Source organism: Flavobacterium sp. GQ95 (genome assembly GCF_059758655.1).
Genome location: NZ_JCAXEB010000009.1, coordinates 1 through 230,686, shown reverse-complemented (window position 1 = coordinate 230,686; position 230,686 = coordinate 1). Strand labels below are relative to the sequence as shown.

At 33.1% G+C, this 230,686-nt stretch carries 200 protein-coding genes and 1 pseudogene (1 of these 201 cut by a window edge); 99 read left to right on the top strand and 102 right to left on the bottom strand.

Annotation, left to right across the window (positions count from 1 at the left end):
* The 9 genes from AC6CH4_RS17995 to AC6CH4_RS17955 form a co-directional block, all read right to left on the bottom strand.
* Window positions 1-665: the 5' portion of a peptidylprolyl isomerase gene (locus AC6CH4_RS17995; protein WP_498105380.1), read on the bottom strand. It extends 475 nt beyond the left edge of the window; only the first 665 of its 1,140 coding nucleotides appear in the window; it begins with the start codon at window positions 663-665; its stop codon lies off the left edge, out of view.
* 40 nt (window positions 666-705) lie between these two features.
* Window positions 706-1,782, bottom strand: a complete 1,077-nt coding sequence (locus AC6CH4_RS17990) for a peptidylprolyl isomerase (RefSeq protein ID WP_498105378.1) — start codon at window positions 1,780-1,782, stop codon at window positions 706-708.
* Between the two features lie 16 nt (window positions 1,783-1,798).
* A complete protein-coding gene (gene gldI / locus AC6CH4_RS17985) occupies window positions 1,799-2,506 on the bottom strand; it encodes a gliding motility-associated peptidyl-prolyl isomerase GldI (RefSeq protein WP_498105376.1) in 708 nt (235 codons plus the stop codon).
* 6 nt (window positions 2,507-2,512) lie between these two features.
* Window positions 2,513-3,517: a DHH family phosphoesterase gene (locus AC6CH4_RS17980; protein ID WP_498105374.1), complete on the bottom strand. Its 1,005-nt coding sequence runs from the start codon at window positions 3,515-3,517 to the stop codon at window positions 2,513-2,515.
* A gap of 184 nt (window positions 3,518-3,701) precedes the next feature.
* Window positions 3,702-5,183, bottom strand: coding sequence for a rhomboid family intramembrane serine protease (locus AC6CH4_RS17975; protein WP_498105372.1), 1,482 nt, complete (start codon window positions 5,181-5,183; stop codon window positions 3,702-3,704).
* Between the two features lie 69 nt (window positions 5,184-5,252).
* Window positions 5,253-6,509, bottom strand: a complete 1,257-nt coding sequence (locus AC6CH4_RS17970) for a chloride channel protein (RefSeq protein WP_498105370.1) — start codon at window positions 6,507-6,509, stop codon at window positions 5,253-5,255.
* 153 nt (window positions 6,510-6,662) lie between these two features.
* Entirely contained in the window at window positions 6,663-7,046 is a 384-nt protein-coding gene (locus tag AC6CH4_RS17965) for a RidA family protein (RefSeq protein WP_056186290.1), read from the bottom strand.
* Window positions 7,047-7,212: 166 nt separating this feature from the next.
* Window positions 7,213-7,518 (bottom strand): chaperone modulator CbpM, encoded by a 306-nt coding sequence (locus tag AC6CH4_RS17960; protein WP_498105368.1) that lies wholly within the window; start codon window positions 7,516-7,518, stop codon window positions 7,213-7,215.
* The gene (locus tag AC6CH4_RS17955) at window positions 7,511-8,431 is read right to left on the bottom strand and encodes a DnaJ C-terminal domain-containing protein (RefSeq protein ID WP_498105366.1); all 921 of its coding nucleotides are present in this window, start codon (window positions 8,429-8,431) and stop codon (window positions 7,511-7,513) included. The genes AC6CH4_RS17960 and AC6CH4_RS17955 overlap by 8 nt, the downstream gene beginning before the upstream one ends.
* Before the next feature lie 331 nt (window positions 8,432-8,762).
* Between AC6CH4_RS17955 and AC6CH4_RS17950 the strand changes: the two genes are divergently transcribed.
* Complete coding sequence (locus AC6CH4_RS17950) at window positions 8,763-9,476, top strand: hypothetical protein (RefSeq protein WP_498105364.1); 714 nt, start codon at window positions 8,763-8,765, stop codon at window positions 9,474-9,476.
* A 92-nt stretch (window positions 9,477-9,568) separates the two neighbouring features.
* Here AC6CH4_RS17950 and AC6CH4_RS17945 read toward each other — a convergent pair whose 3' ends face one another.
* Window positions 9,569-11,305 (bottom strand): thiamine pyrophosphate-dependent enzyme, encoded by a 1,737-nt coding sequence (locus tag AC6CH4_RS17945; RefSeq protein ID WP_498105362.1) that lies wholly within the window; start codon window positions 11,303-11,305, stop codon window positions 9,569-9,571.
* Window positions 11,306-11,612: 307 nt separating this feature from the next.
* Between AC6CH4_RS17945 and guaA the strand changes: the two genes are divergently transcribed.
* The 4 genes from guaA to AC6CH4_RS17925 all read left to right on the top strand — a co-directional run bounded on the left by guaA (window position 11,613) and on the right by AC6CH4_RS17925 (window position 17,704).
* Window positions 11,613-13,142, top strand: coding sequence for a glutamine-hydrolyzing GMP synthase (gene guaA, locus AC6CH4_RS17940; RefSeq protein WP_492965502.1), 1,530 nt, complete (start codon window positions 11,613-11,615; stop codon window positions 13,140-13,142).
* 61 nt (window positions 13,143-13,203) lie between these two features.
* Window positions 13,204-15,120: a muramidase family protein gene (locus tag AC6CH4_RS17935; protein WP_498105360.1), complete on the top strand. Its 1,917-nt coding sequence runs from the start codon at window positions 13,204-13,206 to the stop codon at window positions 15,118-15,120.
* A 95-nt stretch (window positions 15,121-15,215) separates the two neighbouring features.
* Window positions 15,216-17,303: an amino acid ABC transporter substrate-binding protein gene (locus AC6CH4_RS17930; RefSeq protein ID WP_498105358.1), complete on the top strand. Its 2,088-nt coding sequence runs from the start codon at window positions 15,216-15,218 to the stop codon at window positions 17,301-17,303.
* Window positions 17,303-17,704 (top strand): OsmC family protein, encoded by a 402-nt coding sequence (locus tag AC6CH4_RS17925; protein WP_498105356.1) that lies wholly within the window; start codon window positions 17,303-17,305, stop codon window positions 17,702-17,704. Before AC6CH4_RS17930 ends, AC6CH4_RS17925 begins: the two co-directional genes overlap by 1 nt.
* A gap of 65 nt (window positions 17,705-17,769) precedes the next feature.
* Here AC6CH4_RS17925 and AC6CH4_RS17920 read toward each other — a convergent pair whose 3' ends face one another.
* The 10 genes from AC6CH4_RS17920 to AC6CH4_RS17875 all read right to left on the bottom strand — a co-directional run bounded on the left by AC6CH4_RS17920 (window position 17,770) and on the right by AC6CH4_RS17875 (window position 38,386).
* On the bottom strand, window positions 17,770-19,629 hold the full coding sequence (locus AC6CH4_RS17920; protein ID WP_498105354.1) for a glycoside hydrolase family 35 protein: 1,860 nt from the start codon (window positions 19,627-19,629) through the stop codon (window positions 17,770-17,772).
* 86 nt (window positions 19,630-19,715) lie between these two features.
* Entirely contained in the window at window positions 19,716-21,095 is a 1,380-nt protein-coding gene (locus AC6CH4_RS17915; RefSeq protein WP_498105352.1) for a Gfo/Idh/MocA family protein, read from the bottom strand.
* Between the two features lie 90 nt (window positions 21,096-21,185).
* A complete protein-coding gene (locus AC6CH4_RS17910) occupies window positions 21,186-22,508 on the bottom strand; it encodes a DUF3472 domain-containing protein (RefSeq protein WP_498105350.1) in 1,323 nt (440 codons plus the stop codon).
* Between the two features lie 168 nt (window positions 22,509-22,676).
* A complete protein-coding gene (locus AC6CH4_RS17905) occupies window positions 22,677-24,851 on the bottom strand; it encodes a M1 family metallopeptidase (protein ID WP_498105348.1) in 2,175 nt (724 codons plus the stop codon).
* Between the two features lie 50 nt (window positions 24,852-24,901).
* Window positions 24,902-27,997, bottom strand: a complete 3,096-nt coding sequence (locus AC6CH4_RS17900; RefSeq protein WP_498105346.1) for a DUF5107 domain-containing protein — start codon at window positions 27,995-27,997, stop codon at window positions 24,902-24,904.
* Window positions 27,998-28,182: 185 nt separating this feature from the next.
* Window positions 28,183-31,191, bottom strand: coding sequence for a glycoside hydrolase domain-containing protein (locus AC6CH4_RS17895; RefSeq protein WP_498105344.1), 3,009 nt, complete (start codon window positions 31,189-31,191; stop codon window positions 28,183-28,185).
* A gap of 42 nt (window positions 31,192-31,233) precedes the next feature.
* Window positions 31,234-32,223: a c-type cytochrome gene (locus AC6CH4_RS17890; RefSeq protein WP_498105342.1), complete on the bottom strand. Its 990-nt coding sequence runs from the start codon at window positions 32,221-32,223 to the stop codon at window positions 31,234-31,236.
* Window positions 32,224-32,246: 23 nt separating this feature from the next.
* A complete protein-coding gene (locus AC6CH4_RS17885) occupies window positions 32,247-33,656 on the bottom strand; it encodes an aryl-sulfate sulfotransferase (RefSeq protein WP_498105340.1) in 1,410 nt (469 codons plus the stop codon).
* A gap of 96 nt (window positions 33,657-33,752) precedes the next feature.
* Window positions 33,753-35,264, bottom strand: coding sequence for a RagB/SusD family nutrient uptake outer membrane protein (locus tag AC6CH4_RS17880; RefSeq protein WP_498105338.1), 1,512 nt, complete (start codon window positions 35,262-35,264; stop codon window positions 33,753-33,755).
* Window positions 35,265-35,302: 38 nt separating this feature from the next.
* A complete protein-coding gene (locus AC6CH4_RS17875; protein ID WP_498105336.1) occupies window positions 35,303-38,386 on the bottom strand; it encodes a SusC/RagA family TonB-linked outer membrane protein in 3,084 nt (1,027 codons plus the stop codon).
* A 710-nt stretch (window positions 38,387-39,096) separates the two neighbouring features.
* Here AC6CH4_RS17875 and AC6CH4_RS17870 point away from each other — a divergent pair.
* Entirely contained in the window at window positions 39,097-39,735 is a 639-nt protein-coding gene (locus AC6CH4_RS17870) for a sugar-binding protein (RefSeq protein ID WP_498105334.1), read from the top strand.
* A 65-nt stretch (window positions 39,736-39,800) separates the two neighbouring features.
* On the opposite strand, the gene AC6CH4_RS17865 is transcribed toward AC6CH4_RS17870, so the two are convergent.
* Window positions 39,801-40,841, bottom strand: coding sequence for a LacI family DNA-binding transcriptional regulator (locus AC6CH4_RS17865; RefSeq protein ID WP_498105332.1), 1,041 nt, complete (start codon window positions 40,839-40,841; stop codon window positions 39,801-39,803).
* Window positions 40,842-41,073: 232 nt separating this feature from the next.
* Here AC6CH4_RS17865 and AC6CH4_RS17860 point away from each other — a divergent pair, with 232 nt between their 5' ends.
* From AC6CH4_RS17860 to AC6CH4_RS17815, 10 genes are all read left to right on the top strand, one after another.
* Window positions 41,074-42,165: a GHMP family kinase ATP-binding protein gene (locus AC6CH4_RS17860; RefSeq protein ID WP_498105330.1), complete on the top strand. Its 1,092-nt coding sequence runs from the start codon at window positions 41,074-41,076 to the stop codon at window positions 42,163-42,165.
* A gap of 9 nt (window positions 42,166-42,174) precedes the next feature.
* Window positions 42,175-43,050, top strand: a complete 876-nt coding sequence (locus tag AC6CH4_RS17855) for a sugar phosphate nucleotidyltransferase (protein ID WP_498105328.1) — start codon at window positions 42,175-42,177, stop codon at window positions 43,048-43,050.
* A gap of 175 nt (window positions 43,051-43,225) precedes the next feature.
* Complete coding sequence (locus AC6CH4_RS17850) at window positions 43,226-44,599, top strand: sugar MFS transporter (protein ID WP_498105326.1); 1,374 nt, start codon at window positions 43,226-43,228, stop codon at window positions 44,597-44,599.
* A gap of 33 nt (window positions 44,600-44,632) precedes the next feature.
* Window positions 44,633-46,561, top strand: coding sequence for a glucosamine-6-phosphate deaminase (gene nagB, locus AC6CH4_RS17845; protein WP_498105324.1), 1,929 nt, complete (start codon window positions 44,633-44,635; stop codon window positions 46,559-46,561).
* A 241-nt stretch (window positions 46,562-46,802) separates the two neighbouring features.
* Window positions 46,803-47,033, top strand: coding sequence for a DUF3820 family protein (locus AC6CH4_RS17840; protein ID WP_057122382.1), 231 nt, complete (start codon window positions 46,803-46,805; stop codon window positions 47,031-47,033).
* Between the two features lie 277 nt (window positions 47,034-47,310).
* On the top strand, window positions 47,311-47,991 hold the full coding sequence (locus tag AC6CH4_RS17835) for a hypothetical protein (RefSeq protein ID WP_498105322.1): 681 nt from the start codon (window positions 47,311-47,313) through the stop codon (window positions 47,989-47,991).
* Window positions 47,992-48,266: 275 nt separating this feature from the next.
* Window positions 48,267-49,880, top strand: a complete 1,614-nt coding sequence (gene pyrG, locus AC6CH4_RS17830) for a CTP synthase (protein WP_498105320.1) — start codon at window positions 48,267-48,269, stop codon at window positions 49,878-49,880.
* Window positions 49,881-49,961: 81 nt separating this feature from the next.
* The gene (gene yidC / locus AC6CH4_RS17825) at window positions 49,962-51,881 is read left to right on the top strand and encodes a membrane protein insertase YidC (protein WP_498105318.1); all 1,920 of its coding nucleotides are present in this window, start codon (window positions 49,962-49,964) and stop codon (window positions 51,879-51,881) included.
* Between the two features lie 92 nt (window positions 51,882-51,973).
* Window positions 51,974-52,690: a toxin-antitoxin system YwqK family antitoxin gene (locus AC6CH4_RS17820; RefSeq protein ID WP_498105316.1), complete on the top strand. Its 717-nt coding sequence runs from the start codon at window positions 51,974-51,976 to the stop codon at window positions 52,688-52,690.
* Between the two features lie 123 nt (window positions 52,691-52,813).
* Complete coding sequence (locus AC6CH4_RS17815) at window positions 52,814-53,371, top strand: DUF4956 domain-containing protein (protein WP_498105314.1); 558 nt, start codon at window positions 52,814-52,816, stop codon at window positions 53,369-53,371.
* Here the strand turns inward: AC6CH4_RS17815 and AC6CH4_RS17810 are convergent, their stop codons facing one another.
* The gene (locus AC6CH4_RS17810; RefSeq protein ID WP_498105312.1) at window positions 53,372-55,264 is read right to left on the bottom strand and encodes a PEP/pyruvate-binding domain-containing protein; all 1,893 of its coding nucleotides are present in this window, start codon (window positions 55,262-55,264) and stop codon (window positions 53,372-53,374) included.
* Window positions 55,265-55,405: 141 nt separating this feature from the next.
* On the opposite strand from AC6CH4_RS17810, the gene mnmA reads away from it, so the two are divergent.
* The 4 genes from mnmA to AC6CH4_RS17790 are packed head-to-tail and all read left to right on the top strand — an operon-like array spanning window position 55,406 to window position 59,645.
* Window positions 55,406-56,593, top strand: coding sequence for a tRNA 2-thiouridine(34) synthase MnmA (mnmA, locus tag AC6CH4_RS17805; RefSeq protein ID WP_498105310.1), 1,188 nt, complete (start codon window positions 55,406-55,408; stop codon window positions 56,591-56,593).
* A 44-nt stretch (window positions 56,594-56,637) separates the two neighbouring features.
* Window positions 56,638-58,257, top strand: a complete 1,620-nt coding sequence (locus AC6CH4_RS17800) for a S8 family serine peptidase (RefSeq protein ID WP_498105308.1) — start codon at window positions 56,638-56,640, stop codon at window positions 58,255-58,257.
* Between the two features lie 12 nt (window positions 58,258-58,269).
* Window positions 58,270-59,214, top strand: coding sequence for an NAD(P)H-dependent flavin oxidoreductase (locus AC6CH4_RS17795; protein WP_498105306.1), 945 nt, complete (start codon window positions 58,270-58,272; stop codon window positions 59,212-59,214).
* A gap of 20 nt (window positions 59,215-59,234) precedes the next feature.
* A complete protein-coding gene (locus tag AC6CH4_RS17790; RefSeq protein ID WP_498105304.1) occupies window positions 59,235-59,645 on the top strand; it encodes a hypothetical protein in 411 nt (136 codons plus the stop codon).
* Between the two features lie 133 nt (window positions 59,646-59,778).
* Here the strand turns inward: AC6CH4_RS17790 and AC6CH4_RS17785 are convergent, their stop codons facing one another.
* Entirely contained in the window at window positions 59,779-60,216 is a 438-nt protein-coding gene (locus tag AC6CH4_RS17785) for a DUF4268 domain-containing protein (protein WP_498105302.1), read from the bottom strand.
* Between the two features lie 92 nt (window positions 60,217-60,308).
* On the opposite strand from AC6CH4_RS17785, the gene AC6CH4_RS17780 reads away from it, so the two are divergent.
* Both AC6CH4_RS17780 and AC6CH4_RS17775 read left to right on the top strand, forming a co-directional pair.
* Entirely contained in the window at window positions 60,309-60,959 is a 651-nt protein-coding gene (locus AC6CH4_RS17780) for an NUDIX hydrolase (RefSeq protein ID WP_498105300.1), read from the top strand.
* 125 nt (window positions 60,960-61,084) lie between these two features.
* Complete coding sequence (locus AC6CH4_RS17775; RefSeq protein ID WP_498105298.1) at window positions 61,085-61,915, top strand: lysophospholipid acyltransferase family protein; 831 nt, start codon at window positions 61,085-61,087, stop codon at window positions 61,913-61,915.
* A gap of 79 nt (window positions 61,916-61,994) precedes the next feature.
* On the opposite strand, the gene AC6CH4_RS17770 is transcribed toward AC6CH4_RS17775, so the two are convergent.
* From AC6CH4_RS17770 to AC6CH4_RS17760, 3 genes are all read right to left on the bottom strand, one after another.
* Window positions 61,995-62,627 (bottom strand): DUF8845 family protein, encoded by a 633-nt coding sequence (locus AC6CH4_RS17770; protein ID WP_498105296.1) that lies wholly within the window; start codon window positions 62,625-62,627, stop codon window positions 61,995-61,997.
* An 8-nt stretch (window positions 62,628-62,635) separates the two neighbouring features.
* Entirely contained in the window at window positions 62,636-63,130 is a 495-nt protein-coding gene (locus AC6CH4_RS17765) for an RNA polymerase sigma factor (protein WP_026982022.1), read from the bottom strand.
* Between the two features lie 151 nt (window positions 63,131-63,281).
* Entirely contained in the window at window positions 63,282-64,343 is a 1,062-nt protein-coding gene (locus tag AC6CH4_RS17760) for a DUF3810 domain-containing protein (RefSeq protein WP_498105294.1), read from the bottom strand.
* A gap of 175 nt (window positions 64,344-64,518) precedes the next feature.
* On the opposite strand from AC6CH4_RS17760, the gene AC6CH4_RS17755 reads away from it, so the two are divergent.
* On the top strand, window positions 64,519-65,979 hold the full coding sequence (locus tag AC6CH4_RS17755; RefSeq protein ID WP_498105292.1) for an aminoacyl-histidine dipeptidase: 1,461 nt from the start codon (window positions 64,519-64,521) through the stop codon (window positions 65,977-65,979).
* Window positions 65,980-66,286: 307 nt separating this feature from the next.
* Here the strand turns inward: AC6CH4_RS17755 and AC6CH4_RS17750 are convergent, their stop codons facing one another.
* The 3 genes from AC6CH4_RS17750 to AC6CH4_RS17740 form a co-directional block, all read right to left on the bottom strand.
* A complete protein-coding gene (locus AC6CH4_RS17750; protein ID WP_498105290.1) occupies window positions 66,287-67,060 on the bottom strand; it encodes a carboxypeptidase-like regulatory domain-containing protein in 774 nt (257 codons plus the stop codon).
* A 255-nt stretch (window positions 67,061-67,315) separates the two neighbouring features.
* Window positions 67,316-69,241 carry a DEAD/DEAH box helicase gene (locus AC6CH4_RS17745; protein WP_498105288.1) on the bottom strand — a complete coding sequence of 642 codons (1,926 nt, stop codon included), beginning with the start codon at window positions 69,239-69,241 and terminating at the stop codon, window positions 67,316-67,318.
* Window positions 69,242-69,435: 194 nt separating this feature from the next.
* Window positions 69,436-70,014: a non-canonical purine NTP diphosphatase gene (locus AC6CH4_RS17740; protein ID WP_498105286.1), complete on the bottom strand. Its 579-nt coding sequence runs from the start codon at window positions 70,012-70,014 to the stop codon at window positions 69,436-69,438.
* Between the two features lie 81 nt (window positions 70,015-70,095).
* Between AC6CH4_RS17740 and AC6CH4_RS17735 the strand changes: the two genes are divergently transcribed.
* Window positions 70,096-71,874, top strand: coding sequence for an ABC transporter ATP-binding protein (locus AC6CH4_RS17735; protein ID WP_498105284.1), 1,779 nt, complete (start codon window positions 70,096-70,098; stop codon window positions 71,872-71,874).
* Here AC6CH4_RS17735 and AC6CH4_RS17730 read toward each other — a convergent pair.
* A complete protein-coding gene (locus AC6CH4_RS17730; RefSeq protein WP_498105282.1) occupies window positions 71,855-72,241 on the bottom strand; it encodes a ribosomal maturation YjgA family protein in 387 nt (128 codons plus the stop codon). The genes AC6CH4_RS17735 and AC6CH4_RS17730 overlap by 20 nt on opposite strands.
* Window positions 72,242-72,364: 123 nt before the next feature.
* Here AC6CH4_RS17730 and AC6CH4_RS17725 point away from each other — a divergent pair, with 123 nt between their 5' ends.
* The 3 genes from AC6CH4_RS17725 (at window position 72,365) to AC6CH4_RS17715 (ending at window position 74,638) form a co-directional block, all read left to right on the top strand.
* Complete coding sequence (locus AC6CH4_RS17725; protein ID WP_498105280.1) at window positions 72,365-73,543, top strand: glycoside hydrolase family 88 protein; 1,179 nt, start codon at window positions 72,365-72,367, stop codon at window positions 73,541-73,543.
* A 12-nt stretch (window positions 73,544-73,555) separates the two neighbouring features.
* Window positions 73,556-73,966 carry a hypothetical protein gene (locus AC6CH4_RS17720; RefSeq protein ID WP_498105278.1) on the top strand — a complete coding sequence of 137 codons (411 nt, stop codon included), beginning with the start codon at window positions 73,556-73,558 and terminating at the stop codon, window positions 73,964-73,966.
* 240 nt (window positions 73,967-74,206) lie between these two features.
* The gene (locus AC6CH4_RS17715) at window positions 74,207-74,638 is read left to right on the top strand and encodes a hypothetical protein (protein WP_498105276.1); all 432 of its coding nucleotides are present in this window, start codon (window positions 74,207-74,209) and stop codon (window positions 74,636-74,638) included.
* A gap of 82 nt (window positions 74,639-74,720) precedes the next feature.
* Here AC6CH4_RS17715 and AC6CH4_RS17710 read toward each other — a convergent pair whose 3' ends face one another.
* Both AC6CH4_RS17710 and AC6CH4_RS17705 read right to left on the bottom strand, forming a co-directional pair.
* The gene (locus AC6CH4_RS17710) at window positions 74,721-76,232 is read right to left on the bottom strand and encodes an FMN-binding glutamate synthase family protein (protein WP_498105274.1); all 1,512 of its coding nucleotides are present in this window, start codon (window positions 76,230-76,232) and stop codon (window positions 74,721-74,723) included.
* 34 nt (window positions 76,233-76,266) lie between these two features.
* Window positions 76,267-77,049, bottom strand: coding sequence for an NYN domain-containing protein (locus tag AC6CH4_RS17705; RefSeq protein ID WP_192185295.1), 783 nt, complete (start codon window positions 77,047-77,049; stop codon window positions 76,267-76,269).
* Window positions 77,050-77,251: 202 nt separating this feature from the next.
* Here AC6CH4_RS17705 and AC6CH4_RS17700 point away from each other — a divergent pair, with 202 nt between their 5' ends.
* The 4 genes from AC6CH4_RS17700 to AC6CH4_RS17685 all read left to right on the top strand — a co-directional run bounded on the left by AC6CH4_RS17700 (window position 77,252) and on the right by AC6CH4_RS17685 (window position 80,396).
* Window positions 77,252-77,701: an RrF2 family transcriptional regulator gene (locus AC6CH4_RS17700; RefSeq protein WP_498105272.1), complete on the top strand. Its 450-nt coding sequence runs from the start codon at window positions 77,252-77,254 to the stop codon at window positions 77,699-77,701.
* Window positions 77,702-77,727: 26 nt separating this feature from the next.
* A complete protein-coding gene (gene azu / locus AC6CH4_RS17695) occupies window positions 77,728-78,246 on the top strand; it encodes an azurin (RefSeq protein WP_498105270.1) in 519 nt (172 codons plus the stop codon).
* 108 nt (window positions 78,247-78,354) lie between these two features.
* Window positions 78,355-79,077, top strand: a complete 723-nt coding sequence (ric, locus tag AC6CH4_RS17690; RefSeq protein WP_498105268.1) for an iron-sulfur cluster repair di-iron protein — start codon at window positions 78,355-78,357, stop codon at window positions 79,075-79,077.
* Between the two features lie 101 nt (window positions 79,078-79,178).
* The gene (locus tag AC6CH4_RS17685; protein ID WP_498105266.1) at window positions 79,179-80,396 is read left to right on the top strand and encodes a hypothetical protein; all 1,218 of its coding nucleotides are present in this window, start codon (window positions 79,179-79,181) and stop codon (window positions 80,394-80,396) included.
* Window positions 80,397-80,432: 36 nt separating this feature from the next.
* Here the strand turns inward: AC6CH4_RS17685 and AC6CH4_RS17680 are convergent, their stop codons facing one another.
* Genes AC6CH4_RS17680 through nirK form a run of 3 tightly spaced genes read right to left on the bottom strand, consistent with a single transcriptional unit; the run spans window position 80,433 to window position 83,226 of the window.
* Window positions 80,433-81,035: an SCO family protein gene (locus tag AC6CH4_RS17680; RefSeq protein WP_498105264.1), complete on the bottom strand. Its 603-nt coding sequence runs from the start codon at window positions 81,033-81,035 to the stop codon at window positions 80,433-80,435.
* A gap of 16 nt (window positions 81,036-81,051) precedes the next feature.
* Window positions 81,052-81,822, bottom strand: a complete 771-nt coding sequence (locus AC6CH4_RS17675) for a formylglycine-generating enzyme family protein (RefSeq protein ID WP_498105262.1) — start codon at window positions 81,820-81,822, stop codon at window positions 81,052-81,054.
* 12 nt (window positions 81,823-81,834) lie between these two features.
* Window positions 81,835-83,226: a copper-containing nitrite reductase gene (gene nirK / locus AC6CH4_RS17670; protein ID WP_498105482.1), complete on the bottom strand. Its 1,392-nt coding sequence runs from the start codon at window positions 83,224-83,226 to the stop codon at window positions 81,835-81,837.
* 346 nt (window positions 83,227-83,572) lie between these two features.
* Here nirK and capB point away from each other — a divergent pair, with 346 nt between their 5' ends.
* The gene (capB, locus tag AC6CH4_RS17665) at window positions 83,573-84,835 is read left to right on the top strand and encodes a cysteate-C-fatty acyltransferase (protein WP_498105260.1); all 1,263 of its coding nucleotides are present in this window, start codon (window positions 83,573-83,575) and stop codon (window positions 84,833-84,835) included.
* A gap of 120 nt (window positions 84,836-84,955) precedes the next feature.
* Complete coding sequence (locus tag AC6CH4_RS17660) at window positions 84,956-85,435, top strand: hypothetical protein (protein WP_498105258.1); 480 nt, start codon at window positions 84,956-84,958, stop codon at window positions 85,433-85,435.
* Between the two features lie 90 nt (window positions 85,436-85,525).
* Here AC6CH4_RS17660 and AC6CH4_RS17655 read toward each other — a convergent pair whose 3' ends face one another.
* Window positions 85,526-86,644, bottom strand: coding sequence for a GTP cyclohydrolase (locus tag AC6CH4_RS17655; protein WP_192185285.1), 1,119 nt, complete (start codon window positions 86,642-86,644; stop codon window positions 85,526-85,528).
* Between the two features lie 49 nt (window positions 86,645-86,693).
* A complete protein-coding gene (locus tag AC6CH4_RS17650; protein WP_192185284.1) occupies window positions 86,694-87,662 on the bottom strand; it encodes a transporter in 969 nt (322 codons plus the stop codon).
* A 124-nt stretch (window positions 87,663-87,786) separates the two neighbouring features.
* Between AC6CH4_RS17650 and AC6CH4_RS17645 the strand changes: the two genes are divergently transcribed.
* The 6 genes from AC6CH4_RS17645 to AC6CH4_RS17620 all read left to right on the top strand — a co-directional run bounded on the left by AC6CH4_RS17645 (window position 87,787) and on the right by AC6CH4_RS17620 (window position 95,728).
* On the top strand, window positions 87,787-88,071 hold the full coding sequence (locus tag AC6CH4_RS17645) for a DUF4834 family protein (protein WP_072971505.1): 285 nt from the start codon (window positions 87,787-87,789) through the stop codon (window positions 88,069-88,071).
* A gap of 50 nt (window positions 88,072-88,121) precedes the next feature.
* The gene (locus AC6CH4_RS17640; protein ID WP_498105256.1) at window positions 88,122-90,584 is read left to right on the top strand and encodes a YfhO family protein; all 2,463 of its coding nucleotides are present in this window, start codon (window positions 88,122-88,124) and stop codon (window positions 90,582-90,584) included.
* A 50-nt stretch (window positions 90,585-90,634) separates the two neighbouring features.
* Window positions 90,635-91,924 carry a glycosyltransferase family 4 protein gene (locus AC6CH4_RS17635; protein WP_498105254.1) on the top strand — a complete coding sequence of 430 codons (1,290 nt, stop codon included), beginning with the start codon at window positions 90,635-90,637 and terminating at the stop codon, window positions 91,922-91,924.
* Window positions 91,925-91,971: 47 nt separating this feature from the next.
* Complete coding sequence (locus AC6CH4_RS17630) at window positions 91,972-93,441, top strand: oligosaccharide flippase family protein (protein ID WP_498105252.1); 1,470 nt, start codon at window positions 91,972-91,974, stop codon at window positions 93,439-93,441.
* Between the two features lie 95 nt (window positions 93,442-93,536).
* On the top strand, window positions 93,537-95,189 hold the full coding sequence (locus AC6CH4_RS17625) for a mechanosensitive ion channel family protein (protein WP_498105250.1): 1,653 nt from the start codon (window positions 93,537-93,539) through the stop codon (window positions 95,187-95,189).
* A 239-nt stretch (window positions 95,190-95,428) separates the two neighbouring features.
* A complete protein-coding gene (locus AC6CH4_RS17620; protein ID WP_498105248.1) occupies window positions 95,429-95,728 on the top strand; it encodes a hypothetical protein in 300 nt (99 codons plus the stop codon).
* A gap of 138 nt (window positions 95,729-95,866) precedes the next feature.
* Here the strand turns inward: AC6CH4_RS17620 and uvrA are convergent, their stop codons facing one another.
* The gene (gene uvrA / locus AC6CH4_RS17615; protein WP_498105246.1) at window positions 95,867-98,665 is read right to left on the bottom strand and encodes an excinuclease ABC subunit UvrA; all 2,799 of its coding nucleotides are present in this window, start codon (window positions 98,663-98,665) and stop codon (window positions 95,867-95,869) included.
* A 396-nt stretch (window positions 98,666-99,061) separates the two neighbouring features.
* Here uvrA and AC6CH4_RS17610 point away from each other — a divergent pair, with 396 nt between their 5' ends.
* The 9 genes from AC6CH4_RS17610 to AC6CH4_RS17570 all read left to right on the top strand — a co-directional run bounded on the left by AC6CH4_RS17610 (window position 99,062) and on the right by AC6CH4_RS17570 (window position 113,525).
* A complete protein-coding gene (locus tag AC6CH4_RS17610; protein ID WP_498105480.1) occupies window positions 99,062-101,830 on the top strand; it encodes a triple tyrosine motif-containing protein in 2,769 nt (922 codons plus the stop codon).
* A 241-nt stretch (window positions 101,831-102,071) separates the two neighbouring features.
* Window positions 102,072-105,137, top strand: a complete 3,066-nt coding sequence (locus AC6CH4_RS17605) for a SusC/RagA family TonB-linked outer membrane protein (protein ID WP_498105244.1) — start codon at window positions 102,072-102,074, stop codon at window positions 105,135-105,137.
* A 10-nt stretch (window positions 105,138-105,147) separates the two neighbouring features.
* Window positions 105,148-106,647, top strand: a complete 1,500-nt coding sequence (locus AC6CH4_RS17600) for a RagB/SusD family nutrient uptake outer membrane protein (RefSeq protein ID WP_498105242.1) — start codon at window positions 105,148-105,150, stop codon at window positions 106,645-106,647.
* Window positions 106,648-106,659: 12 nt separating this feature from the next.
* Complete coding sequence (locus AC6CH4_RS17595) at window positions 106,660-108,261, top strand: hypothetical protein (protein ID WP_498105240.1); 1,602 nt, start codon at window positions 106,660-106,662, stop codon at window positions 108,259-108,261.
* Window positions 108,262-108,316: 55 nt separating this feature from the next.
* Window positions 108,317-109,975 (top strand): family 16 glycosylhydrolase, encoded by a 1,659-nt coding sequence (locus tag AC6CH4_RS17590; RefSeq protein WP_498105238.1) that lies wholly within the window; start codon window positions 108,317-108,319, stop codon window positions 109,973-109,975.
* A gap of 83 nt (window positions 109,976-110,058) precedes the next feature.
* Entirely contained in the window at window positions 110,059-110,817 is a 759-nt protein-coding gene (locus AC6CH4_RS17585; RefSeq protein ID WP_498105236.1) for a glycoside hydrolase family 16 protein, read from the top strand.
* Window positions 110,818-111,124: 307 nt separating this feature from the next.
* On the top strand, window positions 111,125-111,709 hold the full coding sequence (locus tag AC6CH4_RS17580; RefSeq protein ID WP_498105234.1) for an RNA polymerase sigma factor: 585 nt from the start codon (window positions 111,125-111,127) through the stop codon (window positions 111,707-111,709).
* Window positions 111,710-111,759: 50 nt separating this feature from the next.
* The gene (locus tag AC6CH4_RS17575; protein ID WP_198528475.1) at window positions 111,760-111,903 is read left to right on the top strand and encodes a hypothetical protein; all 144 of its coding nucleotides are present in this window, start codon (window positions 111,760-111,762) and stop codon (window positions 111,901-111,903) included.
* A 557-nt stretch (window positions 111,904-112,460) separates the two neighbouring features.
* On the top strand, window positions 112,461-113,525 hold the full coding sequence (locus tag AC6CH4_RS17570; RefSeq protein WP_498105232.1) for a tetratricopeptide repeat protein: 1,065 nt from the start codon (window positions 112,461-112,463) through the stop codon (window positions 113,523-113,525).
* Between the two features lie 16 nt (window positions 113,526-113,541).
* Here the strand turns inward: AC6CH4_RS17570 and AC6CH4_RS17565 are convergent, their stop codons facing one another.
* Entirely contained in the window at window positions 113,542-114,198 is a 657-nt protein-coding gene (locus tag AC6CH4_RS17565; RefSeq protein ID WP_498105230.1) for an endonuclease III domain-containing protein, read from the bottom strand.
* A 310-nt stretch (window positions 114,199-114,508) separates the two neighbouring features.
* Between AC6CH4_RS17565 and bcp the strand changes: the two genes are divergently transcribed.
* On the top strand, window positions 114,509-114,961 hold the full coding sequence (bcp, locus tag AC6CH4_RS17560; protein WP_498105228.1) for a thioredoxin-dependent thiol peroxidase: 453 nt from the start codon (window positions 114,509-114,511) through the stop codon (window positions 114,959-114,961).
* A gap of 238 nt (window positions 114,962-115,199) precedes the next feature.
* On the opposite strand, the gene AC6CH4_RS17555 is transcribed toward bcp, so the two are convergent.
* Window positions 115,200-116,660, bottom strand: coding sequence for a TonB-dependent receptor (locus AC6CH4_RS17555; RefSeq protein ID WP_498105226.1), 1,461 nt, complete (start codon window positions 116,658-116,660; stop codon window positions 115,200-115,202).
* 90 nt (window positions 116,661-116,750) lie between these two features.
* Between AC6CH4_RS17555 and AC6CH4_RS17550 the strand changes: the two genes are divergently transcribed.
* Genes AC6CH4_RS17550 through AC6CH4_RS17540 form a run of 3 tightly spaced genes read left to right on the top strand, consistent with a single transcriptional unit; the run spans window position 116,751 to window position 118,504 of the window.
* Window positions 116,751-117,515 carry an MBL fold metallo-hydrolase gene (locus AC6CH4_RS17550; protein WP_498105224.1) on the top strand — a complete coding sequence of 255 codons (765 nt, stop codon included), beginning with the start codon at window positions 116,751-116,753 and terminating at the stop codon, window positions 117,513-117,515.
* A gap of 13 nt (window positions 117,516-117,528) precedes the next feature.
* Window positions 117,529-118,032 (top strand): hypothetical protein, encoded by a 504-nt coding sequence (locus AC6CH4_RS17545; protein ID WP_498105222.1) that lies wholly within the window; start codon window positions 117,529-117,531, stop codon window positions 118,030-118,032.
* A gap of 43 nt (window positions 118,033-118,075) precedes the next feature.
* Window positions 118,076-118,504, top strand: a complete 429-nt coding sequence (locus tag AC6CH4_RS17540; RefSeq protein ID WP_498105220.1) for a hypothetical protein — start codon at window positions 118,076-118,078, stop codon at window positions 118,502-118,504.
* 103 nt (window positions 118,505-118,607) lie between these two features.
* Here AC6CH4_RS17540 and AC6CH4_RS17535 read toward each other — a convergent pair whose 3' ends face one another.
* The 5 genes from AC6CH4_RS17535 to AC6CH4_RS17515 form a co-directional block, all read right to left on the bottom strand.
* The gene (locus tag AC6CH4_RS17535; protein ID WP_498105218.1) at window positions 118,608-119,177 is read right to left on the bottom strand and encodes a cysteine hydrolase family protein; all 570 of its coding nucleotides are present in this window, start codon (window positions 119,175-119,177) and stop codon (window positions 118,608-118,610) included.
* A 45-nt stretch (window positions 119,178-119,222) separates the two neighbouring features.
* Window positions 119,223-119,867 carry an alpha/beta hydrolase gene (locus AC6CH4_RS17530; protein ID WP_498105216.1) on the bottom strand — a complete coding sequence of 215 codons (645 nt, stop codon included), beginning with the start codon at window positions 119,865-119,867 and terminating at the stop codon, window positions 119,223-119,225.
* A gap of 77 nt (window positions 119,868-119,944) precedes the next feature.
* Window positions 119,945-120,271: a hypothetical protein gene (locus AC6CH4_RS17525; RefSeq protein WP_498105214.1), complete on the bottom strand. Its 327-nt coding sequence runs from the start codon at window positions 120,269-120,271 to the stop codon at window positions 119,945-119,947.
* A 5-nt stretch (window positions 120,272-120,276) separates the two neighbouring features.
* Window positions 120,277-121,530: a dihydroorotase gene (locus AC6CH4_RS17520; protein WP_498105212.1), complete on the bottom strand. Its 1,254-nt coding sequence runs from the start codon at window positions 121,528-121,530 to the stop codon at window positions 120,277-120,279.
* Between the two features lie 191 nt (window positions 121,531-121,721).
* Window positions 121,722-123,650 carry a BatA domain-containing protein gene (locus AC6CH4_RS17515; RefSeq protein ID WP_498105210.1) on the bottom strand — a complete coding sequence of 643 codons (1,929 nt, stop codon included), beginning with the start codon at window positions 123,648-123,650 and terminating at the stop codon, window positions 121,722-121,724.
* A gap of 263 nt (window positions 123,651-123,913) precedes the next feature.
* Here AC6CH4_RS17515 and AC6CH4_RS17510 point away from each other — a divergent pair, with 263 nt between their 5' ends.
* Window positions 123,914-125,026 carry a lactonase family protein gene (locus AC6CH4_RS17510; protein ID WP_498105208.1) on the top strand — a complete coding sequence of 371 codons (1,113 nt, stop codon included), beginning with the start codon at window positions 123,914-123,916 and terminating at the stop codon, window positions 125,024-125,026.
* A gap of 142 nt (window positions 125,027-125,168) precedes the next feature.
* On the opposite strand, the gene AC6CH4_RS17505 is transcribed toward AC6CH4_RS17510, so the two are convergent.
* From AC6CH4_RS17505 to AC6CH4_RS17470, 8 genes are all read right to left on the bottom strand, one after another.
* On the bottom strand, window positions 125,169-126,521 hold the full coding sequence (locus tag AC6CH4_RS17505; RefSeq protein WP_498105206.1) for a DEAD/DEAH box helicase: 1,353 nt from the start codon (window positions 126,519-126,521) through the stop codon (window positions 125,169-125,171).
* Window positions 126,522-126,631: 110 nt separating this feature from the next.
* Window positions 126,632-127,000, bottom strand: a complete 369-nt coding sequence (locus AC6CH4_RS17500; RefSeq protein WP_498105204.1) for a response regulator transcription factor — start codon at window positions 126,998-127,000, stop codon at window positions 126,632-126,634.
* A gap of 11 nt (window positions 127,001-127,011) precedes the next feature.
* Window positions 127,012-129,165, bottom strand: a complete 2,154-nt coding sequence (locus AC6CH4_RS17495; RefSeq protein ID WP_498105202.1) for a glycoside hydrolase family 20 protein — start codon at window positions 129,163-129,165, stop codon at window positions 127,012-127,014.
* A 65-nt stretch (window positions 129,166-129,230) separates the two neighbouring features.
* A complete protein-coding gene (locus AC6CH4_RS17490; protein WP_498105200.1) occupies window positions 129,231-130,493 on the bottom strand; it encodes a YaiO family outer membrane beta-barrel protein in 1,263 nt (420 codons plus the stop codon).
* Window positions 130,494-130,499: 6 nt separating this feature from the next.
* A complete protein-coding gene (locus AC6CH4_RS17485) occupies window positions 130,500-131,936 on the bottom strand; it encodes a glycosyltransferase family 2 protein (RefSeq protein WP_498105198.1) in 1,437 nt (478 codons plus the stop codon).
* Complete coding sequence (locus tag AC6CH4_RS17480; RefSeq protein ID WP_498105196.1) at window positions 131,933-132,994, bottom strand: HEAT repeat domain-containing protein; 1,062 nt, start codon at window positions 132,992-132,994, stop codon at window positions 131,933-131,935. The genes AC6CH4_RS17485 and AC6CH4_RS17480 overlap by 4 nt, the downstream gene beginning before the upstream one ends.
* A 73-nt stretch (window positions 132,995-133,067) precedes the next feature.
* Window positions 133,068-133,832 (bottom strand): TIGR02757 family protein, encoded by a 765-nt coding sequence (locus AC6CH4_RS17475; RefSeq protein WP_498105194.1) that lies wholly within the window; start codon window positions 133,830-133,832, stop codon window positions 133,068-133,070.
* Window positions 133,833-133,941: 109 nt separating this feature from the next.
* Window positions 133,942-134,607: an ABC transporter ATP-binding protein gene (locus AC6CH4_RS17470; RefSeq protein ID WP_498105192.1), complete on the bottom strand. Its 666-nt coding sequence runs from the start codon at window positions 134,605-134,607 to the stop codon at window positions 133,942-133,944.
* A 206-nt stretch (window positions 134,608-134,813) separates the two neighbouring features.
* Between AC6CH4_RS17470 and AC6CH4_RS17465 the strand changes: the two genes are divergently transcribed.
* The gene (locus tag AC6CH4_RS17465) at window positions 134,814-135,113 is read left to right on the top strand and encodes a hypothetical protein (protein WP_498105190.1); all 300 of its coding nucleotides are present in this window, start codon (window positions 134,814-134,816) and stop codon (window positions 135,111-135,113) included.
* Here AC6CH4_RS17465 and AC6CH4_RS17460 read toward each other — a convergent pair.
* The 6 genes from AC6CH4_RS17460 to AC6CH4_RS17435 form a co-directional block, all read right to left on the bottom strand.
* A complete protein-coding gene (locus AC6CH4_RS17460) occupies window positions 135,110-135,412 on the bottom strand; it encodes a DUF6787 family protein (protein ID WP_375032002.1) in 303 nt (100 codons plus the stop codon). The two genes, AC6CH4_RS17465 and AC6CH4_RS17460, sit on opposite strands and share 4 nt — an antisense overlap.
* Window positions 135,413-135,445: 33 nt before the next feature.
* Entirely contained in the window at window positions 135,446-135,886 is a 441-nt protein-coding gene (locus AC6CH4_RS17455) for a DUF6146 family protein (protein ID WP_498105188.1), read from the bottom strand.
* Window positions 135,887-136,064: 178 nt separating this feature from the next.
* Window positions 136,065-136,628 (bottom strand): DUF937 domain-containing protein, encoded by a 564-nt coding sequence (locus AC6CH4_RS17450; RefSeq protein WP_498105186.1) that lies wholly within the window; start codon window positions 136,626-136,628, stop codon window positions 136,065-136,067.
* Between the two features lie 107 nt (window positions 136,629-136,735).
* A complete protein-coding gene (locus AC6CH4_RS17445) occupies window positions 136,736-137,686 on the bottom strand; it encodes a D-2-hydroxyacid dehydrogenase (protein ID WP_192185250.1) in 951 nt (316 codons plus the stop codon).
* Window positions 137,687-137,909: 223 nt separating this feature from the next.
* Entirely contained in the window at window positions 137,910-138,980 is a 1,071-nt protein-coding gene (gene serC / locus AC6CH4_RS17440; RefSeq protein WP_498105184.1) for a 3-phosphoserine/phosphohydroxythreonine transaminase, read from the bottom strand.
* 93 nt (window positions 138,981-139,073) lie between these two features.
* A complete protein-coding gene (locus AC6CH4_RS17435; RefSeq protein WP_498105182.1) occupies window positions 139,074-140,147 on the bottom strand; it encodes an acyl-CoA reductase in 1,074 nt (357 codons plus the stop codon).
* Between the two features lie 135 nt (window positions 140,148-140,282).
* Between AC6CH4_RS17435 and AC6CH4_RS17430 the strand changes: the two genes are divergently transcribed.
* Both AC6CH4_RS17430 and AC6CH4_RS17425 read left to right on the top strand, forming a co-directional pair.
* Window positions 140,283-140,633 (top strand): 4Fe-4S dicluster domain-containing protein, encoded by a 351-nt coding sequence (locus AC6CH4_RS17430; protein ID WP_042564137.1) that lies wholly within the window; start codon window positions 140,283-140,285, stop codon window positions 140,631-140,633.
* 160 nt (window positions 140,634-140,793) lie between these two features.
* Window positions 140,794-141,960, top strand: coding sequence for a hypothetical protein (locus AC6CH4_RS17425; protein ID WP_498105180.1), 1,167 nt, complete (start codon window positions 140,794-140,796; stop codon window positions 141,958-141,960).
* Window positions 141,961-142,160: 200 nt separating this feature from the next.
* Here the strand turns inward: AC6CH4_RS17425 and AC6CH4_RS17420 are convergent, their stop codons facing one another.
* Window positions 142,161-144,794: a TonB-dependent receptor gene (locus AC6CH4_RS17420; RefSeq protein ID WP_498105178.1), complete on the bottom strand. Its 2,634-nt coding sequence runs from the start codon at window positions 144,792-144,794 to the stop codon at window positions 142,161-142,163.
* A 316-nt stretch (window positions 144,795-145,110) separates the two neighbouring features.
* Here AC6CH4_RS17420 and ychF point away from each other — a divergent pair, with 316 nt between their 5' ends.
* The 9 genes from ychF (at window position 145,111) to AC6CH4_RS17375 (ending at window position 156,675) form a co-directional block, all read left to right on the top strand.
* Window positions 145,111-146,205, top strand: a complete 1,095-nt coding sequence (ychF, locus tag AC6CH4_RS17415; protein WP_115847615.1) for a redox-regulated ATPase YchF — start codon at window positions 145,111-145,113, stop codon at window positions 146,203-146,205.
* Between the two features lie 369 nt (window positions 146,206-146,574).
* Entirely contained in the window at window positions 146,575-147,252 is a 678-nt protein-coding gene (locus AC6CH4_RS17410) for a TIGR02117 family protein (protein ID WP_498105176.1), read from the top strand.
* Between the two features lie 8 nt (window positions 147,253-147,260).
* Window positions 147,261-147,956 carry a hypothetical protein gene (locus AC6CH4_RS17405; protein WP_498105174.1) on the top strand — a complete coding sequence of 232 codons (696 nt, stop codon included), beginning with the start codon at window positions 147,261-147,263 and terminating at the stop codon, window positions 147,954-147,956.
* 81 nt (window positions 147,957-148,037) lie between these two features.
* The gene (locus tag AC6CH4_RS17400) at window positions 148,038-148,997 is read left to right on the top strand and encodes a YihY/virulence factor BrkB family protein (protein ID WP_498105172.1); all 960 of its coding nucleotides are present in this window, start codon (window positions 148,038-148,040) and stop codon (window positions 148,995-148,997) included.
* Window positions 148,994-149,518, top strand: coding sequence for an NADPH-dependent FMN reductase (locus tag AC6CH4_RS17395; RefSeq protein ID WP_498105170.1), 525 nt, complete (start codon window positions 148,994-148,996; stop codon window positions 149,516-149,518). Before AC6CH4_RS17400 ends, AC6CH4_RS17395 begins: the two co-directional genes overlap by 4 nt.
* An 88-nt stretch (window positions 149,519-149,606) precedes the next feature.
* On the top strand, window positions 149,607-150,503 hold the full coding sequence (locus AC6CH4_RS17390) for a transglutaminase domain-containing protein (protein ID WP_498105168.1): 897 nt from the start codon (window positions 149,607-149,609) through the stop codon (window positions 150,501-150,503).
* Between the two features lie 92 nt (window positions 150,504-150,595).
* Complete coding sequence (gene pncB, locus AC6CH4_RS17385) at window positions 150,596-151,771, top strand: nicotinate phosphoribosyltransferase (protein ID WP_498105166.1); 1,176 nt, start codon at window positions 150,596-150,598, stop codon at window positions 151,769-151,771.
* Window positions 151,772-151,933: 162 nt separating this feature from the next.
* A complete protein-coding gene (locus AC6CH4_RS17380) occupies window positions 151,934-153,802 on the top strand; it encodes a DNA topoisomerase IV subunit B (protein WP_498105164.1) in 1,869 nt (622 codons plus the stop codon).
* Window positions 153,803-153,954: 152 nt separating this feature from the next.
* Window positions 153,955-156,675 (top strand): DNA gyrase/topoisomerase IV subunit A, encoded by a 2,721-nt coding sequence (locus tag AC6CH4_RS17375; RefSeq protein WP_498105162.1) that lies wholly within the window; start codon window positions 153,955-153,957, stop codon window positions 156,673-156,675.
* A gap of 310 nt (window positions 156,676-156,985) precedes the next feature.
* On the opposite strand, the gene AC6CH4_RS17370 is transcribed toward AC6CH4_RS17375, so the two are convergent.
* The 10 genes from AC6CH4_RS17370 to murQ all read right to left on the bottom strand — a co-directional run bounded on the left by AC6CH4_RS17370 (window position 156,986) and on the right by murQ (window position 167,019).
* Complete coding sequence (locus AC6CH4_RS17370; RefSeq protein ID WP_498105160.1) at window positions 156,986-158,770, bottom strand: cytochrome-c peroxidase; 1,785 nt, start codon at window positions 158,768-158,770, stop codon at window positions 156,986-156,988.
* A gap of 73 nt (window positions 158,771-158,843) precedes the next feature.
* A complete protein-coding gene (locus AC6CH4_RS17365; protein ID WP_498105158.1) occupies window positions 158,844-160,325 on the bottom strand; it encodes a PhoX family protein in 1,482 nt (493 codons plus the stop codon).
* 172 nt (window positions 160,326-160,497) lie between these two features.
* Window positions 160,498-161,124 (bottom strand): 3'-5' exonuclease, encoded by a 627-nt coding sequence (locus AC6CH4_RS17360; RefSeq protein ID WP_498105156.1) that lies wholly within the window; start codon window positions 161,122-161,124, stop codon window positions 160,498-160,500.
* Between the two features lie 2 nt (window positions 161,125-161,126).
* A complete protein-coding gene (locus AC6CH4_RS17355; RefSeq protein ID WP_498105154.1) occupies window positions 161,127-163,046 on the bottom strand; it encodes a DUF294 nucleotidyltransferase-like domain-containing protein in 1,920 nt (639 codons plus the stop codon).
* A 158-nt stretch (window positions 163,047-163,204) separates the two neighbouring features.
* The gene (locus tag AC6CH4_RS17350) at window positions 163,205-163,984 is read right to left on the bottom strand and encodes a TerC family protein (RefSeq protein WP_498105152.1); all 780 of its coding nucleotides are present in this window, start codon (window positions 163,982-163,984) and stop codon (window positions 163,205-163,207) included.
* Window positions 163,985-164,014: 30 nt separating this feature from the next.
* A complete protein-coding gene (locus tag AC6CH4_RS17345) occupies window positions 164,015-164,386 on the bottom strand; it encodes a DNA topoisomerase IV (protein WP_498105150.1) in 372 nt (123 codons plus the stop codon).
* 278 nt (window positions 164,387-164,664) lie between these two features.
* The gene (locus AC6CH4_RS17340; RefSeq protein WP_498105148.1) at window positions 164,665-165,240 is read right to left on the bottom strand and encodes a DUF1572 family protein; all 576 of its coding nucleotides are present in this window, start codon (window positions 165,238-165,240) and stop codon (window positions 164,665-164,667) included.
* 2 nt (window positions 165,241-165,242) lie between these two features.
* The gene (locus tag AC6CH4_RS17335; RefSeq protein WP_498105146.1) at window positions 165,243-165,815 is read right to left on the bottom strand and encodes a pentapeptide repeat-containing protein; all 573 of its coding nucleotides are present in this window, start codon (window positions 165,813-165,815) and stop codon (window positions 165,243-165,245) included.
* A gap of 39 nt (window positions 165,816-165,854) precedes the next feature.
* Complete coding sequence (locus AC6CH4_RS17330) at window positions 165,855-166,076, bottom strand: DUF6095 family protein (RefSeq protein WP_017498392.1); 222 nt, start codon at window positions 166,074-166,076, stop codon at window positions 165,855-165,857.
* 130 nt (window positions 166,077-166,206) lie between these two features.
* Window positions 166,207-167,019: an N-acetylmuramic acid 6-phosphate etherase gene (gene murQ / locus AC6CH4_RS17325; RefSeq protein WP_498105144.1), complete on the bottom strand. Its 813-nt coding sequence runs from the start codon at window positions 167,017-167,019 to the stop codon at window positions 166,207-166,209.
* A gap of 187 nt (window positions 167,020-167,206) precedes the next feature.
* Between murQ and AC6CH4_RS17320 the strand changes: the two genes are divergently transcribed.
* Both AC6CH4_RS17320 and AC6CH4_RS17315 read left to right on the top strand, forming a co-directional pair.
* Entirely contained in the window at window positions 167,207-168,349 is a 1,143-nt protein-coding gene (locus tag AC6CH4_RS17320) for a helix-turn-helix domain-containing protein (RefSeq protein ID WP_498105142.1), read from the top strand.
* Window positions 168,350-168,502: 153 nt separating this feature from the next.
* On the top strand, window positions 168,503-170,890 hold the full coding sequence (locus AC6CH4_RS17315; RefSeq protein WP_498105140.1) for a TonB-dependent receptor: 2,388 nt from the start codon (window positions 168,503-168,505) through the stop codon (window positions 170,888-170,890).
* 192 nt (window positions 170,891-171,082) lie between these two features.
* Here AC6CH4_RS17315 and AC6CH4_RS17310 read toward each other — a convergent pair whose 3' ends face one another.
* A complete protein-coding gene (locus AC6CH4_RS17310; protein WP_498105138.1) occupies window positions 171,083-171,751 on the bottom strand; it encodes a ZIP family metal transporter in 669 nt (222 codons plus the stop codon).
* Between the two features lie 89 nt (window positions 171,752-171,840).
* Entirely contained in the window at window positions 171,841-172,605 is a 765-nt protein-coding gene (locus AC6CH4_RS17305) for a class I SAM-dependent methyltransferase (protein WP_498105136.1), read from the bottom strand.
* 121 nt (window positions 172,606-172,726) lie between these two features.
* Between AC6CH4_RS17305 and AC6CH4_RS17300 the strand changes: the two genes are divergently transcribed.
* The 3 genes from AC6CH4_RS17300 (at window position 172,727) to AC6CH4_RS17290 (ending at window position 174,969) form a co-directional block, all read left to right on the top strand.
* A complete protein-coding gene (locus AC6CH4_RS17300; RefSeq protein ID WP_026982114.1) occupies window positions 172,727-173,884 on the top strand; it encodes a THUMP domain-containing class I SAM-dependent RNA methyltransferase in 1,158 nt (385 codons plus the stop codon).
* 141 nt (window positions 173,885-174,025) lie between these two features.
* Entirely contained in the window at window positions 174,026-174,262 is a 237-nt protein-coding gene (locus AC6CH4_RS17295; RefSeq protein WP_498105134.1) for a hypothetical protein, read from the top strand.
* A gap of 14 nt (window positions 174,263-174,276) precedes the next feature.
* Window positions 174,277-174,969: an aspartate/glutamate racemase family protein gene (locus AC6CH4_RS17290; RefSeq protein WP_498105132.1), complete on the top strand. Its 693-nt coding sequence runs from the start codon at window positions 174,277-174,279 to the stop codon at window positions 174,967-174,969.
* Window positions 174,970-175,035: 66 nt separating this feature from the next.
* Here AC6CH4_RS17290 and AC6CH4_RS17285 read toward each other — a convergent pair whose 3' ends face one another.
* The 3 genes from AC6CH4_RS17285 to rlmD are packed head-to-tail and all read right to left on the bottom strand — an operon-like array spanning window position 175,036 to window position 177,801.
* On the bottom strand, window positions 175,036-175,848 hold the full coding sequence (locus tag AC6CH4_RS17285) for a DUF6048 family protein (RefSeq protein ID WP_498105130.1): 813 nt from the start codon (window positions 175,846-175,848) through the stop codon (window positions 175,036-175,038).
* On the bottom strand, window positions 175,820-176,377 hold the full coding sequence (locus AC6CH4_RS17280) for a DUF6452 family protein (RefSeq protein ID WP_498105128.1): 558 nt from the start codon (window positions 176,375-176,377) through the stop codon (window positions 175,820-175,822). The genes AC6CH4_RS17285 and AC6CH4_RS17280 overlap by 29 nt, the downstream gene beginning before the upstream one ends.
* Before the next feature lie 11 nt (window positions 176,378-176,388).
* Entirely contained in the window at window positions 176,389-177,801 is a 1,413-nt protein-coding gene (gene rlmD / locus AC6CH4_RS17275) for a 23S rRNA (uracil(1939)-C(5))-methyltransferase RlmD (protein ID WP_498105127.1), read from the bottom strand.
* Window positions 177,802-177,996: 195 nt separating this feature from the next.
* On the opposite strand from rlmD, the gene AC6CH4_RS17270 reads away from it, so the two are divergent.
* A complete protein-coding gene (locus AC6CH4_RS17270) occupies window positions 177,997-179,010 on the top strand; it encodes a sensor histidine kinase (protein ID WP_498105125.1) in 1,014 nt (337 codons plus the stop codon).
* On the opposite strand, the gene AC6CH4_RS17265 is transcribed toward AC6CH4_RS17270, so the two are convergent.
* The 5 genes from AC6CH4_RS17265 to AC6CH4_RS17245 form a co-directional block, all read right to left on the bottom strand.
* A complete protein-coding gene (locus AC6CH4_RS17265; RefSeq protein WP_498105123.1) occupies window positions 179,007-179,453 on the bottom strand; it encodes a hypothetical protein in 447 nt (148 codons plus the stop codon). The genes AC6CH4_RS17270 and AC6CH4_RS17265 overlap by 4 nt on opposite strands.
* A gap of 114 nt (window positions 179,454-179,567) precedes the next feature.
* Window positions 179,568-179,969: a hypothetical protein gene (locus AC6CH4_RS17260; protein WP_498105121.1), complete on the bottom strand. Its 402-nt coding sequence runs from the start codon at window positions 179,967-179,969 to the stop codon at window positions 179,568-179,570.
* Between the two features lie 182 nt (window positions 179,970-180,151).
* Window positions 180,152-181,138 (bottom strand): aldo/keto reductase, encoded by a 987-nt coding sequence (locus AC6CH4_RS17255; RefSeq protein ID WP_498105119.1) that lies wholly within the window; start codon window positions 181,136-181,138, stop codon window positions 180,152-180,154.
* Window positions 181,139-181,256: 118 nt separating this feature from the next.
* A complete protein-coding gene (gene cysM, locus AC6CH4_RS17250) occupies window positions 181,257-182,144 on the bottom strand; it encodes a cysteine synthase CysM (RefSeq protein WP_498105117.1) in 888 nt (295 codons plus the stop codon).
* 1 nt (window position 182,145) lies between these two features.
* Window positions 182,146-182,937, bottom strand: a complete 792-nt coding sequence (locus AC6CH4_RS17245; protein ID WP_498105115.1) for a serine O-acetyltransferase — start codon at window positions 182,935-182,937, stop codon at window positions 182,146-182,148.
* A gap of 192 nt (window positions 182,938-183,129) precedes the next feature.
* On the opposite strand from AC6CH4_RS17245, the gene AC6CH4_RS17240 reads away from it, so the two are divergent.
* Window positions 183,130-183,831 (top strand): DUF1003 domain-containing protein, encoded by a 702-nt coding sequence (locus AC6CH4_RS17240; protein WP_498105113.1) that lies wholly within the window; start codon window positions 183,130-183,132, stop codon window positions 183,829-183,831.
* 12 nt (window positions 183,832-183,843) lie between these two features.
* Here AC6CH4_RS17240 and AC6CH4_RS17235 read toward each other — a convergent pair whose 3' ends face one another.
* Complete coding sequence (locus AC6CH4_RS17235; protein ID WP_498105111.1) at window positions 183,844-184,128, bottom strand: DUF2752 domain-containing protein; 285 nt, start codon at window positions 184,126-184,128, stop codon at window positions 183,844-183,846.
* A 106-nt stretch (window positions 184,129-184,234) separates the two neighbouring features.
* On the opposite strand from AC6CH4_RS17235, the gene AC6CH4_RS17230 reads away from it, so the two are divergent.
* Both AC6CH4_RS17230 and AC6CH4_RS17225 read left to right on the top strand, forming a co-directional pair.
* Entirely contained in the window at window positions 184,235-184,420 is a 186-nt protein-coding gene (locus AC6CH4_RS17230; RefSeq protein ID WP_498105109.1) for a hypothetical protein, read from the top strand.
* The gene (locus AC6CH4_RS17225) at window positions 184,410-184,961 is read left to right on the top strand and encodes a DUF8465 domain-containing protein (protein WP_498105107.1); all 552 of its coding nucleotides are present in this window, start codon (window positions 184,410-184,412) and stop codon (window positions 184,959-184,961) included. Before AC6CH4_RS17230 ends, AC6CH4_RS17225 begins: the two co-directional genes overlap by 11 nt.
* A gap of 150 nt (window positions 184,962-185,111) precedes the next feature.
* Here AC6CH4_RS17225 and AC6CH4_RS17220 read toward each other — a convergent pair whose 3' ends face one another.
* A complete protein-coding gene (locus AC6CH4_RS17220; protein WP_498105105.1) occupies window positions 185,112-186,113 on the bottom strand; it encodes a hypothetical protein in 1,002 nt (333 codons plus the stop codon).
* Window positions 186,114-186,199: 86 nt separating this feature from the next.
* Here AC6CH4_RS17220 and AC6CH4_RS17215 point away from each other — a divergent pair, with 86 nt between their 5' ends.
* A complete protein-coding gene (locus AC6CH4_RS17215) occupies window positions 186,200-187,324 on the top strand; it encodes a cysteine desulfurase family protein (RefSeq protein ID WP_498105103.1) in 1,125 nt (374 codons plus the stop codon).
* Window positions 187,325-187,402: 78 nt separating this feature from the next.
* Here the strand turns inward: AC6CH4_RS17215 and AC6CH4_RS17210 are convergent, their stop codons facing one another.
* The 3 genes from AC6CH4_RS17210 to glf form a co-directional block, all read right to left on the bottom strand.
* Window positions 187,403-187,963 carry an L-threonylcarbamoyladenylate synthase gene (locus tag AC6CH4_RS17210; protein WP_498105101.1) on the bottom strand — a complete coding sequence of 187 codons (561 nt, stop codon included), beginning with the start codon at window positions 187,961-187,963 and terminating at the stop codon, window positions 187,403-187,405.
* A 103-nt stretch (window positions 187,964-188,066) separates the two neighbouring features.
* On the bottom strand, window positions 188,067-188,831 hold the full coding sequence (locus AC6CH4_RS17205; protein ID WP_498105099.1) for a DUF4422 domain-containing protein: 765 nt from the start codon (window positions 188,829-188,831) through the stop codon (window positions 188,067-188,069).
* Window positions 188,824-189,936: a UDP-galactopyranose mutase gene (glf, locus tag AC6CH4_RS17200; protein WP_498105097.1), complete on the bottom strand. Its 1,113-nt coding sequence runs from the start codon at window positions 189,934-189,936 to the stop codon at window positions 188,824-188,826. Before glf ends, AC6CH4_RS17205 begins: the two co-directional genes overlap by 8 nt.
* Window positions 189,937-189,990: 54 nt before the next feature.
* Here glf and AC6CH4_RS17195 point away from each other — a divergent pair, with 54 nt between their 5' ends.
* Window positions 189,991-190,869, top strand: a complete 879-nt coding sequence (locus tag AC6CH4_RS17195) for a hypothetical protein (RefSeq protein WP_498105095.1) — start codon at window positions 189,991-189,993, stop codon at window positions 190,867-190,869.
* Between the two features lies 1 nt (window position 190,870).
* Window positions 190,871-191,002 (top strand): annotated as a pseudogene (locus AC6CH4_RS17190) (aminotransferase class V-fold PLP-dependent enzyme); the annotation flags it as partial.
* A gap of 162 nt (window positions 191,003-191,164) precedes the next feature.
* On the opposite strand, the gene AC6CH4_RS17185 reads toward AC6CH4_RS17190, so the two are convergent.
* Window positions 191,165-191,620 carry a WaaS/CpsH family glycosyltransferase gene (locus AC6CH4_RS17185; protein ID WP_498105093.1) on the bottom strand — a complete coding sequence of 152 codons (456 nt, stop codon included), beginning with the start codon at window positions 191,618-191,620 and terminating at the stop codon, window positions 191,165-191,167.
* Window positions 191,578-192,045 carry a hypothetical protein gene (locus tag AC6CH4_RS17180; RefSeq protein WP_498105092.1) on the bottom strand — a complete coding sequence of 156 codons (468 nt, stop codon included), beginning with the start codon at window positions 192,043-192,045 and terminating at the stop codon, window positions 191,578-191,580. The genes AC6CH4_RS17185 and AC6CH4_RS17180 overlap by 43 nt, the downstream gene beginning before the upstream one ends.
* A 221-nt stretch (window positions 192,046-192,266) precedes the next feature.
* Here AC6CH4_RS17180 and AC6CH4_RS17175 point away from each other — a divergent pair, with 221 nt between their 5' ends.
* Both AC6CH4_RS17175 and AC6CH4_RS17170 read left to right on the top strand, forming a co-directional pair.
* The gene (locus AC6CH4_RS17175; RefSeq protein ID WP_498105090.1) at window positions 192,267-192,968 is read left to right on the top strand and encodes a hypothetical protein; all 702 of its coding nucleotides are present in this window, start codon (window positions 192,267-192,269) and stop codon (window positions 192,966-192,968) included.
* A gap of 195 nt (window positions 192,969-193,163) precedes the next feature.
* Complete coding sequence (locus tag AC6CH4_RS17170; RefSeq protein ID WP_498105088.1) at window positions 193,164-193,931, top strand: Kdo domain containing protein; 768 nt, start codon at window positions 193,164-193,166, stop codon at window positions 193,929-193,931.
* On the opposite strand, the gene AC6CH4_RS17165 is transcribed toward AC6CH4_RS17170, so the two are convergent.
* Window positions 193,909-194,685 carry a glycosyltransferase family 2 protein gene (locus AC6CH4_RS17165; protein ID WP_498105086.1) on the bottom strand — a complete coding sequence of 259 codons (777 nt, stop codon included), beginning with the start codon at window positions 194,683-194,685 and terminating at the stop codon, window positions 193,909-193,911. The two genes, AC6CH4_RS17170 and AC6CH4_RS17165, sit on opposite strands and share 23 nt — an antisense overlap.
* 19 nt (window positions 194,686-194,704) lie before the next feature.
* Complete coding sequence (locus AC6CH4_RS17160) at window positions 194,705-195,769, bottom strand: glycosyltransferase family 9 protein (protein WP_498105084.1); 1,065 nt, start codon at window positions 195,767-195,769, stop codon at window positions 194,705-194,707.
* Window positions 195,770-195,896: 127 nt separating this feature from the next.
* On the opposite strand from AC6CH4_RS17160, the gene AC6CH4_RS17155 reads away from it, so the two are divergent.
* Complete coding sequence (locus tag AC6CH4_RS17155) at window positions 195,897-196,649, top strand: glycosyltransferase family 2 protein (RefSeq protein WP_498105478.1); 753 nt, start codon at window positions 195,897-195,899, stop codon at window positions 196,647-196,649.
* An 83-nt stretch (window positions 196,650-196,732) separates the two neighbouring features.
* Here AC6CH4_RS17155 and AC6CH4_RS17150 read toward each other — a convergent pair whose 3' ends face one another.
* A complete protein-coding gene (locus AC6CH4_RS17150; RefSeq protein WP_056185853.1) occupies window positions 196,733-197,548 on the bottom strand; it encodes a 2,3,4,5-tetrahydropyridine-2,6-dicarboxylate N-succinyltransferase in 816 nt (271 codons plus the stop codon).
* A 240-nt stretch (window positions 197,549-197,788) separates the two neighbouring features.
* Between AC6CH4_RS17150 and ruvX the strand changes: the two genes are divergently transcribed.
* A complete protein-coding gene (gene ruvX / locus AC6CH4_RS17145) occupies window positions 197,789-198,205 on the top strand; it encodes a Holliday junction resolvase RuvX (RefSeq protein WP_310282202.1) in 417 nt (138 codons plus the stop codon).
* Window positions 198,206-198,326: 121 nt separating this feature from the next.
* Window positions 198,327-199,826 carry a malate:quinone oxidoreductase gene (locus AC6CH4_RS17140; RefSeq protein WP_498105082.1) on the top strand — a complete coding sequence of 500 codons (1,500 nt, stop codon included), beginning with the start codon at window positions 198,327-198,329 and terminating at the stop codon, window positions 199,824-199,826.
* 39 nt (window positions 199,827-199,865) lie between these two features.
* Here AC6CH4_RS17140 and AC6CH4_RS17135 read toward each other — a convergent pair whose 3' ends face one another.
* Entirely contained in the window at window positions 199,866-202,088 is a 2,223-nt protein-coding gene (locus AC6CH4_RS17135) for an FUSC family protein (RefSeq protein ID WP_498105080.1), read from the bottom strand.
* 200 nt (window positions 202,089-202,288) lie between these two features.
* Here AC6CH4_RS17135 and def point away from each other — a divergent pair, with 200 nt between their 5' ends.
* From def to mazG, 3 genes are all read left to right on the top strand, one after another.
* Window positions 202,289-202,879 (top strand): peptide deformylase, encoded by a 591-nt coding sequence (def, locus tag AC6CH4_RS17130; protein WP_498105078.1) that lies wholly within the window; start codon window positions 202,289-202,291, stop codon window positions 202,877-202,879.
* Window positions 202,880-202,946: 67 nt separating this feature from the next.
* Complete coding sequence (locus AC6CH4_RS17125; protein ID WP_498105076.1) at window positions 202,947-203,432, top strand: DUF5606 family protein; 486 nt, start codon at window positions 202,947-202,949, stop codon at window positions 203,430-203,432.
* A gap of 98 nt (window positions 203,433-203,530) precedes the next feature.
* A complete protein-coding gene (mazG, locus tag AC6CH4_RS17120) occupies window positions 203,531-204,301 on the top strand; it encodes a nucleoside triphosphate pyrophosphohydrolase (RefSeq protein ID WP_498105074.1) in 771 nt (256 codons plus the stop codon).
* On the opposite strand, the gene AC6CH4_RS17115 is transcribed toward mazG, so the two are convergent.
* Window positions 204,302-204,982 (bottom strand): Crp/Fnr family transcriptional regulator, encoded by a 681-nt coding sequence (locus AC6CH4_RS17115; RefSeq protein ID WP_498105072.1) that lies wholly within the window; start codon window positions 204,980-204,982, stop codon window positions 204,302-204,304. It lies immediately after the preceding gene.
* Window positions 204,983-205,183: 201 nt separating this feature from the next.
* Between AC6CH4_RS17115 and AC6CH4_RS17110 the strand changes: the two genes are divergently transcribed.
* From AC6CH4_RS17110 to AC6CH4_RS17075, 8 genes are all read left to right on the top strand, one after another.
* Window positions 205,184-207,571, top strand: coding sequence for a heavy metal translocating P-type ATPase (locus AC6CH4_RS17110; RefSeq protein WP_498105070.1), 2,388 nt, complete (start codon window positions 205,184-205,186; stop codon window positions 207,569-207,571).
* 114 nt (window positions 207,572-207,685) lie between these two features.
* The gene (gene ccoS / locus AC6CH4_RS17105; RefSeq protein ID WP_498105068.1) at window positions 207,686-207,877 is read left to right on the top strand and encodes a cbb3-type cytochrome oxidase assembly protein CcoS; all 192 of its coding nucleotides are present in this window, start codon (window positions 207,686-207,688) and stop codon (window positions 207,875-207,877) included.
* A 2-nt stretch (window positions 207,878-207,879) separates the two neighbouring features.
* A complete protein-coding gene (gene ccoN / locus AC6CH4_RS17100; RefSeq protein WP_498105066.1) occupies window positions 207,880-210,069 on the top strand; it encodes a cytochrome-c oxidase, cbb3-type subunit I in 2,190 nt (729 codons plus the stop codon).
* 4 nt (window positions 210,070-210,073) lie between these two features.
* Window positions 210,074-210,268: a CcoQ/FixQ family Cbb3-type cytochrome c oxidase assembly chaperone gene (locus AC6CH4_RS17095; RefSeq protein WP_498105064.1), complete on the top strand. Its 195-nt coding sequence runs from the start codon at window positions 210,074-210,076 to the stop codon at window positions 210,266-210,268.
* A gap of 1 nt (window position 210,269) precedes the next feature.
* Window positions 210,270-211,208 carry a cbb3-type cytochrome c oxidase N-terminal domain-containing protein gene (locus AC6CH4_RS17090; RefSeq protein ID WP_498105062.1) on the top strand — a complete coding sequence of 313 codons (939 nt, stop codon included), beginning with the start codon at window positions 210,270-210,272 and terminating at the stop codon, window positions 211,206-211,208.
* Window positions 211,209-211,213: 5 nt separating this feature from the next.
* The gene (gene ccoG, locus AC6CH4_RS17085) at window positions 211,214-212,632 is read left to right on the top strand and encodes a cytochrome c oxidase accessory protein CcoG (protein ID WP_498105060.1); all 1,419 of its coding nucleotides are present in this window, start codon (window positions 211,214-211,216) and stop codon (window positions 212,630-212,632) included.
* 13 nt (window positions 212,633-212,645) lie between these two features.
* Window positions 212,646-213,095: a FixH family protein gene (locus AC6CH4_RS17080; protein ID WP_498105058.1), complete on the top strand. Its 450-nt coding sequence runs from the start codon at window positions 212,646-212,648 to the stop codon at window positions 213,093-213,095.
* 6 nt (window positions 213,096-213,101) lie between these two features.
* Window positions 213,102-213,803, top strand: coding sequence for a sulfite exporter TauE/SafE family protein (locus AC6CH4_RS17075; RefSeq protein ID WP_498105056.1), 702 nt, complete (start codon window positions 213,102-213,104; stop codon window positions 213,801-213,803).
* Here AC6CH4_RS17075 and hemN read toward each other — a convergent pair.
* The 8 genes from hemN to prfB form a co-directional block, all read right to left on the bottom strand.
* On the bottom strand, window positions 213,800-215,164 hold the full coding sequence (gene hemN / locus AC6CH4_RS17070; protein WP_498105054.1) for an oxygen-independent coproporphyrinogen III oxidase: 1,365 nt from the start codon (window positions 215,162-215,164) through the stop codon (window positions 213,800-213,802). The genes AC6CH4_RS17075 and hemN overlap by 4 nt on opposite strands.
* A gap of 125 nt (window positions 215,165-215,289) precedes the next feature.
* Window positions 215,290-215,760: a hypothetical protein gene (locus AC6CH4_RS17065; protein WP_498105052.1), complete on the bottom strand. Its 471-nt coding sequence runs from the start codon at window positions 215,758-215,760 to the stop codon at window positions 215,290-215,292.
* 110 nt (window positions 215,761-215,870) lie between these two features.
* A complete protein-coding gene (locus AC6CH4_RS17060) occupies window positions 215,871-216,218 on the bottom strand; it encodes a hypothetical protein (RefSeq protein ID WP_498105050.1) in 348 nt (115 codons plus the stop codon).
* Between the two features lie 122 nt (window positions 216,219-216,340).
* Window positions 216,341-216,763, bottom strand: a complete 423-nt coding sequence (locus AC6CH4_RS17055) for a DoxX family protein (RefSeq protein WP_056185789.1) — start codon at window positions 216,761-216,763, stop codon at window positions 216,341-216,343.
* Window positions 216,764-216,887: 124 nt separating this feature from the next.
* A complete protein-coding gene (locus tag AC6CH4_RS17050) occupies window positions 216,888-218,516 on the bottom strand; it encodes an acyl-CoA carboxylase subunit beta (RefSeq protein WP_498105048.1) in 1,629 nt (542 codons plus the stop codon).
* A gap of 169 nt (window positions 218,517-218,685) precedes the next feature.
* Complete coding sequence (lpxD, locus tag AC6CH4_RS17045) at window positions 218,686-219,684, bottom strand: UDP-3-O-(3-hydroxymyristoyl)glucosamine N-acyltransferase (RefSeq protein WP_498105046.1); 999 nt, start codon at window positions 219,682-219,684, stop codon at window positions 218,686-218,688.
* A 605-nt stretch (window positions 219,685-220,289) separates the two neighbouring features.
* On the bottom strand, window positions 220,290-220,736 hold the full coding sequence (msrB, locus tag AC6CH4_RS17040; RefSeq protein WP_498105044.1) for a peptide-methionine (R)-S-oxide reductase MsrB: 447 nt from the start codon (window positions 220,734-220,736) through the stop codon (window positions 220,290-220,292).
* Window positions 220,737-220,820: 84 nt separating this feature from the next.
* Window positions 220,821-221,919 (bottom strand): peptide chain release factor 2 gene (gene prfB, locus AC6CH4_RS17035; RefSeq protein WP_492965682.1). Its coding sequence is split into 2 segments (ribosomal slippage): window positions 220,821-221,855 and window positions 221,857-221,919, totalling 1,098 coding nucleotides; the frame shifts between segments, so codons are not numbered across the junction.
* A 151-nt stretch (window positions 221,920-222,070) separates the two neighbouring features.
* Here prfB and AC6CH4_RS17030 point away from each other — a divergent pair.
* Window positions 222,071-223,090 carry a threonine aldolase family protein gene (locus tag AC6CH4_RS17030; RefSeq protein ID WP_498105042.1) on the top strand — a complete coding sequence of 340 codons (1,020 nt, stop codon included), beginning with the start codon at window positions 222,071-222,073 and terminating at the stop codon, window positions 223,088-223,090.
* 105 nt (window positions 223,091-223,195) lie between these two features.
* Here the strand turns inward: AC6CH4_RS17030 and AC6CH4_RS17025 are convergent, their stop codons facing one another.
* Window positions 223,196-223,516, bottom strand: coding sequence for a YbaB/EbfC family nucleoid-associated protein (locus AC6CH4_RS17025; RefSeq protein WP_026982166.1), 321 nt, complete (start codon window positions 223,514-223,516; stop codon window positions 223,196-223,198).
* A gap of 141 nt (window positions 223,517-223,657) precedes the next feature.
* Here AC6CH4_RS17025 and AC6CH4_RS17020 point away from each other — a divergent pair, with 141 nt between their 5' ends.
* From AC6CH4_RS17020 to AC6CH4_RS17010, 3 genes are all read left to right on the top strand, one after another.
* Window positions 223,658-225,718: a S9 family peptidase gene (locus AC6CH4_RS17020; RefSeq protein WP_498105040.1), complete on the top strand. Its 2,061-nt coding sequence runs from the start codon at window positions 223,658-223,660 to the stop codon at window positions 225,716-225,718.
* 71 nt (window positions 225,719-225,789) lie between these two features.
* Window positions 225,790-226,830, top strand: coding sequence for a cysteate synthase (capA, locus tag AC6CH4_RS17015; protein WP_056186848.1), 1,041 nt, complete (start codon window positions 225,790-225,792; stop codon window positions 226,828-226,830).
* A gap of 357 nt (window positions 226,831-227,187) precedes the next feature.
* Window positions 227,188-228,096 carry a LamG domain-containing protein gene (locus AC6CH4_RS17010; RefSeq protein ID WP_498105038.1) on the top strand — a complete coding sequence of 303 codons (909 nt, stop codon included), beginning with the start codon at window positions 227,188-227,190 and terminating at the stop codon, window positions 228,094-228,096.
* 113 nt (window positions 228,097-228,209) lie between these two features.
* Here the strand turns inward: AC6CH4_RS17010 and AC6CH4_RS17005 are convergent, their stop codons facing one another.
* Window positions 228,210-228,401 carry a hypothetical protein gene (locus AC6CH4_RS17005; RefSeq protein WP_498105036.1) on the bottom strand — a complete coding sequence of 64 codons (192 nt, stop codon included), beginning with the start codon at window positions 228,399-228,401 and terminating at the stop codon, window positions 228,210-228,212.
* A 451-nt stretch (window positions 228,402-228,852) separates the two neighbouring features.
* On the opposite strand from AC6CH4_RS17005, the gene AC6CH4_RS17000 reads away from it, so the two are divergent.
* Window positions 228,853-229,758 (top strand): LamG-like jellyroll fold domain-containing protein, encoded by a 906-nt coding sequence (locus AC6CH4_RS17000; RefSeq protein WP_498105034.1) that lies wholly within the window; start codon window positions 228,853-228,855, stop codon window positions 229,756-229,758.
* A gap of 150 nt (window positions 229,759-229,908) precedes the next feature.
* Window positions 229,909-230,661 (top strand): hypothetical protein, encoded by a 753-nt coding sequence (locus tag AC6CH4_RS16995; protein WP_498105032.1) that lies wholly within the window; start codon window positions 229,909-229,911, stop codon window positions 230,659-230,661.
* Window positions 230,662-230,686 lie beyond the last annotated feature (25 nt).

Here is a 230,686-nt window from a genome sequence, read left to right as displayed (position 1 = left end):
TCTTTTTTAGCGTCTTCAGTTAGAACTTTTACGGCGTCAAATTTTTTAGCAGCTGCCCCTTTACGTGTAATGGTAATTTTTGTCATGATATCATCCTGAACAATTTTATTTACATTGTCCATTCCGGAAACGACATGTCCAAAAATAGTATGTTTTCCATTTAACCAGGGTGTTTCTTTATGTGTAATGAAAAATTGGCTTCCGTTAGTCGCAGGACCAGAATTTGCCATTGCCAAAATACCGCCTTTGTCAAATTTTAATTCTTCTCTAAATTCATCTTTAAATGAATATCCAGGACCTCCTGAACCATTTCCGTCAGGATCTCCACCCTGAATCATGAAATCATTTATAACTCTGTGGAATTTTAATCCATCATAAAATGGTTTTCCTTTTAGTTTCTCCACTTTTACGTTAGGATTTTTACCTTCTGCCAAAGAAATAAAGTTAGCTACAGTAACAGGAGCTTTTACATATTCTAAAGAAACAACAATGTCTCCTTTTGTTGTAGAAATAGTAGCAAAAATACCATCGTTTGGATCTGATTTAGCAACTGATTTGGCAACTGCTTTTGTTGGTGCAGCTTTTTTTGCTACAGGTTTTTTTGTTGTTTGTGCCTGAATATTTACTACTGCAAGGCAAAATAAAAATAGAAATTTAAATTTCATCGTATTCCGAATTTAAGTCTGGGATAAGTTTTAAAATATATTATTGTGGTTTTTCTAATAATTGAATTTCGAAAACAATATTAGCGTTTGGCGGGATAACATTTCCAGCTCCTGTTGCTCCATAAGCCAAATGAGATGGAATAAAAATAACTGCTTTGTCTCTAAACGAAAGTTGCTCAATTCCTTCAATAAAACCAGGAATCAGACCTGATTTACTTCCTGCTGTAAAAGGAATTGGCTGATATCCTTTTGCTTCAGCTCTTGCAGCATCAAATTTTCCAAAAGTTTTAGCAACCTCTTCCACACTTGAATCAAAAAGGGTTCCGTTTTCTAAGAAACCGGAGTAATGAATATAAACCTGAGTTCCGTTTGCAGGTTTTTTACCTGTCCCTTTTTCTGTAATTACATATTGCAATCCAGTGCTTGTTTTTGTAGCTTTTGCTTTTAAAGCAGCAAGCGCATCTACTTTTTCTTTTTGAACTCCTGCATATTTACTTTGTTCTTTTGCTATTTCTGAAAAATAATCATGAAATACTTTTACGGCATCAAACTTTTTAGCTGCTTCACCATTTCTGATGATCGTTACAGTAACAATTTTATCGTCTTGTTTTACCTGATTTACTACTTCTTGTCCTTTTTCTACAACATGACCAAAAATAGTGTGTTTTCCGTCTAACCATGGAGTTTCAACATGTGTAATAAAAAATTGGCTGCTGTTAGTTCCGGGACCGTTATTAGCCATAGCCAAAACACCTGCTTTGTCAAATTTTAAATCAGTGATCTCATCTTTAAATTTATAACCTGTGTCTCCAGAACCAGTTCCTTCGGGATCTCCGGTCTGAATCATGAATTCTTCAATTACTCTGTGGAATTTTAAACCGTCGTAAAAAGGTTTACCTTTAAGATATTCTTTAGTTACAAATTCGTTTTTACCTTCAGCTAAGGTTACAAAATTTGCTACCGTAATTGGTGCTTTTTTATAATCCAGTTCAACAATAATATGCCCTTTGTTTGTTTCAATGTCAGCATACAAACCATCAGGCAAATTGCTATGCTCGTCTTTACAAGAATAAAATGAGGTAACGGCTAGTAGTAATAATAAAATACTCTTTTTCATTTTTAAAATGTTATTTTTATGGGGTTATTGTATCTTTTTTAATTGGAGTTGCAGGTTTTGCTGCTGCAGGTTTTGACGTTGCAGATTTAGGAGCTTGTACTGTCGCTGCTGTTGTTGGAGCTGCAGTCTGCCCAGTTGGAGCTTGTGCTGCCGGGGCTACTGTTTGTGGAGCTGCCGGATCCGGGACAAAATTACGTAGTGTAACCGTACACATTAAGGATTGATTTGGGCCAATTTTTTTATTGTCTCCATGATATCCGTATGCAATATGTGATGGGAACAAGAAAGTTACGGTTTCGTTTTTACGCATCAGTTTGATACCGTCACGCAATCCCATCATAATGTCCTGTTTGTCTACATAATAGGTTTGTGGACCAAGATCAGCTTCTGAATAAATCACATTGCCTTTCATGTCTTTTACTTCCAAATTGAAATAAGCAATATCTCCTTTTCGGGGCGTTTGCGTTTCGTTTAGATTTCTTTCGTCATAAGAAAGCCAATAGCCTTTTCTTGTAGCATAATATTTTACTTTTGGATTGCTTTTGATAATCTTCTTAATAACATTTTCTTCGTCTGCTATTAATTTTTTATTACGATCAACTGACTTTTTCATAAAAGTCCCCGAAGCTCTTGAAATAGGTCTTCTGGCATCTTCATGTTGTTTACAGCTAACCAATAAAACAGCAAAAAGGAGCGTGTAAATGCTTAGTTTTATATAGTTCATAGTAGGTTATATTTTTAGTTTAGTTACTAAATCTTCAAATTTTTTCAGAGTTTCTTCCATCGAAACATCTGATCTTCCGCCGGCTGCATTACTATGTCCGCCACCGTTAAAATGATCTCTCGCAAACTGATTCACATCAAATCCGCCTTGCGAACGGAAAGAAATCTTGATAATTTTCTCGTCTTTATTTTCGATAAAAATAGCGGTAAAAACAATACCTTTTATACTTAAGCCGTAATTTACAATTCCTTCAGTATCGCCTTTTACATAATCAAATGAATCCAGCTCTTCCTGAGTAAGCGAAGTATACGATGTTTTATGTTCTTCTAAAACTTTCATGTTCTGCAAAGCTCGTCCTAATAATTGTAAACGACTGTAAGAACTATTATCAAATAATAAAACTGGAATCTGAGTATTTTCAACTCCTAAATCAATTAATTCTGCAATGATTCTATGTGTATTTCCTGTAGTTCCCGGAAAACGGAATGAACCTGAATCAGTCAGGATTCCGGTATAAATACAAGTTGCAATGGTTTTATCTAAATCTTCTTTTTTGTTTAAGAAAGAAATAAAATTATAAACCATTTCGCAAGTTGATCCAAATGATGTATCGGAGTAAGTGTAAGCAGCATAATCATCAGGTTTTTGGTGATGATCAATCATAATAAATGGAGCAGTCAGTTTTGCTAAAGTATGTTCCATTTCTCCTGTACGGTGAAAAGCATTAAAGTCAAGTGTAAAAATCAACTCGGCTTCTTCCAATATTTTGGTACAGTTTTCAGTATCTTTTTCAAATATTTTTACAGTTTCTGAACCTGGAAGCCAGGCTAAAAAATCAGGAAAATCATTAGGAGCAATCACGGTTGGATGGTGATTGTTTTTTAATAAAAAATGGTATAAACCTAAAGTAGAACCCATAGCGTCGCCATCAGGTCCTCTGTGCGGTATAATTGCAATTTTCTTTGGAGTCGCAAGCAACAATTCTATTGCCTGAATATCTTGTATTTTCATAGTGTGCGAATTTACATTTTTTTAATGTAATGCTGAAAACATTTTGGAGATTAACACACTTTTATTAGTTATAGGTTAGGAGTTATTAGTTATTAGTTATAGCGAACTTTATTTTTGAAATTAAGTATTTGGGATTTGAAGGAAATTATTTTGTTTTATAGTAAGAGTGAAATCCAAATTTAATTTAAGTCTTGGATTTTGCTTTACTAATCTGATTCATAATACTTGATATTTTGAAGTCTAGAGCAAGCATTTTTTCATCATATAAAGTGCTGTTTTCTACGATTTTTTTATAAGCAAGTTCATAAAAGCTAATTCTCAATTTGCAATATTCGATTAATCTTTCATTTTGTTCATGAATTTCTTTTGGGAGATATAATTTATCCAGTTCAGTCATCAAAGTAATGTTTTCGTTCCAATAATAAATGCCTCGGTCTTTAATTAGATACAGAGTACTTTCTTTATTTTCAGAATATGAATTGCCATATTGAACACTATAAGCTTCTAAAGCCATTTTTTCCATGTCAACAAACTCTTGCATTCTTTTTTCATATTCCATTATCTGATAAATATAAACTTGAGAACTTTTGAAATTTATATAAAGGCAAATGATTGAAATTAAGGCTACTGAATAAATTGAGGCAAGTCCAATTTTTCTTTTTTCACCTGAAATAAAAACAGTTATGCCAAAAACAATTCCTGCAAGAAATCCGCCAATATGAGCTGCACTGTCAATTCCATCACTAAAGCTGTAACAAATGTTTAGAACTACCAAAAAGGCAATTTTAGCAGTTAATTTTGTGTCTATTCTTTTCCCTAGAGCAGCAATTAACAAAACACCAAACATTCCAAATATGGCTCCCGATGCGCCAGCACTTACAAGATCCTTATTCCAATACAAACTACTTAAGCTCGCCAGGATTCCGCAGAACAAATACGTAATTAGAAAACTCCATTTTTTTAGATAGGATTCTAAAATCAATCCAACATAAGCCAGCGTAATACAATTAGCTACTAAATGAAAAAATCCAATATGTATAAAACAAGCTGATAATAGCCTCCAATATTGGTTTTCATAAGTAAGAGGACCATAATTTCCTCCCCAGTCAATTATTTCCTGAACTTCTGGAGCGAAAAAATGGACCCCTGAAAATATCATTATCAGAAAATATATAATATTTAAATAGATTATAATTGGCGTGATCAAATAGCCTTTTGTTGGGATAAAAATTGAAAAAACGGAATAAAATGAAGTAATGTTTTGCTCTGTTTTTTCCAGTGTTAAAAGGTTTTTCTGCTCTATTTTAATTTGTTCCTGAAAAGCATCCTGACTCAAATTTAGATTTGAAATTTCTTTTAATTCTTCGAAATAAAGGTTTAAAAAATTGTCAGTGTTTTTTTTATTTCGGCCTCGATCGTAAAATTGATTTCCGTTTGATGAACTGGTAACAATTGCGATATTCTCCTCATCAAATGCAATGGCAATAGTTTCTTTCCAGGTGTTTTTTTTGCTTTTGGAAAATGCAAGAACTCCGTTTTCATTAACAGAAATCAAATTCCAATCTAGTTTTTTACAAATGCTGATTGTAACCAATATGAAAGCCGATTGTGACAAATTGTTTAACGGAATTAGTTCTGAGAAGTTTGCAGGGAATCCAAATGCCATTGTACTAAGATTGATTTAGGAAAAACAATACTACAAAAAAAAGTCTTAATTATTAGAAAAAATATTTGTCTACAAATGTTCCAATTCTTTTTTCTGTAATTTCTTGTACAATTTATATTTTGCACCCTTTACAATCTGCGATTTATAGATTCCAACAGAACCTGAAGAAAAATAGGCAATGATGCACGCGATGGCAATGAAAATTCCGGGTTGAATTCCAAATAATTCCATTCCCATTATGGTGCAGGCGATAGGAGTGTGGGTCGCGCCCGAAAATACAGCTACAAATCCTATTCCGGCTAAAAGAGCGATTGGCATCGGAATAATTACGGATAATGCACTTCCTAAAGTTGCTCCCACAAAGAACAATGGTGTTACTTCTCCGCCTTTAAAACCAGCTCCTAAAGTAAAGCCTGTAAACAATATTTTTAGTAAAAAGTCATACCATTTATTTTGGTTTGAGAAAGAATCTATAATAACAGGAACGCCTAATCCCGAGAATTTTGTAAAGCCAAAACCAGCAAATGCAATGGCTAAAATGATTCCGCCAACAAAAGGTCGTAATGGAGGATATTTGATGTTTTTTGAAAAAAGAGAACCCCAAAAATGCGTGCTTCTGGAGAATAATAAAGCAGCAAAACCGGATAAAACACCAACGATAGCGGTATATACGATATTGTGCAGACTAATTTCCGGAATATTAGGAATACTATAATGGGTATGTTTTACCTGCCAGAATTCGACAGTAAAATAAGCAGCGTAAGCAACAAGGAAAGATAAAATAATACTTTTGATATTAATTTTGCTGAAGTACAAAACTTCCAAAGCAAAAATAGCACCCGCCAGAGGAGTTCCAAAAACAGAGGCAAAACCGGCACTGATTCCGAGAATAATCAATATTTTTCTTTCGGAATTATCTAAGTTAAAAAGTTTGGTGAATTGGTCTGCGATGGCACCTCCCATTTGTACAGCCGTTCCTTCACGCCCTGCAGAACCTCCAAATAAATGGGTGATTAAAGTTCCTAAAAGTACTAGAGGAGCCATTTTAAACGGAATAACTTTCTTGGGATTTTCGTATTCTTCCAGTAATAAATTATTGCCTTTTACGACAGATTCTCCCCAATAATAATAACTGAATCCGACAATTAATCCGCCGAAAGGCAAAAGCCAAATGATCCAGTCGTGGTGAATTCTAAATTGTGTAACCCATTCCAAAGAAACTAAAAAAAATGCCGAAGCCGATCCAGACAAAATACCTATCAAAATGCAGATCAAAATCCATTTGAAAGTGTTCAGGAATATTTCTTTTAGTTTTTGAGAGGTCATTAATTATTTAAGAAAAGTTTTTAGCCACGAATTTCACGAATTTTCACGAATTTAAAGTGTTTAATTGGAGAAATAAATTAATCTTTTTTAATCCTTTAATCTGTGGCAAAAGAATAATTAGTAAAAATTAGTGCAATTCGTGGCTAAAAATATTTACTGAACAACAGCTGTAAATTCAATTTCAACTAAATATTCAGGAGCAACCAGTTTGCTGATTTCATAAAAACCGGTTGTAGGTTTTACGTCTTTAAAGAAAGCAGAGTGTGCTCTCGCAACTTCTTCAAAAGTTGAAATATTGGTAGTGAAAATTCTGGTTCTGATTACATCTTTCATTCCAACATTCAAATCTTCCAGTACTTTTTCAACACGTTCTAAAATATTATAAGTTTGAGCATAAGCATCATCGGCTTTTACTTTATCGCCATCAACAATAGCCACAGTGCCCGAAACTTCAATGATATTGCCAATTCGTACTGCACGGCAATATCCCATTTTGTCTTCCCATGGTGATCCTGTCAAGATGTTTTCTCTTTTCATTTCTTCTGTTTTTTTTGAATTATTTTTTATCGATTTTAAAAACAATTCTGGTTAGTTAATACGGTTGCAATTTATAAAATATGTAACTGAAAAGAGTATAGATTTATTTGAAATCAATCTGTAAATTATTCTTTTTTGTGATATTTAAAGATCAAATTTTGGATGATTATTCAATTTGATAGTGTTCAAAAAGGCGAAGTTTATTTTGTGTTGCCGTTAAGTTTTGCTGCAAAACTTCAATCTTGTTTAGCAGATGATAAATAGCGTCAATTCCTTCTAAATTTATTTTGAGATCATAATGCATGCGAATCATTTTTTCGATCGTCGGCAATTGTTTAGGGTGTAAATATTCATCTTCTTCCTGAATAATTATTTCAACAAGATCGTAATTATTCAACTCCGTTATAAAGGTGTGTTCAATTTCGTGGTATACGCAAAATTGTTTTATCTGGATTAAGTTTTTACTACGCATGATTTCTTAGTTTAGCTAATTCTTCAAATAATTCTTTTTCTTTTTGAGATAATTTCGTTGGCGTTTTGACATTATAAGTAATGTACAAATCACCAAACTGATTCTCTTTTTTGTAGACCGGAAAACCTTTTCCTTTTAATTTGATCTTGGTTCCGGTTTGGGTTTCAGCGGGAACTTTCACTTTTACTTTTCCATCAAAAGTATTCACGAAAGTTTCACCTCCTAAAATTGCAGTGTATATATCAAGATCTGCGTCAGAGTATAAATTATTTCCTTCTCGCTTAAAGTCCGAATTGTTTTCAATAGTAAAGGTTATATACAAATCTCCGCTTGATCCACCATTCGCGCCTGGTCCGCCATGCCCGGAAATTTTTATAATCTGACCGTTTTCAACTCCGGCCGGAATTGTAATTCGAATATTTTTGCCATTTACAGTTAAACTCTGTTTGTGTGTAGTGTAAGCCGAAGCTAGGTCCAATTGTAATTCGGCATTAAAATCCTGTCCACGATATTTAGATTGCGATCTAGAACTTCTTCCTCCACCATACATCGAATTGAAGAAATCAGAAAAATCACTTCCGGAAAAATCTCCGCCAAAACCAGAAAAGTCCTGACTGCTACCTTGCTGCTGTTGTCGTGAATATTGCTGTTGATTCGGGTCGTAACCCGCTTTTTCAAATTCATCAGCGTGTTTCCAGTCTTTTCCGTATTTATCATATTTTTTGCGATTTTCAGGATTGCTCAAAACTTCATTGGCTTCATTGATTTCCTTGAATTTTTTCTCCGCTTCCTTGTCGTTCGGATTCAAATCAGGATGATATTTACGAGCCAGTTTTCGATATGCTTTTTTGATTTCGGCCTCCGTAGCTGATTTTGTTACATCCAATATTTTATAGTAGTCGATATAATCCATTTTATATGTTTTTATAAAATTTAATTAAAGTCTTGAAGTTAGGAATAAGTGGCTAATTATCAAAATGATGTAATTCTTTTTAAATAAAAAATAACGTTGTGCTTATTTCAATCAATTGTTTGTCAGTGGATGACAGATCAATTTGGAATTTGGATTTTTTATATTGGAATTTAATAATGATTTTTGGCAGGTTTTTTGTTTCCAAAAATTAGCCTAATATATTGTTATAAAAGTCTTAAAGTTAAAGTGAGTAATTAAATTATGCTATTTTTGCTTTGCTAGACCATATATTTTATAAAATTATAAAAGCCGATTCGATAAAACTTTTTCAATGAAGCACATTTTATTATTCATATTATTTTTTACCGCTGTAACAGTATCAGCCCAGACGGAGTTTGGTACAAAGTATAAAGCTATTCCAGCTCCAAAATTTAGTGCAAAACCCAAAAAAATTCCGAAGCCTGAAACATTAGATCCTTCCGCCCCGGCAGCAGAGGTACCAAGTATAAAAACTCCAAGTGTTTATGATAATAATACTATTACATCTAAATCAAAATTTCAGATAGGAGAACAAAAAAGCAAGTTCACCATGTCGACAGAAACTGACTTTGCCAACCCAGGCGATCGTTACGTAGCTAAAATGGAAAAAGATCTTGATAGAGCTTTGAAAGATGCAGGTTTAAAAGAGGGTAGAGGAACCTTGGTGAAGAAAAATATTTCTTTGGGAGATTTTAAAACCAAGTCGAATTATTTTATTGTGAAATTCCGTGATTTCGGAGCAATTGATGGTGATTTGGTGAAGATTTCATCAAATGATCAGGTAATACAATCCCAGCTATTTTTAGATTCTAATTTTAAAGATGTCAAAATTAATTTGGTAAATGGTTTCAATAAACTTGATTTTGAAGCATTAAATATAGGTTCATTAGGAGGAAATACTGCTGAAATTCAGGTTTATGATGATAAAGGGCAATTAGTCACCAATGATTATTGGGATAATTTAGCAGCAGGATTTAAGGCTTCTATTATTGTGACGAAAGAGTAGCTTTAAAGTTGCTAAGGTTCTGAGGGACTAAGTTTCTAAGTTTTTTTTCTTTAAAAGCTAAAATCTTAGTCCCTTAGTCCCTCAGAACCTTCTTAAATTCCTTCTTTTAAATGTTTATAGTTAGATTTAATAGTATCTAAAACTTCTTCCATTTTACCGCCAAGCATTAATTTTGTCATTGATTTTGCCATACCGGTAACCTGTTGCCAATCTACTTTTGGAGGCATTGCCAGCGCATTTGGATTGGTAAATACATTTAATAAAACAGGACCATTGTGGCGAAATGCATTTTCAATTGCACTTTCAACTTCTTTTGGTTTATGAACATTTACTCCCTGAAAACCCATAGCCTGAGCGATTAGACCAAAGTCAGGGTTAACCATATCGGTTTCATTATCGGGTAAGCCATTTACTTCCATTTCAAGTTTAACCATTCCTAAAGCACGATTATTAAAAACAATAATTTTAATAGGGATTTTATATTGATGAATGGTTGCCAAATCTCCTAATAACATTGATAAACCACCATCGCCACACATTGCTATAACCTGTTTTTCCGGATGTGCCAACGCTGCCCCAATAGCCATTGGCATTGCATTTGCCATTGAACCGTGGTTGAAAGATCCTAACATTTTTCGTTCTCCGGTTCCTTTTATAAAACGCGCTCCCCAAACGCAGGTCATTCCGGTATCTACTGTGAAAATTGCATTTTGATCTGCCAATTTATCAATAACATGTGCAAGATATTCTGGTTGAATGGTATCTTCTCCGCCATTGTCATTAATATAGATATTCATATTTTCTTTTACAGTAGCATAAAATTTTAGCTGCGCCTGTAAAAAACTATCGTCTGTTTTTGTTTCCAATAAAGGAAGTAAAGCATCAATTGTGTTTCCCACATCACCACATAATCCCATAAAAAGATTTGCTCGTCGCCCTAAACGTTCCGTACTGGTGTCAATCTGAATGATTTTATTATTTCCGGGCATGAATTTATCATAAGGAAAATCAGTTCCTAATAGCAATACCAAATCTGACTCGTGCATACTATGATAAGCCGAAGGCTGCCCAAGTAAACCTGTCATCCCTATTTCGTTAGGATTATTAGGCTGAATACTCATTTTTCCACGGAAAGAATAGCCTACGGGAGCTTTTATATGTTGCGATAATTGTACTATCTCATCATGTGCTTTTTCAGCTCCAATTCCGCAGAATAGAGTTATTTTAGAACTTTCATTTATGGCTTTTGCCAATAGTTGTAATTCAGTATCAGAAGGCCGAACAACTGGATTACAATGAAAATACTGAGTCGATATATTGCTTTCGACAGCTTTTAATTCCGAAACATCTCCGGGTAAACCAATAACGGCAACGCCTTTTTTTCCTAAAGCATGTTGTATGGCAGTTTGTATGATTCTGGGTGCTTGTTCGGCTGTCATAATCATCTGATTATAACAACTGCAATCATCAAAAAGCTTGATTGTATTGGTTTCCTGAAAATAATCCATTCCCATTTCACCAGTATTAATCGTAGATGCAATCGCTAATAAAGGTATATGTGACTTGTGAGCATCATACAAGCCATTGATTAAATGTACATGCCCAGGGCCGCAGCTTCCGGCACAAACCGCAAAACCATTTAATTCGGCTTCGGCTGCTGCTGCGTATGCCCCAACTTCTTCATGACGCACATGAATCCATTTTATTTTTCCATTTCGTCTTATTGCATCATTGAAAAAATTTAAACTATCACCGGTAACTGCATAAACGCGTTTTACTCCAGCTTCCACCAACATTTCTACTAATTGTTCTGCAACTATTTTACTCATCGATTATATTTTTAAAATTATATTTAGATCGTATAAACAGTGGTTATGGTTTATTTTACTTTCTTAATGATTAAATTTTAATATACACTTGATTGTGATGTAAAAGCGATTTTGGATGTTTCTATAAATTTAGGGAAAAGATTTGGTTTAATGAAGGAACTAAGTTGCTAAGGTTCTGAGTTGCTAAGTTTTTCTTTTTTGAAGCTAAAATCTTAGAACCTTAGCAACTTAGTTCCTTAGAACCTTTTAAAGAAAAAAAAATCAAAATTCCATTTTTCAAATTCGAATATAAAAAGTATTTTTGCGCATGCAACACAACGTACTTATTTTAGATTTCGGATCGCAATATACTCAGCTTATTGCGCGTAGAGTTCGCGAATTAAATATATTCTGCGAAATTTTCCCATACAATCACTTTCCTAGTGATTTATCACCTTATAAAGCCGTAATTTTAGGAGGAAGCCCATTTTCTGTTCGTGCAGAAGATGCTCCACATCCTGATTTATCTCAAATTCGAGGCAAGCTTCCAATGTTGGCGGTTTGTTACGGAGCACAATACTTAGCTCACTTTAGTGGCGGAGAAGTAGCGGCTTCGAACACCAGAGAATACGGAAGAGCTAATTTATCTTATATTAAGGAGAATGAAGTTTTCTTTAACGGAGTTTCAGAAAACAGCCAGGTTTGGATGAGCCACAGTGATAGTATCAAGGCTTTGCCAACAAATGCAGTGAAATTAGCAAGCACGCATGATGTAGAATATGCCGCTTACAAAATTGATGGAGAAACAACTTATGCTATTCAATATCACCCGGAAGTTTTCCATTCTACTGATGGATCAAAAATGCTGAAAAACTTTTTAGTAGATATTGCCGAAGTTCCTCAAAACTTTACACCAAACGCTTTTGTAGAAGAAATGGTGGGAGAATTGAAAGAGAAATTGGGTAATGATAAAGTAGTTTTAGGATTGTCAGGTGGAGTTGATTCAACTGTAGCAGCAGTTTTATTACATCAGGCAATTGGTAAAAACTTATACTGTATTTTCGTAAATAACGGTTTACTTCGTAAAAACGAATTCCAAAATGTATTAGACCAATATAAAGGAATGGGATTGAACGTAAAAGGAGTAGATGCGGGAGATCGTTTTCTTGGTGAATTAGCCGGAATTAGTGATCCTGAGACCAAACGTAAAACAATTGGTCGTGTATTTATCGAAGTTTTTGATGATGAATCACATTTGATCGAAGATGTAAAATGGCTGGCGCAAGGAACAATTTATCCTGACGTTATCGAATCGGTTTCTGTAAAAGGACCATCGGCAACTATTAAATCGCACCACAATGTTGGTGGATTGCCGGATTACATGAAATTAAAAATTGTAGAACCACTTAGAATGTTGTTTAAAGACGAAGTTCGTAGAGTTGGAGCTACTTTAGGAATAGATCCTGAGTTATTAGGAAGACACCCTTTCCCGGGACCAGGATTATCAATAAGAATTTTAGGAGATATTACTCCGGAGAAAGTGCAAATTTTGCAAGATGTTGACGCCGTTTTTATTGACGGATTAAAATCTTGGGGATTATATGATAAAGTTTGGCAGGCTGGGGCAATTTTGCTTCCGGTAAATTCTGTTGGTGTGATGGGCGATGAACGTACTTACGAAAAAGTAGTAGCGCTTAGAGCGGTTGAATCAACAGACGGGATGACTGCTGACTGGGTTCATTTACCTTACGACTTCTTAATGAAAGTCTCAAATGACATTATAAATAAGGTAAAAGGCGTGAATCGCGTTGTTTACGATATAAGTTCAAAACCACCTGCAACAATTGAGTGGGAATAGTACTAATTTTCAAATTAAGGCGTTACATTTGTAACGCCTTAATTTTTTAAACCTACTATTTATGAGAGAACTTTTAACGATTTCTCTTGTCTTTGTTTTGTCTTTTAACAAAATAACTGCACAAGATTCAATTATCGAGCACAAAATTCAAAAAGGAGAAACTGCATATTTTATTGCCCAAAAATATAAGGTTTCTGTTGACGAAATTTACAAACTCAACCCTGAATCACAAAGTGGAATCCAAGACAGTCAAGTTCTTAAAATCCCAGTCCATTCCACAGAAAAACAAAATCAAAAGCAACAAATTACCCACACCGTTGCTGCAAAAGAAACGCTTTACGGCATATCGAAACAATACAAAGTTACGGTTGATGCTATCCAGAACGCAAATCTTGAAATTTTGGCTAACGGACTTCAAATTGGTCAGGAATTAGTAATTCCGCAAAACGGTGGAAATCTCCCAAAAATTGAAATTGCAACCTCTTTAAAAGTAAGCCATAAGGTAGTTGCTAAAGAATCATTATTTAGTATTGCCAGACAATACAATGTCTCGGTTCAGGACCTTGAAAATGGGAATAAAGAATTGCTTCAAAATGGCTTGCAAATTGGTCAGACTATTTCAATTCCAAATAAAAGAAAAACATTGGATGGAAGAGTTCGTGTTATCAATCAGGAAACGATTTTTCATGTTGTTGAAGCAAAGGAAACCAAATTTTCGATTGCCAAAAAATATGGTATTTCAATTGATCAGTTAGAATCTCAAAATCCTGAAATTGTAAACGGATTGGTTGTTGGCAATAAATTGGCTATCAATACAAAAGAAATTAAACCAACAAACGAAAGTGAAGAATTGATGCTGGCTCTTGCCGAAAAACAAGTTGTAGTTGAAAAAACAAAAGCAAAAACAGTTGAGCTTGATGATTTAAAAGACAGGCTTGTTGTTCAGAAAGAAATGAATCAGAAAATCATAAAAATCAATGATTTGAAGGTTAATTTGAATGATATGAATGGCTCTAAAGATAATTCGGTTGAAAAATTGCGATTGGTTTTAGAAGCCAATAAAAATGTGCAGGATATTTTAATGGCCAAATTAGATTCATTAGTCAATACGATGAATAATGATTTGGTTGATTTGAAAAGAATGGATGTTTTGAATGTTGATGAATCAAAACGATTAGAAAAACAATCGTATGAAAGCATCGGAAAAACAAGTGAATTATCTTCTCAATTAAAAAAGGAACTGGCTGAAAACAGAAAAGCTTATGCAGGTTTAATGAATAAGGTAGAAAGAATTGCTGTTGAAGAAAATCAGGAATACAAGAAGAAAATCCGCGAAAGCGAAAAGATTAAGCCTTCAACTTCATTGCAGAAACGTCTTTTTTTAGAAGAAATTAAACATTATAAAATAGAGCAGGAGCAAGGTGATGCACAAAATCAGCTTTTAATCGCCAAGATTGATTCATTAGATACTCAGAAAAAAATCGAAGTTAAAAGACATATTAGTAAAGCTTCATTTTACAGTATGGAAGCCCGACAATTTGACGATAAACTGGCTTTGATTAAATTGAAAAAATATCAGGCCGATGCTTTAAAAAATCAAAATAAAACCAATTCTGATGAAGGTTCAAAAGCAATTTCTTTGGAAGAGATGAAACGAGAATTAAAGGAAAATCCACTTAAAAATGATAAAACAATAAAAGTGGAAGTTTTTGATAATCTTAAAGAAGTTTCAAATGGCTATTACTTAGTTTTAGGTATATTTACCGATGCGATACCGAGAGATAAGTTGATTATGAAACTTATTGATTCCGGGGATTTTAACGCTAGTTTTTTCTTTAATATAAACAGTCTTTCGTATTATGTTTATTCAGACAGATACCAAAATATGGAAGAAGTTTTATATAAATGCAAGAAAAAGGAGGAAGATGAGTTATATAAAGATATTATTATTGCTAAGGCAGAAATTGATCTTAGGTAATAATTGGAAAAAAATTAACAAGTGGCCTGAATCTTGCTTGGAACAAAATTAGTATCTTGTTTTTGAATTAAAAATTAAATTGTTTAAGCCATATTATGAAATATTATTTCGCCTTATTATCCCTTGTGTTTTTTGTTACTTGTTCTGCCTTTTCGCAGGAAAAAGTGATAAAATATACCGTTTCCAGTGGAGAAACTATTAACCAGATTGCCGTAAAATTTAAGATTACGCCTTATGATATTTATGCATTAAATCCGGATGCACGAAGTGGTGTGAAACCCAATACGGTTTTATTAATTCCGACGAATGTTAGTAAAATTGCTACGGGTAAAACAGAGGCAATTGGCGCAAAAAATGCTGCAAATTCAAAAGAAATAACACACGAAGTTCAGCCAAAAGAGACTTTTTACAGTATAGAAAAAAAATACAGTGTTTCTGATGAAGCTTTAAAAGCAGCAAATCCAGGTCTTGAAAAAACAGGAGTTCAAATTGGTCAAAAATTGGTAATTCCTGCAAAAGGAAGCACTCCAAAAGCTAGTTCAGCTTCGGCAAAAATTACTAAAGAAAAAGGACCTGAAAAATATGTGTATCATGATGTTGTAGCAAAAGAAACTAAATTTGGAATTGCTAAACAATATGGAATCACAGTTGAAGAATTAGAAAAACGCAATCCGGAAATAATTTCTAGTTTGCTAGTTGGATCTCGATTGACTATAAAAGGAACAGCACCAAAAACAGAAAATTCGACTCCGGTTTCACATGCTGCCAAACCTTCAGAAACGCCAAGAAAAGTAACTACTTATATGGAGTATCAGGTAAAACCGAAAGAGACTTTTTATAGTTTAGGCAGAACGTTTCATATTACTCAGGAAGAATTAACCGAATTGAATCCGGCACTTTCTGAAGGAGTAAAAGAAGGAATGGTTTTAAAAGTTCCATCAGGATATTTGGCACCAACGCCAATTATTGTACAATCTCAGCCAGCTGAAAAAGCAATCGAGAAATCAATTGAAAAACCAGTTGAGAATACAGGTGGAGGTATTAAAATTTTAGAAAAGGTAAAATCGGAGACCGTTTCAGCAGCTCCGGAAGTGGTTGAACTGACTAAAAAAAGAGGACAAACGGAACGTAAAAAAATGGTTTTATTATTGCCATTTAACTTAGCTAAAATGCAATTTGATACGACAAGCACGGCTAATAAAATTAAAAATGATAAATTTTTGAACATGACGCTGGATTTTTATTCAGGAGCAATGATGGCAATCGATTCGGCTAAAACCTTAAAATTACCAATTGATGTTTCTATTTATGATTCAGGAGAAACCAAAACAGCATCGAATGTTTCGGGTTTAATTGCTCAGAATAAATTGCAGGATGCCAATGCTGTGATTGGACCATTTTATCAAACTAATGCGGAAACAACGGCTAATTCATTACGCTTGTATAATGTTCCTGTGATTTCACCATTATCAAAAGATAGTGCGAACCCAATTGATAATTTATATCAGTCAATACCAACAAATGACGTGGTAAGAAACGCTGTTTTTGATTATATGCGCGCTAAAAACGGAAATATTGTAGCTGTTGTAGATAAGAAAAAAGAATCTGTTACTAATTACATCAAACAAAATCAGAAAGGTGTTGTTTTTGCTGCGTTAACAGAAACCGGAGGTTTAGACGTTGCCAATTTAAAAAGCTTGTTATTGCCGAACAGAATGAATTATGTGGTAATGGAAACCGGAAATACGGCAATGGTTAAAACGACAATAAAAGCTTTGCTTGATGCGCAAAAATCATGTCAGGTGCAATTGGTAATTTTAGAACCAAACAGTACACTTGATACAGATGAAATTAGTTTTGAAAACTTAATTAAACTGAAATTAATGTATCCGTCAGTAACGCGTGAAAGTGATGAAGCGGGAGTTTTAATTTTTGAAAAAGAATATCGCCTGAAAAATAAAGTGAATCCAAATACGTATGCAACTCGTGGTTTTGATGTTACTTTTGATACAATGATGCGTTTGGTACAAGGAAAAACCTATCAGGAAACGGCAGATTTAATGACAACAGAACAAGTTGACAATAAATTTCAATATTATAAAAAAGAAGATGGAGGACACGCCAACAAAGGGGTGTACATTTTATATTACGACTCAGATTTAACTTTAAAAGTAGCAAACTAATGACATCAAAAGTAACCTATTTAGGTGATTTAAGAACAAAATCAATTCATGTGCAATCAGGAAGCGAAATCATTTCAGATGCACCACTAGATAATAACGGAAAAGGGGAAGCATTTTCTCCAACAGATACTGTTGCGAATGCATTAGCAAGTTGCATGATGACGATTATGGGAATCAAGGCGCGAGATTTGAATGTAGATTTTATTAATTCGACTGCTGAAGTGACTAAAATAATGAATGCTGAACCAAGAAGAATTGGTGCTATCGAAATTGTTTTTGAAATGCAAGGTGTTGAAGGGGAAAAAAACAGAACAATTTTGGAACGTGCAGCAATGACTTGCCCGGTATTTCTAAGTCTAAGCTCTGAAATTGAAAAACGAGTTACTTTTAACTGGAAGTAATTTTCTAATAAATATTTAAAAGCCATTCACTGTGCGGTGAATGGCTTTTGCTTTTTATAAAAGTTCTATTGTGCAGTTTCTGTTTTTAAATCTTCGAGAATTGGTGTCGCAGTAGTTTTTATTTCCTTTTGAATCTTTTCGTTTTTTTGCTCAAAAACTACAATATTGTTTTTGCCTTTTTTAAGCCAGCATCCCGGAACATACAATGTTTGTTGTGGCCCAACGCTCCAGTATCTTCCTAAATTGATTCCGTTGATGAAAACAATTCCTTTACCCCAATCACGCATATCCAGAAACGTATCTCCTGTTTTATTTAGGTTAAAAGTTCCCTGATATAAAGTCGGTCGGTTTGCTTTTCCTGAATTTTTATAAGAAGTCAAATCCGGTTCCTTATTCATTGGCAATTGATACATCTCCCAATTTCCCGTAATCGTTTGACCATTGATAATTATCGGACTTATAATTCCTTTATTATTAGCGTTAATTTGTGAACCGTAATTAATACGTCCCATGTTTTCAACAATAATATCTAAGGTGGCATTAAAAGGAACTTCAATCTCACAATCGTATTTTTTGTAATATCGGTTTAATTCGGCAACCTTTTTTCCATTCACATAAACGATCGCATAATCCCGCAATCCGTTCAATTCTAATTTTCCGCTGATGGGTTGTGTGAATTTTTTGCTATACCAAACATAACCGTCACCTTGATTTAATTGTTCGAATGTTTGCGGAGTATCTTCAATGACCGGATTAATTTTAGCTTTTAAATCGGCTAAATCTACTGTTTTAGTGAAAGTAATATTCGGAATCGTAATCACCGGTATTTTTGTTGGAACAGCAGGCGTTTCTGGTGTTTTTAATAATTCTCTTAAAGCATTATACTTTGGTGTTGCCCAGCCGGCCTCGCTAATTGGTGCGTCATAATCATAAGAGGTCATGTCAGGTTGAATATCATGTTCTTTGTCATAATTTGCCCCTGAAGTAAAACCAAAATTAGTACCACCATGAACCATATAATAGTTGAAGGAAACCTGATTATCCAGATATTTTTTAGTCTGACGAACGGTTTGTTCCGGTTTTTGTATTGGGAATGGTTCAGCCCAATGATCTAACCAACCCGGATAGAATTCGGCTACCATATAAGGCCCCTGATTATTATTAAATTGATTTACTACCGCTTTTAATTTTACGACATCATCTTCGCCGTTTGCTGTTGGTAAAGCGCCCGGCAAAGCACCACCTTCAAAAAGCCAGCTTCCATCAGAAGTGAAAAATGGAACTTCAAAACCAACATCTTTTAATTGTTGAAAGACAGCCGAACTGTATTTTTTATGTTCTTCAAGCGAAACATCTTTACGTTGGGCTACATACGAACCAAATTCGTTTTCACCCTGAACCATAATAATAGGCCCGCCTTTAGTAATTTGTAAAGCTGCAACCTGATTGTACAACTCCGTAAAATAGGCTTTTGTAGCGGTTAGATATTCCTTATTATTTCCACGGATCACCATATTTGGGACGTTTTGCAAAAACCATGGATAACCTCCAAATTCCCACTCTGCACAAACATATGGACCGGGACGTAAAATCACGAATAATCCTTCTTCCTGAGCGGTTTTAATATATTCTGCTAAGTTTTTATTACCTGTTTTAAAATCCCAAACTCCCGGACTAATTTCATGATAATTCCAGAACACATAAGTTGCTACTGCATTTAATCCCATAGCTTTCATCATTTGTAGACGATGACGCCAATAAGGTTGTGGAATTCGGGAATAATGCATTTCACCTGAATGGATTTGGATCGGTTTTCCATTCAATAAAAAATTTCCATCGCTTATAGCAAATGTTTGTTTTTGTTGTGCCGAAAGCGAAGATAACAGGAGAAAGGAAACCAGAAGTGGAAGATAAACTTTTTTCATTTTTTTTAAATTAATGACGGGTAAATAAACAAGAGAGCATCTTATAAATTGTGCTCTCTTGCCTGACTTAACTAACCAATAAATATTTATTCTGAAAACTCTAATTTTTGTAATTTGTTCCAACCACCACGAGTGAAATCCGGAATTTCTACAGGAACAGAGCCTTTGTCAAGCGAAATTTCGGTTAATGGCCCTAAACAAGACCATTCCGCTAAATCGTAAACATCCATATCTAACGGAAGTCCTTTTTGAAGGCAATGAATTAATCGATAATCCATTACGAAATCCATTCCGCCGTGACCTCCGACTTTTTTGGCTTGTTCTTCGATATTTTTTACCATCGGGTGTTTGTATTTTTCCATTAAAGCTTTTTTTACTTCTTCAGGAACAAAGGAATGTGCGCTTAATTTTTCGTGATTTGGTTTTACGTCATCACTTAACTCTTTTCCGTCCAATGCATAACCTTCTAATGGGTATTTGTTTGCAAAACCTTTTGTTCCACTCAATTGATACATTCTGCTATAAGGACGCGGAGAAGTTACATCATGCTGAATTTGAATTGTTTTTCCATTTTCAGTACGAATCATAGTCATAGTGTGATCTCCATTTCTGAAATTTTTAATTTCCTTACCTGATTTTTCTTTGATATAAGCGGGATTTCCCACCGCTTTTGTATCCATAGAAACAAGGAAATTCATTTTGTCACCACGATGAATGTTCAATGCCTGACACGCTGGCCCCATACCATGTGTCGCATAAACATCACCGCGGTGTTTAATATTGTAATCCATTCTCCAGTTGTTCCAGTATTCTCCCCAGAAAGGCTGTAAACCGTGAATGTATGACCCTTCAGCATGAAGAATTTCTCCAAATAAACCTTGTTGTGCCATATTTAAAGTTGTTAACTCAAAGAAGTCGTAAACACAATTTTCAAGCTGCATACAGTGTTTTCTGGTTTTTTCAGAAGTATCAATTAAGTCCCAAATTTCTTTCATAGTCAAAGCACCAGGAACTTCAATAGCCACATGTTTTCCATCTTTCATAGCCTGAACGCCTATTTGTGCATGATGTAGCCAATCTGTAGCAACGTATACTAAATCAACATTTGGAAGTGCTGTAACTTTTCTCCAGGCATTTTCATCCCCAAAAAATTCCTGAGCTTTTGGAAGTCCGGCTTTGGTTAAAATTTCATTTGCCGATTGTGTATTTTTTTCTAACATATCGCAAAGTGCCACGATTTCTACTCCCGGAATATGTGTCATTCTTTCTACAGCTCCCGGTCCACGCATACCAAGCCCGATGAAAGCTACACGAACTGTTGGAAGTGGTGCTGTCGCCAAACGCAAAACATCTTGTTGACCTTTTGGACGAGCAGGCGTTTTGGTTTTAATCATTTGTGCCGATGCTATTGTCCATCCGAACAAAAGAAAAAGAACTATTGTGGATTTAAAAAAAGTAGTTTTCATAAGTGATTTAATTTTGTTTGAAATGATAATAACTTAATATTATCTGCTAGTATTGTTTTTTATGTTGTTTTGCTTTTGAATGGTTAATTTTTAAGGTAAATTATCAAAATTTATTTCTGGTTTTTTATTGTTTAAAGGTCTTGTAAATGTTGTTTTTGGAATAGTATAATTGTTGAAAAATCCACCGTCTTTTAAATAGAAAGAATCTTTTTCAAGTCCGCCGGCAAAATCCATTCTGTATTCTTTTGCACCTGTATTGTCTGTTGTGAAACGTGCAGTATTAATCTCTGACCAATTTCCGTTTTCATCACAAATCCATTGATTATTGAATAAAACACGACGCGATAAATCGCCTTGTTCCGGAATGAAATTTTCTAAAAAGGAATGAAATCTTTTTAAATACGTACTTGTTTGAGGACGACTGAAACTTGCAATTAAAAGCCATTTATTCAACTCCGGTGCATAAAAATAGGCAGTGTACGTAGTAGCATTATTTCCTTCCGGGATTCCTCTCAAAAGAAATTTATAAGTTGTTCCCGCTTTCCAATTGTATTTCAAATAACTTTGACCACCTGAACCTTCATCTCCGAATTCTCCGGTATGAACATTTTCCCCTTTTTTCAGCATTTTAATTTTATGCGAATCCGGAATACTCTTGGGATCATCTGTTGAAAAGGGGCTCCAAACGGAGAATAAAACTCTTCTTTCGGTTGCTGAATTGACCTGAATTCCAAAGTAACCTTCACCGAAACCATTGGCCATAAAATAGGAACCAATTTTATCTTCGTTTTTAGGAACTGTCACTTCATTATAATACCATTCGGCATTTGTACTTTCAGGAACCTGATAGTTTAAATGTACTGATGGACCGCGACGTCCCCAATAATAAAAATTTCCTTCATCATTTGGTACATACGATATCTTTCCATCGTAATCTGTACTTGAAATAGTAAGGCGATTAATAGACGGAAAACGATCTCCGGATTTACTAATTCCTTTTATTTTAATTGCCACATAACCTTCCTGATCGATTTTCCAGTTTCCAACGATTATTGCTTTTTTTGAAGTTGTGAATTTTACTTTTTTTGATTCTTTGTTTATTGAAAATTCAAGCTCTGATTTGCCAAAAACTTCAACAGATTCTTCAACCGTAATTTGAAAAGTTCCAGCTTTTGAAACTCTAAAATAAGCTGTGAAATATTCGCTGGAATCTGTCCAGTTTTCAATTCCATTATCTGTAATGGTATTGCTTCCGTCAATATGTTTGGAGCTAAAAGCATTTCCTGCCAAAGGAAGTGAAATTTCCATTTTTGGATTTTCGATAGTAGGATTTTTAAATGACAAATTTGCACTATCCGCCCAGGAAAATGATACTAATGTTAAAGCAAGAAAGAAGTAAAATAAATTTTTCATTTGATGGATAATGAGTTTGTTTTGAAGGACCTCTCTAATGAACCAAATTAGAGAGGCTTCAAAAACAAACAATTCTAAATAATTAAAATTTTTGAATTGAAATTCACCTACATACTAATTACTAATTTTTAGAATATAAGATTCGATTGCTTAAAAAGTAAGTTGTTTTTATTTACTTAACTTTTTAATTAATGCTGTGACATGTTTTTTCGTGTCTTCATCCAATGATGATAATGCTTTTTCTCCTTCCGCCAGAGCAAATTTTGTCAAACCAATTATACCTCCTGCAATTACATTATACGATTGATTTTTTACGCTTTCCTCCATTAATGCTTTATAAGAGGCATCACCAGTTGAAGCTAATTTTATAAGGGCAGTTGCTCTGGAAATCGTTTTTTTATCATTTTTAGCAATATCAAGCAACGTTTTAATTGCTTCTTCTTTGATTTGGCTATCTCCCAAATCAATTGCTTTGATGCTAAGCACTCGCAAATCATCTTGTTGATCTTTTAATCCGGCTAAAAGAATAAGCTGAGCTTCATGACTTTTATCTTTTGTAGCAAATTTTATCGCTTCGATTCGGTTATAATAAGTTGGAGCATTTTTGTATTGGTATAGATAATCCGCTATTTTTTTGTTGTCTATAACTTGTCCCACTAAGATTTTATCAGGATCAAGATCTACGAAACTAGGTTGAGATGGAATATCAAAACTGAAATTCTGTTCTCTTTGATCAATTAAAATTTCTTTTCTGATTTTTGTTCCGTTCACATAATAATCTACTTTTAAAGGAAGACTAAATGTTTGTACTGTACTTTCCTGAACTTGTTTTACAGCAATTGTAGCTTTTCCATTGGCATACCCGTATTCAATATTTAAGATTGGATTTCCACTCTGATAATACCATTGGTTAAAATAAGGACTCCAGTCTTTTCCGGTAACTTCTTCCATCGCCAGACGCAATTGGTGTGTTTCTCCAGATTTATAGGCATTTTCACTCAAATACAAATTTAACGACTTGAAGAAAGCTTCGTCGCCCATTTGATTTTTGATTGCATATAAAATGATAGAACCTTTTGAGTAACTGATATTATCAAATAAATCGTCTCTGTTTTTGTAGTGAAAACGAGCTAAAATTGGGCTGTCACCATTTTTCTGAGAATGGAAATAATTTTGCAACTTCTCATAGCGCGATCTGTCTTCAGCATCTTGTCCAGCGTCGTGTCCGTGCCAAAGCACTTCTCCAAAAGTGGCAAAAGATTCGTTCATGGTTAAATTTGACCAGGATTCGGCAGTCACTAAATCTCCAAACCACTGGTGGAAAAGCTCGTGAGCAATAGTACTTTCCTGATTATCGTCTAATAATTCTCTTTCTGTTTTTTGGACATATTCTCCATGAACGGTGGCAGACGTATTTTCCATTGCACCTCCAAAATAATCTTTACAAACAATTTGAGAATACTTTGGCCAAGGATATTCAACTCCCAGCATTTTGCTGTAAAAGTTCATCATATCTGGCGTTTTCCAGAAAATCTGTTTGGCATAAGGTGCATATTTAGGCTCTAAATAATAGCTTACTTCTTTACCGTTATAAGAATCTTTATACACTTTAAAATCTCCAACTGCCATCATAAACAAGTAGGGCGCATTTGGCTGATCCATTTTCCATGTATCTGTTCTCGTTCCGTTTTTATTGTCTTTTTGAGATGTTAATTTTCCATTAGAAAGTGTTGTATACTTTGAATCTACCGTCATTGCGATTTCAGAAGTTGTTTTCTGATTTGGTTTGTCAATAGTAGGAAACCATGCTGATGATGCTTCTGTTTCTCCTTGTGTCCAAATTTGTACCGGTTTGTCTTCTTTTCCGTCAGGATTTATAAAATACAATCCTTTTGAATCGGTCATAGATTCACCGCCTTTTGTTTTAAGCTCATTCGGCCTTGCTATGTAATCAATGTAAACAACATATTTTTCAGTGCTTTTATATTTTCTGTTTAAGGTGATAAAAACCTGCTCACTGTCCTGCGTATATTTTAATGGAATAGTTTTTTTGCCGTCAATGATCGCAATTTCTTTGAATTCCATCCCTTTCGCATCTAAGGTAAGCTGATCTGTTTCGTAGAAATGAGGTTTTAAAGTAATCCACGTTTTTCCGTTTAAATGACGTTTTCCATAATCAAATGAAACGTCTAGTTTGGTATGAACCAAATCATGAACTTTTAAAGCAGTAACTCTGTAAGCCGTTAATTCATCTTTGTTTTGATCCGTATTTTGTGCTTCCATTTTTTGCCCCATTATAGCGATGAGACTAAAAACCGTATATTTTAAAAAAGCTTTTTTCATTTTATAATTTTATAAAGTTTGTTTTTTGATGATGATTGAATGTTTTCAGATTAAAGTTTTTCGATAATTCTAACTTCGCCATCTTTTTCATCCTCAGTTAAAATAGTAGATTGTTTTTTCGTATACATTTCCAAACTCCATTGAACAATTTTATTTGTTGGATATAATTCTGCCTGATGTTTAAGCCATTCTTCTGCTTCTTTTGGTGAAGAAGTTTTTTCAATCGCCCAAGCCGAAACCAATTGATTTGCCGGTAAGAAATTCATAACCGTATTATCGATTTTTGGGTTAAAAGTGACGATTTTTTGTAATGATTTTTTAGCCGTTTCAGTATCACCAAGGCTGGTGTAACATTGATAATCTAACCAGTTTTCTAATCTTTCGTCGATATTTTCATCGTATGGTTTTCCAACACCTAAATTTTCCGGCCATAATTTTGCTTCGCTAATAAATTGCAGTGCTTTTTTATACTGTTTATTGTTCATTTGTGCCAAAGCCTGCATCAGTTTAGCTTCGTGATACAATTGTCTTCCACTTGTTGCTCCCTCAAAAGGAAGAATTTTCAGTTTGGTTAAAAAGGCATCTGCTTCTGCATATTTTTTATTCAGTAAAAGCGTTTTACCGTATAACATTCCCACCACATAATTTTCAGTATTACGTTTGTAAAAGGGTTCTATAATCGCTATTGCTTTATCATTTTGTTTTTGGATGATATAGTGTTCAGCCAATAACTTTGGATATCTCCAGCTTTGAGGGTCTAATTTGATTGCCTGCTGAAGACTCGTTACAACCAATTGAGAATCATCTTTGAACAATGAAGCCTTAGAAGCATAAAAAGCCGGATCATTTGGTTTTGTGCCACATTGAGAGAACAAATCTTTAGCTCTGGAAATGTTATTACGATTCCACTCAATCAAAGCCAAATGATATTTCAATTGCCATTGATCATTCGTCTTAATCAGTTTCTCCAAAATTTTGGCAGTTTCTCCGCGGAAAGGAAAACTAATTCCGGGTTGAATTTTACCTAAATCAACTGCTTTGTTTTCTAAAAATGATTTCCAATATATTATTTCAGCACTTGGAGCCGCCACCGTAAAAACTTTTGCAGCTTCTTCCGTGCGGCCCAGATGCTGGTACCAAATACCTAATTCAAGATAAGTCTGCTCTGGCATTTCATTTTGAATTAATGAAGTGAAATCTGATTTTGAAGCATTTGAATTGTTCCAAAGGAATTTTTCAAAACCAATAAAATGATTTAAAGGATCAACTTCATTAATTTTATCTAAGATAGAATGTGCTTTTTCAGATTTATTTTGGAGACGATAGATCACCGCTAGCAATTGTAAACCTTCCAAATTATTCTGATTGTTTAACAAGCTTTTCTCAGCATATTCAATTGCTTTTGCCTGATCGTTTTCTGCAAAATAAATTTTACTCAAGGCAGTGTAAGCAGGGCTGCGATATTCAACACTTGCAGCAGCAATATCGAAACCGTCTTTTGCATCTGTTGTATTTCCTAAATGAAGATTTGTAAGACCGTAATAATAGTTAGCTGCAGGATTATAAGTATCGATTGCTAATGCTTTGCTCGCCGTAGCAACAGCTTCTTTGTATTCTAATTTTCTGATTTGCAAACCGGCTAAGTCAGAAAGGGCAGGAGCGTAGTTCGGATCTTTTTTAAGACAGTCCCTTAAGAATTCTTCTGCTTTTATATAATCTTTAAAACTGATGAAATTTTTTCCCTGTAGATATAAACCGTAAACCGAATTATTATCAAAATCTTTCGGAACTTCTAAAGGTCGTGCCAGATTTCCATCTTCAGGAGCAGAATTCCAAACCAGTTTATTATCGCCCAAAACGAGTTTCAATTTGTTTGGATCAACAGCAACCTGAATCGAATCTTTGAATAACAGCAACGTATTTAAAGCAATATCTTTAGAATACACTTTTTTGCCATTATCAAAAACTTCCAATTTTTCATTTAGTTTTTGAAGTGGAGAAATGTAGATTTTAAGCCAGCCATTTTCATTTTTAATATTAACAGCACCATAATTATTTGCTTTTACAAAACCTTTAGTTTGTTTTACCGGAAACCAATATTCTGTCCAGGCGTCTGTTTGGTAAGGTGCAAAAGAACGTTGTTTAAAAGGCGTTAAATTACTACTGTCACTTGCCTGATTAAACAATCTTCCACTTTGTACTTCAACATATTGTCCATCTGTATCGGTCAATAATTTTTCCCAAATCATACCTTGCTGAGACAATCCCCAAATCCATATTTTTTTACCGGGTTTATTATCGTGATTGCCATATCGTCCCATTCCGAAATCTTCGTCATGGTAATATCCTCCGAAGAAATCATTGTATTTACCAAAAACATGGTACGACTTATAACCGCCAAAATCATTGTTTTTGTAAAAGGATAAATCTTTGCCGTTTGCTTTATCAATAGGCCATGCATTATGTTCTCCATTATGACCAATATAACTTTGTCCCGGATAGATAAATTGTAAGCTTTGTGATGCCTTAATTCCTGTATTCATCCAGGTATAATAAGGCTGTTCAAATTCAGTTGAGTTAAACCAGAAGGAATTCGTCGTAAAATAGGCTTTGTCTTTTGGTAAATTGATATCCAATTTCCATGAAGTACGTGTCAGTAAATCTAAAACACCAATTACGCAGCTGATACTTCCATCTTCTCGTGTTATGATTTTATAATCTACCGGAGTAGCGCAATTTGGGGTGTGACCAATAATTCCGTAATTCCCTTCAACACCACCGCTTGTCCACGGACCGCGCATGGCAATATCTCTAAATTTGATTACGTGATTATTGTAAATAAAATCTTTTCCTGTTGATTTCTCTACAGCCGACCAGACTTTTCCACCAATTTCTGGCAGAATCATTAATTTGATATAATCGTTTTCGATCTCAATTACTTTCCATTCTTTTTGAACCGGTTTATCTGTAAAACCATCAAAACGGAAATAAGGATACACTTTTGTATCTGGTTTTGGAATTAGATCCGGATCTGAAAACGGATAGGTCGTAAAGACTTTTTTATATTCCTTATAGGTTGGTTTATTTTGTGCGGTGACAAAGAGGCTTCCAAAGAGTAAAATCGATAAAAAAGGTTTAAGTTTCATATGGAAAGCTATTTAGTGTGGTTTTAGATTTAATGAAGTCCCAGCGGGACGTTATATTTATAGAAATTTATTGTTTGTTTCAAATGAACCCCATCGGGGTGGCATTTATTATATGACGCTCCGCTGGAGCTTTTACCAAACGTATAATTTGGCTATAAATATGACGCTCCGCTGGAGCTTTAAACTTATTTAACAATCAACAACCATCCTTTTCCTTTGCTTACAGGCAATTCATCTTTTGCTGTAAAAGTTTGAGCAGGTTGGAAATTCGCAACTTCTGGAGCCGTTATTGTAGCTTTTGAAGGATCGATTCCTAGTTTTTTCCAATCGATACTTAATTTTACTTTTACATCAGAATCAGCCCAGCTTGCAATTGAAATTAAGGTTGAACCGTTTTTTTTGTAAATCGTTGCCAACACTTTTTCGTTATTTGTTTTTACCGGACAGTTTTCACTCCAGTATCCAATCATTTCAGAACCTTTGATTCCGAATGTATCCCATAATTTCCAGATTGCTCTTGGATCAGCATTATGGCTCCAAGGCATTCTGTTTGTCATTCCGTAAACCATTCCTCTCCATGGATTTCCTCCATCTTGCAACATTTCGCCCATTAATCCGAAAGGAATTCCGCTTACTTCGGTTAAGAAAAAGTCAGGTTGATTTTTTTCGTAATCAAAATATTCTCCAAACCATAATTTATTGATGTATGGAAAGTGTTCCATGTATAAGTTCGCACTGTTGTTAAATCCGTCACTTTTATTGTACTGATTCGCACTGTGTAAATCGATAATTCCAGGGTGTCCGTCTTTAGTCAAAACTCTTTTGATACGTTTCATCGTGATTCTGTCAAAAGCAACATCATCAAGATAAATACCATCAATACCAACATTTTGCGTTAACCAATTCATTCCTTCAACATAATAATTGTGCCAACGGTTCATACCGCTGTTTACGATGGCAGCATCTTTAATTTCAGGAACAAACCAAGCCGCAATATAATCGTCGCCAACGTGTTCTTGCAACCATGAGAATCCACCGCCTTTTCCTGGAGAGTAGATTTCGTGGCCTAAACTTCTTAGAGCAAATGTCTCATAAGCTTTGTTTGAAACTTCTCTAACGGTATTGTAAATTTTTACTTTTAATCCTTTTTCGTGCGCTTCATCGATATAACTTTTCATCTTTTTAAATTCAATAAAAGGATAATTGATATACGGATTGATTGCATTTGCGTGGTGAATATTAATTACCGTAGCACCAGTTTTAGCAATGGTATCGATTGGACTGTATTTGTGATAGAATTTAGTATTCCATTGAAAGTCTGTGTTTAATGCGTGGAAAGGTGTAATTAGTAAATTGAAGTTATAATATAAAACATCTCCTTTTTTAACGGTACGCGCTCCACTATAAGCATTTACCAAAACTGATTTTTGGTTTGGCGCTATCGATATTCCTCCTTTGTTATCATTGCCCCATGAAGTTGGCAATAATAATGGTTTTTGCAGGTAGAAATTAGTATTTAACGGACGGCTGTATTTTTCATCTCTCAAAGAAAATTGCAATCCGGAATTTACATTTCCGATCCAGGCTCCGTCTTGACTTTTATGAGCGACATCCCATTTCCAGTCAAAAGTTTCAGGACGATTTCCACCTTTTTGACCTAATCCCATCATGTATTTTGCTGATGAAGACTGCATTGGTAAATGAATATTGATATCATTAAAAGAAGCATCTTCAAGTGCCGTAATTTTAACAGTATAATGTACAAAACCATCAAATTCAATAGATGCATTTACATCCATTTGAAGCGATTTCGAAGTCGAAACACTTTCCCATGCTACAGTTCCGGCTTCTTTTTTAAGGAATTTAACTCCAGTGTTTTTCCATTGTAATGATTCTTTTCCCGCACCATCTACAAAGTGAAAGGCAATTGGAGCGCTCAAAATATCATTCGCTTTTGTACCGATAACAGTCATTTCAGGTGTGAAAAAAGTCTGAATTTGAGCAGGGAAACCATCAGTTCCTAAAATTAATTTTCTTCCTAATAAAGAAATTTCAGAATCTTTAATTGTTAATGGAGTATAAGGGGCGATAACAGTATTTTCCTGAGCTAAAGTTGAGTTTAACCATTTCAAACGCGTCATTTTTTCAGGACTGTCGATTCCGCCATTTTTAGTTACTTCATTCGTTACTTTTATTTGAAGTGTGATTTCTTTTGATTTTCCGTCAGCAATAACAGTAGCTTTTCCTGTGTAAGTTCCTGCTGCAGCAGTTTCCGGTACATCAACACCGCACCACATAGCCTGAACTTTTCCTTTTGAAACAGTGACAGTGGCAGTAAAAATAGAGGCGTCATAACGAATTCCATCTGTATTGATACAGTTAATATTTTTTGCTGAAATTACAGCACCACTTTCATTTTTTAAATCTGAAAACTGAACTTTTACATTGCTTAAATTTTCTAAAGCATAAATTCCTAATTGAAAAGCTAAATATTCACCTTTCATTGCTGTATCAGTAAAACTGTTTTGAACTCCTTTTTGAATCCATCTTTGAGGTAAATCATTTTTCATTCGGATAGAATACAATCTGTCTTCCGGGAAAACTAAAAAGGAATTACCACTATTTTTAGCAATGATGTCTTTGGTTTCTGCTGCAGTGGCAATAACTTCCATTGGGTAAAAACTATTGAAAGCATTTACACTCTGAATTTCTGTAACCGTACAATTGTCTTTTAAATTCGTTTTGATTTTAGATAACCATGCTGCATCAGCTTTGCTTTCCGGTTTTGCATAAACTCCTTTCGGATAATTAGCGTCTCCTTCATCAATATAAGGCATGTAATAAACGTAATACTTTCCTTTTCCTGAAATAGGCTCAAAGAAAATAGTACCGTTTTCTCTATTTATATTTTCTGTTTTTGTGTTTAGAATTTCTTTTCCATTCGCATCCTGAACAATAATTCTTTTAAGTTCCGGGTTTTCATCTCTTCTGCGCCATTCAATAGTGGTTTTGGCAACATTATCTTTTCCGGTAAATTCAACAACAACGCGATGGTTTCCTAGCAAATTAGGATTCCAGCTGTCATTTCCATCCGAATATTTTATTTGTTGTGCAGCCAGTGGAATACTGAAAATGCAAAGGCACATAATCAATACTTTACTTAAAAGAGGTCTGTTTTTTAGGTTTAGTTTCATTTTTTTGATGTTCAGGTTAAAAGGGTATGCGTAATTAAAAAGTTAGTAAACTGCTTTCCATCCATTTTTTTTCCAGTAAGCAATAATGGGTTTGTAAGGCCCGTATTTGTGTTGTTCTTCGGTAAAATTGTCCTGAAAAGGACTATGTGAGTAATCAATGGGTTTGCCCATTTTGTTTGGATAATCAAATGTTTTTGGATTTGGTCTTGGATGTATCGCGTCATCATTTACGAAGGCAGCAATATCCAATGCTTGTTGGTCTGTCAGATACGGTTTTCCAATTGTAACCTTATCATAAGGCATATTGCTTTTTAACCATTGTGCCTGTTTGATAACGCGGTGCATGCTTGAACCGGGTTGGTATCCATATTCGCCCCAAAGCGGTGGATAGGTATAACCAGATTTGTCAGCATTGTAAACTCCCTCGCCATTATTTCCGTGGCAACGGGCACAATTTTCAACAAAAAGTGCTTTTCCTCTCTCCGGACTTGCAGCTACATCCGGGAATTCAATTTCTAAGTTTTTAGCTCCTTTGAAATCTCCGTCTTTAGGAACAAATTTACTAATCCATTTAAAGTAAGATAAAAAGGCCACCATTTCATCGCTGTCAAGCGGAAGCGGTTTTCCAGAGTGCGGACGCATAATGCAATTGTTTACACGTTCAGCAAGTGTAAGTACTTTATTTTCACGTCCACGGTATTGTGGATAATTGTCATGTGAAGACATTAAATTGAAAGCATGAGGTTTTGTACCGGCATCCTGATGACAATTGGTACAATTCATTTTATTGCCTAAATATTTTCCTTTAACACCATTTGGACCAATATAATAGGCCGTTTTCAGCATTAATTCTCTTCCATAACGAACCGATTCTCCGAACTGATCGTCCGGAATTTTAGATGTATCAATCGTAATATAAGTCTCGTCTTCAGTAGTTTTTTCTGCTAAAGTTTGAGAATTTGAAGTATTGCAAGAATTGAAAACAACAATTGGCAATGCCGAAAAGATACCAATAAGAATTATTTTTTTCATGTCTAAAAATTTTAATCAATTATTTAATTCAGAAGAAATGGTTTCATATTTTCTTCCGGAATAAACTGTGTACGATAAGGAGGTATTTCAGACTCTAGAGCCCAAAGTAAAACTCCTTTTTTATTCGTTAAAACCGTTATGTGTCTTTTTGAACAGCAAACTAAAATAGCGTCCTTATCAATCATATAAGCGCTTCCCATTCTGTCATTGTAAATATCTCTTGGCAAATTGATATGGAAATCCAGTTTTACCGTTTTGCCTTTTTCATCAACTTTCAAAGCAAAAACGGATGATTGTTTTTTATCCACTCCATTATCAAAGAACATTAAACTTCCATCTGTGTTAATGTGTGCGGCATGTGCCTGAGAGAAATTAGTATCTGCAGCCATTTTTATATTGCCATCTTTTCCTAATTTCCAGATCACCTTCCCGGTTTTTGAATCTACTTTCCAAATCTGACCGTTGTTATAAAATGAAATTAGAAAGTTTCCGTCTTTATCATAATTCAGGCTGTTTGCGTGCGTCCAGTCTTTTTTTGTTTTAAGTAACTCTTTATCTTTCATCGGATCTAAATCATCAAAAACACTCCACTTCCAAACTTGTTTTCCTTTTTTGTCCATGATCAAGATTCCGTCTCCGTTTATGGTGTCGTTCTTTTTTCCTCCAATGGAAGTTAAATCCATTATTTTTTGATCCACTGTTATAGTAACAATTTCGTTAGCCGACTTTTTTAGAATTTCATGGTGAATAGTCTGTTTGAAATCGCCTTGTCCTTTTTTGATATGTGTTAAAGTGTCGCCTTGCACGTTAATTTCCAGAATTTCACTTCCGTAACTTGTTGGTTCATCATTTGTGCCTAGTATTGAAAGAATGGTTTGGTCTTTTGTAAAATGAGCTACTTTAAATCCGGTTCCTTCAACAGTATGATACCACCTTAAGTTGCCTTGGTAATCAACAATATAAGCTACTCCAGGTGTTTCTCTTTTTGCTAAAAGCATGAAACCTTTTTTGAAATTTGCTGGCAAAAGTTCCGGTTTTGGGCAATTTGCTTTGAATTGCTTTTGCAGCCATTCCGGTAAACTTCTGGACTTAAAATTATAGATTTTACTACTGTCTTTTTGCTGTCCCTGAATGGTAACCAATTGAAAATTATAATTGGTTTCAGGAATAATATTGCAAAGCACTAAAGAGTGGGAGAGACCTGTTTTTGAAATTGGAGAACTTATTTTGCTTTTTATTCCTTTTTTTTCAGACCAATATTCGGCATATACCTGAGCATCGACACTCGTAGTAACATCGATTTGAATCTTCAATTCGTTGTTACTATGTGTCCCAATATTGATATTAGTGATACGCGCCTGATTTTTAGAACAACTTGCCAATGCAAGTAATGCCAAAATAAAACTCCCTTTTACTATTATTTTTTTGATCATCTGAAACTCTTTTTATGAAACAGCAAAGTACTTGTTTTGTTTAAAAATCAGGAATAGACAGACTATTTAACGTCTATTCCTGATTAAAACTTTTTGTTATTGTCTGTCAGCGTTGCTTAATTTTGGATTAAGATCAACCTGACTTTGTGGATAAGTGTAATATTTGTTTTGAGGCATTTTAATTAATGCAGCTTCACCAACTCTAAGGTGATAAGCATTTACCAAAACATCATATTTGTTCATTCTGATCAAATCTGCACGACGTTTTCCTTCGTAGAAAAGCTCCCATCCTCTTTCTTGTAAAATAGCATCTCTTAAAGTAGCCTGAGTGTAATTAGCTAAGACTAATAATTTAGCATGTGATCTTCCTTTAACCTGATTAATAAGATTTATTGCTTCAGTAGTTGGGCCACTGATTTCGTTTAAGGCTTCAGCTCTGCTTAACAATACATCAGCATACCGAAGAATGTTTACACTATGACCATCATAATAGGTTGTAGTTTCGTCATCAGCATATTTTCTTGTCGATACATCTTGCATGTAAAATTCGCCTGCTGGCGGCTCGGCACCCAATGAAGGTGCTTGTTTGTGTACTAAACCATCAATACCTTCGTATTCAGGGAAGAAACACTGTTTTCTCTCGTCTTCATTCCCAAAAGTATTGTAGAAATCCCAGTTTACAGTATAATATTGCCATCTGTTTTGAACAACCGGGTGATCAACTGGTCCAAAATGGTTTAACAACTCTGTTCCGTTTGTATTGGCATCACTTAATGAAGAAAAAATATTTTCACTACACCATTTGTTACTTTCTTTAAACAATCCTAAGTAAGAAGGATAAAGGCTATATTCGTTTAGGTTCATAACTTGTTGGGTAAGCGCAACCACTTTTTGCCAATCGTGACTACGTAAATATAATTTCGCCATTAAAGTAAGTGCAGCACCTTTTGTGGCGCGTCCTACATCATTAGTACCATAAATGGCATTATTTTTATAATTAACAGGTAATACATCAGCAGCTTCAGTCAATTCTTTAACCAGAAAAGCATCAATTTCTTCTACAGATGAAGGCGGAGTCTGATCCAAATAACCCGGGTTTCCTAAGTTAGCTTCTGTAATTAAAACTACTGGCCCCCATGAATCTGTTAAATCCATATAAGCAGATGCTCTTAAAAATTTGGCTTCAGCGATAAATTGTGCTTTCTCAGCAGCTGTAATTCCAGCCATTGGTGCGATATTGAAAATAGCACTGTTAGCGTTAGCAATCAACTTATACATTGCAAGCCAATCTTCTTTTAGTAATCCATTGCTGGCGTTCCAGGTTCCTAATGACAATTGTCCAGGATCTCCACCAAATTGGCAATGTCCTAAATCTGTTGCAATATCAGTCAAGGCAAAATGTCGCGTTGCCCAATAAGAGAAGTTATCGGTTACCGAAGGTCCTTTTAACCTGCCATAAATAGAATTGACAGCCGCTATAGCATCGGACTTTGTTTGATACCCATTGGTATTGGTCAAACTACTATATACCGTAGGATCAAGATCCTGGTTGCACGAAAATTGTGCTCCCGCGGTAAGTAAAAGTAATAATATTGTATATTTTTTCATTTTAATAAATTTAATGTTACTAAAAAAGCTTTTTAGACTTAGTGAATTGCGACTTTGATTCCCAGGATAAATGTTCTTGAAGCCGGGAATGAGTTGAAATCAATTCCTCCTCCTAAATTGTTATTTGAGTGTCCATTTATTTCAGGGTCATTTCCAGAATAATCTGTGATAGTCAATAAATTCTGTCCTATAGCATACAACCTGATACTATCTATAAATTTGGCTTGTTTTAAAACACTTTCCGGAATAGAATATCCGATAGAAACATTTTTCAAACGCAAATATGATGCTTCTTCAACAAATTTTGAATTCACATAACTTCCGTATGTACTTTTGTAATAACCGTCTCTTGGTATATCTGTATTTTCATTTGTACCAGCAACCCAACGATTTAAAGCATCTGTACTTGTAGATGATTCTCCAACCATTGCTGTCATATTATAAACTGAATAATCAAAAGCTCCCTGGAAAAAGATGTTCATATCAAAATTTCCATATTTAAAATCATTATTAAATCCAGCAATATAATGTGGTATCGAGTTTCCTAAATAAGTTCTGTCATCAGCAGTGATTTTGCCATCTCCGTTAACATCCTCATATTTTGGATCTCCTGCCACAGATAAAGGTTGAGCAGCATAAGTTTCTCCTGTTTTTATAACTCCGGCATATTTATATCCAAAAAGAACCCCCATTTCTTTTCCTGGTTCTAATCTAGTGAATTCCTGTCCGGAAACAGTTCCACTTGGGTTCGAAGTATTGGTACTAATAATTTTTACATTGTCAGAAAGAGAAACTATTTCTTGTTTGTTATAAGCAACGTTTAACGAAGTTGTCCAGGTGAATTTATCGTTTCTGTAATTGGTACTGCTAATTCCTAGTTCAATTCCCTGGTTTTTAATTACTCCAGAATTAACTCTTTGAGTTGTAAAGCCCCACCATCCTCCAACAGGAACATTTAAAAGTGCGTCTGTAGTTCTTTTTTCGTAAACATCAATTGTAGCAGAAAGTCTGTCATTAAAGAATCCCATGTCTAAACCAATGTCAGTTTGAGCAGTTTGTTCCCATTTTAAGTTAGGATTTGCTAAGTTAGCCGGCTCAGTACCAGGTACAAAACTATCAGGGGCAAGTGAAACACCCCACGAAGTCAATCGGTTCATGTAAGCATAATCTCCAATACCATCTGCACCTGTAATACCGTAACTTGCTCTTAATTTAAGTTCAGAAAAAGTATTTGAATTTTGCATAAACTGTTCATTAGATATTTTCCAGGCAACGGCTCCTGAAGGGAAAATTCCATATCTGTTGTTTGGTCCAAAACGAGATGAACCGTCTCTTCTTAAAGTAAAAGAAGCTAAATATTTGTCGTTGTATGCATAATTTAACCTTCCAAAATAAGAAGTCAATTTAGTTTCTGTTTTCTCTGTTTCTGGTTTTAAATTAATTGCTGCGCCCTGAAGATTGTAATAAGTCAGCAAATCATTAGAGAATCCTGTACCTGCAGCTTTTAATCTTTCATAAGTATCTTTTTGATTTGAAGTACCAATCATTGCTGTTATAGCATGTTCATTGATATTAAATTTATAAGTTAAATATTGTTCTGTACTCCATCTAAAGTAAGTTTTGTTTTCTTCAGATCCTGAACCTTTTAATGCAGCTCCAGCTACCAATGTACTAGGTGTATATTTGCCCTGAATATTTTCCTGCCACTCTGCACCTGCACCAAAATGATAAGTAAGACCTTTAATAATTTCATAATCAAGAAACATATTTCCGTTTACCAATCTATTGATTGTGTGATCAGTTGGCTCTAATAAAAGTGCCAGAGCATTGTCTTTTCCTTGATACTTATAGTAAGATCCATCTGCATTATAAATTGGGATAGTAGGAGGAGCAGTCTGAACAGAGAACATTGGCGATAAAATGTTGTCACCAAAATCACTATTATTTCCCTCGCTCGAAGCACCATAAAAATTAGTGCCCATATTTAATTTTTCATTAAATCTTTTCTCACCGCCCATTCTTACACTATATCTTTCAAAATCAGTGTTTTCAATAGCTCCGGTTTGTTTGATGTAGTTTCCGGAAAGAAAAAATTTAGATGTTTTATCGCTTCCGCTAAAAGTAAGCGTCCTGTTCAAAACTTCTCCCGGGCGCGTTGCTGCATCAAACCAGTTGGTATTGGCAATTGGGAAACTTGAAGGAAAAACCGGTGGTCTTCCATTTTCTTTTGCAATTGCATTCTGAATATTAGCATATTGTTGTCCGTTTAGCAAAGAGGGTTCTTTGATGATGTTTTGAAAACCATCAGAAATCTCTGCTTCAACCTGCATTTTTCCTAATTTTCCTTTTTTGGTTGTAATTAAAATTACTCCATTTGCTCCTCTGGCACCATAAATAGCGGTAGAAGACGCATCTTTTAATACCTGAATATTTTCGATGTCGTTTGGGCTAATAGAAGCACCTGTACTTGTAATGAAACCATCAACGACATACAAAGGTGCATTAGAGTTGTTGATTGAGTTTCCTCCTCTAATTACAATTGACGGACTGGTTCCCGGAGCATAGCTATTTTGTTGTACCTGAACCCCTGAAGCGCGTCCCTGTAAAGCTTGTCCAACGTTAGAAACAGTTCCGCCTAAGTTTAAATTGTCTTTTCCAATCGAACTCACAGAACCGGTAAGGTCTTTTTTCTTTGCTTTTCCGTATCCAACAACTACTTCGTCTAGTTTTTGTCCAACTTCTTTCATGACAATTTTAAGCGGAGCGCCTGATATTGTAACTTCCTGATCTTCCATACCAATATAAGTCACAATAAGTTTGGTAGCATTATCTGGTACCGTAATCGCAAAACTTCCATCAACATCAGTTTGAACACCTTTACCAGAGCCTTTCACTGTTACGTTTACACCAGGTAACGGAAGTCCGTTTTGATCTGTTACTGTACCTTTTACAGTTTTCTCAAAAAACAATGCAGTATTGTTTTTGTCTGATGTACTTATTGTTGAAGCCGCCGAAGCTTGAAATGTAAAAACTAATAACGAAAGAACGGTTAGTTTGATTTCTTTTCCGGATAAATTGTTAATCCGAAAATCTCTTGGCTTTTTTTGGGTTAATAATTTCATACTTAAAATTGGTTTTGGTTAATGTTTAATTGTTTTTTCTTGATTGTAAGTTTTAGATTTCTTTTTTGACTAGTGAATTCATTTTTGTTTTTCTATTTGACTTCTGTTTTGAACTTTTTATTTTTAAAAAATTCATTTCTTTTTTTAATCTAAAAGCCGGTTATTTTATCCGTTTTTATTGTTTTTTGAAGCATAAAAATCACCTGAAATTTTACTGAATTAACTTAGTTTTAAGATTAATGTCTGACGAAACTATAGATTATATTTTTATAAAACAAGAAAAAACACAAAAAATGTGCTCGAACACACAAAATTTATGTTCTCGAGCACATAAAATTATGCGAAACGTTTTTTTTGACTTAAATTGATGTGATTTTTACAATTATTTTTGGAATTAAGCGGACTTCTTTATTTGGGCTTATTTAATGAGAAATTGCTGTTTAAATGAATAATAAATGATGTTTTTGTAAAATCTTATGAATTTCGCAATGAGCACATTAAATAGATACTAATTAAACAGGATTTTCTTATTGTTTTATTTGGTAAGAAAATAGCTTTTCAATGATTTTATTTTAATTAAGTAAAGGAGAATTTGTTCTTAATTTTTGAACTATATTAGTCATGATGAAAATGACCTATTTTCAATTCGAATTTGAGGACATTTTCAGCTTTCAAAAAATAGAAAATGACAAAATTTAAAAACCAAAATTGTGAAAGAATACCAAGTTGTTTTAATAGATAAAAATCAAAAAAAAGAGGGTGAAATTTTAGATGCTTCTTTTTGGAAAAAAGCAAATTGTTTAACTGATTTTTCTTCTCCGTGGAAAAATGATCCGATTTCAAAAATTGAATTTCGGGCACTTCATGATTCAGAAAATTTCTATTTTAATTTTCGGGTTTTTGATACGGATATTTATATAGATCAAAAAGATAATAGTGTGGATAGTATAGGAAATTCAGATCGGGTAGAATTGTTTTTTAGAGCAAACGATTCTCTAAATCCATATTATTGTCTTGAAATGGATACTGCAGCCAGAATAATGGATTTTGAGGCGAAGCCAAATAAGGATTTTGATTTTAACTGGAAATGGCCCAAAACAGACTTAGAAATAAAATCTTCAAAAGAGGAGAATTCTTTTACTGTTGAAGGAAGAATCAGCATTGCTTCTTTAAAAGAATTGAATTTAATTCAAAACAACACTATTGAAACTGGGGTATTCAGAGCTAAATTTTCTTTAACCGAAAATCTGCAATACGATGCAACCTGGATTTCATGGGTAAATCCAAATACGTCAGAGCCAAATTTTCATATTGCTTCTTCCTTTGGGAAATTTATTTTGATGAAATGATTTGCCACAAAGGTGCTAAGTCGCAAAGAAATATAAACTTAGTGTCTTTGTGACTTCGTGGCAAACTAGCTAACGTAGAAGGAAGCATTCTCGACATTTATAATATCTATAGGTAGCAAAATTGTTTCCGGAATTTCTTTTCGGAATAAAAAATGCTCCACTAAAGTGCTGACTCCTAAATAAGCCTGTCTCTTTTGATTTTGATGAATTAAAAAATGAACCAATCCCTGATTTAGAAAATTTACATTCTTTTCAATTAGATCATAACCAATAAGTGCAATCTTTTTATTTTTTTGAGAAGATAGAATGGAGGCAATCTGATAGGCTTTAGAAGTTGTGATGAAAATGCCACGTAAATTTGGATTTTCATCTATAAATGCTGGAAACTTGGTTTCTATATTGGAGTATTTTAATTTTAATGTAGTTAAAGAAAAATCAGATATTTTTTTTTCGTCAAAATAATTTCTGAATCCTTTTTCTTTTTCCTGCATGTGAACCGCATTTTTAAGACTTTCATCGATATGAATGATAGCAATTTGTCCTTCTGCCAAAATTAAATTCATTAAACTAGCGGCAACACGCCCGCTTTTATATAAATCCTGCCCAACAAAACTTTTAATAGACGATGACTCAACCTGGTTATTAAAGGTATTAACTATAATTTCCAATTCGTCGTATTGCTTAATAATTTCGACAGTTTCTTTATGGAATAAAGGTGCGATCAAAACAGCATCAGGTGCTTTTTCGATTATTTTCTCGTTGGTACTTAAAAACGATTTGGTACTTTCAGGATTAAAGAAATAGGTTTCTATAATAACGCTATAGGCTTTAAATTCAGTTATGGCATCCTGAATTCCATTAACGCAGGGAAACCAATAAGGGTCAATTTCAGGATCAGGCAATAAAACACAAATACGATAAACCTTAGTGTTCTTTAAATTTCGGGCGATTAAGTTAGGCTCGTAATTAATGACGTTTAAAACTTCATTGATTTTCTCCAATGCAGTAGGAGAAACCTTTCCTCTTTTATGCAGAACGCGATCAACAGTTCCTTTAGAAACTCCTGCCATTTTTGCAATATCCTTAATTGTGTACTTCTTATCCATATGAACAAATATAGAAACTTTGTTTTAATTAATGGAAAATTTTTTGCGGGAATTCAATTGTGTGCTCGAGAACATTTATTTAGTGTGTTCGAGCACATTTTTTGTTTTTTTCTTGTTTTATAAAAATATAATATATAGTTTCGTAGAATCAAAACCGAAATTGTAAAATAAATTCATAACCAAATAACGTTGTAATTATTTGAATTACAACGTTTTAATGTAAAATTTTCAAGTGAGAAAAATTACTTCATTAGCCCCGGGTCGGACATGTCTCTTTGGAGATCATCAAGATTATTTAGGATTACCTGTTATAGCGTGTGCCATCAATCGAGAGATAAAATTAACTGCAGAAGAAAATCAGACCAATACGTTTGTTCTTAATATGATCGATATTGATGAAATTCGGGTGATAGATATTCATGCAACTTTCGAAAAATTAGAACCTCGTGATTATTTTGCCTCATCACTGCGTGTTTTACGCAGGCATGGTTGCGTACCAACTGTTGGATACAATATTACGATTACAGGAGACATTCCAATTAATTCGGGAACATCAAGTTCATCGGCTTTATTAATGGCCTGGATTCAGTTTTTAATTACAGCTTTCGGAGTTACTGATGAAGTGACATCAGAATTTATTGCCAAAATAGGATATACTTCTGAGGTTTTAGAACACGGAGAACCAGGCGGTATGATGGATCATTTTAGTATTGGAGTAGGGAATATCGTGTATATCAATACAAAAGATCCTTTTTCTTATAAGGTTATCGGAACCAATTTAAAAGGTTTAATTACGGGAGTTTCCGGAGTTCCAAAAGAAACGATTGGATTAATAGGAGAGTTAAAAGGAAATGCTTTAATGGCAATTGATATTGTAAAACAGAATTTCCCAAATTTTGATTTGAATACTTCCCAAATTGAAGATATTGATCGTTATCGAAATTGTTTGCCAGATCGATTAATTCCCTTTTTTGAAGCAGCTTTGAGAAATTATCATTATACCAAAGAAGCCCTAAAAGAGTTCGAAAAACCAGTTTTAGATCTTAAAAGAATTGGGGAATTAATGAATCAACACCATGAGATTTTACGTGATTTATTAAAAATTACAGTTCCAAGAATTGATGATATGATCAATGCAGCTTTACGCGCTGGTGCTTATGGAGCTAAAATCGTGGGCTCTGGCGGCGGCGGTAGTATTGTTGTCATTGCTGATCCTGAAAAAGAAAATAGGGTTATAGACGCTATTTTAAAAGCCGGAGCTCTCGAAGCATATTCAGTTAGCGTAGATCCCGGAGTAAGAATTATTGAAAATATTGAAATTTAAGATATAAATATGCACAACAATTTAGTTATTCTTGCGGGCGGTGCATCCTCTCGTATGAAAAAAGAAGCCGTTTTAGATAATTTATCTCCCGAAGAAATTGCGCAGGCCAACGAAAGAAGTAAAGGCTTAATTGGCGTTGGTGCCAGCGGAAGGCCTTTATTGGATTATCTTTTATTGAATGCTAAAAAAGCAGGATATATAAACATCTACATTATTATAGGAGAGCAAGGCGAGTTGTTTAAGGAGTTTTATGGAAACCATAATGAAAACAACAATTTTCACGGACTTAATATCTCATTTGCAATACAATATATTCCTCAAGGACGAGTAAAACCTTTTGGAACTGCAGATGCTTTATTTCAGGCAGTAGAGCAGTTTCCGGAATTAAATACACAGGAATATTCGGTTTGTAATAGTGATAATTTATATTCGGCGAAAGCCTTATTAGCGTTGAGAAAAACAGAAAATCCAAATGCATTTATCAGTTATGATCGTGATGCTTTAGAATTTCCTTCTGAAAGAATTTCGCGTTTTGCTATTGCCAAATTAGATCAAAATAATCAATTGTTGGATATATTAGAAAAACCAACAGCAGATGATTTAGAACATTATAAAGATGTGGAAGGAAAGATAAGAGTAAGTATGAATGCCTTTAAATTCAATGGAAGCACTTTGTATAAACATCTTAAAAATTGTCCTGTAAATCCTGAAAGAGACGAAAAAGAACTGCCGACAGTACTTTTAAATTCGGTTAAAGCAAATCCAGATACAACTATTGGAATTCCATTTTCAGAACATGTTCCTGACTTAACTGCCAAAGAAGATATTGCAGATGTCAAAGAATATCTTAAAAAATATTATCCAGTACTGGACTGGGAAGCTTAACAAATATTAACAAAAATTTCATATCTATTTTAGGGATCAGTACAACTTATTACATTACTTTTGTATTGCAAAAAAAACGCATAATATTGCGTAAAAAACGCAAACAAGTTAAAAGTGTTGATGCTAATTTAGATTGAAAACCAAAAATCTATTAAACAATCAACCCAAAAGTATTATGTCAAACATTGAAAATGCCATACAAGTAGAAAAAAGAAGTGCAATTCTTCCCATGGTTATTCTGACCGCTTTATTTTTTATTCTCGGATTTGTAACCTGGTTAAACGGGCCTTTAATTCCGTTTTTCGAATTGGCTTGCGAGCTTTCTTCTTCACAAGCTTACTTTGTAACTTTTGCCTTTTATATTGCTTATTTTGTTATGGCCGTCCCATCTTCCTGGGTAATCGAAAAGGTAGGGTATAAAAACGGAATTTCTTTAGGATTATTGATCATTGCTTGTGGCGCATTTATGTTCTATCCCGCTGCAGAAAGTCGTACTTTTTTATTGTTTTTAATAGCACTTTTTGTGATGGGAACAGGTTTGGCAATTTTGCAAACCGCTTCAAATCCTTATGTAGTTGTAATTGGCCCAAGAGAAAGCGCTGCAGCAAGAATAAGTGTTTTAGGAATTGCTAATAAACTTGCCGGATTTGTGGCACCAATCATATTAACAGCATTGGTTTTGTCTAATATGCAGGAGTTTACTGCCGATAAAATTGCGATGCTGGATTCGGTTTCAAAATCAAATGCTTTAAATTCTCTTGCATTACAATTGCAAAGACCTTATCTTTATATGGGATTGATTATTATGGTTTTAGCTTTATTAGTTAAGCTTTCTCCACTCCCGGAAATTGATTTGGATGAAGAAGGTAATATTTCAAATTTAAGCATTTTTAAACAAATTAAAAATGCATTCAGACGTCCTCAATTGGTTTTGGGAGTGATCACTTTAATGTTGTATTTGGCTGCTGAAGTTTTGGCTGGAGATTCAATTGGAGGTTTCGGAAAACAATTAGGAGTGTATGGCGATGAAGGAAATTTTTACCTAAAATTGACCTCTTTCACCATGTCGGCAATGGTTGTGGGATATATTTTAGGAATAACTTTAATACCAAAATACCTATCACAGGTAACAGCTTTAAAAGGATCTGGAATATTGGGAATCATTTTAGTTTTGGCAATTGTTATTATTTCACCTAAATTGATGATTCAGTTGCCTGGAATTCCAAATTTGCCAATTGTAATTCTTTTAGTAGCATTACTTGGTTTGGCAAATGCACTTTGCTGGCCGGCAATTTGGCCAATGGCGCTGGAAGATTTGGGAGGTTATACTAAAATTGGAAGTGCCATTTTGATTATGGGAATTATTGGAGGAGCTATTTTTCCTTTATTATACGGATTGATTACAGAAACTATAAATACATCAAATATTGCAGCCGGAACTCAGGATGTTTCAAGAAGCGGAAATCAGCTTGCGTATTTAATGTTATTGCCATCTTATATAATGATCCTTTTCTATGCAGTTAAAGGTCATAAATACCGAAAATGGTAGAATAAACTAGAGAAATTAAAAAAAAACTATATCATGTTAAAAAGTAAAATCGACAAAGCAACAGGATTCGAAAAACGATTCGAAAACATCAATACGGTTGTTTTTGAAAATTCTTCTGATGCCTCAAAAGCAGTTGCTCAGGAAATTGCGGCTTTAATTCAATCCAAACAAAAAGAGAACCAACCTTGCATTTTAGGGCTTGCAACTGGTTCTTCTCCAAAAGGATTGTATGCTGAATTGGTTCGTTTGCATAAAGAAGAAGGATTGAGTTTTAAGAATGTAATCAGTTTCAATCTGGATGAATATTATCCGATGGAACCAAACTCAATCAACAGTTATGTTCGTTTCATGAAAGAATTGCTGTTTGACCATGTCGATATTTTACCTGAAAACGCTCACGTTCCGGACGGACTTTTAACAAAAGAACAAATCGCAGATTATTGCCATGATTATGAAGCTAAAATTGAAGCTTTAGGTGGAATCGATTTGCAGATTCTGGGAATTGGAGGAAACGGACATATTGGTTTTAACGAATCGGGTTCACTTCAAAACTCTAAAACACGTTTAGTGGCTTTGGACCATATTACGAGAGTTGCGGCAAGCAAAGATTTCTTCGGATTGAGTAATACGCCAAGAACAGCGATAACACTTGGAGTTAAAAAGATCATGGAAGCCAAACAAGTTATTTTGATGGCTTGGGGAGAAGGAAAAGCAAATATTGTTAAAAAATCTGTAGAAGATGAAGTGACGAATCGAGTGCCCGCTTCATTTTTGCAAGAGCATAATAACGCCGTTTTTATTTTAGACAAAGAAGCTTCTTCAAAATTAACGAGAATCAACAAACCTTGGCTGGTAGAAAAAGTAATCTGGACTGATAAATTGATCAGAAAAGCAGTTCTAGGATTGGCGCTTCAGCTTAAAAAACCAATTTTAATGCTGACCGATGCTGATTATATCGAACACGGAATGAGTGATTTATTGGCTGATTCTGGTCCCGCTTACGACATCAACATCAAAATCTTCAATAAACTTCAAAATACAATTACTGGCTGGCCGGGCGGAAAACCAAATGCCGACGATTCAAACAGACCAGAAAGAGCAGAACCGGCTAAAAAACGTGTCCTGATTTTCAGTCCGCATCCAGATGATGACATTATCAGTATGGGAGGAACTTTCATGCGTTTGCAGGAGCAGGGACATGAAGTGCATGTGGCGTATCAAACTTCTGGAAATATCGCTGTAGCGGATGATGAAGCCCTTCGTTTTGCAAGATTCGTGATTGATTATAACGAAAAATTCGGAATCAAAAGTGCAGAAGCAGATAACATTTATCAGAAAGCGGCAACTTTTTTAACCAATAAAAAGAACAGCGAAATTGATATTCCGGAAGTTCGTTACATCAAAGGATTAATCAGAAAAGGAGAAGCAAGGGCAACAAGTCATTTTGTTGGATTGACCGATGATCAGATTCATTTTATGGAATTACCATTTTATGAAACAGGAACTATTGAAAAGAAACCTATCGGACCGGAAGATATTCAATTAACAGTTGATTTAATTGAAAAAATAAAACCACATCAAATCTACGCAGCCGGAGATTTAGCAGATCCACACGGAACACATAAAGTATGTCTGGATGCTATTTTTGAAGCGGTAAAAGCATTAAAACCAAAATCATTCATGGATGATTGCTGGTTATGGTTATACAGAGGCGCTTGGCAGGAATGGGGAATTGATGAAGTGGAAATGGCAGTACCAATGAGCCCGGATCAGGTTTTAGCAAAACGCCAAGGAATCTTCAAACACCAATCTCAAAAAGACGGTGTTGTCTTTCAGGGAACCGATGCCAGAGAATTTTGGCAAAGAGCCGAAGACAGAAATGCAGAAACAGCTGATTTGTACCAACAGTTAGGTTTGGCAACTTATGCCGCCATGGAAGCTTTCGTGAGATGGCATTATTGAGATTCTGAGTTGCTGAGATACTAAGATACTAAGTTCTTTTAGCTCTTAAAATATTAGCCAATAATTTTCACTAATTAAATTCGAGTTAATTCGGGCAATTCGTGGCGAAAAAATACACACAGATTATAAAATCATTTTAATCCTTTTAATCTGTGGCAAAAAATTATAGCTTTGTACCAACAAGAAGCAAGAAAGAGAATAAATCTATATTCTTTTCTCTTGCTTCTTTCTTCTTAAAAAAATGGAACAAGACAAAAAACTTCTTATAAAATTAGCACACACCAAAATGCCTTTCGGGAAATACGAAGGACGTTTTCTAATCGATTTACCTGAATATTATGTGGTTTGGTATCAAAATAAAGGTTTTCCTAAAGGCGAATTAGGACAGCAATTGCAGCTTATTTATGAGTTAAAACTAAATGGTTTGGAAGAATTGATCCGAAATATTAAAAAACAATATCCGAAACCGTAAAAAATAGTAGGAAAAATCTTTTGCTATTTCATTTTTTTTATTTAAGTTTGAAATACAAAAATATTATAATTTTTTAAAACAAATTGATACCACAGAATTCAAGCCTGAATTTATAAATGTGTACAAGTCAATGTTTTTAAATTATAATATTTTTTTTTATGCCTAAACTTACCTTTCGCTCCCTTTTCTTTATTGGTGTAAACAATGTCTTTAGTGATTATTGTTTTTTAAAAACTGGATCATGAGATTCATAGAAAAATTACAAGATTTAAAAATAATGAAATTAAAGCTTTTATTGTTTTTAATCCCTCAAATCTGTATTTCACAAAGTGACACAATAAACCAATTAATGATTGACGGAGAAAAAGCATTCTTGGAAAATAATTTTTTGTTGGCAAAAGAAATCTATACAAAAGCGACAGATATTAATGCAAAAAATAAAGATTGCTGGTTTAATTTAGCAGCTTCAGAATTAAAATTAGAAGAAAACAATAATGCGTGTGAACATTTCTATCAGGCTTATTTACTAAATGATGGAGAAGCATTAAAAGTCATTAAAGAAAACTGCCCCGATTTTAGAAACGGTTCAATAATGTCACTAAATGAAGTGGAAGAAAAAACCAAATTTATTTATGGAAAAAAAGAGTACCTGCTTATTGTAGACAATACTTTAAATCCAAAATATAGTAGTATCTTATTGAGAAGACTTAAATTTTCTACCATTATGTCGAAATATAAAGGAAGAATATTTGTTCAATTTCAAATTAACAAATCGAATACTTTAGATACAAAAATAGTAAGCATTAGTGGAGATCAAAAAGAAGCAGAAATTATAAAGAAAGAAATATTGTCAATTTTAAATAATTTATTCACTTATGTTTCAGCTAAAAATAATGGAGTAAATGTTGATTTGTGGGATAAATGCTCTCTAATTCTTAACTTCTTAATGGTACCTTAACTATAGAAGGTAAGTTTTTTTTGGATTTAAATGATATGTTTGAAAAACCATTAGTTTGTGTATATTTTATGAATATTACAAAACAATATTACAAGACTTTAAAATACATTCTTCAAAAAAATCTTTATTAAAAGTTAAAATTATCGATTACAAAACTATATAATCATTCTGTTTAAAAATTTGCAAATTATCTCATTCTCTTATTGACAAATTATCTAATTAAATTTGTACTTTTGCCAAGTTTTTTACACAACTACAATACAAACAACAACAGAATGAATCAAACAAAATATATTTTTGTTACAGGCGGTGTGACTTCTTCATTAGGAAAAGGAATTATCGCGGCATCTTTAGCAAAATTGTTACAAGGAAGAGGATACCGTACAACTATTCAAAAATTTGACCCGTATATAAATGTAGACCCGGGAACATTAAATCCGTACGAACATGGAGAATGTTATGTAACAGATGATGGTGCTGAAACTGATTTAGATTTAGGTCACTACGAGCGTTTTTTAAACGTTCCTACTTCTCAGGCAAATAACGTTACTACAGGAAGAGTTTATCTTTCAGTTATTGAAAAGGAAAGAAGAGGGGAATTTTTAGGAAAAACGGTTCAGGTTGTTCCTCATATTACAAACGAAATAAAAGACAGAATGCAATTGCTGGGTAAATCTGGTGATTATGATATTGTTATTACTGAAATTGGTGGAACTGTTGGTGATATTGAGTCTTTACCTTATATTGAGTCTGTTCGTCAGTTGGTTTGGGAGTTAGGTGAAAATAACGGAATTGTTATTCATTTAACATTGGTTCCTTATTTGGCTGCTGCAGGTGAGTTAAAAACGAAACCAACACAGCACTCTGTAAAAACTTTGATGGAAAGCGGTATCAAAGCTGATATTCTGGTTTGTAGAACAGAGCACGAACTTTCAGATGAGTTGCGTAATAAATTAGCATTATTTTGTAATGTAAAAAGAGAAGCTGTAATTCAGTCTATTGATGCTTCAACAATATATGAAGTGCCAAATTTGATGCTTGAAGAAGGATTAGATGTTGTGGCTTTGAAAAAATTAGATTTACCTAAAAAAGCAGCTCCGGATTTAAAAAACTGGAATACTTTTTTACGCAGATTGAAAAATCCAAAACATACTGTAAATATTGGTTTGATTGGAAAATATGTAGAAATGCAGGATTGTTACAAATCTATTTTAGAGGCGTTTATTCATGCAGGCGCTGCTAATGAGACTAAAGTAAATGTAATCTCTATACATTCAGAGCATATTAATATTGATAATGTTGAAGAAAAATTAGGCCCTCTTGATGGAGTTTTAGTAGCTCCTGGTTTTGGTGAAAGAGGAATTGAAGGAAAAATCGAAGCAGTTCGTTTTGCACGTGAAAATAATATTCCGTTTTTCGGAATTTGTTTAGGAATGCAAATGTCTGTTATCGAATATTCAAGAAATATTTTAGGTTACACGGAAGCGAATTCTACAGAGATGAATGATAAAACAAAACATCCTGTGGTGAATTTAATGGAAGAGCAAAAAACAATTACGGACAAAGGAGGAACAATGCGTCTTGGAGCTTGGAAGTGCGATATTAAGCCAAACTCATTAGCACATAAAATCTACGGTCAAAAAACTATTTCGGAGCGTCACCGTCACCGTTATGAGTATAATAATAAATATAAAGATGAATTGCAGAAAGCAGGTTTAATTGCTTCTGGAGTAAATCCTGATACTGGTTTGGTAGAAATTATAGAACTTGAAAATCATCCGTTTTTCATAGGAGTTCAATACCATCCTGAATACAAAAGTACTGTTGCAAACCCACATCCTATTTTCGTAAATTTTGTGGCTGCTGCTGTAAATGCGCATAAAAAATAATATTAATATTCTAAAAAGGATGTAACGTTTGAGTCTAACTCACAACTAATAGCCTTTAACGAATAACTTTTTTAAATTATAATGGAAGAAAAAAAATTTGATCTTAATTCAATCATTGGTTTTGTATTGATATTCGGAATTCTGATTTGGATTATGTACCAAAATCAGCCTTCTGATAAGGAAATTGCCGCTGAAAAAGCCAAGAAAGAATTAGTAGCGAAGCAAGAAGCTCAGGCTAAAGCAGATAAAACCAAAACAGCCGTTTTACCTGTTGCTACTACTGCTGCAACACCAGGCGATACAGTTCAATTGTCAAACCTGCAAAAAACTTTAGGTGGTTTTGCTTATTCTGCTACACTTCCTTCTGCCAAAGAAGGTTTTACAACTATTGAAAACGAAAAGATTAAACTAAAAATCGCAAATAAAGGTGGTTATATAGTTGAAGCTACTCTTAAAGAATTTGAGAAATTTCATAAAGGTTCTGGACAATTGGTAGAATTGATTAAAGACAATAATTCAAATTTAAATATTCAGTTACAAACAACGGATAACAGGACTTTAAACTCTAAAGATTTGTTTTTTGAGCCAACACTAACGAAAAATGGTGCTGATCAAATTTTAACAATGCGCTTGAAGGCAGGTGCTAACGAGTTTTTAGAATACAAATATGTATTAAAAGCAGACGACTATTTGGTTGGTTTTGATATTCGTTCTCAAGGATTGAATAAAGTTTTAAACTCTTCTAAACCATTAGATTTACAATGGGATTTAAGAACATATAGAAATGAAAAAAGTATTTCTTATGAGAATCGCTATGCAGAGATAAACTATGAATATGGAGATGAAAAGTATAGCTATGTAAATCACACTGGGCAGGGGAAAATAGAAAACCCTGAAAAATTAAGTTATGTTGCTTTTAAACAACACTTTTTTACCACTATTTTATCTACAGAAAAACCATTTGAAACATCTAAATTACAATCTGATGATTTAGTTAAAGATGAAAAGATTGATACTGTTTTTACAAAACAATTTAGAGCAACTGTTCCTTTAGCCTTTACAAATGGAGAAGTTGATTATAAAATGAGTTGGTATTTTGGCCCATCTGATTATAAAGTATTAAAATCATACGATAAAAACTTCGAAAAAATCATTCCATTAGGATGGGGAATTTTCGGTTGGATCAACAGATGGATTTTTATTCCATTATTTGGATTCTTAAGTTCAACAATTGGATTGTCATTAGGAATTGCAATTATTATCTTTACTATTCTTATCAAATTGGCTATGTCGCCAATTACATATAAATCATTCTTGTCGCAGGCTAAAATGAAAGTTTTGCGTCCTGAAATTACAGAGTTGGGAGAAAAATTCAAAAAAGACCCAATGAAGAAACAACAGGAAACAATGAAACTTTACAACAAAGCAGGAGTAAACCCAATGGCAGGATGTATCCCGGCATTGATACAGCTTCCTTTTATGTATGCATCATTCCAATTCTTCCCATCAGCTTTTGAGTTAAGACAAAAAGGTTTCCTTTGGGCAGATGATTTATCTTCTTTTGACTCGGTGGTAAAATTACCATTCACTATTCCATTGTATGGAGATCATATTAGTTTGTTCCCAATTTTGGCAGCAATTGCAATTTTCTTTTATATGAAAATGACATCTGGTGACCAACAAATGGCAGCGCCTCAACAAGAAGGTATGCCTGATATGGCAAAAATGATGAAAATTATGATTTATGTTTCGCCGTTAATGATGTTAATTTTCTTCAATAGTTATGGTGCAGGTTTGAGTTTGTATAACTTTATTTCGAACTTAATTACAATTGGAATTATGTTTGTAATCAAAAATTATATTGTTGATACAGATAAAATTCACACCCAGATTCAGGAGAACAAATTAAAAGAGCCTAAAAAACAAAGCAAGTTTCAACAACGTCTTCAAGAGGTAATGGAACAACAAGAGGCTGCAAAAGGTCAAAACAAAAAGAAATAATACATTAAAAAATCTCGATTTATCGGGATTTTTTATTTTTATAATATACTTTATCAAAAGCATTTTCGTTAAAGCTTAAAATTGAATTTAATATGATTTATAAAAAAATAATAATCGGATTACTTTTTTTAAATACCTTTTTAATTTCGGCGCAAGAAGTCAATAAACTGGATGCTAACGGAAAAAAAGACGGAGTATGGAAAGGAACTTACGAACTTTCAAAACGCCCGCGTTATGAAGGGACTTTTAGCCACGGAAAAGAAACCGGACTTTTTAAGTTTTTTGATGACACCAAAAAAGGTGATATTGTAGCAACACGTGATTTTTCAGCTAATAATGGAAGCTCGTATACTATTTTTTACGATCAGAATAAAAACAAGGTAAGCGAAGGAAAAGAAGTGGGAAAAGCTCGTGAAGGGGAATGGAAATACTACCATAAAGCTTCAAAAGTTGTTATGACACTTGAAAATTATAAAAATGGAAAGCTGGAAGGTGTAAGATCAGTTTTTTATCCGGATTCTAAAATTGCAGAAGAAATGATGTATAAGAATGGTTTAAAAGAAGGAACGTATAAAAAATACGGTCAAAACGCATTACTCTTAGAGCAAAGTACCTATAAAAATAATGAATATAACGGAGAAGCTGTTTTTTACGACTCTGATGGTGTAATGGCCTCTAAAGGGAAATTCCTAAACGGAAAGAAAGTTGGAATGTGGCAATTTTATCTAAAAGGAAAATTGACGAAAGAAGTAAATATGAGTGATCCGAAAAGTAATTATAAAGCAGACTCAAAACCTAAAATGGAATAGTAATAATACACAAATTACGGGTGTAATTCGTGGTAACTTTTTTTAAATTCGATTCAAAATATCAAAAAAGAAAAATTAGTGGCAAACTTTTTTCTAAATTTGATTTGCTAATACTTTGAGTAAATGGATTTAAACGAACTTACCGGGCGGTTTTTATTATTGTTTTTTTCAATTTTGATTTTGTATTTTTTCTCAAACAGAAAAGATAATGAAACCATAAATCCATTGATGGTTATTGTTGGTCTTTGTACTTTCTCATTGTGTTATTTATTTACAAAAATCGAGATTGGAGTAGGGATCGGTTTTGGGCTATTTGCGATTTTCTCCATTTTGAGATTCAGGACGCAATCTTTTACCGTAAATGCGATCATTTTTCTCTTTGCTACAATCACGCTTTCTATTTTAGATATTATGTATCCGTTTGAAAAGATTGAAGTGTTATTGTTCTTTCAAATAATTATTATTGGATTTTACATTTTTGCTTCAATTTTAGTCAATAAAAAAGCGTCTAAATATTTGAATATTGTTGATATTAAAATTCCTTTAGAAGGAGATTTTTCATTAGAGAATCATAGGATTCGAAAATCAATTCAGCAGAAAATAAATGTTGACGATTTTGATTTTAAAATCATTCTGATCAACACGGTTTCTAATGAAATAGATTTACAGGTTTTTTATTAATTATTCATTAAATGGCCTAACTTGTTTGATGTATAAATCTCTATTTTCTCCCACAATTTTAAATTCAATATCAACTGCATTTAGTCTGTTTTTTTTCCAATAGCGATTCATTTGGATTTCTATTTTTTGGCTAACAGAATTGAGCCTGATCATTTCTTTTCTACTTAATAAAGGTTCATTTTTGTTTAGATTAGAATTGGATGTGTAATCGACATTAAAATCTTCATCAGTTGTTTTTTCGTGCGTCAGGTAATAAGCTGTGAATTGTTCGCAAATTTCTCCTTTTTCAGGTTTAACTACTGAATTTTCTCCTTTTTGAATATTAACGGTAATACCTGGGAAATTTTTTCTAAAGATGTTTTGTGTAATGATTACACCGTTAGCCAATTCATCTGGAAAAGAGCGATGCACTAAAACGCCCATAGCAATAGTTTTTTGATCAATATTAAAAAGCTCCCTTTCATTGTAAGAACCTTCATTCCAGACACTGGCCCAAACTTGCTTAATTGCTTTTTCGAAGGTTTTAATACTGTCGCCCAGAATTCCGGTTTTTGAATCGTATAATCCAGCACCATTAAAATCATCCAAATCTTCTGCATTGGTTGACGATCTGAATCTGAAATTTTTAAATGCTGCATTTTTAAAAGTTTGATTTAGTTTTGCAATTAATTCAGGATTGATTGGTTCCTTTTTAATAGCATCCCGAATTTTTTTTAATTGATGATTGATCCAAACCGCCGAATCTTTATGCGGATAAGCCAACAATTCATTTATTAAAAGTGAAATGGATTTCTTCTGAATGTGTTCCGTATAAAAATAAAAGGGAATTGCATGTGCATTTTCCGGAGTTTTAAATGGGACATCTTTTGAAATATCTTTTGAAATTGCAATTAAATACGCCAAATTTTGTGCTTTAGAACCTATGGAATTTACGCCTTTTTTAGGTATTAAATTCAAATCAAGCAAATCTGCAATGCTGTTATCAATAGTCAACTGCTTCTTTTTGGAAGTGGTTTTTACGCTTATTTTTTTGGTTGTTTCTTTGATGTAAAAAGTATCAATTTCAATTTTTAATTCTACTTTCTTAGAAATTAATCTTTTGATATTATTATCTTTAAAAACGCTTGTGTACGCCATAATCGGAATCTTTCTGTTTTTACCTAAAAGCACTAAATGGCTTAAAGGTGTCTGAAGTTCATTCACAATTATTCCTCTTACATCTGGCAGAATATCAGGTGTTCCATCCAAAATTATGATTTCATCAGTCTTTGGTTTTGTGGTTTCCAAATCCTTTATTTTATATTGTTTTAAGATGCCAACTGTACTTCCTGAAACGACTTCCTGATAGGTGATATTATTAAAAATATAATCGGATTTCACACAGGGGATTTTGAATTTGTTTTGTTGAAACCATTCCATTTTTTCGGGATTGTTTAAATAAAATTTTAAATCAGGGCCAATGAAACTTGACTTTAAAACTAAATTATAAAAGTTTTCAATTAATGGAATTGGCATACGATCCGAAGCTGCTAATTCGAAAATCCATTTTTCAGTTCCTTTAATATGATTCAGATTTCCTAATAAATAATCCCGGTTTTTTTCAGTATCGCTATAATTATCCTTGTTAAAGATTTCTACTTCCTTGTCATACCCTAAATAGTCGATTACAAAATCATAATGATGTGAAATCAAACTACTATTGAAATAATACATTTTTTTTGTTCGCAGATCGTAAACAATTTTTACTGATTCGATATTCGAAAACTTATCAGATAAAGGTTTGCCTTTAAATGCTTTGTAAGCTTCGTAATTAGGCAAAGTAGCGCTGTATCTTTGCGCACTCAAAGAGGTAATTAGAAAGAGAAAAATAAAGCTGTAAACAAATTTTTGCATGACATTTTTATTGATGATTAAAAGTAATTAAAAAAAACGATAGGTTTTGTCTACTGCAGGATTATATAAACTAATCAAAACTGCTATAATTATCTATATTTTGGCTTACCTTTGCACCCTTGTAAATATAAACGATTTAGAATGAAACGTGTAGTTGTTGGACTTTCTGGTGGAGTAGATTCGAGTGTTGCAGCTTATTTGTTGCAACAACAAGGGTACGAAGTTATTGGCCTTTTTATGAAAAACTGGCACGATGACTCAGTTACTATTTCTAATGAATGCCCATGGTTAGAGGATAGTAATGATGCTTTATTAGTAGCTGAAAAACTCGGAATACCGTTTCAAACTGTCGATTTAAGCGAAGAATATAAAGAAAAAATCGTTGATTATATGTTCAACGAATACGAAAAAGGAAGAACTCCAAATCCTGATGTACTTTGTAACCGCGAAATCAAATTTGATGTTTTCATGAAAATTGCCTTAAGTCTAGGTGCTGATTATGTAGCAACGGGACATTACTGCCAAAAAAGTGAAATTGAAGTTGATGGAAAGCCTGTTTATCAATTGATTGCAGGTGCTGACAACAATAAAGATCAATCGTATTTTTTATGTCAATTGTCGCAAGATCAATTGGCAAAAGCCTTATTTCCAATTGGTGCTTTAACAAAACCGGAAGTGCGCGAAATCGCTGCCGAAATGGATTTGGTAACGGCTGAAAAGAAAGATTCTCAAGGATTATGTTTTATTGGAAAAGTACGTTTACCGGAATTTTTACAACAAAAGCTACAACCTAAAGAAGGTAAAATTGTTCAGATTGATAAGAATGATCCAATTTATAATATTGAAAAACCAACAGATTTATCATTAGAGTCAGCATTGAAATTAGAAGCTCAAAAGCTAAATTATCTTCCAACAATGGGAAAAGTAGTTGGGAAACATCAAGGTGCTCATTATTTTACAATTGGACAAAGAAAAGGTTTGAATGTGGGTGGAACAACTGATCCATTATTTATTATTGCGACCAATGTTGAAACCAATACGATTTATACAGGTTTAACAAGCAATCATCCTGGTCTGTTTAAAAAAGCTTTATTTATTGAAAAATCTGAAGTGCACTGGATTCGTACAGATTTAGCTTTAAAGATAGGTGAAACGATGGAAGTGATGGCGAGAATTCGTTACCGTCAGCCTTTACAAAAAGCTACTTTACACCAATTAGAAGACGGAATGTACGCTCGTTTTGATGAACCCCAATCTGCTATAACTGAAGGTCAGTTTGTTGCCTGGTATTTCGGTAACGAATTAGTTGGTTCGGGAGTAATTTCTTAGCTTTATACTTTTTTACGAAGGTTTTCCTTTTAAAAAAGTAAACTATGAAATACATTTTCACGTTTCTTTTATTGTTTGTTTTTTCTGCGATGTTTTCGCAAGAAGATGCATGGGTTTATTTTAAAGATAAGCCAGGCTCACAAGTATTTGTAGATAAACCTTTAGATATGCTTACGCAGCGTTCTTTAGACCGAAGAACGAATCAGAATATTCCTTTAAATGTTGCTGATGTTCCTGTAGAAAAAAGCTATGTTACTCAAATAAAAGCGAGTTCAGGAATTACCATCATGGCAAAGTCAAAATGGCTTAATGCGCTTCATATTCGTGGAAATCAGGCTACTATTTTGGCACTTAAATCATTTTCGTTTGTTGATAAAGTTGTTTTTGCTAATAGAACTTTAAATACTACTTCTAAAAATACAACTTCTAAAAAAGTTTCAGAGAATAGAGAAGTTCAAACAAACAATAAGCTTAACACTACCATTGATTATGCTTATGGAAATTCTGCAAGTCAAATTCAAATGCTTAACGGACAGGCTTTACATAAGCAGAATTATACTGGTTCCGGAAAAATAATTGCTGTTTTAGATGCAGGCTTTCCGGGCGTAAACACAGCGCAGCCTTTTCAAAATTTACAGACTAAAAATCAGATTTTGGGAGGTTACGATTTTGTTAACCGAAATACTAATTTTTATACGGGAGATGATCACGGAACTTTAGTGCTTTCAACAATGGGAGGTTATAAAGAAAATGCATTGGTAGGCACAGCTCCGGATGCTTCTTATTATTTATTCATAACCGAAGATGATGCTACTGAAAATCCGGTTGAAGAATCATTATGGGTTGAAGCAGCAGAAAAAGCCGATAGTTTGGGTGTTGATATTATCACGACTTCATTAGGTTATTTTGAATATGATAATCTCAATTATAGCCATACTTATAGTGATATGAATGGAAGCACTAATTTCATTTCGCGTGGAGCAGAAATTGCTTTTAGTAAAGGGATAATTGTTGTAGCCTCGGCAGGAAATGAAGGCAGAACAGCTGAGCCTCATATTGGAGGCCCGGCCGATGCTGTTTCTGTTATCACAGTTGGTTCTGTTGATTCTGCCAAACTAAAATCTAATTTCAGTTCAATTGGACCGAGTTTCGATAATCGGATAAAACCAGATGTAATGGCGCAGGGAACCGCTACAGTAGTTTCTGATGCTTCAGGTATTATTGGAACTTCTAATGGAACTTCATTTTCATGTCCGGTAATGGCTGGAATGATTGCATGCTTATGGCAGGCTTTTCCAACGAAAACGAATAAGGAAATTCGAAAAATGCTCTTGGAGATTTCGGATCGATACGCAAATCCAAATAATGATTATGGATATGGAATTCCGAATTTTGGATCTACTTTAGGAGTTGAAAGTTTTCAGGTTTCTTCTGATTTTTCAGTATTCCCGAATCCAGCTAAAACTTTTGTTTCTTTTTCTTTTTCAAATGAAAATGTTAATGCATCAGTTTCAATCTACTCTGTTTTAGGACAAAAATTAATCGAAAAACAAATTACAAATCAAAACTCAATTCTTTCTGTAGAAGCCTTAAATAGCGGACTCTATTTTTATACTTTTGATGCTGAAGGTTTGCATAAAACAGGAAAGATAATCAAACAATAACAGCCTATTTGCATGAATAAAATTACCCAACTCTTCAATATAAAATACCCAATAATTCAAGGTGGAATGATCTGGAACAGTGGTTATAAGCTGGCATCTGCAGTTAGTAATTCAGGTGGTCTAGGCTTGATAGGCGCCGGTTCTATGTATCCTGAAGTATTAAGGGAACACATTCAAAAATGTAAAAAATCTACTGATAAACCTTTTGGTGTTAACATTCCGATGTTATATCCAAACCTTGAAGAAATCATAAATATTGTAGTTGAAGAAGGAGTCAAGATTGTTTTTACTTCAGCCGGAAATCCTAAAACATGGACTTCTTTTCTTAAGGAAAAAGGAATAACAGTTGTTCATGTTGTAAGCAGTAGTATTTTTGCCTTAAAAGCGCAAGAAGCAGGAGTAGATGCTATTGTTGCAGAAGGTTTTGAAGCCGGCGGACACAACGGACGTGACGAAACTACAACACTGACTCTAATTCCGATGGTGAAAGAAAAAATTCAGATTCCGATTATCGCTGCTGGTGGAATTGCAACTGGAAGAGGAATGCTGGCTACCATGATATTAGGAGCTGACGGAGTTCAGGTTGGAAGTCGTTTTGCAGCTTCATTTGAATCTTCGGCACACAATAATTTCAAAGAAACGATAGTTAATAGTAAAGAAGGGGATACTCATTTGACCTTGAAAGAATTAGCTCCAGTACGTTTGATTAAAAATAAGTTTTATCAGGATGTTCAGGAATTGTATGAAAAATGCCCTTCAAAGGAAGAATTAATCCAGCTGTTAGGTCGTGCCAGAGCTAAAAAAGGAATGTTTGAGGGTGATCTTGAAGAAGGAGAACTTGAAATTGGACAAATCGCAGGATTGATTCATGAAATTCTTCCAGTCGAACAAATTATTCAACAAATGATGACCGAATTTGAAGTTGCCTGCAAAGAAAAAGCTAAATTTGAGTTTTAATTATCTGCAAGAAATACAATATGAATTCTATACGAACCTACATAATATTATTTTTTTTAGCATTTGGTCTGCAACAGGTTCAAAGTCAGTCTTATCAATTTAAAACTTCAGGATTTAGTGTTTTAGAAAAAAATGAAAGAGGAAAGTGGGGTGATTGGTCCAATCTTGACTTAGTGAATTTATCCGTAATTCTGGATACTAACAAACACCGAATTGTAGTTTATTCGCAGGAAATCCAGCTTTTTAATATTTTGAATTACATTGAAAGAGAAGAAAACGATACTGATATTGTTTATTCCTTCATGTGTAAAGACAATGATGGACGAGAATGCAAGTTGTCTATTATTACACGTAAAAAACAAGAATACCGCAAACAGCTTTATATTAACTACGACGATCATATTATCGTTTATAATATGTCTAGTGTGTAATTACATTGAGAAATCAATAATTAATACTTTAGATAAAATGACAAACCCGACAAGTTCCATAACTTGCCGGGTTTGTCATGTAAAATCTTAGTCCCTAAGCTTCGGGATAGTATCTCAGAAACTTAGAAACTCTTTAAGAATCAATATCTTTAATAAACTCATCGTACTCTAAGTAAAACATTTCCAGCGCATTCATTTTTTCAAAAAAGAAATCAAAAATAGTATCCCAATTATTGCGATTGCTAAAACCAACTCCTTGTTTTTCAACCCAGATTCTGCTAATGGTTTTACCGCTTTCTAAAGTGTAGTTTTTCTCATAAACCAAATCAGAAAGAAATTCTTCTTCTAGAATATTTTTTAAAGCTTCTATTTTTTCGAAGTATGCATTCCGTTTTTCATCACTTCTGTGCTCAATATCAATTAAGACCTGCGCTTTTTTGTTATCAACGAAAAATTTAAAAGAAAAGTCTTTTATTTTAGTGTCATAAAGAACCCATTTGCGTGGATATTTTTCGGCGAAAGCCACCCAAAATTCTCTTTTTATCTTTTGTGATTCTTCTCTACTGTACATTTTTATGGGCTTTGGTTCTGGAAAACTTGTGGAACCGCGTTTTCTGGACTATATTTATATTTTATTTGAAAGTACAAAAATAAACTTTGAATATGAATTTTCAAGATTTTTTGCAATATGTTCCTAATTTAATTCCAGTTGAATTGCCGGCAAATTTGGCCCACCTAAAAATGGCCCCAAAAGGACGTCTCGAAGAACTTAGAAATGTTGATTTAAAAACAAAAAATCCCAGAATTGCAGCGGTAATGATGTTGTTTTATCCTAAAAATGATGAAACACATTTAGTTTTAATTGTCAGAAACGCTTATAATGGTGTGCATTCCTCTCAAATTGCCTTTCCTGGAGGGAAATATGAAATTTCCGATATCAATTTTGAAGAAACTGCTCTACGTGAAACGGAAGAAGAAGTTGGTGTTTCATTAGAAAAAATTGAAATAATTAAGAAGTTTACACCAGTGTATATTCCGCCAAGTAATTTTTTGGTGCATCCTTTTTTAGGAATTGCAAAAGAAGAACTTTCATTTTATCCTGATATCAGAGAAGTTGCTGATATTATTGAGTTACCTTTATCTGTCTTTTTAGACGATGAAATAATTATCGAAACCACGCTATCAACTTCTTACGCAACAGATATTCTGGTTCCGGCATTTAATATCCAAAATCATATTGTCTGGGGAGCGACGGCTATGATTTTGAGCGAACTGAGGGAAGTCTTAAAAATAACTTTTGCAGAAAATTTCTAAAAACAATAAAATAACAATTTGGTATTCATTAGATTAGCAACTTTTGGTAGAAATTGTTTAAAACTGTCGCTAAAAGAATAATTTTTGTATGTTTGCGACTTAACAAAAAAATACAATACGTAGCTATGGGATTGTTTAAACGAAATCCTTTTGGACATATATTATTCATCAAGAAATGGTTAATCCGTATTTTGGGTGCCATGACGCATAGAAGGTATAGGGGGTTTAATGAATTACAGATTGAAGGATCTGAAATTATTAAAACATTGCCGGATACGAATGTATTGTTTATATCAAATCACCAAACGTATTTTGCCGATGTTGTGGCTATGTTTCACGTCTTTAACGCAAGTTTAAGCGGGCGTCAGGATACGATTAAAAATATCGGTTACTTATGGCAGCCGAAGATGAATTTATATTATGTGGCTGCAAAAGAAACAATGAAAGCCGGCTTATTACCGAGAATTATGGCTTATGCGGGTGCTATTACAGTTGAAAGAACCTGGCGTGCTAAAGGTGTTGATGTGACTGAAAAAAGAGACGTAAATCCTAATGATACTGAGAATATAAGAATAGCACTTGAAGATGGTTGGGTAATTACATTTCCGCAAGGAACTACAAAATCATTCAAACCAGTTCGCAAAGGAACTGCACATATTATTAAACAACACAGACCTATTGTTATTCCGATTGTTATTGATGGTTTTCGTCGCTCATTTGATAAAAAGGGATTGAGAACAAAGAAAAAAGGAATTTTGCAATCGTTCATAATCAAAGAACCTCTTGATATTGATTATGAAAACGATACAATTGAAGAGATTGTAGAAAAAGTAGAATACGCCATTGAACAACATCCATCATTTTTAAAAGTTATTCCAGCCGAAGTAATTAAGGTGGAAGAAGAACTTAACGAAATGAGAAGATGGAGTTATAAGGCCCCAGAAAATGAAAATTAGATTTGTAGATGTTCTCAGGTTTCAAGTGGTAGACTTAGCAACTTATCAACTTAGTATCTTAGAACCTTAGCAGCTTAGACTAAAAATCAATTTTCTTCAACTCTTTATAATTAGCATATAATCTTCGCAATAGCGTTCCGTAAAGTAATCGGTAAAAACACCAGAACAATCCAAAAAAGGCGCAGGCAACTAAAAATGCTATCCCGAAAGTTATAACCATAGCTTTGCCATTTGCCGCTAATTTTTCTCTTATAAAGGCCATGTCCGGATTATATACAAAAGCAACAAAGAAGCTCAATATTGCTATTATAACAATCATTCCCAAATTATACCAGACATAATACTGGACTGTTTTTCGAGTTCGTAATATAGCACTCATCAATGATTTGGTAGCAACGGTCGTTGAAATGGTAGTGTAATTTTTATAGAAGATAAATACGAAAACCAATCCTACTAAATAGTTTAGATAAGTCAGGTATTCAAGGGCATTGACAATTTCCGGATGATTTATTTTTTGCATAACATCATCGGTGTTGAGAAATAAGTTTGAAAAAGTCCAAAACGAAATTTCCAAAATACTGATTATCAAAATCCACTTCACAATTGAAGATGATTTTTTGTGAATCATTCTGTAGATTTCTTTTTCAGAAATTTGCTCAAAAGAATCCGAGTTCTTTTTCCAGTCTTTTTTTAATAAATCCAGTTCTTTCATAATAATTTTTAAGGATTTAGTATTTTTTTAAGTTTCCCTTTAATTCTGTTCATTTTCACGCGCGCATTCACTTCGCTGATTCCTAAGGTCTCGGCTATTTCTTGATAATCTTTGTCTTCTAAATACATAAAAACTAATGCTTTTTCGATGTCATTAAGCTGATAAACTGCTTTATACATCAATTTAATCTGTTCTTCTTCTTCATAATTGTAGTCAACATCTTTTACAAAATGCTGATGACTTTCGTATTCTACTGTCGATATGGTTCTTTTGGTTTTTCGATATAAGGTAATGGCTGTATTTAACGCCACACGATACGTCCAGGTCGAAAATTTACTGTCGCCCCTAAATTTAGGATATGCTTTCCAGAGCTGAATGGTAATTTCCTGAAACAAGTCTTTGTGAGCGTCTTCGCCAGCAGTATATAATCTACAAATCTTGTGGATTATATTCTGGTTAGCCTTCAATTGCGCAACAAATGACTGTTCTAGGTTTTCGCTCATAAAGTATTAGTAGTATTGCAATCTATTTTGTTACAAAGATTTTTTCTTTAGCCACTAATTTCACTAATTTTCACTAATTTTTTGTGATAAATTTTCACTCATACAAACTCAGTCATAATTAGTGGAAATTAGTGTAATTCGTGGCAAACTTTTATAATTTTCTGGTTTTATAATAATTCACCATCAAATCTACAAATTTACTGTAGCTGTCCATACCGTCTTTTTGATTGTTTGTTTTTAGGAAATTGTCATAAAAAACATGGAAACCTTCATCTATAAAAGTATCATATTGTTTCCAGAAATCATGGCTTTCCTGATAGTTTTTTAAGATTCCGACATGCGTTTGTCTTTTTAACTGTTCGAAAATTTTCTCATTCTTAACTTGCCAAATTCCTAAACAATAGCGTAGAGCAAAACTGTACCCGGAATATTGAAAATATAAATTATCGTTTTTTACAGAAGCTAAAACCCCGATAAAATTACACTCACTTTCGCTGGCATAACCCATTTGGTGCGCCATTTCATGACAAGTAGTGGCAGGGAAATTATACATAGGTAACAAATCATTTACTTGTGCTTCATTCGTAAATGGGTTCAAATAACCGCCAAATCCCATATATGTCAAGGGAAGACTAAAAAGAGATTTTTTTACACTTAAAATTTCATATTTAAAATAGGGATGTTCTTTAGCCAGATTGTTGTATCCGTATAGGGTCATCTTAAAAGCGTCTTTTTGAGAGTAAGGAAAAACGACTTTTGAACTATCATTTTTGGTAATTTGAAACTGAATTTCGTTGGTTTTTAGAATTAGTTTCTTGGTAAAAGCCAATAATTCTGCATCAGTATATTCTCTTTTGATATCCATTTTTTGAAAAAGCGGTTCACGATAATAATTGAATGCCCAAAGAATATGAAAGAGGAAATAAAAAACAGAAATTTTACCTAAGATTTTTAAAAGATGATCTTTAAAGTCTGTTTTCCATGTTTTTCGGATTTGCCAGAACCAGCTAATTATGGACAAGATTAAAACACTATAAATTAAGTCACCAAAAGAAAAAGGAATTTTGCCTAAAACGGTTCTTGAGAAATGTGAAATCCTAATATACAAATTGTTGCTATAAGCACCTTCGACAAAATCCGGAAAAAAAGGAAGGATTTTTAGAAAGATAATTTGAACAACTAGAAATATAGGGAGTATGTATTTTGATTTCACATCTTAAATTTTGATACGTAAATATAAATACAATATTAGAACTAAAAAAAGATTGTATTTACGGAGTTTGATTTTAAAGTAGATAATTAGTGCTAATTCGTGAAATTTGTGGCGAAAAAAAATATAAACTTTGTAACTTTGACATTCTTAATTGTTAAACTTCAAACAAAATATAATGAGTCAGGAAATAAGAAATCTGGAACCAAAAGCACTATGGAATAAGTTTGCCGATTTAAACGCTGTTCCGCGTCCGTCAAAAAAAGAAGAGCGTGTAATCGAGTTTATGAAAAGCTTTGGAAATAACCTGGGTTTAGAAACTTTTGAAGACGAAATTCGAAATGTCATTATCAGAAAACCGGCAACTCCAGGAATGGAAAATCGCAAAGCAATTGTAATGCAGGGGCATCTTGATATGGTACACCAAAAAAATGCAGATACAATTTTTGATTTCGATACACAAGGAATTGATATGTATGTTGATGGTGACTGGGTTCGTGCGCGTGGTACAACGCTTGGTGCTGATAATGGATTAGGAGTTGCTACAATTATGGCTATCTTAGAAAGTAAAGATATTCCGCATCCGGCAATTGAAGCTTTATTTACGATTGATGAAGAAACGGGAATGACAGGAGCTTTAAATCTTAAAGGAGGAATTCTTCAAGGTCAGATTTTATTGAATTTAGATACTGAAGAAGATGACGAGATTGATATAGGATGTGCTGGTGGTATCGACGTAACCGCTACAAGGACTTATCATGAAGAAGAAGTTCCGGAAGGGTCAGTTGGACATATTATTACTGTAAAAGGGTTAAATGGAGGTCATTCAGGAATGGATATTCATAAAGGTTTGGGGAATGCCAATAAAATTATGAATCGTTTGTTATTTGATGCTTTTGAAAACTTCGGTTTGCAGGTTGCTGAAATTAACGGAGGAAGTTTACGTAACGCTATTCCGAGAGAAAGTGTTGCTAAAGTGATTATTTCTGAAATGTTTGATGAAGCCTATATCTTTGATATGCAGGAAATCATCAATGATATTAAAGCAGAATATAAAACGACTGAACCAAATTTATCTATTGAAATCGTAAAATGCGATTTACCGGAAAAAGTAATGGATTTAGGAGTTCAGGAAGGAATCATTAGAGCTATTTATGCTGCCCAAAACGGTGTTTACAGAATGAGTGCTGATATGGATAATCTAGTTGAAACTTCAAATAATATTGCACGTGTTATTGTAAAAGATGGTGAAATATTAGTTGGATGTTTAACACGTTCATCTGTTGAAACTTCAAAATTTGATTTAGCGAATTCACTCCGTTCTGCTTTTGAATTAGTAGGTTGTGAAGTTGAACTTTCAGGTTCATATCCAGGTTGGACACCAAACGTAAACTCTGAAATTTTAGATACTTTAGTTGGAATTTATGAGAAACAAAACGGTGAGAAACCAAAAGTTGTAGCTTGTCACGCTGGTTTAGAATGTGGAATTCTTGGAACAAATTATCCTGATATGGATATGATTTCTTTTGGACCAACGATTCATGGTGCGCATTCACCTGACGAAAGAGCTAGCATTTCATCTGCTCAAAAATACTGGAAATTTGTTTTAGAAATTCTTTCGAATATCCCACTTAAATAGTAATTTCAGTGTTCAGTTTTTTAGTATTCAGTAAATCTGCATACTAAAAAACTGAACACTGTTTACTTTTTTTTAATCTCTCTTCGGAGAATTTTTCTTTTCTCTTTTCTCCTCTTTTTTTTCTTTAGCCGTTTTTAACGGTTCTTTTTTTGCCGTTTTTTTAGCATCTTGACTCTTTGCCATATTTTCTGATTTAGTTTATTTTATTTATTTTCAAGTAAATATAGTGATTTTTAAATTCGTTAAAAACAAAAAATCCCCAATTTAAAATTGAGGATTTGGATATTTTTCACTTAAAAGACAATTTCTAATTTCGCTTTAAGACTTTGTATTGTTCATAACAACCGCTAATAGCATCCAGAATTTGTAGATCATTAGCAGATTGAATAAAAGAATCAGAATAGTTGCAACGCTGTAAAATTTCAGGAATTTCGTCTTTGCTTATGCCTAAAAGTACCGCAAGCGTTTCACGATCATACTTCGATTCCAGAAGATTTCGAATAGTATCGTCTTTTTTCATATCTTTTAATTTCTTGAGTTCTCTTCCATTTTTCCCAAAGAAATTATATAGCATATCTGCCGGGTTAAAAATAGACCCCAATACTTTTCCAAAGGCATTTGGAGCATATTCTCCTGCTTCATACCCTTGTGTAAGACCAGAAATACTATAACGGTAATTTTCTTTAGTTGGAATCAATTTAGAATCAATTTCAAGATACCCTGTTAAATTAAAAGGAGCAATAACGACTTCTTCCAGAGCAATCGCTTTTTCTGTAAGCTGAATTCTTGTTACTTTATTTTTTATCCAGTCATTTGTTACTCTGATTCGAAGAGACTGAAATCCTAAAAGAGAGAAGTGTAATGTATCATTTGGCTGCACATCAATTTCAAAATATCCTTTAGCATCAGACTGTGCACCACGTACCTTGTTTGTGTTGATGATATTTACATTAGGAATAGGCTGTTTACTATTATCGTTGTAGATATAACCAGAAACTCTCTGAGGAGTTGTTGGTTCTGTTTCTTGTGCGAAACTGATGGTCGATATTAGTATAAAAAAGAAAACTGCGAAATATTTCATATCCTGATTTAAAGCACTAAAAGTAGTAAATCGGGATTAAATATTTCGCAGTCTTCGAATATAATTATCAGAAAATTAACAAAGGAAAGAAGTGCTGCTTTTAGTATTTAACTAAAAAGGGAATAAGAAGATTTAAATTAAATGGTTTCGAATTATAAAACGCATCAATTCAAAAAAAGTTTTAAAATAAAAAAAATCCCAAATTCCAATTAGTATGGAATTTGGGATTTTTATATTTAAAAGAAAATTAAATGATTAATCTCTTCTTGGTCTTCTTGGTCTTGGTGAATCACCAAAGCTTTCAGAACGTCTTGGAGCTCTGTCTGAACTACCTTCTGTTCTTGGAGTTGAGCTTCTGAAACCACCTTCTCTTTTAGGAGCAGATGAATTTCTGTCGCTTCTGAAACCACCTTCTCTTGGAGCTGAATTTCTGTCGCTTCTGAATCCGCCACCGCCAGAACCTTCACGTCTTGGTCCGAAACTTCCTCCGCCAGAACCTTCTCTTCTTGGTCCGCCAGCGCTTCTTCCGCCACCAGAACGTCCGTTATGGTCACGTCTTCCGCCACCGTCATTTTTAGAAATTTCAACATTAATACGACGCCCTTCTAATTGTACGTTGTTTAATACTTCCATTACTTTGTCAGTGTGCTCAGGATCTGTGTTAAAGAAAGAGAAACCTTCTTTTACGTCTACTTTGAAAACGTCATCACGACCTAAATCTAATGTTTCTTTCAGGTAATCTTTAAGAGTCATCCAGTCAAAATTATCTCTTGAACCGATGTTTACAAAATAACGAACTGCTCCGTTATTATTGAATTCTCTTGGCTCAGAATCACTTCTTTCGCGTCTTTCTCCGGCCTGAGATGAAATATCTCTATTCTTTTTATAGTAAGCAATAAAACGGTTAAATTCTACTGAAACCATTTTCTTAATCAACTCTTCTTTAGATAATCCTTCAAGAACATTGTTGATTGCTGGTAAATAGTTGTCAATTTCATGATCAACTTCAGTATCTTTAATTTTGTTTGCTAAGTGCAACAATTGAATTTCGCAGATTTCGATTCCGGATGGAATAGTTTTTTCTTCGAATTTTTGTTTGATAATTCTTTCGATAGAAGAAATTTTACGCAACTCGCTTTTTGTAACAATTACAATAGAAGTTCCTAATTTTCCAGCTCTACCAGTACGTCCGGAACGGTGATTGTAAGTTTCAATTTCGTCAGGAAGTTGGTAATTTACTACGTGAGTAATATTATCAACGTCAATACCACGTGCAGCAACGTCAGTAGCAACAAGCATCTGAATTTGTCTTCCACGGAAAGATTTCATTACACCATCACGTTGCGCCTGAGATAAATCTCCGTGCAATGCAGCAGCGCTGTATCCATCTTCAATCAATTTTTCAGCTACAGCCTGAGTATCTCTTTTAGTACGACAAAAAACTACAGAGAAAATATCCGGGTTAGCATCGGCTAAACGTTTTAAGGCTTCGTAACGGTCACGAGCATTTACTAAGTAAAATTCGTGAGAAACTGTTGCAGAACCTGAGTTCTTAGCTCCAACAGTAATTTCAACAGGGTCGCTCATGAATTGTTTTGCAATTCTTGCAACCTCTTGTGGCATAGTTGCAGAGAACAACCATGTACTTTTTTGGTCAGGAGTATCAGATAAAATAGATACGATGTCCTCATAAAATCCCATGTTCAACATTTCATCAGCCTCATCCAAAATACAGTAATCTATATTTTTAATGTTTACCAATCCTCTGTTGATCATGTCTTGCATTCTTCCTGGAGTAGCTACAATAATTTGTGCTCCTCTTTTAATGTCCCTAGCTTGCTCTGTAATACTAGCCCCGCCGTAAACTGCTACCACATTAATACCTTTCTCGTATTTTGAGTAGTTTTTAAGTTCGTTGGTAATCTGTAAACAAAGTTCTCGTGTTGGCGATAAAACTAATGCTTGTGTATTTCTGTTGTCAGCATCAATTTTTTGAATTAGCGGAAAACCGAAAGCTGCCGTTTTCCCTGTCCCTGTCTGAGCCAACGCAACCATATCTGTGTCTTTTTCCAATAATAGGGGAATCGCTTTCTCCTGTACTTCTGACGGATTCTCAAATCCTAGATCTAAAATCGCCTTCAGTAACGATTCATTCAATCCTAATTGTTCAAATTTATTCATATGTGTATTTAAAATAGGGTGCAAAATTACTGTTAATATTCCATATAAACTAATGCATTTTTAAGAATTATGCATTTGTTATGATTTGATTATCAAAAAGTTATGTTTATCGCAAAATCAATTTGATAAGAAAATGAATAATTTTACGTCTAGTAATATAAATTTTACCCTTTAAATTGTTGTATTTTGAACAATTATTTTGTGGAGTTCAGGAAATCAATTAGTTGCTTAGTTGCTTTTGCACGGTGACTGATTTTATTTTTAATATCTGAGGATAATTCGGCAAATGTTTCTGAATAATTCTCAGGCTGAAATATAGGATCATATCCAAAACCGTGATTTCCTGCTTTACTAAAAGTAATTTCTCCTTTGGCAAGCCCGGTAAAAAGATGCTGCTCTCCATTTAAGTTTAAGGCAATAACGGTCTTGAACTGTGCACTACGATCTGATTTGTCTTTTAAGGCATTCAGAAGTTTATTCATATTATCATCGGCATTGCGCTGTTCGCCGGCATATCTTGCAGAATAAACACCTGGTTCACCATTTAGAGCCGTAACTTCTAAACCTGTATCATCAGCAAAACAATCATAGCCATATTTTTGAGTTACATAATCTGCTTTCAAAATCGCATTGCCTTCAATAGTATCAGCCGTTTCCGGAATTTCTTCATGACAGCCAATTTCTTCGAGACTTAATAATTGTATGGATCCATTTAAGATACTTTGAATTTCTTTGATTTTATTTAGATTGTTTGATGCAAAAACGAGTTTCATAATAAAGAGTTTAGTTGTATTAGCAATTGTAATACAAATTTAGAATTCTTATATTTGATAAGTTGCCTAAAAAGAAAATAAATGGAAATATCCGCCTTATATAAAAAGATAACGCCTTTTGTCAGACCATACCGAAAAATGGTAATTGCGACTTTGCTGCTTACTTTTTTAGGTTCATTTGCGGCACAGGTAAACGCTTTAATCTTGAAATATACGGTTGATACAATTAGTAATTTGATGGTGGCACATGAACCTTTGTCAAAAGGATTTCATTTATTAGGTATTATAAGTATAGTATTGCTCTCCAAAGAATTAATTTATTCAATAGTTCAATTTGGACAGAAATTCTATGGAGAAAAACTTCGGATCTTCATAACCCGTGATATTTCACAGACCATAGTCGAAAAAATTCTAAGCTATAGAATGGAATTTTATACTTCGAATGAAAATGAAAGCGGGAAACTCCAAACCAGAATTGATTTAGGAATTAGCAGTTTAACAAGATTGGTTCAGAATTTTTTTATTGACATTCTGCCGTTATTTGCTAATGCTTTTGTAGCATTAATTTTGATGTTTTATGCCAATTTTTATGTTGGTTTGGTGAGTTTATGCATTATTCCAATTTATTTTTATGTGAGCCAATTGCAAGCCAGTAAATTAAGTGGATTTAGAAGAAGAATGCGTTCTTATAGAGAAACAAAAAATAACGGAATTATAAGTTTAATCGAATCGATAACCGTAATAAAATCGTTTGTTCGTGAACCAATGGAAGCCGATCGGCATCAGAATATTCAATTTGAAATGACTGAAAATCAATTGGAAACCAGGAAAACCAGTTTTATTTTTGAAAGCATAAAAGGTTTCATTGAACAAATTGGTGTTGTAATTATTATCATTCTGACAGCTTATTTTGTTTTGAATAATACCATGACCATTGGTGCGATCATGTTTCATATAATGTTGTTTAATAATGTATCATCGCCAATTAGACAATTGCACCGAATTTATGATGAAGTAAACGATGCCCTAATTTATTCCGAAGGATTTTTCGATATTTTAGAATCAGATCAGGAAAAAGAAACGAGCGGAAATTATATCCCGGAGAAAATCGTTGGCCTTATAGAAGTTAAAGATGTCGATTTTAGTTATCCAAACGGAACTAAAGCGCTTTCTGATATTAATTTTACGATCAAACCAAATGAAACCAGTGCATTGGTTGGGTTAAGCGGCGCAGGAAAAAGTACGATTATCAATTTATTGGATAAATTTTATTTGCCTTCCTCGGGGAAAATTTATTTGGATGGAGTAGATTTAAACGATTATAACACCGATTTTCTTCGTAAAAATATTGGATTAGTATTGCAAAAGAATCATATTTTTAAAGGAACTATCGCCGAAAATATTCTTTACGGAAATCCCGATGCTACACAATCTGAAATTATTGATGCCGCCAAACAAGCTTATATTCACGAGCAGGTTATGCAATTGCCTAAAGGCTATGATTCTGATGCGCATTTACTTTCGGGTGGACAACAGCAGCGAATTGCGATTGCCCGGTTATTTTTGAAGAATCCGCCGATTATCTTTTTAGATGAGCCTACTGCCAGTTTGGATGCGATTGCAACAGAACAAATAAAAAAATCCCTGGATGCTATTAAAAAAGACCGAACTGTAATTATTATCTCACATAGTATTTCTCAGATTATCGATGCCTCACATATTATTGTTTTAGAACAGGGAAGATGTGTAGAGCAAGGAACACATGACGAATTATACGATAATAAATCTGTGTATTATGGAATATTTACGGCTATGGCGAATAGTTTAAATATCGAAAAGATTACGCAGACACTTGATTAGTACAGTGTTTTAAAGTGAATTTTTCGATCACAAAAGCAATTGCAATTCCAAAAGTATAAGCGAGAATATCACTCCATAAAAAACCTTGTCCGAGAACATATCGTCCAAAAAGTGTTTTTCTGAGTGCGATCATCCATTCTCCCTGATAAAGTTGTAAAAACTCAATTCCGTAACAGATTAATAAGGAAAGAATCATTATTTGAATAGCATTTTTCTCAATCAATATTACTCTGGTAAGTGTATAAATCATAACAGCATATAGCAGATCGCCGATACATAATGGAATAAAACTAATTTTTCTGGAGATGATACCAAGAAAAATAATTCCGAGGAAAATAATGAAATAATGAAGTCGGTATTTTCTCAAAGTTTAATATTAATAGGTGGCATTAGTACTTTTCTTGGTAAACAAAAATACAAAGATTCGCATACGTGTACTTTATTTTCTAAATTTATCAATTCAAAAAAACTTTACCAAAACAATAACCACATGAATACAAGATTTACTGTAGTGATTTTAGCTTTATTTCTTTCGGGAAGTATTGCCTATTCTCAAAAAAATAATTCATTTAGCGTTAAAAAACAACTTGAATATTGCGCTGCACAAGCTTCAAAAACATTAAAAGTAATTCCGGATGACGGAACTTCTCCAAGAACAGTTCCGAATGGAAGCAAAGAATGGAAATTTGTTGGCTATAAAGATTGGACAAGTGGATTTTGGCCTGGAGAATTATGGTATTTGTACCAAGCAACCGGAGATAAAAAATGGGAAAAAGAAGCAGATAAATTCAGTCGATTTTTAACTCCATTATCAGTTAGCAAAGCAGGTGATCACGATTTAGGTTTTCAGGTTTTCAATAGTTTTGGAAACGGTTATCGTTTGACAAAAAATAAGGAATACAAAGATATTATCCTGAAAACGGCCGATACTCTTGCAACACTTTTTAATCCAAAAGTCGGAACCATTCAATCATGGCCGCATAATAAAATGGGAGGTCATAATACGATTATCGATAATATGATGAATTTAGAATTGCTTTTTTGGGCTTCTAAAAATGGCGGGAATAAAAAGTTGTATGACATTGCCGTAAAACATGCTGAAACCACAATGGCCAATCATTTTAGACCAGACAATTCTTCTTATCATGTTATTATTTATGATTATGAAACCGGTAAAAAAATAAAAGGAAGAACCGCACAAGGTTATAGCGACGACAGTATGTGGGCGCGCGGACAGGCTTGGGGTATTTATGGTTTCACAATGGTTTACAGAGAAACAAAAGATCCTAAATTCTTAGATTTTGCGCATAAAATCGCTCGTGTTTATTTGGACAGATTAACAACAGAAGATTTAATTCCGTATTGGGATTTTAATGCTCCCGGAATTCCGAATGAACCAAGAGATGCTTCAGCAGCAGCCATTGTATCTTCGGCATTGATTGAATTAAGTTCTTATACAAAAGATAAAAATCTGAAAAACGAATATTTGACAAAATCTAAAAAAATGATTGTTTCACTTTCAAATGATTATCAGAGTCATGATGTTAATTCGGCATTTTTGCTTCATTCAACAGGCCATAAACCAGCCGGAAGCGAAATCGACTGTTCTATAAATTATGCTGATTATTATTATTTGGAAGCTCTTTTAAGACTTCAAAAACTAAAATAAATTAAAAAGATTATGATGAAGAAAATAATAAGCCAAATCTTATTTGCAATTATTATAGTATTAATGATTGTAAGTTGCAAAAACACCAAGCAAAAACTTCAGGAATATGTTGTTTCGTATAATCAAGCTGCTACAAATTTTAAAAATGAAAATGTCACGCTAACAACTGCGAGAGGTTATATCAATGACAATAAAATCGAATTGCGATTTGAAACTGATTTAAAACAAAGTGAATCTAATAAACAAGAAGCCGAAAAAAAACTTCCAGAGCTACTAAAAGCGATGATAAATAAGGATCAAATTTTTAAGGAATTAATTGAAGAAGGTGTCCAATTTGATGTTTATTTTTTAGCGGACGATAATACGGTTCTTGCAAAACAAATCATAAACAAGGAAGAATTAACCGAATTGTTGAAAAATTAGTTCGATTCAGTAAAGTGTTTTACAAATTCAAAGCCTCTTTAAATATTATTAGAGAGGTTTTTTTATTCATTATTTTTTTGAAATGAAAGAGCAACTTCAATTTTAGTACGTGTTTGGTATATTTTGAGTAAATAAGTTGTAGTCAAATAATTACATTTTTAATTTTTATGAGCTACTATTGTTTTTGTATAGAAAGTTTGTTATGTTTGAGTTAAAAAATAACTATAAAACCAAAAAATTATGAAAAAAATTACCCAAATCGTATTTGCTTTTGCCGTTGTTCTATTGCTGGTAAGCTGTAAAAATACCAAGCAAAAAATCCAGGAACATGTTAATAATTATAATACTTCGTCATCTATAAAAGGAGGAAACGTTGTTAGTACAACTGCCAAAGCATTTTTAAATGACAATAAAATTGAAATAAGAATTGAAACCAATCTGGAAGGAACTGACGCAAACAAATTAGCGTATAAAGATACTTTTCCGAGTTTGCTTAAAGAAATGGTTAAAAATGATCAAATTTCTCCGTCATTAATCGAAGAAGGAGTAAAGTTTGATGTGTACTTTTTATCTTACAATAATATAATTCTTGCTCAGCAATTAGTTGATAAGGAAGAATTGGCAGTTATAGAAAATGATGCTACAGCTGGTAAAGAAACTGCAAAGCTTTAATTTGAAATAAATCCAAAAAAAACATAATCACCATAATATAAAAAAAGCCTCTTTGAAATTAACAAGGAGGCTTTTTTTATTTTTAATGTCTGGTAACATTTGTTAATTGATCAGGGAAATACGAGTCTGATAAATTGGCAAATTCATCTCCACGCATAAATATATTGATGTCCACATCTGCGAAACTTTTCTTCCCTGCTGCCGCTAAAAGTTCATTAGCTGCATGCAAAGTATTTTTATGAAAATGATAAACGCGCTCTGATTTATCAGTTACAACCAAGCCTTTCATCAACATTTTATTTTGAGTTGCCACTCCGGTTGGGCATTCATTATTGTGACAACGTAAGGCTTGAATACAGCCTAATGAAAACATAAAACCACGGGCGCTGTTGCACATATCAGCACCTAAAGCAATCGCATGTAAAATAGAGTATCCTGAAATAATTTTACCACTCCCGATAATACGTATTTTGTCGCGAATATTTAATCCGATCAATGTTTTGTTTACAAAGATTAAAGCAGGTTCAAAAGGCATTCCAACTCCATCTGCAAATTCAAGAGGAGCTGCACCGGTTCCACCTTCGGCACCATCAACGGTTATGAAGTCAGGATAAATATCTTCAGCAATCATTTCGTGGCAAATGGCTTCAAACTCCGCTGTGTTTCCAATACATAATTTAAATCCAACTGGTTTTCCATTTGATAATTCACGCAACTGCTTTATAAAATGAATGAGCCCTTTACTGTCTGAAAAAGCATGATGGCCGGGAGGAGAAAGAATAGTTGTATGTGGTTCAACGCCTCTGATTTTAGCAATCTGAACCGTATTTTTTGCTGCAGGTAATACTCCGCCGTGACCCGGTTTTGCACCTTGAGAAAGTTTAATTTCAATCATTTTCACGTTCGGAAGGTTCGCTTTTTCTGAGAATTTTTCTGGACTGAAATTCCCATCAGCAGCACGACAGCCAAAATAACCTGTACCAATTTGCCAGGTAATATCGCCACCGCCTGCAAGATGATATTCGGTTAAACCACCTTCGCCGGTATTTTGGTAGAAATTTCCTTTTTTGGCACCAAGATTTATCGCACGAACAGCATTTTCGCTTAGCGAACCAAAACTCATGGCAGAAACATTAAATAAAGAAGCTAAATAAGGTTGTTTACAATCTTTTCCGCCAACCAAAACACGAGGTAATTCTTCATTGACCTTTGCCGGAAAAATAGAATGTTTTATTCCTTCGTAACTGTTATGATTTAAATTTAATTGTGTTCCAAAAGGCGAATTAGAATCTATGTTTTTTGCTCTTTGATAAACTAAAGAACGCTGGTTTCTGGAGAAAGGTTTTCCGTCAGTAGATCTTTCAATGAAATACTGCTGAATTTCTGGTGCAATCATTTCGAATAAATATCTGAAATAACCCAAAACAGGAAAATTTCTTAAAATAGCATGCTTTTTTTGAATAATATTATAAACACCAACTACCAATAAGATTGGAAGAATAATCACTAGTAAAAAACCACGTTTTGTATAAAAGTAAATGGTAACAACAATTATTAACAATAAGAATCCGTAAATAAAGAATTTTTTTCTCATGTTTTTAAAACTTTAAAATGTAATAATTTGGTAATTAGTTGAATCTCAAACGGACATAAACGTGTTTGATTCCTTTTTTGTCTGATTCTCTTTCGTCAATTTCAAGAATATCGGTCAGGGATTTCAGCATCGGCGTAAGCTTAGAAAAACCATAATTTCTTGGGTCAAATTCGGGTTTTTTCTTAACAATTAAATTCCCGACATCACCTAAAAATGCCCATCCATCGTCATCTTCAATATCTTCAATGGTGTCTTCAATTAGTTCAATGGTTTGTTTGTCAATTTTATGCAATGCTTTTTCTGAAGGTTTTTCTACTGGTTTTTTGGCGTCAGCAGCGACAGTAGTTTTAGGCTTTTTCTTTTGAATAGCGCCATCCAAAACCTCAATATAAATAAATCTGTCACAGGCAACGATGAAAGAGTTTGGTGTTTTCTTTTCTCCAATACCAATAACTTTCATGCCAGATTCTCGCAAACGTATAGCTAAACGTGTAAAATCGCTATCGCTTGATACGATGCAAAATCCGTCTAGTTTTCCGGAATAAAGCAAATCCATTGCATCAATAATTAAGGCAGAATCAGAGGAATTTTTCCCAACCGTATAACTGTATTGCTGAATAGGAGTAATGGCATGTTCCAGCAAAACACCTTTCCAGCCATTTGAGTTTGGCTTTGTCCAATCGGCATAAATACGTTTGGTAGTTGGTGTTCCAAATTTTGCTATTTCTTCCATCATGCCTTTTACATTGCTGTAAGGCACGTTATCGGCATCTATAAGAACCGCTAATTTTAAATCTTTGGAGTTGCTTAAGGGCATATCTGGATATTAAAAATTTACATTACTCCCAAAGGTAAAACTAAAATTGGTTTTTATAGGAATTTGAGATTAAAATAAGTCTTTTGTATTTTATAAATTATTCTGGTTATAATAAGTATTTTTTTTATTAAAATTAATTAAAGATAATTTTGTCTTTAATTATAAAGTGAATATATTTGTAGGGAATTTAATCATTGAATATATGTTTTCAAAAGCATGCGAGTACGGCATTCGGGCCTCTATTTTTATAGCAACCAAATCATCGGAGGGAATTCGGGTTGGAATAAAAGATGTTGCCAAAGAAATTGATTCACCGGAACCTTTTACAGCTAAAATCATGCAGATTCTTACCAAAAGTGGTATCATCGCTTCGGCCAAAGGAGTTGGTGGTGGATTCGAAGTTTCGAATGAAGCTGTAAAATCCATAAAGCTGATTAAGATTGTAGATGCAATAGATGGGAATACCATATATAAAGGTTGTGGCATTGGATTAAAAGAATGTTCAGAAACGCACCCTTGTCCGGTTCATAATGAGTTCAAAAAAATACGCGAACTGCTTTTGGCAATGCTAACCAATACTACTTTGGAACAATTAGCTTCGGGAGTAAATTCGGGAGATTTTTATCTGAAAATATTGAATCAAAGAGAATAAAAATTTTAAAATCTAAATAACTAATTATGAATAAAAAAGTTAAAATTTCTATAGTAATGTTAATGGGTGTTTTAGCCATTACTTCTTGTGGAAAAAAAGAAAATCCACAAACCGAAGAACCAACAGAAGTAACAGAAACTCCATCTGATGAAGGTAATAAACCTGTCGTAAGTAATGTTCTCGTTATTGAAGGAAACGATCAAATGCAGTTTAACACAAATGAATTAAGAGCTGTAGCAGGAAAACCAATTACGTTGACCTTAAAGCACGTTGGTAAAATTCCAAAAGAAGCCATGGGACATAATCTGGTTATTTTACAGGAAGGAACTGATGAAGCTACTTTTGCCGCAAAAGCGATTGAAGCAAAAGCTACTGATTATATTCCGGCTTCAGAAAAGGCATCAATTGTTGCACATACTAAATTACTTGGTGGAGGAGAAGAAGATACGATCGAATTTACAATAGATAAAAAAGGAACTTATAACTTTTTATGTACTTTTCCTGGGCATGTTGCTATGATGAAAGGTGTGTTAATTGTAGAATAAAGCCAAACTCTGATACTTTTAGGTATTAGAGTTTTTTAATAATACAATAAAAGATAAAATTATCTTTTATTGATAAAAGCAAATAAAAAATAATTAATTATAAACAAAATGGAAAATTTAAAAGATAAAACTATTGGGGCATTTGTAGCTCAGGATTTTAGAACAGCAGCAGTATTTTCAAAATATCAAATTGATTTTTGTTGCAAAGGAAACAGAACAATCAATGAAGTTTGTGAAAAACAAGATATTGACTCAGATATTCTGCTTCAAAATGTATTTGACGTCCTTCAGTCAGAAAACAACAATACAATAGATTTTAATTCGTGGCCTTTAGACTTACTGGTCGATTATATCGAAAAAACACATCATCGTTATGTTGAAGAAAAAACAGGAGTTATTCTGCAGTTTTTAAATAAATTATGTAGTGTGCATGGAGCAAATCATCCAGAATTATTTAGAATAAATGAATTGTTTACTGCAGGGGCGGGGGAATTATCTCAGCATATGAAGAAAGAAGAACTGATGTTGTTTCCTTTCATTAAAAGAATGGTGAAAACCAAAGAATCGAATGGTGTTTTGTCGCAACCTTCTTTCGGAACAGTTTCAAATCCAATCGCAATGATGATGCAGGAACATGATAATGAAGGAGAACGCTTTCGCGAAATTGCAAATTTGACAAATAATTACACTGCTCCGGCAGATGGTTGTACGACTTATAAAGTAGCATTTGCTATGTTGGACGAATTTGAGCAGGATTTACATAAACACATTCATTTAGAAAACAATATTCTTTTTCCTAAAGCTGTAATTTTAGAAGAAGAGTTTGCATAAAAATGTAATAATTTAGAAATAAGTGCACTGAACAAATCTCAATAAATGAATTGTTATCAGTGCATTTTTTATTTATAAGAAAAATGAAACTATTGTCTAAAATGAATGCACAGAGAAACTGGATAGTTTGTTGCTTTATAAATTTTATTGTGGCTTCAATTATGGGCTTACTGATGCGTTTTACCTATCTTTTTCCTTTTAAAAACATCAATTATATTTATTTGCTTCATGCGCATTCTCACGTTGCAATGCTTGGTTGGGCTTATATGATGATTTATGTTTTGATTCTTCATTTTTTTATTCCGAAAGACAAAAGTGATAAATCAATTTACAATCAATTATTTTGGATCACAGAATTTACAGTTGTCGGAATGATGATAAGTTTTCCGATTCAGGGATACGCTTTGTTTTCGATTGTATTTTCTACCCTGCATATTTTATTGAGTTATGTTTTTTGTTGGCTGGTTTGGAGAGATGGTTCGAAAGATAGGGATGCTGCCGGTAAACTAATGATAGCATCAATTTTATTCATGGTTTTCTCGACTTTTGGAGTGTGGTGTTTAGGTCCAACAATCAATATGTTAGGAAAACAAAGTGTTTTTTATCAGATTGCTATTCAGTTTTTTCTTCACTTTCAATTTAATGGTTGGTTTTTATTTGCAATTTTGGCTTTATTTATAAAGCAATTTAATAATGAAATAGTGGCAAAGCAATTTAGAATTTTCCTGACATTGTTAGTTTTAACTACACTTTTTACGGCAACATTTTCAATAAGTTGGTTTATAGAAAACCAGATTTTAAAGTGGATTAATACATTTGGAGTTTTATTGCAATTGGTTTCTTTTCTTTATTTCTATAAAATGCTGCAACCCCAAATAAGTCAATTTAAGGCAAATATTAATTCAATTACTAAGTTGACTTATGTTTTTGCTTTATCAGCATTATTTTTAAAAATAACATTACAATTCGTTGTGCTTGCACCGAATTTGACTGAAGTGTCACATCAAATCAGGAACTGGGTAATTGGATTTATTCATTTGACCACTCTCGGAATTATTACCGGATTTTTGTTTGGAATATTAGTTCATAATAATCTCCTTCCGCGAAAAGCTTATTTATTAAAAATTGGAGTAAAGTGTTTTTTCTTCGGATATGTAATTACGGAGATGCTTTTATTTTTACAGGGATTTTTATATTACTCAGGCAAAGGATTACTTTTTAGCTACTATGAAGCACTTTTTGGATCCAGCATCTTTATTGTTGCAGGGTTGTTGTTTATTCTGATTTCGGTATTAAAAACAAAAACAAGGTTCGATTAATCAAAATCTTCCCTTGTTTTTAACTAATCAACCTATTTAAATTTTTGCTGCTTCTTCATTTATTTTATTTACAGTCTGGTCATTGTTTACTCCTAAACCTTCCTGTTGGTATATTAATTCCCCTTTTGGATTAAAAACACTAATGATATTTGAATGTGAAAATTCCATTGGAGATATTTGTTTGTAATTAACAGCCAGAATAGCTGCAAATTCGCGCGTATTATCTTCTGTCGATCTTAAGAAAAGCCAGGGTTCTTTGTCCATTTTGTTGGTTATGGCAAATGATTTAAGTTTCTGTGGAGTATCAGTAACAGGATCAATACTTACAAGAATAAGTTTTACATTTTTTTTAGTTTTTTTATCCAGTTTTGCTTCAATATTTCTCATATCGGCTACAAGTCGGGGACAGGCGGCTTTACAGGAAGTATAAATCATGACCATTACGACAACATTTCCATTAAGGCTTTTAAGTTCAATGTTTTTTCCATCCTGTGTTGTCCATTCAGAAGGTAAATTATAAATAGACAATTCGCTAATTTCTTTGTTTTTAGGAACTGTAAAACTCGCTTCTTTTGATTTTTCTTTACAACCTTGCAAAGAAAAAAGAAGTATAAAAATTGCAATTATTATTTTTTTCATTCAATAAATTTTAAAATTAAAGCTTCGTTGTATTGGCACATCGAAAACCAAGATTGCGTGTCGAATATTGTGCTTTAAGACTTCCTCTGAAAGCATATCGCATAAAAGCAGCATAATCCATTAAATCAGTTGCATTTACTGATGAAGCGCCGCAAAAAAGGTTTTTATCAGCACTTTTGTCTTTTCGGGATTCTCCAGATAAAAAGATACTGTTGAAATCAGCTGTCCATTCCCATACTAATCCATGCATATCATAAACACCCCAATAATTTTTAAATGTTTGTCCAACCGGATTCTCGTATGTTTTTGATTTTTCGTACCATAATAGGATATAATTGTTAAATTCTCTTTTGGTTCTGGCATCTGTTTTTTTGTCATCTGCCATTGCAACATATTCCCATTCATCCATTGTTGGTAAACGTTTGCCTAGGCATTCACAATACCTTTTTGCTGCAAACCATGAAATACTTGTTATAGGAGCTTTTGGATTTGCATTTCCAAAATCAAAATCATTTTTCCAATACGTGAGATAACTTTTGTCTGCAAACAGTTCTTTTATCTTAGATCTACTGAATTCAGGATGCTTTTTAAGGAAATTTAAATATTCGTTATTCGTTACCGGAAAGACATCTATAAAAAAGGATTTTACAAGTACAGGTTTTTTAGATGTCGCCCCGTAAAGAGGGACAAAAGAGCCCTCTTGTATCGGAACCATTTTATTTTCCTGCGCGTTTAAAAATGAGGCATAGGCCAGAAAAAAAAGAAATATATAAATGCTTTTTTGCATAATTGGATCGTGTTAGCGCAATATTTTTACCATTTCCGGAGTAATTTCTGTTTTATTATTTCCCCAACTGCTATAGATGTAAGTAAGTACATTTGCTATTTCATCATCCGATAAATTTTGAGCGGGCATAACGCTGTTGAATTTTTTGCCGTTTACTGTAACTTCTCCAGTTAAACCATGCAAGATTGTTTTAATGGTTCGTTTTGAATCGGCATTTAAAAAGTCCGATTTTGCCAGGGGAGGGAACGTATTCGGAATCCCTTGTCCTTCAGATTGATGACAAGCGAAACAAGTTGTTCCAAAAATCTGTTTTCCAATAGTTATTTTTTCTACTAAAGTTCTTTTAGGAGCTGCAGTTTTTACGGTTGTACTTTCTGGCATTTTTTGGATAGTTCCTCCTTCAGGTAAATAAATTCCTTCCTGAATAGTTCCTGAATAGATGTTTTTATTTTCATTGCCTTCAACTTTAAGAATCCCTAAAGCTCCTTTATTAAAAGCTCTAAAAATAGAGTGGTCAACCATAATAAAATTTCCGGGAGTTTCGACTTTAAAATCAACAATAGCCGAACCGCCCGCAGGGATTAAAGTTGTTTGCACATTTTTATTTATAAGTGCTCCGCCTTCTACATGCACATGATCAAAAATTTCACCAATGACATGGAAAGATGAAACTAAATTTGGTCCTCCATTACCTACAAATAACCTTACGGTTTCACCTACTTTTGCAGTTAGTTCATTTCCGTTAGTCATTGAACCAACTTTTCCGTTAAAAACAACATAATCAGGTGTTTCTTTAATTGCTTTATTCATGTCAAAGGCCTGAAGACCTTTCGCACCATATTCACCCTGGGTATAAAAATCACCTTGCATTACGTAATATTCCTTGTCAACTTTAGGTAATCCGCCTTCTGGTTCAACTAAAATTAAGCCGTACATTCCGTTAGCAATGTGCATTCCCACGGGTGCGGTTGCACAATGGTAAACATACAGTCCTGGATTTATAACTTTAAAACTGAATACTTTTTCATGTCCTGGTGCTACTAATGAAGATGTTGCACCTCCGCCCGGACCAGTGACTGCATGCAAATCAATGTTATGTGGTAGTTTATTGTCCGGATGATTTTTTAAATGAAATTCAACTTCATCTCCTACACGGGTTCTAATAAAACTTCCTGGAACGGAGCCACCAAATGTCCAATAGGTATATTTTACACCATCGGCCATCGTGCCTTCCTGTTCCTTAATTTCCATATTGACTTTTAATTTCATGGCAGCTCTGTCACCAATTGGTTTTGGTACCATGGGCGGTGTAGTAAGTTCTGCCTGCATTTCTCCCTCTGCTACAATTTTAGTATAATCTTGTGATTGCTCACTTTCTTTGCAAGAGTATAATATCATTGACATACAAACGGCATAAAATAATACTTTCAGTCTAATCGGGATTTGTAACTTCTTTTTCATAATAGATTGGTTTTATTTTAGTTTTAAATCTAAAGTAAATTTAAAAGACTAAATTGTCCTTTATTATGATAAAAGTCATATATTACTTATAATTTATAGAGATAATTCTGAGAGTCAATTTTTAGAGTTTTATTTTTAAAGAAAATTAGTACAATAAAATAAAATTTTCACACAATAGTTTATTAAAGAGCGATTTTGAATTCGAATCATTTTTAAATAATTATGATTCCACAGAATAAATATTTATTTTTGCTCGCTGATAAATTAAAATTATTACTTCAAATATATTATGGTAAAAGATTTATTCGAGAGAATCCAGAACAATAAAGGCCCTTTAGGAAAATGGGCGTCACAAGCAGAAGGTTATTTTGTATTTCCTAAATTAGAAGGAGAATTAGGTCCAAGAATGCAGTTTGGTGGAAAAGATATTTTAAACTGGAGTATAAATGATTATTTAGGTTTAGCAAATCATCCTGAAGTTCGTCAGGCCGATATTGATGCTGCAACTCAATTTGGAGCGGCTTACCCAATGGGTGCCCGAATGATGTCTGGCCATACCAAATACCACGAACAATTAGAAAATGAATTGGCTGATTTCGTAATGAAACCTGCAGCTTATTTGTTGAACTTTGGTTATCAGGGAATGGTATCTATAATTGATGCATTAGTTACTAAAAATGATATTATTGTTTATGATGTAGATTCTCATGCCTGTATTATTGACGGAGTTCGTTTGCATATGGGTAAACGTTTTACTTACAAGCACAATGATCTGGAAAGTATTGAGAAAAACTTACAGCGTGCTACAAAAATGGCAGAAGAAACCGGTGGAGGTATTTTATTGATTACTGAAGGGGTATTTGGAATGCGTGGTCAACAAGGAAAGTTGAAGGAGATTGTGGCCATGAAAGAAAAGTACAATTTCCGTTTGTTAGTTGATGATGCACACGGTTTTGGTACTCTTGGTAAAACAGGAGCGGGAGCAGGTGAAGAACAAGGCGTACAGCAAGATATTGATGTTTACTTCTCTACTTTTGCAAAATCTATGGCCAATATTGGTGCTTTTGTTGCTGCAGATCAGGATATTATTGATTATTTAAAATATAATTTACGTTCTCAAATGTTTGCAAAAGCATTGCCAATGATTCAAACCATTGGTTCTTTGAAACGTTTAGAATTATTGCGTAACCATCCGGAATTAAAAGATAAGCTTTGGGAAAATGTAAATGCATTGCAAAATGGTTTACGCTCAAGAAATTTTAATATCGGAGATACTAATACTTGTGTTACACCAGTTTATTTAGAAGGAAGTGTTCCGGAAGCGATGGTTATGGTAAACGATTTAAGAGAGAACTACGGTATCTTTTTATCAATTGTAATTTATCCGGTTATTCCTAAAGGAATTATTTTATTGAGAATGATTCCGACAACTTCACATACTTTAGAGGATATTGATGAGACATTAATAGCTTTTGAAGCAATTCGTGAGAAATTAGAAAACGGAACTTATAAAGAAATTGCAGGCAGAACTAAGGTTGATTTAGATGCCTAATATTTTGTAAATAGATTTCTTTATATGGGAATTATATAAAAGAATCCATTCGTTATACGAATGGATTTTTTTTATTTGAGGTAACTTTATAATTCAAAATCAGTAAAAAAAATAAGAATTATGAAAAAATTATCAGCATTAACAATCATTATTTTAGGTATTTTTATTTCTTGTAAAAAAGAAACAACATTACCGCCTCCCCAAATAGAACCCAATGCTCCAAAAGAAGCAGAGATTTTGGAGCCAGCTGGAGATCAATGTTATACATCAAGTCTTAATGGTAGTATTGTAGCCTTAAGTTTTAATGTGAATTCACATCAGGAAGTAAACGGAAAATTAAGTTATAATATAACTGGAAAAGATAAAAATGAAGGTACTATAATTGGTAATATGAAAGGTGATACACTAATTGCAGATTACACCTTTATGTCTGAAGGAGTTTCTTCTGTAAGAGAGGTAGCTTTTTTGCAGAAAGACGGAACTTTTATTGAAGGATATGGAGATGTAGTCGACGCTAATAACAAAGTAAGTTTTAAAGATAAAAAGAAATTAAAATTTGATGCGAAAAATACGTTGATCAAATCTGATTGCCCACAATAAAGAAATAAAAAAATTGTAATAAAAAAATCCATTCCGAACATATCGGAATGGATTTTTTTATTGAAAACTAATACATATATAGAAAAAATCTTAAAGATCTTTTCTATATGTTTTTCTCTGACAGTGAATTTTTGGATCAAAGTTCTTCCAAAGTAAATGAATTGCTGTATTTTCCGCTAACTCGGGAGTTCTGATACAATTTTGAATTCCTTTTTCTGAAAAAGTTTTAAAATATTCATCAAAGATAATAGCTGTTACACCTTTATTTTGATAATCAGGATGAACTCCAATTAAGTAGAAGACAACATCTTTACTCTTTTTTCTGGCCTGTAATAAATGCCAAAAACCAAACGGAAATAATTTACCTTTTGCTTTTTGTAATGCTTCAGAAAAGCTTGGCATTACAATACTGAAGGCTATCAAATTATCTTCTTTATCAACAACAAATTTTATGTATTCCGGATTTATGAAACTGATGTATTTTTTTTTAAAATATTCCTTTTGAACATCTGAAATCGCTACAAATGAAGCTAATTTTGCATACGATTCATTAAACAAATCAAACATTTTATCCACATGTGGCATAATGTCTTTTGTTTTGGTAAAAGTCAAAGCCCGTAAGCCATATCGTTTTTTTATCAATTCCTGAGCTTTAAGGAAAAACTCTGGTTTTACATTTGAAAACGGGAAAATACTTTCTATGTATTCTTTCTCTACCTGAAAGCCTAGTTGTTCAAAATGGGTTACATAATACGGATTGTTATACCAGGTAATCATGGTTCCCATTTGATCATAACCTTCAGTAAGAACTCCTACTTTATCTAAATTAGAAAATCCCATTGGACCTTCAGTATGTTCCAGATTATGTTTTCTTCCTAATTCATATACTTTTTCCAGCAAAGCTTTTGTTACCTCAATGTCATCAATAACATCAAACCAGCCAAAACGCACTTTTCTTTTATGTTGATTATTAACTTCAGACCAATTTATGATTGCCGTAATACGACCAACTATTTCATTGTTTTTATAAGCCAGATAAAAGTAAGCTTCGGCATGGTCAAAAGCCGGGTTTTTCGTTTTATCAAAAGACTCTAATTCATCAGCAATAATAGGCGGCACCCAATACGGATTGTCTTTGTATAACGAAAACGGGAATTTGATATATTCTGTTAGTTCTTTTTTGGTTTTGGCTTCTTTAATTGTAATCATTAAAAGTCTTAATTGTTTTGTCTCTTTGTCAGAGAAGTTCAGTTATTAATTATTCGTATTTAGCTTTACGCTTTCTTTCTTTTTCCTGATAATCTATATTTTCTTCAGCATCTTTATTTTTAGACTTCCTGTCTTTCTTAAAAGTCATTTCTTGCTTTTCTTTATACCAACCATCATAACGCCATGAAAATCCAACTCCTCCATATAATACAGATGGTGTATTTTTAAAATTGGTACTTATAGAAGCATCAATTTGCATGTTTGAGTTAAGTAAGTAGGCAGCGCCGCCACGAACAATAGCATCACTGTAAAAGTCGCTTTTATATCCCTGATTTTCAATAAAACCGGACCATTTATCATTAAATCCATGCGTTAAAGTTAATACATATCCATAACTTGGATAATCTGTTGTGATATAATCAGCAATAAAGTTCGTTACAAAAACCCATTTTCCACCTCCAAAAAGATTTTGGGTAATTAATATTACTTTAGGAGAAATGCTCGATTCAGGAGAAAATGAATAAGGATTATCTGCGCCAACAAAATTTGCACCAGCAAATAAAGAAACTGCAGGTATTAATTGATGCCAATTAAAGGAATGATTTGCTTTGTAGCTGTAAATATTGGCTGTTTTTTCATAGTTTTTAAAAGGATCATAAATTAAATATTTTGCCCCTAAAACGGTTTGTCTAAAGTTATTTTTTTTATAACTGGTGTAGGGAGTATCAAAGTTTTCCATTTGATATTGCAGGTCAAGAACAAATTCCAGTTTTTCTGTGAATGCGCCATATCTAATCGTTAAATCGGTTCCAAAACCACTTGCATCATAATCTAATAAATCGTGTTTTTCCTTAATTCCATAAACACCAATTTCACCTTGTATGATTGATTTTCCAACCGCATAGGCAGACATGGTTTCACCAGGACGATTTGAATTAATAACATCCGTGAATTGGGCAAAGAAAAGTTGTGGTAATAAAAAAAGAGCTGTAATAAATAAGTTTTTAATTTTTAACATAAATGTATTTTTGGATTAAAAAGTTATAACGCATTTCAAATGTACTATATTTTATTATTTATTTAAGATTGATATTTTAATTTTAAACAACGGATTTATTAATTTTGGCAAAAATTATACGATTATGCAAGAAGCATCTTTTACAAATTTGTTTAAAACGATAATGTGGATCATTGCGTTTTATTATATTTTCAAATTTTTAGCCAGAATCTTTTTGCCAGTATTGGTGAAAAAAGCGGTTGAAAAAGCAGGTGAAAATTTTCAGAGACAACAACAATATAGCCAGGATAACTCATGGCAAAAAACGCGTACTAATAATGATGAGATAATCATCAACACGGCTAATGCAAAAAATCCTCGCGAAACCAAAAAGGTGGGTGATTATGTTGATTACGAAGAAATAGATTAAGTTTGTGTCCTGATTAATAGGATTCATCATTTAACCCAAACCAACCTAAATTGAAAATAGTAAATAAGTTCTATCCGCACGCCCTTGTTATATTGGGCTTTATTCTCGTTTCGTTAGTTTATTTTTATCCAGTTTTACAAGGAAAACAAATTTTCCAATCGGATATTGCGCAATATACCGGAATGGCAAAAGAGCAAAACGACTTTAGAGCTGCTGAACATGCTGAACCTTATTGGACAAATTCTGCTTTTGGTGGAATGCCAACTTATCAGTTAGGAGCTAATTATCCAAATGATTTTGTGGGTAAACTTGATGATGTTTTACGTTTTTTACCTCGTCCTGCTGATTATCTATTTCTATACTTCTTAGGCTTTTATGGTTTATTATTGGTTTTAAAAACGGATCCATTAAAAGCATTTATCGGCGCGATTGCGTTCGGTTTTTCTACTTATTTAATTATTATTCTGGGAGTTGGTCATAATGCAAAAGCACATGCTATTGCTTACATGCCGCTAGTTATTGCCGGTTTTATACTGGTTTTTCAGAAAAAATATATTTGGGGAGGTTTACTCACCATGTTTGCGGTTGCGCTGGAAGTAAACGCAAACCACTTTCAAATGACCTATTATCTTTTGATTTTCCTGCTGATTCTTTCAGGTTATTTTGCTTTTCAATTTATTAAGGAAAAAGAATATAAAGGACTTTTAAAAGCAGTCGGAGTTTTGGCAGTCGCAGGAATTTTTGCAATTGGTGCCAATGCCGGAAACTTATTGGCAACCAGCGAATATGCAAAGTTTAGTATTCGTGAAAAAAGTGAATTGACTTTTAATCCCGACGGATCTAAAAATGAAACAACTGCTGCAATGACAACAGACTATATTACAGAATATAGTTATGGTATTGCGGAAAGTTTAAATTTAATTGCTCCACGAATTTTTGGAGGTTCCAGTCATGAAAATGTGGGTACAGACAGCCGTATGTACTCGTTTATGATCGAGCAGGGAGTTCCTTCAGATCAGGCACAGGATTTTGTTTCGGGAATGCCTACTTATTGGGGTGATCAGCCAATTGTTTCTGCACCAGCCTACATAGGAGTTGTAGTTTTCTTTTTGGCAGTTCTGGCACTATTCATTGATGAAAGAAAAATAAAATATGTATTTCTTGCAGGGGCTTTATTTACGCTGATGCTTTCTTGGGGAAAAAATTTCTCATTACTGACTAACTTTTTTATCGAATACGTTCCGATGTATGATAAATTTAGAGCAGTATCTTCTATTCAGGTTATATTAGAATTATGTATTCCTGTACTTGCCGTAATGGGATTACAATCCTTTTTTAAGGCTAAGGACGAACCAAAACTTCAGCAAAAAGCATTAATTCAAACAGGAGTTTTTGGTCTTGGCGTTTTATTAATCTTAGTTTTGGCTAAAGGAATGTTCCATTTTACAGGAATGAGTGACAATGCTTACTTGCAAAGTTATGGTCCAGCATTTGTTGATGCTTTAAAAGAAGACAGAATGAGTTTGTACTCAGCAGATTTATTACGTTCAGGATTTTTTATTGTGATTACTTTTGGAATTTTATGGTTGTTTATCAAGAATAAATTAGCGCAGAATACAACGTTGATTATTGTAGGTATCTTAATGATTTTCGATTTATTTTTTGTTGATAAAAGATATGTTTCTGCTAAAGATTTTGTAAGTCCGGTACAAATTGCCGCTCCTTTTCAGGAAACTCCAATTGACACTAAGATTTTAGAAGATAAATCAATCTATCGTGTTTTTGATGTACAGGGACAGTTACAGGGAAGATCTTCTTATTTTCATAAGACTATCGGTGGTTATAGTGCTGTACGTCCAAGAAGAATGCAGCAATTAATGGATTATCAAATTCAAAAAGGAAATATTGAAGTGCTTAATATGTTAAATGTTAAGTACGTAATTCAAACAGATAAAGAAGGAAATGAAGTTCCGGTAGCAAATCCTGAAGCAAACGGAAATGCCTGGTTCGTTGATTCAGTAAGATTGGTGAATAAACCGGACGATGTTATGAAAGCTTTGAATAACATTGATACTAAAAAAGTTGCAGTTTTTAATGTTCATGATTACGAAGGTAAATTCACAAATGCCCGATTGAAAAAACAATGGGATACAACCGGAACTATTAAGGTTGTAGAATACAAACCAAACTATATTAAGTATCAATCTGATAATGCAAAAGATGGTTTAGCGGTTTTCTCTGAAATGTATTATAAAAATGGATGGAATGCGTACGTTGACGGTAAATTGACCGACCACTTTCCTGTAGATTACGTTTTAAGGGCTATGGAAGTTCCTGGTGGAAAACACACTATAGAATTCAAATTTGAACCTCAGGTTGTGAAAACGGGAGGTACAATTACATTAGCAAGTTCAATTGGAATGTTATTGCTTTTGATTGGCGGTATTTATTTTGAAAAATTCTTCCGCAAAGATTCAAAAAGAAATCACGGAGATACTCAAAATAAATTTTAAATAATCTTTGCTAAACTTTGCGAGTCTCTCTGTGAAACCGATTCAATATAATGGAACCAAAAAAACTCTTAATCATTACGTATTATTTTCCACCCGCTGGAGGCCCGGGCGTACAACGTTGGTTGAAGTTTGTAAAATATTTACCTGAATTTAATGTTCAGCCTATTGTTTATGTTCCTGAAAACCCAACTTATCCAATAATCGACGAAGGTTTGGTTCGTGAAATATCTGATAAAGCAGTTGTTCTTAAGAATAAAATCTGGGAACCTTATCAACTGGCCTCTGTTTTTTCAAAAAAGAAAACCAGGAAAATTAGTTCAGGAATTTTTCCACATCAAAAAAAACAAACTTTTTTAGATAAAACCTTTCTTTGGGTTCGTGGTAATCTTTTTATTCCGGATGCTCGTGTATTTTGGGTAAAACCTTCTGTTTCGTATCTTGAAAAATATATTAGAGAAAACAATATCGATACCATTGTAACTTCAGGTCCACCGCACAGTTTACATTTAATTGGGTTAGAATTAAAAGAAAAACTAAACGTAAAATGGTTTGCTGATTTTCGTGACCCATGGACAACAATTGGATATCACAAAGCATTGCGTTTGTCATCATACGCAGCTAAAAAACATAAAGGTTTAGAGCATAAAGTTCTGAATAGTGCTGATACAATTATTGTAACCAGTAAAACTACTAAAACTGAATTTCAGGCTATTACTAATAAGCCAATATCGGTGATTACAAATGGTTATGATATTGAGAATGTCGAAAAACAAATTTTAGATTCTAAATTTACTTTGGCACATATAGGATCATTTTTATCTGATAGAAATCCTCAGTTTCTTTGGGAGTGTCTGGTCGACTTACTTCATGAGATACCTGATTTTAAATCGCATTTAGAAATTAAATTAATAGGCGCTGTTAGTCAGGAAGTGTTGGATTCAATTCAGGAATTCAACCTGAAACCCTATTTAAATCTTCTGGGATACATTTCGCATCACGAAGCAATAGCGCATCAAAAAAAGTCACAGGTTCTACTTTTAATCGAAATTAATTCTGAAGATACTAAAAGTATTATTCCGGGTAAATTGTTTGAATATATGGTGTCAAATCGCCCTATAATTGCTATTGGTCCACAAGGTTCTGATTTTGCCGATATTATAAAAGAAACCAATACAGGAGTATTTTTTGATTATACTGAAAAAGCGAAATTAAAAAGTGTAATTTTGGACTTTTATAATCAGTTTTTGGAAGGGAAATTACAAGCTAATGGTGTTGGTTTACAGCAATATTCGAGAAAAAACCTTACCAAACAATTGGTACAATTGATTAATGAATCATAAGATTACAATAATCTAAAAATCTAAAATCTAAATTCAGCAATCAAAACATGGGTATTGTTTTAAATCAGTCTTTCAAAAATACAATTATTACTTATATCGGCTTCGGTATTGGAGCCATTAATACACTTTATTTATATCCGGTTTTTTTAGGTGCAACTTATTATGCATTAACGAATTATATATTGTCAGCAGCAAATGTCATCATGCCTTTGTTTGCTATCGGAATGCAAAATACCCTGGTTAAATTTTATTCCCAATATAAAACAGAGGAAGAAAGGGAAGAGTTTTTATCGTTTACAGCCTTATTTCCTGTATTAATGTGCATTCCTTTAGGAATTATTGGAATTTTTTTCTTTGATGATATTACGGCTTTTGTTTCTAAAGAAAATCCTGTTGTGAAGGAGTTTATGCTTCTAATTCCCTTCATCGGGATTTGTATGGCTTATTTTGAGATATTTTATGCCTGGGCAAGAGTACATATGCATTCGGTTTTTGGAAATTTTATTAAAGAAGTTGGATTAAGATTATTTTCAACCGTTGCTTTGATTGGTTTGTATTTTCATTGGATAACATTAGTTCAATTCGTTTATGTAACAGCAGGAATATATTTCATAGCTTTTATAATAACTATGTTTTATGCTTTTTATGTTAAAAAGCCTAAATTTCAAATCAATATTCCTAAGAATGTAAAAGATGTAATGGAATATACATTCTTTATTATCCTTTCAGGAAGTGTTGCTAATTTGCTATTGGATGGGGACAAATTGATGTTGAATCAGTATATGAAAATCGAGAATATTGCTTATTATTCTGTAGCAACATATATTGCTTTGGTAATTTCTGTTCCGAGTCGTGCCATGCATCAGATTGTATATCCAATTACGGCAAAATTGATGCACGAAAACAAACATGATGAATTGAATTTATTATACAAAAAAACGTCTATCAATCTTCAAATGGTTGGCGGATTTGTAATGTTATGCATTTTTGTCAATATTAGTCAATTGTATGAATTAGTTCCCAAAGAATATAGCGGAGGGATTGCGGTTGTATTTATGATCGGTTTGTCTAAATATTTTGATTTGATTTTAGGAAATAATAATGCTATCATCTTTAATACCAAATATTATCGAATGGTATTGTATTTAGGACTATTATTAGTGTTTTTGACCATAGTTTTAAATATGATTTTTATTCCGATTTTTGGAATATTTGGTTCTGCATTTGCTACATTATTGTCTATTACATTATATAGCATAGCAAAATTGCTCTTTGTTGTTAAGAAGCTTCATCTATACCCATTTACAAAGGAAACAATCTACTCAATGTTACTTACATTTGCTTTGTTTCTTGTGTTTTACTTTTGGGAATTTCCTTTTTATCAATTAATTAGTATTGCCTTAAAATCAATTTTGGTTACGATTTTATATGTCTATCTGAATTATAAATTCAATATTTCACCAGACATTAATAAAGTAATTGATGGTCTTTTGAAAAAGGTGGGTATTAAAATTTAATACGATTTTATTGAGAAAATAGACAGTTATGCAATTTTGAAGCTATTTTGTTTTTATATTTGTTAGAAGGATAACTAATTTATTTCTAATAGAATATGAAAAAGAAATCACCTTTTTTTTTACTATTGTTTGTTGTTTCATTTTCTTCAATAGCATCTGCTCAAACAGATAGTTTAAAAACCACAACAACAACTATTTCTTCGCCGAAATTAAAAGCCTATCCGATAATTCCCTTTAAAGACACTCTTTTTTATGTTTATAATAGAGTAGGATCTTTTTCTGCTGAAAATAGAGCAAAAGCCATTACAGCAAGAATTAAATCTCTTTATGAAGACGATCTTTTTAAAGCTGATTCATTAAAAGTTGTTCCTTCCGAGATAAGCTTAGATATTGTGTATAAAGGTGACTTAATACTGATGTCTGTATTAAATGCCGATGCAGTTTCTGAAAATAAAACGGTTTCTGAAATTGTAAACCGTAATTTCAATGCAATCAAAAAAGCAATTATTTTTCAGAATGAAAACCATTCTTTATTGCCAAAACGTTTAGGATTTACAGCGTTGCTAATCTTAGTCCTTACGGTTGTTTTATTGCTTGCGTCTAAGATTTTTAATAGAATAAAAATATATTTTTCCAAAAGAAGAGAAAGATATTTTAAAGGCTTTAATTACAATAACATAAATGTTCTTACTCCTGAAAAACAGGAGTTTGCTGCAATGCGTTTTATTGGTTTGATAAAAATTATATTTTTATTTGTAATAGCGTATTCAGCACTGCCTGTACTTTTTAATATTTTTCCAGCAACACAGGTCTACACGACAACAATTTTAAAATGGACCCTGACACCTATAAAATCCGCCGTAATGGGATTTGTTGATTTTCTGCCAAATCTTTTTACTATAATTGTTATTATATTGATTTTTAGGTATTCACTCAAAATAATTAAATTTTTTGTTGATGAAATAAACAAAGAAAATATAAAAGTAGATGGTTTTTATAGTGATTGGGCAAAGCCAACATTTAATATCATTCGATTTTTGGCTTATGCATTTATGCTGGTTGTAATTTTTCCGTATTTACCGGGTTCAGATTCTCCTATCTTTAAAGGTGTTTCCGTATTTGTAGGTATTTTGTTTTCTTTAGGTTCTTCAAATGCCATTGCGAATATGGTTGCGGGTCTAGTAATTACATATATGCGTCCGTTTAAAATTGGTGATTTTATTAAAATTGGAGATGTAAGTGGAGAAGTTATCGAAAAAACAGCCTTGGTAACACGTATTAGAACTCCTAAATTTGAAGATATAACAATACCAAACGCGACAGTTTTGTCCAGTACCTCAACTAATTATTCGGCTAATACAAAACAAGCTACTAATGGCTTATTAATTCATACAACTGTCACCATTGGTTATGATGTACCGTGGAAGGACATCCATAAAGCATTAATTGATGCTGCTCTAAAAACAGATATGACAGAGAAAACACCAGAGCCTTTTGTTCTGCAAACAAGCTTAGATGATTTTTATGTCTCCTATCAAATAAATGTTTATACGAAAGAACCTACAAAACAACCCGGAATCTATTCTTCGTTGCATCAGAATATTCAGGATTCTTTTAATGCTGCCGGAATCGAAATTATGTCCCCACATTATAGCTCGTTACGTGACGGAAATACTACAACAATTCCTGATAATTATTTAAAACCGGACTATGAATCTCCTTCCTTTAATTTTAAAAATAAGGATTAAGAAATTGCTAATATATTGATATACTGATGTTAATATTTAAATTTTAACAGTTGATTGTTTTGGGATTTAATTTATAAAAATTAATTTTATGTTGAATTTTCAGCAGCAGTTCATTTTATTAGGATTTAATTTTCTTATTAAATGCAATAAAAATAGAATTATCAGGTTTTTATTGAAACTGTTTACCGACTAAAATTGTTAAAATTTAAAAGAATTATTTAGATTATTTTAAAAAGAGTATGAAAAAGAATCAACTGAGTCAGGAACAAAGCTTGCAAGTATTTTCTAATATGATATCAAATAAGGTTCATAAAGGATTTAAACTTGAAGAAAGAAATGATAAATTGCTTTTTGCGGTTCTTTCTAAAGGAGGAAAGGTTGTTAATCATGGTCTAAATTTTACCATTTTTTGCTTAACTTTAGGATTGTGGTCATTTGCCTGGTTATATCTAACCATACAGGCATCTAAAAAGAAAAAAATATTGGTTGCTATCGATGAAGATGGTTTCCCATTTGAAGAAAGATGTTTGGTTGCTTAATATTAAATCACAAAATAAAAAATCCAAATTCCAATAGAAAATCGCTATTGGAATTTGGATTTTTTTATAAAAATATATTATAAAAAGCCCCGATGTGTAGGCTTATAGCCTTAGCATCTTAGTACCTTAGAACCTTTTCTAAGAAAGTTTGTCTTTTAAATAAACTCCTGTAACAGATTCTTTCACTTTTACAATATCTTCAGGCGTTCCAACCGCTAATAAATGCCCGCCATTTTCTCCACCTTCCGGACCTAAATCAATAATCCAGTCGGCACATTTTATTAAATCGAGATTGTGTTCAATTACAATGATTGAATGTCCTTTTTCGATTAAGGCATCAAATGACTTTAATAGTTTTTTAATGTCGTGAAAATGTAAACCAGTTGTTGGTTCATCAAAAACAAATAAAGCTTTGTCTTTAGTTGCTCCCTTTACAAGAAAAGAAGCCAATTTAATACGTTGTGCTTCACCACCTGATAAAGTTGAAGAAGATTGTCCCAATTGCACATAACCTAAACCAACATCTTGTAAAGGTTGTAATTTCTGAGTGATTTTAGTCTGTTTATTTTTTTCAAAAAAAGCAATCGCATCATCAATAGTCATCGTTAGTATATCGTTGATGTTTTTGTCATCAAAATTGATTTCTAAAATTTCTTTTTTGAAACGTTTTCCTCCACAAGTTTCGCATGGTAATGAAACATCGGCCATAAAGACCATTTCGACGTTTATAGAGCCTTCTCCTTTACAAGTTTCGCATCGGCCTCCATCAACATTAAAAGAAAAATGTTTGGCCTGATAACCTCTTATTTTGGATAATTTTTCTTTAGCATATAAATCACGAATATCATCATAAGCTTTAATATAAGTTACAGGATTAGATCGTGAACTTCTTCCAATCGGATTCTGATCTACATACTCAATATGTTTTATCTGAGAGAAAGAACCTTTTATTTCGGTAAACTGACCTGCTTTTTCAGCAGCATTTTCCAGTTTTTTCTGCATAGCAGGAAATAAAATTTTCTTTATTAAGGTACTTTTTCCACTACCTGAAACTCCGGTTACAACTGTCAGAACATCTAAAGGAAATGTAACATCAATATTTTTTAAGTTGTTTTCTCTGGCTCCAACAATATCAATATGATTTTTGAATTTTCTTCTTTTTTTTGGAACAGAAATTTCTAAATCTCCATTCAGATATTTCGCCGTTAATGATTCAGATTTTAAAATTTCATCATAAGTTCCCTGAGCTACTAAATTCCCACCAAAAGTTCCTGCTTCCGGACCAATATCAATAATCATATCGGCAGCTTTCATAATATCTTCGTCATGTTCAACCACAATAACGGTATTTCCTAAATCACGAAGCGAAAGGAGAACTTTGATCAATCGCTCTGAATCTTTTGGATGTAAACCAATACTTGGTTCATCCAAAATATACATCGATCCAACCAGGCTACTCCCAAGTGAAGTTGCTAAATTAATACGCTGTGATTCTCCTCCTGAAAGTGTTGAAGAGTTTCTGTTTAGCGTAAGATAATCCAAACCAACTTCGGTCAAAAACGATAAACGATTGTTGATTTCTACCATCAAACGTTTTGCAATTTGCTGTTCGTATTTGTTCAATTCAAGATCTTTGAAAAACGTAACCAAATGTTTAATTGGAAGATCGACTAAATCTGAAACTGTTTTTCCGCCAATTTTTACATATGAAGCTTCTTCGCGTAAACGTTTTCCGCGACAAGCATGGCATTTTGTTTTTCCGCGGTAGCGAGATAACATTACACGGTTTTGAATCTTATAATTTTTTTCCTCTAATTCTCTGAAGAAATCATTTAATCCTTGAAAGTACTGATTCCCTTTCCAAATCAAATCTTTTTGACCCTCTGTTAATTGGAAATAGGGTTTATGAATAGGAAAATCAAATTTGTAAGCATGTTTCACCAATTCGTCTTTATACCAGCTCATACTTTCGCCTCGCCACGGATAAATGGCGCTTTCAAAAACGGATAAAGAGGTATTAGGAACCACCAAATCTGCATCAATACCAATTATATTTCCATAACCTTCACAAACGGGACACGCGCCATAAGGATTGTTGAAACTGAATAAATGTACATTTGGCTCTAAGAAAGTAATTCCGTCCAATTCAAAATTATTCGAATAGGTAAATTTTTTATCTGAATTTAATTCCTGTAAATAGCAAATTCCTTTTCCTTCAAAAAAAGCAGTTTGTACGGCATCAGCTAAACGATTATAGAATTCTTCTTCCTCCTTGACAACAATTCTGTCAATAATCAGCAGAATATCTTTATTATCTAATTTATGAAGCTCCGTTGGTGTAAATTCATCCAAACGCACCATTTCATTATCAACCAAAATACGCGCAAAACCTTGCTGCAAAAGTACTTTTAGTTTGTCTTCAAGTTGTCTTCCTTCTTCTAAATGAATAGGAGCAAGTAAAAGCCATTTGCTGTCTAATTCTAATGTTTTTACATCACCAACAACATCGGTAACGGTGTTTTTTTTGACTTCCTGTCCGGAAATAGGAGAGTAGGTACGACCAATTCTGGCAAATAAAAGTTTGATGTAATCGTAGATTTCAGTCGAAGTTCCAACAGTCGAACGCGCATTGGTTGTATTGACTTTTTGTTCGATCGCAATCGCAGGCGCAATACCTTTGATATACTCCACTTTTGGTTTGTCTAAACGACCAAGGAATTGACGTGCATATGATGATAAACTTTCAACATAGCGACGTTGTCCTTCGGCATACAAAGTATCAAATGCCAAGCTTGATTTCCCTGATCCTGAAAGACCTGTGATTACAACAAGTTTATTTCGGGGAATAGCGACATCTACATTTTTTAAATTATGTACCTGCGCTCCTTTAATTATAATATTATGTTTTGGGTCGAGTTTTGAAAGATCAATTTGCATAAAAAAAGTCAATTTTTACAAAAGTAATCAATTTTGAATTGAGTTTTGTTAATGAGATTGTTCCAAATCTTAACAGATTTCGATGCTTGATTTATGATATTCGGACGATAACTAAAACATTAAGAAGACAAATCACCAGAAATTGCTATTACCATAGCCCACGGTTTCAGCCGTGGGAGTGCAATGTATTACCAGAATATATTATCACAATCCATTTCCCACGGTTGAAACAGTGGGCTATGTTGGAATAGCAGGGAACCAAATTTATTATACTAAATCTTATTCATTAAAAAGTTGCATTTTTATTACAAAATAAGCTATTTTAGAACTGCTTTAATACTATTTTAATATTCTGACCAAATTTTGAAAACAAAATTATCTGTACTATTTCTTTTGATGAGTTTTTTCCTGTTCTCGCAGGAGTTTCCGCCAATCGTAAAATATTCTTCTTCTGTTTATGGCGCCGGAAATCAAAGTTGGATGATTTCACAGGACGATCAGAACTATTTATATTTTGCCAATAATGATGGGCTTTTAGAATATAACGGAACAACCTGGCAATTGTATAAAGCTCCAGATGAAACCATTATTCGTTCTGTAAAAGTAATTGGGAACAAAATTTATACAGGTTCTTATATGAGTTTTGGTTTCTGGACAAGGCAAACTAATGGCAAACTAAAATATACTTCGCTTAGCGACTCAATCAAAAATAAAATATTAGACGATGAGCAGTTTTGGAATATTCTGAAATACGATCAATGGATTTTGTTTCAATCTTTAAACCGAATTTATATTTACGATACTAAAAGCGGTAAGTTCAAAATCATTGCGCCTAAAAATGGTGTTATAAAATCGTTTGCTCCAAAAAATGCTATTTATTTTCAAACCATAAAAGAAGGGCTATTTGAAATTGAAAGCGGAAAAGCCAAATTAGTTTCAGATCATCCAATTCTGAAAAAATTTACGATTGTCAATGTTTTTACAACAGATGACGGTTTGCTGATTCAAACGCAATTGGATGGTATTTATAAATTAGTTGGAAACTCTCTAGTCCGATTTGCAACAGATGTTGATGTCGAATTAAAGTCAAGTTTCGTCTATAGCAGCCAACTTCTTCAGGATGGAAGTTTTGCTTTGGGAACAGTTTCTAACGGAATCTTTATTTTATCGGATAAAGGAAAATTAAAATACCATATTACTCAAAGTAAAGGTTTGAGTAATAATACGGCCTTATCGCTTTTTGAAGATAAAGATCAGAATTTATGGGCCGGATTGGATAACGGGATCAATTGTATTAACATTAATTCGCCAGTGCATAGTTTTACAGATGATTCGGGAGTTTTGGGAACCGTTTACGCATCGGCAAATTTTAATGGAAAATTGTATGTTGGAACAAATCAGGGATTGTTTTGTAAACCTAACCAAAATAATGGAGAGTTTAAATTTATAAATGGTACAAAAGGGCAGGTTTGGTCACTTTTTGTATATGATAATACCCTTTTTTGCGGACATGATTCAGGGACCTTTATTGTCATAAATGATTCAGCGAGAAATATATTCCCGGCTTCAGGAACCTGGAAGTTCGAACCTGTTCCGAATACTAAAAATCAATTGCTCCAGGGAAATTATTACGGAATCTCGGTTCTCGAAAAAATAAACAATCAATGGGTTTTTAAAAATAAAATTCAGGGTTTTGATTACTCTTCGAGATATTTTGAAATCACGAGCAATTTGGATGTTTATGTAAGCCACGAATACAAAGGGATTTTCAGGCTGAAACTAGATAAATCTTTATTAAAAACAGATGGGTTTTATACGTATAAATCTCCTCAAAAAGGAAAAAATGCAAGTCTGACCAAATTCAATAATCAGATTTATTATGCTTATAAAGGTGGAATTTTTAAATTAAATTCAAAAACAAAATTATTCGAAAAAGACAATTTGCTGAGTTCTATCTTCGAAAAAGATGAATATACTTCAGGTAAATTAATAGTCGATAATTCGAATAAAATCTGGTTATTTTCTAAAAATTATATTCACTATTTCTCATCAAGTAAACTAAGTAATCAGTTAAAGCAAAATGTTATTCCGATTCCGTCTTCTTTAACCAATTCCATGCTCGGGTATGAGAATATTACCCAAATTTCAAAATCGACTTATTTAATTGGTACAACCGACGGTTATTACACCTTAAATATCGATGATTTAAGTTTTAAAAACTACACTGTTTTCATTACTGATGTTGCAATTAACAAGCAAAACGAAACGCTGAATAATGTTGAAATTCAAAATGAAGGAAGTTTTCATTCGAATGAAAATAACATCACTTTAAATTATACTGTTCCGGAATATAACAAATACATCAATTCAGAATATCAATATTTATTAGAAGGATTTCAGAATGACTGGAGCGAATGGAGCACCAAAGCCACTGTCAATTTTAAAAATTTATCTCCCGGGAAATATACCTTTAAAGTAAGAGCCAGATACGCAAATACAATTTTGCAAAATACGGCTACGTATACATTTGTAGTTTTAAAGCCCTGGTATTTGACCAATTTGGCCTTCTTTATTTATTTTTTACTAATGCTAATAGTGGCTTATTTTATCAATAAGGCTTACAGAAATTATTATCATAAGCAAAAAGAGAAATTAATTGAAGAGAATAATCTTTTGCTTGAAATAAAAGAATTAGAAAATGAGCGCCAATTAATGAAACTAAGAAACGAACAGCTTTCTCAGGACGTTGATACAAAAAATCGTGAATTGGCAGTTTCAACCATGAGCTTGAATAGCAAAAATGAATTATTGGCTTTTATAAAAGAAGACTTAAAGAAAACGAGTCAGAATGATAGTAATAATATCAAATCTGTAATTAGTACTATTAATAAAAATATTACGGAAGAAGATTCGTGGAATGTCTTTAAAGAAGCATTTGACAGCGCCGATAAAGATTTCTTAAAAAGAATCAAACAATTACATCCTTTACTTACTCCAAATGATTTGCGTCTTTGTGCATATTTACGATTAAATCTTTCTTCAAAAGAAATCGCTCCTTTATTTAATATTTCGGTTCGAAGTGTCGAAATAAAAAGGTATCGTTTGCGTAAAAAAATGGATTTGCAGCACGAAATTGGTTTAGTCGAATATATTCTGGCTGTATAGGAAGTCAAAAAATGTCTTTAAAAAACTATACATTACCTCAACATTAACGTTTTGTTGTGCTTTTGTAGTGTTTTTGTTAAATAAATTAGCATTCGTAATTTATAGTTAAATCAAGCTATATTTTAAGATATATTGAATTAACGTGTGATTTTTTTATGATGTATGTTTTTTGTTGAGGTTAATTTTATCGTTTTCCTAATTGGATCAGATAAATTTAGATTTCAATAAAAACTAACTAATTATGAAATCAAAATTATTACTAACCGTACTATTACTGTTTACATCTTTTGCATTTTCGCAGACTTTCGATGTTAGCGGAACAGTACTAGATGGCTCGGGATTATCACTGCCGGGTGTGAATGTAAAAGTTAAAAGCTCTTCACAAAGTACAACCACAGACTTTGACGGATCTTTTAAATTATTAGGAGTTCCAAAAGGAACTATAGTTGTTTTCAGTTATATCGGTTTTAAAACGCAGGAAATTGCGGTTTTTGGAACCAAAATAACAGTTAAAATGAGCGACGATGCAAGATCTCTTGATGAAGTCGTTGTGATTGGTTATGGAACTCAAAAGAAAAGAGAAGTAACCGGAGCGGTTTCTGTAGTAGACAGTAAAACGCTGGATATTTTAAAACCAATTAAAGTAGAACAAGCCTTGCAGGGAACAGTTTCCGGAGTAAATGTAACTACACAATCCGGAGCACCGGGTGCAAAACTCGATATCCGTATTCGTGGTATCGCTACCAATGGAGAAAATGGTCCACAGGCTATTATCGATGGCTATGTTGGTGACTTAAGTTTGCTAAATCCAAATGATATTGAAACTATTACAGTTTTAAAAGATGCACAAGCTGCCATTTACGGAACAATTGGCGCAAACGGAATTATTTTGATTACCACTAAAATGGGTAAGAAAAACTCAAAAACTAAAATATCCCTTAATAGTTATTCAGGATTTCAGGAAGCTTCAAGAAAATTACCAATGCTTGATGCTACAGAATATGCTTTATTATTAAATGAAAGTTATGCAAATGGGGGAAGAGCACTTCCTTATCCAAATGCAAGTGGTTTAGGAAAAGGAACGGATTGGCAAAAAGAAGTTTTGGGTACAGGCGTTCCCATTTTAAATACTGATTTAACAATCTCCGGAGGATCTGACAAGATTACTTATGCAATAAGTGGTTCGCATTTGGATCAGGAAGGAATTGTGGGTCAGGATAAATCAGGCTTTTTAAGAAATACGGCCAGAATTGCTTTAGGTGCTGATCTAAGCGATAAATTCAAAATAAAAACAAATGTAATTTATACCTATTTTAATAGGAAAACAATAAACGAAAACGGATTAGGATCTGTATTGTTTAATGCCTTAAACGTGCCGGCTACTATTGCTCCATATGATGCAAACGGTGATTTTACTTTAGTTCCAAGTACAACAGGATTGGGAACAGAAATCATAAATCCGCTAGCGCAGATTGATAATACTTATAACGATTATAACTATAAAAAGCTGAATGGAAATTTTGGTTTTGATTATAAAATTTTCAAAGGCTTTGTTTTATCAAGTTCTATAGGATTTAATACTTCAAACAGCGAAGGAAAGATTTTTGGAAAACAAGTAAGTTATGGTGGAAAAGTTTTTGATGTGCAAAGAAGTTCTGTAAGGCAAACTACAACAAATGATAATGATTATTCATTTGATATTTATGGAACATATACCGCAAAAATTGCTGAGAATCATAATATCACCGCGACATTAGGAAATACCATTTTTAAGACATGGGGAAATTCAGCTAATGCAACAGGATTTGACGTTCCAAATAATTCATGGGAATATGCAGATCTTTCTCTAACGAAAGGATTACCAACTGCCGTAAACACAGGCGGATATGTTTACGACCAAAGAAGACTTTCTTACTTTGGAAGAGCGCAGTACGATTATAAAGGAAAATACCTTTTATCAGCAATGATCAGACGTGATTCTTCGACAAAATTTGGTCCGGGAAACAAAGTGGGATATTTTCCTTCTTTTACAGGAGGTTGGGTAGTTTCTGATGAAGGCTTCTTTGGAGAATCAAAAACTGTAAATTTCTTAAAATTCAGAGCTAGTTATGGTACTTTAGGAAACGATCAAATTCCGAATAACGGTTACTTAGGACTTTTAACAGGAGAAGCAACTTATGTATTTGATGGAAACTTAGTAAGCGGAATCGCAACAGGGCAAATTCCTAATCAAGATTTGAAATGGGAAGAAGCGAAAAAGTTTGATGTTGGTTTAGATTTAAGATTATTCAATGATAAAGTTTCTGTCGTAGCAGATTACTTTATAGATACAAGAGAAGATCTTTTGATACCAAATATTCCGGTTTCAGGAATTATAGGAATAGGTGCTCCGGGTGCAAGTGCTCCAACATTAAATGCGGGTTCAGTTAGAAATTCAGGTTTAGAATTCGCTATTGATTACAAAGAAAAACTTTCAGATTCTTTTAGTTTTAGTGTAGGTTATAATGTGACGTTTATTGAAAATGAAGTTTTAGAAGTAAATAACGGAACCGGAATTATTGAACAAGGCGGTTTTGGAGTCGGTCAGCCAGCGGCTTCACGTATGGAAGCAGGAAAACCAATAGGGTATTTTTACGGTTACAAAACAGATGGATTGTTTCAAAATCAGGCAGAAGTTGATGCTCATCCATCACAATTGGCTTTAGGGGCAAATGCAGCACCCGGAGATATTCGTTATGTAGATTTAAATGGAGATGGTGTAATTGATACGCAAGATAAAACCGATATTGGAGATCCAATTCCTGAAGCTACAATGGGATTTAATTTTCAGTTAAATTATAAAAACCTTGATTTTGCACTTTACAGTTTTGCATCAGTAGGAAATGATATGGTTCGTAATTACGAGAGAGTACTTTCTGATGCTAATCGTTTAGATTATGTTTTAGACAGATGGACAGGCGAAGGAACAAGTACTACTGTGCCTAGAGTTACCACAGGAGCAACTGCAAACAATGTACTTTCCGATTATTTTGTAGAAGATGCTTCTTATTTCAGGATTCAAAACATACAATTGGGGTATACACTTAACCCTAATGTATCTCAAAAAGCAGGAATTACGAAACTAAGACTTTATGCTGGAGTAAATAATTTATACACTTTTACGAAGTATAAAGGTTTTGATCCAGGCTCTTCAGCCGGACCTACAAATCAGGATGGAGTTTCTCAATCACCAATTGGTGCCGGGATTGATTACGGATATTATCCAGTTCCAAGAACCTATTTATTGGGTTTAAACATTAATTTTTAATTTCAATAAAATGAAAAAATATTTAATCACAACCATTATAACACTTACAATTTTCTCGACAATAAGTATTTCTTGTTCCGATGAATTTGTAAGTCCAAAACCTAAGTATTCTATAGATTCTGAAAATTATTTCAATTCAAAAGAAGACTATAATGATGCTTTAGTTGCTACTTATGATTTGCTGCAATCTTCTTATGTAAATGTTTTATTAGGAGAAATTGCTTCAGATAATACATTATGCGGAGGAGAAAGCCCTACAGACGTAATTGGTTTTCAGCAAATAGACGACATGATTCATACACCGGTAAACAGTAATTTAAGAGATATCTGGAATTGGATGTTTGCAGGGGTTCAAAGAGCCAACTATATTCTTGAATTTCAGGATAAAACCGATTTTGAGGGAAAAAACCAGCTAATTGCAGAAACGCGTTTTCTGAGAGCATATTACCAGTTTGAGTTAGTAAAATGGTTTGGTGGAATCCCGATGAAAGGAGATGTCAGATTTAAAGTTGGAGATGAAAAAACAGTAGCAAGATCATCAGCTCAGGAAGTGTATGCTTCAATTGAAGCTGATTTGATTTTTGCTGCAGCTAATTTATCTCCAACGCCATCTCAAAAAGGAAGAGTAACAAAAGGCGCTGCACAGGCATTATTAGGAAAGGCTTATTTGTATCAAAACAAGTATGCGCAAGCCGCGACAGCTCTTGATGCAGTGATTACTTCAGGAAAATATTCTTTGCAATCAGATTATAACGCGATGTTTGAATTGGATGGAGAAAACGGTACCGAATCTGTTTTTGAAGTGCAGTATACAGATGTTGAAGGAGCTGGTTTTACTTGTTTACAATGTAGTGAAGGAAACGTTGCAGTTGGTTTTAGTGGTATCCGTAATTATTCAGGACCATTATTTTCATCTGGATTTAGTTTTAATATTCCAACCAAAGAAAGTGCCGATGCTTTTGAAGTAGGTGACAAACGTAAAGATGTTGCTATATTGGATATTGTGGCTTTTGCTGCTGCAAATGCTTCATTTGATGGAGGTAAAGGTGTAAGCTTCGGAAAAGGAAATGAAGACACAGGGTATTTCAACAGAAAATATCTCCCAAGAAAAAGAAGCGCAACTGCAGCTGGAGATTTGAATCTTACAAATCCAAACAATTATAGAGCAATCCGTTATGCAGATGTTTTATTAATGGCTGCTGAAGCTTATAACAGAGGTGCAATAGACGATGGAAAAGCAAGAAATTATCTAAATCAAGTAAGAAGACGTGCTTTTGGAGATAACAATCATGACGTTTCAGTTTCAGGTGCAGCCTTGACCGATTTCATTTTGGCAGAAAGAAGAATAGAACTTTTTGGAGAAGGACACCGTTTCTTTGATTTGGTAAGAACAGGAAAAGCTGTTGGGAAAATTCCGGGTTTTACGGCAAATAAAAACGAATTATTTCCACTTCCAATTGAAGAAATTCAATTCGCAAACGGAAACTGGCAACAAAACCCTGGATATTAAAAAAACACTATTATGAAAAAATTACATTTAATTATAAGTCTTTTCGTTTTAACAATATTTCTAGGTTGTTCAAGCGATGAAAGCAGCAATATCGATTTAGACGGTATAAGTGCACCGGCTAATGTGTCTGCTTTGACCACAGTAACACAGGACAATACGGGTAAAGTTACTTTTATACCAAAAGGAGAAGGTGTTACGCAATATAAAATTAATTACGGTGACGGATCGCCGGAGTCTGCTTACTTTGGAGCGGGTGGAACAACAACACATACTTACAAAGAGGGTGTTTATCAATCGAAAATTATAGCAATGGGAATTTCAGGAAAAATTACTGAAGTGATCCAGCCGGTTGTGGTTTCTTTTAGAGCTCCTGAAAATTTGAAAGTGGTTATAACAAATGATATATCAGTTTCTAAAAAAGTTACTGTAAAAGCAACAGCAGATTTTGCATTGTTTTACGATGTCTATTTTGGAGAAACTGGAAAACCTGAACCAATTTCAGCTAACAACGGCGAATCAGTATCTTATGTTTATAAAGAAGCAGGAACTTACACGATTCGTGTAGTTTCAAAAAGTGCTGCAATTAAAACAACGGAGTATACAGAGCAATTTGCGGCTAAGCTTGTACTTAATCCGACCACTTCAGCGACAACTCCGCCTAACAGACCAGCCGGAAACGTGATTTCTATTTACAGTTCAAAATACACAAATGTGGCCGGAACTAATTTCTATCCAAATTGGGGACAATCAGGCGGTTATTCAGAATTTGATCTGAATGGCGATAAAATGCTGAATTATACTAATTTAAATTATCAGGGAATTGCTTTGGCAGATAATGTAACAGTTGATGTTTCAGGAATGGATTACATTCACATGGATGTTTGGACAGCAGATTTACAAAAATTGGAAACTTCTCTAATCAGTAAAACGAATGGAGAAAGACCAGTTGTAAAAGATCTGATTGCAAACCAATGGACCAGTATTGATATTCCGATTTCCGATTTTACCAGTCAGACAAACTTTAAGGTAGCCGATATTTTTCAATTGAAACTGGTTGGAACTCCTGCAGGTAAAAACGTTTTTATTGATAATATTTATTTCTATAAAAATGGAGAAGCATTAAATGTTGCGGCGCCAACACCAACAAAACCGGCGAGCGATGTAATCTCAATGTTTAGTGATGCTTATTCAAATGTGCCAATTGCAACATGGCGTACAGATTGGTCAGCTGCAACATTAGAAGAAACGGCTGTAGCAGGAAACGCAGTAAAAAAATACTCCGATTTGAATTTTGTGGGTATCGAGCCAAGTGCAACAATTGATGCTTCTGCAATGACTCATTTTCATGTTGATGTATGGTCAGCTGATTTTACAGAATTCAGAATAAAATTAGTCGATTTTGGTGCTAATGGCGTGTACAATGGTGGAGGAGATGACAAAGAACACGAAATCAAAATTACAGCTCCTGCAAAAGGATCGTGGGTGAGTTTAGACATCCCTTTAACAGATTTTACCGGATTAACAACACGAGCCCATATTGCGCAACTTATTTACTCAGGAAATCCTAGCGGAACACATACTATATATATAGATAATGTTTATTTCCATAAATAAAATAAGCATTTTAAAAGAGATTAAAATGAATTTACATTTTATAAAAAATAACAAAATGAAAAAATATAATAAATACTTCGTATTACTTTTTGCACTCCTGCTAGTAATAAGTTGCCAAAAAGATGATTACGCTTTTGGTGATTTGTCTGCACCGACCAATTTACAAGTGAAAGCTGAAATTGTTGGAAAAACAACCGCTGCTCCCAACGGAGACGGGTCAGGAATGGTAAAGCTTACTGCAACAGCAGATAACGCTATTTCATATAAATATGTATTTACTGACGGTACTACAGAAAATGCACCAAGTGGTGTATTTACTAAACGTTTTACCAAAACAGGTTTAAATAAATATACGGTAACGGTAATTGCTTCAGGAAAAGGAGGCATTGCAACAAATACGACAATTGACGTTGAGGTTTTAAGTAATTTCAGCGATGATGAAGCGGTTCAGTTTTTAACAGCCGGAACTTCAAAAAAATGGTATTGGTCAGCGTCTGAACCGGGTCATTTGGGTGTTGGGCAAAATGATGGAGATGCCACTAAAAACTATTATGCAAACTATTATATGGCAGGTGCCTTCGAAAAAGCAGGATCGCCAAGCAGTAGTTGTTTGTACGAGAACGTATTGACATTCTCTCTTGAAGGTGAACAGCTGAAATTTGAATTAAATAATGGAGGATCAACTTTCTTTAATGCTTCTTTTGCAAGTGTGGCTGGAGGAAGCGGGCCAGATGATGCTTGTTTGTCATACAATACGGCTGGTAAAAAATCAGTTTCATTGAGCCCTTCAGAATCAGTTATAATGTCAAATCCAAATCACGCAACTCAAACCAGAGGAACGACAATGAACTTCTCTGATAACGGATTTATGGGGTATTACATTGGACAGAGTTCGTACGAGATTCTATCAATTACAGCGAATAGAATGGTAGTGAGAGCAGTTATGGGTGGAAATCCGGCATTGGCATGGTATCATATTTTTACCACTACAAAACCAACTCAGGCTCCACCGGCAGATTTTACAAAATTAGTATGGTCAGATGAATTTAATACCGACGGAGCACCTGATGCTACAAAATGGAACTATGATTTAGGTAAAGGTGATAACGGTTGGGGAAATAATGAAAAACAGAATTACACCAACTCGGCTACAAACGTAATTGTACAAGGCGGAAGTTTGAAAATTACAGCTAAAAAAGAAGCTTCAGGCGGAGCAGATTATTCTTCGGCAAGATTAAAAACAGACGCTAAATTTGCATTTACTTACGGAAAAGTTGAGGTTAAGGCTAAACTTCCAATCGGAGCAGGAACCTGGCCTGCAATCTGGATGCTGGGTCAAAATTATGCTACGAAACCATGGCCAGCCTGTGGAGAAATTGATATTATGGAGCATGTAGGGAATAACCAAAATGTAATTCTAAGTACACTACATTATCCGGGACACTCTGGAGGAGGTGGCAATACAGGCTCTAAAACAATACCAAATGTTTCAACAGAATTTCATGTTTATAAAGCGGTTTGGAGTGCAGCATCAGTTACAACATTTGTAGACGATGTTCAGATTCATTCCGTTCCTAATGATGGCTCTTTGCCTTTTAATAGTGACTTTTTCTTAATTCTAAATGTTGCAATGGGAGGTAATTTGGGAGGCAATATTGATGCGGCTTTCACGCAGTCTTCTATGGAGATTGATTACGTAAGGGTATATCAATAGATTATAGATTAATTAGTAATAATGAAATGAGAAGGTCAGTTTTAGGCTGACCTTCTTAATTTTTGTAAATTTAAAATGCTACTATGAAAAAAATAATGGTATTGCTATTAATTAGCAGTTTTTGTTTCGCACAAGAAGTAAAGAGGAAACTGGTTTGGGAAGAAAATTTCAATAATAAGGATTTAAACGAAAAAGACTGGAACTTTGAAGTTGGCGATGGTTGTCCGAATCTTTGTGGTTTCGGAAATAATGAAAGACAAATTTATACCAAAACAAACCACGAATTTAAAGAGGGTAATTTTGTTATTGAAGCCAAAAAAGAAGAAAACAAATACACTTCAACCAAAATTACAACAAAAGGTAAAAAAGAATTCTTGTACGGACGAATTGAAGCCAGAGCAAAATTACCAGTTGGACACGGTTTGTGGCCGGCATTTTGGATGTTAGGTGCTAATATAGACGAAGTTCATTGGCCAAAAACAGGTGAAATAGATATACTGGAATATATTGGAAGAGATCCGGGCATGGTGTACACAACTTTGCATACACAAGACAGCCACGGAAATACAATCAATACAAAAAGAACTCCTTTTCCTAATATTGAAGAAGGATATCATGTTTACGCAATCGAATGGACGAAAGATAAAATTGATTTTTTTGTAGATAAGACTTTAGTTTATACTTTTAATCCTCCAGTGAAAAATGAAGATACATGGCCATTTAATAAGCCTTTTTATATAATTGTAAATTTAGCCATTGGAGGGAATTTTGGAGGCCCTGAAGTAGATGACAAGGTGTTACCGCAAAAATATTATGTAGATTATGTACGTGTATATCAATAACAAATTAAAGTAAAAAAAATAGATATAAGTGTCTTAAGTGTTTAGTTGTAAGTTATTTATGTCTATTTTTTTTATACTTAAAACTTTTTAAATTTGATGTTTTAACGCAGTTTATCGATTAAGTTTAATTTTTATTTATATTTTTTGATATTTTTCTATTAATTATTCTCATTTTTATTTGCTTTTTAAAATAATAATTTGTTAAATTTGGTCACGATATTAACATAAACAAAAAAGATACGCCTATACAATAAAATTACTTTTTAGAAAAATTACTCCAAATTATAAAAACTAAAAAAGTAGTATTATGGCAGATCTGCATATTCCAGACGCTCTATTAGTAAAAAATTATATCGAAGGCAATGAAACAGCTCTTTCGATACTAATTAAAAGGCACGAGTCTAAAATATATGGATTCATATATTCAAAGATTGCTGATAGAGATATTTCAAACGATATTTTTCAAGACACTTTTATTAAGGTAATCAAAACTTTAAAAAGTAATTCATATAATGAAGAAGGTAAATTTTTGCCTTGGGTTATGCGTATTTCTCACAATTTAATTGTAGATCATTTTCGTAAAACCAAAAAAATGCCAATGTACAGAGAAACAGAAGAGTTTTCTATTTTTTCTATTATGTCTGACGATTCCTTAACTATTGAAGCTAAAATGATCGTTGATCAGGTAGAAGTTGACTTGAAAAGATTGATTGAAGAGCTTCCTGAAGATCAAAAAGAAGTATTGGTAATGCGTATGTATCAGGACATGAGTTTCAAGGAAATCTCTGAACTAACGGACGTTAGCATCAATACAGCGCTAGGAAGAATGCGTTACGCTTTAATGAATTTGAGAAAAATAATTGATAAACATCAAATTATTTTAACCAACTAATACTATTTTGAATATTAGCTCGTTATACTTTATATAAACATATTTATAGTATGGCGAAAATTTACTCTAAGAAGGAATTAGCTTCTAAAAATCTAAAACCTAAGAAAGAAGTTGTTTCTTTCTTGCTAAACTATTCACAAGCACTAACAGTTGTGAAAGTTAATGATAAAAGTTTTGAGATTATAGCTAATTAAACAGCCCACTATCTCAGTCGGATGTTTATTCTAAAACCAAATTTATTTTGGTTGAAAACTCACTATTTGTACATAAATGCAGATAGTGAGTTTTTTTTATTATTTAAATAATAAAGTAAGATTATTAGTATGTATTTTTTATTTATAAATTTTAATTAATCACTTTTTCGTGTGATTTTTCTCGCTGTTTAGTTAAAATGTTATATTTAGGTTAAAATTTATTTGTTTATTCGGTATTTAGTTTTATTTTAGTTAAAAAAGTTGATTTAAATACAGAGAAATTACTGATTAGGGAAGTTTTTCGTATTAAAACAAGTAAATGATTGGATAATTAATGATATAAAGGAAAAAATGTTTAACCAAAATAACCATAATCTATGAAGAAAAATTACACAGACTTATTTTGTTTGTTTGTTGTGCATTTTTAAATGTTTTTGAAAAAAAGCATTAATGCAATAAGTGATTTTTAGAATTTCATTTCACCTAAAAAAATGTATTCTTTAATAAAAAAATCGCTTTAAGAACCCAAGTGTATTTAACAACCAAAGCAAACCCAAATGAAGAAGAACCTACAGATGGTATCATTTTTTCTATTGATAACCATCGGAGCATTTGCTCAACAAGACCAGATCAAAGACGCCCAGTCTTTGTATGACAAAGGGAAAAGCCAGGAAGCGCTGGCAATTTTAAATAAAACAGAATATCTTATAATTAATGCATCCGACGAAGATAAATCTGATTATTATTTTTTAAAGGGAAATGTGTTAAAAGATTTAGCTGTAAAAAATATAGATGCAGCTAATAATTTTACACTGGCCTCTCAGGCCTATCAGGATGTATTTTTATATGAAAATGAATCAGGAAAATTCAAGTTTACCGTTAAGGCGAATGCGGCATTAAAAGAAATGAAATCAAGTCTTGTTAATGGTGCAATGGCCGATTTTAATACCGGTAAATTCAAAGAAAGTGCAGAGAAAAGCTACAAAGTTTATTTATTTGATAAAAAAGATACACTAAACTTATTTAATGCTGCATCTTCTTCTATAAATGCTAAAGACTATGATTCTGCAATTAAATATTATGAGACCTTAAAAAAGATTAATTTTTCAGGAAAAGGAGTTTTGTATTACGCCACAAATAAGAAAACAAAAGAAGAAGATGTTTTTATTTCGCCAAAAGCAAGGGAATCAGCAATTCAGCAAGGACTTTACGAAAAGCCAAGAACGGAGTCCATTCCTTCCAAAAAAATTGATGTTAATAATAATTTAGCCTATTCTTATCTTGAGAAGAAAGATTATGCTAAGGCAGAAGTGATTTATAATTATGTTTTAGAGCTTAACCCAAATTATATTGATGCGTACATTAATATGGCCTATCTGAAAATGCAGGTAAAAAAAGATTTAGCTGATGAAATAGCAAATTTAGGAACTTCGCCGGCAGAGATGCAGAAATACGACAAGTTAAATGCCAGAAAAGATGATATTGCCCGTAGTGCAATTCCGTATCTTAAAAAAGCTCTGACTTTAGAACCTAAAAACCCAGATGCAACAAAGTCACTTTTAGGTATTTATAGGTCGTTGGATATGACAAACGAATACAATGCTTTGAAAAATGGCATGTAAAAAATAAAAGAAGCTGCTAAATTTTCTTTTTAGCAGCTTCTTCTATAATTGATTTTTTACCAATAGTTCTGGTAATAATATCTTTCTCCAAACTCCACCCCCGAGCAGGCGAATATTCTCTTCCATACCAAATAATCTGAAGATGCAAATCGTTCCATATTTCTCTGGGAAATAATCTTTTAGCATCTTTTTCAGTCTGAACCACATTTTTTCCGTTCGAAAGATTCCATCGGTGCATCAATCTGTGAATGTGGGTGTCAACCGGAAATGCAGGAACCCCAAAAGCCTGAGACATTACAACACTTGCTGTTTTATGCCCAACAGCTGGCAATTCTTCAAGCGCTTCAAAACTTTGCGGAACCTTTCCATCGTGTTTATCAATTAAAATATGTGATAGACCATGAATTCCTTTCGATTTCATTGGCGATAAACCACAAGGCCGAATAATTTCCTTAATTTCTTCAATTGACATTTTGATCATATCATACGGATTATCAGCTTTCGCAAAAAGTAATGGCGTAATCTGATTCACACGTACATCCGTACATTGTGCCGAAAGTAAAACTGCGATTAATAAAGTATAAGGATCTTTATGGTTTAATGGTACAGGTATAGTAGGGTAGAGTTCTTTTAACGTATTTATAACAAATTGTACGCGGGCTTCTTTATTCATTTCCGTATTTTTAATCTCGTAAAAATAGTATAATTTTAATGATGTGCCTAATCCAGCTTTCCGTTTCAACTCCTCATTGTTAAAGCAACATTTTTAAGCATTAACAAGAGCTTCCTCCGGTCGCTTTCTTAATGCAAAAAATGAAAGCTTTCACAATTCCGGGGTTTCCACTGGAATCTGGGGCAAAAAGTTATGAATTATAAGTTATAAGTTATGAGTTATAATTTATCCGTAGAAAATATTGAGCCCGATCTTGACTCTTGGCTCTATATTCTAAAAAAATCTAAAATCAACAATCTAAAATATCAACATGACAACATTAAAAGCAGGCGATAAAGCTCCAAATTTCTCAGGAGTAGACCAAGACGGAAAAATACATAAATTGGCAGATTATGCCGGAAAAAAATTGGTGGTTTTCTTTTATCCAAAAGCAAGTACGCCTGGTTGCACAGCTGAAGCTTGCGATTTACGAGATAATTTTGAGCGTTTTAAAGCCAACAATTATGAACTTCTAGGTGTAAGCGCCGACAGTCAAAAAGCACAATCAAAATTCAAGGACAAATACGAATTTCCGTTTCCGTTATTAGCAGATGAAGACAAATCAGTAATCAACGCTTTCGGTGTTTGGGGACCAAAGAAATTCATGGGAAGAGAATATGACGGAATCCACAGAACTACTTTCGTAATCGACGAAAAAGGAATTATAGATGAGGTAATCGAAAAAGTGAAAACAAAAGAACACGCTTCACAGATTTTGAAGTAGAGTTTAGTTTCAGGTTTCAGGTTTCAGGTTTCAGGTTTCAGGTTTCAGGTTTCAGGTTTCAGGTTTCAGGTTTCAGGTTTCAGGTTTCAGGTTTCAGGTTTCAGGTTTCAGGTTTCAGGTTTCAGGTTTCAGGTTAAGAATGTTAAACAACCCTGAGCGAAAACTTGAAACTTGAAACAAAAAAAACTTGAAACAAAAAAAAATCCCCGAAAGAAAAACTTTTCTTTCGGGGATTTTTTTAAGTATTCTGTTCTAATTCCTTTTCCGGATGATATCCAAAAAGGTGATGTTCCTTTATAATTTCGGCAACTCCGGATGGAAGCATTGGTTCCCAACCCGTTTTTCCCTGACTGATCATTTTCAGAACTTCGCGTGAGAATACATTTAATATATCTGGATTGTAATCAACAATATCAACCACTTTTCCGTTGAATTTAAAGAATTTGTATAATTCTTTCATTCTTGGATGTACTTTTAGATTATCAGAAGTAATAACTTCACCATTTTCGCCTAACATCGGGTACAAGAATACTTTCATATCGCGGTAGAATAATTTTCCGAAAGCTTCCAGAATTCCACCACTCAAATGACGGTAGTATTTCTCATCAAAAATATCAACTAAATTATTTACTCCCATTGCTAATCCCATTCTGGCTTTGGTATAATTAGCAAAATATTCTACCACTTTATAGTATTCCTGGAAGTTCGAAATCATTACGGTCTGACCTAATGAACAAAGTAATTCGGCTCTGTCCATAAAATCACGCTCATCGATTTCACCATCCGAACGTAAATTTGAAAGTGTAATTTCAAAAACAACCAATGTATTGTCTTTTTCTACCTTATTTTCATCAAGAAACATTTTTAATGATTTCTCATACATATCAAGGTTTACATTAGTAACCGGACGGAAACTTCCTCTAAAAGCAAGAAGATTTTTTTTGTATAAAACAGCGGCAGGTAAAACGTTTTTTCCATCAGGATTAAACATTACGGCATCTGTCATTCCGTTTTTAACCAATTGCAAACTCATTAACCGATTATCAACATCAGCAAAACGTGGTCCTGAGAAGTTAATAGTATCGATTTCAAGCTGGTCTTTATCTAAGTGATCGTATAAATAACGAAGTAGTCGTTTTGGATCATTATATTTGTAAAAAGCACCGTAAATTAAGTTTACACCTAAAATTCCCAGTGTTTCTTGTTGTAGTCTAGCGTCAGTCTCTTTAAAACGAATGTGAAGAATAATTTCGTTGTAAGCTTCGTCTGGTTCAATTTGGTATCGGATTCCAACCCAGCCGTGACCTTTAAATTGTTTGGCAAAATCAATAGTGGCAACCGTATTGGCATAACTAAAGAAAAGTTTGTTGGGGTGTTTTTCTCTACTTAAACGCTCTTCAATTAGTTCACCTTCAAAGGTTAACATTTTTTTGAGTCGGTTTTCAGTAACGTAGCGACCGTCGCCTTCAATTCCGTAAACGGCGTCACTAAAATCTTTGTCATAGGCAGACATTGCTTTTGCAATAGTTCCCGATGAACCTCCGGATCTGAAAAAATGCCTAACAGTTTCTTGTCCAGCGCCAATTTCAGCAAATGTTCCGTAAATATTCTCGTTTAAATTAATGCGTAACGCTTTGTCTTTTATAGAAGGAATCTGTTCGATGACCTTGTCACCTTTGAGTTTTATTTCTGTACCCATTTTATTTTAAATAGATTTGTTACAAAGTTAGCAAATTAGGCTTCTAATGAAAGAGAAATAATCCTATTTTTGTAAAAAAAATAAGTTCAATTGAAGGTATATTTTTTAGGTACTGGTACTTCCCAAGGTATCCCGATTATCGGGGTCGATCATCCTGTTTGTAAAAGCACTGATGCTAAGGACAAAAGACTCCGCGTAGCCATTTGGATTACATGGGATGAGCATTCATATGTAATTGATTGTGGACCTGATTTCAGACAGCAAATGCTTTCATGCGGCTGTCGAAAACTCGATGCAATTCTCTTTACACACGAACATGCAGATCATACGGCTGGTTTAGATGATATTCGTCCGTTTAATTTCCGTCAGGGAGAAATCCCCGTTTACGGACACGAACGCGTAATCGATAATCTAAAACGTCGTTTTGAATATGTTTTCGAAACCGTAAATAAATATCCGGGAGCGCCAAGCGTTAAAACAATCGAAGTAGTAAATAATGAACCGTTTGCTGTTGGAGATAAAATGGCAATTCCGGTAAACGTAATGCATGGCGATTTACAGGTTTTTGGGTATCGTATTGATGATTTTGCCTATTTAACAGATGTCAAAACGATTGAAGAAGTCGAAATTGAGAAATTAAAAAATCTAAAGGTTTTGGTGGTGAATGCATTGCGTGTCGAACCTCATGATACACACTTTAATCTGCAGGAAGCGCTTGATTTCATCAATTTGGTCAAACCGGAAAAAGCTTATTTGACACATATTAGTCATGTTTTAGGATTTCATGAAGAAGTACAAAAACAACTTCCTGAAAACGTCTTCCTGGCTTATGATAATTTAGAAATTACAATTTAATATAGTACACAAAATGAAAAAATCCTTAATGCTTTACCTTTTTATCCTTGCAATATTAATGAATATTTTTACTTATATGTTTTATAGCAGAGAAGTAAAATTTGGACAGGAACGATATGATAAAACCACTAAAAAGCTTAGAGATAGTATAAATTTAGTATCAGGAAAATTGGCGGACGCCGATTATTTTTCTTTAGAACATAATGAAAACGCACAAAATTACTTTGATAACAGTGCAACTGGAGGCAAAATTATTCAGTACGAAAAACTGATTCCGGTGGTAACCGAAAAATTATTGGATTTAAACGCTAATCCCAACGGAAACCCTTATACAGGTCAGGATAAAATTGGTCCAAACAAATTTATTATCAACAAGGTAAAAATCTTAAACCACAGATGGATTATTGCAGATTACAGCAATGGAGAAATTTGGGGAGAAGTCTTGTTAAAATATTTTGTTAATGATGATGAAAGCATTAATTTTGAAGTAAACCAAACGTTATTATATCAAAAATAGAATTTAATGTCCTTGATATTTTAACCTTAAATTGATGGGAACTATGAAAAAGCTATTTTTATTTTCGTTTATTATCTGTTTATCATTTTCTTGTGCTAAAAAAGTTTCTGAGGAAAAGAAAACAGTAAAAGAAGAAACAAAACCCGCCGTTGTAGTTGGTGGAGATTCTGATGAACATGGCTGTAAAGCTTCTGCAGGTTACACCTGGTCAATTCTTAAAAAGGAATGCATCCGGATTTTCGAAAACAGCACTAAACTTTCGCACGTCGAAGACGGTAAAACTTATACGACAGTTGCCTACGTAATCTTTGATGGAAATAAAGCAGAACTTTTCTTAGATACTCAAAAAGAATCTATTATTTTGGAAAGAAAATCAGAAGGAGATTCCTGGGTAAAAGATGATTTACAATTAAGCCCCTGGAAAGGGTATGTCTTGAAAAGAGGCGAGAAGATTATTTATACAGGACAATAGTTATATAAATGTAAAAAGGCGAGAAATATTTTTCTCGCCTTTTTTATTATAAGCCTTCAGAATCTTTTTCAGTTAATTGCTAATTTAGAAATCCGGGATTTTATTAAACTATATCTTTTATAAAATCAGAAGTAACAACCTGAGCAAATTCTTCATTCAAACTTGCTAAAGCAGTTTGGTGAATTGTTTCTGCAGAAAAATCTTCTCCATTTATACCTTTTTTATTAAAAGTTGCTGTTGAATCCGAAACCAAATAGGTTGTATAACCAAAGTTTCCTGCCATTCTGGTAGTTGTAGAAACACAATGATCTGTTGTTAAGCCTACAATCACAAGATTTTTGATTTTTGCATCATCAAGTAACTCTTTTAAGTTTGTTCCAATAAAAGCGCTGTTTACGTGTTTTTTGATGATGGTTTCACCTTCAATTGGTTTTACAACATCCTGAAATTCATTACCCGGATTTATTTCATTCAAAATCGAATTCGGATTAGATGAACAATGTTGAATATGGAAAATAGGAAGCTTTTTAGTTCTCCAAATTTCAAGAAGCTCTCCCGCCTTTTGTTCTGCATTTATATTATTGCGATCGCCACCCCAATAAGAAATATTATTAAATCCTTTTTGAATATCAATTAGGATTAATGCCGGATTTTCAATTTTTGTAATATTCATTTTTTTGGATTTAGATTGTTGTAAACGGCCACTGAAAACTGTAAACTACAAAGCCAGCCAATTCTTAAAATCAAAGAAATTTTGAGGTGCAACTCCATGCCCAACAGGATATTCTTTATAAGTAATAGGAATATTTAAATTTTCTAAAGCTGCAGGCGTTTTTCTTGCCCAATCCACCGGAATAACCTGATCTACAGTTCCGTGTGAAGCAAATATTTTAAGGTTTTTGAAGTCGTTTTTCTCAAAACCTTCCTTGATAATTTCGTTATTAAAATAACCACTCATGGCAACTACTCTCTGAACCTTTTCAGGATAAGAAAGTGCAACAGAATAGCTTAAAATTGATCCCTGACTGAAACCAATCAAAGTTACATTATTGGCATCAATTGGGTAATTAGCCACTAATTCATCAATGAATTCAGCAATTAAGTCACGTGAAGTTTTGGCTTGGTCGTTATCTGAAAATTTATTCTGATCAGCATCAAAATTGATTGCATACCAGGCATAAGCTCCGTATTGTAAATCGTAAGGCGCTCTTGCCGAAATAATATAGTAATTATTAGGAAGTTCAGTCGCAAATGAGAATAAGTCAGCTTCGTTGCTTCCGTATCCGTGTAATAAAATTAAAACGGGGTTTTTGTCTAAAATAACTTTAGGTTCTTGTATTTTATATTCTAAAGATAGATTCATATTTTTTAAGTATTCAGTCTCAGTCTCAGTTTTCAGCTAAGTCTGGACAATGTTTTTGGGATTTAATTTTTGGAATTTTATCCTATAGATTTAAACCATTTTTGAAAAAGATTTCCAACTAACGGAATTGGTCTTGTCTGTCCCTGAATAGCACTGAAAATACCGTACATCCATAAAATAGAAATACAGATCCACATTGGGAAAGTAATCATAAAACTGTCAAAGTTGCTGATAATAGCTCCGAAAGAAATGAAAGTCAAAGAAAGTCCTAATGCCTGACGTATATGAAAAGATGCAAAACTATTTTTATTTTCAGAGTTCATCGACATCGCAATTAAAACACCAATGATCAAAATATAACTGGTAATGGCGATTGATTTTCCCTCTTGTATTGAATTGTTCATTTTAATTATTTAGTAACAAGTTTATTTTGATTTAAAATTCCATAAACAGAACCTTTAATTTCAGTTCCTAAAAAAGCAGAATTTTTAGATTTTGAAAAAATATTTTCTTTCGTAAAAGTCGATTTTCCTTCAGGAGTGAAGAAAGTAAAGTTGGCTTTAGAACCTTCGGCAATTGAGTTGTTTTCAATTCCGAAAAGGGCTTTTCCTAATGTTAGCTTTTCGATTACAGTTTCTAAAGGTAAAACAGTTAACAAAGCTCCAAAAGCACTTTCTAACCCAATTGTTCCGTTTTTTGCTGTATCAAATTCCATTTTCTTGAATTCAATATCAATCGGATTATGATCTGAAGTGATCATATCGATTGTTCCGTCTAAAACTGCGTTTACAAGAGCAGTTCTGTCGGCTTCAGTTCTTAATGGTGGTGTTACTTTATATCTGGTGTCAAAACCTTCTAATTTTTCATCGGTTAAAACTAAATGATGTACAGAAACACTGCAGGTTACTTGTAAACCTTTTGCTTTAGCTTCTTTAATTAATTCAACTGATTTTGCAGTAGAAATTGTCGGAATATGTAGTTTTCCTCCAGCATATTCTAATAAAAATAAGTTTCTCGCCACTTGCAACTCTTCAGCTAAATTCGGAATTCCTTTTAAGCCTAATTTTGTCGAAACGATTCCTTCATTGGCAACTCCGTTTCCTTTGATGTTAGCATCTTGCGAATAAGCAATTACCAAACCGTCAAAATCCTGAACGTATTGCAAAGCAATTTTTAAAAGATTAGCGTTATCAAGGCTTTTATTATAATCTCCAAAAGCGATTGCTCCTGATTTCTTCATGTCAAACAATTCGGCCATATCTTTTCCTTCGCTTGCTTTGGTTAAAGCTCCAATTGGGAAAAGTTCTGAAGCAAAACCATTTGCTTTGTTTTTTACAAAATTTACCTGAGATTGATTATCGATAACAGGGAAGGAATTAGGTTGTAAAGCCACGCCTGTAAAACCGCTTTTTGCAGCAACATTCAATCCGTTTGCAATTGTTTCTCTGTCTTCATAACCTGGTTCTCCAAAAGAAACACTGCTGTCAAACCAGCCTTGAGAAAGATGTAAATTATCAAATTTAACTTCGGTTGTGTCCTCAATATCAAGAATTGAAGTTCCTATTTTTTCAATTAAACCATCTGCAATTAAAAGATCAACGGTCTGGTTGTGAAACGGACTTTTTGAATCGATAATTTTGGCGCTTCTGATGATTATTTTCATATGTAGATAAATTTATTTTAAATTGGAACCGTAATTTTTAACATTTTTAGTCATACAGTTTGTCATTTCGACGGAGGAGAAATCCTCGCAAGTAACTCCGCAACGGAAAGCCAATCTTTGTCGAGCTTCTCGCGGAGATTCCTCGTTCCTCGGAATGACAAACTAAAAGCAAAAAAGAAAAACGATAAGCTTTACTTTACGAATTTTATGATTGCCATTTCTAATGCTAAAAATAACAATGCAAAGATAACAAACCATTTCCAAATTTGGCTGTCAGTTCGTTCAGTTTGTAAGGTGTTAAAAATGGTCGAAATTGTATCGGCAGTTTTAAAATCTGAAACTACGTTTGTATTGATCTGACTCAAATCACTTTCGCTTCTTTTGTAATTGAAGCTTAGATTTTCAATAGATTGTTTTTTATCAAAAATGCTGTAATTTCCAGCTGTTTCCGGAAAATCGTTGAATGTTAATTTTACTTTGTTATTCAATATTTGCTGAATCGGAATAAAAGAATCTTCATTTCCTTTTACTTCCAGAATTGCATCTTTTGTCAATAAAACATCAACAAAATAAGGTTGATTACTGCCAATTGTTAAAGCATTTACGCCTGTTTTCTGATTGTTTTGTCCCATTTTATAAAAAAGAGGTACAATTAAAGGCGATTGCTGAAAATTTGAATTTTCTGAATTTATTGGTGCTGAAAAAACAGTAATTCCAGAAACCGGATTTTGAATTGCCGTTACAAATACACTTTGATCTTCATAAGATAAAACTGCCGGATACGGACTTGAAATATCGAAAGAATTATTTGTCTTTGGATATTGAAAATTAGTGATTTTATTCTCGAAAACACCTGAAAATAAAGGATGATCAAAGTTGATTTTAGTAATTAACTTGTTTTTGTTTTCAAGGTTTCTAAACTGAATTTTTCCAAAATTCCCAAGAAAAGAATTGAGATTTGAAACAGAAGTTTTTTCAGAAGGAATGACAACCAAATTTCCGCCTTTAGAAACAAAAGCTTTTAGAGTGGTTTGCAAAGCCTGTGGAACTTCTACTAATTCATTCAGAATAATAGTATTTTGATCTTCAAGACTATTATAATCTAAACTACTGACTGAGTAATTATGATAATTGAATTCAGCCGAAGTGTAAATTCGCGACAAGAAACTACTTTTTTCAGGTTCTCCGATGCTGATTACATTTGTTTTTTTAGTTTTTGAAATGCTGAAATACAATTTATTGTCGTAAGTAAGGCCATTATCTTCGATAGTTACATAACCGTGAAAAGCTTCTTTTGGAATCGTAAAATTGATTTCCTTTTTCTTCTTGTCAAAATTAATAATCGTTTTAGCAATCAGTTTATTTTGATTGTATAATGCCATCGAAATGGGTTTGAAATCATCACCATAAGCTGATAAATTAATTCCGATTTCATAAAAATTTTCTAATGTTTGATTAATGAAAACGCTGTCAATGGCAACATTGTTTTTTTGTTCTGCTTCCGGAATAATGAAATAAGGCTTTTCTTCAGAATCAATGTTTTTTATATCTTTTTCGGCTAAACCAACAGCATCAGTAATAATAACAATATCTTTTTTATGTGCCGATTTATGCGCTTTTATTTTTGCCATTATTGACGAAAGTTCAAAAGGCGTTGCACTGTGTTTTAGATTCTGTAAAGCACTTTTAGAAGATTTAATATCGGTATTCCAGTAATTATCAGTGTTGGTTAATAATGAAAACTGAGCAGTTTCTGGCGTATTTTCTAATAATTCCTGAACGGCACGTTTCAATAATTCGCCTTTTTTACCTTTAGCCTGCATACTAAACGAATTATCTAAAATGATATACATCTCGTTTGATGCGTTTTTACTGTCTTTGGCTTCGAAATAAGGCTGAGCAAAAGCTACGATAACACAAGTCAATAATAATAATCGGGTTGCCAGTAATAATCTTTTTTTGATTTTAGAACTTTTACGCGTCTGAACAGCAAGCTCTTTTAAGAATTTAACGTTCGTAAAATAAGAGGTTTTAAAACGTCTTAATTGAAACAAATGCACCAAAATTGGAACAATCAATAAAAACAGAAAGTATAGAATTTCGGGGTGTTTAAAGTGCATTCTGGCTTCGATTTATTTCACTACTTTTTGTAGATGCTGGTCAAAAATACAAATTTTTGGTCAAACCATATAAGTAATATAAGAGATTATAAACAAAGATTAATAGGAACTGAAATTTACATGGACTTATATTTCTCATATGGTTTATAAGATTAAAACTGAATTGGAAAAATGTAACTTTTGATAATTCATTTGTAACAAAAAATGTAATTTCTAACGATATTATTGAGTATTTTAGCATATTCAAAAAACCACAAAAAACTATGAAAGGATTATATATGCTGCTTTTTTCAGCGTTAGCTTTTACCACTACCCAAGCTCAGAATAAATTTAATTTATTGATAGGGACATACACTAATACTTGCCAGAGCAACGGAATTTATGTTTATGAATTTGATGCGACTTCAGGCGAATTTAAGTTTAAAAATTCTTCAGAAAATGTGATAAGTCCGAGCTATTTATCGGTTTCTGCAGATAATAAGTTTATTTATGCTGTAAATGAAAATGGTGATCAAAGTGCGGTTAGTGCTTTTGGATATAATTCAAAATTAGGAAAAGTTACTTTCTTAAATACTAATAAAGCGCTAGGAGCTGACCCTTGTCATTTGATAAATGATGATAAAAACGTTATTGTCGCCAATTATTCCGGGGGTAATATTGTAGTTTTTAAGAAAAAACCTGATGGAAGTATTACTGAAGTACAGCAGGTAATTCAGCATGAAGGAAAAGGAGTAAATGTAGCACGTCAGGAAAAAGCACACGTACATATGGTTGTTTTTTCTCCGGATAAAAAATTCGTTTTATCAAATGATTTAGGTTTAGATAAAGTGTTTATTTATAAATATAATCCTGGTTCTAAAAACGAAATGCTGACATTAAAAGGAAGTGTAGATGTAAAACCTGGAAGTGGTCCAAGACATTTGACGTTTAGTAAAGATGGGAAATTTGTATATCTAATTCAGGAATTAGATGCAACGCTGACAACTTTTAGTTATAATAAAAATGGAAGCTTAAAAAAGGTTGCTGAAACGAGTATTCTTGCAAAAGATTTTAAAGGCGGAACAGGTGCAGCAGCAATCAAAATTTCACCTGACGGAAAATTTTTATACGTAACAGACAGAGTAGATGCGAACAATATTTCAGTTTACAAGATTCTTAAAAACGGAAGTATTGAATTGGTAGAACAAGAAAGCACTCTAGGGAAAGGCCCAAGAGATTTTGCGATTGACCCAACAGGAAATTATCTTTTAGTAGGACATCAATACACCAACAATATAGTGATCTTTAAAAGAGATAAAGCTACTGGGAAACTTACAGATACCGGTAAAAAAATCGAATTATGTTCGCCGGTTGGCCTTGTGTTTACTAAAATATAGTTGGAAAAGATGCTAAGATTCTAAGCAACTAAGACACTAAGATAAAAGGCTCAAAAATGCAAAATTTAATTATGCATTTTTGAGCCTTTATTATTTAAACTTAGAATCTTAGTTGCTTAGAATCTTAGCAACTTAAAAGATCTTACTTGTCCTTATCTTTTCTCTTCTTATCTCTTGTTTTCAACATATTTCGATTGACAGATCCGTGGGTTTTCTTTTTTGTTTTAGAAGGTCCTCCTAAATTGACTTTCTTATTCTTTTTATCTTTTTCATGAAAAGCACCATCACCTTTTAGTGTTTGTTTTTTCATTAAAAACTTAATCGGTTGTTTGTCTTTTTCCGGTTCAATTAGTTTTAATGAAATTTCAACTTCTTCAGGGAATTCAGCTATTTCAAGTTCCTGATTCATTAAAACTTCTACTTCTACTTTAAATTCTTCTTCACGAGGCGTGATAAAACTGATTGCAGTTCCTGTAGCATCTGCACGACCTGTACGACCAATTCTGTGCATGTACAATTCAGGAAATTCAGGAAGTTCAAAGTTGATAACGTGAGAGATATTAGAAATATCCAAACCTCTGGCCATAATATCGGTGGTAATCAATCCACGTAAATTTCCTTCCTGGAATTCAGCCATGGTGCTCAAACGGTAATTTTGAGATTTATTAGAGTGAATTACACCAAACTGACCTTCAAAATCTTGTTCAATACGCGTGTGAAGCATATCTGAAATCTTTTTATTATTCACAAAAACCAAAACACGTTCCATGCTTTCGTTCGTTTCTAATAAATGTTTTAAGAGATTTACTTTTGTATTGAAATTTGGGACGTTATATGTAATTTGAGTAATGTTTTCAAGCGGAGTTCCGGAAGCGGCAAGTGTTACTTCTTCCGGGAAATCAAAAAAGTCATTTAATACGGCATCAACTTCGTCTGTCATTGTTGCAGAGAATAAGATGTTTTGACGTTTTGTTTTCATCATTGCCAAAAGCGCTGTCAATTGTGTACGGAAACCAAGATTTAGCATTTCGTCAAACTCATCAATAACTAATTTTTGAGTTTCGTCAAAACGAATTACAGCATCAAGAGCCAAATCCATTGTTCTACCAGGCGTTCCTACCAAAATATCAACTCCTTCGTAAACAGCTTTTTTTTGTGTATTGATGTTTACTCCACCAAAAATACCAAGCGTACTAACCGACATGTATTTGGTTAGTTTCTCGACTTCTTCTACAACCTGAACAACTAATTCACGAGTTGGAACCAGAATTACAATTTTAGGCGTATTGGTTGGGGTAAATTTGTATAATTTTAAAAGAGGCAATAAATAAGCAAATGTTTTACCGGTTCCGGTTTGCGCAATTCCCATCATATCACGGCCAGACATAATCACAGAAAAAGATTTTTCCTGAATAGGAGTAGGCGTAACAAATCCTAATTCGTCGATTGCTTTTTGTACTGATTTTGGAAGATTGAATTTTTCGAAAGTGCTCATTTGCATTAAATTTTGTGCAAAGATAGCTATAAATAGCTGAAAAATTGATGTCTCTTAGAAATTACGACAGTTTGGGGCATTCGTATTTCTCAAAATTAGACTTTAAATTGCTATAAAAATCGTTTAATTCGCAATAAAAGCTCGTTTGGATTAAATGGTTTAGCAATAAAATCATCGACACCCAATTGAAATGCTTCTTCAACTGTATTTTCTTCCTCCCCAAGTGAAGAGAGTGCAATTACCCGAATACTTTTAAAATTTTTCTTAATATCACTAATAATTTCTAATCCTGACTTGAGTGGAATAGTTATCGTAGTAATAACCAAATCAGGCATAATTATCGGAATTCTCTCCAACGCACTAATACCATCTTTTGCAATACTTATTTTGTAACCTTCCCTTTTTAGAATAAATTTTAGAATTTCGATAGTCATTTCATCATTATCGATAATTAGAATTTTTTTGTCGCTATTATTCATCTCCCTGGCATTTATTTTTTATATAATTCTATCTCATCAATCATTACCATTGGTTTTTTGTTTTTTCGTTTTCTCCAATTGGGTATTTCTGTTTGGGGTTTAATAACTATTTTGATTTTTATAAAGCTACTGAATTTTTCATTGAGAATTTCCCATGATTTTGTTGTAATTTGATCACTTTCAGTTAAATTATCACAATTTTTTTCTTGTAAAAGCTTCCATTTTTGATTTTCGTAGCCGTAAATGATTATTTTTTTTGGAATAAAAATCCAATGTCTCTGATCATCCAGGAAATTTAATTTTAAGGTATTAAAGTCTAGTTTTTTTGTTTCTATTTCAAATGAAGGTTCCGTTCCATACCATCCAATCCAGTTGATATTGAAATCTTTATATCCTCTGGTGCCATCAACTAAGCCAAAACTTCCTTTTCCTTTAAAATCGCCTGAAGGTTCTGTTATAAAATTCACTTTCAAATCTTCTCCCAGATGAGTGGTGGTGTTTTTACAGATTTCCAACCATTCTTTATAATAATTATCCGGCGAAAGACCTCCTTCGCTCAATTCATAAATTCCAAATTCATTGCAGGATTTTGTAAATTTCAAAACTCTTTCCGTTAATCCTTTTTTTACTTCTTTTTCTCCTTTACTATTTACGACAAAAATTCCATGTTGGTTTTTTCCGTAAAATTTAGATTGTTCGAAAAACACATATTCCAAAGCTAAACGTAGTTTTTGAACTCTGGAATTTAAGGTTTTATCTTCTTCAACTGCCGACCGTGCCTTTTCGAGCAATTGATCATACTGATTCATGGCTTCCGGAGTTAAAAAGGTGTTTCTGGCCTGAACCGGACCAGAATAAATATCTAGATAAGCATTGCTTTTGCTCTGATTTTCAGTTAAAAGAGTCAAGTAGTCTCCCACAAATGGCGCGGCTTTTCCATAAAATCCTCGTAAAAAATCGGCAGTTACCGCTTTACTATCAATATTAGTATCCCAAAGTAATTTGGCAAGAAGATATTGTCTTAATTCTGAAAAATCCCCCGGAATATCTGAATATCCCTGAGCGAATATTCCCTTTACTTTATTCTTTTTAAAGAGTTTATAGTTGCTTTGAAAAGGTTCCAAATTTGGAAATGGCGACATATAATTAGAAAACTGAACGGTATAATCCCAAAGAAATAGATGTGGAGATGTAACGCTCCAGTTTTCTAATGTTTTGACAAAGGAAGCTGAGTTTTGAGCTGTAATTGCTTTTCCGCGATTCAATTCAATTGGACAAAAAATAGTGTAAATATTGGATTCTATTTTTAAGTTAACCGGTGGTTTTAAAGTATGTAGATAGGCCAGTGTTGTGATTTTTGTTTTTGGAAAATGTTTAGCAATTTTATTCAGAAAATAATAGAAGGAACCTTGTGAGCCTCCATATTTTTCATTCAGTTTTCTACATTCTGTGCATTCGCAATACACCACATCATCATTTTGGCTAACCGAATAAAATTGAGCATTTGGTGTATCTGCAATAATTTTGGTCATTTTTTTCTCGATCAAATCGACTACAGTGTCGTTAGTCATGCATAAAGATTCTCCATTTCTTTTTCCTTCATACAAAGCAAAAAGTTTTGGATTGGTTTTGAAATATTCTTTTGGAGGAACCAGAACGCTAAAAGAATGTCCCCAAATACCAAAATCATCCACTTGCCAATCCAATTTATGCCACTCTCTAAAATCTTCATCATAGCAATCTGGATAAAAAAGTGCCCTGTAATCAAATGAAGGCTGATAGATTTTTTTTGTGTTTTTTAAAAATGCCAGCTGTTCAACTTTTGGTATATAAGTTTCAGTGGAAGTGAATTTTCGAAACTCCCAAATTTCAAGTAAAGTATAGACAGCATAACGAAGGTACTTCGGATTTTGAGCAATTAAATAAATCGATTTTGAATCACTTTTGATGATAAATTCGTTTGGTTTTAATTTTTCAAGATTCGAAATTTCTAAGATTATTGCTGATAAATCTTCTTCTTTCTTATTTTCAGAGATATTATCAAATGGTTTTGAAAAAGCCTTATCGAGATATTTTTTTAAAAGTAATGCAGCACTCTGACTATCTTCAGACTTTGAAATAATACTGTTTTTATTAGATATAATTATTTCGGATTGTGCTATCATGGTGTAACTAAATAAGAAAAAAAAGATTTGGGGTACATAAAGGTGAAACTTCTTTTTCATACTATTTAAAATTTATATTGCAATAAAAAAGCAAAGTCAAGCTCAGATTGAAATTTATTCTCTGTATATTCTTGTTCATTATCTGTGATGAGAATTCCAAAGATATAATGGCTTTTGATCATTTTAAAAAAACCGGCGCTTAATCGATAGGAACGTAACGACATTCTTGTTTTATATTCTGCAGATCTTGTTCTGTCGTCGGGCGAAGTTCCGTAACCAGCAATAAGCGTTACATAATCATATTTTGTTTTATAATAATATCTGGAGGTCAGGGTAAAAGATGTGCCGTCTTCCTGAATGTAAGATCTTAGATTTACCCAATAAGAACCAAAGTATTTTCCGATTCCAACATTCAGTGTTTTTAAATTACTCTTATCCTGCATTTCAATATAACGTGCTCCTAAATCAGCTTCCCAGCCTTTGTTAAAAGCATGAAAATAGGAATATCCTAATCTCCACTCAGGAAAAGCAGCATCTTGACTGTAAGCAGCATCAATATAATGATAGTTGTTTTTTTTAGCAAAAAGATAGGATTCTGCCTCAAACTGAAGACCGCTTGACATAACAGAACTCGAAGATAATCTTTGGGCATAACTAACTCTTCCTATTAAACTTCCCCACAAACGTTGTCTAACATAATCGACGCTTGCTAAATGCCATGGTCCAACTCCGTCGCGATCAATTGTTGTTATATTATAGTAAACTCCAATTCTGTCAAAGTTTACTTTTGAATATAAAATGTAAAGACGTTGCTCTGTTTCTGGATCATTTGGGAATTTTGCCCTAATAGATTTTAAGTATTTTTCTTCGTTTGCACTATCATTTTGCAAAGAATAAATAGCAATTCTTCTAAGGCGAAAAGGTCTGCTTTCAGGATAAAGTTCGATAGCTTTATGGGTTAGAATTAAGCCTTCATCGTATTTTTTTTCTTCAATATCTAAATTAATAAGATATAGAAAAGCATCTTCATACCCAGGGTTTTTATCAATTACATAGTTGTAATAATATCTCGCGCTGTCTTTTACTTTGCTTAAATCATAATTTCGCCCCAACTCTAAATGAAAATCCAGATAATCAGGGGCTAATTTTTTGCCTAATAAAGCTCGCTGAATATTGAGTCTATAATCAGGATTATTGGTTTTCATATCTTTAACAATAACAGTCAAAAGACTATCTGTATCGATTTTTTTCTGCGCCCTTAGATTTTGATTGAAAAATAGAAACAAACAAAAAAACAGTTTGGCTATATGTATAATATTGTTTTTCATTTTGAATTATTTTTTAACTGGTTTTTCATAACCTTTGCGCACCATTACACCCCATTTTTGTTCTTTTTGTGAAAAGAAATACCAATAACCCTTTAACGATGCATAGACATTAACGGGATGATATACAAAAGGTTCAATAATTGCCATTCCAACCAATACCAGTAATTCTTTGTAATTCGCATAACTCTTATATAATATTTCATCAATCAAAATAGAAATTATTGTTATAGAGAGATAAAACAAATAAACTATTGTGCTTATTATTAAAAGATATTGAAAATCTACCAAACCAAATACGAGACTTGCAACTAAAGTTATCACGCCTAAAAATTCTATAATGGGAACTAAAAATTCAAAACTGAAAAAGAAAGGCAGAACCATAAAAGCTGTTCTTCCGTATTTTGGATTTAAAAACATTTTTCTATGCAAATAAAGCGTTTGTATCAATCCTCTTGCCCAACGAATTCTTTGTCTTAAAAATACTTCTTTTGTACTCGGAACTTCTGTCCAGCAAAGTGATTCCGGAATATATTGAATTAAAAATTTTTCATTGGTATCATGCATATATTTCCTCATGCGGGTAACGAGCTCCATATCTTCTCCTAAAGATTTATGCCAATAACCTCCGGCTTTTATAACGATATCTTTGTCAAACATTCCTAAGCCTCCGGAAACAAGGAGAAGGCCGTTTATCTGACTCCACGCCATTCTGCCAAATAAAAAAGATCTTACATATTCTAATTCCTGAAAGCGTGGATACCATTCCTTTGGATAATGAACTTTAAATAAAAAACCTTCTTTTATTTCGCACGAATTTGAAATCCTTATTCCGGCACCGGTTGCAATAACTCTTATTTCATTTTCCATAAAAGGTTTTGCCAGTTTTAAAATAGTATCACTTTTTAAGATACAATCAACATCCGTACATAAAAATAGTGGGTATTGTGACGAATTTATGCCAGCATTTGAAGCATCAGCCTTACTTTTACCGTTCATTTTATCTACAACCAGTAATTTTGAGTAAACAGGATTTTTTGATCTGTAATGACCTCTCACAGGTTGTGTGATAATTTTTTCCTGGTAATAAAAATCAATTTTTACCAAATCAAATTCGGTTATCAGTTTTTCGAGCGTATCATCGGTACTTCCATCGTTTACAATGATAATTTCGAATTTTGGATACGTTAAGGAAAGTAATGATTTAACATTGTATACAATATTTACACCTTCATTAAAAGCTGGTGCTACAACCGAAACTCCTAAAATATGGTTAGAACGAAGCAGCACTTCTTCTTCGAGATATTTTTGATATTTTAAATGTTTTATTATCGCCCAATAAGATAAGATTGATAAAAAAATATAAAACAAAATATAGCCAAGAGAAAAGATGGTTACAAAAATATCATAACCTCGAATCAGATAAGATAGAATATCATGTATCATAGTTCTAATTTTCTGTTATGATTAATCATTTTTTGTGTGTCTGAATCCTGTTTTCCTAATGTATTTAGTGCCTCACGATCTAAATTATCTAAAGAACAGACCATTTTTAATTTTAAATCTTTTATTTCCTGCTTCGGAATTTCATTTTTCAGAAAATCGATCGTTTTTTCGGAACCGATTGCGGCCAAAGCTTCAAGCATTTCCAATTGAATTTCGATAGATTCGTTATAAAACAAAGACAGCATTTCGTCCTCTGCTTCTTCTAAAAAAAGATCCTGGATGGCTGTAATTACATCAATTTTCAAGGCCTTATCTTCATGATGTAATAGTTTTATTATTTCTGCCGATTTATTTCTGTAATTATAGAAAACCATCGTCATCACTGCTAATTTTAAAACCAGTGGATCTTCAGATTGAATCCAAAGATCCAAATGTGCTGGCTGTTGGATTTTTTCCCTGTGTAAAACGTCCATTACTTTTATAGTTGCAATGATTGTACGTTTAATAGAAACTTTACCAACTGCTTTCCAGTCGCCTTTCGAGAGGGCTAAATAAGCAATATTTACATTAGACCGAATGACCGTGTTGGGATGAAATAAATATTTTTTTAAAAGTGAAATCCCAGGTTTATAACCTAAGGCCTGAAAATGACGGATTCCTTCGTATTTTTTATATTTTCTAAAGTCACGAATTAAACTGGCAGAATAATGGTTTAGGTCAAGCTCTTTATAAATTAAAAGAATGTTCTTGGCAGTTTTGCCTTTTAAATTGCTTTTCATTCTGATCATATCTTCAATAAGCATTTCTTTACACCATGCTTTACTGATTGGAATTTCAGATTTAAATTTGGCAATTTTATGTTTCAGCGTATTTTTATCAGGTGCAGAAAGGGTAATTTCAGTCAGAAAGATTTCTGATTTTCGAATAATTCTGTGTTTATAAGGCAGGGTGTATTGATAGTAGATTCTTTTGAATATTAAAACGACTATTAAAGACAGGCTGATAACAAAAAAAAATGGAATGACGAAATGCTTTATATACTCTATAAGTTTTTCCATACAGTATAAGTTTGTACTGTAATATTACGAAAAAAAAAGTTATAAAGCTAATTTAAAACAGCATGCTTTGTAGTTAAAATCCTTCAAAAACTCCTAAGCCAAAAAGTGCAAAGTCGTATTTTACAGGATCTTGCGAATCCATTTCACGAAGTTTGAAATCCAATTCGGCGAGCGCTTTTCCGTCATTTTGTTTTCGTGAAAGAATGCCTAATTTTCGTGCTACATTTCCGGAGTGAACATCTAGCGGACAAGATAAGGAAGCAGGAGAAATAGTTTTCCAGATTCCTAAATCGACACCTTTTGTGTCCTGACGAATCATCCAGCGCAAATACATGTTGATTCTTTTTGCGGCCGAATTATTTAACGGATCTGAAATGTGTTTTTGAGTCCGCGGTAAATGATCAATTTCGAAAAATAGCTTTTTGAATTCGTGAATGCTTTTCTGCAGGCTATTTTCTTCCTGATTTTTAGCAAATACAGCCTCTAAGCCATTGTGATTTTTATAAATATGCTGTAATCCTTTTATGAATCCGCCAAAATCTTTTCCGTTGAAAGTACGATGAACAAAGCTTTCCAATCGTTCCAAATCTTCATGAGAATGTGACATGACGAAATCGTATGGTGTATTGCCCATTAATTCCATCATTTGATGTGAATTTTTGATAATCATTTTACGATTTCCCCACGCAATTGTCGCACTCAGAAAGCCGGCAATTTCAATATCTTCTTTTTGAGTAAATAAATGCGGAATCTGCACGGGATCGCTTTCAATAAAATCCTGATTATTATATTGAATGACTTTTTCGTCGAGAAATTCTTTGAGTTCTTTTTGATTCATTTGAAATGAAAGTTCTTGTTATTCGAGTGCCCTAGCCCCTGATGGGAGGGAAAATCCTTTTATGCCATTGTTCGGTACAAAAGATCTGGAAGAACAGCAGGAATAGCTTCTAATTACTAATTTGTCCGTCGACCATTATTAATTTTCTATCAGCCATATTAGCCAACTCTTCGTTGTGTGTTACGATGACAAATGTTTGTCCGAATTCGTCCCGAAGCTGGAAGAATAACTGATGTAAATTTTCGGCAGAATGGGTATCTAAATTCCCGGAAGGTTCATCGGCAAAAATAACGTCGGGTTTATTGATTAAAGCTCTGGCAACGGCAACACGTTGTTGTTCACCGCCTGAAAGTTCATTCGGTTTATGATTGATGCGATGTGATAATCCTAAAAAAGTCAATAATTTTTTGGCTTCCGCCTCAGTTTCGGCTGGTTTTTTGCCCGCAATATAAGCCGGAATACACACATTTTCTAAGGCTGTAAATTCTGGTAAAAGCTGGTGAAACTGAAAAATGAAACCTAAATTTAAATTTCTGAATTTTGATAATGTTTTGTCATTCAATCCCAAAATATTTTCTCCATTAATAGTTAACGAAGTCTTGGTTTCTGATTTTGAAGGTTTATCTAAAGTTCCTAAAATCTGTAACAAAGTCGTTTTTCCGGCACCGGAAGCGCCTACAATCGAAACAATTTCGCCTTTTTTAATATGCAGATCAACTCCTTTTAAAACCTCAAGCTGATCGTAGAATTTATGTATATTTTTTGCGTGTATCATTTTAGAAACTGTTTCTACAAAGAAACAAAGATTATGGTTAGAATCAAATTACAATATCTTAAATTCCAAATACCAAGAGATTCTAAATCTAAAATCAAAATAGGTACATTTATTGATATGGGAATTAAACAATAATTTTATTGGAAGAGATAAATTTATTTTAATGAATTCTTTATAAATTTCGAATAATTTTTAAGTAAAACAAAATGCAGGATTTACAGGTAATAAACGAAGAAGATAAGATGCGAAAACTCCTTTTGGGTTTGCTATTGGATGGAATTGGTATGATTTCTTTCAGCATTCCGTTAATTGGTGAATTTTCAGATGTGATTTGGGCACCAGTCGCGGCTTTTGTCATGACCAGAATGTATAAAGGAAGAGTGGGGAAAGTTGCCAGTATTTTGACTTTTGTAGAAGAGATAATTCCGTTTACAGATGTTATTCCGTCGTTTACACTTACGTGGATTTATACCTATTATTTTCAAAAAAGAAATACTGAAATTTAGTTCTTGAAAAGAAATCCGAGGCCCATATTTTTGAGCATTTTCTTTTCGAAATTCCAAAAGAAGCGAAATTGGCCAAAAATGGTTCCAATGGCAACTAATAAAACCTGATAAATAGGGAAGATAATCAACAAACGGATTAAAGTAAACCAACCACCAAAATCTTCTTTGGTAATGCCCAGCCAAACGCAAAAGGGTTTAGAAAGCCACGCAGATGCTGATCCTGTGATAGCAAAAACGATAAGTATAATTATGGCTTGTACATTTGAGGTAATGCCCCAACGTTTCTTTAGTTTATCCATGCTTTATTTAAAACGATTACAAATATAGCAACATTATCTTATTGGAACATACCCGCCAAGCTTTTGTTTGTATGTATTTTGAAAATAAATCATGTAATTGTAAATTAGGTAATTTACTTCGTAACCATAATGAATGCCAGGTCGATAATCAATAGACATTTCGTATAAATTTGGATTATAACGTTGTGGCTGCAATACGCGGCTATTCCATTCTGTTACGTATTGATAATTTTTGTTTTCAAGATAAGACAGCGAATAATAGTTTCTAGGCTGTGCCATTGACGCCAGCCAATAGCTAAAACCATTATCAATAATAATAACTTCATACTCTAAAGAATCATTCGCAATTCGGACAGTATCATTTACTTCAGGATGTTGTTTAGGCGAAGCTGCAGCCACTGCAGTATTTTTTGAAGCCGTAGAACACGCAATGATGGTAAAAATTACGATAAGTATGTAGATTATCTTTTTCATGACCCATTTTTTGAACCTTAAATTTACGAATTAATTTTGAAAAAGACACTAAGTAGCTAAGATGCTAAGCTGCTAAGGTTTTTTTTTAAGACATAAAAAAAGCTGTTAGAAAACAGCTTTTTTATATTTATAAAGTTGAGAGAGCTCAGAACCTTAGTATCTCAGCATCTCAGAACCTTTATTTACTTCTAAACAATCTTCCTATAAATCCTGAAAACCCGCCTTTACTTTTTGCCACAACCATAACATCAGTTACATCAAGTTTCCCATCGGCGTTTTGATCCAGGCCAAATTGAGTTCCGTATTTAGAGATCGTATCCATTATATTTGAGGCTTGTCCGCTGTTTCCTGAAATAGAGCTTATAATATCCGAAATATTAAAACTGCTGTCATTTGGGTCTTTTGCTTTATTTACTAGTGAGCTTAAAATTTGTGGAATCATGCTAGCTGCAACTCCTGAAGAGGCCTCACTGCTTAATCCAAATTTTTCACCAAGGTTTCCACTTAACTGTTGTGTTAATTGCTGTACCACCGGGTTAGAACTGTCTATAGAAGATGTTCCGTTAAATAAACCTGCCAATTGTTCTGCACCGCCTTCTGAAGCTATTTTTTGCAATCCCGAAAATATAGAATTACTAGTTTCGCCAATTACAGCTTCATTATGTTCATTTGGGACAGCAGTGTTGTTTACAACAGCATCGCCTCCGTATTGTTGTACTAATTGTGTTAATTGTTCAAACATGATTTAAAGAATTAGGTTAGATTTATAACTCAAATTTAATCAAAAAAAGAAAGGGATTTATTAAACGACGTTAATAAATCCCTTCTAAATGTTTTATTTGTAGTTAATTAGCTCAACAGAGAAATAATTTGTGATGCTAATTCAGTCCCGATTCTGTCTTGTGCTTCTCCGGTTGCAGCTCCAATGTGTGGAGTCAAAGAAATTTTAGTATGCATTAAAATAGCCATTTCTGGTTTTGGTTCGCTTTCGAAAACGTCTAATCCCGCAAAAGCGACTTTTCCTGAATCCAAAGCTTTTACTAAAGCTACTTCATCAATAACACCTCCACGAGCACAGTTTACGATTCCAACACCATCTTTCATGATCTCAAATTCTTTTTCTCCAATGATGTAACCATCCTGAGCAGGAACGTGCAATGTAATGAAATCAGCTTCTTTAAATAAAGATTCTAATGATTGAGAAACGATAGTTGTAGTGATAGACTGTCCGTCAAAAAACTCCACTTTTACATCAACCTGTGGGATAAAACTATCTGCAGCGATAACTTTCATACCTAAACCAAGCGCCATTTTTGCAGTAGCTTGTCCGATACGTCCGATACCAACGATACCAAGAGTTTTTCCTCTTAATTCAGTTCCGTTTGCGTAAGCTTTTTTCAAACCATCAAAGTTTGAATCTCCTTCAAGAGGCATATTTCTGTTAGAATCATGTAAAAAACGAACACCAGAAAACAAGTGTCCAAATACCAGTTCAGCAACAGATTCTGATGATGAAGCAGGTGTATTAATTACATGGATTCCTTTGCTCTTAGCATAATCAACATCAATATTATCCATGCCAACACCGCCACGTCCAATAATTTTAAGACCAGGACAAGCATCAATAATATCTTTACGAACTTTAGTTGCACTACGCACCAAAACTACGTCTACATTGTTTTCATTCACAAAATTAGCTACTTGTTCCTGAGCTACTTTTGTAGTTATAACTTCAAATCCACCTTTTTCTAAAGCCAGAATTCCACTTTTTGAAATTCCATCATTCGCTAATACTTTCATTTTAGTTTATGTGTTTATTTGGTTAATCGTTTAATCATTAAGATTAGAAGATTAAGATATATATAATTTTTTCTTTTTTAATTTAGGAGCTAATCCCGCTATCCGTTCCAATCTTTTGTGTCCGCTGCGGCGGGCACAAAAGGATTTCCACTTTTATCGGGGCTAGGGTCTGGTATTCAATTCAAGTTTTCGGTATACTGAAAACTGCGACTGCGACTGAAAACTAAACTTTAGTCTCCAATGCTTTCATTACATCCACTAAAATCTGAACACTTTCGATCGGCATAGCGTTGTAAATAGATGCTCTGTAACCACCAACAGAACGGTGTCCTGGCAATCCTGAAATTCCGGCTTCTTTCCATAAAGCATCAAAAGTTGCAGTGTGATCAGCATTGTTTAATAAGAAAGTAACATTCATGTTAGAACGATCTTCAACAGCTGCAGCACCTTTAAATAATGGGTTTCTGTCGATTTCAGTATATAATAAATCAGCTTTTGCGTTGTTTAATTTTTCAACAGCAGCAATTCCACCTTTTTCTTTGATCCATTGTAATGTCAATAAAGAAACATAAACAGCAAAAACAGGAGGAGTATTGTACATACTTTCTGCTTTAATATGTTTAGCGTAATCTAACATACTAGGAATTGTTCTTCCGCTTTTCTCTAAAATTTCTTCTTTAACCACTACCAAAGTAGTTCCTGCAGGCCCCATATTTTTTTGAGCACCAGCATATATTAAATCAAATTTTGAGAAATCCAATTCGCGAGAAAAAATATCAGAACTCATATCGCAAACAACAGGAACGTTAGTTGCCGGGAATTCTTTCATTTGAGTTCCAAAAATGGTATTGTTACTTGTACAGTGAAAATAATCAGCATCACTTGGTATAGAATATCCTTTTGGAATATGGTTGTAATTTTCTTCTTTTGAAGAAGCTACAACAACAGTTTCTCCAAAATATTTAGCTTCTTTTATTGCTGCAGTTGCCCATGTTCCTGAATCTAAATAAGCAGCTTTTCCGTTTTCTTTCATCAGGTTGTAAGGAGCCATCAAGAATGCTGTACTTGCACCACCTTGTAAAAATAAGGCTTGATATCCTTTTCCCTGAAGTCCTAATAACTCTAAAGCAAGGGAGCGAGCTTCATCCATAACAGCAACGAAATCTTTACTTCGGTGCGAAATTTCAAGGATAGATAATCCTGAATCATTAAAATTTAAAATTGCTTTTGATGCCTTCTCAAAAACTTCCTGAGGTAAAATACTTGGACCTGCGCTGTAGTTGTGTTTTTTCATGGTTGTTGTTAATAGTCGAAAATTTTAAAGATGCAAATTTCGTCAATAGGAGCTGAAAAAGCGATAAATTATTCGAAATAATTAAACATATTTTTACTTTGTTGTTAACAAAAACGTTATAGTATCCACGTTATCTGCATAATCCCACAATTGAGGATTTTGCGTTTGCCCGAATGGAATGCTATTTTCGATTAAATCGTTGCTTACGATACACTGAATTTGTTCAGAATCAGCTTTAAGGCGAGCCTGTAATTCTTCGATGTTTTCATAAAATTCATAAAAAACACTCGAAATCGGCGAGGCATAGCTCGGATCTTCTTTTATAGTCAAGAAACCATTATCCAATAATTTAAAATTACTCATTAAAAATACGGCTTTGTTATAGTCGTAATTGTTAGCGTATTTTTCATAATGAATAACGTCCTGATATTTGAAAATACCTTCAAAAAAAGCATCAAAAGAATACCCTTTCGGAACAAAAATCTTAGAAACATTACGGCATCCTAATCCGAAATAACGGAAAATATCTTCACCTAAAGCTTCTAATTCTTCTTTGCTTTCTTTACCGTTTAAAACGGCAGCCGAATTTCTGTTTTTTCGAATGATTGAAGGTTTATCTTTAAAATAATATTCGAAATAACGGGCTGTATTGTTACTTCCGGTGGCAATTACGGCATCAAAGTTTTCCAGTTTGCCTTCCACGAAAGTGATTTTATCTTTTAAACTTTCATCAACAGCAATTAAATATTTAGCTAAAAACGGCAATAAGTGCTGATCGTTTGATGATGTTTTAATTAAAGCTTTATTTCCGGTAATCAAAACAGATAAAAAATCATGAAAACCAACTAATGGAATATTTCCGGCTAAAATTAATGCAACTTTTTTTTCGGTGTTATTGTTTTGAGCAAATTCATCAATATAGTTAGAAAGCCATTTATTAAGATTTTCTTCAGTTAAAGCATCAGCCCAGGATTTTATAGCAAAATAAACTTGTTCAGGCGTATACCAGCCATTATGAGATTGTGATAATAGTATCAGCTTTTCGAAATCATCAAAAAATAAATCGTTATGTAGGACATTCGATTCTTTAACTGTATCGTTTTCGGAAAATTGTTTTAAAAATTTCCCTAATTCAACAAAAACACTTTTTTTTGTTTCTAATGTCATAATGTTTGTTTATGAATTGTTTTGATTGTAATTTTGCACAAAAATAAGCTATATTAAGTTATAAGACAAAGCAGAATAAAATCTTCGTATTATTATTTCTGAACTTGTAACTTTTAACTCGTAACTAAGAAAAAAATGGCAATAATTATAACAGACGAATGCATCAATTGTGGGGCTTGTGAACCAGAGTGCCCAAATACAGCAATTTATGAAGGTGCTGATGATTGGAGATACAAAGATGGAACTAGTCTTAAAGGAAAGGTAATTTTACCTGACGGAACTGAGGTTGATGCAGATGATGCGCAAACTCCAATTTCTGATGAAGTATATTACATCGTTCCGGGAAAATGTACGGAATGTAAGGGTTTCCATGATGAACCTCAATGTGCTGCAGTATGCCCTGTTGATTGTTGTGTACCAGATGATAACCACGTAGAAGATGAAGAAACCTTGTTGAACAGACAAGCGTTCTTGCATGGAGAATAATATCTTTTAATTCAATTTAAAAATCAAAAAAATCCTGAGTGTAGTTGCTCAGGATTTTTTTATTTATCAAATATAAGTTTTTTATTATTTTTACGCTGTATTTTGCTGGTACATAATGATTTATTTTGTTAATTTGATAACAATATTTTAATAAATGCCTATGAGAGGACTGATACTTTTATTTGTTATTTTCGTTAACACTGCCATTTTTGCTCAAAAAGTGGAGTATTCTATTGTCGTAAAAGATATTGAAACACAATTGCCTATAGAAAATGCAACTGTGCTTATTATGAAAACGAAACAAACATTACTAAGTAATCAGGACGGAAAGGTAACTTTTGAATTGAACGGTGCATCTAATCTTCAGGTTTCAGAGACCAATTACGAAAAAGTAACGCTTCGTTGGGGACCTTTAAAACCAGATCTATTTGTGGTTTATCTTAAAAGCAACAACAATAAGCTAGCCGAAATTGTTGTCTCTAAAGAAAAGCCGGAAAAAAATCTTCAAAAAATTGTTTCTAATTCAAGGCAAAAATTGGCTAATGCCTATAGATTAAAAGTTTATGTACGTGAGTTTTTCATGTTAGATAATAAATACTCTTATTATAATGACGGATTGGTGAATTTTCAATTTGAAGGGAATCAAAAGAATTCAACTACGACATTATTAGTAGAGCAAAATAGATCGTATGGATTGTTAGAAACAGATGTTTCTGCCAATCTAATGGGATATAATTTGAATAACATTATGGAGAATTATTCAAATTTAAAATATTTTGATCCTCTTTTAGATTCGAAAACCAAGAAAGAATATGAGTTTACTACAACAGGACATCCAAATAATAAGGATTATTATATAATGTCTGTAACTCCATTGGATAAATCTAAAAAAGCACTTGATACTTTTGAAATTATTTACGATCCGACAAAAAAGTTAATTGTAGAATTTAGTATTATTATAAAACCTGGAAATCTCGCCCAAATTGAAGAACAAACAAAAGTAGGTTCTAAAAATGTTACCAGATCACAAGTTAAGGTAACGTACAGAATTGATGGTGAAGATTATTATTTACTAAGTTCAAATGAAGAAATTGCTTATGATTTGATTTTAAAAGATCAGGTCAAAAAAAACATTCAGGTTCGCAATAATTTTATCACAACGAATTTCAACAGACAAAACTTTACTTACAAAGAAAGTGATGTTTTTAAAGAGAAAACGCTTTTCAATAAAAAGAACAAGATTCTGACTAAGTATTGGGATCTATCCGGATTTACAGCGACTGACGAAGAAAAAGGGATTGTAAATGGATTAGAATTTAAGCTGTAATTTTTAAGCTGTGACTATAATAAAAAATCCTGAGTATTGAACTCAGGATTTTTTGCTTTTAGAACACATAGAAGAATAGATTTTGCAATTCGGAGAAAGCGTTTCGCTTTTAATCTTAAAATTAGAACTATGCGAATAAGTTCTTACTATACTAATTCGTTAAAAGAGAAAATCTACGTTTCTATGTGTTTTAAATTTTATTAGAAATTAAATCCAAGTCTTGCGTAGTAATAAGCTCCGCTGAAACCCATTTGAACGGCATCCCAGTAACCTCCGGCTTCAGTATTACCTTGCTCGTCTTGCTTAGTTGGATATACATTGAATAAGTTATTACTACCTATACTTAATTTTAAATTTTTGTTAATTCTGTACCCTAAAGTTAAATCAGTTACTAATCTTGGGTTATAAACATCATCTTCATCAGCATAATCAACCAAAACGACTTTACTGAAACGAGTGAAAGCCAAACCTCCATCAAATTTATTTTTAGAATAAGTTAAGTTTAAACCGAATTTGCTGTCCGGAGCCGAAGCCAATAAAAAGGCTTTTTCACGTTTTCCAAAGAAAGTATCCGCATCTAAATCTCCATTTTTTACTTCGTCGATTTTCATATTGTTAATGTTACCCACTAAAGTTGCTCCAATATTTCCGAAATCGTATGTTTTTTTCCAGGAGAAAACTAAATCTAAACCATGTGTGCTGGTATCAACACCATTAGCAAAAAATTGCGCTTCAGAAACACCAAGATTTAAACTGCTTGCATCAAAATATCCGGTAAGAACGATACGGTCTTTTACTTTAATATAATATCCATCAATGGTTGTTGTGAAGTCTCCAAAAGTTCCTGTAAATCCTAACGAACCATTTATTGCTTTCTCTTCATTTAATTTTTCAATTCCAAAAGCTCTTGTTACGGGACTGTCGTTTGGCGCCAAAAGTACTTCTGTTGCGCCGCTTGCATTAAAGTTGGTGAAACGTAAGTTGTAATAAACCTGAGCTAATGAAGGAGCACGGAAACCTGTGCTGATAGATCCTCTCATGTTAATATGATCGCTAAGTTTAAGTCTTGAAGCTAATTTTCCGTTTAAGGTGCTGCCAAAATCGCTATAGTTTTCAAAACGAACCGCTCCACTTACCATAAAACCTTCCGTAACATCTAACTCGGCGTCAGTATATAAAGAGAAGTTGGTACGACTTTCATTTACTTCGTTTGCAGGACTATATCCAGGGAAACCCTGAGAACTTCCGGGTCTTGGTTCTCCTGAAATAGGATCTATAGGAGCGCTTTGAGTTGTTGGGTCTGTAATAGGTTGTCCGTTAGTATCGTAAGTTGTGTAAGAACCTTCTTCGCCAGCGAAAATTTTAAATTGTTCTACTCTAAATTCTGTTCCAAAAGCAATATTGAAGCCGCTCATTACATCAGCGTAGTTTTTAGAAACATCAAAATTGGTAGTGTTTTGAAGTAAACTGTGACCTCCTGCATCAAATTCTGTTGGAGAATTTTCTTCAAGCGAAGCATTTAAAGTTCCTTTAATATCATATTGAAATTTATTTTGTCCCAAAGTATTACTGAAATCTAATTTCCATCCACCAGAAGTTTCTGTTCTAATTCCGGCTGCAATCGAATTGTCATTAATTTTTGATGTAATTCTTGGTGTATATCCTCCAGGGTAAATAGCTTCTACAACTCTTTCTCCATCATTTCTTGTAAAAGCATAAGCATCAGTATTTCTAAAATTACTGCCGCCAAAAGCATAAAATTCTGTTTTATCAGAAATTGGAATAGCCAAATTGGCAAATAAATTTACACCCTGAATTTCGGCATCACCAAAACCTTTTCTGAAATCATAACTAGGTCTTAAGGTTTTGTTTTTGTTTAAAAACTCACCTGTTACATTTACATAACCACCTTTAGATCCAATGGATGTACCATAATTGGCAGCTATTTTTACAGATCCTCCGTCAAAATCCTGGTCCTTTCCGTACGAGTTTCCATATCCATCTTTGTCTAATCTGAATCCTTTTGTGTTTGGCGTTCCTGGTAAAAAATCACCTTTTGCATTGGTATTAAAAACACCATAAGTAACGGAACCAGTAAGTTCATTTACGTTGTCATTAGTTACGATATTAATAACTCCGGCAATAGCATCAGAACCGTATTGTGCTGCAGCACCATCTCTCAAAATCTCAATTCTTTTTATTGAAGCAGCTGGAATTGCATTTAAATCCGTTCCGGTATTTCCGCGTCCACGGGTTCCAAATAAATTGATTAGAGACGATTGGTGTCTTCTTTTTCCATTAATTAAAACCAAAGTCTGATCTGGACCCATTCCTCTCAAAGAAGCCGGATCAACGTGATCGGCACCATCAGAACCAGATTGTTTGTTGGCATTAAACGATGGCGCAACATATTGTAGCAATTCGTTAATTTCTAACTTTCCACTTTGTGTCGTAACATCTTTTACATTGATAACATCAATAGGAACGGCAGAATTTACTACAGTTCTTTTAGTATTTCTCGATCCAACAACGACAACATCATTTAAAACCTGTCCGCCGCTTTCATCTAAGGTGATGGCTAAATTACTATCTGATGCAGATTTTTCAATTGTAGAATACCCTACATAACTAAAAATCAGTGTAGCACCTTCTTTAACTTTAATTATAAACCCTCCTTCATAATCAGTTGAAACACCATTGTTTGTCCCTTTTTCGACAACATTAACGCCTGGTAAAGCTGTGCCTGTTTTATCTTTTACGGTACCTTTGACTTCTTTTTGAGCAAAAAGAAACGCCGTATTTAGTAGAAATAATAATAATACAATCTTTTTCATGGTTTGGTTAATTTTGGTTTATTGTTTTGTTTGTTATTTGATAAAATTAATATTTTTTAACAAAAACTTAATAAAAAGTTTAAAAAATTTTCAGAAAATACTTTAAATTATATTAATCAGCATTTTTACTTCACTTACGAGCTATTAAATCTTATATTTGCAAAATTTTAAAGCCAAAAAATATCATTTTGGCAGAAACAAAAAATCAATACGTAAAATATAAGTCAGTAAAAGTGACTCTTTTATAATTTAATGAAGAGTAGTATTGCTGTAACCTGAGAGCTTCAGGATAAATAAAAATAAACAGAAACAACAGATGAAAGCAGGAATTGTAGGATTACCAAATGTTGGAAAATCAACATTATTTAATTGTTTATCTAATGCAAAAGCGCAAAGTGCGAACTTTCCGTTTTGTACAATCGAACCTAATATTGGTGTTGTAAACGTTCCGGATCCAAGAATCAACAAATTAGAAGAATTGGTAAAACCAGAGCGCGTACAAATGGCAACAGTTGATATCGTTGATATCGCAGGTTTGGTAAAAGGGGCAAGTAAAGGTGAAGGTCTTGGGAACCAGTTTTTAGGAAACATTAGAGAGTGTAATGCTATTATTCACGTTTTGCGTTGTTTTGACAATGACAATATTGTTCACGTTGACGGAAATGTAAATCCAATTCGTGATAAAGAAACTATTGATATCGAATTACAGCTGAAAGATTTAGAAACTGTTGAAAAACGTTTGGAGAAAGTAAATCGTGCCGCTAAAACCGGAAATAAGGAAGCGCAAACTGAAAAAGCACTTTTAGACAGAATCAGAGAGGCATTACTACAGGCTAAGTCAGCTCGTACTGTTGTACCTCAAGGAAATGACGAAGAGGTTTTAATGGAATCTTTCCAATTAATAACGGCAAAACCAGTATTGTACGTTTGTAATGTTGATGAAAATTCAGCAGTAAACGGAAACAAATATGTAGATCAGGTTCGTGAATTAGTAAAAGACGAAGATGCTGAAGTTATCATCCTTTCAGTAGGAGCAGAGGCTGATATTACCGAATTAGAAAGCTACGAAGAGCGTCAGGTTTTTCTTGAAGATATGGGATTAACAGAGCCAGGAGCTTCAGTTTTAATTCGTGCAGCTTACAAATTATTAAAACAACAAACGTATTTTACGGCAGGTGTAAAAGAAGTTCGTGCGTGGACAATTAACATTGGGGCAACTGCGCCTCAGGCAGCAGGAGTTATCCACACTGATTTCGAAAAAGGCTTCATCCGTGCAGAAGTTATCTCTTACGAAGATTACGTTCAATACGGTTCTGAAGCAAAAGCAAAAGAAGCAGGGAAATTCAAAGTTGAAGGAAAAGAATATATCGTTAAGGATGGTGATGTGATGCACTTCCGTTTTAACGTGTAGATTTTAGAAAATAGAATCAAGAATAAAGAGAATAGACTTGAACTGCTGAATTTTTTCAGCAGTTTTTTTTATGTTTAAAATTTAATTGCACACAATCTTGTCATCCTGAGGAACGAAGGATCACACTAGTGACTCGACAAAGATGGGCGATTCTCTGTGCGGAGATTCGTGTGTGATCCTTCGTTCCTCAGGATGACAAAAACGAGAAAAAAATCCGTTTAAACCAGCGCTTTCGCTCTAGCGAATCCGTATCATCCGCATGCCATTTCCCTGCTTTACTCTCCAAGATTTTTCCTGAATTTATTTTTTGGCTTAAAAATTGGTTACAACAAAATAACCTAATTTATTAATCCAAAAATAACCAACCAAATGCTAAAAAAAACTTTCAGATTCCTAAGCTGGACATTACTGGGGATTATTACTTTTCTCGTTTTATATTTAATCTCCATGTATCTGATTTCAAAAATTACAGTCAATTCAGATATTGCACAAGTTGATGAAAAAGACGCAATTCCTATTTACATTCTTTCCAACGGAGTTCACACCGATATTGTCGTTCCGGTTGTAAATGAAATTAAAGATTGGCGAAAAGAAATACAATTCAGCCAGACACAGTCTAAAGATTCATTGGCAAGCTTGGTAGCATTTGGCTGGGGCGATAAGGGTTTTTATTTGCATACACCGGAATGGTCCGATTTAAAAGCGAGCACAGCTTTAAAAGCAATTTTTGGAGTCAGTTCTTCAGCTATGCACACTTCATTCTATAAAGGACTTACTGAAAACGAAAATTGCAAACGCATTTATATTTCAAAAGAAAACTATCAGAAGCTAGTTAATTATATTTCTGCCAGTTTTAATAATCCAACAAATCCAGAATGGATTCAGGGTTATAGCTACGGAAAAAAAGACGCGTTTTATGAAGCGAAAGGAAGTTATAGTCTTTTTTATACCTGCAATACCTGGGCAAACAGCGCATTAAAAGCTGCCAATCAAAAAGCAAGCTTATGGACGGTTTATGATAAAGGGATTTTTTGTCATTATCAATAAATCAGGTTATGAAAAAGATAATTTTCATTCTGATTTTATTAGTTATATCGAGTTCATGTAAAAAGGCTGATGCAGCATCAGATTATGATGGTATCAAATTTTATTTTGAAAACCCTCAACCAATTAATGATTCTGAATTAAATAGTTTTCCTTCTAAATTTAAAGGATTGTATATGACTCAAGATTCTACTTTTTTAAGAATTGAAGAGGATAGAATTTTAAGGGAATATTTTTTTAAATTCAATGTTCATAGAAAAGAAATGGATTCCTTGAAATCGGAATATGATCTTGTTGACGGAAAATTAATTACTAAGGACACTAAAGATAAATTTGATATAAAAGTAGTTGGTGATTCCATAGAATTGTCTCAAAAAAGTACAGACACATTATTTAGACTATCGTATAATCAAAAAGCAAAACGTATCGGTGGTCATTTGGTTTTAAGTACAAGGGATTCTATTTTTTGGGAGACTGAAATAGTGTCATTAGAAAATAATGTTCTTAGATTTAAGAGCATTTATCAACCGGAAGATTTACAAAGGTTAGACTCCGTTACCGCCATAAAAGGGAAAATTTTAGATTCACTTTCCTATTTGATAAAACCAACGAGAAAAGAATTCAAAACTATTTTAAAAATTAAAAATTTGGGTATAGATCGCGAATATTCCAAAGTTTCAAATTATGATTATAAAAAAACATGGTAAAAATATAAGATTTGCTCAAAAAGCAACAATTCAAATTTTTGACTAATTCTTAAATTTGAGGGAATATCAAAAATACAGCAAATGAGAATTAAAAACATATTCGCCAAGTCTTGGTTTCTTCTAAAAAATACCTTTTTAGAATTTAACGATGATAATGCTATTAAGCTAAGTGCGGCATTGGCTTATTACACCATATTTGCCTTACCTCCTTTATTAATTATTATCATTACAATTTGTGGTTTCTTTTTTGGGGAAGAAGCTGTAACAGGAGAATTGTACGGACAAATAAATGGTTTGGTAGGTAACGGCGCGGCGAGTCAGATTCAGGAAGCTATAAAAAACGTGCAATTATCGGGCGATAATGTTTTTGCAACCGTATTCGGAATCGTTATGTTATTAATTGGAGCGTCTGGAGTTTTTGCTGAAATACAAAGCTCTATAAATTTTATTTGGGGATTACGTGCAAAACCAGATAAAGGAATTAAGAAATTTATTCAAAACCGCTTAATGTCATTCTCGATGATTGCTTCCGTTGGATTTTTAATGTTGGTCAGTCTTTTTATAAGTACAACATTAGACTTACTTAGTTCACGTTTAAAAGTATATTTTCCGGAAAGTACCGTTTATTTGTTTTATGTGGTTAATATAATTATTGTTCTAGCGAGTATTACAACTCTTTTTGCTATTATTTTTAGAACATTACCTGATGGAAAAATAAGATGGAAGGATGCTTTTATAGGATCAGGAGTTACAGCTATCCTTTTTATGATTGGTAAGTTTGCTATCGGATTTTATTTAGGAAGCTCTACAGTGGCATCCGTTTACGGTGCAGCGGGATCTGTAATTATTATTTTGGTTTGGGTTTATTATTCGGCAATAATTCTGTATTTTGGAGCAGAATTTACGAAAGTCTACGCAAAATCTTATGGAGGGAAAATCTATCCAAACGAATATTCAGTCGAAATAGCCAAAGAGATTTATGAAATCGACGAACCGAAAAAAGAACCAATAGAAGAAACATTACAAAAAGAGAAACCATGAAAATAGTAGCCTTTGGAGGAAGTAACAGTACGCAGTCAATCAATAAACATTTAGCCACTTATGCGGCAGGTTTATTCGAAAATGCGGAAGTTGAAGTTTTAGACCTAAATGATTTCGCAATGCCATTATTTGGTGTTGATCTTGAAAAAGAAGTGGGTCAGCATGACCTTGCTAAAACATTTTTGGCAAAAATCAAAAGCGCAGATATTTTAGTAGTTTCTCTGGCGGAGAATAACAATAACTATTCGGCAGCATTTAAAAATCTATTTGATTGGTGTTCCCGAATTGTCAAGGAAGTTTTTCAGCAAAAGCCAATGTTGTTATTAGCGACCTCACCTGGCTCAAGAGGCGGTGCTTCTGTTTTAGAAATCGGACGCAATGCTTTACCAAGATACGGAGCTGACATAAAAGCCACTTTTTCATTGCCTGCTTTTAATGCCAATTTTGATTTAGATCAAAATAAAATCTCAAATGCTGAGTTAGATAAAGAACTCAGAAATCTTATTAAAGAATGTTTTTAATTCTATGAAAATAAAAAAGATTTTTTTTCTGTTCCTTTTTTTGAGTGTATTTTTTCTCCAATATTCTCACGCGCAAAAATATAGCGCTGTGGATAAGGCCGTTTTAAAGTATCCAAAAAGTTTTGAAACCACAGAAGAACTAGCGCAAAGAATCGATAAAGATTTTAATTCAGATTATGACAAAGCAAGGGCTATTTACAGTTGGATGGCCTTCAATATTAAATACGATTTTAATGCTTTTTTAAATCCTCCAAGAACACAAAGTTTTTCTTATCGCAATGAAGCAGAAAAGCAGAGAAAAATACAAGAGTTGAATGATAATATGCTTCAAAAAACATTCAAATCTCAAAAAGCTGTTTGTGAAGGGTTCACGCTTTTGTACCAGCATTTAGCTTCATTGGTTGGAATAAAATCGGAAATTATTCGTGGTGATTCCAAAATCAGATTGGCGGACATTGGTCGAAAAAATACCACTTCAAATCATGCCTGGAATACCGTTTTAATTGATGGAAAATGGCGTTTGGTAGACGTTACCTGGGGTCAGGGTTATTATGATAGTTCTAAAGGCAGAATGGTAAAAGATTTTGAACCCGCCTATTTCGATACAGAACCCGATTACTTTTTTGCGAAACATTTCCCTGATTCAGGCTCTTATTTAGGTCATAAATTAAGTAAAGAAGATTTTCTTAACGGACCTTTAATTTATAATAAAACAATTGCAGGAGATAATAAAATTATCGCTCCTGAATCTGGAATTATAGAAGTCACTAAAGGTGAAAAAATAATATTTCAGATAAAAAATATTTCAAAATCCAGTCAGTTTTTTTATTTAAACAAAAGAAATCAGGCTGTTAGAGTCGTAAATGCAAGAGAAAAAAGAGGAGGTTTAGAATTTCAAATTACGTTTGATAACACGATAGGTGATTATATCACATTTTTCCTGGATACTAATAGTATTGCTTCTTTTAAAATAGTTTCAAAATAAAGACGCTGGGATCATTGTTATGGCAATTTTATTCTTTTCTCAAATTGCCGTATCTTAGCAGTTAGGGAATTTGAAAAATAGCAACTTGTCTTATGGAAACAACTTTTTTGAAATCAATCTTAGATAATGATTTCTATAAATTTACGATGCAACATGCCGTAATAAGGCTTTTTCCAAAAGCAAAAGTACGTTATGGTTTTATTAATCGTGGCAAACATATTTTTCCAGCCGGTTTTGCAGATTTACTTCGAAAATCTGTTGATGCAATGGCTGATCTTCGATTGACAAAAGACGAAAAACATTATTTGTCACATCATTGCCCTTATCTTGATCCCACTTATTTAGATTTTCTGCAAGGTTATAGTTATGATCCGTCTGAAGTTCATATTTCTCAGGAAGGTTCTGATATAAAAGTTACAGTTGAAGGTTTTTGGTATCGTACTGTTTTATGGGAGGTACCCTTAATGGCTTTAATTTCTGAACTTTTTTATAAATCCAATCATTTGATTCGTTTAAATGATGAAGCTATCAAGGAACTAACAAAAAACAAAATTGACAATTATAATAAACTTGGAGTTTCAATTTTAGAATTCGGCACAAGACGTCGTCATTCTTACGATGTGCATGTTTTGGTCAACGAAACGTTAAACGCATACGGTTCTCAAAGTTTTATTGGTACAAGCAATGTACATTTTGCCATGGTCAATAATAAAAGGCCTTTAGGAACGCATGCACATGAATGGTTTATGTTTCATGCCGCTCAATATGGCTTTAAAATGGCGAATTTGATGAGCCTGGAACATTGGACACAAGTTTATGGCGGTGATCTCGGAATCGCACTTACAGACACCTATACAACAGATATCTTTTTTAATCAATTTGATAAAAAATATTCCAAACTTTTTGATGGTGTGCGACATGATAGTGGAGATCCGATTGAGTTTGCCCAAAAAGTGATTATGCACTATACAAAAATGGGAATTGATCCGAAATCTAAAATTATTGTTTTTTCAGATTCGCTTAATTTTGACAAAGTAAAAACGATAACCGATTTTTGTAGGGACAAAATTAAAATGTCATTTGGTATCGGAACCAATTTTACCAATGATGTTGGTCTTCCATCCATGAATATGGTTATAAAATTAACCGATACAAAACCCGATAATACACATTGGCAAGGCGTTGTTAAACTTTCTGACGAAAAAAATAAAAATACGGGAACTCCCGAAATGATTGCTTTGGCAAAAGAAGTACTCGGAATCAAGTAGTAATTTTTTGTTTTAGAACTGATTTTATCTACTTTTAAAGCTTGTATTTTTTTAAAATCAATTTAAATAAAATTCAAAGCTGTTATTATTCATAACAAAAAAAAAAATACGCTTTTATTTTTTACGTAGAAATGGTACATTAGCCAAAAATCCAATTCATTTATGCTAGAGCAAAATCAATATAACGAAGATAATATACGATCACTCGATTGGAAGGAACATATTCGTATGCGTCCCGGAATGTATATCGGGAAATTGGGAGATGGATCTTCGCCGGATGACGGTATTTATATTCTTTTAAAAGAGGTTTTAGACAACTGTATCGATGAGTTCGTAATGGGCTCTGGTAAAACTATTGAAGTGACTATCAAAGATAAAACGGTTTCAGTTCGTGATTACGGACGTGGAATTCCGTTAGGAAAAGTAGTTGATGTAGTTTCGAAAATGAACACAGGTGGAAAGTACGATTCTAAAGCTTTCCAGAAATCAGTTGGTCTGAACGGTGTCGGAACAAAAGCGGTAAATGCTTTGTCCAACTATTTTCGTGTAGAATCCGTTCGTGATGATAAACAGAAAGCGGCTGAATTTTCAGGAGGAAATTTGGTTTTAGAAGAAGATGTAGTCGAAACAACAAAACGAAAAGGAACAAAAGTTACTTTTACTCCAGACGAAACTATTTTCAAAAATTACAAATTCCGTATGGAATATGTAATTAAAATGGTTAAAAACTATTGTTACTTAAACAATGGTTTGACGATTATTTTTAACGGAGACAAATATATTTCTGAAAATGGTCTCCGCGATTTATTAGAAGAAACAATCAGCGAAGAAGATTTAGAATATCCAATCATTCATTTGAAAGACCACGATATTGAGATCGCTTTAACGCACAGTAAAACACAATACAGCGAAGAGTATCACTCATTTGTAAACGGACAAAACACTACACAAGGAGGAACTCACTTGGCTGCTTACAGAGAAGCGCTTGTAAAAACTATTCGTGAGTTTTACAATAAAAACTTCGAAGCATCTGACGTTCGTAAATCGATTGTAAGTGCAATTAGTATAAAAGTAATGGAGCCGGTTTTTGAATCTCAAACGAAAACCAAATTAGGTTCTACCGATATGGGTTCTGATGACGGAACAACACCAGTTTCTGTACGTACTTTTGTGAATGATTTTGTGAAGAACAAATTAGATAATTATTTACATAAAAATCCTCCAACAGCAGAAGCTTTATTGCGTAAAATTTTGCAGGCTGAAAGAGAGCGTAAGGAATTATCAGGAATTCGTAAACTGGCCACAGATCGTGCTAAAAAAGCCAATCTCCACAATAAAAAATTGAGAGATTGTCGTGCACATCTTCCGGATACAAAAAACCCAAGAAACTTGGAAAGCACCCTTTTTATTACCGAGGGAGATTCAGCTTCCGGATCAATTACAAAGTCTCGTGATGTAAATACGCAAGCCGTTTTCAGTTTGCGTGGTAAGCCCTTGAATTCCTACGGAATGACAAAGAAAATCGTGTATGAAAACGAAGAATTCAATTTGCTTCAAGCTGCATTAGATATCGAAGATGGTTTAGAAAAATTAAGGTATAACAACATTGTAATCGCAACCGATGCCGATGTCGACGGAATGCACATTCGTTTGTTACTGATTACTTTCTTTTTACAATTCTTTCCCGAATTAATCAAAGAAGGACATCTATACATTTTACAAACACCACTTTTCAGGGTTCGTAATAAAAAAGAAACCATTTATTGTTATTCGGAAGAAGAAAGAAGAGATGCCATCGAAAAATTAAAACCAAAACCAGAAATTACCCGATTTAAAGGTTTGGGAGAAATTTCACCAGATGAGTTCAAGAATTTTATTGGAGAAACAATTCGATTAGACCCAATTATGATGGATAAGAATACTTCAATTGAGCAACTTTTGTCTTTCTATATGGGAAAAAATACACCGGACAGGCAAGAGTTTATTATCAAGAATTTGAAGGTGGAATTGGATGCGGTTGAAGAAGTATAGAACACATGAATAAAAAAACATTGATTTACGTAGTTGTTGCATTCATTTTAAGTTTTGCACTGACTTATATTCTTATAAAAAGCTACAAAAAGAAACAAAACCATACCATAGAAAACGTTCAGGTTAAATAAAATAATTCGGAATCAAAATAAATGAAAGACGAAGACGACAACATAATTCCAAACAACGAAGAGAATAATTCAGAAGAAAATCAATTTGATGAAAATCAGGAAAGTGATGATTCTGAAGAAATAATCAATGTAGACGCTAAGCATTTTGAAGGACAGCATTTTTACGAAAATGAGGAAGAAGAAGGCGAAGACGTAATCACGAAAGTCACCGGTATGTACAAAGACTGGTTTCTTGATTATGCTTCGTACGTAATTTTGGAACGTGCAGTTCCGGCGATCGAAGATGGTTTTAAACCGGTGCAGCGTCGTATTATGCACTCCTTAAAAGAGCTGGATGATGGTCGTTACAATAAAGTTGCCAATGTTGTGGGTCACACCATGCAGTATCACCCACACGGAGATGCCAGTATTGGCGATGCCATGGTACAAATTGGTCAAAAAGACTTATTGATTGACTGCCAGGGAAACTGGGGAAATATTTTAACAGGCGATGGAGCGGCAGCTTCTCGTTACATTGAGGCACGTTTATCTAAATTTGCTTTAGAAGTTTTATATTCTCCAAAAATTACCGATTGGGGTGTTTCATATGACGGTCGTCGTGCAGAACCGAACAATCTTCCAGTTAAGTTTCCGTTGCTTTTAGCACAAGGAGCAGAGGGAATTGCAGTTGGACTTTCGACTAAAGTTTTACCTCACAACTTCAATGAATTAATTGATGCTTCAATAAAAATTTTAAAAGGAAAACCTTTTACATTATATCCAGATTTCATGACACAAGGTATTGCCGATGTGTCAAATTACAATGACGGATTGCGTGGTGGACGTGTGCGTGTGCGCGCAAAAATTGCTCAATTAGATAAAAATACATTGGTAATTACGCAAATTCCGTTTTCGACCAATACAACTACTTTGATTGACAGTATTTTGAAAGCCAATGATAAAGGCAAAATCAAAATCAAGAAAATTGAAGACAACACTGCGGCTGATGTAGAGATTTTAATTCATCTTTTCCCTGGCGTTTCTCCGGACAAAACGATTGATGCTTTGTTTGCTTTTACAGCATGCGAAACCTCTGTAGCACCTTTAGGTTGCGTTATTGAAGACAATAAACCGTTGTTTATTGGGGTTTCTGAAATGTTGAAAATTTCAACGCATAGAACTGTTGATTTACTGAAACAAGAATTAGAAATTCAGTTAGAAGAATTAAAGAATAAATGGCATTTCTCAACTTTGGAGAAAATCTTCATCCGTGAAGAAATGTACATTGAGTTCAAATTATATTCTGATAGAGAATCTCTTTATAAATATTTATACGATCGTTTTGAGCCTTTCAAAAAATCATTCGTTAGAGAAATTAATGATGATGATTTACAAAGACTGACCCAAATTCCGATGATTCGTATCACTCGTTTTGACTCTGACAAAGCAGATGATTTCATCGCTAAGTTAGAAGACGAAATGAAAGAAGTAGAGCATAATTTGGCGAATTTAACAGATTTTGCAATTGCCTATTTTACAAAACTAAAAGAGAAATACGGAAAAGGACGCGAACGCCAAACTGAACTTCGTGTTTTTGATAATGTTGAAGCGACAAAAGTAGTTTTAAGAAATACAAAACTTTACGTAAATCGTGAAGAAGGTTTCGTAGGAACTAGCTTGAAAAAAGACGAATATCTTACCGATTGCTCTGATATTGATGATGTAATTGTGTTTTTACGAGATGGTAAAATGATCATCACTAAAGTCGATGCCAAAACATTTGTTGGTAAGGATATTATACACGTTGCAATTTTCGATAAAAGTGATAAGCGCACAATATACAACATGATTTATCGTGACGGAAAATCAGGCCCTTCATATATAAAACGTTTTAATGTGACAGGTGTAACACGTGACAAGCCGTATGATTTGACTAATGAAACGGCTGGATCGCAGGTCGTTTATTTTTCACATAATCCGAATGGAGAAGCTGAGGTAATAACAATTTTATTACGTCAGGTTGGAACGATTAAAAAATTGAAATTTGATATCGATTTTGCCAAGTTAGCAATTAAAGGACGTGCTTCAAAAGGAAATTTAGTTACGAAATATCCAATTAAAAAAATCGAATTAAAAGAAAAAGGAATTTCGACGTTATTGCCAAGAAAAGTTTGGTTTGATGATACTGTAAAACGTTTAAATGTTGATGCTAGAGGAGAACTGCTTGGAGAATTTAAGCCTAGCGATAAAATCTTAATCGTTAATCAAACTGGAAAATTAAAAGTTATCATTCCTGAATTATCGACTCATTTTGATGAAGATATGATTGTGTTGGAAAAATGGAATCCGAAGAAACCAATTTCGGCAATTTATTATGATGGAGAAAAAGAGCGTTATTATTTGAAACGCTTCCTGGTTGAAAATGAAGGCAAAGAAGAAAGCTTTATTACAGAGCATCCAAATTCGCAATTAGAAATAGTGTCGACAGATTATCGTCCGGTAGCACAGTTGATTTTTGCAAAAGTAAAAGGAGTTCAAAAAGAAGATTTACATATCGATGTTGAGGATTTTATAGCCGTAAAAGGTTTTAAAGCTTTAGGAAATCAATTGACAACTGATAAATTAAAGCAAGTCAATTTGTTAGATCCCCTACCTTATGAAGAACCGGTTGAAGAAGTCCCTGAAACACCGGAAATTTCAGAAGATGATTCAGTAGAAACTGAATTAGATGATGATGGACAGATTGGTTTAGTTTTAGAATAATATAAAAACAAAAAAAAGGCTAAGAGAATTTCTTAGCCTTTTTTTGTTTTCAAGTTTAGTGTGCTCTGCCAAAACTTATTCTTTAATCCATTTAATTACATCATTTTCAATTGTAACAACCATTTTATCGCCATCTTTTACTTCTCCTGTAATAATTTTTTTAGCCAGTGAATGGGATTATTTGTGCGACAGCTTCACGAAATATCTTAAAAATAGATCTTCAAATGTATTTCCGTATCGAATATTTGTAGATTAAAATCAGAAATGCCAGAATTTAAGTTCTGGCATTTTTGATTGGATTTATTTGGTTTTATTGGTATCTTTTATCTGTCAAAGTTTTCATAAAAGCAACAAGAGCTTGCTCCTCTTTCACAGTTAAATTCAATTTATCAAAAGGGAGTGTCTGATTTTCTACTGCATAACCTAGACCTTTTCCACCTCCTTTGTTGTAAAACGAAACAACTTCTTCTAAAGTTTTAAAGACTCCGTTATGCAAATAGGGAGCAGTTACTGCAACGTTTCGAACTGTTGGTGTTTTAAATGCGCCAATTAATTGAGACATCTTATTGTATTGATACCTTCCCAAATCAGGGCTTAGTTTTTTTCCTGACTCTTCGTTTGGAGTGCCTATAACTTCATGCTCGGTTTTGGAATAGCTTGGTGGAACAGTTCCATTAAATAAAGGAGTAAAATGACAAGTCGCACATTTTGCTTTCCCCATAAAGAGATTCATTCCTTCAATTTCCTGGTTGTTCAAAATGTTTTTTTCTCCCCTCATATAAAGATCAAATCTGGAGTCGAAAGAGTTTAAAGATCTTACATAACTTGCAATAGCATTTTGAATTTGCCAGGTTTCGGGTTTTGCAGTTTTGGGATAAGCTTTTTTAAACATTTTTATGTATTCTTTGTCCAGAAGAATTTTAGCATGAATATTAATCATTGAACCATGCATTTCGTCTTTATTCTGAATTACATCAACACTTTGTTTTTCTAAGTCTAATTGTCGCATATCCCAAAACTGGGCATTTTGTAAGGAAGCATAAGTCAGAGTAGGAGTGTTTCTTGCTAAATTAGATCCCGTTAATGAAACATTTGTTTTTAGACCGTCTGTAAATGCTTTTTCGGGATGATGACAAGTTGCACAACTTCTGTCATTATCTTTAGAAAGACTTCTGTCATAAAATAATTTTTCTCCTAAAGCCGATTTTTCAGCTGTGAAATTATATTCATCTGAAAGAACAAATGCATTTACGTCAAAAGCATCTTTGTCAAATAAAGTTTCTATAGTTGGCTTTAAGGGGCTACTTTTCTTTACGTTTTTAATATTTTCTTCCTTTTGAAAAGCTTTTATTTTCTTCGAAATTGGATTTAAATATTGGGTGATGAAAAAGGCTCTGTTAAAGTCATTAAAATTATTGTTTTGGCTACAGTAGGTTTGCGCTTTTTGTGTTAATTTTTTTATATCAGGCAACGATTTGTTCTTAGAATTTATTTTTTCCAAAGATTGAGGAATCACAATTAAACTTTCTCCGGCTTCTAAAACTGAAGATTGTAAAATCGGACTATCAAAACCTGTAATTCCCAAAGTAATTACTCTAAAAACATTTTGTTCTATTGCATCCAGGACATAATCATCGCTAATGGTTATAACTCCGAATGTGTTTTTTATCTGTTTTATATTAGATTGAAAAATATGCAATTCTCTAACTATATCTTTTTTGTTTTCTAGAGAATACTCTGGATAAATCATTTCTTCTATAACCTGAAAACCGTGCGGTTCAAAAGATTTATTTTCTTCTAATTCCATTTCATCCAATGCCGGGCCATTCATAAACCTTGCTGTGTCGGGGATAAAATATTCAATTGCCCATTCTACTTTTTTATATGCTAACCGACACTTTTTAAATTGGACTAGAATTTCTTTTTGTGACGAATTGTTATTGACAAGCTTTTCAAGCTGAACAATTTTATTGTTTAGTTTGGTTAGTTCAATTAGTAAATCTTGTTTAATCGTTGTCTTTGGAGCTTCATTTTTTTGACATGAAAAGAAAAAACAAAGCGTTAAAAATAGAAAAGTAAAGTGTTTTAATTTCATAATAATATTGTAATAAAAACAACCCTTATCAAAAAAAATAAGGGTTGTTGTATGTGATTTCGATTGAAAATTATTATCGTTGTACGTTTCTTATAATAACAGTCTGCCCACCTTCTTTAACTTTACTAACTCCTGAACCATCAGCATTTTCAAATTTATCTAATTGCCATGTATGCGGGTGAATATTTAAAGTAAAAGTATCTGGAACACCAATTAAATCTGAAATATCATTCATAGCACCAAACTCCCAGCTACCGAATCTCATTTCACCGGTTTGGTTATATAAAGTATTCCAAGCCACATCTGTTCTTTTATGGTTCATGTTCAACCACGCTTTATTTTGTTTTGTAGCGATGTTATATTGCCAGATATAAGAATCATGTTTAGCATCAGCATAATAACTGTCTCCATCTTCCTGAATATAAATGAAATTCTCAGTCACGCATAAGTTGTCAGGATTGATTATTCCTGTTCCAGGTGTACTGTCACCTTCTACAGCTAATTCTAAAGTTCCTTTAAGCGGATCGGTAGCATCCATTTTAAGTTTATAAACACGTCCCCACATTGTATATCCATCTACAGGAACGTTGGCAGTAGCCTGCCCGGTGGCTGTAAAATAAACTTCTCTATTATTGCTGGCACTTCCTTTTCTGTAATCAACATCTTCAACTCTTGAAAAGCGAATAGCTCCTAAAGAGTTTACTGTAGTATTAATAACTGCACCTGTTAAGTTTTTAGCATTCGGAATTTCAACAAATGAAACTGGATAGGAATTGTTTAAAGTCATAGTGGTTTCTACCTGATTTCCATCTGTCCTTTTTAAAGCATATAATTTTCCGTTTGTAAGATCGCCTACAGTTGTGCTCATATACATAATTAACTGTCCTGCACTTGCGTGAGCAGTTGTATAAGATTGATCTTCACCTATAATTATTATCGTTTTGCCAGGATAAGCTTCTTTTGTAAGCGGAACCGCATTTTCCATACTTGCTTTTCCTAAAGCTGGTAAAATTCTATCCGTTCTGCTTTTATCTGTTGTTAATCCTAATGGGTTAATTCCGTGAACCATGCTTTCCTGATTAGTTTCTCCGGCAGTTAAAAAAATCGGACCAAATCCGTGTATTTCCGGAGTTACTAAAGTTGCAGAACACAAACGCGTCATACCACCAACTCCGTCTACAATATATTCTCCTTTTACAGGTTTAAAAGTTTTATCTAAATAAACTCTTGAAACAGATTGTACTATTTCGTGATTTGTAATCATAATATAACCTTCTCCATTCGGATTTTTCATTATTCCGGCACCATCGGGTTGTGCTCCGTAAACAAATGAAGGTGATTCAGGCAACACATCAGAACTAGCAATTAAAGTGCTAATTTTTAAGCTCTCAAAACCTGTCATTGGATAAACAAAAGCAGGAACTTGTGAATGTGTAGTAAAGTCGATGTCAGCATTAATATCTTTTGAAGAATCTTTGTCATCATTTTGACAGCTCATTACAGATAAAGCTGTAAATCCTAATAATGCGATTGATTTTAAAAAATTAGATTTCATAATTGTTTGTTTTTTTTAGATAAAGCAAAGCTATCTTCGAAAAACAAAAAGTATGTTATGTAAACCTTTTAAAATTGATATTAAATGATAAGGGATATATTACTAAAAAGTAAATTTTTGATGATAAATGTAAATTTAAGATTCATAAATAAAACTTAAAAATGATTTCAATTTATTTAAATAGAGAGTTCAAATTAGTTTCTCTCTTCTCCTTAAGTTTTTTTACAATCTTCAAAAAAGCAATTGCTGTAATATAAGCATCTCCCAAAGCAGTATGCCTGTCTTTTTTAGAAATATCAAATTTGTCTGCAAGATCATCTAAGGTATAATGGTCTTTCCTTTCAAATAAATGAGACTTAATTAAAGTCTTTTTGTACAAAATTGCAGTATCTAATCTCTGATTTACTAATTGAGATAAACCATTTCTTTCTAAAGCTTTATTAATCATTGTAACATCAAAAACAGTGTGATGCGCGATAATAATCGAATCTCCCAGGAAATCTAAAAATTGCTGTAAAGCTTCTGACTCACTCGGACGTTTTAGAACAAAAGCTTTTAAAATTCCATGGATTTGAGCCGTTGATTTATCATAATGTTCCTGCTCAATGTATACTTCAAAACTATTTTGAATAGCTATAATTCCATTTTGCAAAACAAGGGCTCCAATACATAAAATTCGGTCGTTTTCGTAATCAAAACCGGTAGTTTCGGTATCTAAAACAACAAAACGAGTTTCTTCAATAGTAGTATTTTCATCAAATAGATTTTCTTCTTTTTTCCAAAAATTAAATAAACTCATACTTATATTACGTTTGAAACATTAAACCTTACGCTTATTAATTCCTGAAGCTCTTTGATGGTTTTAAAGGTTCTTTTGAGCTTTATTTTTTCCATTTTTGATAACGATTCTAAGGCAATAAATTGCCCTGAATCATGATGTAAAAGCCCTTGTTTGGTTCTGAATTTCAATAAAGCCTTAAAAGAATAAGAACACGATAAATACAACTCACTGTTATTAGGTTCTAATTCGGCCAGTTTTTCAAATCGCTCTGCTGTGTTGCTGATTCCTTTAACCGAATGCGATAAAATCAAAACACGTGCGGCATCTGTCAAAGGCATTAAAGCTCTTCTTTTTATATCAAAATTGTCTTTGTTGGCTCCATCTTGTTCTACTAAAAACTGTCTAAAAAAACCTGTTGGCGAAGGACTTTGTAAGGCACCACTAACCAAATGAACATAAAAAATCGGATTTGCTTTTACATCCTCAAAAATAGAATCAGATAATTGACTCGCTATTTCTGTATCACCATAAGTTACACTGTAATCAAAAAATATAAATGATAGTAAAACCTCATTTTTCCCCGGATTTGTAATCCAATGATGCACCTGATTTTTCCACTCATCAAGGCTCATACACCATTTTGGGTTCGAGGCCATCATTTCGGCCGGACAATAGTCATAACCAATTTCAAAAAGCCCTTTGTTAATAAGGGCTGCAAATTTTAAAAAGTATATTCTGGTTTCGTCTTTAAAAACGTCAGAAACATTTTCGTACACTATGGCATTATCCTGATCCGTATGTAACATTTGTTCGCCTCTTCCCTGACTTCCCAAAGCTAACCATGCAAATTTTACCGGTGGGGGACTGCTCATTTTTTCAATACACATTTCGATAACACGAGTCGTGCAGGCTTCATTTAATTCGGTAATGATTTTAGAAATCAGTGTCATCGGAATATTTTGATCTAAATATCCCTGAAGCAATTGCATGATTCTATTTCGGATTGGCTTAATCTCTTTGATTTTTTTGGCCCTTTTTAAAGCTTTGATCAAAACGGCTGGGTTATTCCCCAGTGCAACCATAACATCATGTTTTGATAAAATCCCAACCGCTTTGGTATTAATTGTACCATCTTTAGTTAAACACAAATGACTTATATTGCTTTTCATCATTGCCATTTGAGCTTCGGTAACTGTCATTTTCTTTGGATAAGTAATAACAGGTTTCGTCATAATCGCTTCAGCTGTTGTTAGTATCGAGTAATCTCCGGTTACGATTTTATTACGCAAATCTTTATCGGTTAAAATACCTATCGGAAGCATTTCATCAACAATTAAAATAGCACCCACTTTTTTCTTGTTCATAATCTTGGCAACATCTCTTGCAGTGGTTGATGGCGAACAAGTAACAATTTTTTTAGAATATTTTATAGGCGTTAAATCAAAAGAATTGGTATCAGAATGCATTGTGTTATGCTCTAAATCATCGCCATACAATTTATCTTTATGAATATCAGAATACGGATTTCGGGTATTTGAAGCGTAACTTTCAATCAGGAAATTTCCAACTGTTCTGTTTTCCAGCGCATAAGGTTTAAAAACCGCAATCGGGATCGCATATAAAATACTTTCTTCATGCGCAACAGCTTCCATAATATAGTTTTCCTGCGCCAAAAGCGGACGCAATCCAAATATATCACCTTCATCACACATATCGAGAACTGTGTTTTTTGTACTTTTCTTTAAAGCCACAGCGCCTTTATGAACGACATAAAAAGAATCATGTGTTTTTTCATTTTCAGCAAAAATAACAGCATCCTTGTCTTTGTATATAATCGAAATTTGCTCTGATAGCTTTTCTAAATCCATTTTGTGCAAAAAGCTAAAAGGAGGGAAGTCCTTTAAAAAATCGGCAACTCTATGTGATATGGTATTTTTCATGCGTGAGATTTAGGTTCTAAAATACTACTTAAAAATAGAAATCTAAAAGAAACACGTTAATTTTTTTATAGCCGCAAAGGCGCTAAGTTGCAAAGAATTATAAAACTTTGTGCCTTAGCGCCTTTGCGGCAGAATGTCCCAAATTGGAACTTTATTATTTAGTTTTGCGATTGTTTTTTTCGGATTCGCATATTGATAAATTCAACGGCTAATGAAAATGCAATAGCAAAGTACAGATAGCCCTTAGGAACTGCACCTATGTGCTCACCTGCAAGTGTAGCACCTGACAAATGCATGCTTTCTGTGATCAGCATAAATCCGATCAGGATTAAAAATGAAAGTCCTAATATTTGAATCGATGGATTTTTATTGACGAAATTTCCAACAGGAACGGCAAATAACATCATAACCAAAACAGAAATAACAACAGCTGTAATCATGATTATTAATGCCCCATGAACGCCATTAGTCATACCAACCGCTGTTAGGATCGAATCGACAGAAAAAATTAAATCGATCAGCAATATCTGAACAATAACATTAGAAAAAGATTTCTTTGCAGCCGTTTTAATCGTTTTTTCCTCTTCTCCGTGATGATCTACTTTTTCGCTTATTTCTTTGGTGCTTTTATAAAGTAAGAATAAACCTCCTAGGAATAAAATTAAGGCCTGACCTGTAAAATTGCCTTCAAACCAACCCCAATGAATGCTGAATAATGTAGCCTTCATGGCAATTAAATATGAAATCCCCATTAAAAGCGCGATACGCATGAACATGGCTAAAAACAATCCAATTCGCGTAGCTTTTTTTCGGTCTTCTTCGGGTAATTTACCGGTTACAATCGATATAAAAATGATGTTGTCTATTCCTAAAACAATTTCAAGAAATGTCAATGTGAATAGAGCAATCCAGGCATCAGGATTTAAAAATACTTCCATTTTCAAGTCAATTTTAAATTATTAATTTCTTTAATCAATTTTAAAAACCTTGCCGCGTTGTTTTTCTTCAGAACCAACCATTCCAAATTCAAAAGTATATGAATCTTTAGAAGTCGTTAATATCTTCATACTGATTGCTTTTTCTTCAGCCATATTTTTTGGATGTTTCTTTTGCAAGACATATTCACAATCACTTACCCAGCGTACAGTAGAAGTATCCGTTTTTCCATCAAAAGTCTCGATTTCGATATTGTCTTTTCTTTCAAAAAAAGTTGTTTTTTTAACGCCATTCACTTCAAACTCAAATTTGAATTTCCCGTTTTTAAAGTCTTTGCAATTGTGTTCTGCGTTATAACACGAGAATAATGTAATTAACGGTAAAAGGAATATAATTTTTTTCATTTTAAATAGGTTGTTTTAGGAGCTATTTCCCGCTGTCCTTCCAAATCTTTTGTGTCCGCCACGGCGGACACAAAAGGATTTCCCTTCCCATCGGGGCTAGAAAAATATCGGGTAAACAAGAAATATTGTTATAATTGAGGCGATCATAATATTAAGGAAACATAGAAAGTATAGATTCCGTCTTCTATTTTTATCAGACTGTTCATCAGCTAATTTTGTTCTGCAAAACCGAATCAAAATCCACCACGAAAGGCCGCCAAAATAAGCATGAAATTCTATCATTTCAATCTTTTTAATTCATCATCTGTAAAGTTCTTGATTTCTTTTTCTTTGGCAAACTTTTCGGCATTGTAATTTCCGGATTTATTCTTCGGAATTGATAAACTATTCCAACTTCCATTTTTCAATTGTTTGGCATAAAAAACAATTTGCCCAACATGATACGGATAATGTGCCAATTGACGATTAATGGCTTCAATAACCGTGTGACCTTCATTTCGAATATAAATAATATCCGAAAGTTGTTCATGCTTTAAACTGTTTAAAGTATCCAGAAAACAACCCCAGCCTTTATTCCAAGTTTCTAAAACTTCTTCTTTTGATTGTAAATCACTTTCAAATTCGGCATCACGATTGCGCCATTCTTTTTCTCCGTCAGAGGTTAAAAAGTCGGTCCATCGCGAAAGCATATTACCTGCAATGTGTTTTATGATGATTGCAATACTGTTGGTGTCTTCGTTTACAGCAACAAAAAGCTGTTCCGGTTCTAATTGATTCATCGCTTTTTCTCCCAGCATTTTATAGTACAAAAACTGTTTTTTAACGCTTTCTAAATACGATTCAGTAGCTTCCATATTTATACAATTTTAATGTCATACTTATCTAAAAGTCCCACGATTCCCTGATTCGAAAATTGTGCTTTTCGCATCGGATTAAATTCGGGATCAATTTTGTAATTGTAAGCTGTTCTAAAATCGACAGCTGCTAATTGTGTTTCATTAAAAATAGCACCATCTAAATCACAATTATCAAAAACCGAACTGGTTAAATTGGTTCCTATAAAAGTAACTTCTCTCACAGAACAATTAATGAATTTGGTTTTAGGCATTTTTTTGTTGGAGAAAATAGCATAATCTAAAGCAGTTTCTTCAAAATAAACCTGAAATAGAAAATCGTCACATTCATTAAAAGCAATTCCTAAAAGCTTGCAGTTTTTAAAAGTGACATTCTTTAAGTTTGTACCAGCCAAACTTGTCATCGACAAATTACAGTCTATAAATTCGCAGTCTAAAAAAGTATTATAAGCAAAATTACTGTTGGAAAAATCGCAGTTTTTAAAAACACAATCTTCAAACTCCCGATTGTTTATTTTTTTGTCAATATAATTGACCTTTTCGAAGGTTTTCTGAATGTGAATTAGGCTTTCCATAGTATTGTTTTTGCAGGTTAGGTTTATTGAATTGAAGAATTAGTCATTAAACAAACCTTTCATAATAATTTTCAATCCGTAAAAAATTAAAAACATAGCACTTAAACAAGCCACAATCCCAATTCCTAAAACCAAATAATGCCAATTCGTATGTTGATTCATAAAAGCATTATAAATCAGTGAAGGCCCAATAAATAATAGAGGCAACGAACCTGATAAATATTTAATTCCTTTTCCTAATAATTCTTTATTTGTTGCCATCTTTTTTTGTTTCAAGTTTAAAAAGTTTCAGGTTTCAGGTTGGAAAACTTAGCGATCTTTGACAAAAATTAGTAGGCAAAAGTCTTGTGACCTTGCATAAAAACTTTGCGAACTTTGCGATTAAACTTTTTTAAGCAGTATAATTGTCGACAGCATTTCTAACACTGCCGTATTTTTTTAATAATTCAGAGGCTTCATCATACGAAACTGGAATTTCTCCCATAATCATTTTTACACCTCGATCGACTAATTTAATATTACTCAATTGCATATCGACCATTTTGTTGCCTTTTACTTTTCCAAGCTGAATCATAGCAGCAGTAGAAATCATGTTTAAAACTAATTTCTGAGCTGTTCCGGCTTTCATGCGGGAGCTTCCTGTAATAAATTCCGGACCAACAACAACTTCTATCGGAAATTGTGCTGTTAGCGCTAAAGGGCTACCAGCATTGCACGTAATGCAGCCTGTAATGATATTATTTTGATTACAGGTTTGTAAACCACCAATAACATACGGAGTGGTACCAGAAGCAGCAATACCAATGACAATATCTATTTCATTTATATGATATGCTTTCAAATCCAGCCAGGCCTGTTCTGCATTGTCTTCTGCATTTTCTACCGCACGACGAATCGCAGTGTCTCCACCGGCAATAATTCCGTTTACTAAATCAAAAGGAACTCCAAAAGTAGGAGGGCATTCAGATGCATCAACGACGCCTAAGCGTCCTGATGTTCCGGCACCAATATAAAAAATTCTTCCCCCAAGTTTTAATTTGGCTACAATTTGCTCTACTAATGCCTCGATTTGTGGTATTACTTTTTCGACAGCATGAGGAACGGTTTTATCTTCCTGATTAATATTGGTCAGCAATTCATTGATAGACATTTTTTCTAAATGTTCATACTTTGATGCTTGTTCAGTTGTTTTGGTAAATGTCATTTTTCACTGTTATTGGACTGGCCAAAATTAATCTTTTTTATTGCAATCTCGAAATTTCAACAGCAAAGTCACAAAGATTTAATTTCTTATTGTTTTTTTGTTTTAATTCTCATCTAAACAGTGGATTTCTTGAATCCTTATTATTAAAAGAACTAAAATATTATATTTGTTAAAAGATTAAAAATAAATGGATAGATTAAGCTTATTGCAAGGGATTGCCAGGATCTCTGTTTTTGTGTCTTTGCTGATGGCGTTTTTTTTACTGACCGTTAAAACCGAAAATAAATTAGCCAACCGTTTATTTGCCTGGTTCTTTATTGTTTCTGCTGTTGATCTTAGTGGTTTCTTTGTTTTCGATTACATTCAGGATTATCTGAATTTGGTAATTTTTAGATGGACAATCTGTTTATTGGCAATGCCTCTATTTTACCTTTATGTATTGTCCGTTTGTTATTCTGATTTTAGATTAAAGTGGAAGCATTTAATACATTTGCTTCCTATTATTGTAGTTAATTTGGTTTTCCTTCCAAGACTTTACCTCGCACATGGCACGAATAAGAAACTTTTTGAAACCATCGATCAAATGCCCGAAATATATCTTATTCAGATTTTAATTGAATTTCAATATGTATTTTATATCGTTAGCGCGTTTTTAATTTTGAAGAAATATAAAGAGATTTATTTGGAAAATTATACCAATCCGAGTGCTTCAACTTACAAATACCTTTTTCAGATGACGACTGTTTTTCTTATTGCACATTGTTTAGTAGCATTAAAAAATTTATTACGGTATACAGATTACAGACAAATATTTCTTTGGTTAAATGTAGTAGTAGGAACTGTGGCTTTATTTATTACCTGTTGGTTAGTAATGAAAGCCCTGAATCATCCCGAACTTTTTAGAGGAATCAATTCTAAATTAAAATTAACGAAAGATATTCTTCCGAAAAATAATGAAAATGAAATCGAGGTAAAAGAACATCAAAACGAAGTTGTTGACGCCCAAATTTCGACATTGAAACAATATATGGCGGAGAAAGAACCTTTTCTTGATCCGTCGCTTACCATTCAGGAATTGGCCAATCAAATTGATATTCCGGTTCGTGATTTGTCTGTTTTAATTAATCATAAAATGGATCAGCACTTTTTTGATTTTGTAAATGAATATCGCATCCAAAAAGCGATGAATATCCTTAAAGATCAGTCTAAAAGTCAGCTTACTGTTTTAGAAATTTTGTATGAAGTGGGTTTTAACTCCAAATCTTCGTTTAATACTTCTTTCAAAAAATACACAAATTTAACGCCGACAGCTTACCGAAACGCTTCGTAATTAGCGGTTTGTAAAAAGTCGTACTTCGCCCCTTATAAAGTCGAACCAATTTCTATTGAGGAAAATGGTTCGACTTTTTTTTGTCGGTCGAATCTGGAAAATTTCTAAGGCAACTTTGCTTCAAATTAATCGAACAAGTTAAAATTAGAAATTATGAAAACATCAAACCTCCTTATCTTTTTATTATTGCCATTCTTTTGCTTAGCACAATCAACAGTTAAATTAAAAGGAAAAATAGCAAGCGAAAAAACTCCTTTAGAATGGGCAGATATTTCAATCATAAATTCAGAAGGGAAAATTGTTGACGGAGCCACAACAAAAGAAGATGGAACATTTGAAATCAATCTTAAAAAAGGTACTTATAAAATAGACGTTAATCTTTTAGGATTTGAAGAATACGAAAAAGAGATTTCACTGGAAAATGATACTGATTTAGGAATCACTATCCTGAAAGAAAATGCAACAAACTTAGTCGAAGTTGTCGTTCAGTCTAAAAAGAAAACTATTGAACAAAAAACAGATCGTTTGGTTTACAATCTGGAAAATAATGTTACAAATGTTGGTGGCGATGCTTTAAGCGCCATTAATACCGCACCGGGAGTTGTCGTAAAAAATGATGCGATAAATATCTTAGGAAAAGGAACTTCCCGAGTTATGATTGATGGAAAAATTATTGAATTAGCCGGCGAAGAATTAAATAATTTTTTAAAATCAATTTCAGCAAGTGATATTAAAAATATTGAAATTATAAGCAATCCACCGGCAAAATACGAAGCGGAAGGAACTGGCGGATTGATTAATATGATAATGAAAAAAGGAGTTCGAGATTCCTGGAAAAACACTATTACGGCTTCTTACGATCAAAATAAATATGGGATTTATACTTTGAGAGATAATTTCTTTTATAACAAAAATAAAATTCGCTTTTCTGCCAGTTTAAACGGAAAAACAGGATATAAAAATGTAGAAGAAATCTCTAAAGTATATTTCAAGGAAGGGCTTTCAAATTTGAAAGCTACAACAAAAATAAAGAATGAAAATTTATCAGGAAAATTAGCTTTAGATTATGATTTTTCAGAGAAAACATCAGCTGGTTTTCAATTTATCAGCGACAGAAATAATCCGGATTTTCAGTCAGATATTATAATTGACAGATATAATACACAAAATCTATTAGAAAATTATACAATCAATAATAGCTTTGCAGACAGAAAATCGGGCAATCTAACCTATAATGCGCACTTGATTACAAAACTAGATTCTTTAAACAGGAGGCTATCTTTTGATGTAGATTACTTTAATTATAATTCGAAATTTGATCGTGAGTTTATCGCAAATGACTATGCGTCAGATGGTAACTTTATTAATGTAAATCAGTCAGGAAGAAATATTTCGAATCAGGATATTGACAACTGGAGTTTTAAGGCCGATATGGAACATCCGACTCAGGCGATAAATTTATCTTACGGCGCCAAAATGAGTTTTACAAATAGTATCAGTGATGTATTTTTTTACAATACAATTACAGGAACCCAGGTCTTAGATCCAAACCAATCCAACCGATTTAAATACACCGAAAATAATCAGGCGATTTATATTAATGGAGATAAAAAAATCAATGAGAAATGGAATCTTCAATTAGGATTGAGATTGGAAAACACTCAAACAAACGGATTTTCTGAAACAATGAATCAAACAACAGAAAATAATTATTTGAAATTGTTTCCAACGTTTTATGCTTCATACAAAAAAAATGAAAACAATAGTTTCAGTTTAAATTATGGAAAAAGAATCAACAGACCTCGTTTTGACTTGTTGAATCCGTTTAGAATTTACATCAGTAGTAATAGTTATTCAGAAGGAAACCCGTTTTTGAAACCTTCATTTAGTGATAATTTTGAGTTTGCACATTCTTATAAAGAAATCCTGAGAACTAGTGTTTTTGTCAATGCAATCACAAATGGTTACGGTATTTTATTTACTTCAAATCCGGAAACGAATACACAAATTATTACGAGAGAGAATTATTTTAAAAATTTGAATTATGGAATTGGAGAGAGTTATTCAGCAACTTTTGCAGATTGGTGGCAGAGTGAAAATTCATTGTATTTTTTAGGAGCCAAAACGGAATTTATTAAAGACATAAATGCAACTCCATCAAACAGTTTACAAATCGATTTTTCGACAAATAACACTTTTGTATTAGGTAAAACAACAAAATTGCAAATCGATTTTTCTTATACAACTCCTTTTAAAAGTGGTTTGTATGAAGTAGGATATGCGTCAAGTTTTGATATCGGTTTCAAACAGGATTTGTTTAATAAAACGATGCAGATTGCATTCCTGGCGAATGATATTTTTAATACCTCTTATTTAAAAGATTTTACTTCGGTTGTAAATGGTGTAAAACAGGTTTACAGTCAAACGGAAAGTAATAGATTCGTTCGTTTATCTGTGGTTTATAATTTTGGGAATAAGAAGATAAATGTGAAAGAGAGAGCTTTTGGAAATCAGGATGAGAAAAAGAGAACGGGGAACTAATTAGATAATTAGATAATTAGTCAATTAGATAATTGAATTATGAAAATGGAAGCACAAGATGTTCTTTTATTTTGTTGCGTGAGGGATGGACGCTGGCTACCGAAGTAGCGCATACAGCCCGACCGAATTTGCGAAAGACGCATATAAGCGGTTTGTTAAATAGCGCCTTTTGTGAATTTGGGCACGCCCTAATTATAATAGGAATGCCAATAGAATTCCGAGAACGATCATGGAAACTTTGGCAACATTGAATTTATGTCCTTCACTGCTTTCAAAAATAATAGTCGATGAAATATGAAATAGGATTCCGATGACAACTGCCGTTATTTCAGTGTAGTATTTGTTTAGAATCGGTAAATATTCTGATGCGATAGTACCAAGCGGAGTCATAATGGCAAATGTAAGCATGAAAGCAAAAATGGCTTTTTTGTTCAGACTTGCATTGATGAAAAATGTGGTTAGAATTACGGCAATTGGCAAATGATGAATCGCAATTCCGAGTGCTAAACCATGATGATGACTTACCGGGAAACCTTCTAAAAAGGCATGGATACACAAACTGATAAAAAGCAACCACGGAATTTGAGACATTTGTGCATGTCCGTGAACGTGTCCGTGTTCGGCCCCTTTTGAGAAAAATTCAAGGATGATCTGAAATAAAATCCCGACCATAATGAATAAACCAATATTATGATTGTGTGATTCGTAAACTTCAGGCAATAAATGCATTACGGTCAACGATAATAAAAATGAACCGCTAAAAGCAAGCAATAATTTTAGATTGGTTTTGTTTTTTGGTTTTAAAAACAAAGCCACAGCATAACCTAAAAGTACAGAAAATAAGGGTAGTAAGTAGTTCATCGTTATTGTTTAATCGTTGATTTGTTTATTCGGTTAATTGTTTTTTTGTTTAGCGATTAAACGGTTAAACAATTAAACGATTCACCAATCTATTTAAAAATCATGATTAATCGTTCGCTTTCGGTTTTATGGAATTTTTTGAGTTTGTAATCTCCAAAAATATCCAATAGAAAAATTCCGGCTTCGGCCATTAATTCTTCAAAATCTTTTAAGGTTAAAGCTTTTACTTTTTCGGTAAAATGATATTTATGTCCTTGATCTTCAAAATCAATTTCTTTAAAAATATGTCCGTCTTCAACGTATCTTTTGATTTTAAAATCGATTCCGTCAACTGTTTTTACTTCTTCAGGTACCAAAGTTTCGATTACCTGAGCCACATTCATAAAATCAATCACTGCAAAACCGTATTCAGATAAACTTTCTTTGATCGCTTTTAAAGTTGTAAGATTGTCATCATCACTTTCGAAATAACCAAAACTGGTAAACAAATTAAAAATAGCATCGAATTTTTCTTCGAATGGCTCGCGCATATCGTGCACCTTGAAATGCAGGGTTTCGTTGCTGTTTTTGCTGGCTTCGGCAATGCTGTTTTCAGACAAATCGGCGCCTAAAACATCAAAGCCAAGTTGGTTTAAGTAAATAGAATGACGACCTTTTCCGCAGGCTAAATCCAATACTTTTGCCTTTTCAGGAAGATTTAGGTAATGTGTAAGATTATCCATAAAAATCTGAGCCTCTCGGTAATTTCGGTCTTTATAAAGAATGTGATAATACGGAGTATCAAACCATGATGTAAACCAGTTTTCGGTGTTACGCTCCTGATTTGGTGTTGATGAGTTTGGTGCTTCAGACATTTATTCTATTTCAATTAATTCAAAGTACCGCAAATTTAGTGTATTTTTGCCGAAAAATAACTATTTCGCAAGGGGTAATATGCCTTTGCGATTGGAGTTGTTTTTTTAAACAAAAATAAAGATGGAAGAAAATTTTAGAATGATAGCCAAATGTTTTTTTGGTTTTGAAGAAATATTAGAAAAAGAATTACGTGATCTTGGTGCTCAGGATGTCGAAAAAGGAGTGAGAATGGTAAGTTTTAAAGGCGATAAAGGTTTTATGTACAAAGCCAATTTGTCGTTGCGTACAGCGCTTAAAGTTTTAAAGCCAATTTACTCGTTCAGAGCAAACAACGAGCAGGCATTATACAAAGGAATTTCGGGTGTAAACTGGTCTAAATTGCTAAATGCCAACCAAACTTTTGTAATTGATGCGACAGTGCATTCAACGTATTTTAATCACTCTGAGTTTGTTTCTCAAAAATGTAAAGATGCAATTGTAGATCAGTTTAGAGAAAGAACAGGTCAGCGTCCGAGTATTGATAAAGCTTTTCCTGATTTAAGAATCAACGTTCATATCGATAAAGATCAGGTTTCTGTTGCATTGGATACTTCAGGGAATTCATTGCACCAACGTGGTTACAGAACGGCTACGAATATTGCACCAATCAACGAAGTTTTAGCTGCGGGAATTTTATTGTTGTCCGGTTGGGAAGGTCAAAGTCACTTTTTAGATCCGATGTGCGGTTCTGGAACTTTTTTGGCGGAAGCAGCGATGATTGCTTGTAATATTCCGGCAAACATCAACAGAAAAGAGTTTGCTTTCGAAAAATGGAAAGACTGGGATAATGATTTATTTGATCAGATTGTAAACAGTTTGATGAAAAAAACAAAAGAATTCCATTATACAATAAAAGGTTTTGATAAAGCGCCAAGTGCTGTAAACAAAGCTAAAGACAATATCAAAAATGCTAATTTAGAAGATTACGTTACCATTTCAGAAGATAACTTTTTTGACACTGAAAAAGCGGTTGAAGGAAAATTGCATATGGTTTTCAATCCGCCATACGATGAGCGTTTAGATATTCATATGGAAGAATTCTACAAAAATATCGGAGATACTTTAAAGAAAAGCTACCCGGGAACAAATGCCTGGTTTATCACAGCAAATCTTGAAGCCTTGAAATTTGTTGGATTAAAACCTTCCAGAAAAATCAAACTTTTCAACGCAAGTTTAGAAGCACGTTTGGTAAAATACGAAATGTACGAAGGAAGTAAGAGAACGAAATTTCAAGTCTAAGGTTCTAAGTAGCTAAGATGCTAAGGTTTTTTTAGCTCATCGTCTTAGAATTTTGATTTAGAATTTAGAAATAAAATAATTAGGTTCAGAGAATAAATACTTAGTTCCTTAGTACCTCAGAACCTTAGCAACTTAAAAAAAATGACAAAACTACAAATAAGAGGTTTTTTATATCAATTAGGATGTTTCGCGATTTTATTTATTGCGGGCAGATTTGTAATTGCAAACTATACACAATTAACCGGAATCTGGATTCCGATGACGGCTTTTATTGTTGCCACTTTGATTGCGCCTAAATTTCAGGCGGTAAAAACTAAAGATGGCGAGAAGCTTTTCATGAAATGGATTTTTATAAAAGGAATTAGAGAAATTGGATAATTAAACTATTTTATATGAGGAAAATTGGACTTATAGGCGGTATTAGCTGGGTTTCTACAGCAGATTATTACAAACTTATAAATGAAGGAATAAATGAAAAAATGGGAGGGTTAAACTTCTCAGAATGTTTGATTTATTCGTTCAATTATTCCGATATAAAAAAGAATAACGAAGCCAATGATTGGGATTCAACTTTTAAAATGCTTTTAAAAGGTTGTGAATTTTTAAAAGCGGGTGGGGCAGAGGCGATTATTTTATGCGCCAATACCATGCATCTGATTGCGGATCGACTTGAAGTAGCAATTGGTTTGCCTCTAATTCATATTGCAACTTCAACAGCTGTTGAAATTCAGAAACAAGAAATTAAAAAGGTCGGTTTGTTAGGAACCAAGTTTACAATGGAGCTTGATTTCTTTACAGATAAATTGAAAGCAAAAGGAATAGAAGCTATTATTCCGGATAGCCAGGAAGATAAAGATTTTATTCATACTACAATTTTTGAAGAATTGGGAAGAGGACTTGTAACTGAGGAAACTAAAAAACGTTACTTAGAAATTGCAAATGAATTAATTAAAAATGGCGCTGAGGGAATTATTTTAGGTTGTACTGAAATTCCATTAGTAATTAAACCAGAAGATCTTTCGGTTCCGGTTTTTGATACTGCCTTGATTCATTCAAACGCAGCGGTTGAATTTCAGTTATCGTAAAAAATAGTTAAAATCAAAAAAGCCTCAAATTTTGAAATTTGAGGCCTTTTTACTTATCTGTAAAAACTACTTTTTTGGAGTGTCTTTTTTGATTTGAGGAATAACTGTTTTTTTCTTGTAAATTGGAATAAAGTAAGAAACAGTATAATTAAAACCGATTCCGAAACTTCCATCATAAGTTCTGTTAAAACCAGGAATATAAAGATTGTCAAAACCATCTGGTTTTGTGTTCATTACTAGCATCTTAAGCTGTACTCCAAAGCCAACAAAAACGTTATTAAAAACTTTTGCCTTTACTCCCATGGCCACTTCAAGCCAACCCGCTGTAAGTCCGTTGTATTTTTGATCCTTAATAATAGCAGGTTGCTCACCCCAATACGGATTTGGATTGTAAATCTTATAACTATTCAGGTCCTGACTAAAAGTACTAAAACCTCCTCTTAATCCAATGGTAATTAAGTTTTCCATGTCCAGCCAATTTTGATACAAATTGTAATCAAAACCTCCTTTAATATAAGTTCCTGTTGCTGTCGAATTTAATCGGTCATCATCAGTTGTTTTATCTTCAAAACCAAGTTCGGCTGCCAAATAATACTTTTTTGTTAAACGAAAATCTCCAACTATTTCAATTCCCTTATAGTCTTTGTCGTAGAAACCTCGGGTCAATTTGTATAAATCAACACCCACACGAAGGCCGTAGCGATCTGTTTTTATAGTGTCTGGTTTAACTTCCTGAAGAGTTGGTTTGGCAGTTTCAGTTTTTGATTTAACTGGAACAGTTTCTTTTTTTGCTGTTGTAGTTGATGTTTCCTGGGCCTGAACCAAAACCATTGAAAGCACTAAACAACTACTAAAAAAATACTTTAATGTGTGTTTCATTTTCGGTTTCAATTTTAGGATTAATTACAAAAACTTCCTGCATCCAAAGTCCGTTACCATCTGTATCTGTTTGTACAAAAGGTCTTGTTATTGGAGGAGTGTTTGAGAAAGGGTTTAGTTCAAAAATAGTTTTAAAACCACAAGCTCTGGAAACATATAGATCCTGATGCGTATAGTTAAAGGTAATCTCATCTGTATTTATTGCAGCAGGATTGTCATTTTGTGAATCTAAAACAAAAGTATAGGTTGTTGTTTCTGCATTTGTTTTTAACGGAATAGAAATTGTGCTTCCGTTAGCTAAATATTTTGTTGTATCTGTTGCAGTTTCATTAAAAATAATTCCCGCAGGTTCATCTTTACCAATAACCATTAGATTCTTAACATTTTGAAGTACTGTTGGATTGTCAACATCATAAAAAGTAATTACCAACCGTGGTGTCGTGGGTGTATTTGCATCACAAATATCATCTTTCTCACAGCTTGATAAACCAAAAGTAAAGACTAATAAAAGAGAAATTATTTTTTTCATTTATAAATTTGTTATCTAAGTTCTAAAAGTACAACATTTTCAACATGGTGCGTCTGCGGAAACATATCAACTGGTCGAACGCGGGTAACTTTATATTTTTCGTCCATTAAAGCAAGGTCTCTTGCTTGTGTAGCCGAATTACAACTCACATAAACTACTTTTTTAGGAGCAATTTTTAAGATTTGATCAATAACGGCTGCGTGCATACCATCTCTTGGTGGATCTGTAATAATAACATCTGGTTTTCCGTGTTGTGCAATAAAACTTTCATTGAATACGACTTTCATGTCACCTACGAAAAACTCACAATTTGTGATATTATTGCGTTCGGCATTTGCTTTAGCGTCTAAAATAGCTTCAGGAACACTCTCTACACCAATTACTTTTTTTGCTTTTTTTGAAACGAATTGAGCGATGGTTCCTGTTCCGGTATATAAATCGTAAACCGTTTCATCACCTGTAAGTCCGGCAAAATCACGTGTTATTTTGTATAATTCATAAGCCTGATCAGAATTGGTTTGGTAAAAAGATTTAGCATTGATGCTGAATTTTAAACCTTCCATTTCTTCCAGGATATAATCTCTACCTTTATATAGTTTAATGTTTTGATCGTAAATAGTATCGTTCTGTTTTGAATTTACAACATATTGCAATGAAGTAATCTGTGGAAATTTTTCATATAAATGATCCAAAATCAATTCACGATTCTTTTTGTCATTCTCGAAAAACTGAATCAAAACCATGATTTCACCAGTCGAAGCAGTACGAATCATGAAAGTTCTTAATAAACCTGATTGTTCTCTTGGATTAAAAAATGCTAAATTATGTTCGTTAGCAAAATCTCTAATCTCGTTTCTAATGGCATTTGAAGGATCTTCTTGTAAATAACATTTTTGAATGTCAAGAATTTTATCCCACATTTTCGGGATATGAAATCCTAAAGCATTTCTGTTTCCTAAATCTTCCGTGCTTCCAATTTCTTTCTCCGTTAACCAACGACTGTTAGAAAACGAAAATTCCATTTTATTTCTATAGAAAAATTGTTTCTCTGAACCTAAAATAGTTTCGAATTCAGGAAGTTCAACTTTTCCGATACGTTGCAAGTGATTTTTTACTTCATTTTGTTTGTAAAACAACTGTTGGCTGTATTTCATATTTTGCCATTTGCATCCTCCACAAACTCCAAAGTGATCGCAAATTGGTTCAATGCGATGTTCTGATAATTCGTGAAATTTTACGGCTTTGCCTTCATAATAGGCTTTTCTTTTTTTGAAAGTTTGTACGTCAACTACATCACCCGGAACTACGTTCGGAATAAATATTACTTTTCCGTCCGGAGCCTTAGCTACTGATACTCCTTTTGCTCCAGCATCAAGAACCTGGATTTGATGAAAGACAACTTTGTCTGTATTTTTTCTTCCCATAGCGCAAAAATAAGGGTTTGTAAACTTTTATAAATTTAATTTTTAAAATATTTTACCAAATTGTTGAATTTATTAGTTTAATTAAGTTTAAAAGTTAACTTTGTTTTTAGTATTATCCCCAGATCCTACTTTTTTAACCAATAGTTTTGTTATGTTTTTATGAATTTGTATCACTATCTTTCACAAATTGGCTTTTTGAAAAAAAGTTATGCGTTCAAATTTCTGTTTGTTGCTTTTGTAGGTATTCATATTCCTTTAATCGGAATTTTATTTTTTGTGCTATTTTACTCTCATGATACTTCGCCTACTTCGATCTTAATTTTCGCCTTGATAATGACGTTATTGGCAACCGCAGTAACACTTTTGGTTTTAAATCAATTGATAAAACCTATTTCAAAAGCATCAAAATCATTAGATGAATATCGAAACAACAGAAGGCTTTCTGTGTTGCCTACAGAATACACAGATGAAGCGGGTTTACTAATGTGTAATATTCAGGAGTCTATTTATGAAGCGGAAAGTTTTATAAACGAAAAGCAGGATTTGATTTATATGCTTTCGCATGATTTGAAAAATTTTGCCGGAAATCCTCAGGGATTAGCAAAATTGATTTTAAGTGAAAATCCATCCGAATCCATAAAACATTTGGCCGATTTAATTTGTGAATCGACCAATTTACAATTTCGTTATATAGAAAATTTTATAAAACTGCTTAATGAACAAGATCAGGTTGTAAAATTTAATCAGGAACCACGAGAAATAGTATTTCCTAATATTTTGCCTTTTATTAATGAGCAGGTTGAACAACGTTTAATTGATAAAAATATTAAATTAAGTCTGAGTTTAGAAACAGAAGCAGCTACTCTTAAAATTGATGAAGGTCTATTGATTCAGGTTATCGTAAATTTAATAAGCAATGCTGTTAAATTTTCTTATTTTGACAGTGAAATCAAAGTAAGAATTTACAATGAAGATTCAAAATTGATGATTAGTGTTGTAGATCACGGAATTGGTTTCAATAAAAATCAAATGGAAGAATTATTCAAAAAATTTACCAAAATGAGCCGATTAGGAACTGCAAACGAATCTTCGACAGGAATTGGTTTATACTTGTGCAAAAAAATAATCGAAAGAAATAAAGGAACTTTAAGCGCTATCAGTGAAGGTAAAAATAGAGGTGCCGAATTTAAGATTGAGTTTGATATCTAATTTTTTCTTTTTTTTATAATTTCATAATTGACAATTGTAAAGAAATAAAAGCACAAATCGGCTGAGATTTTCCCAAAAATAATTCCGAAAAAATAATTCCCAAATAGAATAGGCATCCAATACATGCAAAAAGGACGAATTACCAAAAAGTCTAAAAAAGCAGGATAGCCAAATTCTAAAACTAAATTTTTCAGCAATAAAATAATTTCTTTAGAAGTCGTGACTTTGTTCAGTAGTTTATTTTGCTGAACCAGTTTTTTATACGAAGAAATAAAAATAACACTATAAAAAGCCAAATATTCTGAAAAAGTAATGATGTATGCGGTAGTTAATCCACTGTAAATTTTACTAAAAAGAGAAGCAGTTAGAGCGGCACTTGTACTCGCTAATTCCGCATATTTATAACGATCGAACCATTCTTTAAATTTAGATTTTTTAAGCATTTCTTTTTAAGTAACTAAGTTTTTATGTAGCTAAGTTACTAAGTTTCATTTTTAGAATATATTATTTCTGTCTTTGATCCTTAATAATAAAGGTTTGAACGCTTGAAATTACTACTAAAATAAGGTGAGATAAAGAAGTTTGGGTTTTCCGTCAACGCAATCAACACTACTTGGAGGTAATATCATATCACAATTTGAAAATACATTCCACTTTACATTAAAAGCAGCCTGTGCATCTGTGTAAGCTTTTACTTTAGCAAGAAATGCGGTTTTATCTATCTTTTTTGAAAAGATAATATAACCATTAGATCCGCCACAAGATTTAGAACCAATTGCGGTAAAATCCCATTCGTTTGAATCTCTACAAACTTGAGAATTAACTAACGAGACGGATACAATCTCCTGATACATTTTATCTAAATTTCGTTGCTCCTTATTTCTGGCAGAATCATCATCATTGCTACAAGAAAACAATATAAGACAAATGGCAAATAATATAAAACCTGGTTTTTTCATGGTTAGTGAATTTATAGTTAGTTTTATTATCAGATGCCAAAATTCAAAAAAGGTTGCGTTACACAAGAGGCTAAGTTTCTGAGTTACTAAGATTCTAAGTTTTTTTGACTGAGCTTTGAATCTAAAATCTAAAATTTCACCTTAGCAACTCAGAACCTTAGAATCTTAGCAACTCTAAAAAATTACCATAAATGATGAACAGAAGGTTTAATATATTCTTCGTAAATCGCATTCATAGCCGAAATCTTTTCAGGTGTTAATTTAGGCAAATCGTAAACAGATAAATTTGACATTACATGATTTGCATTTGAAGCTCCGGGAATAATACAGCTTATTTCTTCAAAATTTAAAATCCATTGTAAAGCGATAGGAGCAAGATTGGTTGCTTCAGGAAATAACGCTTTAAGTTTTTCAACGGCTTCTAATCCTAAATTGTAATCAATGCCGGAAAAAGTCTCGCCTTTGTCAAAAGCATCTCCGTTACGATTGAAATTACGGTGGTCTTGGGGTTCAAAAATAGTTTTTGAATCAAATTTACCAGTTAAAAGCCCACTTGCTAATGGAACTCTCGCAATAATTCCGATATCTTTTTTTCTGGCTTCAGAAAAAAACAATTGTGACGGACGCTGGCGAAACAAATTAAAAATAATCTGTACCGTCGTTACATTCGAATATTCGATGGCTTTCAGCGCTTCTTCTACTTTTTCTACGCTTACGCCAAGATTTAAAATTTTGCCCTGATCTTTTAAGCGGTCAAATAGTTCAAAAATCTCAGGTCGGTAATAAACTTCGGTAGGAGGGCAGTGCAGCTGAATTAAATCCAAAGTCTCTAAATTCATTCTTTTTAAACTGTCTTCAACAAATTTCTGAAGCACTTTTGGCTGGTAGCCTTCATTAACATGTGGATTAATTTGACGCCCACATTTGGTGGCCACATAAATTCGTTCAGATCGTGAACGTACAACACGCCCTACCGCAGTTTCGCTTAAGCCATTTTCATAGACATCAGCAGTATCAATAAAGTTTACACCACTATCAATGGCAGTATTCAATAGTTCATCTGCTGTTTTATTATCAAAAGGTGATCCCCACTTTCCGCCTACTTGCCAGGTACCAAGCGAGATTTCGGATATATTAAAGTTTGTTTTTCCTAATTTTCTGTAGTTCATATTTTTGAGATGCTAAGTTGCTAAGGTTCTGAGGTACTAAGTTTTTTTGAGGTTCTAAGTTGCCAAGGTTCTAAGTTTTTTGACTTTGTATAAAATCTTAGAACCTTAGCAACTTTTTTTAATCGAATAAATCTGAAGAAAGATATCGATCGCCGCGATCGCAGATAACGGCTACAATAACTCCGGATTCTAATTGTTCAGCGATTTTTAAGGCTACGGCAACGGAACCTCCGCTGCTCATTCCGGCAAAAATGCCTTCTTCAAGTGCTAATCTTTTGGTCATGTCTCTGGCTTCTTCTTCGCTAATGTCTATAACGGTATCCACTTTTGAGGCATCAAATATTTTTGGTAAATATTCCTGTGGCCATTTACGGATTCCGGGAATTTGAGATCCATCGCTTGGCTGCGCGCCTACAATTTGAATTGCAGGATTTTTTTCTTTCAAATAAGTGGAAGTTCCAATGATTGTTCCGGTCGTTCCCATAGCCGAAACAAAGTGGGTTACAGTTCCTTCAGTATCATTCCAGATTTCAGGACCGGTAGTTTTGTAATGTGCTTTCCAGTTGTCGTCATTCGCAAACTGATTTAACATCAAATAACCGCCTTCTGCGACTTTTTTGTCGGCATAGTCACGTGAACCAATAATTCCTTCGCTAGCGGGTGTTAAAATCACTGTAGCGCCATACGCACGCATAGTTTGAGTTCTTTCTTTTGTAGAATCTTCCGGTAAGACCAATTCTATTTCTATTTGAAACAATTGTGCAATCATGGCAAGGGCAATTCCGGTATTACCGCTAGTAGCTTCGATTAATTTATCTCCTTTTTTAATATCGCCTCTTTCCAGGGCTGATGCAATCATATTATATGCCGCTCTGTCTTTTACACTTCCACCTGGATTATTTCCTTCAAGTTTTAGTAAAAGTTTTACGTTTTTATTTTTAACCAAATTGACAGTTTCCATTAATGGAGTATTTCCAATTAGGTTTAGCAATTTCTGTGGACCCATTTTATTTTTTTTCTTTTATTTTAACTTCAGTTGTAGTGGTATTTAAAACGATAGAATCTGCAGGGATAGATTTTGTAATCCAGGCATTTCCTCCAACAATACTATTTTTACCAATAGTCGTTTCTCCTCCTAAAATTGTTGCATTGGCATAAATGCAAACATTTTTTTCTACGGTTGGATGTCGTTTTGCATTTTTCATTTCTTTACTCACACTCAAAGCTCCGAGGGTAACACCCTGATAAATTTTTACATGTTTTTCGATTACGGTTGTTTCTCCAATAACAATTCCGGTTGCGTGATCGATAAAAAAGGGTGAGGCAATTTTGGCACCTGCGTGAATATCGGTTCCTGTAATTCTATGTGCGTATTCACTCATTAACCTTGAGAATAATAATAAATCAAGAAGATATAGTTCGTGACTTAATCTATAAATGGCAATTGCATAAAAACCCGGGTAACCTAAGTAAACTTCGTCGATGCTGTTTGATGCGGGATCATTTTCTAAAATATATTCGGCATCCTGATTTAACTTTTCCAAAACTCCTGGCAATTTTTCCAGAAAGCGATCCCAAATAGATTCGCATAAGTTTTCTGGTTTCTTGCAGGCCAAAACTGCAATTTCTTTAAATCGTATTTCGAGTTCGTCAATACTTTGATCTAAAGGTGCATTTGAATCAAAAAGGGTATAGAAAAGCTTTTCGGTAAAATCTTCTGTTTTAGTTTTGATTCCGTAGTTAATATTTGAATGGCTTTTTAAAGCTTTTATATTTTGTATGATGAGATTTCTTGGCACAATTGTAAAAATTGAATGGATAAATTTGAAACGCTAAAAGTAAGGTGTTTTTTGTAAATAAAGGCACGAAATGCCTAAAGAAATTTTGTTCTGAGAATTCGATTTGTGATAATTAATAGAATTTTGGAAACCTGTAATTTATATCATTCTTAAGAAGTTAAATGCTTAAATTAGCCAGTAAAATTTATAAAAATGAAAAACAATTCAACTTTTAAAAGTGCTATTTCTGATCTTGAATTTCCGGAAAGGGATAAAATTTCCGGAAAATCGATACATGACCCTATTCTGGGGCTCATTGTAAAAGAGCATCCGTCATTTTGCGATACAGATTCTATCGGGGTTCAGGAATTAAATGTGTACCGTCAAAAGTACATTTCGAATTATTTATCTGCAGAAATGGGAGCGCTGTCTGATCTTGAAAAAAGCGTAATAACTTCTTTAAAAGAAGATAAATCGATTGTAAGCATTGTTGAAGATGAAGAAGAAACGAGAAATTTTGGTCAGAGAGTAGCAGATCAGGTAGCAGATTTTGGCGGAAGCTGGACTTTTATCATTTCGTTTTTAGCTTTTATAGTCGTTTGGATTAGTTCGAACGTGTACATTTTGGTGAATAAAGGTTTTGATCCATATCCGTTTATTTTGCTGAATTTGATTTTATCCTGTATCGCGGCTTTGCAAGCTCCGGTAATTATGATGAGTCAGAATCGTCAGGAAGAAAAAGATCGAAATCGTGCTAAAAAAGATTATATGATCAACCTGAAATCGGAATTAGAGATCAGAATGATTCATGATAAAATTGATCATTTGATTATGCATCAACAACAGGAATTAATCGAAATTCAGAAAGTTCAAATCGAAATGATGAATGATATTTTGAATCAGATCAAAAAATAATTCTTACAAAAATTAAACATAAAAATGTTTGAAATAATATCCGCCAAGCATAAAGATGACATTTACGAAAGCAGAAATTAAAAATGGTTTTTGATGATTTTTAGATTTATCAAAAAAATATAATACGCTCATTCCTAAAAATAATAGGGTGGTATAGACCGCAGGATACATCATAAAAGCGCCAAAAAAATCACCCTTAAAAAGTAAGAATAAAGCACGCTGAAAGCCACACCCCAAACACTCAATTCCGAAGAGCGTTTTGAATAGGCAAGGCAACATGTATTTCTCTAAATCCACAGCGATTATTTTTTACAATTTTACAAAAAAAATATGGATAACAATTCAGGAGTTTGAAACTACTATTTTAAAGTTTCATACTTTTGAACTCTTACGATTTAAAATTATGAAAGCTTTAAAAATTATAATAATGATTCTTGCGATTTCGGTTGCGTTATACGAACAGGTTTCAGTAGAAAAAAATATTTATATCATGGTAATTGCGATTGCAGTTTTCATGTTTGGAATGATGCAGTTGAGTGCAAAAACACCGAGTAAAAATCAGGATAAAGAAGAGGAAGATGTTGAATAAAGGCGATAAGGTTTCAGTGTTAGATGAAGCCATAAACGGAATAGTAGTTTCAGTGAAAAACAATGAGGTTTTGATTGAAACTGAGGACGGATTTGTGATGACATTTTTTGTCAATGAATTAATTAAAATTCAGGATTCCAGTAATTTAATGAATTCTATTAAAAGAATAGATTTAGATACTGTTTCAAAAGAGAAAGAGGAGCCAAAAGCCAGGAGTTTTGTAAAAGAAAAGAAGGATAAGCGCGAAATTTCAGCTCCTGAATTTGATTTACACATTGAGAAATTAGTTCCTAATAAACGCGGAATGTCAAATTATGATATTCTGACTTTACAGACAGAAACGGCAAAAAGGCATATCGAATTTGCGATCAGAAATCGCATTCCAAAAATTGTTTTTATTCACGGTGTTGGTGAAGGAATTCTAAAAGCAGAACTTGATTTTTTATTAGGCCGTTATGACGGAATAGATTTTCAGGATGCCAATTATCAAAAATATGGCTTGGGCGCGACCGAAGTTTATTTTAGACAAAACAATAAATAAGGTAGCTTTTTGAGTTTAAAACAGCTCGTTTTGAAGCATAAAAAAAACATCCATTTTTCTTATTGATTTATATTAAAATCAGTTTTGAAAATGGATGTTTTTTTTGTAAGAATTATAAATCTATATTTTTTAGATTTATAATTGTGTTAATTAAGGTACAACCACAGTTACATTTCCTAAAAGAAACTCTGTTGCCAGTTTAAAGGTACTGTTTCCTTTTTGAAGGGTTACATTTTTAAGAACTACTTTATGTGTGAATACTTTAAGAGAACTTGTTGTGGTAACTTCAATAATACCACTTACATTTGTAACACCTGCTACTCCAACCCAGGTATCTTTTACAATTGGAGAGGTGGGTGTTTTTTCCTGGCAATAATAACCTTGCGTTGGTGTCGGGAGATTAGTAGCGTATGTTCTGTAATATAAATTATTAGTTGTAGCAGTCGAATTGATTACACCTATTCTTGGTTGTCCAACAGGCGTATCTTCATTTTTAAATAAATTGGATGAATCAAAATTTTCAATTACTAAAGAATTTGAAGTATTATTGTTATAAACCTTATCGTATGATGAGCAATATTTTGCATTATCAGGTTCTAAAAAACTCACTACAACGGGTGTAACATTGGTAAGGTAGTCTCCAAAAACATATTCTGCCTCAACTTGTGGACCGGAAGGTTTTTCAAAGGTAATGTTTCTGAAAATGATATTATGGTTATAACCGATGATTTCAGTATGACCGTCAGTCGGAGCAGGGGTTTTATAAACCGCATCGGTCGTAATTTCAATTTTTCCTCCTGGTAATCCAACCCATTCCTCAGTAACATTAGGTGTTTTGGGAGGTATTGTTCCACATATATTTTCTTTTGCAACAGTACCATCATATGCTCTGTAAACAACCCGGTAATTTACATTATCGATAGTATAAATTAATGGTTTGTCATCAGTTGTAGGCTCGTCAATAATCATACCTTCAGGCATGTTTAATAACAAAGATTCCTGAGGCTTTAACTTGTAAATTAAAGTATTCGTAAGAGGATCGCAGCTTGTAGAAGTAACTTCATCAAAATCGATTGTATCAACAGTTAAATCGCCGTCATCACAACCGTTTAATAATAGCGCAAATAACAAAAGGCTTGCATATTTTTTCATCGTAATTTTATTTGCGTCAAAAATAGTGAAAAATTTGGCAAATGATATTTAAGAATAGACAATTGATATTTCATAACTTTGCAGGGATGAAAAAAGTATATCTCGATAACGCCTCTACAACTGCTATACGTCCTGAAGTTATTCAGGAAATGACCAAAGTTATGACAGAAGATTTTGGTAATCCGTCATCTACACATAGTTTTGGGCGAAATGGCAAGACTATTTTAGAACTTTCCAGAAAAAGTATCGCCAAACATTTAAATTGTTCTGCCCAGGAAATTATTTTTACTTCGGGTGGTACGGAAGCAGACAATTGGATACTTCGTTCGGCCGTTGAAGATTTGAAAGTAGAGCGTATTATTACTTCTAAAATTGAACATCATGCTGTTTTGTATCCAACTTTGGCGTTACAATCCGATTATAATATTCAGGTTGATTATGTGAAAATAAACCCAGACGGGAGTATTGATCTAACACATTTATCTAATTTATTGTCTGAAGAAAAAAAGACAATTGTGAGTTTGATGCATGTTAATAACGAGACCGGAACCATTTTAGATTTGGATAGAGTGGGTGTAATCTGCAAACAATATAATGTCTTATTTCACTCAGATACGGTTCAGTCTGTGGGGAAAACAGAAATCGATTTGCAAAAAACGCCAGTTGATTTTATAGTGGCAAGTGCACATAAATTTCATGGGCCAAAAGGAATTGGTTTTGCTTTTGTTCGCAAAAATTCAGGTTTGCAACCTTTGCTTTTTGGTGGAGAACAGGAAAAAGGCCTGCGCGCCGGAACCGAAGCGGTACATCAAATTGCCGGAATGGCAAAAGCTTTATCTGTTTCTTATGAAAATTTAGATTCAGAAAGAAAATACATTTCCGACTTAAAAATGTACCTGATTGAACAGTTTGAAATTCATTTTCCAGGTTTCAGAATCAATGGAAAAAAAGAGGATTTTTACAATATCATAAACATAATTTTGCCTTTTTCTTCAGATAAAACATCGATGTTATTGTTTAGTCTGGATATGAAAGGAATTGCAGTTTCAAGAGGAAGCGCCTGTCAATCCGGAAGTATAAAGCCTTCTCATGTCTTAAAAGAAATGCTTTCGGAGACTGATTTAAAATTACCAAATCTCCGAATTTCATTTAGTCATTATAATACCAAAGAAGATATTGATTGGTTGATTGAGAGCTTGAAGACTATTTAAAGTTTCTAAGATGCTAAGTCGCTAAGGTTCTAAGTTTTTTTTACAAATTTTAAATAATCTAAAATCTGCAATCTAAAATTATTTACGTATCACTTTTACCTGTGAGTCTTTTGTCAATTTTATAATTGTTGAAGGTTTTCCGGCGACTTTGTCATGATATAAATTCACTACATAATCTACGCCTTTAATGATTTCCGGACTAATATCTTTAAAAGCAATAGGGGTTGGTTGACCTGAAATATTAGCTGAAGTTGAAACTAGAGGTTTTTTCATTCGCTCTAATAATTTAAAGCAAAAAGGCTCTTTTACTAAACGAATTCCAAGAGAATTATCTGCGGCAATGATATTTGGCGCCACATTTCGTGGTTCATCAAGGATTAAAGTTGTTGGTTTTTCAGATAAATCTAATATTTGCCACGCAACTTCAGGGATGTTTTTAAAAACATTATACATCATTTTTTCCCCGTTCATCAAAACAATCATACTTTGTGTTTCGGCGCGTTGTTTCAATTTGTAGATTTTTGCAACAGCTTCCGCGTTTGTTGCATCGCAGCCAATTCCCCAAACCGTATCAGTAGGATAAAGGATAATTCCACCTTCCTTGATGACTTCGTATGCTTTTAAAATTTCCTCGTTCATTGTAATTGAATATAAATTAGTGCAAAAATAATCTTTCTGGTTGGTAAACAAACCTAAAAGCAGTTCATTTTTGAAAGTCAATTATAATCAAAAGTGAAGTTTTTTATAAATCTATTATTTTGTATGATGGAATTCCCTTGATTTTAAATTTGTTGTGATACATATACAAATTGATCAGCCTTTCTGAAATAAAGCCAAAAATTCTGGCTTGATACGCATCTTCAGGGATCTTAATTTGAGATTCAAGTTCAAAAAGAATAGAAAATAACCAACTATAATATGCATCAAATTTTTCTTTTGAAGTAATCATCATATTTCCAATGTGAAAAGTAGTTCCTTCATCTAAAAACTTTACAATGTTATCTTTATATTCAGGATATTTTTCCAAAATTATTTTCTTTGTCAGATCCCAATCTTCACATCGATGGTCATCACAATAATTTTTGGTCAAAGTAGAAGTTTTGAATGTGTAGGGTCTACAAAGAATTACATCATATTCTGAAAGAATTGATGCTATTCTTTTTTCTAATTTATCTGAAGAAACATTGTATAATTTGGTGTTTTTAAAATCTTCACTTTTAATTTTTTTCTGAGCCGATGGTTTTAAATTGTACCAATTATTATAAAAATTTAAATAACGTCTATAATGACAAATGCCAACATAATCAGCATTTTTTACATTTTTCCAAATCCAGTATGCCGCGGTTAATTCACAATAATTTCCATTTTTTGTGGCTATGTTATCAAGGGTATTATCTCGTAATATAGCTGGTGTAATCGCTTCATTTGTTCCTACCTGAATAGGAACAAGCACTTCGTTAGATAACAAAGGATTCTCTTTATGAGTGACTACAAAAATTTTAATCATTATTTAATTCTTTTTTAGATCTTGTTAAGGCCATAGCAATTACCTGATGCATGTCATAATATTTGTATTCTGATAATCGTCCTCCGAAAATTACATTTTCTTCCTCTAAAGATAACTTTTTATATTCTTCATATAATCCTTGATTTTTCGCATCATTTATAGGATAAAATGCTTCATTAGACGGATTCCATTCTTGTGGATATTCCTTAGTAATAACCGTTTTATCTTGTTTGCCAAATTCAAAATGCTTGTGTTCGATTATTCTGGTAAAGTCATAAGAGGCATCATTATAATTAACGACAGCATTGCCCTGAAAATTGTCTGTATCTAAAATTTCATTTTCAAAACGAAGCGATCGATATTCAAGAACGCCTAGTTTATAATCAAAGTATTCATCAATTTTTCCAGTGTAAACTATTTTATCAGCAAGATCATTAAATTTTGCTCTGTCAGAAAAGTAATCGGTGTTTGTTACCAATTCAATTCCTTTTAATAACCCATCAATTAGTTTATTATATCCGCCAATAGGAATTCCCTGATAAGTATCATTAAAATAATTATTATCAAAAGTGAATCGAACAGGAAGTCTTTTTATAATAAATGCGGGAAGTTCTGTAGCTTTTCTTCCCCATTGTTTTTCAGTATATTCTTTAATGAAATAATCATAAATATCTTTTCCTGCCAGGCTTAAAGCTTGTTCTTCAAGATTTTTTGGGTTTTTAACCCCATAAATAGCTACTTGTTCATCAATTTTCGCTTTGGCTTCCTGAGGTGTTTTGGTGCCCCAAAGCTGATAAAAAGTATTCATATTAAAAGGTAAATTATATAATTTTCCTTTTGCGAGTGCCATTGGAGAATTGGTAAAATTATTAAATTCAACGAATTGATTTACATAATCCCAAAGTGCCTTGTCGTTAGTGTGAAAGATATGCGCACCATATTTATGAACATTTATTCCTTCAATATTTTCGCAATATACATTTCCTCCCGAATGCTCCCTTTTGTCGATCACAAGGCATTTTTTTCCTGCCTTTGTAGCCTCATGAGCGAAAACACTTCCGAAGAGTCCCGAGCCGATAATTAAATAGTCATATTGCTTTTTCATGGGGTAAAAATAGATATTAATTACTAAATTGCAACAAATTTTATAAAAGCTTCAATGATAGGAAAAATTCAGGTTGGCTATCTCGTTTCATATGATTATGAGTTGTTAAAAACCTCACTACCAACAGTGTATAATGATGCAGATGCAGTTTTCATAGCCATTGATAAAAATAGAAACACATGGAATGGTGGTACTTTTAGTATTGATGAATCTTTTTTTGAGTGGATTAGAATTTTTGATATCGATAAAAAAGTAGTTGTTTATGAGGATGATTTTTATGTTCCGACTTTAACTACAATGCAATGCGAAATTAGAGAGAGAAAAATGCTTGCTGAAAAAATGGGAACAGGAAATTGGATTATTCAAGTAGACTGTGATGAGTATTTTGTTGATTTTAAAAAGTTCGTTTCAGATTTAAGAAAATACGATTCCTATCTTATTAATCCGGAAAAAAATCCAATACAAATTTGTGCATTTTGGGTAATGCTTTATAAGTATACAGAAAAAGGTATTTTATATGTGGATAAACCTTTAAAAGCAATTTTTGCTACAAATTACCCTAATTATAAAAACGGACGAAGAATTAAGGGACGTCAGATCTATACAAACAACATTGTTTTACATGAATCGTTGTCAAGAACAGAAGAAGATTTACGTTTTAAGTTTGAGAATTGGGGGCATAATGTAGATGTAGATAAAGGATTTTTGGACAAATGGCTTGTTGTAAATGAAAATAATTATAAAAATTATAAGGATTTTTATTATTTACAACCTAAAAGATGGAAGAAATTAGCATTTTTTTCAACTAAAAATATATCTCAAATAAAAGAGATTATTGAAAATGAAAAAAGATTACATGTCTCTAACTTAAAGATTTACTTGAAGAATTTCGGACAATGGCTGAAATTCTTATTAAAAAAAAGACAATTGTGATGTGAGTTTGATGCATGTCAATAACGAGACAGAAACCATTTTAGATTTGGGCAGAGTTAGTGTAATTTGCAAACATTATAATGTCTTATTTCACTCAGATACGGTTCAGCCTGTTCGTAAAACAGAAATCGATTAGCACAAAAAAACTCCAGTTAATTTTATTGTGGCAGTGCGTATAAATTTATGCTATTGCTTAACTTTAAAAGTGTTTTTCGATTACTTTTTTTTGAAAGATAACATTGTTAACCCAGCCTTCTAAAGTATATTTTTCAAAAATGGAATCTGGTATTTTTTCCTATTTATTTTTGAAAAAAGAAATAGGAACAACAGGATTATTTTCGTCGATAATAAGAATGTTATTCGGATTATAAAAGTCGTAATTTTTAATATCTGAGTTTGTTGTAATTAGCTTTTTGCCTAAACCAAGACTTTCAAAAACTTTAAAAGTCAAACCAATTTGGTCAATTCTGTTAATGTTTAAAAGTACTTTTGAACGACTGATACAATCATTTACTTCAGATAAAGGCATGTGTTGATTGATGTACGTAATAGTGTCATCAGTTGCTTTATGCTTTTTATCGTAAATAATAAATTTGAATCTTATTTCCTTAGATTTCAATTCATTGGCGATTCGCATTAAAATTGGCAATCTTCTGTTGATTGAACTTATATTGAAAACATCATATTCAAAATAAGAATCTGTATATATTAAAGGTTTTGAATTATAAATCCAGTTTGGTGCAAATTCCAAGTCGAATTTCTTGCAATCATCTTTCTCAAAAGAAAAAACTCATCAAAACAGCGAAGAACTCTTTTAATTTTAGGACAACGATAAGTATTATCATTAAAAAATCCGATTGATTTTTTAGTATAATTTTTAAATTCCAAAATACTCTTAGGATCAATAAAATCGCCTTTTATAGTCAAAATTACATCTTGAATTTCTTCATTTTTCTGTAACTGTTTTATGATATTTTTTCCATAATGCAGATGCTTCAAATTTGTTTTAAAAAAAGATTTTAAAATAAAATTGTAAGCTCTATGAAATACAGATGGATATTTGAATTTAAAAGCATTAAAATCGATATGCTGTACAGAATGCCCTTGTTTTTCCAGAGTTAATGCAATATGTGTATTGAGACCCCAGTTGTCGAGACTTATTAATGTTATGCGCATGTTGAAATCTAAGTTGAAATGTTGCGACGAAATTAAGAAATAAATAACAATTTAAAACTGTAATAGAATTAGTAAGATTTTTTTTAATTTTGTTTATGTTATGAAAACAAAAAGAAATTATATTTTTTATTAAATTTTACTTCATAAATTTTTATTTTTTAAAAATAAACTTACATTTGCGCTTATAAAAATAAGTTTAATCTTTAAAAAAAAACCAAAAAATGAAAAAAGCACTATTTTGTATTGCAATTTTAGGTACTCTTTTATCGTGTACTAACGACAATGAAAATGCTTCTAGGGAAGCTAGTATTAAAGGGAATGATATTCTTACATTTTCATATGAAGGAAAAGTGTATTCTTCTTCATATGATTCTAGTAAAAAAACGCTAGTTCTTGATAATCCTGCTGTTAATAGTTTGTACAAAAAAATACAAGAGTTACCAGAATTAGCCACTTTTGAACGTCAGGATGGTAGTCTTGAATTTTATGATAATTATAATGATTTAAATAAAAGTTTAAATGCGAAAAGCAATGTTTTTTCTAAATCTGAAACAGCAAAAACAGCTGAAGCAGTAGGTCAAATTTTCTTATATGAAAATATTGATAGAGGTGGAAGAAATATACCTTTTGATGTAGATGTACTTGGTTTGAATGTCCCGGATATCGGTACTTATAGTTTTAATGATAGACTATCTTCATTTGAAATGGTATTAAATTTATCTAATACATCATATGTCGTTACTTTATTTAGAGATCAAAATTATCAGGGAAGATCATATAGTTTTAATGGTCCATCTTCTATAAATGGAGTGCTTTATATTAGAAATCTAGGTGATTATGTAATGACAAATCGTTTTCCTAGTGATATTACCTGGAACGACCAGATGACATCTTTTAAAGTCAGTGTTTATGCCAACAATTAAAATATATTTTTAAAAAGATTAGTTTAATAAAAAAACCTGTTTCCAGATGTGAAATAGGTTTTTTTATGTTTTAATTTCAGAATAAAAATTAAATCTTTGAAATGATATTTACTACAATCGAATTGTTATGAAAAGAAAATATTAATTTGAAGTGTTAAATTCAATGCGTATTTTTGCTGATATAAAAGAAAGTAAATGAATTTTAAAATAAACCCCATTTTTACCAATGCAGCTTCATCTGTTCATGAAAACATTAAAAATTTTCATAAAACAGGAGTTGTTTTTGCTGATGGACAACGTAATGTTATTAAGTTATTTGATCTGAATGGTAAAACAATCAATATCAAATCTTTTAAAATTCCAAATCTTATTAATAAAATAGCTTATAGATATTTTAGAAAATCAAAAGCGAGAAGATCTTTTGAATACGCTACAATTTTACTGGAAAAAGGAATAGGTACCCCGGAACCAATTGCATTTCTTGAAAATTTTAATATTGTAGGATTAAAAGATAGTTATTACGTAAGCGAACAGTTGCAATGTGATTTGACTTATAGAGAGCTTGTAGAAATTCCGGATTATCCTGATCATGACAATATTTTAAGACAGTTTACCCGTTTTAGTTTTGAACTTCACGAAAAAGGAATTGAATTTATAGATCATTCTCCTGGAAATACTTTAATCAAAAAGAATAATGATGGAAGTTATGATTTCTTTTTGGTTGATTTAAACCGAATGGAATTTCATTCATCATTAACTTTTGAACAGCGTATGAAAAATCTGCGTCGTTTAACTCCAATAAAAGAAATGGTTGCTGTGATGAGCAATGAATACGCAAAATTATATCCGGAAACAGAGCAAAAAACTTTTGAAACCTTATGGAAGTATACTGCTGATTTTCAGGAGCAGTTTTACCGAAAAAAGCGCTTAAAGAAGAAACTTAAATTCTGGAAGAAGAAGTAAGACGGTTAAGTTCTTTATATCGAATAAAGATACTATAAGCATTTAGATAACATATTGTAATTCCTTTTGAGCCGTCTAAAAAACCAAAACGAATTAAAAATTGATATAAAAAAGTATAAACAGGATGGAAAATCATTAGTAAATAAGATGATTTCTGTCCTTTTTTTTGTTTTTCACTAGCCTTTAGAATTCCATAACGGTGCATTTTTGCTTTGTAATCTTCATAAGAAGTATACGAGAAGTGAATGATTTTGTTTTTTAAAGTTGCAATTGGTCCATTAACTACTAACTTTTCGTGTACCATTCTATTCTGGTCGTATCTGCAATTTGTTTTATTAAAAAGTCGGAAAATTTTATCAGTTTGCCATCCGCTAAAATGTAGTTTTTTGTTTTTGAACATAAAAGTTCTGTAAATCAAATAGGCGTTGGCAGCATTTTTTTTATTTATCGTAGCTATAATCTCAGCTTTTAGATTCGGCGATAATCTTTCGTCAGCATCAATAAATAAAATCCATGAATTTTGTGCCTGATCTATAGCAAAATTACGCTGTGCTGTATAATTAACAAATTGGTTTTGAATCACTTTTATATTTTTGAATGATTCAATGATGGTAACCGTCCGATCAGTACTATAAGAATCTATTACAATTATCTCATCAGCAAAATCGATGTCATTAAGTAGTGATTTGATATGAAGCTCCTCGTTAAGCGTAATAATTAAAACGGATAACTTTTGCTTTTCGCTAGCACTCATTGGATAGTTTTTACTTTTTTCAATTTTTATATTCTTGAAAATAAGTCTCTAATTTTTCGAGCATTAGAGCCAAAGGATACTCATTGTAGTATTCAAAAGTATGTTCTTTTATGTATTGCTCTGTATGTTGTTCGTAGATTTCAGGTTTTAAATCTTTTAAGTGAATTGAAGCGTTTTTGGCTTCGTTTTCAAATAATTGCCAGGTTTCTTTTCTAACAGAAGGTGTAAATATTGAAAAAGTCGGAATATCAAGTGCTTTAGCCATATTTACGGCACCGCCTTCATTTCCAATCAACATTTCACATTGAGAAAGCAATGCTAAAAAAGGTCTTAATTCTGTACAGTATAAATCAAAAACAATGTGTTTTTTTGTTTCTTCAGTACAATAATTATAAACCTCAAGAGCTTGTTCTTTTTGGTCGGGAATATAATTAAATATTATAGTCGCATTGGTTTTAGCGACAGTAAAATCTATAATTTTTGCCATTCCTTCCAATGGATATGTTTTGTAAACTTCACTACCTAAAATTCCAAACATAATTAATGGTTTTTCATTATCTATATTATAGGTTTTTAGAAGGTTTTGAGCATCATTAATTTCAGATTCCTTTAAGAATATTTTTGGCTTTACATCTGTAATTTTTTCTGAAATGAATGGTTTTAAAAGTAATAATCTATTCTCAATCGCCAGACCGTGTTCTGACTCAATTGCGTCAAAACGTTTATAAGTATAATTGTAGAATATTTTAGTATACCATTTGTGATACGATACTTTATATTTTGCGCCTGAAAATAAGGTAATCAGATTAGTCTCCAATTTCGAATAGACGTCAATAACAGCATTGTATTTTTTGCTTCGAATCTCAAAAATAAATTTAAATAAGGAAGGGATTGATTTTCTTACCTTATTGGTTAAAGGAATTATATTATCAATATTTGGGTTTTCTTTTAATACATCAATAGAGTTAGGATAACACATATAATCTATCACCGAATCAGGAAACTTTGTTTTTAAGTTATTACAAATTATAGTGCTGGTTAATACGTCTCCAATTCTCTTCTGCTGAATGACTAATATTCTCATTTATTTACAATTCAATTTGAGGGCTAAATTACAAACTATTTTATGAAGTGCGCAATCGTATAAGCAGAATAAGAGCAAACTAAATTAAAAAAGTTATATTTTTGTGGCTAATAAATTAAAATTTGCAATGGAAATTAGTGGTTTGGTTATTACTTTCAATGAAGAAAAAAATATAGGAAAATGCATTGATGCTTTATTAAAAGTTTGTGATGAAGTAATTATTGTGGATTCATTTAGCAAGGACCGTACAGTTGAAATTGCAAAACAAAAAGGAGCCATTGTTATTGAACAAGCTTTTCTTGGAGATGGACCCCAGCGTACACATGGATTACCATATTGTAAAAATGACTGGATTTTAAATCTGGATGCTGATGAGTTTCTGGATGCCGATGCAGAGCAATTTATACTGAACAAAAAATATCTGGAAGGAAATCATGACGCTTTTAGTTTTAGGGTGAAAAACTTTTTGGCTGATAAACTTATTGATTTCTCAGGCTGGTACCCGGATCATAAAGTTCGTTTTTTTAATAAACAAACTGCACACCCTTCAGATTCAATAGTGCATCAAAAGATAATTACTCAAAATGAAAAGAAAGTAGCCGTACATATATTACACTACGGATGGGATTCTTTAGATCAGATAATTGCAAAGAAGAACCAATATTCTGGCTGGCATGCCCAACAATTATACGATCAGGGAAAAAGAATAAATGGTTTTAAACCAGTTTTAAACGGAACCGTATCTTTTATTCGCTGTTACTTTTTTAAGAAAGGAATCTTTAACGGTATCGACGGATTATCAATTGCAATGATTCAAAGTTTTTTCTCTTATATGAAATATGCTAAGCTTTTAAAGCTTCAGAAGAAAAATTCCAAATAAAAAAATAATTCCAAATAAAAAATTCCAAATCCCAATTGATAATGATTGGAATTTGGAATTTATAATATTAGATTTTTTAAAATCTATACTGCAACATCGTACTCACGAAGCGCATTATTTAATGACGTTTTTAAATCTGTAGATGGTTTACGAGTACCTATAATTAAGGCACATGGAACCTGGAATTCACCAGCAGCGAATTTTTTAGTATAACTTCCTGGAATTACAACTGAACGTGCAGGAACAAAACCTTTCATTTCAACAGGCTCATCACCAGTAACATCAATGATTTTTGTTGAAGCAGTCAAACAAACGTTAGCACCAAGAACAGCTTCTTTACCAACGTGAACACCTTCAACAACAATGCAACGAGAACCAATAAAAGCACCGTCTTCAATGATAACCGGAGCGGCTTGTAATGGCTCTAAAACTCCACCAATTCCAACTCCACCACTTAAGTGAACGTTTTTACCAATTTGAGCACAGCTACCAACAGTTGCCCACGTGTCAACCATAGTACCTTCGTCAACATAGGCACCAATATTTACATAGCTTGGCATCAAAATAACACCGCTTGAAATATAAGCTCCGTAACGTGCGACGGCATTTGGTACTACACGAATTCCTTTTTCAGCATAATTTCTTTTTAGCAACATTTTATCGTGATATTCAAAAATACCGGATTCCCATGTTTCCATTTTTTGAATTGGGAAATACATTACAACTGCTTTCTTAACCCATTCGTTTACTTGCCACTTGTCTCCAACTGGTTCGGCACAACGTAATTTTCCTGCATCAACCAATTCGATAACTTCTCTAATGGCATCAGTTGTAGTAGTTTCTTGTAATAAAGCTCTGTTTTCCCAAGCTTGTTCAATTATAGTCTGTAAAGAATTCATAAGTTTTAATTTTTGGCAAAGATAACGTATTTGTGGAAAAGCAGAAAAGTAAAACCTTTTGAAAATGTTATATATGTAACTTTTTGTTTTGAATTTGATAAATAATTTTTGTGTCTTATGGATTAATGTTTAAAATATTTATTTCAGGGAAAAATTGAATTTCAATTTTTCAAAAGTTACGTTTCTGTTGTTGCTTAAAATTGGAAAATTAAAATAGTTATCTTTGTCAAAAATTACAAAATGCCAAGAATTCTCTCTATAGACTACGGACAAAAACGCACCGGAATTGCCGTTACTGACGAAATGCAAATTATTGCTTCTGGTTTAACAACAGTTCCAACAAACACCTTGATTGATTTTTTGAAAGATTATTTTGCAAAAGAAAAAGTAGAAGCAGTCTTAATTGGCGAACCCAAACAAATGAACGGTCAGCCATCTGAAAGTGCCTCAATTGTTAAAGGTTTTGTAACTCATTTTTCCAATATCTTCCCAGATATGAAAGTCGTTCGTGTAGATGAACGTTTTACTTCTAAAATGGCATTTCAAACCATGATTGATAGTGGTTTGAGTAAAAAACAGCGTCAAAATAAAGGATTGATTGACGAAATTTCGGCAACAATTATGCTTCAGGATTATTTATCTTCTAAAAGATTTTAAAAGCATCTTTTATTAGTCGTATTTCATTTTCTTTTTAAGAAAAACATAACTTTTATCATAGAAAATTAGTTTTTTTTTGCAATTATAAAAAGTACCTTTGCATTTTAAATAAAATACTGTTATGCCTGACGAAACAATACGTTCAAATAGTGAAGTAGTACTCATTGGAGCTGGAATTATGAGTGCCACTCTTGGAGTAATTTTGAAAGAATTACAACCTGATATTAAAATTGAAATTTACGAAAGACTTGATGTCGCTGCAGCCGAAAGCTCAGATGCCTGGAATAACGCCGGCACAGGACATTCTGCTTTTTGTGAATTAAATTACACTCCCGAGAAGGCAGACGGAAGTATTGATCCTAAAAAAGCGATAAGTATTGCAGAATCATTCGAGGTTTCTCGTCAATTTTGGTCATATTTAGTACAACAGAATAAAGTACCGTCTCCTGATAATTTTATTAAAAGTGTTCCTCATATGAGTTTTGTCTGGGGAGATAAAAACGTTAAATATCTTAAAAAACGTTTTGAGGCTTTGCAAAGCAATCCAATTTTTTCTCAAATGGAATTCAGTACAGATTTTGAGCAACTAAAAAAATGGATGCCGCTTGTAATGGAAGGCAGAGAAGCCAGCGATAAATTAGCTGCTACTCACATGGAAATTGGTACCGATGTAAATTTCGGTGCTTTAACCAGAAGTATGTTTAATTATCTTGAAAAACTTGATGGTGTATCTTTGTTTTTTAATCACGAAGTAAAGAAATTAAAACAGCGTGAAGACAAATCATGGCGCATTAAAATTACAGATTTAGATACTGGTAAAGTTAGAAAAGCCTATACTAAGTTTGTATTTATTGGAGCTGGTGGAGGCTCATTGCCATTGTTAGAAAAAGCAAATGTGCCTGAAGGAAATGGTTACGGCGGTTTTCCGGTAAGCGGACAGTGGTTAAAATGTACAAATCCGGAAGTTATTGCTAAACATGCGGCAAAAGTATACGGAAAAGCTAGTGTTGGAGCACCTCCAATGTCTGTTCCGCATATCGATACTCGTGTAATTGATGGAGAAAAAGCATTGCTTTTTGGACCATTCGCCGGGTTTTCAACTCGTTTCTTAAAAAATGGATCTTATCTGGATTTGCCATTGTCTATAAAAGCTAATAATTTAATTCCAATGTTGTCAGCGGGATTTCATAATATTCCATTGACTAAATATTTAATTGAGCAAGTTCGTCAATCACCAAAAGACAGAATGGCTGCTTTACGTGAATACTTACCTTCAGCACGATCTAAAGACTGGAAATTAGAAAAGGCCGGGCAACGTGTTCAGGTAATCAAAAAAGATGAAAAAGAAGGTGGAGTTTTAGAATTTGGAACAGAAGTAATTAATACACATGATGGAACTTTAGCAGTTTTATTAGGAGCTTCTCCCGGAGCCTCAACTGCTGTTTCAATTATGATTGATTTAATTGGCAGATGTTTTGCAAATCAGATTAAAACACCGGAATGGGAAGCAAAAATGAAAAATATGATTCCTTCTTACGGTCAGACTTTAAACGATAAACCAGAACTTTTGGCAGAACTTAGAAAACATACTTCTGAAGTTTTGAAATTAAAAAATAATTAAACTTAATTTTCTATTATAAAAGCAACAAATCCAGATGAATTAATCTGGATTTGTTGCTTTTAGCTCTTTTGTTATTTTTAAAATCTTTTCAGCCAGATTACTCATCCATATCAATTGCTCAATAACCATTTGCGCTTCCTGCATTTTAGCCTGACGCGTTTCTTTATCCAGATCTTCATCTGTGGCCAAGCGTGTAAAGTTTTTGCGTTTAAGTTCTTCAAATTGCAGTGTCACATCTTCTTTATCAAAAAAAGTGTCTTTTATAATGGTTTCATTTTTTAAGATAGAAATCGACTGATCTAAATTGGATAAAATGGTTTTTATAATATAATTAAATGATTCTGATGCAGATGTAGTTTGATGCGATTGAATATAAGTTGATAAAGAAGCTAAAGCAGACAATATCGAATGATTTAGAACCACTAATTTGTTGACCAATGGCAATGTTTTTTGTTTCGATTTTGGTTCCTGCATCATGCGCTGAAACGAAGTCATCAAATTGCCAATTTCTACAAAAGCATTTTTTCGGGAGAGCCTGTAAGAAGTTGGAACTTCTCCTTTTTTATTATAATAATCAGCAATTTCTTTTAAGTAATTTCTATTGGCCCTAATTGCGTTTTCAATATGGATTGGTGTATTTATAAATTCCCAGGCCGGCCATAAAAACTGATTGGCTAAAAATGCTAAAATAGCGCCTGCGAGTGAATCTAAAATTCGAAACTGAATTACTTCAACCACATCCGGAGTCAAAATTCCATAAATGAAAACAACATACATTGTTACAAAAGTCGCACTGATTTTGTAATTGATTTGTGTAAATGAGATTCCAAGAAGCATGCAAACAATAGAAAAAATACTCAATGCAACGTGATTTTGAACAACTGATACAATTCCGAAAGCTAATAAACCTCCCAATATAGTTCCGAAAATTCTATTATAAGATCGTTCTTTTGTAAGCCCATAGCCAGGTCGCATAATCACAACAATAGTCAGCAAAATCCAATAAACATTTTGAAACGGAAGAATTTTTCCGATCAAAAAACCAATTAAAATAGTAATCGTTAATCTTAAAGAATGCCTGAAAATCGAAGATGAAAAACTTAAGTTTTCTGTCAAAGTACGCAAAGGATAATACTGAGGTGTCAGGAATTTTTCCAGCTCTTTATCTTTGTCTTTTAGTTTGTAAGACTGCATGGCAAGTGAAAAAGCACGTTGGATAATTTTGATTTTACCAACTTGATTTTTGGCATATTTCAGCATATTGGTCAACATCAAAACACCTTCTGAAGCTTCTTCTTTTCCTAATTTTTTTTCATAGTCAAAAATGGCAAATTCTAGTGCATCCAATTCGTTTTTTAAATCATTTTTATCTACGTAAACAGCAATATGATGAACGTTTTTAGAGAGTTTTTTTAAAGTTGAAGCCAGTTTATAAGCCACGTTTTGGTAGGTACGAAGCACTTCAGGATGTTTGGCAAATTTTTCATGAAGTTTGCTGTGGTCAAATGATGTATACAAAGCAAGTTCCTGAATCTCCACCAAAGTGATGAAAACCAATAACATTTTTCGATTTTGCGCACTAGCGGCAGAAGTGTTTTGGTTGCCAATTAGCATTTTTCTTAAATCTTCATGAATCAAATTTAATTCAACCTGAACAGCTAACTGTTTTTCAATAATGGTTTGTCGATTTGCTTCAGGGTTCCATAAGTCACCCCTCAACTTTAAATATTTTGCAGTTAGTTTTATGCCTTCAGCAATTTGTAACTCAATATATTTATAAGGTTGTATGAAATGAAAAACAAGGGCAACAATCAGGTATAAAATTCCTCCAATAAAAATAAATCCCGAGTATTCAAAAGCTTCCCAACCCGTGTGTAAATGTCCAAATGATAATGAGATGGATAATAATGCAGAAAATGATACCAATGTCGCACGTTGCCCATAAACTGAAATCATAGAACATAAAAACAATAAAAATCCTAGAAAAGGATAAAACAAAAATGGATATGGATAAGCAAGATTAACTAATAAATTGACTCCCGAAACTATTAATGAGGCAACAATTAATCCTTTTACTTTATGACTCAATGAACTTGGAATATCACTCGGATAGGTGTAAAAAGCTCCAAGGGCAATAGTAAAGCCTATTTCAAAATGACCTAAAAAGTTCAAAATCAGCACAGGTACAACAGAAGCAATGGTTACTTTAGAGGCATTTAAAAAAGAAGTACTGTTCGTGAATTTCGAGATGCGATCAAACATATAGTAAGGTTTACTAACAAAGGTAAGAATTGTACGAATTAATTTGGCATAATTATAGCTGAGATTTTAACAGACAGGCAAAAAATACGATTTAATATGTTGTTTAGAATTATTCATTGACTATTTTTTACTATTTTTGCCAGCTGAATTATGGGAATTAAATTCAGGGTTTTCAGTAGATAATACATAAATTAATACAAATGATTTTACCAATTGTAGGATATGGTGATCCTGTTTTAAGAAAAGTGGGCGAGGCAATTACGCCAGAGTACCCAAACTTAAAAGAAATAATAGCAAACATGTATGAAACCATGTACAACGCTTACGGTGTTGGACTTGCTGCACCGCAGGTAGGTATAGCGATTCGTTTGTTTGTTATTGATACGACTCCTTTTAGCGATGATGAAGATTTACCGTCTGATGAGCAGAAAGATTTAAAAGGTTTTAAAAAAACTTTTATCAATGCTAAAATTGTTAAAGAAGAAGGAGAAGAGTGGAGTTTTAACGAAGGATGCTTAAGTATCCCTGATGTTCGTGAAGATGTTTACAGAAAACCAACTGTTACAATTGAATATTGTGAAGAAGATTTTGTAATGAAAACAGAGGTTTTTGATGGTTTGATTGCAAGAGTTATTCAACATGAATATGACCATATTGAAGGTGTTTTGTTTACTGATAAAATATCTTCTTTGAAAAAACGTTTGATTCAAAAGAAATTGAAAAACATTACTGAAGGTAAAACTTTTCAAGAGTACAGAATGAAATTTGCTGCCGCTAAAAAAGGAAGATAATTGTTCTTAGGAAAATTAGAACATAATAAAATATAAAAAGAAATTCTTAATACTAATTTTAATAAACATGAATTTAGATAAAATTTTAGCCATTTCTGGGAAACCGGGTTTATATGTATTGAAAGTGCAAACTCGTACAGGTTTTGTGGCAGAATCATTAACAGACGGAAAAAAAATCACAGTAAACTTAAAAAGTAATGTAAGTTTATTATCAGAGATTTCAATTTATACATATGAAGGCGAAAAACCTTTAACAGAAGTAATGCAACGCATTGCTGTTAAAGAAAACAAAGGTCAGGCTATTTCTCATAAAGAAGATAATGCAAAGTTGACCGCTTATTTTAAAGAAATTTTACCGGAATATGATGAAGAAAGAGTTTATCCTTCAGATATTAAAAAAGTATTAAACTGGTACAATACACTTGAAGCTAAAGGTTTGGTTACTGATTTAGCGCCTGCTCCGGTAGAAACTGCTGAAGAAGATCCGGTAGCTGAAGAAAAACCAAAAAAAGCTCCGGCTGCTAAAAAAGCAAAAGCTAAAAAAGAAGAATAGTAATTTTTACATTCAAATATAGTAGTCCTGTTAAGATGTTTTCTTGACAGGATTTTTTACTTTTACACCATTCGGTTTCAACCAAAAAAACTTCAAAAATGAGCAAAGAACTTCAACTAAAAGCTTTCGAAAGATTATTAATTATCATGGATGAACTTCGTGAGCAATGTCCCTGGGATAAAAAACAAACTTTGCAGACACTTAGACATCTAACGATTGAAGAAACTTACGAATTAGGAGATGCTATCTTGGATAATGATTTAAATGAAGTAAAAAAAGAATTAGGAGATTTGCTTTTACACATTGTGTTTTATGCTAAAATAGGTTCTGAAACCAATGATTTTGATATAGCTGACGTATGTAATGAAATCTGTGATAAACTAATTCATCGTCATCCTCATATTTACAGTGATACTGTTGTTAAAGATGAGGAAGAAGTCAAACAAAATTGGGAGAAATTAAAATTGAAGGAAGGTAAAAAATCAGTGTTAGAAGGTGTTCCAAGAAGTTTGCCTGCATTGGTAAAAGCCAGTAGAATTCAGGATAAAGTAAAAGGCGTTGGTTTTGATTGGGAAGAACCGCATCAGGTTTGGGATAAAGTTCAGGAAGAACTGGAAGAATTACAAGAAGAAGTTAAAGCTGGTGATCAGGATAAAATTGAAGCCGAATTTGGAGACGTTTTGTTCTCCATGATCAATTATGCCCGATTTTTAAATGTAAATCCGGAAGACGCTTTAGAGCGAACCAATAAAAAATTCATTAAGCGTTTTCAGTATTTAGAAAGTAAAGCAGGCGAATTAGGAAAACCATTAATGGATATGACATTAGCAGAAATGGATGTATTCTGGAATGAAGCTAAAAAACTATAGTTAATCAGCTATTTTCTTTAATGCTTTTACATCTTTTAGCAGAATCTTTTTGCCAACCAACTCGACCAATCCTAATTTATTAAAGTCAGATAATAAACGGATACAGCTTTCTGTAGCAGTTCCTATCATTCCGGCTAGTTCTTCTCTGGTTAATTGTACTTTTAATGTCTTGTCTTCATTTACTCCAAAAAAGTCATGTAAGTAAAGTAAAGTTTCGGCCAGTCTTTGTTTTACAGTTTTTTGTACTAAAGCAATTTTGTCATTTTCAGATTCTTTCAAATCTTCACAAACAGATTGCATCAATTTCATAGAAAATTGATTGTTGTTATTAAAAAAGCCAATAATATCAGATTTTGGAATAAAGCAAACTTCCATATCGGCTACCGCTTTTGCAGTTAAATTGGCAGGCTCGTTACTAATCATAGAGCGCTGACCTAGAAGTTCTCCTGATTTAACCAGTTTTACAATCTGGTCTTTTCCGTTAGCACTTAGTTTAGAAAGTTTACCAACACCGTCTTTTATACAAAAAACACCATTCGTTACTTCGCCTTCTTCAAAAATAGCTTCACCTTTTTTTATTTTATAAGTGGTTTTGCTATTGGCTAATTTTATTACTTCTTCTTTATTTAAGGCTTGTAAAGAAGTTAGTTGTCGCACGATGCACTGATCACATTTATTCATTACAAAAATTTTATTCAAAATTAACCATTATTCATCTCTTAAAGCATAATAATTACATAAAAAGACAAGAAATAATATACGACGGTAATTTGCCTTTTTTTATTTCCTAAATTAGAATCATAATTTATTAAAACGTGATAAATATCATATTTATAGTCTTTTGCAATTTATAAACTTTGCAAAAGTTAAAAAAAACAAATTATGAACGAGCAAGGTTGTTTTCATTGTGGCTTGTCCATTTCTAAAAATGAAGAAATCAATTTTGATAACAAAATGTTTTGCTGTAATGGATGTAAAACGGTGTATGAAATTTTCAGTCTTCATGATTTGACTTGTTATTATGATTTTGAAAAATCGCCCGGTGCCACCCCGCAAGATATTCAGGGTAAATATGATTTTTTAGAGAATGAATCTATTCTCTCAAAAGTATTAGAATTTCAAGAAAGAAATACGGCTATTGTTTCTTTAAATATTCCTCATATTCATTGCAGTTCTTGTATTTGGATCCTCGAAAATCTAAACCGCATTCAAAACGGAATTAGTACCTCACAAGTTAATTTTCCTGAAAAGAGAGTCCGAATTACTTATAATTCAGATCTTATCTCACTCAAGTCTATTGTTTATCTTTTAAGTTCCATTGGGTATGAACCTTATATTAGTTTAGAGAACTACGAAACAGGCAAAAATAATGTAGACAGAAGTTTGACTTATAAACTTGGAGTTGCTTTTTTTTGTTTCGGAAATATTATGTTGTTATCGTTTCCGGAGTACTTCGAAATAAAGGAATTTTGGTTGGACAACTATAAACCTTTTTTTAGAATTTTAATATTTTTATTAGCATTGCCAAGCTTTTTGTATTCTGCAAGTGGTTATTACATTTCGGCGTATAAAAGCATCAAATCACGAATGCTGAACATAGATATCCCAATTGCTTTAGGGATTATTGTAATGTTTGTAAGAAGTACTTTTGATATTATCATGAACTATGGGTCTGGTTTTTTTGATAGTTTGACGGGGTTGGTTTTCTTTATGTTACTAGGAAAAATGTTTCAAATTAAAACCTACAGTTTTTTGAGTTTCGAAAGAGATTTTAAATCGTATTTTCCAATTGCTGTTACTAAAATTAACGCTGATGCCTCAGAAGAAAGTTTGCCAATTTATGATGTTATAAAAGGTGATAGATTACTAATTAGAAATCAGGAACTGATTCCGGTTGATGGTATTTTAATTAGTGAAAAAGCGGAAATTGATTATAGTTTCGTTACTGGAGAAGCAATACCAATAACTAAAAAATCAGGAGACAAGGTATTTGCTGGTGGAAAACAAATCGGGAAAGTGATCGAAATGGAAGTAGTACATTCTGTTTCACAGAGTTACCTGACACAGTTGTGGAGCAATGAAATTTTTCAAAAAAATGTTAATCAAAAATACAAAACGATTACAGACAAAATTAGCCGTTATTTTACTCCTATATTATTATTAATTGCTTTTGCAGGATTTGGTTATTGGATTTTTATTGATGCTAATACTGCTTTTAATGTTTTTACTGCGGTACTAATCGTTGCCTGTCCATGTGCTCTTGCACTTACAGCACCATTTACTTTTGGAAACATTTTGAGAATTATGGGCAGGCAGAAAATGTATCTTAAAAATGCATTGGTCATTGAACAATTTGCCAAAGTTGATACCATAGTTTTTGATAAAACCGGGACAATAACAACGAATAAAAAATCGAATATTGTTTATGAAGGGAATACTATATCTGAGGAGGATTATGTACTTATCAAAAATGTATTGCGTGCTTCAAATCATCCTTTAAGCAGAATGTTATATGACTTTCTGCCTGAATCAAGAAGAATTAAAATTATTGATTTTGAAGAGATAACAGGGAAGGGGATTTTAGCTTCAATTGAGAATAAAACAATTCAAATCGGTTCAGGTTCATTTATTGGCAGTTCAGATTTGAATGCTGGAGAAGCGGAAAAAACGGCACTCCACATTAAAATTGATAATGTGTATTATGGACAGTTTAATTTTCAAAATCAATATAGAGATGGCCTCGCAACGTTATTTTTAACACTTAGTAAAAATTACCAGTTAAAAGTACTTTCCGGAGATAATGATGGAGACAGAGCTAATCTTGAAACAATTTTACCAAAGAACACTGAATTTATTTTTAATCAGAAGCCGGAAGAGAAATTGGAGTTCATTAAAAATTTACAGATAAAAGGAAAAAATGTAATGATGGTTGGCGACGGTTTAAATGATGCCGGTGCTTTGGCACAAAGTAATGTTGGAATATCTATTTCTGAAAATGTCAATGTTTTTTCGCCCGCATGTGACGCGATATTGGATGCCTGTGAGTTTTCCCGATTAGATTATTTTTTAAAATTATCTCAAAAATCTATTCTGATTATCAAAATGAGCTTTGTTTTATCGCTGCTTTATAATGTAGTAGGTCTTTCTTTTGCCATTACTGGTAATTTGCTTCCTTTAGTGGCAGCGATTATTATGCCTTTAAGTACAATCACCATTGTGAGTTTTGTAACGTTGATGTCTAACTGTTTCAGCAACAGTAATTTAAAATGAATATAGATAATTGTAAATCTTTTTTTACTAAATTTAACATAACTCTTTCACTATGATAATTATCATATTTTAAATGCCTGTAAGCGAGTAATTTTGTTAACATAAATTTAGGGTATGAGTGTAATTTATATATTAATTTCAGTTAGTATTTTCGTAGCAATCGGCTTCTTCATTGCCTTTATCATCGCTGTCAAATCTGGACAATACGATGATGATTATACGCCTTCAGTCAGAATGCTTTTTGACGATGAAATCAAAATTACTTCTCAGAATAATAATTCACCAACCGAAGAAAAACAAGTATAATTATGGAAATGGAACAGTTTTATTACGACAACAAAATTGTAAAAAAATTCATTTATGCCACTATCCTTTTTGGAGTAGTAGGTATGTTAGTGGGACTGACCCTGGCGGTCATGTACCTTTTTCCCAACATGACTGATGGGATTTCATGGCTGAGTTACGGAAGACTAAGACCGTTACATACAAATGCTGTTATTTTTGCCTTTGTAGGTAATGCCTTTTTTGCAGGTTTGTATTACTCGCTTCAACGATTGCTGAAGGCCAGAATGTTTAGTGACTTTTTAAGTAACCTGCATTTTTGGGGTTGGCAGTTAATTATCGTTGCGGCAGCAATAACATTACCATTAGGTTATACTTCTTCAAAAGAATATGCAGAGTTAGAATGGCCTATTGATATTGCAATTGCATTAATCTGGGTAGTAATGGGGATCAATATGATTGGTACAATGTTGCGAAGAAGAGAAAGGCATTTATATGTTGCAATTTGGTTTTATTTGGCCACTTTCGTAACGGTTGCAGTTTTGCATATTTTCAATAATATTGAATTGCCAGTTTCGGCTTTAAAAAGTTATTCAGTTTATGCAGGTGTTCAGGATGCTTTAGTACAATGGTGGTACGGCCACAATGCTGTTGCATTTTTCCTTACAACTCCGTTTTTAGGGTTGATGTATTATTTTATTCCTAAGGTAGCAAATCGACCTATATATTCTTACAGATTATCTATTATTCACTTTTGGTCTCTGATATTTATTTATATCTGGGCTGGTCCTCACCATTTATTATATTCCGCTTTGCCAAACTGGGCTCAGAATTTAGGAGTTGTATTTTCAATAATGCTTATTGCTCCATCCTGGGGAGGTATGATCAACGGGCTTTTAACTTTAAGAGGTGCCTGGGATAAAGTTCGTGAAGAACCGGTTTTGAAATTCTTTGTTGTGGCAATTACAGGTTACGGAATGGCAACCTTCGAGGGGCCGATGCTTTCTTTAAAAAATGTAAATGCTATTGCACACTATACAGACTGGATTATAGCACATGTACATGTTGGTGCTTTAGCGTGGAATGGATTCATGTCTTTTGGTATTATTTATTGGTTGATTCCCCGAATGACAAAAAGTACTTTATTCTCAAAGAAATTAGCCAATTTCCATTTCTGGATTGGAACTTTAGGAATCATTTTATATGCATTACCAATGTACGTAGCAGGTTTTCAACAAGCTTCTATGTGGAAACAATTTAATCCGGATGGGACTTTAACTTATGGAAACTTCCTTGAAACAGTTACGGCAATTATGCCTTTATACTGGATGAGAGCTATTGGAGGTACCTTATATCTGATTGGGATGCTGACATTGGTTTATAACATTATAATGACGATAAGAGCAGGCGAAACTATTGAAGATGAACTAGCTCAGGCTCCAGCATTACAAAGAATAAGCAGTAATAGGCTTAATGGTGAAAAATTCCATACCTGGTTAGAAAGAAAACCAATTCAGTTAACCATTCTGGCAACAGTCGCTATTTTAATTGGAGGTGTTATTCAAATAGTGCCAACAATTATGGTGAAATCAAACATTCCCACAATTTCAAGCGTAAAACCATATTCACCTTTAGAATTGGAAGGACGTGATTTATACATTAGAGAAGGTTGCGTAGGTTGTCACTCACAATCAGTTCGCCCTTTTAGAAGCGAAGTTGAACGTTATGGACCACAAGCTAAGGCTGGCGAATTTGTATATGATCATCCATTTTTATGGGGATCAAAACGTACTGGTCCGGATTTACTAAGAGTTGGTGGAAAATATAATGATAATTGGCATTTTAATCATTTTTGGAATCCACAAAGTACCTCAGCAGGTTCGATCATGCCGGGTTATAAATGGTTGTTTGATAACGAAGCAATGGATCTGTCATTGACCCAAAAGAAAATGCAGGCCATGGTTTCACTAGGTGTTCCGTATACAGCAGATGAAATTACAAATGCTCAAAAAACATTGAGAACGCAGGCTTTATCAATAGAGAAGAGTTTAGAAAATGATCCTGATTTTGTAAAAAGTTACCAAGACAGTAAGAAAAAGGCAGCTGCAAAAGGTGAGAAGTTTGTTCCAATGAATGAAAGAGAAATTGTTGCTCTGATTGCTTATGTACAGAGACTTGGAACTGATATTAAAGTAAAAGAAACTGCTAAAAAATAAAGCCATGTTTGAACAGATAAAACACAATATGGAGAATATATCGGGTATAGAAATTTACCCGATTCTGTCTCTCTTAATTTTCTTTTCCTTTTTTGTGGGATTAGGCTTTTGGGTATTCTCCTATAAAAAAGATAAAATTCAGGAAATGAGCGAAATCCCTTTAAATGAAGGACTTGGTGTAACTTCAAAAGATAAATAAAATGAAAAAGTTTTTCCCGGCATATGTAAGAGTACCATTGTTTTTTTTCATTGGTTTTGCTTTGATGGAATATTGTATAGATTCTGGAGATAAGCCAGCTTTTATTAAGTATCCAATGGTTTCTGTTTTCCTGTTTGTATTTCTATTTATTCTGATTGCTATCGAAATTACTTTGAATGCAGTTAATCGTGTCATGTATCAATTGATGACTCCTGAAGAAAAAGCAAAATTGGATTATGAAAATAGTTTGAGTTTAAAAGAGAGTACCTGGTTTAAAGATCTGATGCAGAAGCTTACTAAAACACAGCCAATTGAAAAAGAAGGCGATTTGTTACTGCATCATGATTATGACGGAATTAAAGAATTAGATAACAATTTGCCTCCATGGTGGGTGTATTTGTTTTATATCACTATAATTTTTAGTGTTATTTATCTTGCCCGTTTCGAAATTTTTGGAGCCGATAATCAGGAAATGGAGCTTAAAAAAGAAATGGCACAGGCAAAAATTGATGTAGATGAGTATTTAAAAACTGCTCCGGATTTAATGGATGAAAAAACTGTTGTTTTGTTAACAGACAAGGAAAGTTTAGAAGCTGGTAGAGAAATTTTCACAACTAATTGCGCTGCTTGCCATAGAGCAGATGGTGGAGGACAAATTGGCCCAAACTTAACAGATGATCATTGGATTTTAGGTGGAGGAATTAAAAATGTTTTCCATACTATAACAAATGGAGGACGTGATGGTAAAGGAATGGTTTCCTGGAAAACCAATGGTTTGAAGCCAAAAGAGATTCAGAAAGTGGCAAGTTATATTTTGTCTTTGCAGGGAAGCGGACCTAAAGATCCAAAAGAACCTGAAGGAGAAATTTGGATAGATGAAACTGCAGCAAAAAAGGATGCAGGAATTAAATCAAAAGATAGTACAGAAGTTAAAAAATAATAATCATGTCAAATTTACCAGACGAAGCTTTTAGAGATACCATCGGAACTATTGATGAAGGCGGTAATCGAAAATTTATTTTCCCTAAAAAACCGTCTGGTAAGTTCTATGATTATCGAAAAATTATCAGTTATGTTTTATTGGCTATTTTAATAGCAAATCCCTTTATAAAAGTAAATGGTAACCAATTTATGATGTTCAATGTAATGGAGCGTCGTTTTAATATTTTTGGTTTTCCTTTTTGGCCACAGGATTTTTATCTTTTTGTCATATCAATGCTTGTTGGTGTTGTATTTATTATTTTGTTTACAGTTGTTTTTGGCCGAATATTTTGCGGTTGGATTTGTCCTCAAACTATTTTTTTAGAAATGGTTTTTCGTCGAATTGAATATTGGATTGATGGTGACCGTGGCGCACAATCACGTTTATCGAGACAAGAGTGGAATGCAGAGAAAATCCGAAAGAGACTTATTAAATGGACTGTTTTTTTTCTAATTTCTTTTGGTATCGCAAATGTCTTTTTAGCCTATTTAGTTGGTAGCGATGCATTATTTTTAATGATTGAAGAAGGACCAATTAAACAATCCGGCAATTTTGTAGCACTATTAATTTTTACAAGTGTCTTTTATTTTGTTTTCGCTTGGTTTAGGGAACAGGTTTGTATAATTGCTTGCCCATATGGTAGATTACAAGGTGTGCTTTTAGATAATAAATCGATAAATGTTGCGTATGACTTTGTACGTGGAGAAAAAGAAGAAGGTCGTGCCAAGTTTAATAAAAAAGAAGATAGAGCAACAACTGGAAAGGGAGATTGTATCGATTGTCATCAATGTGTGCATGTCTGCCCAATGGGAATTGATATTAGAAATGGTACTCAGTTAGAATGTACAAATTGCACAGCTTGTATTGATGAATGCGATGCAATTATGGAAACAGTTGGTTTGCCTAAAGGACTTATTCGTTATGCTTCAGAAGATGAAATAGTAAAGAAAGAACCTTTTAAATTCACAGCAAGAATGAAAGGTTATACAGCTGTTTTATTCATTTTGTTAAGTGTTTTTGTTGGAATGTTATTTTTACGAACCAACGTTGAAGCGATCATTCTGCGTTTACCAGGTCAATTATTCCAGCATAAAGGTGATAAAATAAGTAATGTTTATACTTATAAAATCGTGAACAAAACAATGAAAGATTACAATGATATTCATTTTGAATTGATTGATCAGAAAGGTGAAATTAAAAATGTTGGAAAAGAACATTTCAAAATACAAAAAGAAGGTATTTCCCAAGGAACTTTGTTTATAGAAATTAATGAAGTGCTTTTAGAAAGTGATAAAACTAAAGTTAAAATTGGCGTTTACAATGGCAAGAAATTGCTTGAAACTACCACAACGAATTTTTTAGGTCCACGAAGTTTTAATTAAAAATAATACCACTATGAAAATAAATTGGGGAACCGGAATTGTCATTGCTTTTGCATTATTCATGAGTTTTATATTATACTTTGTATTTGAAGTACAATCTAATAGTAAATATGATAATGATTTAGTCGTTGAAGAATATTATAAACACGACTCGCATTTTCAGGAGGAAATGGTGCGTATTCAAAATGCACATGATTTACAAAAGAAACCTTCAATTGTATATAGTGAAGAAGGCGTAAAAGTTGTTTTTCCTGCTACTTTTGAAAGTGATAAAATAAAAGGAAATATTTTATTGTATCGTCCTTCTAATAAGAAGTTTGATTTCAATACTCAAATTGCGTTGACTAATTCAGCTTTGTTAATTCCAAAAAATAAATTGGTTAAAGGTCGTTGGGATGTCAATATGGAGTGGCAGTATAATGGAACAAAGTATTTAACTAAAGAGATTATTTACGTAAATTAATTACAAATGTTGTATTCTGCATTTATATTAGGTTTAATCAGTAGTTTGCATTGCATCGGAATGTGTGGTCCAATTGCTATGATGTTGCCGGTAGATCATCAGAATGAAGCTAAAAAAGTCATTCAAATTGTGACTTATCATTTAGGTCGATTAACTGCTTACGCAACAATCGGATTGATTTTTGGATTGTTAGGAAAAGGTTTTTTCCTGGCTGGACTACAACAGAAAATGTCAATTTTTATTGGTGTGGCTATGATTATTGCAGTTTTGATTCCGGAGAAAGTTTTTTCAAGATATAATTTTTCAAAACCTGTTTATAAAGTCATTTCAAGAATTAAATCACGTTTAGGGAATCAATTTAAAAATAGAAGTTATAAATCACTTTTTACAATTGGATTATTAAACGGATTTTTGCCATGCGGAATGGTTTACGTTGCTTTATTTGGAGCAATCGCTATGCAGAGTGCGAGTTTTGGTGTTTTGTATATGTTGTTGTTTGGATTAGGAACTATACCCTTAATGACAATCGTGGTTTATATTCACTCTTTAATAAAACTACCCTTTCGAAATAAAATTCAAAAGGCAATTCCTTACGTTGCGGTGATTATTGGTGCTTTATTTATCCTTAGAGGCCTTGGTTTAGGAATTCCTTACGTTTCACCTTCTAATATGAGTTTGTTTGTGCAGGCGACTCCAAATTGCCATTAAACGGTCATCGAGAACAAATTCGTTTCCGGTGATTTTCTTTTTAAATGTAAATCAAAAGCCATACAAATATTTCGCACAAATGGTCGTCCGGCTTCAGTGATTGTGATTCTATTCTCTTCAATTACAATTAAGTCATCTTTTTCTAGCTCTCTTAAATCAGAAATTACATTTCCAAGATCGTTAAAATAAAGACTTTCTTTTGTCCATAAAGTTTCAAATTCGCAAGTTAAGTTTAGAATATGTTTTCGGATAATCAAATCTTCTTCATTTAGAATATGACCCTTTATAATAGGTAATTTATCCCATTCTAATAATTGGTAATAATCCTCTAAGTTCTTAGCGTTTTGAGCAAAACTATACCAGCTGTCACTGATAGAAGAAACTCCTAAACCAATCATTAGTTGTGTTTTTGAAGCACTATAACCCATGAAATTTCTATGCAAACTTTTATTTTCTGACGCTTTGTATAAACTATCAGATTTTAAAGCAAAATGATCCATTCCAATTTCTTGGTAACCATTTTTAGAAAGTAATTGCTTTCCTGTTTCGTATAGTTTTCGTTTCTCAGCATCTTTAGGAAGGTTCTCTTCATTGAATCCACGTTGTCCATTTCCTTTAATCCAGGGCACGTGTGCATAGCTGTAAAAAGCTAATCGGTCTGGTTTTAAAGAATTTGTTTTTTCAACAGTATCAACAACATCTTCGATAGTTTGAAATGGAAGGCCAAATATGATATCGTGACCGATAGAAGTATAGCCAATTTCTTTAGCCCAAAAAGTTACTTTTGCTACATTGTGGAAAGGTTGAATTCTGTTAATCGCTTTCTGAACTTTTTCGGCGTAATCCTGAACGCCAAAACTTACCCGGCGAAAGCCCAAATCATATAACTTTTGAAGTTGCTCATAAGTTGTATTATTAGGATGTCCTTCAAAACTAAATTCGTATTTATCAGCCTTATTCGCAAAAGAAAAAATACCATTAATAAGGTGTTCTAAGTTGTTTTTTGAAAAAAAGGTTGGAGTGCCGCCACCCAAGTGTATTTCTTTTACAAAAGGTTTTTCGGGTAATAACCTACAATATAAACTCCATTCTTTTAAAAGTGCTTTTATATAAATTTCTTCGACAGAATGATTTTTTGTTATTCGTTTATTACAGCCACAAAAAGTGCACATGCTCTCGCAAAATGGCAGATGAATATATAAACTAATACCGTTTTGAGAATTACTTTCTGAGAAGGCTTTTTGAAATGATTCGACCCATTTCTGCTGTGAAAATTCAGCTTCATTCCAGTATGGAACTGTTGGATAACTGGTATATCTTGGACCTGGAACATTGTATTTCTGAATCAATGAGATTTTCATAAAAAAGTATTTTGGATTTATCAAAATTACTTCTTCATACTAAGACATAAAATGACAAATATCATACTTGAAAACAAAAAAAAGAGACTCATTATGAGCCTCTTCCCTGAATTAAATAACTAACATTAAATAGAATCCTGAATGATTTTAAGCCATTTTTTGGCAAACATATGATCTTGGTACGCGCTAATTTGTTTGATGCGATCGTCGTCAAAATCATAGAATGGAATTGTAATTTTTTTAGAGGTTTCTCTATCCTGAAATTCAAAATCAATTTTTAGAATGGTATCTGAATTTCCATCACTAGTCAAAATTAATTTGCAGGACGAAACGGTTTTTAAATCAACAAATGTTGATTCTTGTTGATTTGGATTAAAATTCATCAAAATGAATTTTCTATGTTTTTGGTCTATGGTAAGCGTTTTATTGCTTTGAGACTCCGTTAAATCAAAATCTTCCGGATGTGTTGGATTGAATTTCTTTTTAATATTTAGAATTTTAGTTTTGTTTGCAGCGCTCGTTCGTGCAGAAAAATATATTGGAATGGTTACTATGATCGCAATCACAACACCAATTATGGTTACACTTGTTTCCATGTTTTTGAATTTTGATAAATAATATGAAATAGTAAACTGTTTTCAGACGGAAAACGGTTCAATTGTTTATAAAGAAATAAATTCTTCGGGCTAAATTTTCATGTATTTATCTACCAAAAAAAATGGAAAGGGTAGAGCATTAATAAGACTTTCTTGCTCTGGGTCGAGAATTGATTTGCAAAGTTTGATGCTGATTCAGCAACCTGATGTTGCGGAATAACAATTAATAAAGAATCAAACCATTTAATTATACTGGGATGGTTTGTTTTGATGTTTGCAGCAAATTGATAACTTGCCTGAGGCTGTATAAAAGCAAGGGAATCTGTATAATCTTTAGAGAAATTGGTTTCCGTCTTTTGGCTTTCGTTTTTTTGCATAGCAGCATCGCTTTCTTGAGATGCAAAAAAGGCAATGATCAAAAGTGATACAAAAATAACGGTTTTACGAATCCAATTCATGGTTGCGAATTTAGTTCATAAAACACAATTAAAGAAATTTAGAATGCTAATTACTTCTTAAAAGTAGTTTTTATTGTTTTATCCTCAACTTTTACTGAGTTAGTTGAGGATAAAAATATTTATTATTGCTGCATTTTGAAGTAATAATCAGCGGAGTGTTTTCCTCCTCCATAAAATAAAAAGAAGATACAAAGTAACAATACAATTATTGCTAAAATTAAACTTTCAGAATGCATGTGTCCCATAAAATTTACAAGTATAGCACCAAAAAGAATAGGTAATTGGGCTGCAATTGCCCAGCGGGTGAGTAGCCCAAAAACAATCATAATTCCTCCAATCATGTGGGCTGGGGCGATATAATGTAAAAGAAACATTCCGCCTCCATATTGATCAATAGGAGAAATTAAATCATGTAAATATTGAGCATTGGTTACAAACGAAACTCCTTTCATAAACAAAAAAACACCCAATACAATACGTACTAAATCTACTGGTAAATAAGTGTGCGAATTTGCCCATTTATTCAAACTTTTTACATTTTCCATGATACTACGTGATTAAAAATAATATACTAAGTTACTAATTTTTAATGATATATTTATTTTTAAGTAGCTGTAAATAAGTTTTTTACTTTTTATTTAACCTATTCTAAGAATTCTATAAATGAAATTAAACCTGTATAACACCTAAATTAAATGCTTTTTGAATTGGTGCATGGTTAGCGGCTTCAATTCCCATAGAAATCCAGGTGCGTGTATCAAGTGGATCAATAATAGCATCTGTCCACAATCTTGAAGCGGCATAATAGGGCGAAGTTTGTTCGTCGTAACGAGCTTTTATTTTATTGAATAGTTCCGTTTCCTTGGCTTCATCTATGATTTCTCCTTTTGCTTTAAGTGATGAAGCTTCGATTTGAGCCAATACTTTTGCCGCCTGTGTTCCACCCATAACGGCAAGTTCCGCACTCGGCCATGCAAAAATCAATCTTGGGTCATAGGCTTTTCCGCACATCGCATAATTTCCCGCACCATATGAGTTCCCAACTATAACAGTAAATTTTGGAACTACGGAGTTGCTTACCGCATTTACCATCTTGGCACCATCCTTAATAATTCCGCCATGTTCAGATTTTGAACCAACCATGAAACCGGTAACATCTTGTAAAAAGACTAAAGGAATCTTTTTTTGATTACAATTTGCAATAAAGCGTGTAGCTTTGTCAGCGCTGTCTGAATAAATAACGCCTCCAAATTGCATTTCGCCTTTTTTAGTTTTTACTACTTTTCTTTGATTGGCCACGATTCCAACTGCCCAGCCATCAATTCTGGCGTATCCCGTAATTATGGTTTGACCGTAACCATCTTTGTATGCTTCAAACTCAGAATTATCAACCAAACGATTGATGATTTCCATCATGTCGTATTGTTCGTTTCTGGCTTTTGGCAAAATTCCGTAAATATCTTTTGGTTCTAAAGCTGGTTTTTCAGCTTTGATTCGGCTATAGCCAGCTTTATCATATTCGCCAATTTTGTCAACTATATTTTTTATTTTGTCTAAAGCATCTTTATCATCTTTTGCTTTATAATCGGTCACGCCTGAAATTTCGCAATGTGTTGTAGCTCCACCTAAAGTTTCATTATCTATAGTTTCTCCAATTGCAGCTTTGACCAAATAACTTCCCGCAAGGAAAATACTTCCTGTTTTATCTACAATTAAGGCTTCGTCACTCATAATAGGTAAATAAGCTCCTCCTGCAACGCAACTTCCCATAACAGCTGCAATTTGGGTAATTCCCATGCTGCTCATTTGCGCATTGTTTCTGAAAATTCTGCCGAAATGTTCCTTGTCCGGAAAAATTTCATCCTGAAGTGGTAAGTAAACACCGGCACTGTCTACCAAATAGATAATTGGCAATCTGTTTTCCATGGCAATTTCCTGTGCGCGAAGGTTTTTCTTTCCAGTAATAGGAAACCAAGCTCCTGCTTTAACAGTAGCATCATTAGCAACAACAATACATTGTTTGCCTCTTATATATCCTATTTTTATCACCACTCCTCCAGAAGGGCATCCACCGTGTTCGGCGTACATTCCTTCTCCAACAAAACCGCCGATTTCTATACTTTTAGAATTTTCATCCAATAAATAGTTAATACGTTCGCGAGCCGTCATTTTGCCTTCAGCATGTAGTTTTTCAATACGTTTTTCGCCACCGCCTAGTTTTACTTTGGCAAATTTTTGTTTTAATTCTGAAAGTAAGAGTTTATTGTGATCTTCGTTTTTATTGAAGTTTAAATCCATAAGATATTGATGTTTTTACAAAATACTGTTGGCTAATTTACAAAATCAATTGAAATAAACAGAATATTCAAAATATCTTTAAACTAATCTTTTTATGATTTTATAATAGCTTATAAATAAAAAAACCAGAAGTTAACTTCTGGTTTTAATATATAAAATATGTTTTAGATTATTTTTTAGAATCACAAACCATTCGTTTTAAAATGGCCCATTGTTTCAACGCGTCACGAGCTTCAACTGCTGGATACCCTAACATGGTTTTTCCGGCAGGAACATCTCCTGTTACACCTGAACCAGCTCCAATAACAGCACCATCTCCAATAGAGGTATGATCTTTTATAGAAGCACTTCCGCCAATAATTACGCCATTTCCTAAAGTTACAGAACCAGCTAAACCGCTATTTCCAGCCATAATACAAAATTTACCTAATTTACTATTATGTCCAATTTGAACTAAATTGTCAATTTTGCATCCGTCTCCAAGTACAGTTGAACTGAATTTTCCGCGGTCAACACAAGTATTTGCTCCAATTTCAACTCCGTTACCAATAATTACATTTCCAATTTGTGGAATTTTTACCAGTCCTTTTTCTTTGCAGGGACGGAATCCAAAACCATCTGCTCCAATTGTTGCATTTGGATGAATAATACAATCACTACCAATATGACAACGCTCACGAACAACTGTTCCTGACCAGATAATCGTATTTTTTCCGATAGTGCATTCATCTAAAATAGTCACATTTGGATATAATGTAGTATTGGCACCAATTTCAACATTTGGACCAATATAACAACCTGCACCAATTCTGGCTCCTTCACCAATTATTGCGGTTTCATCGATTGTAGCAGTTCTGTGAATGTTTGTATGAAAGATCGGAGTAGGCGGGGCAAAAAGCGCTAAAATTTGAGACATCGCTAAGTCGGCATTTTTTACCTTAATAAAGGCACGATTTTCTCCAGGTTCTATAGAAATATCTTCGTTTACAACTGCAATAGATGCATTTGAAGTCGACCAATATTTTTCATATTTTTTGTTCCCTATAAATGAAATTTCTGAAGTAGTGGCTTTTTCTAGTTGCTCTGTTGCGGTTACGCTTTGCGAAGTAGTGCCGTAAATTACGCCATTTATAACTTCATTGATTTCGTGAATTGAATAGGATTTCATTGAATAAATTTAATTGACTTGGGGTTTATTTTTGCCAAATAAAATCAATTACATTTGAATTACCTAATCTTATTTTGAAGTTTTTTATGTACTGTTTAAAATAATAGTTTAAATATTACAATTTTAACATTAAATCTACTAAAATTTTAACAGTTTTTGAATTTATAATGGATTATTCTCTTTTTAATAGTAAACGAATTTTAAGTCGTAAGATTTTGATTTTCAGTAAACATATATTCTAAGAATAGAGTCCATTAAATATGGAAATAGCACTTTTTATTCAGGAAAACGAATTATAAAGGTCTGAAATCGAAATTATAACCTTAGATATTTTAAAAAGATAACTGATAGTGCCCGAAAAAATGGCACTACATGATTGTGAAATTTTGCAGGTTTAAACTTTTATATATTGGCAATCAGCTAGTTTTGTGTGAAATTATCAGGGTAATTTTAAAATCGGATATTATTAGTAAGATAATATTTAGAATTAGAAATATTCTGATCTGAAATAATTTAGTTAATTTGCTTTAAATTAATGAATTAAATAAAAAAGCGATTCACTTTTAATTAAAAGTGAATCGCTTTTTTAAAATAAGTAAAATTAATTATTCTTTTATTTTCGATAATGAAATGGCATTAATGCAATATCGCAAACCACTGGGTTCAGGACCATCAGGGAAGACATGCCCAAGATGCGCATCGCAGGTATTGCAAACCACTTCAACACGAATCATTCCGTATGATTTATCAGCATTATAAGCAATCGCATTTTCTTTGATTGGCTGTGTAAAAGAAGGCCAGCCAGTTCCTGATTCAAATTTTTCAGAAGCATCAAAAAGTAAAGTACCGCAGCACTTGCATTCGTAAATTCCAGGATCAAATAAACTGCAAAGTTCAGAGCTAAAAGATCTTTCAGTACCTTTTAAACGTGTTACCTGATATTCTTCAGGAGTTAAGATATGTTTCCATTCTTCTTCCGTTTTCTCTATTTTTTTCTCTGGAGTTGGATTTCCTTTATTTGTATATCGAATAATATCTGCCCATTTTATCATAACTTTTTTATTTAGTTTTCAGTCGCAGTCTCAGTTTTCAGTCTGTTTAAAAATGAGACTGCGACTGAGACTGCGACTAAAAAATTATTCCTCTTCCTTTTGTCCCATCATCATTAAAAATGCTTTTAAGAATGGGTCTATATTTCCGTTCATTACGCCATCAACATCGCTGGTTTCATAACCGGTACGAACATCTTTAACCAATTTATAAGGTTGCATTACATAATTACGTATTTGCGAACCCCATTCGATTTTCATTTTTCCGGCTTCGATATCGGCACGTTGTGCTTGTTGTTTTTTCAATTCGATTTCATACAATTGAGAACGTAACATCTGCATGGCACGTTGTCTGTTATCTTGTTGAGATCGTGTTTCCGAACACTGAATCTGGATTCCGGTTGGTTTGTGTACCAATTGTACTTTTGTTTCTACTTTATTTACGTTTTGTCCTCCGGCACCACTAGAGCGGGAAGTTGTAATTTCGATATCGGCAGGATTAATGTCAATTTCAATACTGTCATCAACAAGTGGATACACGTAAACTGATACAAATGAAGTATGACGTTTTGCGTTACTGTCAAAAGGTGAAATTCGAACTAAACGATGTACGCCGTTTTCTCCTTTTAAGTAGCCAAAAGAATAATCTCCTTCAAACTCTAAAGTTACGGTTTTAATACCGGCAACCTCACCTTCCTGAAAGTTCAGTTCTTTTATTTTATAGCCATAACTTTCGCCCCACATCATGTACATACGCATTAGCATTCCAGCCCAGTCACAACTTTCAGTTCCACCGGCTCCGGCAGTAATCTGAACAACGGCACTTAGACTGTCGCCCTCGTCAGAAAGCATGTTTTTGAACTCGATGTTTTCGATATGATCTTGCGTTGTCTTGTAATGCTCGTCTAATTCTTCTGCAGAAAGTTCACCTTCTTTATAAAAATCATGCGCTAATTGCAATTCGTCAGTAAGTTCGATGGCTTTGTTGTAATCTTCAATCCATTTTTTCTTGTTTCGAAGGTTTTTAACAATGACTTCGGCTTCTTTTGCATTGTTCCAAAAGTCGGGTGCGAAGGTTTTTTCTTCTTCGTTGGCAATTTCGATTAGCTTGGCATCAACGTCAAAGATACCTCCTCAACGCACCAAGGCGCTCCACAATACCTTTTATTTGTTCGGTAGTTGTCATAAATTAATAGTAGTTTTATATGTTTTTTATAAATATTACGTTAATTTGGTTGTATGATAATTTGCTAGTTAAAATTTACTAAAACTTGCCGAGAATAACAAACAGTAATACGTAATTTTGTTGCACAAAAATAAGATATAGTTTTTAGAATATGGAAATAAATTTAATTAGCGATACCATTACCAAGCCAACACACGAAATGTTGCAGTATATGTTTAATGCTCAGGTTGGAGATGACGTATACAAGCAAGATCCGACAGTTATCGAATTAGAGACTAGAGTAGCTGAATTTTTTGGTATGGAAGCCGGACTTTTTTTTCCATCTGGAACTATGGCAAACCAAACCGCAATTAAATTACACACACAACCTGGAGAACAATTGATTGCTGATAAATATGCTCATGTTTATCATTATGAAGGAGGAGGAGTTTCTTTTAACAGCGGTGTATCCTGTTGTTTGTTGGATGGAGACAGAGGAATGATAAATGCGACTCAGGTTGCTGCAGCAATTAATGATCCTGAATTTTATCATAGTCCGCTTACAAGTTTGGTTTGTGTAGAAAACACAACTAATAAAGGTGGTGGCGCTTGTTATGAATTAGAAGATTTAAGAGAAATAAAAAAAGTTTGTGACGCTAATAACCTGAAATTCCATTTAGATGGTGCCAGAATTTGGAATGCCTTAGTGGCAAAAAGACAAAATCCGAAGGAATTTGGAGCTATTTTCGATACTATTTCTGTTTGTTTATCAAAAGGATTAGGTGCCCCAATTGGTTCTGTATTGCTTGGTAGTAAAGCTGATATTCACAGAGCGTTGAGAATCAGGAAGATATTGGGTGGTGGGATGCGCCAGGTTGGTTATTTGGCAGCAGCAGGATTGTATGCTTTAGCACATAATATTGAAAGATTAGCCGAGGATCACAGAAGGGCTAAAGAAATTGCAGCAGTTTTAAGTACTAAACCGTGGATAGCAGCAATTGAGCCTGTAGAAACTAATATTTTGATTTTTTCATTAGCCGAAGGTTACAGCGATCAGCTTTTAATAGAAAAATTAAAACAGAAAAATATTTTAATTAGCGCACTTGGACATAATAAATTGCGAATTGTAACGCATTTAGATTATAAAGAAGTAATGCACACTTATGTGATTGAAACGCTTCAAAAGTTTTAAGAAGAGGTACTAAGATACTAAGGTTCTAAGATTCTGAGTTTTTCCAATAAAGAAGACTTAGTATCTTAGAACCTTAGTATCTTAGAATCTTAGTATCTTAGAATCTTATTTAAACAAGTTATCCATTCCCGGAATCATAGGCATATCCATTTTGGCAACAGCGTCTAATTCTCTTTCGTTTACGTTTGTTGCTTTTTCAATAGCTTTATTTAAGGTTACAATTAAGTAATCTTCCAGTTGTTCTTTGTCTTCTAATAGAGAGTCATCAATAGAAATTGATGTAACTTTTCTATTAGCGGTTAATGTCACTTTTAATAATCCGTCAGCGCTTTGTTCATCAATTAAAACAGTATCCAGACGCTTTTTTGTATCTTCAATTTTTTGTTGGGTTTCTTTAAGTTTACCCATCATTCCCATTAAATCCATTTTGTTGATTTTTAAATTATTTGAGACAAAATTACTATATTGCTGTATTAAATCAATACAATATTTTATGAAAATATTAATTCTGTTCTATTGTGTTTATAGTATTTTTGCCTCGTCTTATATAAAATTAATGCTTAATCAATGCAAAACGATATAACGGCTCCACAGGCCAAAGTAATTCCAAAAAACTTAAAAAAACATAAAGAAACCCGAATCGATAATTATTTTTGGCTCAACGACAGAGAAAATCCCGAAGTTATCGATTATCTAAATCAGGAGAATGCTTATTATGAAAATATGACTTCGCATACAAAAGAGCTACAGGCATCTTTGTACGAAGAAATGAAAGGCAGAATCAAAGAAGATGATTCATCTGTGCCTTATTTTTATAATGGCTACTATTATATTACCCGATTTGAGACAGGACAGGATTATCCGATTTTTTCAAGAAAAAAAGGAAGCCTTTCTGCTGATGAGGAAATTATGTTCAACTGCAATGAAATGGCAGAAGGACATGCTTACTTTAAATTGGGAGGTTTAAGTATTAGTCCTGATAACAAATTTGCAAGTTTTGGACTTGATCTTGTGGGAAGAAGAATTTATACTATTCAGATTAAAAACTTAGAAACAAACGAAATTCTGGCCGATAAAATTGAAAATGCAACCGGAGGATCTGTTTGGGCAAATGACAATAAAACCATTTTTTATGTCAGACAAGATGAAGTTACTTTAAGATCTGATAAAGTTTTCAGACATAAAATAAATAGCGATTCTGTAACTGATGTTTTGGTTTTTGATGAAACCGATGATACTTTTAATGTTTCGATCAGTAAAGAAAAATCAAGAAAATATATTGTAATTGGATCAGGAAGTACTTTAACAACCGAATACAGAATTTTGAATTCAGACAATCCAGATGGGGAATTTGAAGTTTTCCAGCCTCGTGTTCGCGGTTTAGAATACAGTATCTCTCATTTTGAAGATTCATTTTATATTTTAACCAATAAAGATAAGGCAACCAATTTTAAGTTGATGAAAACGCCTGAAAACAAAACTGCAAAAAAATATTGGGTAGATCTTATTCCACATCGTGAAGATGTTTTGCTCGAAGATATCGAAATCTTTAAAAATTATTTAGTTGTAGAGGAACGTTCGAATGGACTAAATCATATTCGAATCATGCCCTGGAATGGTGAAGCTGATTATTATTTGCCTTTTGGAAGTGAAACTTACAATGCATATACCACAACGAATATTGATTTTGATACTGATGTTTTGCGTTACAGCTACCAATCGCTTGCAACACCTTCCTCTGTAATTGATTTTAATATGAAAACTAAAACCAAAGAAATCTTAAAAGAGCAACAGGTTTTGGGTGGAAAATTCGATAAAGAGAATTACATCGAAGAACGCGTTTGGGCAACCGCAAGAGACGGTGTAAAAGTTCCGATTTCGATGATTTATAGAAAAGGATTAGAGAAAAATGGTAAAAATCCGTTGTTGCTTTATGCATATGGTTCATACGGAATCACAATGGATACTTATTTTTCTTCGACAAGACTTTCGTTGTTAGACCGCGGATTTGTTTACGCTATCGCACATATTAGAGGAGGAGAAGACTTAGGAAGACAATGGTATGAAGACGGAAAACTGTTAAAAAAGAAAAATACCTTTACAGATTTCATCGATTGCTCTAAATTTGTAATTAACGAAAAATTTACTTCTTCTGAACATTTGTATGCAGAAGGAGGTTCTGCAGGAGGACTTTTGATGGGAGTTATCATAAATGAAGCTCCTCAATTGTATAACGGAGTGATCGCTCAGGTACCTTTTGTAGATGTAATAACAACAATGCTTGACGATAGTATTCCGTTGACAACCGGAGAATATGATGAATGGGGAAACCCAAACAATAAGAAATATTATGATTATATGTTATCCTATTCACCATATGATAATGTAAAAGCACAAAAATATCCTAATATGTATGTTTCCACCGGATTGCATGATTCACAAGTGCAATATTGGGAACCTGCAAAATGGGTCGCCAAGTTGAGAAATATGAAAACAAATGATAACCTTTTGTTTTTAGATACCAATATGGATGCTGGACATGGTGGTGCTTCAGGAAGATTTGAAGCTTTAAAAGACTTAGCAAAAGAATTTAGTTTTTTATTAGATTTAGAGAAAATTAAAAGCTAATTAGAAATTTTTTGTTAAATTTGCAACCTATCAGGGGTTATTTTGAAATGCCTTTGATTAACTATTTTTTTATGAAAGAAGAAATAAATGCTTATAATAATGTTTTAGAATTAATAGGTAACACCCCACTTATTAAGCTAAATAAAATCACCGAAGAGTTAGAAGGAAATTTCTACGCAAAGGTAGAAGCTTTTAATCCGGGACATTCCTCAAAAGATAGAATAGCATTATATATTATTGAAGAAGCCGAGAAAAAAGGAATTCTTTCTCCGGGAGACACCATCATCGAAACTACATCTGGTAATACTGGTTTTAGTTTGGCAATGGTAAGCATTATTAAGGGCTACAACTGTATTTTGGCAGTAAGTTCGAAATCATCAAAAGACAAAATTGACATGCTGAGAAGTTTAGGCGCAAAGGTTTACGTTTGCCCGGCTCACGTTTCTGCTGATGATGAGAGGTCTTATTACAATGTAGCGAAACGTTTACACGAAGAAACTAAAGGTTCTGTTTACATCAATCAATATTTTAATCAGTTGAATATTGATGCACATTATAATAGTACAGGTCCTGAAATTTGGGAACAGACAAAAGGACAAATCACACATCTTATCGCTTGTAGCGGAACTGGAGGAACTATCTCAGGAACTGCTAAATTCTTAAAAGAGCAAAATCCAAATATTAGAATTTTAGGTGTTGATGCTTTTGGATCAGTATTGAAAAAATACCACGAAACAAGAGAATTTGATAACAAAGAGATTTATCCTTATCGTATTGAAGGTTTAGGTAAAAATCTGATTCCATCTGCTACAGATTTTGATATCATTGATAAATTCATGAAAGTAACCGACGAAGAGAGTGCGCATTCTGCAAGAGAAATCACTCGTAAAGAAGGTTTATTTGTGGGATATACTTCAGGAGCAGTAATGCAGGCCATTAAACAATATGCTGAAGAAGGTGAGTTTACGAAAGATAGTAATATAGTTGCTATTTTTCCTGACCATGGATCTCGTTATATGAGTAAAGTATTCAGCGATGACTGGATGAATGAACAAGGATTCTTTGATAGCATTAATGAAGAAGAAGTTCAAAAAATTGAATTTGTAAAATAAAGAGAATTACTCTATAGAATATAAAACTTCCGATATTAAATTATCGGGAGTTTTTTTTTGAAAAAAAATAAAATTAGTTATTTATTGATATCAGCGTAAAAACTTAAAATTTTGAAAATACCGTATTTATACGTAAGAAAATTTTATTATGATTGAAGTTAATTTATAATTTTAATAGTATCTTAAAAGTATCGTTAAAAGTATTGTTAAGTGTATTTTGCATTTAAATACCATCACTTTTGGTTATTTAAACGATTATTTAGGTTCGTTGTCGAAAAAATTTTCAACTGGAAACTTTAAAATATAGATTAGTGATGTTAAAATGACATAATGTTTTTTAATCCTAAATCTACTATTATGAAAAAATTACTACTCACTTTAATGTTTGTAAGTTTTTTGAATGTGAATGCTCAAAATCCGATTCAGGAATTCACTTTTAATGGGACTCTGATTAATACTAAAAATACAACTTCATTTATGGGAACAAATAATTTTGTTGCCGATAGAAATGGAGTTGCAAATAGTGCCCAACAATTAGTTAATAAGGCTATGGAAGCAGTTATACCAGACCTTCCTCAGGATAATAAAGCAAGAACAGTTACTATCTGGGTAAAAATGAATGATATTGCAAAAGCCAACTACATTTGGGGTTACGGAACGGCTTTTAATGCTCAATATTGTGGTTTACTACAGCAAGGAACTGCCTCTTCTAATTCTGATTTAAGTTTAGCTGGGTGGGGTGCTTCTAATGATGTTATTGTTTCTACTTCTTTATTAAAAAATACATGGTATCAATATAGTATTACTTTTGACGGTACAGTTTCTAAAATATACCGTGATGGACAATTATTGAGATCGGTAAGTGGAATCAATCGTTCTACAAAGGGCACTATTTTTAGATTGGGCGAAATTAATACTACAGTTGGTATTAATGCTGATATAGACGATTTAAAAATTTATAATGTTGCGATGACAGAGGAACAAATTTTAGAAGAATACAACGTCTCTAAACCGGCAATTGTTATGGCGGAGTCAGTGGTTTCAAAACCCGAAAAAAATATGGAAACTGTAAAAGTTGCTTTAAAGGCAGCAACAACAAACGCGCTTATTACAGGTGATGTTAATACTGTGACTAAAAATGTAGAAGTATATTCACAAGGACAGAAGGTGGTTGGCGACAATGCAAAGAGTATTAATGATCTGCCAGAAGGAACTTATTTGTTGAAAATAACAAATAATTCTTCAAATAAAATAACTTCAAAATAGAAACTAAAATTTGGTTGATAAAATAGTTAGTTAATTTGTGTTAGTAGAATTTAATTTTTTGAATAGTGTAAAAAGCCTTTTAACGTTAAATTTAAAAGGCTTTTTTGTTTTTACTAGTGTTTTTTTTGTTGCCCTGGAGCGTAAGCTTTAGCGCTTTTGCTTCCCGACATTTTTTTTGCTTGTCCCGGAGGAACTTTTCCGGACCCAGTACTATGTGTATGAACACTACAGCTGATTACGCTAATTACTACAAACAGAATTACCATAACGATTACGGCAACTTTTGTATATTTTGATGTTTTCATAAAATTGTTTTTTTGAAGGTGGTACAAATATAATGGTTAATATGATTTTTCATAATCGTGGGTTCCAGTTTAAAATCATTACAAACAAAGGTCTAATTTATATCACTTTTTTACCAGCGCTTCAATGGATTTAAATCTTAAAAAATATTGTAGTGATCTTTTCGATCTGCAATTCATTTTTCAAGACAAATTGATTTTTTGTAAAAATGTTTTTACAAATATGAATTTTATAACGTTTTAAATGAGTTATTTTTTTTGTTTCAATGAGAATACCGTATTTATACGTAATTAATATTTGTAAAATTGAATTAAATTTATAGTTTTAACAAAATTTATAAAAGAATAAATAAATCTAATCAAAGGTTTTAAATTATCAATTTTGATTATTTTAAGAATTTGATATTGTCGAATATATTTATCTTTTTTTAAACGCCTCAAAAATCCATAAAATATGAAGAGATTATTACTCACTTTAATGTTTGTAAGTTTTTTAAATACGAATGCCCAAAATCCGGTTCAGGAATTCAATTTCAATGGGACTTTAAGTAATACTGATAATACGATTTCCCTATTAGGAACTCCTAATTTTGTAAATGACAGAATGGGAGTTGGTAAAGGAGCTCAAAGACTTACGAACAAAGTTTTGCAAGGAGTAGTAGGAGATCTTCCACAAGATAATAAACCAAGATCAATATCTGTCTGGGTAAAATTTAATACTATTGCTTCGATAAATTATATCTTAGGCTATGGTAGTACAGTAAATTCGCAGTATTTTGGTTTATTACAACAAGCTGCAGCTGCAGGTAATTCAGACGTAAGTTTGCTTGGTTGGGGAGATGCAAATAATGTTGTTGTTTCAGTTCCCCTTCATAAAGAGATTTGGTACCAGTATAGTATTACTTATGACGGTACTAGTTCAAAAATATATCGTAATGGTGAATTACTAAAATCAGTAGATGGAATTCCGCGGACAACAAAAGGATATATTTTGAAATTGGGGCAATTAAACAGTGCAATAGCTATCAATGCTGATATAGATGATCTTAAAATATATAATGTTGCCATGACAGGTGAACAGGTTATGGAATCTTATAACAGTTCGAAACCAACTGGGATAGCTGCATCTGAAACTGCTCAGGCTTCAGGGCCAGTAAAAAAAGTATCTACGACACCAATTACAAAAGCTACAGTTACAGCAAAAAGTACTACTCCCGCTATTCTGCCAACAAATAACACACATGGTACTAAAACTGTTGAGGTTTTCTCGCAAGGGAGACAAATTATGGGAAGCAACGCTTCTAATATTGGTGATTTGCCTGAAGGAACTTATTTGATCAAAGTAACAAATAAGAAATAGTTTCAAATTAGGATAAGAATTTCTGTAGAAAACCGATGGACCTTTAAAAGTTTAGAAATAAATCTAAATTGTTTCCAACCTTTTTAAGCAAAACATACTCTATATAAGTAGTAATCATTTTGAATGATTTTAACTTTAAAAAGATATAGTATGAAAAAGAAGTTCACCTTAGAAATAGCTAATCCTTGTACTGAAAATTTTGATAAAATGATTCCTAATTCTAAAGGTTCGTTTTGTGATTCTTGTGCTAAAAATGTAATAGATTTAAGCAACAAGACGAACTCAGAAATAGCGAGAGTCATAGTAGAAAACAAGGGAAAAAATATCTGTGCGCGTATAATAACAACACAATTGGAAGAAGAATTTGAATACAATGAAACTTCTAAAATCAATAACTTTAAATATGCTGCAATTGCTGCTTCGGTTTTATTAACCTCCACTGTGATAGGACAGGAAAAAGCGCCAGTTGAAACTGAAATCAACGTATCACCTGCTAGCCATATTGTTGGTAAGATTGCCTTTAATTCTCAGTCTAAAGAAGAAATTTCGATAACAGTAAAAGGAAAATTAATAGATGCAAAAACCAATAAGCCTTTAAATCGTGAAAAATATCAAAATTTAACCCTTACTATTAATAATTCGGGTACCCCAATAAAAATAAATGGAAAAACAGGTGACTTTTCTATTCCAATAACTGTTTTGAAAAGCACCAAATCAATAATAATTACTATTCAAAGCAATGATTATTATTTATCCAAAACAATACCTTTTGATGTGAAATTAGTGAGAGAAAATATTTTTTTGCAAGATATAAGTATTGATACAGAACAGGGCACTAAAGTTTATATGTTAGGCGGATTAGGAATTAATTATACTGATAGACGAGGAATTAAAGAAATTTGATGAAACAAAAAAAGCCCTGAAATTT

Excerpts from the sequence above, each read along its gene's own strand:
- AC6CH4_RS17990 (WP_498105378.1), bottom strand. The coding sequence starts at position 1,782 with ATGAAAAAGAGTATTTTATTATTACTACTAGCCGTTACCTCATTTTAT.
- gldI (WP_498105376.1), bottom strand. The coding sequence starts at position 2,506 with ATGAACTATATAAAACTAAGCATTTACACGCTCCTTTTTGCTGTTTTA.
- AC6CH4_RS17980 (WP_498105374.1), bottom strand. The coding sequence starts at position 3,517 with ATGAAAATACAAGATATTCAGGCAATAGAATTGTTGCTTGCGACTCCA.
- AC6CH4_RS17975 (WP_498105372.1), bottom strand. The coding sequence starts at position 5,183 with ATGGCATTTGGATTCCCTGCAAACTTCTCAGAACTAATTCCGTTAAAC.
- AC6CH4_RS17970 (WP_498105370.1), bottom strand. The coding sequence starts at position 6,509 with ATGACCTCTCAAAAACTAAAAGAAATATTCCTGAACACTTTCAAATGG.
- AC6CH4_RS17965 (WP_056186290.1), bottom strand. The coding sequence starts at position 7,046 with ATGAAAAGAGAAAACATCTTGACAGGATCACCATGGGAAGACAAAATG.
- AC6CH4_RS17960 (WP_498105368.1), bottom strand. The coding sequence starts at position 7,518 with ATGCGTAGTAAAAACTTAATCCAGATAAAACAATTTTGCGTATACCAC.
- AC6CH4_RS17955 (WP_498105366.1), bottom strand. The coding sequence starts at position 8,431 with ATGGATTATATCGACTACTATAAAATATTGGATGTAACAAAATCAGCT.
- AC6CH4_RS17950 (WP_498105364.1), top strand. The coding sequence starts at position 8,763 with ATGAAGCACATTTTATTATTCATATTATTTTTTACCGCTGTAACAGTA.
- AC6CH4_RS17945 (WP_498105362.1), bottom strand. The coding sequence starts at position 11,305 with ATGAGTAAAATAGTTGCAGAACAATTAGTAGAAATGTTGGTGGAAGCT.
- guaA (WP_492965502.1), top strand. The coding sequence starts at position 11,613 with ATGCAACACAACGTACTTATTTTAGATTTCGGATCGCAATATACTCAG.
- AC6CH4_RS17935 (WP_498105360.1), top strand. The coding sequence starts at position 13,204 with ATGAGAGAACTTTTAACGATTTCTCTTGTCTTTGTTTTGTCTTTTAAC.
- AC6CH4_RS17930 (WP_498105358.1), top strand. The coding sequence starts at position 15,216 with ATGAAATATTATTTCGCCTTATTATCCCTTGTGTTTTTTGTTACTTGT.
- AC6CH4_RS17925 (WP_498105356.1), top strand. The coding sequence starts at position 17,303 with ATGACATCAAAAGTAACCTATTTAGGTGATTTAAGAACAAAATCAATT.
- AC6CH4_RS17920 (WP_498105354.1), bottom strand. The coding sequence starts at position 19,629 with ATGAAAAAAGTTTATCTTCCACTTCTGGTTTCCTTTCTCCTGTTATCT.
- AC6CH4_RS17915 (WP_498105352.1), bottom strand. The coding sequence starts at position 21,095 with ATGAAAACTACTTTTTTTAAATCCACAATAGTTCTTTTTCTTTTGTTC.
- AC6CH4_RS17910 (WP_498105350.1), bottom strand. The coding sequence starts at position 22,508 with ATGAAAAATTTATTTTACTTCTTTCTTGCTTTAACATTAGTATCATTT.
- AC6CH4_RS17905 (WP_498105348.1), bottom strand. The coding sequence starts at position 24,851 with ATGAAAAAAGCTTTTTTAAAATATACGGTTTTTAGTCTCATCGCTATA.
- AC6CH4_RS17900 (WP_498105346.1), bottom strand. The coding sequence starts at position 27,997 with ATGAAACTTAAACCTTTTTTATCGATTTTACTCTTTGGAAGCCTCTTT.
- AC6CH4_RS17895 (WP_498105344.1), bottom strand. The coding sequence starts at position 31,191 with ATGAAACTAAACCTAAAAAACAGACCTCTTTTAAGTAAAGTATTGATT.
- AC6CH4_RS17890 (WP_498105342.1), bottom strand. The coding sequence starts at position 32,223 with ATGAAAAAAATAATTCTTATTGGTATCTTTTCGGCATTGCCAATTGTT.
- AC6CH4_RS17885 (WP_498105340.1), bottom strand. The coding sequence starts at position 33,656 with ATGATCAAAAAAATAATAGTAAAAGGGAGTTTTATTTTGGCATTACTT.
- AC6CH4_RS17880 (WP_498105338.1), bottom strand. The coding sequence starts at position 35,264 with ATGAAAAAATATACAATATTATTACTTTTACTTACCGCGGGAGCACAA.
- AC6CH4_RS17875 (WP_498105336.1), bottom strand. The coding sequence starts at position 38,386 with ATGAAATTATTAACCCAAAAAAAGCCAAGAGATTTTCGGATTAACAAT.
- AC6CH4_RS17865 (WP_498105332.1), bottom strand. The coding sequence starts at position 40,841 with ATGGATAAGAAGTACACAATTAAGGATATTGCAAAAATGGCAGGAGTT.
- AC6CH4_RS17855 (WP_498105328.1), top strand. The coding sequence starts at position 42,175 with ATGCACAACAATTTAGTTATTCTTGCGGGCGGTGCATCCTCTCGTATG.
- AC6CH4_RS17850 (WP_498105326.1), top strand. The coding sequence starts at position 43,226 with ATGTCAAACATTGAAAATGCCATACAAGTAGAAAAAAGAAGTGCAATT.
- nagB (WP_498105324.1), top strand. The coding sequence starts at position 44,633 with ATGTTAAAAAGTAAAATCGACAAAGCAACAGGATTCGAAAAACGATTC.
- AC6CH4_RS17840 (WP_057122382.1), top strand. The coding sequence starts at position 46,803 with ATGGAACAAGACAAAAAACTTCTTATAAAATTAGCACACACCAAAATG.
- AC6CH4_RS17835 (WP_498105322.1), top strand. The coding sequence starts at position 47,311 with ATGAAATTAAAGCTTTTATTGTTTTTAATCCCTCAAATCTGTATTTCA.
- pyrG (WP_498105320.1), top strand. The coding sequence starts at position 48,267 with ATGAATCAAACAAAATATATTTTTGTTACAGGCGGTGTGACTTCTTCA.
- yidC (WP_498105318.1), top strand. The coding sequence starts at position 49,962 with ATGGAAGAAAAAAAATTTGATCTTAATTCAATCATTGGTTTTGTATTG.
- AC6CH4_RS17820 (WP_498105316.1), top strand. The coding sequence starts at position 51,974 with ATGATTTATAAAAAAATAATAATCGGATTACTTTTTTTAAATACCTTT.
- AC6CH4_RS17815 (WP_498105314.1), top strand. The coding sequence starts at position 52,814 with ATGGATTTAAACGAACTTACCGGGCGGTTTTTATTATTGTTTTTTTCA.
- AC6CH4_RS17810 (WP_498105312.1), bottom strand. The coding sequence starts at position 55,264 with ATGCAAAAATTTGTTTACAGCTTTATTTTTCTCTTTCTAATTACCTCT.
- mnmA (WP_498105310.1), top strand. The coding sequence starts at position 55,406 with ATGAAACGTGTAGTTGTTGGACTTTCTGGTGGAGTAGATTCGAGTGTT.
- AC6CH4_RS17800 (WP_498105308.1), top strand. The coding sequence starts at position 56,638 with ATGAAATACATTTTCACGTTTCTTTTATTGTTTGTTTTTTCTGCGATG.
- AC6CH4_RS17795 (WP_498105306.1), top strand. The coding sequence starts at position 58,270 with ATGAATAAAATTACCCAACTCTTCAATATAAAATACCCAATAATTCAA.
- AC6CH4_RS17790 (WP_498105304.1), top strand. The coding sequence starts at position 59,235 with ATGAATTCTATACGAACCTACATAATATTATTTTTTTTAGCATTTGGT.
- AC6CH4_RS17785 (WP_498105302.1), bottom strand. The coding sequence starts at position 60,216 with ATGTACAGTAGAGAAGAATCACAAAAGATAAAAAGAGAATTTTGGGTG.
- AC6CH4_RS17780 (WP_498105300.1), top strand. The coding sequence starts at position 60,309 with ATGAATTTTCAAGATTTTTTGCAATATGTTCCTAATTTAATTCCAGTT.
- AC6CH4_RS17775 (WP_498105298.1), top strand. The coding sequence starts at position 61,085 with ATGGGATTGTTTAAACGAAATCCTTTTGGACATATATTATTCATCAAG.
- AC6CH4_RS17770 (WP_498105296.1), bottom strand. The coding sequence starts at position 62,627 with ATGAAAGAACTGGATTTATTAAAAAAAGACTGGAAAAAGAACTCGGAT.
- AC6CH4_RS17765 (WP_026982022.1), bottom strand. The coding sequence starts at position 63,130 with ATGAGCGAAAACCTAGAACAGTCATTTGTTGCGCAATTGAAGGCTAAC.
- AC6CH4_RS17755 (WP_498105292.1), top strand. The coding sequence starts at position 64,519 with ATGAGTCAGGAAATAAGAAATCTGGAACCAAAAGCACTATGGAATAAG.
- AC6CH4_RS17750 (WP_498105290.1), bottom strand. The coding sequence starts at position 67,060 with ATGAAATATTTCGCAGTTTTCTTTTTTATACTAATATCGACCATCAGT.
- AC6CH4_RS17745 (WP_498105288.1), bottom strand. The coding sequence starts at position 69,241 with ATGAATAAATTTGAACAATTAGGATTGAATGAATCGTTACTGAAGGCG.
- AC6CH4_RS17740 (WP_498105286.1), bottom strand. The coding sequence starts at position 70,014 with ATGAAACTCGTTTTTGCATCAAACAATCTAAATAAAATCAAAGAAATT.
- AC6CH4_RS17735 (WP_498105284.1), top strand. The coding sequence starts at position 70,096 with ATGGAAATATCCGCCTTATATAAAAAGATAACGCCTTTTGTCAGACCA.
- AC6CH4_RS17725 (WP_498105280.1), top strand. The coding sequence starts at position 72,365 with ATGAATACAAGATTTACTGTAGTGATTTTAGCTTTATTTCTTTCGGGA.
- AC6CH4_RS17720 (WP_498105278.1), top strand. The coding sequence starts at position 73,556 with ATGATGAAGAAAATAATAAGCCAAATCTTATTTGCAATTATTATAGTA.
- AC6CH4_RS17715 (WP_498105276.1), top strand. The coding sequence starts at position 74,207 with ATGAAAAAAATTACCCAAATCGTATTTGCTTTTGCCGTTGTTCTATTG.
- AC6CH4_RS17710 (WP_498105274.1), bottom strand. The coding sequence starts at position 76,232 with ATGAGAAAAAAATTCTTTATTTACGGATTCTTATTGTTAATAATTGTT.
- AC6CH4_RS17705 (WP_192185295.1), bottom strand. The coding sequence starts at position 77,049 with ATGCCCTTAAGCAACTCCAAAGATTTAAAATTAGCGGTTCTTATAGAT.
- AC6CH4_RS17700 (WP_498105272.1), top strand. The coding sequence starts at position 77,252 with ATGTTTTCAAAAGCATGCGAGTACGGCATTCGGGCCTCTATTTTTATA.
- azu (WP_498105270.1), top strand. The coding sequence starts at position 77,728 with ATGAATAAAAAAGTTAAAATTTCTATAGTAATGTTAATGGGTGTTTTA.
- ric (WP_498105268.1), top strand. The coding sequence starts at position 78,355 with ATGGAAAATTTAAAAGATAAAACTATTGGGGCATTTGTAGCTCAGGAT.
- AC6CH4_RS17685 (WP_498105266.1), top strand. The coding sequence starts at position 79,179 with ATGAATGCACAGAGAAACTGGATAGTTTGTTGCTTTATAAATTTTATT.
- AC6CH4_RS17680 (WP_498105264.1), bottom strand. The coding sequence starts at position 81,035 with ATGAAAAAAATAATAATTGCAATTTTTATACTTCTTTTTTCTTTGCAA.
- AC6CH4_RS17675 (WP_498105262.1), bottom strand. The coding sequence starts at position 81,822 with ATGCAAAAAAGCATTTATATATTTCTTTTTTTTCTGGCCTATGCCTCA.
- nirK (WP_498105482.1), bottom strand. The coding sequence starts at position 83,226 with ATGTCAATGATATTATACTCTTGCAAAGAAAGTGAGCAATCACAAGAT.
- capB (WP_498105260.1), top strand. The coding sequence starts at position 83,573 with ATGGTAAAAGATTTATTCGAGAGAATCCAGAACAATAAAGGCCCTTTA.
- AC6CH4_RS17660 (WP_498105258.1), top strand. The coding sequence starts at position 84,956 with ATGAAAAAATTATCAGCATTAACAATCATTATTTTAGGTATTTTTATT.
- AC6CH4_RS17655 (WP_192185285.1), bottom strand. The coding sequence starts at position 86,644 with ATGATTACAATTAAAGAAGCCAAAACCAAAAAAGAACTAACAGAATAT.
- AC6CH4_RS17650 (WP_192185284.1), bottom strand. The coding sequence starts at position 87,662 with ATGTTAAAAATTAAAAACTTATTTATTACAGCTCTTTTTTTATTACCA.
- AC6CH4_RS17645 (WP_072971505.1), top strand. The coding sequence starts at position 87,787 with ATGCAAGAAGCATCTTTTACAAATTTGTTTAAAACGATAATGTGGATC.
- AC6CH4_RS17635 (WP_498105254.1), top strand. The coding sequence starts at position 90,635 with ATGGAACCAAAAAAACTCTTAATCATTACGTATTATTTTCCACCCGCT.
- AC6CH4_RS17630 (WP_498105252.1), top strand. The coding sequence starts at position 91,972 with ATGGGTATTGTTTTAAATCAGTCTTTCAAAAATACAATTATTACTTAT.
- AC6CH4_RS17625 (WP_498105250.1), top strand. The coding sequence starts at position 93,537 with ATGAAAAAGAAATCACCTTTTTTTTTACTATTGTTTGTTGTTTCATTT.
- AC6CH4_RS17620 (WP_498105248.1), top strand. The coding sequence starts at position 95,429 with ATGAAAAAGAATCAACTGAGTCAGGAACAAAGCTTGCAAGTATTTTCT.
- uvrA (WP_498105246.1), bottom strand. The coding sequence starts at position 98,665 with ATGCAAATTGATCTTTCAAAACTCGACCCAAAACATAATATTATAATT.
- AC6CH4_RS17610 (WP_498105480.1), top strand. The coding sequence starts at position 99,062 with ATGAGTTTTTTCCTGTTCTCGCAGGAGTTTCCGCCAATCGTAAAATAT.
- AC6CH4_RS17605 (WP_498105244.1), top strand. The coding sequence starts at position 102,072 with ATGAAATCAAAATTATTACTAACCGTACTATTACTGTTTACATCTTTT.
- AC6CH4_RS17600 (WP_498105242.1), top strand. The coding sequence starts at position 105,148 with ATGAAAAAATATTTAATCACAACCATTATAACACTTACAATTTTCTCG.
- AC6CH4_RS17595 (WP_498105240.1), top strand. The coding sequence starts at position 106,660 with ATGAAAAAATTACATTTAATTATAAGTCTTTTCGTTTTAACAATATTT.
- AC6CH4_RS17590 (WP_498105238.1), top strand. The coding sequence starts at position 108,317 with ATGAAAAAATATAATAAATACTTCGTATTACTTTTTGCACTCCTGCTA.
- AC6CH4_RS17585 (WP_498105236.1), top strand. The coding sequence starts at position 110,059 with ATGAAAAAAATAATGGTATTGCTATTAATTAGCAGTTTTTGTTTCGCA.
- AC6CH4_RS17580 (WP_498105234.1), top strand. The coding sequence starts at position 111,125 with ATGGCAGATCTGCATATTCCAGACGCTCTATTAGTAAAAAATTATATC.
- AC6CH4_RS17575 (WP_198528475.1), top strand. The coding sequence starts at position 111,760 with ATGGCGAAAATTTACTCTAAGAAGGAATTAGCTTCTAAAAATCTAAAA.
- AC6CH4_RS17570 (WP_498105232.1), top strand. The coding sequence starts at position 112,461 with ATGAAGAAGAACCTACAGATGGTATCATTTTTTCTATTGATAACCATC.
- AC6CH4_RS17565 (WP_498105230.1), bottom strand. The coding sequence starts at position 114,198 with ATGAATAAAGAAGCCCGCGTACAATTTGTTATAAATACGTTAAAAGAA.
- bcp (WP_498105228.1), top strand. The coding sequence starts at position 114,509 with ATGACAACATTAAAAGCAGGCGATAAAGCTCCAAATTTCTCAGGAGTA.
- AC6CH4_RS17555 (WP_498105226.1), bottom strand. The coding sequence starts at position 116,660 with ATGGGTACAGAAATAAAACTCAAAGGTGACAAGGTCATCGAACAGATT.
- AC6CH4_RS17545 (WP_498105222.1), top strand. The coding sequence starts at position 117,529 with ATGAAAAAATCCTTAATGCTTTACCTTTTTATCCTTGCAATATTAATG.
- AC6CH4_RS17540 (WP_498105220.1), top strand. The coding sequence starts at position 118,076 with ATGAAAAAGCTATTTTTATTTTCGTTTATTATCTGTTTATCATTTTCT.
- AC6CH4_RS17535 (WP_498105218.1), bottom strand. The coding sequence starts at position 119,177 with ATGAATATTACAAAAATTGAAAATCCGGCATTAATCCTAATTGATATT.
- AC6CH4_RS17530 (WP_498105216.1), bottom strand. The coding sequence starts at position 119,867 with ATGAATCTATCTTTAGAATATAAAATACAAGAACCTAAAGTTATTTTA.
- AC6CH4_RS17525 (WP_498105214.1), bottom strand. The coding sequence starts at position 120,271 with ATGAACAATTCAATACAAGAGGGAAAATCAATCGCCATTACCAGTTAT.
- AC6CH4_RS17520 (WP_498105212.1), bottom strand. The coding sequence starts at position 121,530 with ATGAAAATAATCATCAGAAGCGCCAAAATTATCGATTCAAAAAGTCCG.
- AC6CH4_RS17515 (WP_498105210.1), bottom strand. The coding sequence starts at position 123,650 with ATGCACTTTAAACACCCCGAAATTCTATACTTTCTGTTTTTATTGATT.
- AC6CH4_RS17510 (WP_498105208.1), top strand. The coding sequence starts at position 123,914 with ATGAAAGGATTATATATGCTGCTTTTTTCAGCGTTAGCTTTTACCACT.
- AC6CH4_RS17505 (WP_498105206.1), bottom strand. The coding sequence starts at position 126,521 with ATGAGCACTTTCGAAAAATTCAATCTTCCAAAATCAGTACAAAAAGCA.
- AC6CH4_RS17500 (WP_498105204.1), bottom strand. The coding sequence starts at position 127,000 with ATGAATAATAGCGACAAAAAAATTCTAATTATCGATAATGATGAAATG.
- AC6CH4_RS17495 (WP_498105202.1), bottom strand. The coding sequence starts at position 129,165 with ATGATAGCACAATCCGAAATAATTATATCTAATAAAAACAGTATTATT.
- AC6CH4_RS17490 (WP_498105200.1), bottom strand. The coding sequence starts at position 130,493 with ATGAAAAACAATATTATACATATAGCCAAACTGTTTTTTTGTTTGTTT.
- AC6CH4_RS17485 (WP_498105198.1), bottom strand. The coding sequence starts at position 131,936 with ATGATACATGATATTCTATCTTATCTGATTCGAGGTTATGATATTTTT.
- AC6CH4_RS17480 (WP_498105196.1), bottom strand. The coding sequence starts at position 132,994 with ATGGAAAAACTTATAGAGTATATAAAGCATTTCGTCATTCCATTTTTT.
- AC6CH4_RS17475 (WP_498105194.1), bottom strand. The coding sequence starts at position 133,832 with ATGAATCAAAAAGAACTCAAAGAATTTCTCGACGAAAAAGTCATTCAA.
- AC6CH4_RS17470 (WP_498105192.1), bottom strand. The coding sequence starts at position 134,607 with ATGATACACGCAAAAAATATACATAAATTCTACGATCAGCTTGAGGTT.
- AC6CH4_RS17465 (WP_498105190.1), top strand. The coding sequence starts at position 134,814 with ATGCAGGATTTACAGGTAATAAACGAAGAAGATAAGATGCGAAAACTC.
- AC6CH4_RS17460 (WP_375032002.1), bottom strand. The coding sequence starts at position 135,412 with ATGGATAAACTAAAGAAACGTTGGGGCATTACCTCAAATGTACAAGCC.
- AC6CH4_RS17455 (WP_498105188.1), bottom strand. The coding sequence starts at position 135,886 with ATGAAAAAGATAATCTACATACTTATCGTAATTTTTACCATCATTGCG.
- AC6CH4_RS17450 (WP_498105186.1), bottom strand. The coding sequence starts at position 136,628 with ATGTTTGAACAATTAACACAATTAGTACAACAATACGGAGGCGATGCT.
- AC6CH4_RS17445 (WP_192185250.1), bottom strand. The coding sequence starts at position 137,686 with ATGAAAGTATTAGCGAATGATGGAATTTCAAAAAGTGGAATTCTGGCT.
- serC (WP_498105184.1), bottom strand. The coding sequence starts at position 138,980 with ATGAAAAAACACAACTACAGCGCAGGTCCAAGTATTTTACCTCAGGAA.
- AC6CH4_RS17435 (WP_498105182.1), bottom strand. The coding sequence starts at position 140,147 with ATGACATTAGAAACAAAAAAAAGTGTTTTTGTTGAATTAGGGAAATTT.
- AC6CH4_RS17430 (WP_042564137.1), top strand. The coding sequence starts at position 140,283 with ATGGCAATAATTATAACAGACGAATGCATCAATTGTGGGGCTTGTGAA.
- AC6CH4_RS17425 (WP_498105180.1), top strand. The coding sequence starts at position 140,794 with ATGAGAGGACTGATACTTTTATTTGTTATTTTCGTTAACACTGCCATT.
- AC6CH4_RS17420 (WP_498105178.1), bottom strand. The coding sequence starts at position 144,794 with ATGAAAAAGATTGTATTATTATTATTTCTACTAAATACGGCGTTTCTT.
- ychF (WP_115847615.1), top strand. The coding sequence starts at position 145,111 with ATGAAAGCAGGAATTGTAGGATTACCAAATGTTGGAAAATCAACATTA.
- AC6CH4_RS17410 (WP_498105176.1), top strand. The coding sequence starts at position 146,575 with ATGCTAAAAAAAACTTTCAGATTCCTAAGCTGGACATTACTGGGGATT.
- AC6CH4_RS17405 (WP_498105174.1), top strand. The coding sequence starts at position 147,261 with ATGAAAAAGATAATTTTCATTCTGATTTTATTAGTTATATCGAGTTCA.
- AC6CH4_RS17400 (WP_498105172.1), top strand. The coding sequence starts at position 148,038 with ATGAGAATTAAAAACATATTCGCCAAGTCTTGGTTTCTTCTAAAAAAT.
- AC6CH4_RS17395 (WP_498105170.1), top strand. The coding sequence starts at position 148,994 with ATGAAAATAGTAGCCTTTGGAGGAAGTAACAGTACGCAGTCAATCAAT.
- pncB (WP_498105166.1), top strand. The coding sequence starts at position 150,596 with ATGGAAACAACTTTTTTGAAATCAATCTTAGATAATGATTTCTATAAA.
- AC6CH4_RS17380 (WP_498105164.1), top strand. The coding sequence starts at position 151,934 with ATGCTAGAGCAAAATCAATATAACGAAGATAATATACGATCACTCGAT.
- AC6CH4_RS17375 (WP_498105162.1), top strand. The coding sequence starts at position 153,955 with ATGAAAGACGAAGACGACAACATAATTCCAAACAACGAAGAGAATAAT.
- AC6CH4_RS17370 (WP_498105160.1), bottom strand. The coding sequence starts at position 158,770 with ATGAAATTAAAACACTTTACTTTTCTATTTTTAACGCTTTGTTTTTTC.
- AC6CH4_RS17365 (WP_498105158.1), bottom strand. The coding sequence starts at position 160,325 with ATGAAATCTAATTTTTTAAAATCAATCGCATTATTAGGATTTACAGCT.
- AC6CH4_RS17360 (WP_498105156.1), bottom strand. The coding sequence starts at position 161,124 with ATGAGTTTATTTAATTTTTGGAAAAAAGAAGAAAATCTATTTGATGAA.
- AC6CH4_RS17355 (WP_498105154.1), bottom strand. The coding sequence starts at position 163,046 with ATGAAAAATACCATATCACATAGAGTTGCCGATTTTTTAAAGGACTTC.
- AC6CH4_RS17350 (WP_498105152.1), bottom strand. The coding sequence starts at position 163,984 with ATGGAAGTATTTTTAAATCCTGATGCCTGGATTGCTCTATTCACATTG.
- AC6CH4_RS17345 (WP_498105150.1), bottom strand. The coding sequence starts at position 164,386 with ATGAAAAAAATTATATTCCTTTTACCGTTAATTACATTATTCTCGTGT.
- AC6CH4_RS17340 (WP_498105148.1), bottom strand. The coding sequence starts at position 165,240 with ATGGAAGCTACTGAATCGTATTTAGAAAGCGTTAAAAAACAGTTTTTG.
- AC6CH4_RS17335 (WP_498105146.1), bottom strand. The coding sequence starts at position 165,815 with ATGGAAAGCCTAATTCACATTCAGAAAACCTTCGAAAAGGTCAATTAT.
- AC6CH4_RS17330 (WP_017498392.1), bottom strand. The coding sequence starts at position 166,076 with ATGGCAACAAATAAAGAATTATTAGGAAAAGGAATTAAATATTTATCA.
- murQ (WP_498105144.1), bottom strand. The coding sequence starts at position 167,019 with ATGACATTTACCAAAACAACTGAACAAGCATCAAAGTATGAACATTTA.
- AC6CH4_RS17320 (WP_498105142.1), top strand. The coding sequence starts at position 167,207 with ATGGATAGATTAAGCTTATTGCAAGGGATTGCCAGGATCTCTGTTTTT.
- AC6CH4_RS17315 (WP_498105140.1), top strand. The coding sequence starts at position 168,503 with ATGAAAACATCAAACCTCCTTATCTTTTTATTATTGCCATTCTTTTGC.
- AC6CH4_RS17310 (WP_498105138.1), bottom strand. The coding sequence starts at position 171,751 with ATGAACTACTTACTACCCTTATTTTCTGTACTTTTAGGTTATGCTGTG.
- AC6CH4_RS17305 (WP_498105136.1), bottom strand. The coding sequence starts at position 172,605 with ATGTCTGAAGCACCAAACTCATCAACACCAAATCAGGAGCGTAACACC.
- AC6CH4_RS17300 (WP_026982114.1), top strand. The coding sequence starts at position 172,727 with ATGGAAGAAAATTTTAGAATGATAGCCAAATGTTTTTTTGGTTTTGAA.
- AC6CH4_RS17295 (WP_498105134.1), top strand. The coding sequence starts at position 174,026 with ATGACAAAACTACAAATAAGAGGTTTTTTATATCAATTAGGATGTTTC.
- AC6CH4_RS17290 (WP_498105132.1), top strand. The coding sequence starts at position 174,277 with ATGAGGAAAATTGGACTTATAGGCGGTATTAGCTGGGTTTCTACAGCA.
- AC6CH4_RS17285 (WP_498105130.1), bottom strand. The coding sequence starts at position 175,848 with ATGAAACACACATTAAAGTATTTTTTTAGTAGTTGTTTAGTGCTTTCA.
- AC6CH4_RS17280 (WP_498105128.1), bottom strand. The coding sequence starts at position 176,377 with ATGAAAAAAATAATTTCTCTTTTATTAGTCTTTACTTTTGGTTTATCA.
- rlmD (WP_498105127.1), bottom strand. The coding sequence starts at position 177,801 with ATGGGAAGAAAAAATACAGACAAAGTTGTCTTTCATCAAATCCAGGTT.
- AC6CH4_RS17265 (WP_498105123.1), bottom strand. The coding sequence starts at position 179,453 with ATGCTTAAAAAATCTAAATTTAAAGAATGGTTCGATCGTTATAAATAT.
- AC6CH4_RS17260 (WP_498105121.1), bottom strand. The coding sequence starts at position 179,969 with ATGAAAAAACCAGGTTTTATATTATTTGCCATTTGTCTTATATTGTTT.
- AC6CH4_RS17255 (WP_498105119.1), bottom strand. The coding sequence starts at position 181,138 with ATGAACTACAGAAAATTAGGAAAAACAAACTTTAATATATCCGAAATC.
- cysM (WP_498105117.1), bottom strand. The coding sequence starts at position 182,144 with ATGGGTCCACAGAAATTGCTAAACCTAATTGGAAATACTCCATTAATG.
- AC6CH4_RS17240 (WP_498105113.1), top strand. The coding sequence starts at position 183,130 with ATGAAAAACAATTCAACTTTTAAAAGTGCTATTTCTGATCTTGAATTT.
- AC6CH4_RS17230 (WP_498105109.1), top strand. The coding sequence starts at position 184,235 with ATGAAAGCTTTAAAAATTATAATAATGATTCTTGCGATTTCGGTTGCG.
- AC6CH4_RS17225 (WP_498105107.1), top strand. The coding sequence starts at position 184,410 with ATGTTGAATAAAGGCGATAAGGTTTCAGTGTTAGATGAAGCCATAAAC.
- AC6CH4_RS17220 (WP_498105105.1), bottom strand. The coding sequence starts at position 186,113 with ATGAAAAAATATGCAAGCCTTTTGTTATTTGCGCTATTATTAAACGGT.
- AC6CH4_RS17215 (WP_498105103.1), top strand. The coding sequence starts at position 186,200 with ATGAAAAAAGTATATCTCGATAACGCCTCTACAACTGCTATACGTCCT.
- AC6CH4_RS17210 (WP_498105101.1), bottom strand. The coding sequence starts at position 187,963 with ATGAACGAGGAAATTTTAAAAGCATACGAAGTCATCAAGGAAGGTGGA.
- AC6CH4_RS17205 (WP_498105099.1), bottom strand. The coding sequence starts at position 188,831 with ATGATTAAAATTTTTGTAGTCACTCATAAAGAGAATCCTTTGTTATCT.
- glf (WP_498105097.1), bottom strand. The coding sequence starts at position 189,936 with ATGAAAAAGCAATATGACTATTTAATTATCGGCTCGGGACTCTTCGGA.
- AC6CH4_RS17195 (WP_498105095.1), top strand. The coding sequence starts at position 189,991 with ATGATAGGAAAAATTCAGGTTGGCTATCTCGTTTCATATGATTATGAG.
- AC6CH4_RS17180 (WP_498105092.1), bottom strand. The coding sequence starts at position 192,045 with ATGCGCATAACATTAATAAGTCTCGACAACTGGGGTCTCAATACACAT.
- AC6CH4_RS17175 (WP_498105090.1), top strand. The coding sequence starts at position 192,267 with ATGAAAAAAGCACTATTTTGTATTGCAATTTTAGGTACTCTTTTATCG.
- AC6CH4_RS17170 (WP_498105088.1), top strand. The coding sequence starts at position 193,164 with ATGAATTTTAAAATAAACCCCATTTTTACCAATGCAGCTTCATCTGTT.
- AC6CH4_RS17165 (WP_498105086.1), bottom strand. The coding sequence starts at position 194,685 with ATGAGTGCTAGCGAAAAGCAAAAGTTATCCGTTTTAATTATTACGCTT.
- AC6CH4_RS17160 (WP_498105084.1), bottom strand. The coding sequence starts at position 195,769 with ATGAGAATATTAGTCATTCAGCAGAAGAGAATTGGAGACGTATTAACC.
- AC6CH4_RS17155 (WP_498105478.1), top strand. The coding sequence starts at position 195,897 with ATGGAAATTAGTGGTTTGGTTATTACTTTCAATGAAGAAAAAAATATA.
- AC6CH4_RS17150 (WP_056185853.1), bottom strand. The coding sequence starts at position 197,548 with ATGAATTCTTTACAGACTATAATTGAACAAGCTTGGGAAAACAGAGCT.
- ruvX (WP_310282202.1), top strand. The coding sequence starts at position 197,789 with ATGCCAAGAATTCTCTCTATAGACTACGGACAAAAACGCACCGGAATT.
- AC6CH4_RS17140 (WP_498105082.1), top strand. The coding sequence starts at position 198,327 with ATGCCTGACGAAACAATACGTTCAAATAGTGAAGTAGTACTCATTGGA.
- AC6CH4_RS17135 (WP_498105080.1), bottom strand. The coding sequence starts at position 202,088 with ATGTTTGATCGCATCTCGAAATTCACGAACAGTACTTCTTTTTTAAAT.
- def (WP_498105078.1), top strand. The coding sequence starts at position 202,289 with ATGATTTTACCAATTGTAGGATATGGTGATCCTGTTTTAAGAAAAGTG.
- AC6CH4_RS17125 (WP_498105076.1), top strand. The coding sequence starts at position 202,947 with ATGAATTTAGATAAAATTTTAGCCATTTCTGGGAAACCGGGTTTATAT.
- mazG (WP_498105074.1), top strand. The coding sequence starts at position 203,531 with ATGAGCAAAGAACTTCAACTAAAAGCTTTCGAAAGATTATTAATTATC.
- AC6CH4_RS17115 (WP_498105072.1), bottom strand. The coding sequence starts at position 204,982 with ATGAATAAATGTGATCAGTGCATCGTGCGACAACTAACTTCTTTACAA.
- AC6CH4_RS17110 (WP_498105070.1), top strand. The coding sequence starts at position 205,184 with ATGAACGAGCAAGGTTGTTTTCATTGTGGCTTGTCCATTTCTAAAAAT.
- ccoS (WP_498105068.1), top strand. The coding sequence starts at position 207,686 with ATGAGTGTAATTTATATATTAATTTCAGTTAGTATTTTCGTAGCAATC.
- ccoN (WP_498105066.1), top strand. The coding sequence starts at position 207,880 with ATGGAAATGGAACAGTTTTATTACGACAACAAAATTGTAAAAAAATTC.
- AC6CH4_RS17095 (WP_498105064.1), top strand. The coding sequence starts at position 210,074 with ATGTTTGAACAGATAAAACACAATATGGAGAATATATCGGGTATAGAA.
- AC6CH4_RS17090 (WP_498105062.1), top strand. The coding sequence starts at position 210,270 with ATGAAAAAGTTTTTCCCGGCATATGTAAGAGTACCATTGTTTTTTTTC.
- ccoG (WP_498105060.1), top strand. The coding sequence starts at position 211,214 with ATGTCAAATTTACCAGACGAAGCTTTTAGAGATACCATCGGAACTATT.
- AC6CH4_RS17080 (WP_498105058.1), top strand. The coding sequence starts at position 212,646 with ATGAAAATAAATTGGGGAACCGGAATTGTCATTGCTTTTGCATTATTC.
- AC6CH4_RS17075 (WP_498105056.1), top strand. The coding sequence starts at position 213,102 with ATGTTGTATTCTGCATTTATATTAGGTTTAATCAGTAGTTTGCATTGC.
- hemN (WP_498105054.1), bottom strand. The coding sequence starts at position 215,164 with ATGAAAATCTCATTGATTCAGAAATACAATGTTCCAGGTCCAAGATAT.
- AC6CH4_RS17065 (WP_498105052.1), bottom strand. The coding sequence starts at position 215,760 with ATGGAAACAAGTGTAACCATAATTGGTGTTGTGATTGCGATCATAGTA.
- AC6CH4_RS17060 (WP_498105050.1), bottom strand. The coding sequence starts at position 216,218 with ATGAATTGGATTCGTAAAACCGTTATTTTTGTATCACTTTTGATCATT.
- AC6CH4_RS17055 (WP_056185789.1), bottom strand. The coding sequence starts at position 216,763 with ATGGAAAATGTAAAAAGTTTGAATAAATGGGCAAATTCGCACACTTAT.
- AC6CH4_RS17050 (WP_498105048.1), bottom strand. The coding sequence starts at position 218,516 with ATGGATTTAAACTTCAATAAAAACGAAGATCACAATAAACTCTTACTT.
- lpxD (WP_498105046.1), bottom strand. The coding sequence starts at position 219,684 with ATGAAATCCTATTCAATTCACGAAATCAATGAAGTTATAAATGGCGTA.
- msrB (WP_498105044.1), bottom strand. The coding sequence starts at position 220,736 with ATGATAAAATGGGCAGATATTATTCGATATACAAATAAAGGAAATCCA.
- AC6CH4_RS17030 (WP_498105042.1), top strand. The coding sequence starts at position 222,071 with ATGGAAATAAATTTAATTAGCGATACCATTACCAAGCCAACACACGAA.
- AC6CH4_RS17025 (WP_026982166.1), bottom strand. The coding sequence starts at position 223,516 with ATGGATTTAATGGGAATGATGGGTAAACTTAAAGAAACCCAACAAAAA.
- AC6CH4_RS17020 (WP_498105040.1), top strand. The coding sequence starts at position 223,658 with ATGCAAAACGATATAACGGCTCCACAGGCCAAAGTAATTCCAAAAAAC.
- capA (WP_056186848.1), top strand. The coding sequence starts at position 225,790 with ATGAAAGAAGAAATAAATGCTTATAATAATGTTTTAGAATTAATAGGT.
- AC6CH4_RS17010 (WP_498105038.1), top strand. The coding sequence starts at position 227,188 with ATGAAAAAATTACTACTCACTTTAATGTTTGTAAGTTTTTTGAATGTG.
- AC6CH4_RS17005 (WP_498105036.1), bottom strand. The coding sequence starts at position 228,401 with ATGAAAACATCAAAATATACAAAAGTTGCCGTAATCGTTATGGTAATT.
- AC6CH4_RS17000 (WP_498105034.1), top strand. The coding sequence starts at position 228,853 with ATGAAGAGATTATTACTCACTTTAATGTTTGTAAGTTTTTTAAATACG.
- AC6CH4_RS16995 (WP_498105032.1), top strand. The coding sequence starts at position 229,909 with ATGAAAAAGAAGTTCACCTTAGAAATAGCTAATCCTTGTACTGAAAAT.